This is a genomic window from Hymenobacter sp. BT559 (assembly GCF_016427535.1).
In the GTDB taxonomy this organism is placed as follows: Bacteria; Bacteroidota; Bacteroidia; order Cytophagales; family Hymenobacteraceae; genus Hymenobacter.
Map to the genome: position 1 here is coordinate 979,192 of NZ_JAELXV010000001.1, position 229,079 is coordinate 1,208,270.

A 229,079-nucleotide genomic window follows, 5' to 3' on the forward strand; every position below is an offset into this window, starting at 1 on the left:
CTTCGCTTTCGACCCATGAAAAACAGTAGCAAGTACCTGCTGGCCGCCATATTGGTGCTGCTGGCTTCGCTCACGGCCTACAACATGGCCCTGCGCACCGAGTACCACCTAGGAGCCTACAAAGACCCGCTGCGCGGCTTTGTCACGCTGCCTCTCACGGGCTTCAGCGAAGTCGACGTGCCGGCCGCTACTACGGTGAATGTGAAGGTGGTAGCGGGCCCGTTTAGCGTGCGCATCAACCCCCGGGCGCAGGAGTTTGTGCACGTGCGGCAGCAAGGCACGCGGCTGGTAGTAGAAGCCATTTTTCCGGAGCGCCAGAAGTTTTTGGGCTGGGGCGAGGGCGTTGTGATTAGCTGCCCGCGCCTCACAGCCGTGAGTGCCGATGCGGTGTACCTAGAGGCCGGCCAGCGGCAGGTCGATAAGGGCTACCCCGACAACCGCATCGTGCGGGTGCAAGGCTTTGTGCAAGACAGCCTGACCGTGCGGGCCGACCACGGCAGCCACCTAGAGCTGGCCGGCAACCAACTGGCGTTGCTGCGGGCCACTACTGGCGCCTCGCCCGGCAGCCACGCCAGCCTTACCATAGGGGCCGATAACCGGATTGCGGCAGCCCACCTCGACCTGCAGCATCAAAGTGAAGTAAAAATGAAGGATGTGCTAATTCCGGGGTTGCGCTACCAAGTGTCCGACAGTGCCCAGGCGCTGCTGAGTGGCGCGGCGCTCCGCAGCTTAGTCCAAAAATGAACGCGGAGACTCGGGTAGCCGTAAGCACAAGCCATTAGCTTATAAACTACCTGATTACATGTCTCAGAAAACAGTAGCCGAGATTATCATCGACACCCTACAAGCGGCCGGGGTCAAGCGGGTCTACGGCCTGGTGGGCGACTCACTTAACGGCCTGACGGATACCATTCGAGCCCGCGAGGGGATAGATTTTATCCAAGTGCGGCACGAGGAAGCGGGCGCTTTTGCGGCCGGCGCCGAGGCCCGCATGACCGGCAGCCTGGCCGTGTGCGCCGGCTCGTGCGGGCCCGGCAATACGCACTTGCTAAATGGCCTTTATGACTGCCACCGCAGCCGCATGCCCGTGCTGGCCCTGGCCGCCCAGATTCCAAGTATTGAAATCGGCACGGGCTACTTTCAGGAAACCCACCCCGAGCGCACGTTTCAGGAGTGCAGCCACTACTGCCAGGTAGTGGCCACCCCCGAGCAGGCCGTGCGCATGGTCGAGGGCGCCATTCAGTCGTCGCTGGGCCTGGGAGGCGTATCGGTGCTGGTAATACCCGGCGATGTGCTGCAGCTCAAAGCTGAGGCGCCCGAGCCCCGCATTCCGTCCCTAGGTCACCACAGTGCCTTGGTGCCTGCCAGCACCAAAATTGCCGAAGCCGCCCGCCTACTCAATGATTGCGAGAAAGTGACCATCCTGGCCGGCATAGGCTGCGACAGTGCCCACGCCCAGCTGCTGCAAGCGGCCCAGGCCTTGCAGGCGCCCGTAGTGCACGCGCTACGCGGCAAAGAATGCGTAGAGCCCAACAACCCCTACGACGTGGGCCTGACCGGCCTGCTGGGCATGCCCGCTGGCTACCACGCCCTCATGGACGCCGATGGCATTCTGATGCTAGGCACAGACTTCCCGTACCGGCAGTTCTTCCCCGAAAATGCCCGCGTGGTGCAGGTTGATAAGCACGCCGAGCACCTAGGGCGCCGCACCCGGGTAGAGGTGGGCCTGCACGGCAGCGTTATCGAGACCCTAGGGCTACTGCTGCCGCAGCTGCGCAGCCGCCCCGATGCCACCCACCTGCAAAAAGCCCAGCAGCGCCACCGCGAAGACGAGGCCCACCTGGCCGAGCTGGCCACCGGCGACGCCGGCGATACCAGCCTGCACCCGCAGCAAGTGGCCCGCCTGCTCGACGAGCTAGGTGCTCACAACGCCGTGTATACCTGCGATGTAGGTACGCCCACCATCTGGGCCGCCCGCTACCTGCACATGAACGGGCACCGGCGGCTCCTAGGCTCGTTCATCCACGGCAGCATGGCCAATGCGCTTTCGCAGGCCATTGGTATTCAGCTAGCTGAGCCCGGCCGGCAGGTCATCGCCATGTGCGGTGACGGCGGCTTTGCCATGCTACTGAGCGAGCTGCTGACGCTGCGCCAGCTCAAAGTGCCCGTGAAGGTTATTGTCTTCAATAACAGCGCCTACGGTTTTGTGGAGCTGGAAATGAAAGCCGCCGGCACCCTCGAATACGGTACCGGGCTCGACAACCCCGACTTCGGCAAGTTGGCCGAGGCCGCGGGCGTGAAGGGCTACCGCGTGAGCGACCCCGCCCAGCTCGAAAACGTGTTGCGCGAGGCCCTGGCCCACGATGGCCCCGTAGTGGTCGATGCCGTGGTGAAGCGCCAGGAGCTGAGCATGCCGCCCACCATCGACCGCCACCAGGCCACGGGATTTGGCCTCTACGCCCTCAAAGCCCTCATGGATGGCCGCGGCGGCGAGCTGCTCGAAATGGCTAAGACCAACCTGACGCGCTAGCGAACACCTAAGGCTAGCAAAGGCCAGCGACGGAATAACTGCCGTGCCCTAGGGCACGGCAGTTATTCCGTCGCTGGCTATTTTTTGTGCAAAGAACTCCGTCAGAATGAACACAAAATCTGCTTAGCGCTGTTAAATTTCGCCCCCAGTACCGAACTGGGGTTGCCTTTATCAGCATGACGACGAAAGAAATAAAAGCCCTCATTTCGCTACTCGACGACCCGGAAATTGCTCCCCAGATTCAAAGCGAGATTCAGAACCTGGGCGAAACGATAATTCCGTATCTGGAGGAGTCGTGGGAGGAAACCCTTGACCCTCAGCAGCAGCAGCGCCTCGAAGACCTTATTCACCAACTGCAGTTTGAGGGCTTGCAGCAGCGCCTGCGGGTGTGGCGCGATGCCGGCGCCCAAGACTTGCTCGAAGGTATGTGGCTACTTAACTCGTACCAGTACCCCGACGCCGACTTGCAGGCCCTGAACCGTGCCATCGAGCAGTTGCGCTTTGAGGCCTGGACGCTGCTGCGCTCCGAGATGCATCCCGCCGACCAGGTGCAGGTGCTCAACCACGTCATCTTCCGCAACCACAAGTTTTCGGCGAATACCCAGCACTTTCACTCGCCGGCCAATTCTATGCTCCAGCGTGTGCTGGAAACCAAGCGCGGCAATCCGCTCTCGCTCTGCGTTATCTACCTGCTGGTGGCCCAGCGTCTCGACCTGCCCGTGTTTGGCGTGAACCTGCCCAACCTGTTTGTGCTCACCTATCAGCTCGCCGACCAGCCGCTGAGCTTCTACATCAACTGCTACAACCGTGGCGTGGTGCTATCTAGGGCCGATATTGAGCACTACGTGGGGCAACTCGGCATTACGTCGCAGGAGACTTTTTACCAGCCCTGCTCCAACCTCGACATCGTGCGCCGCGCCATGCGCAACCTGCAAGTGAGCTTCGAGAAGCTGCAAGAGCTAGGCAAAGCCGAAGAGGTTTCGCAGCTGCTGGCCATCCTTACCGAAGACAAGCCCAAGCCCGAAGAAGAGAGCGATGAAGATTAGCAAAAAGTAGCTCGGCTACAACGTATAAGCTACTGGCTCATAAAAAAGGCTCGCTACCCTATTGGTAGCGAGCCTTTTTTGTAGGCGACCTAGGCTCTACTTACCGCTTAATGAGGCAGCCGGCCGCGCGCTTGTCGGCTACGCCGGCCGGGCGGCCAGCCAGCACATTGTCGAGCACCTGCTGCAAGTAGCGCTGCTGCACGCCGCCGGCCACCTGCGGGTTGTCGTCGATGGCGCCGCGGTACCGCACCGCAAAGCCCCCGCCCGCCGGCTGGAGCACCACGGCCTCGGTGGTTTTGCTGACGCCTAGGGCCGCACTGGCCGCGCCGGCCTCATCGGAGTAGGTGGCCAGCGAAGCCCCGCCGCCCTCGTTGGCATCGAGGTTGATGGGCACATTAATGAACATGAACTGCACGCCCCGGCCGCTGTAGGCGCTGCTCAAGGCAGAAAGGCGCTCTTGGTAGAGGCGCGTGAAGGCACAGGCCGGGTTTACGAAGATGACGACTACCGCCTTCTGGCCGGCGTAGGTGCTCAGCGAGGTGCTGCCCCCGCCGTTTTTCTGCACCGTAAAATCACTAACGGTACCGCTCTGCGCCCGCACGACGCCCACCGTGATAGTGGCGGCCAGCAGCACCGCCGCGAGAGCTAAAGAAAGTTTACGAATCGACATGGGGTAGGGTAAAATGAAACCAGGAACTAGCTAGGATTGGTGTGAGGGCCGCTAGGCAAGAGAAGAAAGTGAGTAGCAATAGGTAAGCACGTACCCCTCGGCTGGCCGAAAGTAGCAAATCCGGTGCCGAGAACTGCGGCCGGCCAATTCGAGCCGCGCCGCCAGCTCGCCGGCGCTGGGCCAAGTGGCGGGTGGGGGAGGAGCCGCCGGCAGGTCGAGCAGCAGGTTTTGGCGGAAGATAATGCCCCGCTGCCCGGCCAGCTTATACAGCGTTTCCTTGGCGCTCCACAGCAGGCTGAATAGCTCAATGGTGGTACCAGGCTCGGCGCTGCTACCAAGCTCAGTCGCTGCCAATTCCTGGTCTGTCAAAAACTTGCGGGCAATGCGCAACGCTTTGTCGCGCACCACTTCCACATCGACACCTAAGGCCGTGCCCGCCGGGGCCAGTAGCGCCGCCACCCACTCGCCGGAGTGCGACAGTGATATCGCTGGCCCTAGGTCAGTACCGCTAATCAGAAACGGCCGGCCCGTGGCGTCGTTTTGCAGCAGGAAAGAGCCCGCATCTGGGGCCACGGTGGCCAGCAGGTGGTGCACCAGCACCCGGCCGGCCAGCCACTGCGCCTGGCGCGGGCCATCGGCGCGGGCGGGCAGTAGGGGGCGGTAGGCCTCCGGGGTAGCCAGCTGGGGCCACAGGGCAGTGGGCGTTTCGGTGAGGTGCCAAAGCCCTAGGTGGGCTCCGCCGGGCAGCGGGCGGATGGAATAAAGCGGCATAGCGGGCGGGCAAGCGGCGAAAATAGCACCCACTAGCCCGCACACTGCCGCTCAGGCCCGACCTTTGCGCGCCCATTGCCCGCTTGCTTCCTTCTCTGATGCCGCTTTCCGTGCCCGCCCCTCGCCCCAACGCCCGCAACATCGCCACCCTGGCCGGGCACCGCGATGCCGTGTACGCGCTGGCCGGCCGGCCGGGCTCTGACCGCATATTTTCGAGTGGGGCCGATGGCCTAGTAGTAGCCTGGAATGCGGCCGAGCCCGCCCAGGACGGCGAGCTGCTGGCGCGGGTTGATAACTCGGTGTACGCGCTGTGCGAGCTGCCCGCGCGCGGCCTGCTGGCCCTAGGTCAGAATTTTCAGGGCGTGCAGGTGCTTGGCTTGCAGGATAAAAAGCTGGTGCACGCCACGGCGCTGCCGCCGGTCGCCATCTTCGACCTGGTGTATTCCGAGTCGCGCCAGCGCCTGTACTGCGCCCTGGCCGACGGTACGCTGGCCGTGCTGCGGGGCAGTGACTTTCGGCTCGAAAACCTGCTGCGCATTAGCGACAAAAGCCTGCGCAGCCTAGCCCTGAACGAAGCCCGCCACGAGCTGGCCGTGGGCAGCTCTGACCACCGCGTGCGGGTGCTCGACCTCGATTCGCTGGCCGTAAAAACGACGCTCATGGAGGCGACTAACTCGGTATTTACGGTAGCGTACTCGCCCGATGAGCAGTACTTGCTGGCTGCGGGCCGCGATGCGCACTTGCGCCGCTACGCCACGGCCGACTACGCGCTGGCCGATGAAATAGTGGCGCACATGTACGCCATTAATAACTTGGCCTTTAGTGCCGACGGGCGCTACCTAGGTAGCTGCTCGCTCGACAAAAGCATTAAGCTCTGGGACGCCGACAGCCTGGCCCTGCTGCGGGTGCTCGACCGGGCGCGGGCCGCTGGCCATGGCACCTCCGTCAATAAGCTGGTTTGGCCGGGCAGCCAGCAGCGGCTAGTTTCGTGTAGCGACGACCGGAGCCTGGCCGTGTGGCAATTGGTAACGGGCAATTGACAATAAGCAGAGTGCCATTGCACTCTTTTAAAAACCGTTACTCGTTACCTGCCACTGCTTTTTTACAATTTTCCAGTACCCTTCTGCTGCTTCCTTATTCAGCGCTCATTGCTATTTATTTATGAAAATTACCGCCCTCGATATTCGGCAAAAAACGTTTGAAAAAGCCTTTCGGGGCGTGGATAAGGACGAAGTGCAGGCCTTCCTCCACATGGTGTCGCAGCAGTGGGAGCGCCTAGGTGACGAAAACCGCGAGCTGCGCCTCAAGCTCGAGCACGCGCAGCAAGATGTACAAAAAATGCGCGAGGTGGAAAGCTCGCTCTACCGCACCCTCAAAACAGCCGAGGACACTGGCAACTCCATCACGGAGCAGGCCCAGCGCGATGCCGACCTGCGCCGCCGCGAAGCTCAGCTGCAAGCCGAGCACACGATAGGCGAAGCCCGCCAGCGCGCCCGCACTATCATAGACGAGGCCTACCAAACCGCCGAAAAAACGGTGGCCGACATGCAGAAGGAAGTAGCTGGCCTAGGTCAGGACTGCCAGCGCCTAGAGCAGCAACTCGACACCCTGGTGCGCGACCTGCACCACCTGGCCTCCGATGCGCTGGAGAAAGTGGAGCGTGCCCGCAACCGCCCCAAAAATGGCCCAGCGGCCATCCTTTCGCGAGCGGCGAGCGTACAGGTAAAGCGGCCCGCCGAACCGGCGGTCGCTGAACCCAAGCCCACCCCTGCCATGAACGCGAACATTCCTGCTTTTGCCCCGTCGGCCGCCGCCGTAGCCAGCGCCCCGAGTGCCCCAAGCGCTCCCTCCAACGTTGAGTTTGGCCTGCCCGCTCGCGCCGAGCGGCTAGCTCAGCCCGCCGGCTACAACCCCAAGCCGGGCCAGCAGCCCGACCCCCGCAACCCTGACCAAGCGCCAAGCCCCGATATCGAGCGGCCTTACGCGCCTTCCGAAAACCCCGGTATTTCGCCCGCGCCGCACGTAGACCCGGCTAGCCCATCGCCCGTGCCCGACCCGCCCGCGCCCTATGTGGAGCCCGCCCGCCCCGAGTTTCAGCCCATTGGCCCCGACTATCCTGAGATTCAGCAGCCTGAGCCCATGACGCACCCCGGCATGAAGGCCACAGCTGAGCCGGTAGCGGAAAAGTCGTTTTTTGACGAGATTTAAGAAGTACTTTGCTTCATAGAGAAGGCGCTTGGTAGCTACCAAGCGCCTTCTCTGTTTTAGGATACTATCAATCTTTTGTATTCTATCAAGCGGAAAACCATACCCCCACGCCTGTCATGCTGAGCTTGCGAAGCATCTTATCACACTAGAGCTAGTAATCCTAACGTGAAAAGATGCTTCGCATGCTCAGCATGACAGGCGTGGGGGTAGGATTTCTCTTTTGTGGTAATTCTAAGCGGTGTTGTAGAGGGCCACTGAAGCCTACAGCAGCGCCTTTATCCAGCCGCCATCTACTGGGATGGAGCTAGCCGTGATGTAGCTCGCGCGCGCCGAGCACAGAAACGCTGCCAGCGCCGCAAACTCGGCGGGCTCACCTAGGCGCTGCATCGGGATTTCCTTGGTCCAGCGGGCGGTGGCGTCTTCAGTGGAGATACCTTCGCGGTCAGCCGTAGCCTGGGCCAGGTGCTCGACGCGGTCGGTGCGGGTGTAGCCGGGCAAGATATTATTGACCGTGATGCCGAAGGGCGCCACCTCCGTGGCCAGCGTGCGGGCCATGCCCGTGACAGCGGCGCGCAGGCTGTTCGAGAGCATGAGGCCAGCCACGGGCTGCTTCACGGCAATAGACGTGATGTTGAGGATACGGCCCCAGCCGCGCTCCTTCATGCCGGGCAGCACGGTGCGGGTCAACTCGACCACACTGGTCAGGAGCAGCTTGCTAGCCGATTCCCAGGCTTCGGAGCTGTGCTGCTCGAAGGTGCCCGCGGGCGGGCCACCGGTATTCGTCACCAAAATATCGACTTGCCCGAAGCGGGCCAGGGCGGCCTCCGTCACGCTCGCCACGCCGGCCAGGGTCGAGAGGTCGGCGGCCACGGCCAGCACGGGTACGCCGTGCGTGGCCTCGATGGCGGCGGCCGTTTGCTGCAGGGCCTCGGCGCCGCGGGCGCACAGCACCAGCGAGGCGCCTTCGGCGGCCAGTTCTTCGGCCACGGCCCGGCCTAGGCCCTTACTGGCGGCGGCCACTAGGGCGATTTTACCTTTTATTCCTAGGTCCATACTACTTACTTATTTCTGGCGGAGGTAGGCGTCGCTGCCATCGAGCCAGTCTTGGCGCGGCGGGCTGAACACGTCCACGTCGAGAGTATCTTCGAGCGCTTCGGCCTGGTGCCACACGTTGGACGGAATGCAGAGCACCTCACCGGCCCGCACAATGACTTCTTCGCTCGCGTCATCACCTAAATGAAAGCGCAGCGCACCTTCTAAGATATAAGTAATCTGCTCGTTGATGTGCTGGTGCCGGGGCACGATGGCGCCTTTCTTAAGGTACACGTGGGCAAGCATCATGTCCTGGCCCGTGATGAGGCGGCGGCCAATGGTATCGGAAAGCTGGTCGACGGGCATGTCATTCCAGCGGTGGTGCGTAACCTGGGGGGTAGGTTCCATGCGGATAAGAATGTTGAGCGGGCCAAGTTAGCCGCCAAACTGCTAAGGTGGCTCTGGGCAGTATTTGCGCCGCACTTTTGCCCCGGCGGCTGACCTCAACGGACCTAGGCCGCATCATTCACGCACCCATTTTCTTACCCTCATGGGCCAAATCGCACTCGAAGGACTCGAATTTTTTGCCTTCCACGGCTACTACGACGAAGAGCAGAAAATCGGCAATAAGTACGGCGTCGACCTGCACCTCAAGACCGACCTGCACGCCGCGGGCGCGTCGGACAAACTCGCCGAAACCGTCAACTACGAGGTGCTCTACCGCCTCGTGCTGGCCGAAATGCAGCTGCCCGCCCGCTTGCTAGAGCACTTGGCCCACCGCATCCTCGACCGCATCATGAGCGAGTTTCCGCAGGTAAAGCGCGGGCGCGTGAGCATCTCGAAGTTTAACCCGCCCCTAGGGGGCATCTGCCACCGCGCCCGCGTGACGCTGAGCCGCAAGGCGGGCAGTAATAAAACGAGGGATTAGCTTTTAGCTTGTCGGATAAGCGTTTTATTTGTAGTGCCTATTCATACCTAACGTGTTGCGATGAGCGCTGCTACCCACGCCCCTAATGTGCCTGTTGGCAGCTTGCAGCGCGAAATTCAGGCTGCCTTGCGCGAGCCCGACCCGGTGCTGGCTAACCTAAAAATTACTCGTTGCCACTACTTGCTGGCGCAGGCCTTGCAGCAGCACCTAGGCGAAGGTGCGGGGGCCAATTTTCATTCCTGGGCGGTGTGGGGTTCGCGCAAGGCGGGCGTTACCATCCGGCAGGAGGACTTGGACCAGGCCCGGCGTGATGGCTCGGTGGTGGGGGGCGTGGTAGGGGCGCTGGTGGGCGTGGGCTGCAGCTGGCTGCTGGGCTGGGCCCTAGGGTGGCTACCGGCGGCGGCTTCGCTCGGCGCAGTGTGTGGGCTGGCGGCGCGTCGGCTCATCATCCGACGCAGCCGAGCTCGTTCGGCCAGCTTGATTTTGGCCGGCAACCGCACGGTGCTGGAAGATATTGGGCTGCAAACGGCCCGGTTTGTGGATTGGCTAGCCCAGCCCGCGCCAAGTACGCCATTGGTCTTGGCCGATTTTTTGGCGGAGCTACCAACTGGGTCGGCCAATGAGGAGCTGTTGCCGCAGGCGTTTACGCACTACTTCGAAGCCCGTGCAGCAACAGGCGCGGCCGAAAAGCAACGGGCCACTTACCTAGGCAACTGCTTTGCCGTGTGGCACGAGCACGTGCGCCTAGAGCCCTACATTCAAGGGGCTATGCCGCTGATTATCCGACGCTGCGTGACGCAGCGGCTCCTACAATTTGACATCAGCTCTTTGCGCCTAGCCGTGGCGCAAGATGTGCCGGTGCCCGCTGTGCTGGCTGAAGCGGCTGCCTCGCGCCATGCACCAGCACTAAGCCTGCTGCGCTCGGTGAGTGGGGAAGTTGTCGACGGGGCGTCGAGCTTCGCCGGAACGGCTGCCCGCGATTGGACGCGCATCAGGGAGCGTATGCGCTACGTGTTCGCGCTCTTCCATGCCTTCCATACCGAGCCGCAGGTGTGCCAAGCGCCCTATTCCGCCGACCAACTAGCGGCTATTGAGGCTGGACGCTACCCAACTGGTGCCTGGCACTGAGTAGCTCTTAGGTTTGCTGCTTTGGCAACGTAGGTCCGTATTACCCGCCGCAAAATAGATAAAAAATAATTTGCCTGTATATCAAGTATTTGCAAGCGTCATGTGAATATATACGACAAGTTTCGTAGTTCATATTTGCATCTACGAAGCGTGTCGTACAATCTTTGGTCTACGAAATACTTCGTATGAAACTTTTTCCGTCTGACTATGGCCAAAGCTCCCCCCAAACCTACGGACGCTGAACTGGAAATTTTGCAGGTGCTGTGGCAGCACGGACCCGCCACGGTGCGCACCGTGAATGAGCAGCTTAGCAAAAGCCGCGAGGTGGGCTACACCACCACGCTGAAAATCATGCAGCTGATGCTAGAGAAAGGCCTCGTGCAGCGCGACGACGAAGGCCGCAGCCACATCTACCGGGCGGCCGTGCGCGAGCAGGATACCCAGGGGCTGCTGCTAGACCGCTTTGTGGAAGCCACCTTTGGCGGCTCGGCCCTGAAGCTGGTAATGCAGGCCCTAGGGCACCGCCGCACCTCGCCCGACGAGCTAGCCCAGATTCGGCGCTTGCTCAATGACATTGAGATTCAAAACGCTAACCAACCCAATCCCAACCCCGATGACAACGCCCCAGGTGCTTAGAGAAGTATTGTCGCCCGCGCTGGTGCGGGGCGTTGGCTACGCGCTGCTGCACTCGCTGTGGCAGGGTGGGGTGCTGGCCTTACTGCTGGCGGGCGTGCTGCCGCTGCTGCGCCGGCACCGGGCCGAGGTGCGCTACGCGGTGTCGGCCGGTGCGCTGGCCACGCTCGTGCTGGCCGTGGGGTTGACGTTCAACTTTTATTATCAAAGCCAGCCGGCAATTACCGCCCAATGGGTAGCAGCTAGCCCAGTGGCCGGCAACGCGGTACTGGCCGCCGATGCCACGGCCGCAACTAATCTGGCCGCCCCGGCTGCCGCTAGCCAACTAGCGCCGCTCGTGTGGCTTCAAGCTAATGCGCGTAACCTAGAGCCGTACTTGCCGGTGGTAGTAGGAGTGTGGCTGCTGGGCCTGCTGCTGATGAGCGGCCGGCTGGCTGGGGGCCTGGTGTACACCAACCGGCTGCGCCGGGCAGGTACCCAAGCCCTGGGTGCCGAGTGGCAGCAGCGACTAGCCGCCTTAGCGCGCCGGGCTGGCGTGCGGCAACCGGTAGCGCTGCTCGAGTCGGCCCGGGTAGCGGGGCCGCTGGTGCTGGGGCACTTGCGCCCGGCCATTCTGTTGCCCCTAGGGGCGGTGGCGGGCCTGAGCCCGGCGCTCCTGGAAGCGCTGCTGGCGCATGAGCTGGCTCACATCGTGCGCCGCGACTACCTGCTCAACCTAGGCTTGGCCGTGGTGGAAGTGTTATTCTTCTACCACCCTGCGGTGTGGTTTATGGCCGGCTGCCTACGGGCCGAGCGCGAAAACTGCTGCGACGACCAAGCCGCGGCCCTCTGCGGCGGCGACCGCTTGCGAGTGGCCCGCGCATTGGCCGCCCTGGCCGAGCTAGAAGCCGCTCCGGCTACTTCGCCGCGCCTAGCGCTGGCCGCCACCGGCACCGGCGGGCGTGGCTCACTGCTAGCGCGGGTGCGGCGGCTGGCCCTAGGTCGGCCCCAGGCGCCCACGCTGGGCGAAGGCCTGCTGGCCCTGCTGCTGGGTGTGGTAGGCGTGGCTGGCCTGAGCACTGGCGTAGCGCTAGCCGCCCCGGCTGGTAATAAGGTGGTAAAAGCCTTAGTAATTACCGGCAAGCAAGTTATTGCGTCTGGTGATACGGCTCGTAAAAAGCTAGTGGCTAGTGTTGTGCACGCCGATACAATTATGCTGCACGAAGACAAAATTGTACCTGCCGATAGAATTTTACTGCGCGAGGAAGAGGTAAACGTGCCTGAGGTAGTGACCGTACCGCGGGTGCGTATCGCCACCACACTGCAAGGCCGCCCACTGCGCCGCGACCGGGCCAGCACCGTCGTTATCGAGAAAGACAAAAAGGGCCGCATCGTGAACCTGCTCGTGAACGGCCAGCCCGTAGAAACGGACGCCTCCGGCAAAAAAGCCAAGCGCGACAAGAAGGAAAAGGTACGCACCGTAGAAGTGGTGCGTGTACCCAACGAGACGGTGCGGGTAGAGCGCCTAGAGCGCCCTAGGGCCCGCACGTACAGCTTCAACATGTCGCCGGACCGAGCCAACGAAATGGCGCAGTTTGGCCTGGCTGAAGCCCTGAACAACCAAGAGCTGACCACCGAGCAGCGGGAGCAAATGGAGCGCGAGCTAGGGCGCCTGAAAGCCCAGGGCAAGGCACTGGAAGGGCTAACGGTTGAGCCCCGCCAAGAGCTACGGCTCAACCTGAATGGCCTAGCCTACAACCTTGGCAATGGCCTGGCCTACAACCCGGAAAAATGGCGGGATGCACAGCGCCGCATGCAGGAAGGGCAGCAGCGCCTGCGCGACGGCCAGCGGCGCTTATTAAAAGCGCAGCGCCAGTTTGAACTGCTTGACTTGACCGGTAGAGCCGACCGCGATGCGGCTCAGGCTGACCGTGAGGCTGCCCGCGCCGACCGCGAGGCCGAACAAGCTGACCGTGCCAACGACCGTGCCGAACTAGCCGCCCGCCGCGCCGAGCTGCGCGCCCGCATTGCCGCCGATGCCGCCGAGCTGCGGGCGCTAGAGCGCTCTAGCGCTCGCCAGCCTCTAACTCAGGTGCCTACACCACCTAGGCCCCCCCGAGCACCCCGGTCGGTGGCTCCGGCTGCGCCCGCGCCCCCAGCGGCCCCGGGTGCGCCCGGGGCGCCTGGTGCCCCCGGTGCGCCTAATGTGCCGCTTCCGCCAGCCCCGCCGACCGCGCCCAATACTATTAAGCTGCGCGAGGCGCTACGCAACGACGGTCTGATTCAGGACGACAAACACTTCTCGTTTAACCTCAACGACCAGGGTGGGCGCGTGAACGGCAAGGCCCTCACGCCCGAGCAAGCCACCAAGTACCGCCAGCTGCTGAACCTGCCCACAACTAAAATCAAGGGCAGCAAAACGAACTTCGGCATCACAGTAGACGAAAACTAGGCAGCTACCTGCTAGGCCCAGAAGCGGGCTGGTTATCTGATAAACAGGTAGCTAGCCCGCTTTTTTGTGTCCGGCAGGGGAGGTTGCCCCCTTTTTTTAAGAAAATTTTCTTAGCTCGCTGTAACGAATGGACACGCTGCCGGTACTCCCTTCAAAACCTGATTCCTCCGACCCTTTCGCTGCCCGTATGTCTGCCGCCGCCGCTATCCAATTCAGCGATGAAGCCCTCATGGAGCGGGTGCGGGCCGACGAGCTCGACTGCCTCACCGGGCTGTTTGAGCGCTATCAGGGGCCGCTGTTTGGCTTCTTGGCCCGGCTCGCAAACGGCGACCGGGAGGTGGCCCAAGACTTGACCCAGAACGTATTTATGCGGGTGCTGCGCTATCGCGCCAGCTACCAGCCGGGCCAGCCTTTCCGGGCCTGGGTCTACCAGCTAGCCCGCCACGTGTGGGCCGACCACTACCAGCGTCAGCGCCCCAGCGCCGACCTGGAAGAAGTAGAAAAAACCGCCGCCCACGGCCGCGCTGCCCAGGCCCAGCGTGCCTACCACGACCAGCAGCAGGCCCTGCAAGAAGCCATGGCCCTGCTGCCCGCTGCCCAGCGCGAAGTGCTGGTGCTACACCGCTTCCAGGGCTTCGACTATGCCGAAATCGGCGAGCAGCTCGGCTGCACCGCCGGCGCCGCCCGCGTCAAAGCCCACCGGGCCCTCGATGCGCTCCGCAAAATCTACCTGAGTTGAATTCTAGTTGTCGATAATCAGCTATAAGCCAATAGAATTAGCAAGTAATACGTAACAACTAATAATTACCAAAATGTCCTCCGTTATTCATCCTGCTCACCCTAACTCGGCTTGTGCCGAGCTGCGGCCCTGGCTGCCCGAGCTGGCCGATGGCCAGCCGCTGCCGCCCGAGGCGGCGCACCTAGCCGCGCACTTGCCAAGCTGCCCCGCCTGCCAAGCCGAGCTGGCCGAGCTGCGCCTGCTTTTTGCTGACCTCGACGCCCTACCAGCCGAAGTACCCCCCCTAGAGCTGCGCGATAACTTTCTGGCTATGCTAGAGGCCGAAAAGGCGAAGCTGGCCACAGCTTCGCCCAGCTCCCTGAGCGCCCAGCGCGGCGGCCGGGAGTTAATGAGCAATGAGCAATTGGTACTAAACAATGCTCAGCAGCCAAGCACTAAGCACCAGGCACCGAGCACGAGCCAAAACTGGCTCCGCATCGCGGCCAGTGTGGCCCTGGTAGCCATAGGTGCAGTGTTGGGCTTGCTGCTGCGCGGCGGCCAGCCGGCCACTACGGTGGCCTCGGCTATCGAGCAGCCCCAGCAGCCCACGCTCTCGACGCGGCTGGCCGCCGCCCGGCAGCAGCCCGCTTCGGCCAGCCAGCGCTTGCAGCTGGTGAGCCAGGCCCCGGCCTTGGTGAGCGAGCCTAATGACCCGGCCGTGCTCACGCTCATTCATACCCTCGACACCGACCCCAATCCCAATGTGCGCCTGGCCGCCTGCGAGGCCTTGGTGCGGCTGCGCAACGACCCTCGCGTGGGCCCGGCGCTGATAGAGGCCTTGCCTCTGCAAACCGACCCTAACGTGCAGATTACCCTCATAGAAGCCCTGGTGACGCTACGCGAAAAGCGCGCCGTGCCCGAGCTGCAGCAACTGGCCCAGCAGCCCGAAGTGCTGCCCGCTGTGCGCCAGCAGGCCGAGAGCGGCCTAGGTCAATTGATTTAACCCCAGCCTATACAAGCGGAGTGGCACTCCGTTTCTATATCCCCACCGCCTTAGTGGTAGCTAGGTGGGGCGCGGAGTGCCACTCCGCGCTGCAAGCTGCCTTTTCGCTTTTGCTTATTCGCTCTATCATGAAAAATACGTGGTATTTAACCTTGCTGGCCCTCGTGCTAGCCTTGCCGGCGCAGCTGCGCGCCCAGGAGTTTCGACAGAAATTTAATAGCCCCACCAACCGCAAAGTGGTGCTCGACATGCGCGGCAGCGACGTGACGGTAGAGGGCTACGACGGCGACGAATTGATTATCAAGGGTTCCGGTAATTTTGAAGAGTCGCCGGCTATGAAGCAAGCGCTAACCCAGGGCCTGCGCCCAGTGTACAGCGGCGGTGCAGCCGACAACACCCGCCTAGGGCTGACCGTGACGCCCACCGGCGACAATACCATCCGGGTGGCGCGTACCTCGCGCAGCGATGGGCACTACACCGTGCGCCTGCCCCACCACACCGACGTAGCCTTTGCCGACAGCTGGGGCGGCTCGGACGACCTGACGATGCGCGACATCTCGGGCCGCATCGAGGTAAACCTGAAATCGGGCGACCTGCGACTGCTGAACGTGAGCGGCCCGGTAGTGGCCAACACCATCAGCGGCGACATCCAAATCAAGTTCAATGTGGTGCCCACCCAGCCCAGTGCCGTGTCGTCGGTGAGCGGCGACGTGGACGTGACCCTGCCCGCGCCCTCGCGCCTCAGCCTCTCGATGCGCTCGATTTCGGGCGAAATCTACACCGACTTCGACCTGAACCTAGGGGGCGGCAGCGGCCTCAAGCATGTGGGCGGCCAAACGGTGGATGGCCGCGCCAATGGCGGCGGTACTACCTTCTCACTCAAGACGATAAGTGGCGATATTTTCGTAAGAAAGACGAAGTAATTGCTGTATCATAAAATCTTGCTGCTATGAACGCCACCCGACTACTCCTTCTTAGCTGCTTGATTGCTGCACCGTTGGGCCGGGCCGTGGGCCAGGTGCGCGCCGTGCCACAGGCCGCTACCAAGGCGCGACTAGATACCGTGATGCAGCGGCTGGGCAAGGTGTTTTTGCAGCAGCCCACGCGGGTGGGGCTGTCCGTTGGCATCATCGAAAACGGCCAGACGCATTTCTACAATTTTGGCAGCATCGAAAAAGGCATGCGCCAGTTGCCCACAGCGCAAACGGTGTATGAAATCGGGTCAATCACTAAGACCTTCACCAGCTTGCTACTGGCCCACGCAGTGCTGGAAAAACGGGTAAACCTCCAAGATGACATTCGGAAGTACCTGCCTGGCGCCTACCCCAACCTGGCTTTTGGGGGCCAGCCGATAAAGCTGGTGCATTTGGCCAATACGACTTCGCGGCTGCCCGACAATCTGCCGGAACCTACGGCGCCGCGCTCAGCCGACCCTGATTCGGCGGTGGCTGGTATCGTGAAATCATTGCGCGGCTACACTAAGCAGAATTTTTACGATGGCCTGCACCAAGCCCGGCTCGATACGCTGCCGGGCCTGCTGCCACGCCACTCCAACGTGGCTACGCAGCTGCTGGCCTACATTTTGGAAGGCGTGTACCGGGCGCCCTACGCCGAGTTGGTGGCGCGTTACATCAACAAGCCGCTGCAGCTAAGTGGCTTGGCCAGTACAGCGCCGCTGCCAATAGGCTACAATGAAAAGGGCCACCCCATGCCCCGCCTCGACTTGCCCACGGTAGTCGCGGCCGGTGGGCTGCGCTACAGCGCCGCCGACATGGTGAAGTACCTGCGCTACCAACTAGCCGAAAAAGACCCCGCCGTGGTGCTGGCACACCGGCCCACCTGGGGCAGCATCGAAGACCAAGCCATAGCCTTCAACTGGAACCTAGAAAAGACAGTGGATGGCCAGCGTAAGCTTCAGCATTCGGGCGGCACCTTTGGCTGTGCTAGCTACTGCGAGTTTTACCCGGCCCAGCAGTTTGGCGTCGTGCTACTCAGCAATGAGTCGGATGAGAACACACAGGGCAGCCTTCAGGCCATGGCCGAGCAAATAAGAAAGGCGCTGTACGGCGTGCCGCCCGCGCTGCAAGCCTTGGGCCAGGCGCTGCGAAAGACCGATTTCAAGAATGCCCTGGCGACGGTGGCGGCCGTTAAAAAGCAACACCCCGAGCTGCACCTAACCGAAGGCTACGTGAATGTGTGGGGCTACCAACTGCTGCGGCAGGGCCAGCCGCAACATGCCCTAGAAGTATTTAAGCTCAACGTCGGCCTCTTTCCTAAAGGCTGGAATGCCTATGATAGCCTGGCCGAAACCTACGAAGCCCTAGGTGCCCAGCAGCCCGCCATCGACAACTACCGCCGCTCGCTAAGCCTGAACCCCAAGAATGTGAATGCCGCGCAGCACCTGCAAAAGCTCAGTGCTTCCCGCTAGCGCACTTCTTAAAAGCGAACCTAGGCGCGCTGGCCGAACGACTGAAATATGCGTCCCTAGCGCTTGATTAGGCCCGCTCAAATCCGAATTTTCTTCTCACCTCTCTGCTTTCTTTTCCCATGAACCGTTTTCTATTCGCTGCTGGCCTGTTGCTCGCGGGCTCGTGCCCGGCCCTGGCCCAACGCCTGGTGACGCAAACCGCCACGCTGGCCTCAGGCCAAGGCGTGTACCTCGATTTAAAATATGCCCACAACATCAAGGTGCGGGCGGGCGCCGGCTTCAGCGTGCGGGCCAGCGTGGTCATTAATGACAACCAGCAAAACGACCTGTACAGCCTGGCGCTGCAAACCGCGGGCGGCGAGCTAAGCGTGGTAGAGAAGCTAGACGAGGAGAAGCTGCGTCAAACCAAATTCACGGGCGACTGCGACGGCGGCAGCCGCAACAACGGCTCGCACGGCCTCAACGTGGGCTACAAGCGCTCGGAAAAAACGGGCGGCCTGCGCCCTACCATCAACCGCCACCGGGGCGATGACTACAGCTACTGCACCAAAATTGACTACGAAGTAACGGTGCCCGCTGGCACGGCCCTGCGCCTCAACACCATTAGCGGCGACCTCGACCTGAGCGGCCTTAACGGTGCTGTGACGGCCAAAACCATCAGCGGCGACGTGCGCTCGACTGACCTCACTGGTCCGCTAACGCTGCGCACCGTGAGCGGCGACGTGAAGCTCAGCAACCTAGGACACAGTCCCGTTGATGCCACCAGCATCAGCGGCGACGTGGACGTGAGCTGGCCCGCCACCCAGGGCGCCGACCTCAACCTGAAAACCATTTCGGGCGAGGTGTACGCCGACCCGGCCGTGACCTTCAGCAACCTCAAAGAGCGTACCTACGTGGGCTACGAGCTACACGGCAACCTAGGCAATGGCGGCCCCCTCGTTACGCTGCACTCGGTGAGCGGCGACGTGTTTTTCCGCAAGCAGAAGTAGCGCCTTTTCTGGCGCGAGTTACACTGCGCTAAACTCGCGCCAGTGTTATTGGAGAGGGAAGCGGTTACGCTTGCGCTTAGATGCCAAATAAGCGGGAATAGAAAAATTTTCGGTGCCGGACAACGAACCTAGGGTAAGGCGTGTCTATCGCCCGGCTATACCCGTTACTTCACCCACCCACCATGTTTTTGTTGTTTGCCCAGCGGGTGCTATTGCGCTGGCTGTTGTGCTTACTGTGCCTGAGCCTAGCAGGCTCGGCGGCCGCGCAAGTGGCCCCGGTGCCTAAGGCGGCGCCCGCCGTGGCGCGCCGCCAGCTGGCCGCCCAGCGCACGGCCGCCCCCATCAAGCTCGATGGCGTGCTCGATGAGGCGGTTTGGGCCACTGCTCCCACCACGAGCCAGTTTACACAGTTTCGGCCGCACCCGGGGCCCCGCGAGCGCCTGCCCACCGAGGTGCGTGTGCTCTACGACGACGTGGCGCTGTACGTGGGTGCCAAGATGCTGGAAACCAGCTCCGATAGTATTCGGCGCGAGCTGACCCAGCGTGATAACATCGGCAATACGGATTTTTTCGCCTTCTACGTAGACCCCTACCGCGACCACCTCAACGGCTACTCGTTCTTCGTGCTGAGTACGGGAGTACAGGTCGACCAGCGCATCTCGCCGGCCAATGGCGAAGACGACGCCTGGAACGCCGTGTGGGACAGCCGCGTGGCCCCGCTACCCGACGGCAAGGGTTGGGCCGTGGAAATGCGCATTCCGTACTCGGCCATTCGCTTTGCCCAGGCGCCGGTGCAAACCTGGGGCGTGCAATTTTTTCGGCAGCGCAAAAAAGACAACCAGCAGTTTTTCTGGAATGAGGTGAAGCCCGAGGTAGACGGCTTTGTAAACCAGTGGGGCGAGCTCACGGGCCTCGAAAACCTGCACCCGCCGCTGCGCCTCTCGCTCACGCCCTACGTCAGCAGCTACGTTAACCACTACCCCTACAACGAGCAGGGCAAGCGCAACATGAGCACCAGCTTTAATGCTGGCGCCGACATCAAATGGGGTATTAATGAGAGTTTTACCCTCGACGCCATCCTCATCCCAGACTTTGGCCAGACCATCAGCGACAACCAAGTGCTCAACCTGTCGCCCTTCGAGGTGCAGTACCAGGAAAACCGCCCGTTCTTCACCGAAGGCACCGAGCTGTTCAACAAAGGTGGGCTCTTTTACTCGCGCCGGGTAGGGGCGCAGCCGCTGGGCTTCAACGACGTAGAAGGCAACCTAGGCAAGGGTGAAGCCGTGTTCCAAAACCCCGGCATCACGCGCCTGCTCAATGCCACCAAGGTATCAGGCCGCACCCGCAAGGGGCTGGGCGTGGGCGTGTTCAATGCTGTGTCGGCTGCCTCTTATGCCGTGGTGCAAGACTCGACCGGTGAGCAGCGGCGCAACGTTTTGACCCAGCCGCTGACCAACTACAACATCGTGGTGCTCGACCAGAGCCTACCGCACAACAGCTACGTTTCGCTCATCAACACCAACGTCACGCGCTTTGGTAGCACCTACGATGCCAACGTGACGGCCGGCCTCTTTAAGTTTGCCGACAAGCGCAACCAGTACGCCCTCAAGGGCCAGGTCAACTACTCACGGCGCCGGGGCACGGTGTTGAATTCGGACAAGCCCATCGACGACCAGAACGGCTACAAATACTACCTCAACTACGGCAAAATATCGGGCAACTGGACCTGGAACGTGGACCACGGCATCGAGTCGGATAGCTACAACCCCAACGACCTAGGCATCCTGTTCGGCAACAACAACATCTCGCAGTCGGCCACCGTCAACTACAACAAGTACGAGCAGTTTGGCAAGGTCAACAACCTCTACACCAGCCTAGGGGCCTATCAGTCGTTCTTGTTCAAGCCTAGCCTCTACCAGGACGCCGGCCTGTACGGCAGCGCCAATACCACGTTCACCAAGAACTTCCTCACCATCGGCGGCGACTTTAACCTAGACTTGCCCAAGCACGACTACTACGAGCCGCGCACCTTCCCGCTGGGCCTGTACTACGTGCGAGTGCCCGCCAACTTCAACCTAGGGGGCTTTGTGTCGTCTGATTATCGTAAAAAGATGGCTTACGACGTGAACGCTGGCATGCGGTACTACGCCCTAGATGAGCGCTTCGAGCGCCCCCGGCGCATCAGCTACGGCCTGAGCCTGAGCCCGCGCTACCGGGTCAATGACCAACTCAACTTCCGCTACACCTTCGACTACGACTTCAAGCTGAATCAGATTGGCTACGTCAACGACGGGCTCGATGCTAACAACCCCCTCGACCAGCCACTGCTGGCCACCTTCGGTACCGACGTGCTCTTAGGTCGCCGCAACGTGTCCACGTTCACCAATACCTTGAACGCCAACTATACCTTCACCAACCGGCTCTCGCTCACCACCCGCGTGCGGCACTACGTGAGCGCGGTGCGCTACCACGAGTTTGCGCGCCTGCGCCCCGACAGGGCCGAGGAAATGCTGCCCACCTACGCCCGCAACCACGACACGAGCTTCAGCGCCTTCAACGTGGACGCGGCTTTGGTGTGGTGGTTTGCGCCCGGCTCGCAGGTGAGCTTGGTTTGGAAGGACGCCACCTCGTCGTACCTGCTTGGCAGCGAGGCCACCCCGCTGTATTTCGACAACCTAGCCAACACCGCCAATACACCGCACAACAACAACGTGTCCATCAAAGTCTTGTATTATCTCGACTACCTCAACCTGCGGAGGCGGCCGCTTCGCTCAAAAGGGTAGGGGCCTAGGAGGGAGTTGCTAAAAAAAGGACGGGGTAGGAAGCTGGGAAAACGAGAGTTATTATTTAACTCCCGCTTTCCCAGCTTCCTACCCCCGTCCTCTTACTTAATAATGCCGCCTTACTTGCCGGCTACCTGTTGCGCCTGCTGCACCGCGCCGTACAAATTGGCGATGCCGCCGGTGCGCGACAGCGTGGCGAAGTCAACCATCGTCTTAGTGCCGGGCTTGCGCACTTGCGTGTGGTTTACCACGGCCGACTGCAGGATGCACTGCTTGAGTTGTGCGGCGGTGAGGGTGGGGTAGTAGGCCTTGAGCACGGCCGCCATGCCAGCCACCACGGGGCAGGCCATGCTGGTGCCACTCTTGAGGTCGTAGCCACCGCCCGGCACTGTAGAGTAAATAGCTACGCCGGGCGCAAACACATCCACGTGCTGCGGGCCATAGTTTGAGAAGCCAGCCGCGAGGTCGGGGGTGTTGAAGCGGCTGCTCGCACCCACCGTGATGAGGTTCGGAATGGTCTTACCGTCGAGGTAGGTGTTCGACGGGAAGTTGTTAGGCGTCGCGTCGAGGTCGCGGCTGTCGTTGCCGGCGGCGTGCACCAGCAGCACGCCTTTTTTGTCGGCGTAGCGCATGGCCTCGTCCACAGCCACCTTGTGCGGCGAGAAGTCTTTGCCAAAGCTCATGCTGATAATTTGTGCCCCGTTGTCCACGGCGTAGCGGATGGCGTTGGCAATGTCTTTGTCGCGCTCGTCGCCGTCGGGCACGGCTCGCACGCTCATGATGCGCACGGCATCGGCCACGCCCTCTATGCCTTGGTTGTTGCCGCGCACGGCCCCAATAATGCCCGCGCAGTGCGTGCCGTGGCCCGCGTCGGGGCCCTGGCTATCGGCGTTGCCGTAGTCGCGCTGCTTCAGGTTGGTGGGGTCGTCGCCCACCACGGTGCGGCCGTTAAAGTCGGGGTTGAGCTGGGTTTCGAGCTTGCTTTTGGTGGTCGCCAGGGCGGCGCGCACGCGGGCCAGCACGGGCTCGGCCCCGGGGGCCTGCTGGCGGTGCACTAGCGCGTAGAGCTGGGGCGCGCCCGGCACGGTGGGCTGGGCCTGGGCAGCCTGGTGCAGGGATGCCGAGTCGAGGGTGGCACTGCCAGAGCGCTGGCGCAGGGCATCGGCGGCCGGGCCGATGAGGGCCAACAGGCCTTCAAGGCGCTGCACGATAGATTCAGACTCGGCGCGGGCCTGTAGGTGGGCCGTCTTGGCGGTTTCGTAGAGGTCGAAGCTGCGCTGCTCTTTCTTAGAGAAGTCGTCGCGCTTTTTACCCTCGTAGCGGGCGCGGCCCTGGGCGTAGATGCGGGTTGACTCCAGGTTCTCCACGTCCACGTTGCGGCCGTCTTTGCCGCCTAGGTAGCTCCAGCCGCGCACGTCGTCGGCATAGCCGTTCTTATCATCATCCTTGCCGTTGCCGGCTATTTCGCGGTTATTACGCCACAAAATGGGTTTCAAATCGGTGTGCACCGAGTCGATGCCTGAGTCGATAACGGCCACCAGCACGGGCGTAGGCGTGCGGCCAGCCAGCAGCTCGCGGTAGGCCCGGTCGGCGCTGATGCCCGGTACGCCGTCGGCCTGCTGGTCGAGGTGCTGCCAGCGTTGCGCCGGCGCTAGCTGGGCCTGCGCCCCCAGGGCCGTGATACAAAAAACACCGCCTAGGGCGGCCCGGCGCATGGCGCGCAGCGAAATAAGGGAAGACAGCATAGCTGGCAGCTCGGTAAAAACAAACAAAAACTAAATCAAGGCCAAGATACGGCGGCGCGGGCCGCTGCCACGCGCCCGCCTGGCAACGTTGCCGACAACGATTGCGCAAAAGAAAAGGCACCACGGAGCGCAGCTAGCCTAGTTGGGCGGGCATCTTTGCGAGCCACCCAACGGGCGGCTTCCTTTTCCCACCCTACACTTTTGCTGATGTTTATTGACCTAGGGCTGCGCCCTGCGCTAGTTGTGGCGGCCCTGCTGGCGGGCTGGGCCATGCGCCCGGCGCCCTCGGCGCCCGCTGCTCGGCTGCTCGCTTTCCCAGGCGCTGAGGGCGCTGGGCGCTACACCACTGGCGGGCGCGGTACCGCCGCCGTGCCCACTACGGTGCTGGAGGTTACTAACCTACGCGATGATAATCTTCCCGGCAGCCTACGCTACGCCGTGCAGCTACCCGCCGCCAAGGCCCCGGCCCGCACCATCGTGTTTCGGGTGGCGGGCACTATTCACCTGCTCTCGCCGCTCACCATCAATAGGGTCAATACCACCATCGTGGGCCAAACGGCCCCTGGCGGCGGCATTTGCCTGGCTGATTACCTAGTGCAGGTGAAGGCTGATAATGTGATTATCCGCTTCCTGCGCTTTCGTATGGGCGATAAAAACCAGAACAAGGGTATGGTAGATGGCGCGGGCGGCGACGATGCCCTAGGTGGCCAGCGCAACAACCGGCTCGTCATCGACCACTGCTCGATGAGTTGGAGCACCGACGAGTGCTTTTCGGTGTACGAGGGCGACAGTACCACCTTGCAGTGGAACCTCATTGGGCCGCCGCTCAACTACTCGTACCACTTCGAGAAGGGCGATACCGACTTCGAGCGCCATGGCTACGGTGGCATTTGGGGCGGCCAGCACGCCAGTATGCACCACAACCTGTTTGTGCACTGCAACAGCCGCACCCCGCGCTTCAATGGAAGCCGCTACACCCACGCGGCAGGCTTCGAGAATTGCGACTTTCGCAACAACGTCATCTACGACTGGGGCGAAAACAACGTGTACGCTGGCGAGGGCGGCAACTACAACATTGTCAACAACTACTACAAGCCCGGCCCCAGCACCAAGCCCGCCGTGCGCCAGCGCCTGCTAAACCCCTACAAGCTCGACAAGGGCGCCAACCCCTTGCCCTACGGCAAGTTTTACCTCGCCGGCAACTACCAGGAAACCAGCGCCGAAATAACCCGCCACAACTGGCGCGGCGTGGACATGCACGAAGGCACCCGCGCCGACACGGTGCTGGCTCAGGCCGCCGCGCCCTTTGACCTAGGGCCCGTGGCCACGCAGTCGGCCCAGGCCGCCTATTCGCTGGTGCTGGCCGGCGCCGGCGCCACCCGCCCCGCCCGCGATACCCTCGACCAGCGCCTGGTGCGTGAGGTGCGCCTGCGCACCGGGAAGATTATTGACGTGCAGGGCGGCTACCCCCACGGCACGCCCTACGCTATTTCGCAAAAAGCCTGGCCCGTGCTGAAAGCCGCGCCTGCCCCCGCTGATACAGACCACGACGGCATGCCCGACGCCTGGGAAACGCAGCACCAACTCAACCCTAAAAACGCCGCGGACCGCGCCAAAACGGGGCCGGGCGGCTACTCCATGCTGGAAGTATACCTAGGCGAGCTGGCGGGTAAGTAGCTGTACGCTATGGAGTAGTTGCCATAGCGCTTAAATGAATTGCTGCTCGTGTATAGTAATAAAGTAGTATAGGAAGCGTTGCTAAGTTGGTTTTAGCGTAGCCAATAGATAGCTCCACCTTTTTCTTGTTTCCATGCTCTTTTCCAGGTTCAACCGCCCGCTGGCTGATAAGCTGCCCGCCAAGCCCAAATCCCAAACCAGGGAGTGGGCCAATTCACTGCTCTTTGCGGTAGTCGTGGCTACGCTCATTCGCTGGTCGGCGGTCGAGGCCTACGTTATTCCCTCCGAGAGTATGGAGCACACCTTGCTAGTAGGCGACTACTTGCTTGTCAGTAAGTTGCACTACGGGCCCATCACGCCTCAAACGCCGCTGCAAGTGCCGCTCACGCATCAGACCCTACCGGTGCTGGACCTGCCGAGCTATTCCGACCTGAGTCAGCTGCCCACCTATCGGTTTCCGGGCTTTAGCTCGGTGCAGCGCAATGATGTGGTAGTGTTCCACGTGCCGCACGAGCAGCAGCGCCCTGCCGACTTGCGCACGTTTCTCATCAAGCGTTGCGTGGCGGTGGCCGGCGACACCTTGTCCATTCGCCAGGGGCAGGTATTCCTCAATGGCAGGTCTGGTAGCATCGGTGGGCAGCCACAAACCACGTATTTCATGGCTGTGGCCCACCTTAACGACGAGGTGCGCCAGGCCTTGCACGACCATCAGGTGGTCGACTACACCCAGCCTGATGGCGTGCCCGCGGCCGTGACCAACCCCGAAACAGGTAAAACGGGCTACTACATTAGCTGCCCCGCCGACGTGGCCGCCTTTTTTCGGCGCCAGCCCTACGTGCAGGCGCTCAGCGTGGCGGGCGGGCAGGTACCGGCTAATACGCTGTTTCCGGATGCGGCCGATTTTCATGTTTCGGCCGCCACCAGTGCCGCGCCGCGTGGCTGGCAGCTCGATGAGTATGGCCCCCTGCCTGTGCCTAAGAAAGGTCAACTTATCAAGCTCACCCCGGCCAATGCGGCTGTGTACTACAAAATAGTGGCGCAGTACGAGCACAACGCCGGCATTACTTGGAAAGAGGGGATGATACAGCAAAACGGTCAGCCGCTCACGCAGTACACCATCAAGCAGAACTACTATTTTATGATGGGCGACAACCGGCACAACTCGGAAGATTCCCGGTTTTGGGGTTTCGTGCCCGAAGACCACATTATGGGCAAAGCCGTGCTGGTGTGGCTTTCCATCGACCCCCACGCGGACTTGCTGCACAAAATTCGGTGGGACCGGCTGCTGCGCTTCATTAGCTAAAGCCAGCTATTGTCGACCTAGGGCATTAGAAAGGCGCAGGGGAGCCAGGTGGTACTGCCTGGTTCCCAGGCGCCTTTTCTACGAAGAAGAGTTACTAAGTGCCAGGCGAGGCAGTGTGGTAAGCCACCTGCATATCCTTGATGGCCTGCAACAGCTCACCCTCAGCTGGCCCCGCCACCTCAACCCCGCTCACGATGGTTTGGATGGGCAGCATCTGCACCGGCGAGGGTGGCGCGCCCAACTCTTGCAGCCACTGGGTTAGCTGCGCAGCCGAGCTGAGGTATACAATCTTTCCTAGGCCCACCCAACCGTGGGCGGCGGCGCACATGGGGCAGTGCTCGCCGCTGGTGTACATAGTAGTGGTCGCGCGGGCAGCAGGGGCTAGGTGCATGGCTGCCCACTGCGCCAGGGCCAGCTCGGGGTGGGCCAGGGCGTTGAGGGCGTTGACCTGGTTGCGGGCCTCGGCCAGTACCTGGCCTTGCGCGTCAACCAGGATGGAGCCGAAGGGCTCGTCGCCCGCTTGCAGGGCTTCGGCGGCGAGCGCCAGGCAGCGCCGCAGGTGCGGCAAATCGGTAGGGGTAAGGGGCTGGGACATGGGGCGACCTAGGCGGGCGAATGGAGGATGGCGGGCGAATTGGTAAACGTGGGGCGCCCATTTTTGTAGCCCAGCAGCGGCTGCGCCACGGTGCGGATAACATCAACGGCACTGGCGGCCTCTAGCAGCACGAAGGTGGCCGGGCCGCCCACCCGCAGGCGAGCTTGCTGGCCCAGCAGCCGGGCCGCCTCGGTGGTCACCATCTCGTAGGCCGCCCGAATGGCCTCGTCGGTGGCTAGCTGGGCCACGTTGGCGTAGAGATTGGCCATGCGCACCAGCGAGGCGTCGCCGTAGGGCGTGAAGGCGTTGAGAATGTTGTTGCTGGCAATGGTAGTGTGCAGGCCTAGGGCCCGCAATTCATTAGCATTCACCATGCCGCGTGGCACGAGGTGGTCTTGCCCGTGGCCCATCAGCAGCAGGTCGGTGGCCGGCAGCACCGTCAGGGCAATATCGGCCTCCAATAGTAGCTGCGCCAGCGCAGCGCGCTGGGCTTGGGGCATAGCGCTTAGCTTGTTGACGTGGCCCACCGACACGCGCCCCTGGTACCCGCGGCGCCGGGTTTCTTCGGCAATCTTGGGGATGCCCGACTGGGAGGGGTCTAAGTCAAAATCGAGGTGAAAATCCACGTTGACGTCGAACTCCTCGGCTAGGTCGAAGATGAGTTCCACGTGGCGGTTGGGGTCTGGGTCGGTGTAAGGGCAGCCGCCTACCAAGTCGGCGCCCTGCTGCAAGGCTTGGCGCAGCAGGTCATAGGTGGCCATTTCCTGGGTTAGGCCCTCTTGAGCAAAGGCGCACAACTCGATGTCGAGGGCGTGGGCGTAGGTGGCGCGCACGCACCGCAGGGCCGCCAGCGAGCGCAGGCCGGCCCTAGGGTCGGTTTCGACAAAGGTGCGCAGCCCCATCGTGCCTTTCTTGATGGCCATTTCGACCACCCGGCTGGCCCGCGCAACCACGTCGTCCTCCGTAAAGTCTTGCTTGGCCTTTTTCGATTCTTCGGCAGCCTCCTCCTTGCCGCCCTTTTCTACCGAGCAGCGGTCTAAGATGCAGGACTTATCGAGGTGAATATGGGTTTCGTAAAAGCCCGCGCACACAAACTGGTGGTTAGCGTCCACCGTCGTGCGGGCCGGGTCGGTGAGGTTGGCTTGTAGCGAATGAATGGTATCGCCCACAATGCCAATGTCTACGCTGCCCGTGTGGTCGTCGAGGCGCGCATTTTTTACAAGTACGTCTAGCATGCAGCTTCCCGGCTCGGCCAGGGTATAAATTGGGAAAAGCCGCGCTCGTTCGCTGGCCTCGTAGCTATACGGCTAGCTTCGGAAAGGTTGAGCTAATGGGGTCTCCCGCCGCTTCGCTGAAAGCAGAAGGTGTTTGGCCGTGCTTCAGCAGTGCTTGGTTGCCTTGAGCGGCTGCTCTCGTTAGCTACTGCTGCTAGGCGCCCTAGGTAGCTGCTGCCCCGCAAGAGCAGCCCGAGTACCGGGCTACTGCTAAATAGTCGGTGGTATTGTTTTTTCGAAAGTATAACCTGCAGTTAGCTAAGGCAAAAGCTTACTTCTGAGGCCACCTATAAGCCTTCACGCCGCCTTAGTCCAGGGCAACGCTTAAAACATAGTTTGCCTTTTGCAGTCAATGAAGAAATAATGAAGAACACGAACTGGCAGTAGCATAGCCGCCGGTAGTTTTAGTGTTGCTTCTCCAAACGTTTTCATGCGGTATATAAAATGGTCGCTGGCCTTGGCCCTAGGTGCCCAGGCTGGCTTAAGCGAGGCACAAATAGCGCCCCCGGTGGCTGATTCGACCAACGCCACGGCTCCCGCCCGGCCCACCGGCTTGGCCCGATTTGCCAGTAAGTTCTCGGCCAGTGACAAGCCTAATTTCTTTCCCATTCCGGCCGCCTTCATTCAGCAGGAAACGGGGTTTGCCGTGACGTTGGCCTCGCTGCCGGTGTGGCGCTTCGGCACCGACACGCTCACCCGCAAATCCAACGCCCGACTCTCGGGCTGGATAAGCCAGAAGGGCCAGGCGTCGGTGCAACTCACGCACAACATCTTCACGCCGGGCGAGAAGTGGTACTTGCTGGGTGAGCTGGCTTACTATAAGGTCAATTACTTCTACTACGGCATCGGCAACGACACCCGCAAGGCCGACGAATCGGAGGTAGACTACAGCCTCATTATCTTCAACCAGCGGGTGTTGCACCGGCTGGCGCCCAATTGGTTTGGTGGTTTGCAGTACCGCCTCACCACCCTGCCCACCCTGAGCTACGGCGAGCCAAGCGAAAATGGCCGGGTCAATAAGTTTCAATCGGACCTGAGCCAGGGCATCCTCACGGCGCGCGAAGCGATGGGTGGCACTACCTCAGGGTTTGGCCCGGTGCTGCTCTACGACGGGCGCGACAACGTGCTGGCCACGTACCGCGGCCAGTACCTGCACGTGCACGGCCTGTTTGCGGGTAAGTACGCAGGCAGCGACTTCAATTTCAATCGCTATCAGATTGACGCCCGGCACTTTCAGCCGGTGTTTGGCAATACCAACACCATCCTGGCCCTACAATACCTCGGGCAGTTTCATACTGGGGGCCACGTGCCGTTTCGGGAGCTGAGTGCCTTCGGGGCCGACCTAGGCGGCTCCATCTACAACTACTCGACCCTGATGCGGGGCATCTACGAGGCGCGCTACCGCGACCGGCAGATGATGACGTTTCAGGCCGAGCTGCGCCGCAAGCTATTCTGGCGCATCGACGGCGCCGCGTTCGGAGCTGTGGGGCAGGTGGGCAACCAGCTCACCGACTTCTCGCTGGGCGGCACCCGCGTGGCGGGCGGCATCGGGGCTCGCTTCCGCCTCAACCGCCGCGACCGCCTCAACGTGCGCCTCGATTACGGCGTGGGTTCGGGCGGCAGCCAAGGCATCTACTTCGCGGTGGGTGAAGCCTTTTAATAGGTACAGCTATTCCGCCAGCAGGCGCTCGGCCGCGGCCCACGGCGTTAGCTGGCCCGCAGCCACGGCTTGGCGCACGTCGGGCAGGGCGCTTTGCACGCCGGCCCGGCTGTAGAACTGATTTTCAAGCGCCTGGCGCACGGCCTCTTCGAGCCACTGCAATTGCTGCTGGGCGCGGCGGTGCTGCCAATAGCCGCTGGCCTGGGTGTGGGCCGCGTATTGCTCAATTACTTCCCAGGCCTCGGGTAGGCCAGCGCCGCTGAGGGCCGAGCAGGTGCGCACGGGCACGGCCCAGCCACTAGCGGCGGGCGGAAACAGGTGCAGCGCGCCCTCGTAGTCGCGGGCGGCGCGGCGGGCGGCGGCCTCGTTGCCGTGGTCAGCTTTGGTAATGAGCAGGGCGTCGGCCATTTCCATGATGCCGCGCTTCACGCCTTGGAGCTCGTCGCCGGCGCCGGCCAGCATCAGCAGCAAGAAGAAATCGACCATGCCGTGTACGGCCAATTCGCTCTGGCCCACGCCCACGGTTTCTACGAAAATGACATCGTAGCCGGCTGCCTCGCACAAGAGCAGGGCCTCGCGGGTGGCACGGGCCACGCCACCTAGGCTGCCGCTGGCCGGCGATGGCCGAATAAATGCCCTAGGGTGCGCCGTAAGCTGCGGCATGCGGGTCTTATCGCCCAAGATACTGCCGCCGCCCCGCGGCGAGCTGGGGTCTACGGCCAGCACCGCTAGCTTCTTACCCAGCTTCTCAACCAGATACAGCCCTAGGGCCTCAATAAAAGTGCTTTTGCCCACGCCCGGCACGCCCGTGATACCTAGGCGCAATGCCCCGCCGGTGCGCGGCAGCACCGCTTGCAGCACCTGCTGGGCCAAGGCTTGGTGGGCGGGCAAAGTGCTTTCGACCAGGGTAATGGCGCGGGCCAGCACGCCGCGCTGCCCGGCGGCAAGGCCCCGGGCGTAGTCGGCAGCAGTGAGAGTAGGAGCAGGCACGGCCGCAAAATAGCGCCAGCAGACCATAAACGCCCGGCCCGAAAGCAAAGCGGGGGCGGCTGCCGCTGTGGCAACCGCCCCCGCTCTGGGTGCGTGGCGGCCGTGCCGCCTCCTGATAGTTACTTCACATCCGTGACTTCCACTTCGAAGCGGAGTACTGTATTGGGCGGAATGGCACTGCCTGAGCCGCGGGTGCCGTAGGCCAGGGCCGATGGCACGAGTAGCTGGCCTTTCTCGCCTTTGCGCATGAGGGCAATGCCTTCATCCCAGCCCGGAATAACCTGCCCTTTGCCTACCACAAAGTCAAACGGCGTGTTGCCGTGCTGCGAAGAGGCATCGAAGATGGCGCCCGAGCCCGTAACGAAGCGGCCCGTGTACAGCACGGAGGCTGTTTTGCCCGCCGAGGCCTGCGCACCGTTGGGGTTGGTAGTGCCTGGTATGTAGTACAGGCCCGAAGACTGCTTCTGGGCATTCGTAATCTTGTTATCAGCCAAGTACTTGGTGATAATATAGTCGTCTGGTACCTTGAAGTCGGGGTTGAGGTCGGTTACTTCTACCTCGAAGCGCAGCACGGCATTGGCCGGCACGCTGGAGGTGCCGCTGTTGCCATATGCCAAGCCCGACGGAATGAGCAGCACGGCCTTGTCGCCCTTATGCATCAAGGAGATACCTTGCTCAACACCAGATATCAGGCGGTCAACACCGAAGATAAAATTGAGAGGATAGTTGTTTTGCTGCGAGGAAGCACTGAAAACAGTGCCATCTAGCAGGCGGCCCGTGTACAGCATCGACACGACCTGGCCCGCCGCCGCCATGGGGGCGTTGGCGTTCGTGGTCACGGGCACAAAGTAAAGGCCCGACGACTGCCGCTGCGCCGTGGTAATGTTATTGGTGGTGAGGTAGTTTTTGATGAGCGTTTCGTCGGCGGCCGAATAATCGGCGCTGCTTGGACCTTCATCCTTACTGCAGCCTGTGAGGGCCGTGCCGCCCGCCAGGGCCAGGCAGAGCACCACTCCAAAGCGGTGCAGCATGCCAAAGAAATGTTTTTTCATGCGATAAGATTTGTTCAAAGTTACCGCACAGCGGGCGTTTATCCTGCTGAATCTAGGAGGAGTGCATGTAGGCCGCTTGCAGACGCAAAGACCCGCGCTAGTGGGCCTAGGGCTCTACCACAAAGCCCGGTAGCCCAAGCTTGCTGCGCCGCCCGCCCAGCTTAAGGCCATCATCAACGTAGCCGCAGGCCGTGCCCGCCGCATTAGGGCTGCCAATGACCCCTAGGAATGAGTTGTCTTCGCGGGCTACGTAAATCTTGCCGTCGGGCCCGCGCTGCAGGGCCCCGATTTTGTGATTGGATGAGCGGCCGACCTGCACGGCGGCCTTGGATTTGAGGTCGAACTGCCACACCTGGGTTTCGGGACTGGCGGTGGGCGTCTTGGGGTTGCTGTTGCCGTTGCAAGTGCCGTAGAGCTTGCTGCCATCGGGCGAAAACTCGACGCCGTAGGCCTCAGGGTAGGGGCCAAAGCTGCGCGCATTGCTTACCTTGCCGGTGGCTCGGTCGAAGTCATAGACCTCAAACTTGTTGCTCTCGCGCCAGATGGCGGCAGCCAGCTTGGTGCCATCTGGCGAGAACTTGAGCGCCCCAATGGCGTTGCGGCCGGGGCCGGCGTTCATGGCGCCCACGTTGCTCATTATGGGCTTGGCGGCCACGCCATCGGCCGTTACGAGGTAGGCGATGAAGGCGCTGGAGTTCCAGCGGTGGGCCACCACCCACACGTCGCGGCCGTTGGGGTGGCGCACGGCGGCCAGCTTCTCAGCCACCGGGGTGAGCAGTAGCAAATTGGCTCTAGGTACATCGCCGAGGCCATTGTCGCGGGTCATATCTACCACCGAGTAGCGCAGGCCGTTGGGCGCGCCCTGCGGCGCTACCGTGAAGACGTAGAAGATATTGCCCGAGCCGGGGTCGGGCACGATGAGGGCCGACTGCGTGCTGCTACCCGAGCCCATGAGGCGCCGGCCATTGGGCATAGGCTGGTGCTGGCGGTTCCACACAGTTTGGCCATCGGTATAAAAAAGCAGCTCGCCGCGCTTGGTGGTGGCCGTGGCGCAGCCCTCGTAGGTGGTCATGGCACCATCTAGCAGCGGGGTGGGGGCGCCGCTGCTAAAGTCAAGCCCCGCCTGCCGGCCAAAGTACCACTTATCAGTAAGGCGCTGGGCCCAAGCGCCTTGCTCACTAAGAAACCACGCCGCAACAACTAACAATACAAAGCGCATAAGCCAAGCAAAAAGAAGCAAACAGCCCCTTCAACGAAAAAACCGTGCCGGACAGTTTGGCTCGCGCTAAGTGGCAAGATTGATGCTTAGGAAACTTCTACCGCCCAGCTACCAGGGAGTTCGTCTACCTAGGGCGTACCTTTGCGGGTGCGTATGCTCCTCACCATTCCGTTACGTTTCAAGCTTACTCCACCCTGAGTACTGGCCAAAGCTACCCCTGCCGCCGCTTCCTGCCGGAAGCGTGCGGCTTTTCTTTTGCCTTTGATTCAGCTTTTTATGTCGGTTGTAAGTTCTTATTTTTCTCAGTACAAGTTCAACGTTAAAAACGAAATATTGGCCGGCCTCACTACGGCGCTGGCCTTGGTGCCCGAGGTAGTAGCCTTCGCGTTGCTGGCGCATATTAGCCCGCTGGTGGGCATCGGGTCGGCATTTGTTATTTGCTTAGTCACGAGTGTGCTAGGTGGTCGGCCGGGCATGATATCGGGCGCGGCGGGCTCGGTGGCCGTGGTCATCGTGAGTTTGGTGGTGCAGCAGGGCGTCGAGTACCTTTTCGTGGCCGTGGCGCTCATGGGGCTCATCCAGATTGCCATTGGGCTGCTGCGCTGGGGCAAGTTTATCCGGCTGGTGCCGCAGCCGGTGGTGTATGGCTTCGTCAACGGGCTGGCGGCTATCATCTTCATGGCGCAGCTCGAGCAGTTTAAGGTGCGCGATGCGGCCGGGGCCGAGCACTGGCTGGCAGGTACGCCGCTGCTACTGATGGTAGGGCTGGTGGCCCTCACGATGGCGCTGGTGTACTTCACGCCTAAGGTGACCAAAGCCGTGCCGGGCTCGCTGGTAGCCATTGTGGTGGTGTCGGCGCTGGTTATCCTGGGCGGACTGCAAACTAAGTCGGTGGGCGATATTGCCTCCATTGCCGGTGGGCTGCCCACGCTGCACCTGCCACAAGTGCCGCTCAGTTGGCATACCCTAGGGGTAGTATTGCCCTATTCGGTCATTATGGCGATGGTGGGCCTCACCGAAAGCCTGTTGACCCTAACGGTGGTAGATGAAGTAACCGAAAGCCGCGGCCGCAGCAACCAAGATTGCGTAGCCCAGGGCCTAGCCAACGTGGCTTCGGGCTTCACTGGCGGCATGGGCGGCTGCGCCATGATAGGCCAAACAATGGTCAACCTAGAGTCGCGTGGGCGCGGGCGGTTGTCGGGCGTGGTGGCGGCCGGCGCGCTGGCCCTGTTTGTGGTGGCTGGCTCTAGTCTTATTGAGCGGCTGCCGCTGGCGGCGCTCGTGGGCGTGATGTTTATGGTGGTGATTGCCACCTTCGAGTGGGCCAGTCTGCGCATCCTGCGCCGCATGCCCCGCACCGATGTAGTGGTGATGCTGCTCGTGACGCTCGTCACGGCCATTTCGCAAAACCTGGCCCTGGCAGTGCTCCTAGGGGTGGTAGTGTCGGCCCTGGCCTTTGCCTGGGAAAATGCCAAGCGCATTCGGGCCCGCCACTACCTCGATGCCAGCGGTGTGAAGCACTACGAGCTCTACGGCCCGCTGTTCTTCGGCTCGGTGCAGGCGTTCACCGAAAAGTTTGACGTGGCCCATGACCCCGCCGAAGTTATTATCGACTTCCATGACAGCCGCGTGGCCGATATGTCGGCCCTCGACGCCCTGCACAAGCTCACCGAGCGCTACCAGCGTGCCGGCAAAACCCTGCGCCTGCGCCACCTCAGTCCCGATTGCCGCGTGCTGCTCGGTAAGGCCGGCGCGCTGGTTGAGGTCAATATCTTGGAAGACCCCAACTACCGCGTGGCCGGGGCCGACGTGGCGTATTAGACCCTCTATTTAATTAGTGAGAAAAAGGCTTGCCTTACTTAGCTCTATCCAGCAGTACCTAGGTGCTGTTGAATAGATCTAAGTAAGGCAAGCCTTCTTTAGAGAACTACGGATAATAAAGTATCATGGCCGAGCTATACCCGGCACCCGGTGCTGCTCAAAGTAGGTATACGCTGGGGCCAGCTCTCGCCAAAAGGCCGCGTGCGGGCTGGCTGCCCGGCGCGCCAATTCTGTTTCGGTGAGCGGAAACGGAAAAATATGAACCTCGATACTGGCCTGCCCGGCCGCTCGCGCCGCCACGGCTAGCAGGTACACTTCCTCTACCAGCGCGTTGGTGAGCGGCAGGCAGCCATCGGTGACATTGGAGCCGTGAATGAAAATATCGCCGCCAGGGTCTGCTAGGCCAGTGGCCAGCACATCGGCCGCGCTGGGGTAGTCGAGACCTAGGGATAGGTGGAACGCGCTGAGCGGGTTGAAGCGGTCGAGGTGGTAGCAGCCTTCGGGCACCTGCCCATCGCCGGCGTGGCGCTTGGGCCCTAGGGTGCCCGAGGTGGCTGCCAGCGGGTAGTGCCCTAGTGGTTGAAAGACAGTGTCGCCTTGGTTGCGTGCCCACACTTCGAGCTGACGGCTGGTTTTGATGAGGCGGAAAAAGACTTCCAGCCGAGTTGGGTCGAGGTGCTGCGTTTGCAGGCGGGCCACTAGCGCCGGCCAGCACCTAGCATGGGCGGCTCGTACGCGGGCGTAGGCCAACTGCTGCTGCCAGAAAGTGGGGAAGATGGCCGGCGTTTGAGAAGCGGCGGGCTGCGCTAGCAAGCCAAGTAGGAGCAGTAAAAGAAAGCGCAAGCTTGACGTGTAAAAGAGGTGAGCTATGAGTGCTTTAGCAACGATAAAAGTACGGGCAATGGTATAGGCTTAGAGGCCAGTTTAACGCCCTAGGTCATGGCTGGCACGTATGCACTTGCTCAGGCCTCGGCCAATTTTTTTTTATGAATCCTGCTGCTCTCCTTAATTTTCTCCAAGACCTCGCGCGCCACAACGAGCGCGAGTGGTTTCAGACCCACAAAACCACCTACGACCAACTGCGCGCCGCTTTCGAAGCCGACGTGGCTTACTGGCTGCGCGAGCTAACCCAAGACGAGCCCGCCCTGGCCGGCCTCGACGCCCGCAAGTGCATCTTGCGCATCTACCGCGACGTGCGGTTTTCCAAAGTGAAGGTGCCCTACAAGACACACTTCTCGGCCTATTTTGCGGCGGGCGGCAAGCACGGCGACACCGCCGGCCGCTACGTCCAAATCGGGCCCAATGGCCAGACGCTGGTGGCGGGCGGCCTCTACGAGCCTACCAAAGAGCAGCTCGTGGCCGTGCGCCAGGAAATAGATTACCAAGCCGCCGACTTGCACGAACTGCTGGCCACGCCCACTGCGCGCCAGTTTTTTCCGCAGGGCCTAGGGGGCGAGCAACTCAAGAAGATGCCGCCCGGCTACGAGGCCACCCACCCCGACGCGGCGTGGCTGCGACACAAAAGCTTCTTGCTCAGTCACGAGCTGCCCGATGCCGAGGTGCGCCGCCTGGGGGCGGAAGAATTTCGCGCGCACATCTTGGCGGCGCTGCGGGCCCTAGGTCCGTTTTGCGAGTGGCTAACCGCCGCTACGCACCCAGGCTAAGGCCGGGCCGGCGCTACTATTTCAGCGTGAGTACGGCCTGATCGTGGCCCGCGCGGTACAGTTCGCTAACTTTCTTATCGTTGCTTTCCGCATTCACAATGTTCATCTGGTCTGAAAAAAAGTCGAGTAGCACCGTATTGCGCAGCCACACAGCCGTGGCGGCGCGGGGCAGCTTAGCCTTGGCATAGAGCCAATAAGCATCCTTTTCGGGCTGCATGCCCAAAAACTGGAGCGTGAGCGGCAGGCGTGGCTGGCGGCTAGAGGTGTAGGGCAAAGCTAGCTCGAGGTGGCTGCGCAAGTACGCATCGGCCAAGGGCACAATGCGCGGGTCTTGCAGCGTGAGGTGCTGCGGGCGGCCCTTGGAGAGCGCATTTTCGAGGTCGTCGGTAAAGACTTTAAGCGCCAGCTCTACCTGCTGCTGCTGCGGATTGATGCGCAGCTCCAGAATGCTGGAGTGGTAGGTGTGGCGGGCCAGTGCCAGCAGCGGCACCAGCAGCAAGAGAAAAGCAAAACGACGCATAAACAAAAAAGGAGCGCGACTCCCTAAGAATCGCGCTCCTGGATAAAGAAGCCGATAGCTTAGAAAAGCTTAGCGACTTGTTTTACAATGATTACGTAGAACATCAGCGCCAAAATCAATAATGTACCTACGCGCTGAGCATTCTCTAGAAACTTATCAGAGGGCTTGCGACGCAAAATCATTTCGTATAGCAGAAACAAGACATGGCCACCATCAAGCGCCGGAATGGGCAGTAGGTTCATGAAGGCCAGTACCATGCTTAGCATCCCAACCAGCGTCCAGAAGTGCGTCCAGAAATCGGGCCGGGTGGTATCGCCGCCAAATTGCTGGGCTATCTCTACTGGCCCGCCCAGGTTATCGCCAATTGACATCTCGCGACGCGCCATTTTGGTGAAAGCCTTAGCCTGCAGCGTAATAACGCCAAAGGCCTTTTCGGTGCCACGCGGCACGGACTGTGGTAAGCTATAAAAGTGGCGGTCTAGCTTAAGCTCACTTTTCGGCCCAAGGCCAATTTTGCCTGCCTCGTTTACTGCTACAGGTAGGGTTAGCGACTGGCCGTTGCGATTAATGGTAAAAGGTAGGGTTTGCCCTTTGTGCTGAGCGACTGTGCTCTGCAATTCGTCGAAAAACCGGATGGGCGTACTCCCAATTTGGGTGATGCGGTCGCCGGCTTTAATTCCGGCTTTGACTGCTGGCTTGCCTGGTACCAATTCCTTAACGGTAAAAGGCTGGCGAGGGGAAATAAAAATACTGTCATCCGCCATCTGCTTAGTGTAGGCGTTGAAGAAGGTTTTGGGTAGCTTAGGCAGGTCGATAAGCTCCCCATTGCGCTCCACCGTATAATAGGTGTCAGTGCTGATGAGCACGTTGGGGTCGTAAATATCACTAAACTCGTTAAACGGTCGACCGTTAATCTTAACGACCTGGTCACCAGTTCGAAATCCCAGGCTGCGACCCAGGCCGTTGGTCACTATGCCAAATTTGGCCTGCGAGGCAGGTAAGTATTCTTCGCCCGTTTTGTAAGTGAGTAGCGTAAAAATGACGATACCCGTGATAATGTTCATAATAATGCCGCCCAGCATCACCAGCAGGCGCTGCCAGGCCGGCTTGGCCCGGAATTCATCGGGCTGCGGCGGGCCGGCCAGGGCGTCGGCGTCCTGCGTTTCATCGACCATGCCGTGAATGGCCACGTAGCCCCCCAGCGGAAACCAGCCAATGCCGTACTCGGTTTCACCCACTTTCTTCTTCAGCAAGCTGAAGTTAAGCACATTGGGCAGCGGAAACAGAAAGTCGAAAAAGATGTAAAACTTAGTGACTTTAATCTTGAAAAGCTTGGCGAAGGCAAAGTGCCCGAACTCGTGCAAGCCCACTAGCAGCGAAAGGCCCAGCACCAGCTGGCCAATCATAACGAGAATTTCCAAAGGAGGGAAGTAGTTAAACTAACTGTCATGCGGAGTCTGTGAAGCATCTTATCTCGCTCGCAGCGCTCGGGGGTAGTAGTATTCTGACAAAAGAAGCCGCGATAAGATGCTTCCTTCATCAGCATGACAACGATTTTTTACAACAAACTAGTTGCTACACGCCGCGCTTCGGCGTCGGTAGCAGCGTAGTCGGCCAGGGTTGGGGCCGCAAGATACGGCACCCGGCCTAGGCACTCAGCCACCACGTCGGCCATACCTAGGAAGCTTACACGGTCGTGCAAAAATGCGGCCACGGCTACTTCGTTGGCGGCGTTGAGCACGCACGCCGCGCTGCCGCCGCGCTGCATGGCGCTGTAGGCCAGCGACAAATGTCGGAAGGTGCATAGGTCGGGCGCCTCGAAGGTAAGCGTGGGGTACTGCAAAAACGAGAACCTCGGAAAGTCATTGCGCAGCCGCTGGGGGTACCCTAGGGCATACTGAATGGGCAGCTTCATGTCGGGCAGGCCGAGCTGCGCCTTCAACGAGCCGTCCTCAAACTGTACCAGCGAGTGCACAATGCTCTGCGGGTGCACCACCACGTCAACTTGCTCATTGGCAAGGTCAAACAGCCACTTGGCCTCAATCACTTCCAGCCCCTTGTTCATGAGCGTGGCCGAATCGATGGTAATTTTGGCGCCCATCGTCCAATTGGGGTGCTTTAGGGCCTGGGCTTTGGTAATGTGGGTCAATTCTTGGGATGAGCGACCTCGGAAAGGTCCCCCTGACGCCGTCAGAATGACCTTCTCGATGGGGTTCTGCGCTTCGCCCACTAGGCACTGGAAAATGGCCGAGTGCTCCGAGTCGACGGGCAGCAACTTTACGCCGTACTGCTGCACGAGGCTGGTTATCAGCTCGCCAGCTACTACTAGCGTTTCCTTATTAGCTAGGGCAATGTCTTTGCCAGCCCGGATGGCGGCCACCGTGGGCGGCAGACCAGCGTAGCCTACTAGCGCTGTGAGCACCACGTCGATATCGGGGCGCTGCACTACTTCGGTGAGGGCTGCATCGCCGGCTAGCACTTCGGTTTCGGGCTGGTCGGCTAGGGCCGCTTTGGTTTGCTGGTAATGCTCGTCGCCGATGACCACGGCAGCGGGCCGAAACTCGCGGGCCTGGGCTACTAGCAGCTCCCATTGCCGCCCGGCCGTGAGCACCGCCACCCGAAAGCGGCCGCGCTGTTCGCGCACTACCTCTAGCGCCTGCGTGCCGATAGAGCCCGTGGAGCCCAGCAAGGCCAGGGTTTTTATAGAAAAAGAATCCGTCATTCGTCGTTAATAGATACTCAAAGGTAGGGCGCAGGGCGGGCCTCTGCGTCCGCTAGTTGCGAGCGGGGGCCAGGGTATTTCTGAAAGCTTAGCTCGTAGCTACCCAACCTTAACCTATCCATTTGAGGCGCGGACCCGTACAGTTAGCACGCCCCTCGGGCCTACGTTCACTCTATATCTCTGCTCTCTCCCAATGGCTATCAAACTCAAGCCCCTCGACCAACAAGTTATTGTAATTACTGGCGCTACCAGCGGTATTGGCTTGGCTACGGCCAAGGCCGCCCACAAAGCAGGGGCTCGCCTGGTGCTTGCCGCCCGTTCGCAGGCCGACCTAGATACCGTGGCCCGCCAACTAGGCAGCCGCGTGGCCGTGGTGGCCGCCGACGTAGCCGACCCCGCCGCCGTGCACCGCATCCACGAAGCTGCTCACTCCAACTTCGGCGCCCTCGATACGTGGGTCAATAATGCCGGCGTAGGCATGTGGGGCAAGCTAGAGCAAGGCAAGCTCGAAGATTTCAAAAAGCTGTACGAGACCAACTTCTGGGGCATCGTGAATGGCTCGCTCGAAGCCATCAAGCACTTTAAGAAACACGGCGGTGCTCTTATCAACCTAGGTAGCGTGGTGAGCGACGTGGCCGTGCCTATCCAGGGCATGTACGCCTCCAGCAAGCACGCCGTGAAAGGCTTTACCGATGCCCTACGCATCGAGCTGGCCGACGAGAAAGCGCCTGTGTCCGTGACGCTCATCAAGCCGGCGGCCATTGATACGCCTTTCCCCGAGCACGCCCGCAACTACTTGCCCGAGAAGCCCAAGCTGCCCCAGCCCGTGTACGCGCCCGAGGAAGTAGCTAAGGCCATCTTGCATGCCGCCACGCACCCGGTGCGTGACATCTACGTGGGCGGCGGTGGCAAGCTCATGAGCACTACCAACAAGTACGCCCCCGGCGTGATGGACTGGGTAGAAGCCAAAACCGGCGTGGCGCAGCAAAAGCAGGAGGCCACTCGCGCTGTAGACCCCGCTGGCTCGCTGCACCGCCCCAACGGCCCCCACGCCAAAGTGCGCGGCAGCAACCCCGGCCACGTCATGGAAACCAGCCTGTATACCCGCGCTACGCTGCACCCGGTGCTGGCCGGCCTGGCTGCCGCTACCGGCCTGGCCGCTACGATTGCACTCATTTCGAGCCGTTCGCGCGATGGCCTCAAAGATGCTGGCGTACCTGTGCACCACGGCCACGATTCGGGTGTGGCTGTGACGGATAACTAAGCTAACGCAAGTAGCTTAGCCGCTAGTAGAAAGCGCCTTCCTCGACCGGGGGAGGCGCTTTTGTGCGTACTAGCCCTAGGTGGCCGCTACCTTTACCGCGTGCCAACCGAAGTAGACTACGACATTGCCATAGTAGGGGCCGGGCCGGCGGGCACGGCCTGCGCGCTGGCATTGCGCGGCAGCGGCCTGCGGGTGCTGCTGCTCGACAAGGCCACTTTCCCACGCGATAAAATTTGCGGTGATGCCGTGCCGGGCCACGCGCTGAAAGCATTGCGCCAGCTCGACCCAGCTTATGTCGAGGCCCTGTGGCAGCTAGAGCCGCGCGACGACGTGCGCCGCAGCCGCATCGTGGCGCCCAGTGGCGCGAGCTTCTACATGCACTGGAATCTGCGCACCTTCAACAGCCCGCGTCTTGACTTCGACGCCGCGCTGTTTGCGCTAGTGCGCCAGTTTACGGATACCGAAATACGGGAAAGCGCGACCCTAAAAACGCTGGAAATCGAGCCTAGCCATGTGCAGCTACACTTGGCCGATGGCACCGAGCTCACCGCCAGCCTGGTTATTGGCTGCGATGGCGCCAACTCGGCGGTGGGCCGCCGCCTGCTGCCCGAGCCGCGCCTGGCGCGCGCGCACCATAGCGCGGGCGTACGGGCGTACTTCGAGAACGTGGCCGGTACTGAGTCGGGCACCACCGAGTTTTTCTTCAGCCAAAACTACCTGGCCGGCTACTGCTGGCTGTTTCCGGTGGGGGCGGGGCGCTACAACGTGGGCCTAGGTATGCTTTCTGAACTCGTGGCTAAGCACAAGGTCGACCTCAAGCAGCTGCTGCTCGATACCGTGCAAACGCACCCCGAGCTGGCCGGCCGCTTCAAAGAGGCGCGGCAGCTGGGTCCGGTGCTAGGCTTTGGGCTGCCCATGGGCGGCGGGCGGCAGCGCCCGTGCAGCGGGGCGCGCTTTATGCTGTGCGGCGATGCAGCCTCGCTCATCGACCCCTTGCAGGGCCACGGCATCGACATGGCCGTGCGCAGCGGCATCATGGCCGCCGCGCAGGCCCGTCGATGCATGGCCCAGGATGACTTCAGCGCGGGTTTTATGCAAGCCTACGACGCCGAAGTGCAGCGCCATCTCGGGCCAGTGCTGGCCCGCAACTACCGCCTCATGCGGCTGTTGGGCACCCGGCCGTGGCTTCTCAACCTAGGGGCGCGCCTGGCGCAGCTGCCGGGCCTGGGCCGCCGTCTGCAGCGGCTGTTAGGGTAGGGCCAGCCCCGGCTGCCTACCGAATAGTAGCCGGAAACCTAGCTTGGCAAAGGCGCAGCCACTCCTCGGCTTCGGGCACGTTGTCGAAGAACTGTAGCTCGAATAAGCAGGTAGCAGGGGTGAGCGGAGTGTTCGTGATGGTGTCGTGCTTTGTGTCGGCCTGCACCACATGCGCCACGTAGCGCAAGCCCATGTGCGCAGCCCGCGGCGCCCAAATGCGCATGAGCCAATCGAGCGAGTCGAACCAGGGGCCGCGCAGGTCGGTATTATCGTTGAGTAGGTAGGGGCAATGAATACCAGCGAGTTGCTGTAAATAATTGTCGGCTCCGCGCAGGGCCTCTTCCGAGTCTATAAAGCCGCGCCAAGTTGCGCGCAGCCATTTATCAGATTCTTCAAACGTGAGAGTACACCGGCTGCCATCCGTATCTGGAAGCGAATTGATAAGCATAAAAGAAAACATGTGAAACGGATTGGCAAACCTCGCCCCTCCGCCGCAGCTAACCTAGGCAGTAGATACTGGTTTTCACTCCTGACTAATACGCTATTTTTATCAGTAGAAATACTTAGGCCTTTCGGGCAAGCCTCGAAAATTTTGAGCGGGTAACTAGCTTTAAAAAGCCATCTGCCTGCTTGGCAACGCACTATACACTGCCTCGATTTGCAATAGGCAGTAGCACGAGCTTTGAGCCTGCAGGTGCAACCAGTTTGATACCCGCCAATTAGAAATCCGCACTACTACTCGCAAACATCCCAACCCCCTAGGTTGTCGTAGGCGAGCTTAACTTATAAAAGACACCATGGCTTTCACTTCCACCCAACCCATCGACTTGCTCTACGATGCCGCCCGCCGCGGCGATGTAGCCGACATCGAGCAGCTGCTCCAAGACCCCCAGCTGGACATCAACGCCCAAAACGGCAAGGGCCACTCGGCCCTCATTCTAGCTACCTACGACAACCACATCGACGCCGCCCGCTTGCTCATCGACCGCGGCGCCGACCTCAACCTGCAAGATGCCAGCGGAAACTCGGCCCTGATGGGTGTGGCCTTCAAGGGTTATGCCGACATTGCCCGCCTGCTCATTGAGCGCGGCGCGGCCCTCGACCTCACCAACGGCAACGGCGGCACGGCCCTCATGTTTGCCACCCTCTTCGGCCGCAATGAGTTAGTAAAGATTCTCCTCGAAGCCGGCGCCGATGCTACCCTGCGCGACGTGCGTGGCCTCACTGCCCTGCACCTAGCCGGCCAGCAAGGCAACGAAGAAGCCTGGAAGCTCCTAGGTGGAAGCGAGGACGAGTAACTCGATTAAGACAAACTAAAAAGGCCGTCCTATGTCAGTAGGACGGCCTTTTTTATAACTACTAACTTAAATCGCCCGCACCACGCCGCCATCTACGCGTACCGAGGCGCCGTTGGTGGCCGCCGCCAGCGGGCTGCTGAGGTAGGCTACCATGCTGGCAATCTCATCAGTGGTGATGAAGCGCTGCAGCAGCGACGATGGCCGCGCATCGCGGAAAAACTCGTGCTCGGCTTCTTCGCGGGTTTTGCCTTCGCCGGCCAGCTTTTTTAGAAATTCCTCCACGCCCTCCGAGGCCGTGGGGCCGGGCAGCACCGAATTCACGGTGACGCCGGTGCCCTTGGTGAGCTCGGCCAGGCCGCGCGCTACGGCCAGCTGAGCAGTTTTGGTGGTGCCGTAGTGCACCATTTCAGCCGGAATCTGTAAACCTGATTCGCTCGAAATAAAGAGGATGCGACCCCAGTCGGCCTCTAGCATCAGCGGGAAATACTGACGCGAGAGCCGCACCCCGCTCAGCACGTTCACTTCGAAGAAGCGCAGCCAGTCGGCATCCGTAATTTCAGCAAACGGCTTAGGCTCGAAGATGCCCACGTTATTGACCAAAATATCAACCCTAGGTACCTCGCGCAGCAGGTTATCGACCTGCGCCGCGTCGCCAAAATCTACCGCCACGCCGCGCACACTGGCCCCCGGCGTCTGGGCCACGATGGCCGCCTGGGCTTCCTGGATGCGCGCCTCGGTGCGTCCAGTAATGATGACGTGTGCGCCCTCGGCGGCCAGCCGCTGCGCGATGGCCAGCCCGATGCCAGCCGTAGAGCCCGTGACGAGGGCAGTTTTATTTGCAATTTGGAGGTCCATGAACTTCAGATTTAGGAAAAGATAGTCCAGTCCTAAACCGAAGGTGGGTCGGTTTTGATTTTGCTGGCTGCCCGCCGGGCCAACCTAGGCCAGCCACAGCGCCGCCAGGGCCAGCGCGGCGGGTAGCGTTTGTACTAGCAAAATGCGCCCGCCCGCCGTGGCTGCCCCATAGAGCCCCGCCACCGCCACGCACCCCAAAAAGAACGTGCCTACGCTGCGGTGCCACTGCGGGTCGGTGATGAGCAGCGCCCACACCAGCCCCGCCACCAGAAAGCCATTGTACAGTCCTTGGTTGCCGGCCAGCGTCTTGGTAGCTGGAAACAGCTCGGCCGGCAGCGACCGGAATACCTTCGGCCCCCGCGAAACCCAGGCAAACATTTCCAGCCACACGATATACAAATGAATGAGCGCCACAAGGCCGATGAGGAGTTGGCTGAGTAAGTGCATACTTAGGGGCTGGAAAAGTCGGGTACTCAAAGAAAAGCGTTGCAACTAAAAAGCTCACTAGACCTCCCGGTTTAGTGAGCTTTTTAGTTGCAACGCTTTATGTTAGTTCTTGCGGTCCTTCAGCAACCTAGGTACGCTCCGCAGCAGTAGCCACGCAATGGCCCCGCTCACCGCCACCAGCGGCACCACCGACGACCGGATGGGCCGGAAGCGGCTGCGGCCCTCCCGCAGCTCGATGTAGCCCACGGGCGTGAGCGACACGCCCGCCCCGGCCCCCAGGCCCGAGCCGGCAGCTTCGCCCGCCTCGGTGCCGCCACCTCCACCACCGCCAAAACCGTAGCGCGCTCGTGCTACTGGAATGACCGTGATGCCGTCGCGCTCGACGGGGGTGCCGTACACGGCCTGCGCCGTGGCGGTCGTGCTGAGCTGCTGGCCTAGGCGCTCAAGCAGCGATTGGGCCGGGGTAGCGGCAGAGGAAGCATTCATTGGGGAGAAACCACTGGGAACAGGTGAAAATCAAGCTTGGCTAGCTAAAAACCAACAGGCCCAACCTAAGCCGCACCCCATTGGCGCGGCCTAGGTTGGGCCTGCAAGGTACTTCGGGCGGGCTAGTTGCCCACCAGTACGCGCACACCTTGCTGGCCTAGGGAGGCGCCGCCGTTCAGGCTAAGCCAGTAGGCCCCGGGGGCTAGCTTTAGGATAGGCGTGAGCACATTGGACCCCGGCTGAAGCAATACGGGCTGGGCGAGCAGGGTTTGGCCGAGCAGGCTGTGCACAGTGAGCGTGGCGGGGGCGGCTTCGGAGCCCGCGTACTGTACCTGCACGTGCAGGTTGTCGGGTGTGGCGGGATTGGGGGCCACGGTGAGCTGCACGGGGCTGCTGCCAGCTGCCAAGGTCACAACCCGTACCGGGCTAAAGTTGCTGGTACCAGTTAGGTCCACTTGGCGCAAGCGGTAGTAGTGCGTGGCTTCGGGGCCGGGGGCAGCATCTACGAAGGAGTAGGCCGAGGCTTGCGTGGTGGTCTGGTGGCCAGCTACCTGGCCCACTGCCTTGAAGAGGTACCCATCGAGCGAGTGCTGCACTTCAAAAAAGCTGTTGTGCTGCTCGCTGGCGGTAGTCCAGGCGAGTTGCACGCCGCGGTTGGGAGCGGCCGTAGCGGCCCAGGCTGCGAGGGTGACGGGCAAGGGCGTAGGGGCGATGGCCGAGGCTGCGCACCGAGCCCCGTCTACGTTGGCGTTGCCACCCTTAGGGCCAGTACCGATGTAGTAGCCCGTAAAGTTGGCAGTAGAGGCGGTAGAAGTAGTGCTAAATGGCGCGTTGTTAGGAGTATTAATGCGATAAGTGTAGCCGTTGTCGCTCGATATCACGAACAGATTGCCGGAGGCATCCATATAGGAAGAGGCATAGTTGCTGGCCGCAACGGTATTGGTAGCACCCGAAGCAGTTTCGGGCACCACTGTACCTATGGTTTGGAGCGTGCCGGCGGCCATGGTGGTGCCATCAGTAGCCGTTACTGCTTTGGTAAGAATCCGAAAGAGTGTAAGAGCCGGTGCATTGTTAACTGCTGCAATAGTGGCATAGATGGCGTAGAGGTGACCGTCGATGGGGCTCGCGGCCCAGTCGTTTATAAATATCGGAGCGGAGGAAGTGGAGAGAGGTAGCACTCCGAAAGCAGTAGCCGCGTAGGTAGTCGGGTTCGAGCCAGAGGGCTTCGTTAAGTCGATGCTGTATATCGTCAGCGCCTGCCGACTGTTATCGGTTGCCCGGCCTGCGGTTGAACCGCCACGGGTGATGTACATGATGCCATCAGGGCTAACATCGCCCACTACCGAATTTACCCCCTCGCCCGATAGGCCCGTTATGGAGTATAAATTCGAATTGAAGTCACTGCCGACTTGCACCAGTCTGTTGCCATTGATGAGGAGCCCCCAGATGTAGTTGTCTTTCTGATTATAGCCAACGGCATTTACTTTCCTAATGGTGGAGCTTGCATTCACAACCGGGCCAGATGTTGCCGTAGTAGCTCCCGTAGACACGTTCACTTCGATGGCAACCGTAGGGTCATCCTGCAAGATGTAAGATTTGCCGGCTGTACACGCGAAAGGGGTCGTCGTTTGGGCCTGAACCACTGAGACACCACCTAGTAAAAAGGCTAGCGAAAGCCCATGTCGGCGCACAGCCCGCAGAATCTTGCCTGACTGCGGATAGGTATATAGGTAAGACATAGTAATGGTATTTAAACAAGTTATTATTGTTTTTTTAGTATTGTCGGGATTACCACTTGAATTAGAAATAAAGCCCTTTTTGATGGTGGTAAATGCGAATAAATTACTTTAAAACTGGCTTGCTTACAAAAATAGAATAAATCTATGAATGAAACTTAAACAAGAGATGAATAAATGTCAGTACGAAAAGTGCATTTAAAGCAAATAAGCACCGCCCATGAGGCTCATCAATTTAGTGACGAGCCTCACGGGCGGTGCGTACTTATAGCGGGGTAGAATGGCTGGCGCCTAGGTCAGTTCCTCCAGAATCTCTAAGGCGGCCTTGGCTATCACGGTGCCCGGCCCGTAGATGCCGGCCACGCCCGCGTCGTAGAGAAACTGGTAGTCCTGGGGCGGAATGACGCCGCCCGCGATAACCAGAATATCGGGCCGGCCTTCCTGCTCTAGCTCGCGGATGAGCTGAGGCAGCAGCGTGTTGTGGCCGGCGGCGAGGCTGCTCACGCCCACCACGTGCACGTCGTTATCGACGGCCTGGCGGGCTACTTCGGCGGGGGTTTGGAAGAGGGGCGCGAGGTCCACATCGAAGCCTACGTCGGCAAAGCTGGTGGCGATGATTTTGGCGCCGCGGTCATGACCGTCCTGGCCCATTTTGGCGACGAGCATGCGCGGGCGGCGGCCTTCGCGGGCGGCGAAGTCCTGGGCCGCCTGCCGAGCCTGGGCGAAGTCGGCGTTGTCGGCCATGCCCTGCTGGTACACACCCTGGATAGTGCGCGTGGTGGCCTGGTGGCGGCCCCAGGCAGCTTCGAGCGCGTCTGAAATTTCGCCGAGGGTAGCGCGGGCGCGGGCGGCCGTTACGGCGAGAGCCAGTAAGTTGTGAGTGTTTAGTCCTAAGTTTTGAGTTGACTCGGAAGCTTCGGCAGTTGCCCCAGTTTTATCTTTTGCCGCCTCGGTCAATGCCGCCAGCGCCGCCTGCACGGCCGCCTCATCCCGTTTCGCCCGAATCTTTTGCAGCCGCGCTACCTGGCTTTCGCGCACCGCGTCGTTATCGATTTGCAGCACTTCCAGCGGGGCTTCGCCCTCCGGCGCGGGGTATTTATTCACGCCTACTATCACTTCCTGGCCCGCGTCAATGCGCGACTGCTTGCGGGCGGCGGCCTCCTCGATGCGGAGCTTGGGCAGGCCGGTTTCGATGGCAGCAGCCATGCCACCTAGGGCCTCCACCTCTTCGATGAGCGCCCAGGCCTGGTTGGCGAGGTCGGCGGTGAGGCTCTCCACGTAGTACGAGCCGCCCCAGGGGTCTACGACTTTGGTAATGTCGGTTTCGTGTTGGAGGTAGAGCTGCGTGTTGCGGGCAATGCGGGCCGAGAAGTCGGTGGGCAAAGCCAGGGCCTCGTCGAGGGCGTTGGTGTGCAGGCTCTGGGTGCCACCTAGGGCGGCGGCGAGGGCCTCCACGGTGGTGCGCGTCACGTTGTTGAAGGGGTCCTGGGCCGTGAGCGAATAGCCCGAAGTTTGGCAGTGCGTGCGCAATGCCAGGCTCTTGGGGCTCTGCGGGTTGAACTGCTGAATGAGCTTGGCCCACAGCAGGCGACCGGCGCGTAGCTTGGCGATTTCCAGAAAGTGGTTCATGCCGATGCCCCAGAAAAAGGACAGGCGCGGCGCAAACTCGTCAATCTTCAGCCCCGCCGCCAGGCCGGCGCGTACGTACTGCACGCCATCGGCCAGGGTGTAGGCTAGCTCGATATCGGCGGTGGCGCCGGCCTCGTGCATGTGGTAGCCCGAGATAGAAATCGAGTTGAACTTGGGCATCTTCTCGGCCGTGTAGGCGAAGATGTCGGCAATGAGCCGCATGCTCGGCGCGGGCGGATAGATGTAGGTATTGCGCACCATAAACTCCTTCAGAATGTCGTTCTGAATGGTGCCCGTGAGCTTTTCGGGCGGCACGCCCTGCTCCTCGGCCGCCACGATGTAGAAGGCCAGCACCGGCAGCACGGCCCCGTTCATGGTCATACTCACCGACATCTGGTCGAGCGGAATCTGGTCGAAGAGAATCTTCATATCCTCCACCGAGTCGATGGCCACGCCGGCCTTGCCCACGTCGCCCACCACGCGCGGGTGGTCCGAGTCATAGCCCCGGTGCGTGGCCAGGTCGAAGGCCACGCTCAGGCCCTTTTGGCCTCCCGCCAGGTTGCGCCGGTAAAAAGCGTTAGACTCCTCGGCTGTGCTAAAGCCCGCGTACTGCCTTACCGTCCAAGGACTTACGGTGTACATGCTGGCATACGGCCCACGCAAATAAGGCGCGATGCCCGCCCCGAACCCTAGGTGCGGTAGGTGCGCCGCATCGGCGGCCGTGTACACGGCAGGGCCAGTGGCAGGGTAGTCGGCCGGCTTAGCGGCGGGTGGGAGAGAGGCCGCGTCGTAGGCGATGGAAGAGAAGTCGGGGCGGGAATTCATAGTAATTACTAACGTATCGGTTGTCATTGCGAGGAGGAACGACGAAGCAATCGCATCAAAACGAGTATCCAACGAGCCATTCGGGTGCGATTGCTTCGTCGTTTCTCCTCGCAATGACAGACATTTTTATCGCCCTTGCAGTCGCGCCAGCACCTCCTCGGTGTGGTGGCCTTCCACTACAAATTCCTTGAACCCAAACACCCGCACGGCTTCCAGCAGCGTAGCTAGGTCGGAGTTAATGAGCGACGGAATATCGAAGTGGCCGACGGGGGCTTGCTGCACCACCCGCGCTAGGTGGTCGAACTGCGCAGGCGTGGCGTACATCAGGGTAGCTTCGTCGGGCTTGGAAAACAGCACCGAGTACGAGTTGGGCGCGATGTCGGGCATGGGCGGCTGGCCGGTTTGGCCGGGGTGCAGCAGGTGCCAGAAGGCCTCGGCGATTTCCTCGTTTACACGGGCGCCGCCGAGCAGCACCAGCGTGGCCTGCTTGTCCTGGTTGGCCCGGCGCTCGAAGTGCAGGGCCGTGGCCAGGCGCAGCACCTCGCTGGGGTAGGTGGCGCGGGTGGTGTCGAAGTCGCGCGAGCGCAAGAGCTGCTTGGGCTGAAAATCGAACTTCTCCTGCGCGTTCTGGAAGCGGTTGGTGCCCACTACCACATCTTGGCCGGTGGCGATGCGCTTAAACTTTTCCAGCCCTGTTTTGCTGATGGCTTCCATGGCCTGGGGCCGGGCTTCGAGCATGCCGCCCTTGGCTTCGAGGGCCTGAAACTCCGCCCACGCGGTGCGGGCCAGCTCGTCGGTCAGGGTTTCGAGGAAGTAAGAGCCCGCCGCCGGGTCGGCCACCCAGTCTAGGTGCGCCTCTTCGAGCAATATCAGCGGCTGGTTGCGGGCCAGGCGGGCGCTAAACTCGTTGGGCGCCTGGTAGAGGCAGTCGAAGGCCGCCACCTGCACCGAATCGGCCCCACCGAGCACGGCACTCATGGCCTCAGTGGTGTGGCGCAGCAGGTTGGTATGCGGGTCGAGGGTAGTCTGGTTCCAGGTCGAGGTTGAGGCGTGAATGAGCAAGTCGGCCGCGCCCTGCGGCGGCAGGCCGTAGGCGTGCAGCAGCGTAGCCCACAGCCGGCGGGTGGCGCGCAGCCGCGCTATTTCGGGGAAGTAGCTGGGCCCGATGGCAAAATCGAGGTGAAAATTAGCGGCTACCTCGGCCACCGTGATGCCGCTTTCTTCGTCGGGCAAGTGCGCCAGCATGGTGGCCGCCGTGCTCAGGCTGAAGGCCACCTGCTGAGTCAGCGTCGCGCCCCGATTGCCGAAAAACGCCCCGTTCACGGCCAGCACCGGAAAGTCGCCCCAGCCCCGCGCTAGCTCCACGCAGCGGCGCAGCGCGGTGCGGTACATAGCCAGCTCGGCTCCCTCAGGCACGGTGATGGGCGCAAACTGCAGGAAGCCGCGCAGCGGCTCGCCCAGGCCCACTTCGCGCAGGCGCTCCAGCAAGTGGTCGGGCTGTTGCAGCACCGTGTAGCCTATCCAAGTGCTGGCCAGCGGCAGGCGCGCGGCCAGCTCGCCGAAGGCGAAATTGGCTACTTCCTTATTTAATAAAAAGTGAATGCCACCTGCGCCGCGCGCTAGGGCATCAGCAGCCTGCTCTATCTGGAGGCGGCCATCGGTGCCGGCAGGCACGGCCAGGCACACCACGTTGCGGCAGGGCGCGGGGCGGGGCGGCAGGGGTGGGGGAGCGCCACCTAGGGCGGTCAGAGCCTCGCGGTGGTAAAAAGGCTCGGCCACTAGCCCGTCGGGTAAGGTCCAGCGCAGGCGGGCGGGGTCGGTGCCCTTTAGCTCGCGGGCCAATTGGGCTTGCCATTGTGCCGTGGTTACGGGCGAAAACTCGGGAAAAGAAACCGGCGCAGCCGGCGGCGTATCAGACATAAAGAAAGCGCTAAAAACCGGGCCACCCACCCGTGCCAAAGATACCGCCCCGGCTTAAAGCGGCTGGGGGCCGGTCGTTGTTTGGGCTTGGTAAGGGACACGTCCGGAGAGAACGAAGGCACTAAAAGCCGTAATTTTGTGGTTTCGGCGATAGCCTGCTTTTAGCTACGTATGATGCGTCTACTTCGTCCCGCTGCGGCGGGTTTATTTACCCTGCTGCTGGCCACGGCCTGCCAGCGCGGCCCGCTCCAGGCTACGGCCCACCTACCGGCCACCTCTACCAGCCAGCCCGTGGGCCGCGACATCGCCCCCAATGCCGGGGCCGATGCCATCATCAAGCCCTACCACGACAAAGTGCTGGCCCAGATGCAGGAGGTGCTGGGCGTGGCCCCGGTGGCCCTTAGCAAAGAGCCCGGCGAAAACCTCATCGTCAACTTCGTGGCCGACTTGCAGCGCACCGCAGCTGCGCAGGCCCTGCACCAGCCTATCGCGCTGGGCGTGATGACCAACGGCGGTATGCGCTCGCCCCTGCCCGCCGGCCCCATCACCCTAGGTAATGTATTCGAGCTCATGCCGTTCGAGAATGAGCTGGTGGTAGTCGATGCCCCCGGCCCCGTGGTGCAGCAGCTTTTCAACTATGCCGCGCCCGTGCGCATGGCCGTGTCGGGCGCTACCTACACCGTCGGCTCCGACAAGCGCCCGCAGAATATTCTCATCGGTGGCCAGCCCTTCGACCCTGCCAAAACCTACCCCATCGCCATTTCCGATTACCTGGCGGGCGGTGGCGACAACATGACCTTCCTGCGTGGCGTACCCGAGCGCGACACCGGCCTGCTGCTGCGCTCGGCCATCGCCGACCACATCCGAGCGCTGACCAAAGCCGGCCAGCCGGTCACAGCTAAAATAGAAGGACGGGTTAAGTAAGTGAAAAATGATGCCGTTTGTCATTGCTTCGCTACGCTCGCAATGACAGTCGATATTACTAAGGTTTTCTAAATTATAACTATGCACTCCCGCCGTTCCTTTCTTCAAAAAACTGCCCTAGGTACCGCCGGCCTCAGCTTGCTCGGCCCAAGCCTCATTACCGAGGCTGCCGCTGGCCCGGCCCGGCTCACCATCTTGCACACCAACGACATGCACTCGCGCATCGAGCCCTTCCCCGAGAGTGCGCCGCAGTGGGCCGGCCTCGGGGGCATGGCCCGGCGCGAGGCGCTCATCGACAGTGTGCGGCGGCAAGAACCCAACGTGCTGTTGCTCGACTCGGGCGATATCTGGCAGGGTACGCCTTATTTCAACTTTTTTCAGGGCGAGCTGGAGTACAAGTTGATGTCGCGGATGAAGTACGACGCCAGTACCTTCGGCAACCACGACTTCGACAACGGCCTTGGTGGCCTGCAAAAGCAGTTGCCCAATGCAGGCTTCCCGTTTCTCATTGCCAACTACGACTTCGGCGGCACCCCGCTAGCTGGTCGTTTTCAGCCTTATAAGGTGTTTGAGAAGGGCGGCGCGCGCATCGGTGTGTTTGGCCTGGGCATCGAGCTACAAGGCTTAGTGGCCGACAAAAACTTCGGGGCCACGCAGTATCTCGACCCCGTAACGGTGGCCAAAGCCCAGGTGCAGCAGCTGCGCCAAAACGAGCGTTGCGACATGGTTATCTGCCTATCGCACCTAGGGTATAAGTACGAAGGCGAAAAAATTGATGACCGTAAGCTGGCTGCCCAGGTAGGTGGCATCGACCTGATTTTGGGTGGCCACACGCACACCTTTATGCCTGCTCCCGAGCCCATTACGGGTCCGCAGGGCCACATTACACTCATCAACCAGGTGGGTTGGTCGGGCATCAACCTCGGGCGCATCGACTACGAGCTGCGGCGCGGGGCACGGCCCGTGCGCGCCGTGGGGTCGCTGGTGCTGCCTGTGGGCGCTACCTGCTAAAAACGCGACATAGGCAAGCTTTTGGCGGCTTTTTTGTCTGCGCGTTTATGCGCAAATTTGTACCCCCCAAGCCCGAGCGGTTGCGTATCAGGCAGGGTTCGTTCGCTTTTTTTCGCCGCTAAGGGCTGGTTTTTTTGCCCCGTTTTCCGCTTCCATGTCGCAGGATTTTCGCATTGTTTGGGCTAATTGCCTGCGCGTTATCCGCACCGAAGTGGGGGAGCAGAGCTTCCGTACCTGGTTCGAGCCCATCGCGCCCGTCGAGCTGCAAGGCAAGGTGCTCACCATCCAGGTGCCGAGCGTGTATTTCTACGAATTTCTCGAAGAGCACTACGTAGAAGAGCTAAAGCGCGCAATTTTTCAGGAATTAGGCCCCGAAGGCCGCCTCGAATACAGCGTAGTAGTGGACCAGGGCAACGCCCAGGCCCCGCCCCGCGCCATGCACCTGCCCCCGGCTCGCAAAGCCGCCCCCGGCACGCCCGCCGCCGAAAACCGCGCCCCTACCAACGGCCGCTCCTACAACTCCAACGGCTCCTCGTCTCAAAACAACGGCTTCGGCCGCAACGCCGGCGCCCCGCCCGCCCGCCACCTCGTGCCTGGCGCTACGCCCGCCACTGCTGCCCAAGCGCAAGCCGCCAGCACCCTGCGTAATCCCTTTGATGCGGCCAAAACGATGGACCGCAACATCGTGCCGTCGCAGCTCAACACGACGTATACCTTCGAGAACTACGTAGAAGGCGACTGCAACCGCCTCGCGCGCTCGGCCGGCCTCGCCGTGGCCAACAAGCCCGGTACCACCGCCTTCAACCCCCTCATGGTGTACGGCGGCGTGGGCCTCGGCAAAACGCACCTCGTGCAAGCCATCGGCAACCACATCAAGGCCACGAATACCGAGAAATTTGTGCTCTACGTCTCGGCCGAGAAGTTTACTAATCAATTTATCGAAAGCCTGCAACGCAACGCTGTGCAGGACTTCGCCAACTTCTACCTGCTCGTCGATGTGCTCATCCTCGACGACGTGCAGTTTCTGGCCAACAAGGGCAAGACTCAGGAGATGTTCTTCCACATCTTCAACCACTTGCACCAGGGTGGCCGGCAGATTGTGATGACCAGCGACCGCCCCCCGCGAGAGCTCAGTGGCCTCGAAGACCGCCTGCTCTCGCGCTTCAAGTGGGGCCTTACCGCCGACGTGCAAAGCCCCGACTTTGAAACGCGCATCGCCATCATCCAGAACAAGGCCCAGCAGGACGGCATGGAAATCGCCCCGCAGGTGGTCGAGTACCTGGCTCACTCGGTGCCTACCAACGTGCGCGAGCTCGAAGGCGTGCTGACTACCCTGCTAGCGCAGAGTGTGCTCACGCGCCGCGATATCGACCTAGACATGGCCAAGGGTGCCCTGCGCCACATCATCGAGGAGGTCGAGGCCGAGGTCAATGTGGACTTCATTCAGAAGACGGTGGCCGACTACTTCAGCATTCCGGTGGCATTGTTGAAAGAGAAAACCCGCAAGAAAGAAGTAGTTACGGCTCGGCAAGTGGCCATGTATTTCACTAAGGAGCACACTACGCACTCGCTCAAAACCATCGGCTATCATTTCGGCGGTCGCGACCACGCCACAGTCATACACTCGGTGCAAACAGTGTCTGACTTGATAGATTCCGATAAGAAATTCAAGGAACAGATAAGCGAACTGCGCAAGAAGTTCGTGCAGAAGTAAAAAGAGGCCCGATTTGCAAATCGGGCCTCTTCTTATTTACAGAATCTCCTTCGGATAGCAGATGTAGTGCTTCTGCACCTTCTGGCTCAACGCCCGAATATTCGGTAAATCCGACGCCTCGGTCACGTTCACAACCTTGCCGAGCTTGGTCAGGATATCAATAGTTTCTTGGCTGTTGGGGTCGTAGGCGGTGTTGCTAAGCTTGCCGGTTATCATCAGTTGCCGGGCATCATCCAGCGGCAATTGGAAGGTTTCAGCAATCAGCTCCACGATACCGAGCTGAAAATCCTCGTCATAGGGCTCGGGGCGAATGACAATTTTGAACAACTGCCGATTGAGCAGGCTTTGAGCTAAGAAGCTGAGTACTTTGTCCTCGTGATTCACCCAAGACTTGATAGCGCCCCAAATATCAATATCATCGAGCTGCACGAAACGGTTCAGAATATCCGAATCCGCTTGAAACTCGGCGAGCGTGACGGCGCGACCTAGGAAGTAAGTAAGGCAGCTGCTACCAGGCACGGGCACCCCAGCGCGGGCCAGGTCGCGGGCGCGCTGCATCACGCGAATTACCATCTGCTCGGCGCTCGTAACAGCCTTATGCAGATATACTTGCCAGTACATTAGGCGGCGACTTACTAAGAAGTTTTCGACCGAATACACGGCTTTTTCTTCCAGTACCAGGCGTTCGTTCACCACTTGCAGCATCTTGATGAGGCGGTCGGCCCCCGGCCGGCCCTCTTCCACGCCCGTGTAGAAGGAGTCGCGGTTGAGATAGTCGAGCCGGTCCATGTCTAGCTGCGAGCTAACTAATTGATGGAAAAACTCGCGCCCGTAGCTGCCCTGAAACATCTCCATTGCCAGCGTGAGCCGGCCAGGAAACACCTCGTTGAGCCGCTCCATTAAATAAAGTGATAACTGCTCGTGCGGCACGTCTTGGAAAATCGACGTTTCCAGCGCGTGCGATAGCGGGCCGTGCCCAATGTCGTGCAGCAGAATGGCGACTTGGGCCGCCTCACCCTCGGCCGCCGAGATTTTTACGCCCTTGTCCTTGAGTGTGCGCAGGGCCAATTGCATGAGGTGCATGGCACCTAGGGCGTGGTGAAAGCGCGTGTGCAACGCGCCGGGGTACACAAAGTTAGTGAGCCCTAGCTGCTGAATGCGCCGCAAGCGCTGGAAGTACGGGTGCTCAATTAAATCAAACAACAGCTCCGTGGGCACGGTTACAAAGCCGTACACGGGGTCATTAAATATCTTCTTCTTGTTCATGTTAGTAGCGCCAAGCTTCAGCTTGGCGGAGGCGTTGGCCGATGAGTGCTGCCCGTTGGCCGACTAAGAGGCTCTTCTAAGAACCTAAACGTGCGTTTTCCGGTAAAGCTACGGCGAGCTTAGCATCCGGGATACTACCGGCGCGGTTCTGGCCGTTAGCTTCGCTACCACTACCAAATTACCATTTCCCACGCGCGACGCCCCTGCGGCGCGTTTCCGCTTATGCAACGATACTCCATTCTCTGGGCCGACGACGAAATTGACCTGCTCAAGCCGCACATCCTGTTTCTCAAGGAGAAAGGCTACGACGTAACCCCCGTCAATTCCGGGGCCGACGCGCTCGAAGAAGTGCAGGAAAACTCCTACGACCTAGTTTTTCTGGATGAAAACATGCCCGGCCTCACCGGCCTCGAGACGCTGACCGAAATCAAGGTGGTACGCCCCACGGTGCCCGTCGTGATGATTACGAAGAGCGAGGAAGAGCATATAATGGAAGGCGCCATCGGGGCCAAGATTGCCGATTACCTCATCAAGCCAGTTAATCCGAACCAGATTTTACTGTCGGTAAAGAAAGTGCTGGACAACAAGCGCTTAGTAACTGAAGCTACCAATTCGGGCTACCAGCGCGATTTCCGCCAGTTGGGCATGCAACTCTCTGACCGCCTCTCGCCCTCTGAGTGGGTTGATGTATATAAGAAGCTTGTGTACTGGGAGTTGGAAATCAACGAGACCGAGGGTAAGAGCATGGCTGAGGTGTTCAACATGCAGAAGGATGAGGCGAATACTTATTTCGGCCGCTTTATCATCGAGAACTACGAGGATTGGGTAAACGGCCGCGATAAGGACGCACCCATGATGTCTCATCAGCTATTCAAGGAGAAGGTCTTTCCGCTGATGAAGCAGACCGCCGACACGCCGGTGTACTTCGTGCTCATCGACAACCTGCGCTACGACCAGTGGAAAATCCTGGAGCCGATTATTGCTGAGCTGTTTACGGTAGACTCGGAAGAGTTGTATTACAGCATCTTGCCAACTACCACGGCCTACGCTCGCAATGCCATTTTCGCGGGCATGATGCCGGGTGATATCCAGAAAAAATACCCCAACCTATGGGTGTGGGACGAGGACGAGGAAGGTAAAAACCTGCACGAGGCCGAGTTTATGGAAATCAACTTCCAGCGCAACAACCAGAAGGCCAAGCACAGCTACCACAAGGTAACCAACTTGCAGGCTGGCAAGGACTTGCTTGGTAAGATGAGCAACCTGCACAATAACTACAAGCTCAACGTCATCGTCTACAACTTCGTGGACATGCTCTCGCACGCCCGCACCGACATGGCGATGATACGCGAGCTGGCTGCCGACGAAAGCGCCTACCGCAGCATCACGCGCTCGTGGTTTTTGCACTCGCCGCTGTATGAGATGCTCCAGACCATTGCCGAGAAAAAGGGCAAACTGGTCATCACTACCGACCACGGCACCATCCGCGTGAAGCGCCCGTATAAGATTGTGGGCGACCGCAATACGAACACTAACCTGCGCTATAAGCACGGCAAAAACCTAGGCTTTGACGAAAGCCGCGACGTATACGTGGTGCGCAAGCCGGAAAGCATTTTCCTGCCCCGCGAAAACGTGAGTACCGCCTACGTCTTTACGCTTGGCGACTATTTCTTCGCCTACCCCAACAACTACAACTACTACGTGAACTACTATAAGGACACGTTCCAGCACGGTGGTATTTCACTGGAGGAGTGCATCATTCCATACATTACGCTGACGCCTAAGGGGTAAGCGTGGTAGCCACAAAAAATCTCCCTAGGTGGGGGCAGCTTACGCAAGCTGCCCCCACCTAGGGAGATTTTTTGTGGCTATAATACTTAACTCTAGCTCAACTTATCGAGCGCCGCTTTCAGGCGTGGCAGCGCGGCCTGAATCGAGTCAAGCGACTCGGCACCTACCGATAGCCGGAACCAAGGCTCGGAAGCCGGCGCGCCAAAGGCACTGAACGGTACTATCGCCAGCTTGGCCTCCGTGAGTAGATAAGACGTGATTTCCTTCGTCGTGGCCAGCACTTCGCCGGTGGGCGTGGTGCGACCTAGGGCGTCGATTTTGGCGGTGAGGTAGATGGCGCCAGCCGGGGCGATGGCATCGACCAGGTAGCCTTGCGCTTGCAGGTCCTTCAGGCCGTGGTAGAAGGCATTGAGGCTAGCTTGCAGCCCGCGCTTGAGGCCGGCTAGGTACTCGTCCACGGCTTCGGTCTGAGGCAGGTAAGCCGCTGCTGCTACCTGCTCGGCTTTGGGTGCCCAGGCGCCGATGTGGCCCAGCAGGCCTTTCATCTTATCAATAATGAGCTTGGGACCAAACGAATAGCCGACCCGCACACCCGTAGCGGCAAAGCATTTGGAGATGCCATCGATATACACCACGTAGTCGCGCAGGGCGGGGCGTAGGCTCACGGGGTCAAAGTGCTGCGTGTCGCCGAAGGTCAACAGCCAGTAAATCTGGTCGTAGAGAATGTAGAGCGGCTTCTCGTCGGGGCCGCGGCGCTGGTTTTCGGCCAGCACCAGGTCGCAGATTTCCTCCAGCACCTCTTTGGTGAAAACCGTGCCGGTGGGATTGAGGGGCGAGCACAGCGCCAGTAGCGTAGCCCCAGCCAAGTGGGGGGCCAGCTCGGCAGCGGTGGGCATAAAGGCGTGCTCGGGCTGCGTAGCCACGGCTACTTGCTCGGCACCCGATAGGTGGCAATAGTGGTTATTGTTCCAGGACGGTATCGGGTACACTACGCGGTCGCCGGGGTCTACGAGAGCCAGATAGGCGGCGTAGATGAGCGGGCGCGAGCCACCAGCTACCAGCAGCTCATCGGCAGGCGAATAGGTGAGACCTAAGCGAGCTTGCAAAAAATCGGCGGCTGCCTGGCGCAGGTCAGCAATGCCGGGAGCGGGTGGGTAATTGGTCTGGCCGGCCTGGTAGGCGGCCGTCACGCCATCACGAAGTCCTTCGGGAATAGGAAAAAGCTCGGTATCAAAATCGCCAATCGTGAGGTTGCAAATAGTTGCGCCCTGGCGAATCTGCTCGCTCACGGCATTGCCGATTCTAATAATTTCGGAGCCGCTCATTTGGTCGACTAGCCGGGAAATACGCATGTGGATGGGGGTAGGGGAGGTAAGAAGGAGTAACCCCGCAAAGATACCAGTAGTTGCAGCGGGGTGCCAGCCGCTTGGCGTAACTATAGCTCGGACGCCATACCTAGCGGCCCGGCTGCCAGGCTGGCGCGCCCCCAAAAACACGCTTGAGGGTGTACTGCTTAGCTTCTTTGGCACTAAGCTGGTGCGACCACAGCACGCGCCCCGCTGGGTTGGCGCCGGGTCCGGCAGAGCGATATTCGGCGTAGCTGGCCGTCTTTTCGTTTTCCGGGTTGCGCCAGTTTTCCCAGCCCGCGGGCACAATGTGGGGGCCTAAGTTGCAGCGCAGGTAAGCGACGCGGGCGTAGGGCCGCCACGGGCGACCTAGGTAGACCTTCCGCGCCGAAGTGGTGTCGGCCGTTAGCCGGCAATCCAGAAACACAAATCCGTAAGGCTGACCCTCGGGCGTGGAGGCTGCGGTTACGAACGAGTTCTTCTTGCTCTTGATAAGGCAATGGTCAAAAACTCCGGTGCTGGCGCCGAAGATGAAATCGGTCGTTCCCTCAATGTAGCAGTTTTGAAAATACTGGCGAGTGCCCCCGGTTGCTAAAAACAGCACGTCTTGGTTGCCCACCAAGCGGCAGCTCCGAAAAATAGCCCGGTCGCCCTCTACGTGCAGCGCCACTGCCTGTCCCGCCGTGTAGCCGGCCGCATTCTCAATGGTCACATTTTCGGCTGTGAAGTCGTTGGCCTGCACCAGCACCGAGTAGGAAGTAGGCGTGGTGATGCCGCCCGCACCCACATGGTCGCTGTAGGTAATAACGGTGGTAGCTGCATCAGCGCCGCGCAGTACGAGGTGCGTTTTTAACGGTGGCACCACTACCTTTTCATGGTAAGTACCCTTTTTAAGCCGAATAATAACGGGTATGGCCGATTGAGCCGGTACGGCATCGATGGCGGCTTGCACCGTGCGAAACTGCCCGCTGCCATCGGCCGCTACCACAAGCGGACCAGCCGGTGGCGCAACCTGGGCTCGTGCTATCAGCGCGGTGAGCCCTAGGGCAGTCCCTAGTAACAATACTTTCATTAGGGAGTGGTGGGTTGGGCAGCTGAGCCCGTGGGGGCAGCAACTTTGTTCTTGGGTAATGGGTGGGCGAGGTGCTGCTCGGCTAAGGCCAGGTGCTGTGCTCGCAAATCATTGACTACCAGCTGCGCCATTTTGCGGGCGCCCAGCTCGTTGAAGTGCGTGTTGTCGGCCCGCCCTAGGGGATAATTGGGGTGGTCGCCGGGGGCCAGGTGCAGGAAGAGCAGCTTAGATGTTTCGTCGCCTAGCTGCTGCATGAGCTCGCGGCTGAGCTTGTCCATGTCAACTACCAGTACCCGATAGTCTTTGGCCACTGCTAGGGTCGCCGCCGAGTAGGCGACGTGCGTTTCCTTGATGTGGCCGTCTTTATCAAAATACCGGCGCGTAACCGGTGTGAGCAAAATCGGCGTCGCCTGCCGACTGCGCGTTTCAGTTACAAACTTGATGAGGTTCTTGCGGTAGTCTTCGGGCGAAGTGTAGCGGTCGGGGTGAGCGGTCGACTCGTCATTGTGCCCAAACTGAATGAACACGAAATCACCGGGCTGCAAAGCCTGCACAATGGGCTGCCAGCGGTTTTCGGCCAGGAAGGTGCGTGTGCTCCGGCCGTTTTGGGCGCGGTTGTCTACTACCACCGTCGTGTCAAAAAAAGTACATAGGGGCATACCCCAGCCCGTTTCCGGAAATGTCGCCTTAACCTTATTGGCCATTGTAGAGTCGCCAATAAGGAAAAGCGTGGTCTTGTGCGGGGGCGGAACTGCCGGGGCAAAAGCCAACAAGCCTAATAAAGCGGCTGGTGCAGCCTTCGCAAACAGGGAAAAACGCATAAGCAGAAAGGAGTTAGCGGGCCTGTGAGTCTACAGTTTTCTTGACAGTGCCCTGCGCCACGCGGTCGGCCAGGCCCAGCTTTAGGGTGCGGATGTCGGCCAGCACAAGCTCGGCTATGCGGCGCGCGCCGAGCTCACTGAAGTGCGTGTTGTCTTCGCGGCCGTCGGGGTAATTGGGATGCTCGCTGGGCGCTAGGTGGTTGAAGAGGAGCTTGGAGGTCTCCGGCCCAAATTGTTGCAGTAGCGCCTGGCTAGTACGGTCGAGGTCGATGAGCGGCGTGTTGGTTTCGCGAGCTACCGTTCGCACAAGTTCGGCGTAGGCGGCGTGAGTCTCCTCAATCTTGCCAGCCGCATCGAACTTGCGGCGCGCCACCGGCGTGAGTAGTACTGGCTGGCCGTGGTGGCTGCGCGTTTCGCTCACAAAGCGTTTGAGGTTGGCCGTGAAATCAGCTTCTGGCGTGTAGCTGCCCTTAGTAGGCACTTCGTCGTTGTGCCCAAATTGGATGAACACATAATCGCCCTCGTGCAACTCTGCCACCACAGGTTGCCAGCGATTTTCGGCAATAAAGGTTTTGGTGCTGCGGCCGTTCTGGGCCCGGTTGTCTATCGTCACCGTTTCGTTGAAAAACGCAGCAAATGGCATTCCCCAGCCTGTTTCGGGATAAGCCCGCACCTGCTTGATGGACATGGTAGAATCTCCAATCAGGTACACTTTGATGGGGCTGGGCGCAGCGGGCACAAACGCCGAAAGCGTTGATAAAACCAGCCCTAGCAAGGCTGGCAGCAGACGAGCGCGCATAAAAAGGGGTGGGAAAGAGTAAGGAAAGTGAGCGCCTGAGTAGCACAGCTACACTCGGCAGCTACCGCAAACCTACTGGGTACCTAGGCTGCTCCCTACATTTTTCTGCGCAATCGTTGCCGGCAACGTTGCCAATGAAATGCTCTGTGCTAGCCACAAAAAAACCGGCCCTCCCCAAGGGGAAGGCCGGTAAAATCTATGGTGCAAAGAGCAGCGCTTATGCAGCTACTTCTTTCACTACTTCGCGGCGACGCTCTTTGATACGAGCAGCTTTGCCCGAGAGGCCACGCAGGTAGAACAGACGAGCACGACGAACTTGGCCGCGGCGAATCAGTTCAATCTTGTCGATGTTGGGCGACAGCAGCGGGAAGATACGCTCGGTGCCGATTTGGTTAGAAATCTTGCGAACCGTGAAGGTCTCACCGTTGGTGCTGGGGTTACGACGTTGAATAACAACGCCCTGGAACTGCTGAATGCGCTCCTTGTTGCCCTCGCGGATTTTTACGTGCACGTTGATGGTGTCACCGGCAGCAAACTTGGGAAAGCTGGCGCGGCGCTCCTGGCCTTCGGCATTGATAAAGTCGAGTAGTACGCTCATGGCGAAAAAAAGAATTACAAAAGAGGGCAGCGCCGCTGCCCGTCTAGGTTGGTATTTTGCGAAACGGAGCGCAAAGATAGAAAATCAAGCGCAGAAAAGCAAACAGGTTGAAAGGTAATGAGGTGATTAAGTGCAGAAGAAACACCAAAGTAAGGTGAGAAGTAGCTGCGGCGCCTGCTTAGCTGCTCACCTAGGTGCTTGCCTGCTCGTACTTACTCCTTCAATAAATCAGGCCGTTTGGCCCGGGTACGCGCCAGTGCTTGCTCGTGGCGCCATTCCTCAATCTTAGGCGTATTGCCCGAAAGAAGAATCTCTGGCACCGCTAGCCCGCGCCATTCGGCCGGGCGGGTGTACACGGGCGGCGCCAGGAGGTCGTCCTGAAAAGAATCAGACAGCGCCGATTCTTCGTTGCCCAGCACGCCGGGCAGCAGCCGTACGATTGCATCGACCAGGATGGCAGCGGCCAACTCACCGCCACTCAGCACGAAGTCGCCCACGCTGATTTCGTGCGTAACGTACTGGTCACGAATGCGCTGGTCTACGCCCTTGTAGTGGCCGCAGAGCATGATGATGTTACCTAGGAGCGACAGCCGGTTAGCTAGCGGCTGGCGCAGCGTCTCGCCATCGGGCGTGAGGTAAACGATGGCATCGTACGGGCGCTGGGCTTGCAGCTCGTCAATCCAAGCCGCGATGGGCTCCACGCGTAGCACCATACCAGCGCCACCACCAAACAAATAGTCATCTATCTGCCCGTGCTTGTTAACGGCGTGGTCGCGCAGCTGGTGCAGGTGAATCTCGGCAAGGCCCTTATCCTGGGCCCGCTTCACGATAGAGTGGGCAAAAGGGCTTTCGAGCAGCTCGGGCTGGCAGGTAAGGATATCTACACGCATCGGTCTGAACCGCGGATTAATCGAATGAACGGGTTGGTCGGATTCGGTAGAAGACCGACTGCTTGCGCTAGGTAAGTGCTGATGCCTAGTCGGCGTTGGGGTTTTTGTGGGCGTTGGGGTTCATGTAGATATCCAGCAACCCCTCAGGCATGTTGACAAACAGCTGTTTGGCTTCCATGTCGGCGTGGCTCACTAGCTCGTCTACTACCGGCAGGAGTACTTCCTGGCCCTTGTAGCGCATAGCTAATACGTCTTGTTGCGGTAGTTCGTAGAAGTTTTCTACTACACCTAGAGGCCCTTCTTTCTCGTCAATAACTTGAAAGCCAATGACGTCATGAAAATAGAACTGCGCCTCGCCTAGCTCGGGTAGCTCGCTTAGGGGCAGCCACAGCTTGGAGCCACGCAGAGGCTCAGCCTCTTCAATACGCTCAATGCCACGCAGCTTGAGCAGCACGCGCTGGCCGTTTTGCGGGTTCACGCGCTCTACGGCGTAGGCCGTGAGCTTGCTGGGTGCGGTAGGAAGGGCCAGGTATACGGTCTTGAGTTTGTCGTAGGTAGACGCATCGTCTACGTCCAACTGAGTGACCATCTGGCCTTTCAGGCCGTGCGGCTTCACGATGAAGCCTAGCTCAAAGCACTCGTCGAGGGTCATGGCTTGCTTGATAAGGGGGAAGGGGAAAGCTCAAAAAAGAACGTCATGCTGAGACAAGCTCGGCATGACGTTCTTTTTGCGTTAAGCGCTCAAAAACTAAGCAGCGGCTTCAGCCGAAGTTTCGGCAGTCTCCGTCGAGCCTTCAGTAGCTTCGCCTTCGGCGGCAGCCGGAGCAGCAGCGGCTAGGGCAGCGGCTTGCTTCTCAGCCAGGGCAGCGGCGCGAGCCTCTTTTACTTTGGTTTCGGCGGCCAGAGCAGTAGCGCGGGCCGTAGCCTTAGTGTCAACGAGGCCAGTCTTCTTGGCTTCGATTTTAGCGTCTTTCTCGCTCAGCCACTGCTGGAAGCGCTGGTCGGCCACTTCTTGGGTCAGCGCACCTTTGGTAACGCCAAGCTGGAGGTGACGACGCAGCAATACACCGCGGTAAGCAAGCATAGCGCGTACCGTTTCGGTAGGCTGTGCACCGTTCATCACCCAGTAGAAGGCGCGGTCGCCGTCGTAGTTGATGGTAGCGGGGTTGGTGTTGGGGTTGTAGGTACCGAGCTTCTCGATGAAGCGGCCATCGCGGGGAGCGCGGGCGTCGGCTACTACGATGTCGTAAGTCGCGGCCTTTTTACGGCCACGGCGGGCGAGGCGGATTTTAACTGCCATAAACCTTGGTGGTTATGCGACGCAACTCGTGCGTCTGGGTGAAATTTATTTCCCGGTTTGGGGCCGCAAAGGTACGGAGAACCAAGCCAATAAAAAAGGCCGAAGCGAAACTTCGGCCTTTTGCTGATGGAGATTGGATACCTAGGCGGCTTTGGCCATCTTGCTAACGCGCTGCTTGGGCTGCACGTTCTTACGCTTAATCTTGATAATGCGGGCTTTATCTAGGGTCCAGATAGCCATGTAAGTCGGGTCAAACTCCCACCATTTCACGCCGAAGTTGACGCGCATGGGTAGTTTGTGGTGGTTGTTCTGAAACAGCTCACCAAAGGCCAGGAAGTCCATGGCCAGCGTGTTCTTCGAGTGGTCGTGGTTGTCGAAGTTTTGGTAGCCGTACTTGTGGCCGCCCCAGTTCACGATAGCGCCGTGAATCGGGCCCATCAAGAAGTGAATCGGCAGTAGCAGATATTGCCACCACGCCGTAGCGAAGTTGATGTAAAACAGTACATAAGCTGTGCCCCAGCCAAGGCGCGAATACCACTTGTCGCCAAAGTTTTCTATTGCTTGCCACACAGGGTAGTCACCCTCAAAGCGCTCTGCCAACTCATATTTGTTATGAAGCACGTCGTTGTAGATGTTTTTGGTCTTCCACATCATGTCAAACGCGTTGTTTGAAAACAGCGGCGAGTGCGGGTCCAGCTCCGTGTCGGAGTAGGCATGGTGCATGCGGTGCAGCAGCGCATAGGCCCGCGGCGACAAGAAGGAGCTGCCCTGGCAGATATACGTGAATAGGAAGAAAAACTTCTCCCAGAACTTGTTCATCGTAAACATTTTATGCGCCGCATAGCGGTGCAGGTAAAACGTCTGCGTGAACAGCGACAGGTAGTAGTGGGCAACGAAAAAAACCAGGATGGCCATTCAGTAAAATTGTAAACGTGGGAGGAGCGTCGCCCGCAGAAGCCATTCGCGGCAGGCTTAGTTCATCAGTAATACAAAATTACAGCCTGAGTTTGGCCGGTATTCTGCGCTGCATCACAATGCCATAATGTTACACGGCAACCTGTAGTGAGCGTAAACGGCAAGTGGGCGCAAGGCTCTCCGCATAGCTATGCGGAGAGCCTTGCGCCCACTTGCCGTTTATACTAGTTAGACCTTATAAAACTCCCGCGCGGCATCCCAGTGCGGCGCATCGGGCAGCGGGGCCACAAATTTGAGCGCTTCCTTCGTGACAGGGTGTTGAATTTCGAGCTGCCGGGCGTGTAGCGCAATGCTGACATCGGGTAGCGGGTTGAGGAAGCCATACTTCACGTCGCCCACGATGGGAGTACCTAGGCCGGTCGAGAGCTGCACCCGAATTTGGTGCGGCCGGCCCGTTACTGGGTTGACTTGCAGCAAATAGCGATTGGCAGCAGGACCTAGGAGCTCGTAGCTTAGCTCCGAGCGCTGGCCTTGGGTATGGCGCTCCGGGTAAGCCTTGGTCACGTTACGAATGGTATCCTTTACCAGCCAATGCACCAGCATGCCTTGCTCGGGCACCGGCAACTTGCCCGTGAGCGCCCAGTAGGTTTTCTTGACTTGGTTGTCACGAAACATCTCGTTGAGGCGACTCAGGGCTTTGCTGGTTTTGGCCAGAATGACGATGCCTGATACCGGTCGGTCGATGCGGTGGCATACCCCCACGAAGGCGGCGCCCGGCTTTTTGTACTTGAATTTCAAGTACTCAGCGGCTTTGTTAGAAAGGGGCTCGTCGCCGGTTTCGTCGCCTTGCACCAGGATGCCGGCGGGCTTATTAATGACGAGCAAATGATTGTCTTCAAACAGAATTTCCTTCTGTTCGGACCAGAGATTGGGGCGGTTCACGTCGGGATACGGCGGGCTAAGCGGAGGCAGCAAGGGTAACGCCGGGCCCCAAGAGCCACAGGCACGTTAGCAGGCCGCACTCAAAACTAGTCAGCTAGTGGGGGCCCCTGCCGCTGCGAGCAAAGGTAAGCGAGCCGACCGAATGAACCCACCTAGGTGCCTAGGTTTTGCCCGGCCCGGCACTAGCACCGGGCCGGTAGCCGCGTGCCCCTGGCTACTCCGCAGCCGGCACCGGGTCTTCGGCGGGGCTGTACCAGTTGATGTTACGCGACAAGAACATGACTACTGCCAGCACCGTCACTAGCCCGATGCTGCCCACTAGCAGGGCATAATCCTGCAGTTGCAGCACCACAAATACGAAGCCGTATACCAGCGCCAGCACCCCAGCCGTGGCCGCAGTGGGCTGCCGCTGCCGAAAGCTGGCCGCCGCGTAGGCCGTTACTAGCCCCACGATGGTGAGCGCCGACACGCCATAAGCAGCATTGAATGGCAGGTGCTCGGATAAGGCCAGCAGCAGCACGTAGAAGATGACCAGCGCAAGCCCCACCAGCAGGTATTGGAAAGGGTGAATGCGCCGCCGATTTAAAATCTCGACAAAGAAGAACACCAAAAACGTAAGTGCCAGCGGCAGCAGTGCATATTTGGCTGCGCGCATGGTTTTCTGATACTCGTTTACCGGCACTAGCAGGCGCACGCCAAAGGTCGAGGCGTCCACATCGGGGCGGGCTTCGCTAGTGCGCCAGTGCTGCGGGTAGTTGCGGTTGAGGTGAAATACCCGCCAGTCGGCGGTGAACTGCTGCCCGCCTACCGTGCGCTGCACGGGCAAGAAAGCCCCGATAAAGCTGGGGTCGGCCCAGGGCGCACTGAGGTGCAAGGTAGTTTGGCGGCCCAGCGGGGCTTGCAGCAGGCCGGTGCTGCCATTTAGGTCGAGTTCGAACGTGAAGGTATGGCGCTGGGTAAGTACTTTTTCGTTGGGTACTGGCACGAGGGCATTGAGGCCATTGGCCGCTGCGCCAGGCATAGTGCCTTCTTCACTCGCTTCAAATTTGGAATAGCGTGTACGCTCTTGCACCACGGTGCTCACCTGCGTGCTCACTGTGGGCGCCGAGCCGCGGGGTAGCACGTCGCTGTTGGGTAGGCCGGGCTCGAAGGTGCGCGGTTGCTCATCCCAGCGCAGGCGCAGGCCGCTACGGATGCCTTTGAGGTCGGACAAGCCGAGCGCTACAAAGGCCTCTGACCACCGCACAGCCCCCGGTGCCACCCCTAGGTCGGCCAGCGGCGGGGCCTGAAACACGCCCTGCACCCGCATCTTGGCCCGGTACACCACGGCTTCGTAGATGCCCCGGTGCCGCCGCTCAGGCTCTAGGGTGCCGGTGCTGCTGAGCGTGTCGGGCAGCAGGCAGAGGTAGCGCGTTACCTCGGTGGGGCGCTTATCGTCGGTACCTAAGGTTTCGACGGCTGTGTAGGGCAGCACCAGCACCGGGCCCAGTAGCAACTGTGCTCCGCCCCACTGCGCGCTTATTTCCTCAGTGGCCGCGTCGCGGTTGCCCGCCCGCTCGGTAATGAGGCTCTCAACCATGCTGCTCGGAATGAGCAAGAGTAGCAGTAGAATGCCGATGCTAAATAGCTTCAGCGTGACCGAGTTGCGAGCCCAATCACTGGCGCGCGTGAGCAGGGTAGGAGGTTGGGGCTGCATGAAGTTATAAGGTTGAAAAGAACTTTGTTTTTCAAAGCAAAGAAATAAAAGAAAAGCTGAATTATCAATTCAGCTTTTCTTTTATTTTGATAGCGCTATACTATTTACACTAATAGCCCTCCTCCTGAGTCGGAAAGTCGCGGCTTTTTACATCGGCCACGTAATGCCGCACGGCATCGGTCATGATATCGTGCAGCTCGGCGTAGCGCCGCAGGAAGCGGGGCTTAAACTCTTTAGTGATGCCGAGCACGTCGTGCACCACCAGCACCTGGCCATCCACATCGGGACCCGCCCCGATACCAATAACCGGGATGGTGAGCTCGGCCGCCACGCGCTTGGCCAGGGCAGCTGGAATTTTCTCTAGCACCAAGCTAAAGCAGCCGATTTCCTGAAGTAAGTGCGCGTCTTCGATAAGCTTTTGGGCCTCAGCTTCTTCTTTAGCACGCACGCTGTAGGTGCCAAACTTGTAGATGCTCTGCGGAGTGAGCCCTAGGTGGCCCATAACCGGAATGCCGGCCGTAAGGATGCGCGTGATGCTTTCCTTAATCTCGGCGCCGCCTTCGAGCTTGAGGCCATGGGCGCCACTTTCCTTCATAATGCGAATGGCCGAGCGCAATGCCTCCGACGAGTTGCCTTGGTACGAACCAAACGGGAGGTCTACTACTACGAAAGCCCGTTTCACGCCGCGCACCACGCTCTGGGCGTGGTAAATCATCTGGTCGAGCGTGATGGGTAAGGTAGTTTCGTGGCCCGCCATTACGTTAGAAGCTGAGTCGCCTACCAGCAGCACGTCGACACCTGCGCCATCGAGTATCTGGGCCATAGAATAATCGTAGGCTGTCAGCATCGAAATTTTTTCGCCGCGCTGCTTCATAGCAAGCATTTGGTGAGTGGTAACTAGCTTAATTTCTTTGTGCTGCGACATGGAGGGGAATCTCCTAGGAGAAATACGAGTTGATTAAGAAGCGCAAAGCTGGCAACAATTTTTGGAATAAAGGCCAGAGCAGGGTCGGAATAACAGAAAGGCGCGGGATAGCCCAACCGCGGTGCAGTCCAGACGTATGAGGTTAAAATACTATTCTAGCTACAATTGGGTATATTTGACCGTATGAATTACCAAAAACATGTGTTGGTGGGTGCTTTCTTGCTGGCGGCTCGCTTGGTGCAGGCACAGGCCGGCGTCGAGCTTAGCGGGCATGTCGATAACGACATTGGCAGCACCATCAGCATTAGCTGGACGGCACAGCCCTTCGATGCCCGCGAGCAGGTAGTACGGGCGCACACCAATGCCCAAGGCAATTTTAAGGTGCGCGTGCCCATTACGAGCCCGACACTAGTGCAGCTCACCTACGAAGGCGAGGAAGCCCCCATGTTCCTTGAGCCAGGTCAGGCGCTGGCTATCAATTTTAACGCCGACAATGTAGCTGCCTCGCGCCGCTTTACACCCGCCTCGGGCAACCCCGACAAGAAAGCGGCTAACGCTAACAACTATCTGCGCGAGATAGAAAGCAAATACAGCGACAACGAAGCTTACCAGGTCTTGCCCGACAATATCAACCTGTTGGAAAAGGCCTTCTTAGCGTTCCTAGACTATCGCCGCAGCCACGAGCTGTCTTTGTTTAAGCAGGCCAATCGGCGGGGAGCACTGACACCCGCTTTTGAGGCCTATGCGCAAGACGAAATAAACTACGCCTACGCCAACGACCGGCTGACCTACGTAGACTTGCGCGAGCAAACGGCGGGTGACCAGCAGCGCCTCACGGTATCACCTTCGTACTACGACTTTCTGCGCGACCATGCGGTAGTGCCCGGCAATGAGAAGGTTGTCAGCAGCCAGCACTACCAGGAGTTCTTGCTGAACTACGTGCACTACCAGACCCGGAACTCCGGGCACCAGCCTACTGACCCCGACTACTACCCAGCCTGCTACCAAGTGGCGGGCCAAGTGCTGCAAGGGCCCATGCGCCCCATTGTGCTAGGAAGGATACTGCTCGAAACGTTTCGCTTTGGGCACATTGCCCACGCTAAAGCCTTGCTTGCCGACTACGAGGCCACGGCCCAAGCGCCCCGCCGCTGGGTAGAGCAACTGCGCGCTGCCCAGGTAGCCAACGCCGCGCTGGCCATTGGCACCCGTGCTCCGGCGCTGCCCCTGTGCACAGCCGCCGGCGACTCGCTCCGCCTGGCCGACTTCGAGGGCAAGCTGGTGTATTTAATGTTCTGGGATACCCGCTTTCCGGCCAGCCAGCACGAGCTGCCTTATTTTAAGCAAGTAACTGAAGCTCTTAAGGGGCAGCCGGTAGTGATACTGGCCGTAGCGCTCGATGAGCAATTTGACACCTGGCAAAAAACGGTGGAGCAGCCTACGGCTCCTTTGCCGGGACTGCATGCTTACGTGCCGCCCAATCGCCAAGCTGCTATTAAGCAAGCCTACGGCCTCAATAAACTGCCCTCGGCCGTGTTGCTGGCAGAGGACGGTACCATTCTCGACCCGCATCCTAAGCGCCTCAGCAGCCGGGCTTTGCAAGATGACTTGAAGGCTGCCGTGGGGCGTGGCGCAGCTTATCGCGCCGTGTCGCTGAGTCAGCTATAGTCATTTTTATTATTAAATAATTTATATTAGCGGGCCCGTATCAGGTATACTGATGCGGGCCTTTGCCGTATAGAAGGCCTTTACTGGCGCCGAAAAAGGGAGGGAAAGAAAATACGGGATTTGATTTCTGCGTTCAGCCTGGCACATATCTACTTAGCTTCCGCACTACTTTTCTTTCCCGTGCCCAAGTATACCAATGACAACCTCACTATTATCGTAGAGCCTAGCTCGGGCATTCTGCGAGCTGCCTGGGCCCGGCCTCTGCTGACGGCAAACCTGATAGACTCGTACTATCATCTGCTGCAGGAGGCAGAAGCCCAGGGGCGCTGCCGGTTTTGGCACCTCGATTTGCGCCTGCGTATTTGGCCTGCCGCCACTTTTATGAGTTGGCTCAGCGAAACGTATGCACCCCTAGCTACGCAGCGCCTAGGTGGGCCCGTGTACGCGGCGTGCTGGGTAACGACCCAGCACCAGCCGCACGTAGCCGATGCCGTGACTACCGCTATGCTGGCACGGGTTAATGCCACCGGATTTTACCCGGTCTTCTTTGATAATGAGCCGGCTGCTCGCGCCTGGTTACTGGAGCAGCAAGCGCACGATGCGGCTGCCCCTCAAGCCCCAAACCCAACCTAGGAAGCCACACAATAGGCAGGCCTGCCTAGTGTGTGGGCACCCGAATAACTTCGCCGAGGCGGAGCGTGGGCTCGGCCTTGCCATTGCTGGCTTGGAGCTCAGCTACCGTGCAGCCATAGCGCCGCGAGATACTGAAGAAGGTATCGCCCTGGGCCACCGTGTGCGTAGTGGTGCGGGCCACCAAGTACTGTGGCTGGGCAGGTGCGCTGAGGCGGATAACCTGCCCTACCTGAAGTGCCGCAGTTGGGGGCATGTTATTCCAAGCGGCTAGCTCGGCGGGACGCACCCCTAGGCGGCGAGCCAGCGCATATAGGGTTTCGCGCGGGGCCACGGTGTAGGTGCCGCCTGCGGGTGCGCTGCTCGCCAGAGGCGCGGGGGCAGCTGCTGGCGCTGCCGCGGGCCGCTGCCGCACCGCTACGGGCACTACCACGGGGCGGCTGGTAGGCATGGCCACGGACACTTGGGTAGTGCGGGCAGTAGGCAAGTCTAAGACGGGTGCGCCCGGTACCTCAGTAGGCAACTCGTTGATGGTCGCTAGCTCTTCTTCATCAGCTGCTTCGTCTGCTGCTGGGGCGGGCGGGGGAGGGGGCGTGGGTGCCCGCTGGGCCACTACGGGGCGGCTACCGGGTATGGCGCGGTACTCGGCCGCAACGTTGCGGGGGCGCACATGGCTGAGCCACAATACCAGGCCCGGCTGCGGAGCCTCGCCAGGGTGTAGGTGGTTGTAGGCCATCAGGGCGTGGCGCAACACCCCGAAGTGCTGAGCAATGGCTGTGAGGCTTTGGCCAGGGCGCACAATGTGGTATTCCTGCTCGGCAGACTCGCGCTTGCGCTCAAAAAAGTAAGGAGCTCCCGGAATCAGCAGCTCATTGCGGCTCAGCTCGTTTACTTTCATAAAAAAGCCTGTGCTGGCCCCGCCGCGCGCCGCTAGCGAAGCGGGCGTATCGCCGGGCTGCGCAATCAGCGCCCGCAAGCCGTTGATGTTCAAGTAAGAGCTAGCCACTGGTGCGGCAGCTACCGCAGGAGCGGCTGGCCGGCGTGGTACGGGGCTGCCTGCCAGCGGAGCCGCACCGGCCAGGGGCACGAGCAACGTATAGGTGCGGCCATTCTGGGGCACCTTTGAGGTCAGTAGCCAAGGGTTGAGGCGAGCCACGGCGGTGGGGTCAACCGAAAAAGAGGCCGCCTGTTGGGCCAGCGTCAGGCCGGGGGTAGCGGGCACCTCGCGCCAGGGCACAAAGGCTACGGTGTGCTGCGCACACGCGGGCTCAAACACCACTTTCTGCGCCAGGAAATCTAGAATGTAGATGCTGCTACTGGCCGTGATGGTCATCTGCGCCGCGTTGGCGTCGGAGGGGCGGGTATAGGGTTGCACGCCACCTAGGCCCAGGTTGTAGCTCAGCAGCGTATTGACCCAGTTATGCAGTGTGGCGTTGCTGCGCGTGAGGTAGCGGGCGGCGGCGCGGGTGCTGGCCGTGAGGTGGCGGCGCTCGTCTACGCTGCGGTCTATGGTCAGGCCATAGTCGAGGGCCGTTTCGCGCTTAAACTGCCAGTAACCCACGGCGCCGTGGTTGCTTTCGGCATTGCCCTGCAGGGCACTCTCCTGCAAAGCCAGATACCGAAAATCGGCCGGTACGCCTTCCTCGGCCAGCACCTGGTCGATGAGCGGAAAGGCCGATTCGGCCAGGGCAATGCGGGCTTCCAGCGAGGCCTGGTGGCGGCAGAGGCTGTTGACCTTGGCTTGCACGAGCTGGCGGGCTTCGTAGTCGAGGGTCAGGTGCAAGCCCATCGCGTCGATGGCCGTCGGTACAGTAGGTGGAGTCGTGCTAGGGAAAGCGACCGCCGAGCGGCTCGCTAGCCCCAGCAGCAGTGCCGGAAGCAGTTTCTTCATAAGAGTAAGCCAGCCAGTGTTTCCCCTCGCAGGAACCGGCAAGTTACAGCAAAAGCCACGGAATTGAGAAGACGTAGAAATAGCTGGTAGGGAGTAGAGGCCGGTACGAAAAGAGAGTGCCCGGCTATACGCAAAAAAGGAAGCGCGGTAGCACTTCCTTTTTGGGGTGTGGTATGTGGTTGTCTCCTTGGTGCTTACCTAGGATGCCACCCGCTAGCCGCCCTAGGTAGCCTAGCCGCGAGGAGGGCCGCCAAAGCCGCCCCCGCCGCCGGGGCGCCCCCCACCGGGCGGGCCATCGAAGCCACCGCGGCCGCGGCGCTCGCCGCGCTCGTCGGGGGCGGTGGGCAGCGTCGTCATATTGGCCGAGCGGATGTTATAGGTGAACATAACCATCAGGTAGCGTTGCAGTACCGTGGTTTGCACGTCTTCGTAGTACGCCTCCGTCACGTTGCGCTGAATGGCGCGGTTCTGCTTCAGAATATCAAAGGCGTAGAGCTTGATTTCGCCGCGCTGACCCGGGAAAAGCTTCTTGCCCAGCGAAGCATTCCAGAGCAGGTAATTTTGGTTGTAGCTCGTGCTCAGGCCAGTGTATACTTGGTGGGCTACATCGGTCTGGAAGGAGATGCCCGGCCCCACTATCCAGCTCAGGCGCAGGCGCGATACCTGGCTGAAGTAATTAGTATTCAACTGCTGGCTGAGCGTGTTGCGCACATAGTTCTGCGCTGAGGTCGAAGACAACGTAAAGTCAAGCCGCTCGCTGATGTTGCTGCTGAGCACCACGCCGGCCGTGAGCGAGGGCGTGCGGGCGTAATTGAGACCTTGGTTCACGAGGCCAGGGTTTTGCGAAAAGCTGACGCCCCCGCTTAGGTTAAGGTTACTCTTGATGGCGGGCAGCGGCCGGCCGTAGTTGAGGTTGGTGCGCACCGAATACTGCTGCTGCAGGTTGGTCGACTGCGTGAGCTGGGCGCCGGCCGGCAGGGCTACGCGCTGGTCGGTGCCGGTGGGCGTCACTACGGTATCGCGGGCCGCTACTAGGGTGCGGTTCGAGATGGGGTTTTGGGTGTAGGAGCCCGAAAGCAGCACAAAGAAATTACTCGACTTCTCGGCTTTGCTCACCGAGTAGCGCCCCACTAGCGAGTGGCTGTATTCCTGGCGCAGCGCCGGGTTGCCGATGGTAAGCTGCAGAGGGTTAGAGTTATTAACGACGGCCTGCAATTGGTTGATGCCCGGCGCGTTGGTGTTGGTGCGGTAAAAAACGCGCAGGTTATGCTCGCGGTCGGGCCGCCACATCAGCATGGCCTGGGGCAGCACGTTCCAGAAGGTATAATTGACTGGCCCAGGCGTCGGAAATGTCTGGTCGCCGCGGAGCTGGGCTACCTGGGCTGTGGCACCTACCGAGGCTTGTAGCTTACGCACGTTGTAGCGGTAGCTCAGGCCGCCGCCCTGGTTGAGGTAGTAATTATTAAACACGTTGCTCAGGGCCGTGTCGAGGCGCGAGTATTGCTGGTCGCCAGCGTCGAAGTTGTAAGTGCGCTTATCCGAGTTGTTGGGGGCGTAGTTGAGCGAGTAATTAGCCTGCAATTGGGCATGCTGCCCGATGGGCTGGGTATAAGCTAGGTTGCCGCCAATGTTACCGCTGTTCTGGGTCAGCAGCGACTGTTGGTTGAGGTTGGTGCTGGTAGTGCCCGCCGCGCTCCGGGTAGTTAGTATAGAGGTGCCGGTGCGGTCATTGTATGCCCCATTGATATTGAGCGAGATAGTGCGCCCCGGCCGGCCGCGCAGGCGGCGGCGCAACAGCAGGTCACCGCCGGGGTTGATGCCCCGGTTATTTGACAAGTAGCGGCTGTCAATCTCGCTTTGGGTGAGGCCGCCGCTGGCCGTAATACCATTCGAGAGGCGGTTGGCATCGTTTTGCTGCCACGATATGCGGGGGCGAAACAATACAGAAGTGGCCGAGTCAATCTTATGGTCGATGCGGAAGTTTGCCCGGTGGTTGTAGTTGATGCTGCCCGATTGGGAAACCGCACTGTAGCTTGTATTCTCGCGGCCCGGCAGCACGTACTGACGTAGGTTGCTGCTGTTGAGCTGGTTATTGGAGCGGTTGAAGAAGTAGCTACCCGAAAACTCAGTGGCTTTGTTCCACACGTTCGAGTAGTTGAGGCCCGCCGCGTGGGTGGTGTTAATGCCACCGTTTTGATTCACCAGGAAGTTGCCCGAGGCATTGTTACCGCCCCCGCCGCCGCGCCCGCCCTGGGCCGAGTTACCAATAACCCCTAGGAGGTCGTCGGAGCTGAAATTTTGCTCATTCACGTTGTTGCTTTGGGCCAACACCGTAGTGCGCCGGTCGCCGTGAAAGTCGTTGAGATTCAGGCTGGCACGGTAGCGCGACGGGCCATTGTCACCTAGGGCCCCTGGCCCGAAACCTCCCACGGCCCGCCCAAACTGCCCGTTGCGGAAGGCCGGCTTGGTGATGATATTGAGTGTTTTCTGGGTATTGCCGTCGTTGAAGCCCGAGAAGCGGCTTTGCTCACTCATCTGGTCAAAAATCTCAACCTTGTCGATGGCCTCGGCGGGCAGGTTTTTGAGGACGGCGTCGGGGTCGGTGCCAAAAAACGGCTTGCCATCGACCAATATCTGCTGCACGGCCTCGCCCTGGGCCTGAGTCTTGCCCTGGGCATCGGTCTGAATACCCGGCATCTTAGTAATGAGGTCGCCAGCCGTAGCGTCGGGGTTAGTTTTGAAGGCCTTAGCGTTGATACTGGTCGTGTCGCCACGCTGTACTTGCACGGCCTGGCCAGATACCTCCACCGTTTTGAGCACTGTGCCGCCAGTTTGCAGCGCTAGGTCACCTAGGGCAATGGGCTGCCCGCCGGCGGGCACGGTCAGGGCTTGGCGCTGGTCGCGGTAGCCTACAAATGACACCGTGAGCAGGTATCGCCCTACTGCCACATTATCAATCTGAAACGAGCCGTTGCCCCCCACCGCCGTGCCGGTTTTTACCGAGTCGGGCAGGTGCGTCAGCACCACGTTGGCCCCAATGAGCGGGCTCTGGTCTTTAGCATCCAAGACTTTGCCGCGCACCGCACTTTGGGCCTGCGCCGAAAAGGCCAGCAGCCAGGCCACACCCACCAAGAGTAAAAATCGCATAGGGTTCAGGGAATTACGAATGCTAACGACGCAGCCGCGGGCAAAAGGTTGGACTGACTTATTGGCGGCGCAGCAGCAGCAGGCCGTCGCGCACGGGCAGCAGCAGGGGCACCACGCGCGGGTCATGCTGCACGAGGTCGTTGAAGGCGCGTACCGCTCGCGTATCGTGGTCATTGGCTTTTAAGGGGTAATCGGGCAGCGCCTTACCGCCCCACAGTACATTATCGACGATGAGCAGCCCGCCCGGCCTCACCTGGTCCACGACCAGCTCAAAGTACCGTCCATTGTTAATCTTGTCGGCGTCAATAAAGACTAAGTCCCATACTTCACCGACCAACCCGGCCAAAACATCGCGCGCATCGCCGATATATAGCGTTATAGCCTCCGAAAGCCCCGCCGCCGCTACGTAGCGCCGAATGCGGCTCTCGCGCTCGGGGTTGATTTCGATGGTGTGCACGTGCCCACCCTGGGCCAGCCCCTCGGCCAAGCACAGCGTAGCATAGCCCGTGAAAGTACCGATTTCCAGTACTCGCTGCGGCTGCATCAGGTGCGAGAGCATGCTCAGCAGCCGGCCCTGCCAGTGGCCGGTGGCCATGCGCGGCATTAGTAACTGCAAGTGGGTTTCGCGCCAAAGCTGATAGAGCAGCGGCGGCTCGGGCTCGGAGTGCTGGTCGGTGTAGGCTTGGATTTGGTCGTCGGTCATTAAAAAAGAAAGTATACCGCGCAACCTAGAAGCCAAGCTGTCCTTGCGGGAGGATACAGCCAGCTCCTAGGTAGTGGTTATAAGATTGATTAGTCAGCTTTCTGAATGCAGAGGCTTTTCCCTACCATCTTGCCTAGACAGCACAGGTTTATGCTGCACGCTTTCGGAAAGGTTCGAGTCGGAAGCGATAGACTTTAAAGTCTGATTTGCCTAGCACGTATTCGTGCGCTACTACTCGCCACAGCCCCTCATAGCGGAATTGCCACAAAGCCGGTGCCACATCAACGCGCCTGAAAACGCGTACTGGCTGCCCTATTTCTTGGCTGCGAATTAAGCCCTGATTGCGGTAACTCAGGTCTTGGTCTGCTATCTGGTGCCCAGTTTTGGCGTCGCGCGCGCCGTGGCCTGCGTACCAGAAATAGTCTTCGTGAATCTCGTCGTCCTCGTATTGGTCGGCCAAGATGATACTCTCAGCACCTAGGGCCGCCGTGGCGCACACGCCCGCTCGGCGTGGCCGGTGCTGCCCCAGCAGCGAAAGCTCAAGCCGAGAATGAAATAAGTCGCCTGGCTGGGCTGACCCTACATGACCAAACACTGGAGCCCCTGTCATTGCTACTTCCCTTCTGGCACGTATTGCAGCAGGCTCAAATTGGGCTCGGCTAGCACTTCGTTGGCTAGCTCGCGCAACTCGGCAGCCGTGATGCGCTCGATGCGGCCGAAGATTTCGCTCAGCGGCTCTACGCGGCCTATGTCGAGCGTGCTCTTGCCGAGCAGCTGCATCAGACCCGAATTACTTTCCTCGCTCATGGCGAGCTGGCCCATGAGCTGGTTTTTGGCCACGTGCAGCTGGCTAGTGGTCAGCTCTTTCTCGCGTAGCAGCTTTAGCTCCTTCTGCACCAAGCCCAGCGTGCGGTTGAGCTGTTTGCCTTCAGTGCCGAAGTAAACGCCAAACAGCCCCGTGTCGGTGTAGGCCGAGTAGCTGCTGTCGATGGTATACACGAGGCCATATTTTTCGCGCACCGCCAAGTTGAGGCGCGAATTCATACCCGGCCCACCTAGGATGTTGTTGAGCATGAAAAACGGAACGCGCCGCCGGTCGGTGAGCGGGTAGGCCGGGCCGCCCAGCAAGCAGTGCGCCTGCGTGATGGGCCGCGACTCGACCTTGCTCTGGCGCTCGTAGTTGCCGAAGGGCAGGCGCGGGCGTGGGCCCAGCCGGGCTGGCAGCGGGGCCAGCAGCTTATCAGCCAAGCGCTTTACTTCTTTGAACGGGAGATTGCTCACCGAGCTGAAAATCAGCCGGTCGGTGCGCACGTTCTCGTTGTAAAACGCGTGAAAGTCCTCGCTTTGGAAGCTGCTCACGCTCTCGCGGGTACCTAGGATATTGACGCCCAGCGGGTGGCGCCCAAACACCACCGTGTCGAAGTCGTCGATAATGGCATCTTCCGGTGCGTCCTGGTACATGCTCATTTCTTCCAAAATCACGCCGCGCTCTTTCTCCAATTCGCGGCCGGGAAATACGGAGTTAAACGTGAGGTCGGTGAGCAACTCAAACGCCCGCTCGAAGTGCGTGCTCAGGAGCGTGGCGTAGAAGCAGATTTTCTCCTTAGTAGTATAAGCGTTTAGCTCGCCGCCCACGGTTTCGAGGCGGTTGAGGATGTGAAATGACTTGCGCTTGTGCGTGCCCTTAAAGGCCATGTGCTCCCAGAAGTGCGCCAGCCCCTGCTGGTGGTCTTTCTCATCGCGCGAGCCAATATCAAGCAAAAAGCCGCAGTGCGCGATTTTGGTATGTAATACCTGTTTGTGCAGCAAGCGAATACCATTAGGGTATTCGTGAATTTCGTAGTCTAACATTAATGCTATAAGCAAAATAAAGCAGCAAAGTTCGGTGCTGTAACGCGGACTCTAGGAGTATTTACGAGAAGTGTCTTTCTCGCCCATCATGCTGACGCAGGAGGCATCTCGTAACGTAAGATTCTAACCTGATAAGGTGTTCCTACGCCAGCATGACAAGAGTGTGGTGCTACAGCTTTTGCGCCCTAAATAAGTCGTCGGCCGCTTGCAGCAGCTTCAAGCGCAGCTGCGGATTGTAGCTGGTGGCCGGGTGGGCCGCTAGGAAGCTTTCTACCGTACGGGCCGCCGTGGCCGAGCGGTAGCTACCTAAGGTAGCCTGCAGCCACGAAGCCGGGAAAAAGATGTCGCCCGTGGCTTGAATCTCGGCTAGCAGGTCGAGGCTGGCCGGGAGGTATTTCTCCGACGTGGCTTGGCGTAGCGGGTGGTGCAGGTACCCTAGGGCGGCCGTTACCCAAGCTTCTTTTTCGCGGTTTTTCTCGTCTTTGAGCGAGGCAAAAAACTGGTCACGCACGGCCACCTCGGGCGAGAGCGCGGGCATCATAAACTCTAGGCGCTGGCGGCGGTCTACGTTTTTAATGCGCGCTAATTGCTGCGATAGAATGGGTTGCGAAGCGGCATAGTCGCGCACGGCCAGCGCCAGGGCCAGACTGGTGTAGTCGTCCTCGGTCAGCTTTACTTGCGCGGGCGCCTTCTGCGCTTGCCAGATTTGGTAGAGGTGCGCTTTGGCAGCCGGGGTCAGGGCAATGCTTTGATAAGCTTTGAAATACAGCTTCTGCTCGCCCGGCAACTTTTGGGCGAGCATGGCCTGCCAAAGCGCTTTCTCTAGCGCGGGCGCCAGGTCAGTGCGCTCAGCCGGCGACAAGAACTTCCAGAAAATATCGCTCAGCTGGCCGGTAAGCAGCTTAATATTGAGGTCGTTCGTTTCGTGTGCAAGCTGACCTAGGTAACGGTCGAGCAGCGGGCGCGGCGCTAGACCTCGACCGCTCAGCATATTCTCGTAAAGCGCGATGTACGTGCTGGCCCGGGCTACCGGGTCGGCCAGCATGGCTAGGTTATCGGCTACTTGCGGCGCTACCGGAAACACACCGTAGCCTAGGCCCTTGGGGTTAAATAGGACGTACTTCGGCGCTGCGCTTTGGGCGGGCAGTGGTACGCTTACTTGGCGCTGGTCCATATTCACCGTCAGCTCAACGGGGCCGCTGGGGTACATGAGCGTCACCTCAAACTGCTGGGGCCACACCCGGTCGGAGCCATCTTCGGCGCGCTGGTTAATAATGAGTTGCTTGGGCTGGCCGGTAGCTGGTTGCAGCTGGTAGTTGAATAGTGGCCGGCCGGGCTGATTCACCCATACCTGGTTCCAAGCTTGTAGGTCAGCGGGCGTGTGGGCATCCAGTATAGCGATGAGGTCGGGCCAGGTGGCATTGCCGTGAGCGTACTTTTTCAAGTACTCTTGCACGCCGGCCTGAAAGGGCTTTTCGCCCATCAGGCGCTCTAGCTGCCGCATCATGATGGGCGCCTTGTGGTAGATGATGTTGCCGTAGAGCGAACCCGCATCCTGCAAATTGGCCAGCGGCTGCCGAATGGGGTTAGCCCCAGCGGTGCGGTCTACGGCGTAGGCGGCGGGGTAGTGGTCGGTCACAAACTTGAGCAACTGCGCCGGGCCGGCCGCCGCTTCGGGGTTCATCTTGTCGGCCATGAAGTTGGCGAATACCTCCTTCATCCACACATCGTTGAACCACTGCATCGTCACGAGGTCACCAAACCACATGTGGGCCGTTTCGTGGCCAATGAGGTTTTGGCGCCCCAGCAGTTGGTCTTTGGTCGCGCCCTCATCCAGAAATAAGCTAGACGCCTTATAGTCAATATTTCCCACGTGCTCCATGCCGCCGTACTGAAAGTCGGGGATAGCCGTGAAATCGAACTTCTGAAAGGGATAAGGAATGCCCGTGTACTTCTCCAAAAAGCTGAGCGCCTCGCCGTGCAGCCGGAAAATAGCCGGCATACTGAGCCGAATCTTAGTCGAGTCCGTTTCGCGATGCAGGAAATTCATGGCCCGCCCGCCCACCTCGCGGTGCACCGGCGTAAACTTGCCAGCCGCAAACGAGAACAAGTAGGTGCTGATAGAATCGGATGGCGCGAAGTGATACACTTTAAACCCTGGCACGCGCCCGTCGAGCGTGGCGGCAGAAGAGTCGGCCAGCAATCCATTGGCTACGGCCTGCCACTGGCGGGGTACCTGAAGCGACAGGGTAAGGGTCGCCTTCAGATTGGGCTGGTCGAAAACCGGAAACACCGTGCGGGCGCGGTCGGGCACGAGCAGTGTGTAGAGGTAGTCGTCGCTGCGATTGAGCGATTGGTCGCCGGCCACAAACTCAATCTTCACCTCATTGCGCCCTACTACCAGCGACTGGGCTGGAAGTAATAGGTGCTCGTTGCGGTAGTCTATGGACACTGGGCGACCGTTCACCGTCACGCTACGCAGGTGGTCGGCCGGAGCTTTAAAATCGAGTTGGAGCGGCTGGCGGTTGTCTTTCAGATGGAAAGCCACTACTTCCGAGCCCGTAATAGGCGTTGCCTTTTGGGCAGGAATACGCAAGTCAAGGGTATAGGCCACCTGGCTCAGCAGCTGCTTGCGCGCCTCGGCCAGCGTTTGCGAAACACCCGTTTCGACGGCAAGGGCGGGGGCAGTAGTTGTGGGCGCAAGGGGGCGTTGGCAAGCGGCGGCGAGCAAACCCACCAGCAAACCAGCCGAGCCAGTGGTACGAAAGCGAAAAGTCATCAGGAAAGGCGAGGTAACCGCCAAAAGTAACCGGCCGCCGCAGCCCGGCCTAATCGACCTACCTAGGGCACGCTTAGCTAGTGAGCAGTTGCTGGCGCCACGCCTGCGCTTCGGCCAGCACGGCCAGCAGTTGCGCGGTGTCGATTTCGCGGGCGCAGCGGAAGTGCCCTAGGGGGCAGCGGGCGTGCCCGTGCAGCCCGCACGGCCGGCACGCCAGCGGCCCTAGGTGCTCGACCACGCGTGCAAACGAGCTAAGCGGCCCAAACCCAAACGCGGGCACTGTGGAGCAAAAAATGGCGCACACGGGCGCATCGACCGCCGAGCTCAGGTGCATGGGTGCCGAATCGTTGACGTAGTTGAGCACCGCGCCGCGCATGAGGGCCGCCGACGCCAGCAGCGACAGTTTCCCCGACAGGTTGACCAAACCCGGCCGGTCCGCCGCCTGGGCTAGCTGCTCGCACGCAGCAGTATCGGGCGGCCCGCCGAGTAGGTACACGGGTAAGTGCGCAGGCAAGGCCGCCAGCAATTCCAGCCATTTTTCCTGCGGGTACTGCTTGGTAAACCATACTGACGTAGGTGCTAAGCACAGGTAGTCGCCCACAGCGGCGTAGGGCGCCGCGGCAGCTTCGTCGGCAGGGGTGGGGTAGAGCGCTGGCCTCAGTTTAGGAGTGACAGTACTCAGCGAGGCATCAGTCAATAGCCCTAGGTTGCGCTGCACCTCGTGCGTGCCGTCGCCAATAACGTGCGGCACGCGCCGCGTAAAAAAGCGGCTGAACGGATTCTCGGCAAACCCAACTCGCTCGGGCGCACCCGAAAACGCTGTGAGAAATCCTGTGCTGGCGAAGCGCTGCATCGTGACCACGCGCGCATACCGTGTCTGCCGAATCTGCTGGAGCAACCGCAGCAGGTTGGGATACTTCCGGTGCTTTTTATCCCATACCAATACCTGCCGCACGTGCGGGTGGCCGGCTAGTAGGCCTTCATTGCCACGCCGCACCAGCACGTCTATCGGAGTGGCCGGGGCCATGCGGTGCAAGTGCTCGACCAGCGCCGTGGCCAAGATAACGTCGCCAATAAAGGCCGTTTGGATAAGAAGCGTAGCGTGAGGAGAAGCAGGCATGGGCAGGCTTCAAAGGTAGCCTAGGCGCCAGAAAACGAAAGGTGACCTAGGCTACGGAATATCGTATTTGATGTCCGAGTGGTTGTGCGTGTAGAAGTAGGCGTAATTGGCGCACATCTGTTCCCATCCTTTTTCGGTCGCGTACTGCTCGTGCATCACATCCTCCCAGGCCAAACGCATTTGGCGGGCGCACACCAGCGGCCGAACTTGCCCAATGCCTGTGCCTAGGCCCGAGATTGCTACGCTCTTTACGCGCTCGCTAACGCGCTCACCAGTAGCTAGTTTTCCGTGGCGGAGTAGTGCCAGAATGGCTTTCATGGCCTGGTACACATTCGGCCCACGCGTGATGGTCATGGGCGTGCGCATGGTGGGCGCCGCAATCAGATAGGGGAAAAGCGCACTGCCCGTGGGCAGAATTTCGGCCTGGCCGACTAGCAGTTCTCCGTAATACTTTTCGCGAATGAGGCGCTGTAACTCTTTCTCTAAATGCCACCCTAGGTGTTTAGAAATAGCGAAGTCGAGTCCGCCATTCATGTAGCCAAAGCTGTTGGCTGGGCTGACTAAAGCGTCGGCCGGGTGGTCAAAAATGGAGCCGTGACGAACGGTAACCTGCGCCACATCGGCAAATACGGTTGACCAAGCGTCTGTTACTTCTTGGTTGGTGTCAACAAGGATTACGTGCATGCAATAAATTGAGCACGCAAGGTACTAGCTACTAGTCATCTCAACTAAAAAGCCGCCCCACTGACAGTGGGGCGGCTCAAAAAGTACTTCAAACTAGACACCTAGGCCTGCTGGCCCATCTTGTCGAGCGCGTCCATTACTTCTTTCACGTGGCCACGCGAGGTTTCGAGCAGCGCCTTCTCCTCGTCGTTGAGCTGCAATTCAATTACGCGCTCCACCCCATTCTTGCCCAGGATAACCGGGGCACCTAGGTACACGCCATTGATGCCGTACTCGCCCTGCAGCTCTAGGCACACCGGGAACACGCGGCGCTGGTCGCGCACAATGGCTTCTACCATTTGGGCGGCGGCCGCGCCGGGCGCGTACCAAGCCGAAGTGCCCATGAGCTTTACTAGCTCGCCGCCGCCTACGGCGGTGCGCTGCACGATGGCATCTAGCTCCGCTTTACCAATAAGTTCAGTGACGGGGATGCCGCCCACGGTGGTGTAGCGGGGGAGGGGCACCATGGTGTCGCCGTGGCCACCCATGAGGACCGCCTGAATGTCTTTGGGGCTCACGTTCAGGGCCTCGGCCAGGAAAGCGCGGTAGCGAGCCGTGTCCAGGATGCCGGCCATGCCAAACACCTTTTCGCGGGGCAGCTTGGCGGTGAGGTGCGCCTGGTAGGTCATCACGTCGAGCGGGTTGCTCACCACGATAATGATGGCATTGGGCGAGTGCGCCACTACCTGCTCGGTTACCGACTTCACGATGCCGGCGTTGGTAGCGATAAGGTCGTCGCGGCTCATGCCAGGCTTGCGGGGCAGGCCTGAGGTAATTACTACTACTTCCGAGCCGGCCGTGCGGCTGTAGTCGTTGGTGACGCCCACCGTGCGCGAGTCGTAACCGATGATGGGCGCTTTCTGCCAGATATCGAGCGCTTTGCCTTCGGCAATACCTTCCTTGATATCAACCAGTACTATTTCGTTGGCAATTTCACGGGTAGCAAGTACATCGGCGCAGGTAGCGCCCACATTGCCAGCCCCAACTACGGTGACTTTCATGGGTAAACGGTGAGGGTGGGAAACAACGATGCCAGCACATCTGGCGCGGTAAAAGTACACCTAAAACCCAGGCAGGCACTAGCAGCCTAGATAAGCTGGCGAGCGGGCACGCCGCTCAGCTAGTTGGCTACCGCAGAATCCTCTAGGTGATGGCGGGGCGGCTAGCACGCGCTAACACAAAAGCAGCTGACAGAGCGGCGATTAGTGCCACTCTATCAACTGCTTTTGTGTTCAGGCATTGCGCCTAGCCTACTTGGTAGGCACTAGCTTTATTGCTCGATAATAGTTCGCGATGATACTTGGGGCATGGCGTTGCCACTATCGCCCGAGGTAGTGCGGCGTAGCACCAGCACGAAGGGAAAGGTAGTGCGCTTGGTCGAGTAGCCTTCTTTCTGAAGAAAGATGGTTACCGTGTACCCGTCGCCCACTAGTCGTTCCCCCTCACATTGCACGCAGTTAACGGGTTCGGCCTTAAGCTTAAATTCCCGCTTTAAGTCGGCCCGTACTTGGTTGATGCACGACCGGTGCGTGGTTTTGTACACGAGGTCGTAGTAAGACTGCTGATTGCTGCGGCGCAGCCCTACCCAGGCTTCGGCGTGGTCTTCGGGCGTTTCGGCTTCGCCCTGGGTGCGGTAAGTCCAGTATGGGTTGGGGCCGGGGTGCCGCAGCCATTCGCTGGGCTCCATAAGCTCCGCTACGCTGTCGGGCGCGATGCGGCCCGCCGCAATGCCCCGCGCCAGGAGGTCAAGTGGCAAACACTGTGCACGTACTGGCTGGCTGCCTACCCAGCTAAGTGCGACCAAAAACAATGCAGGCAACCAGCGACAGAACGACATATTAAATGGAATATAAAAAGAGCGGAAGGGTAGGGTAGTTACTTCACAGATACGCGCAGGCCGGCATACACTAGCCGCCCAATCTGGGGGCCGCCGTATAGCTGCACGTTGTTGGTGTTAAATAGATTGGAGCCACCAAGCTCAAACGTGGTTTTGAGCTTGGGCACCGCGTAGTGTACCTGCGCATCGAAGCTTTGGTAGGTAGCTAGGTTGCCATCGGCGAAGGTGGAGTAGTAGCGGTGTCCCTCGGCCCAGTGGTAGTTCAGGCTATAGCCTAGCTGGCGGGTAAGCGCGCCGTTGGCTCCGACGTTGAATTTGTGCTTGGGCGTGTTGTAGAACGGTACTTCGCTCTCCGAATTGAGTAGCACGTTCAGCGCGTAGTTACCAGTCAGGTTTAAGGCGCGATTCACATTATACGTAACGCTAGCTAGTGCGCCCTGGCTGCGTACCAGGAGGTCGAGGTTGCCCGATACCACCAGCACGCGCGTTGGCTGTTGCGGGTCCTGGAAGCCAGTTTGGGCGGCGCCTGCTACCTGTGCAAACGTAGGACGGCTGCCATCGGTGTTGCCGATTAGTGGCTGGCTGCCCACCACGAAGTTGCGGTAATAGCTGCGGTAATAGCTTAGGTCTAGTACCAGCTTTTCGCCAGCCAGCGCCTTATATCCTACTTCAAATGAATTGGCTTCCTCCAGCTTTAGGGGCGCGATAGTAACGGCGTACTTCGCCAATTCAGCGGGTGGGTTAGCGCTGGTGAACACCTGGCCTAGGTTGGCACCTAGCGCCGTGCTGTAGCCTTGGTAGCCTGCCCCTACGTTGCCCTTCGACACGGCCGCGCCTAGGTCGATATTTACGTACTGGTCGTACTGGGTTGGCGACCGGAAGGCGCGGCTGTACGACGCCCGGAAGTTGTGCTGCTTGTCGTTGCCGAGCGAGTACACCACCGAGGCACGGGGCGAAAAGGCTTGGCCAAAGTTCTTAAACTCATCGAGGCGGCCAGCGGCAGCTAGCTTCAGGCGGTCGTTCAGCAGGGTTTTGGTAGCTTGAGCGTAGCCACCATATTCGTAGTTGTGTGTGCCTTTGCCGTCGTTAATTTCGAATAGGCGGCCGCTATCATCAAGCCGATACTGGCGGTAGGCCCCACCCACGATGAGGTCCACAAAAGGCAGGCGGAAATTATACTGCGCGCTAATGTCATTGAGGCGCGAGCTGGCGCCAATGCGCGCCCCCTGGCCCGGGGTATCGTTGTTTTTTATGTTGGTACGTAGCGTGTTAAAAGTTTCGCTACCTGCTGCCAACTGCGCTGAGGCAGCGGCGGTCTGGGCCGCGGCTTGCGCCAAGGCCTCGTTGCCGCCATTGGTGTAGTAGGTTTGGTTGTAAGCCTGGGCGTAGCGGCCAAAATAGCCGGCTGCGTATGATACGCCCGTGGTCGGGTCCACGGCGCTCTGCATAAAGCCGCCTAGGTAGGCCAGGTTGTAGGTACCATTGCCAAAGTCTTGCGTCTGGTAGGCCCGCACAAACCAGCGGTCGCCTTCTAGCGCAAAGCGGTACTGGTTGGTAGCAAAGTTCTTAGCACGCAGGCGTACTGTGCTTTGCACCGTGTTGGTGCCCTGGGCGCGCTCAAACTGCACGGTGGCCTTCACCTTATCTGTCAACAGGTACGAAACCGAGGGTATCACGCGGTAGAGCGAGGCGCGGTCGTCGTTGGCAATCAGCTCGCGCTCCGTCCAGCCCGGCATAAAGACGGTTTTGCCCGTCAACGCGCCTGAGGTGAAGGTGTTACCTATATCGCCATAGCGGTTCACTGCGTCATAGCCTAGGCCCGAGCCAGCAGGGTTGTTCACCACCACCAGTCCCGAGGGCTTTTGGGCATCGTAGTTCTCGGCAATCCAGTCTTTCGCTGTCAGGTAGCTGCCCGTCAGCTTGATGGCCCAGCGGTTGCCTAAGCGCTGGGCGTAGCGGAACTGCCCGTCGAAGTAGTCGCGCTGGCCACCGCGCAAGCGCACATCAAGACCTTGGTCGGTGAATGCATCACGCGAGTTTAGCAGCACTACTCCGTTAAAGGCGTTGGCTCCATACAGTGCCGACGACGGGCCGTAGAGCACTTCCACGCTGGCCACGTCGATATCAGGCAAGCCCAGCGAGTTGCCCGAACCTGCGCTTAGGCTCGGCGACTGAATGTCCATGTAGTCAACCAGCTGAATCAGGCGTTCCGACGAGGCCGAGTTGAAGCCTCGCGTGCTGATGCTGTTGTTGAGCATGCTGTTCACATTCACGTCGATGCCTTTGTACTGTGTGAGGCTGTTCAGCAAGTCGGGCTGGGTCAACTGGCTAATCTGTGCCTGCGTCACTTTCTCCACAGTCACTGGCACGCGCAGAATGTTTTCCTCCTCGCGGGAGGCCGCTACGACCACCTGTTTGGCCGCTGCCCGGTCTGGTATTAGCGTGACCATCACCTGGTCGCTCCGGTTCTGAAGGGTTACTTGCTGCGTCTCATACCCTAGGTATGACACACTCAGTGTCAGTGGAAAAGTGAGACCCGCTGTCGATAAAATAAACTCGCCCGTGCTATTGGTGCTCGTGCCTACATAGGTGCCTTTTAGCAGTACCGTAGCGCCAGCTAGAGGCTCGTCACCTTCGGTTAGTACTTGCCCACTGACTTGTGTATTGATAAGTGCTTGGCTATGGGCCATCCAAGGCGCACTTGCTAAAAAAAACGGAATTATTAGGTGATAAGGGTGTTTCACAACGAGGTTAAATGCAGAAAATTATTGGAAGGAGAGAAGAGCGTACGTGTTCGTAGTAAGGTTATAATTATAGTATTATTTTTTGAAATATTTTAACTGCCATTTTTGAAAATTCGCATTGCATTATTTTGATTCATATCTCAAATAATAAAAGACTAATACAAGTATTATTGATGAGCTTTTATTCTGAGTTGCAAAGATATAATCAGCGCTGTTAGGCTGCATAATTCGTAGATTGTAAGAATGCGCGTAAGTTGAACTTTTCAAATTGTCGCAAACCTTTCCAATGGAAATGCCTTCCCGCAGAAGCACAATACAAATGCAACTAACACATTTAGTAAAAATGGCCGGTAAGTACGGTCAAAACCTCTTGCCCGGTTTGATAAGCACAAGTGACCAGCCGCTATCGAAGCGCAACAGTTGGAATATCCTCTGAGAAAGGATGTGCTTAATATTGAAATAAACTCAACCGGAGTGTCGAGTTGAGGGGGCCACGGATGTCGGAGCGTGGCAGTAAGTGCCTAGCCTTATGAGGTAAGTAGCTGGTGTGAGGCGCGCAAAAGTGCTACTTCCAAAAAAAAAGAGTAACCCACAAACTGGATTACTCTTTTTATAAAAAAATATTATTAACGCAGCGTTTGCGCGCCAGCAAGCAGAATAAACAGCTTTAGCTACAGGCTAGCTAAAGCGTTTTAGTCAAGAAGGACCGGGCTAAAGGGTAAAGCTATAAGCTGAACGAAGCATCGACGTGCAACCGGATTTCCTCCCGAATCTGCTCGGCCGACAGCCACTCCTCGTTATTAGCCGAGTCGTAGTGGAAGTTCTCTGGTACGCGCTTGCCATCAAAGTGCGTGATAAATTTCTCGACGTCCCACGGAGGCGTAGCGGGCAGAATGACGTAGTAGCGTGGTAGCTCGACGGTGCTCAACGCGTCGGTCTGAGTTATCATTTCCTCGTGCAGCTTCTCGCCGGGTCGGATGCCCACAATGCGCTGCTCGCAGTCGGGCCCGATGGCGCGGGCCACTTCCGTGATTTTGTAGGAGGGAATTTTAGGCACGAAAATCTCGCCGCCCCAGGCGTGCTCCAGCGCATATAATACTAGGTCAACACCCTCTTCGAGTGAGATGTTGAAGCGCGTCATGTCGGGGTGTGTGATGGGGAGCACGCCCGTGTGGCGCTGCTGCAAGAAGAACGGTACTACCGAGCCACGCGAGCCGATTACGTTGCCGTAGCGCACCACCGAGAGGCGCAAGTCGCGCGAGCCCTTCATGTTATTGGCCGCCACAAAAAGCTTGTCCGAGCACAACTTGGTAGCGCCGTAGAGGTTGATGGGCGCGGCGGCTTTGTCGGTGCTGAGGGCCACTACATCTTTTACGCCGCAGTCGAGGGCGGCGTTTATCACGTTTTCAGCGCCGAAAATATTGGTTTTGATGCACTCCATCGGGTTGTACTCGGCGGCGGGCACCTGCTTGAGTGCCGCGGCGTGCACGATGATGTCGACACCCTCACAGGCGCGTTGCAGGCGCTGGGCATCGCGCACGTCGCCGATGAAGAAGCGGATGGCCGGATACTTGCTGTGCGGAAACTCCTGGCTCATCTCATACTGTTTCAGCTCATCGCGCGAGAACACGATAACCCGCCGCACCTGCGGATATTGCTTGAAAACTGTGCGCACAAACTGCTTGCCGAAGGAGCCGGTGCCGCCCGTGATGAGCAGCGACTTGCCATTGAGGTCGAGAGCCATTGAAAAATCTAGTAGGAAACGACAAAAATACGTAGGGTGCGGGGCTTGCTCCCGCCGGGCACTAGTCGGCAGGAGCCAACGGCTCAGGTAACCGAGCACGCGCAAGCACGGACCCTAGGAGGCCGCCGCATGCGCCCGCACTAGCTCGGCTAGCTGCGCCGCCTGCCCTCGGCGCGAGTAGCGCATGGGCTTGGTGCTCCGCAGGTCGAGGTCGGGGCTTTGTTGCCACTGCTGCGCTAGGCGCTCTAGGGTACTCATCATCAACGGATAGTCATCGTAGGGAAGGGCCTGGCCAGCACCGGCTTCGCGTAGCACATTGTCGGCGTCGGAGCCAGCGGGTCCCACGCACAGCACAGGTTTGCAGGCGGCTAGGTATTCAAAGACCTTGCCCGGCAAGATGCCCCGGTTCAGAGCTACGTCGGGGATAGCCATGAGCAAGACGCTGCTGGTCATGAGATACGCTACCGACTGCTGGTGCGGCACAAACGGCAAAAACTCCGTCGCCTCACCTAGGCCAGCTGCGGCTACCTGCTCGCGTACACCAGCATCGACCTGCCCTACAAAGCGCAGCCGCCACGGCACCTGTGGGTAGCGCTGCTGGCACTCGGCAATAGCCTTAAGCAAATTGTCAATCCGATAGCGCGCCGAAATGGTGCCGGTGTGCGTGATGCGCAGGCAGTCGGTGGGCGGCGCCGAAGGTTGCTGAAAATCAGGCTCATCATAGCCGTTGGGTAGCACCACTATTTTTCCTTTGCCTAGGTCGGGCAGCTTGCGGCGAAATAGGCGCTCAGTCTCGGGGCTGGTCACGAGCACGGCATCGGCGCGGGTGAGCACTTGGCGCTCGTAGCGCGCATCGAGCCACGTGGCGGGTGGCGTGCGGTGTAAGTCTTTGGTATAGTAGATGTCGGTCCAAGGGTCGCGCAGGTCGGCGAGCCAGCGCAGGCCGTACTTCTTTTGGATTTCTAGGCCAATGAGTTGGGTGGAGTGGGGCGGTGAGGACGTGAGGACCGCGTCAAACTTCTCACCCGCGGCCAGCAGCTTATCCACGGCGGCCAGTGCGTATCGGTTCCAGCCCCGACGCGGGTCGGGCAGGAAGAAATTGCCCCGCACGAAGCGCATGGCTTGCTGCGTGAAGCTCGGCTTGCCCTCGTTGGCGAAGCCGCCGTGCGGCACGGCCCGCCCGGTCAGCTTTTGGTACGACTCAAATGGCTCTAGGGTGGGCGTGCGAATGACACGCACGCTCGGCGGCACCTCGTGCAGCAGGCTTTCGTCGCGTACGGGGTAGCTGGCCTGGTCGGGGTCGACGGTGATAACCGTGGGCGCTACGCCGAGCCCGGGCAGGTATTTTACCCACTTGAGGCAGCGCTGCACGCCGGCCCCGCCCGAAGGCGGCCAGTAATAGGTGAGCACGAGCAGGCGTAGGGGTGGGGCAGACATAACAACTTCTCAGTAAATTCAGGCGGCAAAACTACGCCTAGGCCACAGCCTCGCCAGTTGTACCTTTGAAATTCAAATAGGCCGTTTGGTGTTTACTCCCTTACCAGGCCTTGCGAAATAGTTGGGTAAGCCAGAAAGTTCGCCTTTAGCCGCACATTATGTTTGATAATCTCTCCTCTAAGCTCGACCGGGCTATCAAGACCCTCAAAGGGCAGGGCTCCATCTCCGAAATCAACGTTGCCGCCACCATCAAGGAAATTCGGCGGGCACTCGTTGATGCCGACGTTAACTACAAGGTTGCCAAGGAGGTAACCGACAAGATAAAAGAAGAGGCCATGGGCCGCGACGTGCTCACGACGGTGTCGCCGGGCCAACTCATGGTTAAAATCGTGTACGATGAGCTGACCCAGCTCATGGGCGGTGAGAAAAAGGATATTACCATCAAGGGCGACCCGGCCGTGGTGCTGCTTTCGGGCCTGCAAGGCTCGGGCAAAACGACTTTCGCCGGCAAGCTCGCCAGCTTCATCAAAAAGCAGAACCGCAATGTGCTGCTGGTGGCCTGCGACGTATACCGCCCGGCCGCTATCGACCAGTTGAAGGTCCTAGGTGAGCAAATTGGAGTGGAAGTGTACTCGGAGCCGGAAAACAAGAATCCGGTCGAGATTTCGCAGAAGGCCATCGCCTACGCCAAGCAGAACAATAAGAAAGTAGTCATCATCGACACCGCCGGTCGCCTGGCCGTGGACGAGCAAATGATGCGCGAAATCGAGGCGGTTAAAAAAGCCATCAACCCCAGCGAAACGCTGTTTGTGGTGGACTCGATGACCGGCCAAGACGCCGTGAATACCGCCAAAACCTTCAACGACCGCCTCAACTTCGATGGCGTGGTGCTCACCAAGCTCGACGGCGACAGCCGCGGCGGGGCGGCCCTCTCGATTCGGGCCGTGGTGGAGAAGCCCATCAAGTTTATCTCGACGGGCGAGAAAATGGAGGCGCTTGACCTCTTCTACCCCGACCGTATGGCCCAGCGTATCCTGGGCATGGGCGACGTAATCTCACTGGTAGAACGGGCGCAGCAGCAGTTCGACGAAGACGAGGCCAAGCGCATCAACGCTAAGATTCGCAAAAACCAGTTTGACTTCAACGACTTCCTAGGTCAGCTGGAGCAAATTAAAAAGATGGGTAACCTGAAGGACCTGGTGGGTATGATACCCGGTGCCTCGAAGATGATGAAGGATGTTGAAATCGACGACGACGCCTTCAAGCCTGTGGAGTCTATCATCAAGAGCATGACCAAGCAGGAGCGCGCCCAGCCTGACCTCATCAACGGTTCGCGCCGCCGCCGCCTCGCGGCTGGTTCGGGAACTGATATTCAGCAGGTAAACGCCCTGATGAAGCAGTTTGAGGACATGCGTAAGATGATGCGCACCATGAACAAGATGAGCCAGACTAAAGGCGGCATGGCCCAAATGGCCAAAATGATGGGCGGCATGAAAGGTGGCGGTATGCCCGGCATGGGCCGCCGCTAGTAGCTCGCACCAGACCTAGCGACACAGAACCCAGAAGATGCAACGGAACCCCGGCCTCTAATAAGGCCGGGGTTCTTGCGTTCTCAGCGTGATAGTTACCGTATATAGGTAGCAGAAATACGCGTTGTTTTAACCTGCGGCGTGTTATTCTTTTGCCACGCACAGGCTACCGACAGGCCCTAGGTCGTTATTTTGCCTATCTGCGCCAGTCAGCCCGCCGCCGGCGGGCGTATCCGTTAAATCTGACAAATCCGTTATAATCTGCGATGAAGCTATTCAAGTCTGCCGACCTTATCCGCAAAAGCAAGTATATCAGCCGCGACCTGAGTTGGCTGCGCTTTAATTACCGGGTGCTCGACCAGGCTAAGGACCCGAGTCGCTCGCTGTTTGACAAGCTACGGTTTCTGAGCATCACAAGCTCGAACCTCGACGAGTTCTTTATGATTCGGGTGGGCTCGCTTTATAATTACCTTGACTATGGCAAGGAGCGCGTCGACTACTCGGGACTGCGCGAGCTGCCGTTTCGGCGCAAGCTGCTCGACTTTGCGCACCGCTTCGTCAACGACCAATCGCTGACGTACTTAAACGAGCTAAAGCCGCAGTTTGAGAAGCAGGGCTTTAGTATCCGCAAGATGGAGGAGCTGACGGAGGTGGAGCTGAAAAAGGTGGAAGGCTACTTCAAAAACACCGTGTTTCCGCTACTTACACCGATGGTGTACGACTCCTACCACGGCTTCCCGCTCATCATGAACCAGGTCCTGACCTTTGGGGTGGTGACGCGGGGCCTGAGCACGGCCGAAGTAGGCAGCATGGCACCCGCCTCGATGCCCGACGTGGAGAAGGGTCAGGAGCGCCTCACCTTCGTGCAGATTCCGCAGAACCTGACGCGCTTCTTTGAAATCACGCGCAAGGACCGGGCGGTGTTCGTGCCGATTGAGGAAATCGTGCGCGTGAACCTGCCCAAGCTGTTCCGCAATGTGGAGATAGTATCGGCTGATTTGCTGCGCATTACGCGCAACGGCGACTTTACGTTGGAAGAGTCAGAAGACATTGACACTGACTTTATCAAGGAGATTCAGCTAGGGCTTAAAACCCGTAAGCGCGGCCGCGTAGTGCGCGTAGAGGTCGAGCCCGATGCCTCGTCGTACTTGATGAATATCCTGCGCGAGCGTTGGAACATTGACAACGGCAACATCTTCGTGATTCCGGGGCTGCTTGACTTAAAAGGGCTTAACCAGATTCTGCGGTACCCGAGCTTCCGGGGCAAGGGAGCCAAGCAGCCTGCTCCGGTGGCCCCGCTAAGCCTGCCCGACGGCGCCGAGGACAACATGTTTGAGTACCTCAAGCACCACGATGTGCTGCTGCACCACCCCTACAACAGCATTGAGCCGGTGGTGCGGCTGCTGGAGCGCGCCGCCGAAGACCCGCAGGTCCTAGGTATCAAGCAGACCATCTACCGCTTGGCGGAGGACTCGCGTGTATCGGCTGCGCTGCTCAAGGCCGCCGAGAACGGCAAGCACGTGTCGGTGCTGTTTGAGGTGAAGGCGCGCTTCGATGAGGAGCGCAACATTCGGGAAGGCGCGCGGCTTGAAAAGGCCGGCTGCTTCGTCATCTACGGCGTGGGTAAGTATAAGACCCACACCAAGATGCTGATGATTATCCGTAAGGAAGGGGAGAAGGTAACGCGCTACGTGCATATTGGCTCGGGCAACTACAACGAGCAAACCTCGCGCCTGTACACCGACCTCAGTATGCTGACGACCAACGACACGTATGGCCACGACGTGTCGGAATTCTTCAATGTAATCACGGGCCACTCGCAGCCCGACGACTACGAGTATCTCATCACGGCGCCCAAGGATATGCGCCAGCAGCTCATTCACCTGATACGGGAAGAAGCTAAAAACGCCAAAAAAGGCCTGCCCAGCGGCATCGTGATGAAGATGAACTCGCTGGAAGACCGCGAGCTGATTGACGAATTTTACAAAGCCAGCAAGGCCGGTGTGCCCATTCGCTTTATCGTGCGGGGCATCTGTTGCTTGCGGCCAGGCCGGCCGGGGCTGAGCGAAAACATCGAGGTGCGCAGCATCGTGGGCGAGTACTTAGAGCACGCCCGCTTGTTTTACTTCCACCATAATGGCGAGGCGCGCCTCTACGCTGGCTCGGCCGATGCCATGGTACGCTCGTTCGACCGGCGCATTGAGGCGCTATTTCTGATTGCCAACCCGCAGCTGCGGCGCGAGGCCATTGCCATTTTGCAGCTCAACCTGCTGGATAATCAGAATAGCTACCTCATGCGCGAAGACGGGGCTTACGTGCGCCAGCAGCCCGCTGCTGGCGAGGCCGCCGTGAACATCCACCGAGATTTTTACCGCCGCCCCGACGAAGAGCGCCTAGCTCAAGCTACGCCTGACGGCTTGCTGGCCCTGCTGCACGAGCAGGCCGCTCGCCGCCAGCGCCTGGCCGCCGCTACTGCTAATGCCGAAGCCGCCGCTGCCGTAGCCCCCGCCTTGGTAGAAGACGGTGCCGACAGCTTTGGCCAGGGCGACGCGCTACTGGAAACCGAAGTCGAAAACGAAGACGACATTGCCGCGACGGTAGTAGACGAAACCGCCTAATCACTGCTACCTAGGTACTGAAAAGGGGCGCTGACTTACTCAAGTCAGCGCCCCTTTTCAGTACCTAGGCCCTACACCAGCGGCCCGTTCTCTACATCGGCCACCGGCAAAATGCTGGGGTGCACAGTGGGGCTTATTTCGTCGAAGTACTGCTCGAACAAGGCCTGCAACATGCCATCCTTCAAGCCAATGTCGGGTACTATCATGCTGCTGACGCCGGCCCAGTCCATGGCCGAAAGGTAGATGTGGCCGGCGGGTACTATCACATCGGCACGGTCGGGGTTGAGCATAGCCACGTTTACGCGCTCGTCCATGGTCAGCTTGCCTAGGCGCTCCAAGATGGCCTGCACGCTACGTTTGGTCACGGGCTTGTTGGGCGCGGCCGGCGACATGCTGTAAATTTTATTGATGTTGCCACCCGTGCCAATGGCCCGCGTAACGTGGTAGCGGCGGGCATTTTCGCGCACCCAGGCTTCCATGCGCTGCCACAGGCCGTTCATCTGCTCCACGGTGCGGCCGCTTTCTTCCTGCTGCATGCGGCGGATAGAGCCGATTTCGAACGACTGCGCGGCCACCTTACGGCGGTCGTGGTAGATGTTGAACTCGGTGCTGCCGCCGCCCACGTCGATGTGCAGGTAGTGGCGGTTGTCTTCGAGTAGATGCTCGATTACGCGGTTGATGTACTCGGCTTCGGCCTGGCCATCAATCACTTGTATGTCAAGGCCAAGCTCTTGGCGCACGCGCTCGGCTACGGCCGCGCCGTTGGCGGCAGTGCGCATGGCCGATGTGGCGCAAATGAGGTGGTGCGACACTTCGTGCACTTCCATCAATAGCTTGAGCGAGTGCAGGAACTTGACGAATTTATCGGCTTTGCGCGCCGGAATCTCGCCGGTGGCAAACACGTCTTCGCCGAGGCGCAGGGGGTAGCGCACATACTCGACGCGCTTGAGCCGGTAGCGGCCATTAAAAAAAAGCACTGCCGATATCTGGCAGCGCACGGCGTTGGAGCCGATATCGATGGCGGCTAATTTGGTAAGCTGATACTCCATAGACCGCAGGTTCAAACGGATTTTTAGGATTTCGCAGATAGACTTGCTGCGCAAGCTAGCTATGCGAAGGAATGACGATTAAGCTGCAAAGTTGGGGCGCGCAGGCCATTTGTGCTGCTTATGCTGCCTATAGTACAGCGCGCCCGCTTAAAAGTTGGCTTCGTAAGCACTCAGCCTGCGGCCGATAGGCTGAGTGCGAAATTCTAAAAATTCGTTTGAATCTGCGCTTCTATTTGTCAATGCGGAAGCCTAGGCCGAACTGAATCAGACTATTTTCTTCTGATAGCTGGTACGATACCGAGAAGGCAAGCGTCTCGACCACTGGCGCCAGGTAAAAGCCACCACCGTAGCCCCGGTGCCAGCCGCCCGGCGAGGCGCCCTGATAGTACACGCGGCCCTGGTCGTAGAAGCCAAACAGGCCGTAATAGAAGGGCAGGAAGTGGTTTTTGCTTTGACCTAGGGCGAAGCGTAGCTCGGTATTGTAGTACAAGCTGGCATCGCCGCTGAAGCGATTGCGGTAGTAGCCGCGCAGGTTTTCGGCCAGGCCCAGGCTAGTGAGCTTGTAGAACGGAATGTGGTCGGAATTGCCGTAGTTTTTGGCTGCGCCCCCACGCAGCGCCAGCGTAATTGGAATACCCAGTCGCGCAGTCCCTAGGTACTCGGCCGACCCTTGCGTGAGGCCATAAAACTCTTGGTAGCCCGTTAGCTGGCGGTACGAGTCGTGGCGCACTACTAGGCGCACGCCGCGCTGGGCAAATACCCGACGGTTGCGCAAGTCAAGGTCCAGCAGTGCATTCAGGCCGACTAGGCGCTGAAAGTCAGCGTTGGGGCGGGTATTATCCTGGCCAGGTAGCTGCTGGCGTAGGTCTTGGCCGAGCTGGCTGTTGTCGTCGTAGCTCGACGTGTAGTACTCATACGCTGGCCCAACGCGGAAAATGCTCCGTTGCCAAAACGTGCGCTCGGCAAACGCATTCACCGTGATGCCTTTGTAGCGGGCACGGTAAAATTTAGCGTCGTATAAATCCTGATTGATGGCTGTGTTATTGCCAATGCCAAAGAAGTTGTAGAAGGGGAAGTAGCTACCATAGTTTACGGCTCCGCCAATATCGACCTTGCCGATGGCGTGGCGGTGAGTTGTGCTGGCCGACAGCTGAAACTGGCCGCCCGTGGAGGTTTGCAGCGCAAAATCGTAGCGGTGGCTGTAGTCGGGCTTGCGGAAGCCCTGGCGCACAAAGCCCAGGCCCAGCGACAAGCCTATACCGTCATTGCGGTTGTAAAACAGACCTAGGCGGGGAGCGTAGCTATTAAATTCGAACGCCTCGCGGTCGTAGAGATTAATGGTGCGGCTAGTGCTGCGGTGGTCGTCGGTTTCGGGGCCGCGGTTGAGGTCGGTGCCGGGCGTATCGTACACCTTGGTGAGGCGGCGCAGGCCGCTGGCGCGGCTGTCGTCGGCGATGTGGTCCTTGCCCGCGCCCCCGATGATGCGCACCACTATGCTGCGTCGCCCGCCCTGGCCCGTTATCTGAAAACTATCCTGTCCATCGAGGCCATAAAGGCAGATTTCCTTGGTTTCCTGGGGCTCAAACGTACGGTCAAACAGCGCCGGGCCGTTGGGCTCCTGGGTGTCGCCCCGGCGGCCGAACTCCTGCACGCGCACCCGGCCACCAGCCAGGCGCTCTACTTTGAAAATCTCGTTTTCATTGGAGCCCACTACGTCCACGCGCCGGGCTAGCAGCTGGTAGTAGCGGTCCACAGCGCGGGGTAGCGCCTGAATGCGGGCTTTGAGCTTGCGGTTGATATCTTGGGCCGACAGAGTTTGAATCTCGGCGGGTAGTGTGGCAGTGGCCTCGTCAATGACGGTGGGTGTGAGTTGCTGCTGCAAGTACGTAGCAGCCTGCTGCCAGTCTTGGCGGGTCAGGCTTTGCAGCAAGAACCGGTCGAGGTGGCGGGCAGGCCAGTTCAGGCTTTTCATGTCATGAAACTCAGCCTGAAAATCCTCGATGCTCGGCACTGCCCACTCGCGGTTGGCGAGGTAGGTCAGCAGCCCGTTCCAAAGCGTAAACGACTGGTCGCGGTCGCGCGGAATGGGCTTATAGATAGTGCCTTTGCCCTTGCCCTGGTCGTAGCCGGCCCACTTCCAGTTGTCTTCGTGCTTGCCAAAGTCGGCCACCAGCATGTCGAAAGCGCGGGCGCGGGCTAGGTTGGGCGCATCTACCCGGTTGTCGTGGTTTTTGTAGAGCTTGCGAAAAAGACTGTACGAGCGCATTACCTCATCGGCGTTGCCGAAGCCCGGCAGATTGGGCTTCGGGTCCTTAGGTCGGTCTTCGAGCGTGCCGAGCAGGCCAGCGTAGTCCTGGCGGTAGGGGCCCAGCTGGTCGTTGTCGGGCAGCCGAAACAGGCGCGGCCGGGCGTGCAAAATGTCTGTGTGGTCGAGCATAGCGCTAATGGGCAGCGCCGAATACGGATTGGCCGTGGCCGTAATATCCTTCAGAATGGGCGCCACAAACGAATTGCGCAACTCGGGCGGCAAAATGGTCGTCACGTCCTTGTCCACCGACCGAAACACGTATTCCGAGCTGTCGGCCGCGATAAGCTTGAGCGAAGTTGTTTGGCGCCCACCGCCCCGGCCAAAGGGGCGTAGGCCGCCTTTTTCGGTTCCTAGGTCGAGGGTGGGCACTCGCACTGGCTGCAGCCACGAGGTGCGGTAGAGCGGCCCGATGAAGAAGCGTTTACTGCCGCTGGCCTTGTATTCAGGTCCGGGCACTACCACCGTCGCGGCTGGCATGAGCACGTCGGGCCGGCGCTCGGCGGGCGTCTGGGCCGCGCCGGAGCAGTCCACGATAAACGAATTGACTGGAACACCCGAAGCCGTATCTGTGGCGCAAGGCGAGCGAAACAGCGTGCCGGCGTAGGCCTCTGTGGCCGGCTGGCTTTCGCTTTCGAAGGCGTAGAAATGGTTTTTTACCGTGCCATCGGCAAAGTATTCCAGCGTGGCGTAGCCCTCCTCCTTCTTATTATAAAGCGCTATATTGCTTACCCCCACGTGCTGGCTACTCGCAAAGCTGCCGGCTACTAGGTGGTAATTACCCTGCAAGGGCGTGAGCTGCAAGGAGAAATCGTGCGCGGCGGCGTACACCACACCGGGGTTGCTTTGCAGTGTGTTTAGCAGTTCTTTACGCAGGGCCTGGTAGCCGGGGCTGGCGAGGTCGCGGGGTGTGCCCACATTCTGGCGGTAGGCGGCGTAAATGGTACCTAGGACCGGCGGGCTGAGGTGGCGGCTCAGCGGCTCGTGGCCGCCGTACACGCCGTTGGTCACCACGGGGTGGTGGCCCACTAGCAGCAAATTTTTGCCCTTGGTATCGTCGATGAGGTCTTGCATCTGCTCCCGAAACTCCTCTTGGGTCAGCGTTTTGCAATCGGTGTCGGGTGCCTCGGGCCGGTCGTAGGGGTGCGTAAACCAGGGCGTATTCAGGGCCGCCAGCCGCACCAGCGGGGCCACGTCTACCACCTCGGGACCGGGGCAGCCGTTGGTGGGCAAAAAGGCATTCTGGCCCGGCAGCTGCTTTTCGATGTATTTCTCTAAGCGGCGCACCGCTTTCAGGCCGTCGCGGCCCGAGTTGGCCCAGTCTTTATCGCCGGGGAGAAAGTAGATTTTGCCTAGTGGCAAGTCTTTCACCAGTGCAATGAGGGCGTCGGCCCGGCTGCGTTCGGCCTGCGAGAGGGCGGTGTCCTTCTTGGCCGCCAGCCCTTCATTGGCCACAATGTCGCCTAGGTGCACTACCGTGAAGGGCGTGGTTTGGCGGGCTAGCGTTTGATGCAGCGCTTGCAGGCGGGCGGTGGGTAGCTCGCCTTGGGCCGTATTGCCGAGTAGAAATACGGTGTGGGCCGGCGGAGCAGTTTGAGCAGAAAGAGAGGTGGTTACCAGCCCTAGGGCAGCCAGTGTGGCAAGGAAAGGTAGCTGCATAGACAATCAATAGAACGGTCTTTTACGGAATTACACCAAAAAGTGTGTCTCAGCAGGGCCATTTAGTACGTAGGTAAAAGCTGGCCCATTTGCGCTGCACTTATCTTTGAAAGCTTACTTTATCCCTTTTCTTAATGCGTACCATAGATTCACCCGCCTTCTTAGAGCAAGCTTTTACACCGGGCTTCCAGGCCGCGCAAGACCCGGAGGAGCCTGATGCCGCCGTGCTAGCGTTTTCTCCCGTCACAATGGGCGAGCTACGGGTGCAGCATGGGCGCATTATTGGCTGCGACCCCTTGCAGTTTGATAGTGAAAATGACTTGCCCTTCAGTGCCAGCTTTCCAACGGGCAACTTCCCGGTAGAACTAGCTATTGCTAAATGGGAAGGCGATGAACGCGTGGCTTTTGCGCGCATCAGGTTCAGTGAGCAGGCCCCGCATCGGTGGGAGATGGCTACGGCTGGCGACTTCGACCCGGCCGGGCTAGCACCCGACACAATCATCGGGTACGGGGTAGACTCGGGCATGGGCGCGTTTTTGGATGCAGGCAGCGTGCCTGCCTTCGCAGCGCTTACAGACGCCGACCGCGACCAACTAGAGGTATACCTAGATGCCAACTACCAAGCCACTCGCTCGTGGCTGCTCTGGGAGCAAGATGGCGCCAGCGTTGCGCTATTTTCCAGTGGCGTCGGCGATGGGGGCTATGCTTCTTATATCGGATACGCCCTTGATGGCACCATCTCCCGTTTAGTCACTGACTTTCAACTCTTGGCCTGGCCATCGCATTAGGCCTGCTGCTATAGCCACGTAGGCTACTGAACAGGTAATCCAAGTTACTTATACTGCTAGCTAGCCTAGGTGGGCCCACCTAGGCTAGCTAGCAGTACATGGGAAAAGGTGTTGTTGTACTTGCTATTAGGAGGCAGCCTAGCCCGCCGCTAGCTCACGCAACACCTGTGGCACGCCCACGCTGGCGGTCTCCACCACGTAGCGCACGCCGCGGCCCGTTACGTCGGGCTGGTGCGGGTCGATGACGTACACCGGGCAGCCGGCGGGAGCGTAGTGCAGCAGCCCAGCGGCCGGGTACACTTGCAGCGACGTGCCCACTACCAGCAACGCATCGGCCGTGCTGGCTATCTCGGCGGCCTCCTCAATGGCCGGTACCATCTCGCCAAACCACACAATGTGCGGGCGCAACTGGTTGCCATCGGGCGCTAGGTCACCAACGTTGATATCGCCATCGCAGTAATACACGGTAGCCTCGTCGGCCACCGAGCGCATTTCGTTGAGCATGCCGTGCAGGTGCAGTACCTGGGTCGAGCCGGCACGCTCGTGCAAGTCATCTACGTTTTGGGTGATGATGCTGACCGTCCAGCCCGGCACCTCTTCGAAGCCGGCCAGGGCTAAGTGAGCGGCGTTAGGTGCTACCTCGCGGGCCTGCGCCCGGCGTTTATTATAAAAATCGAGTACCAGCGCCGGGTTGCGGGCGAAGGCCTCGGGCGTGGCTACGTCCTCGATGCGGTGCTCTTCCCAGAGCCCATTAGTGTCGCGGAAGGTACGAATCCCGCTTTCAGCCGATACGCCGGCGCCGGTGAGCACTACTAGGTGTAGCATCTTATTATTAATGAGCAGTGAGCAATGAACAGAAAACAGATAGGGTTAGCCGGCTGATACCATTTCGTATTGCTGCTCGGCAAAGTTGCGCAGGCGCTGAAAAGCAGCATCCACTTCTTGGGCGTCTTCGCTGAGTAAGTTGCCATATACTACGCGGTCGGTGGCGCGCAGGGCGCGGCGCACGTCGTCATTGTTATTGAAATGCTCAACTAGCTCCTTGGTCGTGAGCGAGCTAAGGTTAGTGTCTTTCAGGCTCGATAAGTAGTTTTTCCAGAGTACTACCACCCGTTCGGCCACCGGTGCCGAGCGCGAGAGCGTGAAGCGCTCGGCGTGGCGCGCAAACTGCGCCAGAAAATACACGTGGTTTTTGCGGCGCTTATAGAGCTGGTAGCGCCGCCGCCAGCGCCGGCCAAACAAGGCGGCCACACCAGCCGCCAGCAGCAGTAGCCCCGCCAGCCCCGCCACCCAAAAAGGATAGTTAAAGGCGGGCTCCAGCGGTAGCTGCCCTAGGTCCTGGCGCAACGCCGGGGGGGCGCCTGCTGTGCTACCTAGGGCCGGCGCTGCGCGCCGCAGCTGCACCTGGGCAGCAGGTGGCAGCAGGCGGAGGGTATCGGTGGCGCCGCGCAGCACTAGCACGGGCAGCTGCAGCGCCTGCACCGGCGCCAGCGAAAACGTGCGCAGGTGGTACACCGTGCGGTCGAGGCTACGGCCGTTGCGCGTGCGGGTGGGCTGCCAGGTTCGCCCCACGTACTCAAAGGGCGCAAAGCGGGCTAGCGAATCTGGAAATATCACCTCCTCGCTGGCCGCGTGCTCGTAGCGCAGCTCGTAGTCGAGCGGCTGGCCCACGGCTACATCGGCCCGCAAAAACCGACCAATTGGCTGCTGAGCCCGGGCCGCGCCGCCGAGTAGCAGCAAAGCTAGCAACAACAGCTTTCCTGCAGGGTTTCGCCAGGGTAAGGCGGAGGGTTGCGCAGGGGTTAGGCGAATAAATTGGGCCTGGTGGAAGGAGCGAGCCAACTCATAATTCATAATTTGTAACTCATAATTTAGGTTAGTGCCCGCGCCGCTGAAACAGGCCCACCAGCTGCGGCACAAAATCTTGGTCGGTGCGCAAGGCCAAAAAGCCCACCTTTTGGCGGCGGCATAGTGCCTGCAGGGCTTGCTGTCGGGTTGCCGTCTGGGCGGCGTAGCTAGCCCGGAAGCTCGGCGCCGACGTATCGACCCAGCGTAGTATGCCGGTTTCGGCATCGCGCAGCGGCACAATACCTAGAGCCGGAAACTCGGCCTCTTGCGGGGCTTGCAGCTGCACCACTAGTAAGTCGTGCTGGCGGGCCAGCATAGTGAGCTCGCGCTCGTAGTGCTCATCTATGAAGTCGGATATCAACACCACCAGGCTGCGCCGGCGCAGCAAGCTCAGGGCCAGCTTAATACCTGCGCTCAGGCCGGTGTGCTGCGAGGCGGGGGCCAATGCAAAGAGCCGCTGAATAAGTACGTAGGCAGCCCGCAAGCCCTTGGCGGGCGGCAGGTACAGCTCTTTTTGGTCAGAGAAAGCGAGCATACCTAGGGCCGAATCTTGGCGGGCAGCCGAGAGGGCCAGCAGGCCGGCCACGTCGCGGCCCACATCGAGCTTGCGCTGGCCGCTGGCGGCGTGGCCCACGCGCTGCGAGGCGCTCACATCGAGGGCTACCAGCACTTGCTGCTCGCGCTCTTCCTTGTAGGTTTTTACGAAGGTGCCGTGGCCTTTGCTGCTCACAGCCCAGTCGATGGCCCGCACCTCGTCGCCATACTGGTAGAGGCGCACGTCGTCAAACTCTAGCCCCGTGCCCCGAAATACCGACCGAAAATTGCCTTGCAGCTGGCTTTCCACGGCGTGGCGCATCCTAATTTCGAGGTGGCGCAGGCGGCGCACCAGCCCCGCAAGGCTGGCCGGAAAAGAAGCAGTAGAGGTGTCAGGGGCGGGCATGGTACTGGCGAAGCTACGGCTGCGTCGTTATTTTTGGGAGTGAAATACGCTCGTTTCCTCGCGGCCCGAACTGGGCAAGTCTTCCTTGGCCTGCTACTGGCCTTGCTCACCAGCTGCGATATGCCGGAAGAAGTGAAGCCGCCGCCGCAGCTGCTTTCGAAGCAAGAGCTGGCCAGCCTGCTGGTGCAGCTGCACTTGCTCGAAGCCCGGGTTGAGTCGAGCCGCCTGACGCCCGATTCGGCGCGGGCGCTGTTTCAGCAGCAAAAGCGCGAGATTTTGCGCAAAAACAACGTGTCGGAAAAAGACTCGGTGCTGCCACGCAGCTACCGCTTCTACGCCATCAACAACAAGGACATGGACGAAATCTACAAAATCGTCATCGACTCCTTGCAGCGCCGCGCCACTAAGCTCAATGGCGGTACCCCGCCCGCGCCCCAGTAATGGTTAGTTATGAATGGTTAATTATCAATGATTTCTAGTATGGATTAACCATTCATAATTAACCATTAATACAGGCGGCTGCCATTAGGTACGGGCGCTGCCAACGCCGCCAGCACAGTGTGGCCCTCGGCATCGGGGGCACCTACTACCAGTACTTCAGAGCGAAATGGGCCAATCTGCTTGGGCGGAAAATTGACTACGGCCAGCACCTGCCGGCCCACCAGCGTGTCTGGCGTGTAGTGGTGCGTAAGCTGCGCGCTCGATTTCTTGATACCGATTTCGGGGCCAAAATCCAGCACCAATTGGTAGGCAGGTCGGCGCGCCTGTGGAAACTCGCGCGCTTCCAGGATGGTACCGGCGCGCAGGTCTACTTTTTCAAATTCTTCCCAAGTAAGCATGCGTAGGCAGGGCAAGGGGACCCTAGGTAGGTGAACCGGGCAAAAATAGCCCAGGGCACTTACGCGTCCTTGTCGGCGAAAGCGGCCAGCTCTAGCAGCTGCTTCTGCACCTGCGCTTCCCACAGGGCCTGCTGTTCGGGCTTGAGGCCGTGGTTAGTGTCACGGTCGTACTGGTCCTCAGCCTTGGCCCAGTCGGCATACACATCCTTGCTGAGGCGCTGAAACGTGGGCCCTAGGTCGGCACACGGAATGCTAACTCCGGCCAGTTTCTGACGCAGGCGGCGGGCATACACCTCCGTGATGTCGAAGTGCAGCTGCTCGTGGCGCAGCAGCTTAGGCGTGATGGTGGCGGGGTCGCGTACCCACGACAGCGTGGGGTCGAAGGCGGCCTGCACGTGGCCGCTAAACTGATTGCTGCGGCACGCCACCTGCGCCACTATGGTAGCCGAGGTAAGGGCCGCGTGGGGCTCGCCCGGCTTGGGGCGCGCTTTAAAATCGGCCAGCACCAGCGGCCGGCTGGCCGACCAGTGCAAGCTGCCACCCGGAATAGTTTGGGCCGGAGCAACCGTAGATAAACCAGCCAGCAGCAGCAGCGCGCCGGCAAAAACTTGGTAGAGCATGAGCAGAAGAAATGGCAAAAACCGTCTTGCTGCCAACGCCGCCGCGCCCTAAAAAGTGTCGGCTACGTGAAGCGGAATACGGCTGCCAACGCTAACCACTCGTGGCCCTAGCCGGCTGGCTGGCCCATTACCAGCGTAGCCTCGGCGTCCATCAGCAGGCTGGCGTCGGTGGGGCCAGTTGGGGGCATCGCCCCGGGCTGGCTTTCGCGCCGGAAGCGCAGGAGCAACACCACGGCCACCACCGAAAGGCCCGTGAGCAAGCCCAGCCACACGCCCACGGCGCCTAGGTGCAGTCCGAAGCCCAGGTAATATCCCAGCGGCAGCGCAATGGCCCAGTAAGCCAGCAGCGCCACTACCGAAGGCACTTTCACGTCTTCGAGCCCGCGCAGGGCACCTAGGCCCACCACCTGCAAGCCATCCGAGACCTGGAAAGCGGCCGCTATGGTCAGTAGCGTGGCCGCCTGCGCCAGCACCAGCGGGTCGTCGTTGTAGAGCGGCGGAATGACGTGCCGCATGGCCAGCAGCAGCAGCCCCATAGCTACCATAAACCCGAAGGCCAGCCAGTAGGCCGCAAAGCCCGCTTGGCGCGCCTCGAGCAGGTCGCCGCTGCCGCGCAGGTTGCCCACCCGAATAGTGGCGGCCGCCGCAATGCCCGTAGCCGCCATATAGGTCACCGAGGCCACGTTGATGGCAATCTGGTGGGCCGCCTGGGGCGTCACGCCTATCCAGCCTATCATCAGGTATGACACGCTGAAGGCACCCACTTCGAGCATCATCTGCATGCCGATGGGCAGCCCGAGGGCAAGCTGTCCGCGCAGTTCGGCCAGGCCCGGCCGCAGCCACTGGGCGGCGTGAGCGGGGCGCCGGCTGCGCAGCTGCTCGCTGCGCAGTACAAACTGCGCCATCAGCAAAGCTATGCCAATGCGCGAGAGCAGCGTAGCCCAGGCCGCACCCATCAGCCCCAGAGCCGGGGCGCCGAAGTGCCCAAAGATGAACGCGTAGCAGAGTAGCGCATTCACCACGTTGCCCGCAATGGAAAGCTGCATGGCCTGCTTGGTGAGCCCTAGGCCCTCGGCCCACTCGCGGAAGCCCTGAAACATCATGAGCGGCAGCAGCGATAGGCCCACCACGCGGACCCACGGCGTGGCCAGCGCCACCACCTCGGGCGCCTGCCCTAGGTGGGGCAGCAGCAGCGGCAGCAGCTGGCTAATGCCTAGCAGCGCCACACCCACGAGGGTATTCATCCAAACGGTGCCCACCAGCAGGCGGCCCAAAAACTCCTCATCGCCGCGCCCATTGGCGGCCGCCACCCGCGGCACCGACCCCATGCTGATGCCCAGGCCCAGCACCATGAGCAGCGTAGTCACGCTCACGCCCATGCCCACGGCGTCGAGCGGCAGCTTGCCCAGCTGGCCCACCATCACCGAGTCGCACACGCCCACCAGCACGTGGCCAAGCTGGCTGAGAACGACGGGGTAAGCTAGCAGAAGAGTAGGACGAAGATGCTTTTTCAAAACAGATTAATTTTATGAAGGGTTGTAACTAAACGTGTCATGCTGACGAAGGCAACATCTGGCGTGGACAACTAACCTCTAGGTATAGAAATTACTGCGCCACGCGAGATGCTGCCTTCGTCAGCATGACACGTTTGTATTATTTCTTAAGCTGTAGCGCAAATTTACGCCTTCGCCAGCACCACGTCGGCAAAGTCGCCGGCCTCGTCTTGGAAAACCTCGACCACATACATACCTGCTGCCTTGGCTAGCTTCGCAATCTGGGGGAGGGTAAACTTGAAGGAGTTTTCGGTGTGAATGGCCTCCCAAGCCGCGAAGTCGAAGGCCTGCCCGCCTAGGGCGGCCACGCGCACGGTTTGGGCGCGGCGGCTCACCAGCCACGAGCGCATGGCGCCGGTGCTGGGGTCGTAGTCGGGGTAGTGTTGCCAAGCTTCGAGCTGGAAATCAGCACCTAACTCGGTATTGAAGCGGCGCAGCAGATTCAGGTTAAACTCGGCCGTGACGCCCTGGGCATCATCATACGCCGCCCGAATGCGGCGCGGGTCTTTGCGCAGGTCGAATCCCACCAGCAGGCGGTCGGCTGCCGTGAGCGGGGCCGCTAGCGCTTGCAGGAAATCGCGCTGCTCATTAGGCTCAAAATTGCCGATGTTAGACCCTAGGAACAGCACGGCCTTGGCGCCCGGCCGCTGGGCCAGAGTGGTGAGGGCGGCGGTGTACTCAGCCGCCAGTGGCTCGGTGGGTAGAGTGGGTAACTCCTCACGCAGCGAGGCCACTAGTTCCTCTAGCGCCGAGGGCGAAATATCAACCGGTACATAGGTGAAAGCGGCTGATTGAGCGAGCAATTCGCGCAGCAAAATTTTGGTTTTCAAGCCGTCGCCAGCGCCCAGTTCTACTACAGCCAAAGGCTGGCCAGCGTTAGTACCCGCTTGCAGCGCCTGCACGATGGCAGCGCCCTGCGCCTGAAAGATGCTAAGCTCGGTGCGAGTAGGGTAGTACTCGGGCAGGGCCATTATTTGCTGAAACAGCCGGCTGCCCGTTGCATCGTAAAAGTATTTAGAAGATAAAGACTTAGGTGTTTGGGCGAAGCCGTGGGCTACGTGGTCGGCCAGAGAAGACAAGGGAGCAGAAAGAGGAAGTGAAACGTCGGAATGGGAAAGCCGCAAAGGGCAGAATATGTTGGGCCGCGCCGCCCTAGGTGTTACTCAGCCTGCTTCTTTGGCCACAGCAGCGAGGCCGCGATGGAGCCTAGCAGCAGCACGCCCACCGCGCCGAGCGCCACGGGCATTGGGAAGGGATAAATGTCTTCGAGCAGCAGCTTAGAGCCGATAAAAATCAGAATGAGCGCCAGGCCATAGTGCAGGTAATGAAACAATTGCATGAGGCTGGCTAGGGCGAAATACAAGGCCCGCAATCCCAGCAGGGCAAACACGTTGGAGGTGTAGACTACAAACGTATCGCGCGAAATAGCCAGAATGGCCGGGATAGAATCAGCGGCAAAAACCACGTCCGTCGTTTCTATTAATACTAACACTACCAGCAGCGGCGTAGCGAAGCGCACGCCCTCGCGCCGCGTGAAAAACTTGCCGCCATCGAGCTGCCGACTGATAGGAAGATGCCGACCTAGGAAGCGCACAATGGCGTTGTTTTCGGGGTCGATTTCGGGTTCACTGTTACTGCTCAGGCCCATCCGCACGCCCGTGTACACCAGAAAGGCACCTAGGACGTAAAGCAAAAAGTGGAACTTGGCCAGTAGGGCTGCTCCCGCCAAAATAAAAATGCCTCGCAGCACCAACGCCCCCAGCACGCCCCAAAACAAGATGCGGTGCTGATACTCAGCAGGCACCTTGAAATAGGTGAAAATGAGCAGGAACACGAACAAGTTGTCCACGCTCAGGGCCTTCTCGACGAGATAGCCCGTGAGCCACTGCACGCCCGCCTCGTGGCCCATGGTATGGTACACCAAATAGTTGAAGCACAGCGATAACGCAACCCAAAAGGCGCTCCAGCCCAGCGCTTCCTTGAGCTGGATGGCGTGGGCCCGGCGATTGAACACCAGCAAATCGAGCAGCAGGAGCCCGATTACGAACAGATTAAAGAGAACCCAGAACAGCGGGGTATTTTCCATACGGCAGTGGTATCCTCTACGGAAAAATATGGCTTAGGAATGGCAAGGTAGAAATTTTGCCACATTCGCTGCCCTAGGTCTAACTAGTTGGGAGCCGGCGCGGCGGGTGCACCCAGCTGCTGAGCTTCATCTGCACCACGCCAAACAAGGCCTCTTTGAAGATGCCCGATGACATCTTGGACTGCCCCCGCGTGCGGTCGGTGAAGATGATAGGCACTTCCTTAAGTCGAAACTTGAGGCAGTAAGCCAGCCATTTCATCTCAATCTGAAAGGCGTAGCCCACGAAGTGAATCTTGCTCAGGTCGATAGCGCGTAGCACGCGGGCCGCGTAGCACTTAAAGCCCGCCGTGGCATCGTGGATGGGCATGCCCGTGATGGCGCGCACATACTTGGAGGCGAAGTACGACATCAGCACCCGGCTCATGGGCCAGTTCACCACGTTTACGCCGTCGCTGTAGCGCGAGCCGATGGCCAAGTCATAGCCCTGCACGGCGCAGGCTTCGTGTAGGCGCAGTAGGTCTTGGGGGTTGTGCGAGAAGTCGGCATCCATCTCAAACACAAACTGATACTCTCGCGCCAGCGCCCAGCGAAACCCGAAGATATAGGCCGTGCCCAAGCCTTGCTTGCCGGCTCGCTCTTCTAAAAACAGGCGGCCCGCAAACTCACCTAGGAGCCCGCGCACGATGTTGCCGGTGCCGTCGGGCGAGCTATCGTCGATAATCAAGACGTGAAAATCCTTGGGCAGGCCTAGCACCGCCCGGATAATCAGCTCAACATTTTCCCGCTCGTTGTACGTCGGAATCAGGACCAGTCCGGCGGCCATTGTACTCATTGCGGGCAAAGATAAGGCGGGTAGGTAGGTGGTAGGTGAAGCGATGAACAGCAAAGCGCGCCGACTCTCACGAGTAGGCACTAGCCATATAAGCTTCCTTCTGATAGTAAAAGGATGCTAAAACAACCCGGAAAATTGCATAGTTACGCCTAGGTGAGGCGAAAAAACCGTGTTAAGCCTTGCCGTCGGCCAGTTCGCGGCTCACGTTGCGAGCGTGTTTCACACAGTCGGGTACACTCACGCCGGCCTGCCAGTTGGCTACAGCTACGATGCCCGCCGCTACGAGCGGCGCAAAAGCCGCCCGTGCCGCGGCCAAGTGCTGGTCGAACTGCGGAATGCTGCGCGGCCAGTAGTAGCGCCCCTGCCAGCGTGGCGCACCCTCGATGCCGTAGAGCCGGCTCAGCTCTTGGTGCACCGCGGCCAGCTGCGCGGCCTCGGGTTCCTGCGCCTGCCGGGCAAACTGCGCCCCACCCACAAAACTGGTAAACAGCACCTGCCCGGCCGGCACCCGGTCAGGAAAGAGCGAACTGGTCCAGATAGAGCCGGCCGAGTAGGTGCCCTCCACCCGCGGGTTGAGCGCCCCGAAGCCCGCCAGCGGGTGCGTCACGGCGGCCCGGTCGTAGGCCGAGTACACTAGCGTCATGGGCGGGTAGTGCACGGCACCTAGCGCCGAGGCCGCCGCTGGGTACAACGGGCGCAGCAACTCGGCGGCGGCGTAGGTTGGCACGGCCAGCGCTATGTGCGAGTAGGAGTGTGAAGGTTGTTTGTTGATTGTCAATCGATACTGAGGGGCGCTAGGGTGCTCACTACTCAGTGCTAATTGCTCATTACCAATTGCCGTAACGGCCTGCCCTAGGTGGTAATGAGTAAGGCGAGCAGCCAACGCATCGGTGAGCGTTTGCACGCCACCGCGCAGCGTAATGGTTCGACGACGGCCTCCGGGCTTGCCTTTTTGCGAAGCCGCAAAGCCGCGTAGCACCGAGCCGTACTGCTTTTCTAGAGCGGCCAGTTGCGGAAAGGTGAGCGACAACAGCAGCTCGCGAGGGTCACCGGCGTAGATGCCCGCCACAAACGGGTTGACGGCATAATCGACTACCTCAGGCCCAAAATGACGCTCAAAAAACGCCGCGATAGTTTCGCCGGGCACGGGTGGCGCGGGGCGGCGCAACAGCTCACCTAGGAGCCGCAGCTTTGTTTTGAAACTGAAAAAAGAACTGGTTAGTAACTTGGGTGGCGAGGCGGGCAGGGCTTGGTAGGCGCCGTGCCGCAGCACGTAGCGGTGCTGGCTCACGGGTGCGGCTTCCTGAATGGCGTCTTGCAGGCCTAGCTCGGTCAGTAATTCCTCTAGCTCAGAGCTGAGTAGTAATGAATTGGGGCCGGCTTCGAGCTGGTAGCCGGCTAGGTCCTGGGGCGAGTGCAGGTTGCCGCCCGGCCGCTCGCTAGCCTCAAATAGGTCGTAGGCTACGCCCGCTTGCTGCAAGAAATAAGCTAGCGTGAGCCCCGTGAGCCCGCCGCCGATAATGGCAATGCGCATGCCGCAAAGGTACCTTCGCCCCATGAACCGAGCTATATTTCTAGACCGCGACGGGGTTCTCAACGAAGAGATGGGTGATTATGTCTGGACGCCCGAGCGCTTTCGCATCGTGCCCGGCGTGCCCGAGAGCCTACGCCGACTCAAGGCTGCGGGCTACCATCTCATCGTGGTTACCAACCAGGCGGGCATCGCCAAAGGCCTCTACACCCGCGCCGATGTGCAAGAGTGCCACAGTATCTTACAACAGTCTTGCGGGCATATCATCGACGCACTGTACTTCGCTGAGAATCATCCATCGGTGAGCGAGTCCATTCTCCGTAAGCCCGATTCGGGAATGCTCGAAAAGGCCATTGCCCGCTTCGCCATCGACCCCGCCGCCAGCTGGATAGTCGGCGACCGCGCCCGCGACCTCGAAGCCGGCGCTAGGGTAGGGGTGCGTGGCATCTTGGTGGGCCACAGCGAGGCGCTCGCATATTCGCCCCGCGTAGCCGACTTAGCAGCCGCTACCGAGTTGATTTTGAATTGATGCGCAACATGCTCGCAATGACAATCGCTGGGTGTTATACCACTATTCATAAAACGACTCGAGCGCCGCTTTCAAATGCGTGTATTCAAACTGAAAGCCCTGGCTCAGCACCTTGTCAGCGCTCACGCGTTGCGAGCCCAGCACTATCTCGCTCATCTCACCCATGGCTAGCTTGAGGCCAAAGGCGGGCACCTTGGGCAACACCAGCGGGCGGTGCATCACTTGGGCTAGTGTTTCGGTAAATTCCTGGTTCGTGACGGGGTTAGGCGCCACGGCGTTGTACTCGCCTTGCCACAACTCGTCGTGCATCATTTGGGCCAGTAGGCGGCACATATCGTCGAGGTGAATCCAGCTCATGTACTGCCGGCCCGAGCCCAGCGGAGCGCCGGCCCCAAAGCGCACTGTTTTGGCAATAGGCGCCAGCGCGCCGCCCTCCGGGCTGAGCACGATGCCAATGCGCGGCAGCACCACCCGCGGCCCTAGGGCCCCGATGGCGCAGGCCGCGGCCTCCCATTGCAGCACCACGTCGGCCAGGAAGTCGTCGGCGGGCGCAGCGGTAGGCGAGTTTTCGTAGAGCAGCTCATCGCCGCGGTCGCCATAAATGCCAATGGCCGAGGCCGATAATAGCGTGCGCACGTGGTGGCCGGGCTTGGCCAGCTCGCGGTGCAGCAGCTCTAACCCATCGAGGCGGCTGCGCAGTATCTCCTGTTTGCGGCTGGCCGTCCATTTGCCCTCGGCCACGTTGCTGCCCGCCAAGTTCACCACGCAGTCGGCAAAGGGAAGCGCGGCGGGGTCGATGGTGCCGGCGGCGGGGTCCCAGCCAAAGAGGCGATAGTGGCTGCTTTTGCCGGGCTCACGGGTTAGCAAAGCCACGTCGTTGCCCGCGTCAATCAAGAGCTCGGCCAGGCGCTGGCCTATCATGCCCGTGCCGCCGGTGATGAGAATTTTCATGGTCTAAGAAGGTGTCAGCTTAGGGCCAGTGGCGGCTAGCTTTTGGTAGGGTGAGGTAAGTAAACACCAGCAATACGTAAGCTACCGGCTAGCAGACACTAGCTAGCCGCCACAGACCCTACTTCCCAATCTGCCGCAGAAACTCGGCTCTGAGCTGGGCATCTTCTTGAAAGCGGCCGCCATACTCGCTGGTAAGCGTCGAGCTGCTCGTGTCGTTTACGCCCCGGCTCATTACGCAGAGGTGGTCGGCTTCGATGAGCACGGCCACGTCGGGGGTACCTAGGCTGTGGCGTAGGTGCTCGGCTACCTGGCGTGTGAGGCGCTCTTGCACCTGCGGGCGGCGGGCGTAGTACTGCACCACGCGGTTGAGCTTGCTGAGGCCCACTACGTGCTTGCCGGGCAGGTAGGCCACATGCGCCTTGCCGATGATGGGCACAAAGTGGTGCTCGCAGCACGAAAACACCGTGATGTCGCGCTCTACCAGCAACTGCTGGTACTCGTAGCGGTTCTCAAACAGGCGCACCTCGGGCCGGTGCTCGGGGTTGAGGCCCTTAAACCACTCTTGCACAAACATCTTGGCTACCCGGCGCGGGGTGCCAGCCAGGCTGTCGTCGGTAAGGTCGAGCCCGAGCTCGTCCATAATAGCCCGAAAGTGGCCGGTAATGGCTTCTATTTTCTCCTCATCGGGCTTTGCAAAAGCATCGGCGCGCAGGGGCGTGCGCAAGCCGGGCGGCAGGTGGTCGTCGGGGCCAAGCCCGGTGGGGTGGTCGGTGTGGGCCGGCGAGTTAGGCTCCTTCTCCATCATATTCTACAAAATTACGGTCCGTCTCGTAGAGCGTGACCGCGAGCTTCAGGGTGGCCGGCAGCGCGGGGCGCAGCCGGCGCCAAATAACGAGCGCGATGTTTTCGGCCGTCGGGTTCAGGGTTGCAAAATCGGTCACGTCTAGGTTCAGATTGCGGTGGTCGAAGCGGTCGAGCACCTCGCGCTTCACCACCGTGCTCAGCGCCTTCAAGTCGAAAACGTAGCCCGTTTCGGGGTCGGTGGGCCCAGTGAGGCGCACTATCAAGTCGTAGTTGTGGCCGTGGTAGTTAGGGTTGTTGCACTTGCCAAACACCCGCTGGTTGCGGGCCTCATCCCAGGCCGGGTTGTGCAGGCGGTGGGCCGCATTGAAATGCTCGGTGCGGCAAATGGTGAGTTCAGGCATAGATGGCTTAAACTAGGGTAGAGGACTTTTGTTCGGCAGGCTAAGCAGCAATGTGTCACGCTCCCGATTGTATTTAAATAATAAAAAATCGGACTAAGAAAAAAAATTATAGGATTCTTGGTTTTGCACAGAATAAAGCACTTAAATTTGACCACTCGAAAGCATTAGCGGGTGATGTGACTTAGTATTATCTAATTTTCTACTTTAATTTTTTAAATCGTTATGAACCGAAAAATACTGTTGGTGCTGTTGCTGGTACTGGCCGGCCTGCGCGTATCGGCCCAGCGTTCGCCCGTCGATGAAGCCGACATGTCGATAAATAATATTCCGCGCAAAGGTCAGCGCGTGAGCCTGCAGCTCGACAACAAGCGCGTGGAGACGTCGTGGATAAAGCAGCTCACCGAGCAGTTTCCGGGCAAGGTAAAGAACAATAAAGGGGTAGTAACGATGGACGGCGTAGTTATCCCCGAGGTTTCGGCCACGCCCGTGCGGGTTATCAGCCGCGTCGACGCGCTGCCCACCGGCACCGGCGTGTGGTGGAGCATCGACCTCGGCAACGCCTACCTAGGTCGCGAGTCGACCCCGAGCCAGTGGAAAGCCGCCGAGAAATACCTCAAAGACTTTGCCCGCTCGATGTATCGCGAAGACCTGATGGCCCAGATTGCGGATGCCGAGAAGGCGCTCGTCAACTCGCAAAACAATAACATGGCCGTTATCGAGAAGTCGAACACCATCAAAAAAGACATCGAGAAAAACAAGGCCCGCAAAGTGGAGATTCAGCAAATGCTGGCCGCCAACGCCGCCGAGTTGCAGCAGTACAATAACATGATTGACACCAACTTGAAGGAGCAGGAAGCCGCCCGCGCCGACATTGTGAACATGCGCGTGGCCCTGGAGGCCGTGAAAGAGCGCATGACTAAGATTGAATAATTGAATAAAGTTACCTTCTGCTCTGCTACCAATTATTAGTTTTATTTTAAGGTTGATTATCAAGAAGCTGCCGCCCTGCATCAGGGCGGCAGTTTTTAGTTTAGGGGGTAGCAGCAGCCAACCTCAAGGCGCCGCTTTCCGTTTGGGCAAGGCAGTAACCTCCCTTCCCAATTCTCCCGACCCCATGGAAAAGACACCCGTGCAGCACCAGGTACACCTGGAAGGCGCTATCAAAATACTAACCGGCGACCTGCAAGACGAAGCCAGCAAATCTGGCATCGACAACCAGCTACAGCGCTGGATAGAAGACCTCAAAGCTGCTCACAACCCCGAGTTTCATAACCTAGTAACCGACCTGCAAGCACTGAAAGCCCTACTGCACGGCGGCACTTACAACGGCAGCCAAGTAGGACATCTACTGCACCACCTAGGTACCGAAACTGCTCGCGTGGCTTCGTTTGCCGAAGGCAACACCCGCCCGCACGTAGAGAAGCTGAGCGCTGCCCTAGTGGCCGCAGCCGGCCAGCTGCAAGGCAACGACACCACGCCCGAGGAAGACCTTAAAAACGACAGCCACGGCATCGACCGCCAAGCGTAGGCTAACTCGCAACACTAGAAAGCAGGCATCTATGAGTGATTCATGGGTGCCTGCTTTTGGTTTAAATACATCTTGAGCAAGTACACCGCTCTGCTCAATTCTAGCTATGAAAATTTTTGTGCTCACCGCCCTCGACGAAGCGGCGCGTGCCTCCTTGCGGCAGCAGCTGCCAGCCGAGGCCGAAGTAATTTTTAGGGAAGAGCCAGCTGCCGAACAGCCGCCCGCAGACTTTCTGGCGGCCGAGGTGCTCTTGGGCAACCCGCCGCCGGCGTGGCTCACGGCTGGCCCCTTGCCTAAGCTGCGCTTTTGGCAAATAGACTCGGCGGGCTTCGACCGCTACAAGGGCGTGCGGCTAAGCGTGCCAGTGGCAAACATGGGCGATTTTTTTGCCTGGGCCTGCGCCGAAACGATGGTGGCCGGCTTACTGGCGCTCTACCGCCGCTTGCCTGAGCTAGTGCTGCTGCAAGAAAAACAGCAGTGGGTGGGAGCAGAAGTGCGCGGCCGCCAGGGCCTGCTGCGCGGCAAGCGCGTGGCAATACTGGGCGCGGGCACCATTGGACAGGCCGTGCGCGAGCAGCTCAGCGGCTTTGGCTGCGCGGTGCAGCTGCTGGCCCGCACCGACCCGCAGGCGCAGTTGCACTCAAAAGAGGAACTGGCCGCCGCCCTGCCCGAAACCGATGTCGTAGTAAACTGCCTGCCTGGCAGCGCCGATAATTTTTTCTCGGCTGAGCTGATAGCGGCTATGCGCCCCGGCAGCATCTACGCCAGTGTGGGCCGCGGCAACACCACCGACGAGCCGGCGCTCATAGAGGCGTTGCGGGCCGGCCGCCTAGGTGGGGCCGTGCTCGACGTGACGGCCACTGAGCCCATTCCGCCCGGCCACCCGCTCTGGACCCTGCCCAATGTGCTACTAACCCAGCACACCGGCGGCGGCCAGCCCCGCGAAGCGGAAGGCAAAATCGACCAGCTCGTGCGCAACTTAGGGCACCTGCGCGCCGGCCAGCCGCTAGAGAACCTCGTAGACCTAGGAGCTGGCTACTAAGCTTGCTCGGGAGCGGTGGGCTTGGCGAGCAACTCCTGCGCTTCCTCTTCGGTGAGCACCACGGCGCCCGTGTCGCCATCGGGGAAGATGAGGCGGGCCGCGGCGTGGCGCAGCTCATCTACCCACGCTAGGGTGTTGGCCACGGTGGGGTTGGCCTCGAGCTTGGCAAGTAAGCCACTGCTGCGAGCCACCTGAAACATTTTTTCGAGCACAAAGGGCAGCACCCAGCCCGCCACATTGGTGAGAAAGGCCCCGCGCAAACCCAGGCGCAGCAACAGCCGGGCCGTCATGCGCTCGAGCAGCAGCGCGCGGGCGGCGGGCAGCGCCTTATCGGCCAGAAAGTCGATAACCAGCCGGGCGTGACCGTTTTGCACCTCGGCGTGCAATACTTCCTGCACGGCATCGAGGGCGCGCTGCACCAGTTGGCGAAACAGCCGACCGGTTTGGCTGGCGTGGCGGCCCGCCTGGCGGGCGGCGCCGGCTACCTGGCCTGGCAGCTTGGCCGGAAAAGAAAATCGTTTCATACTAGAAAGCTAAACAGCCGCGCCCGGCACCTAGGTGCCGGGCACAGGCAGCCGCGTATACGGCGGGCAGCCACTGTGCGGTGCCCCCGTTGCCCTGGCTACCTAGGTGCAAGCTAGCGCTCGGCCGCTTGCAAAACCTTCACCAGCCGAAGATTGTCTGCTAAGGCCAGGGGGCACATTGTGAAAGCCGAACTATACCACTACGCTTGGGGTTAAGAAAGTTGCTGCCGGCAGACCCTAGGTCAACCTGTTCAGCTTAATTTTCGTTACGACCTTTATACTGCCGGTGGTGAGTACCGGCCCGATGCTTATGTCTGATTTGCTACTCGACGTCAATCTACAGCAGGTGCCCGACGACTACCTCGCCGGGGCGTGGCGGGTGGCCCACCGTGTGCTCAATCGGGCCGACCCAGCGAGCGCGCTGGCTCAAGCTACCAATTTGGTGCTGGGCGGCCAGCTGCTTGAGCTTCAGGCTCCTGATCAAAACAAAACTGGCAGCTGGGCCGTGCAGCGCGATGAGTTGCTCAATCGCCCTTACCTGCGCATGAACCTGCCCACCGAGGAGTTGCGCGCCCTGGTTACGCGCCTGCGCCGCACCACCGATGGCGCCCGTGCGCAGCTAAACCTGTACTTTAGCTCGGGGCTGGAAATGCAACTCGACCGTCCGTAATCTATTTTAAGTAAGAAAGTCTTCCGTTTTTGCCGTGTCTACCCTGCCAACTTCGATAGAAAGCGAGTTCCAATTTTTGGCTGATTTTATTCCGCAGTTGGTGTGGATAACCGACCCCACGGGGAACCACGTTTACTTCAATCAGCGCTGGACAGACTACACGGGCTACACGCTGGCCGACAGCGTGGGCCCCGACATGTGGAACAATCTGCTGCACCCCGACGACCGCGCCCGCGCCCGCAAGGTATGGGGCCACTCGCTGGCTACCGGCGATACGTACGAGATTGAGTATCGTTTTAAGTCAAACGAAGGCGGCTACCGCTGGTTTCTGGGCCAAGCCCTGCCGCGGCGCAACGAAGCTGGGGCCATCGTGACGTGGTTTGGTACCTGCACCGATATCCACGACCAAAAGCTGGCCGCCGAAGCCTTGGCCGAGCGCGAGTCGGAGTTTACGACCCTGGCCGACAACGTGGCGCAGCTGTCGTGGATGGCGCGGCCCGATGGCCACATCTATTGGTACAACAAGCGCTGGTATGACTACACCGGCACCGACCTGGCCGCAATGGAAGGCTGGGGCTGGGAAAAGGTGCACCATCCCAGCTTTGCTAAGTCGGTGGTGGAGTTTGTGAGCCAGGCCTGGCCCAAGGGCGAGCCTTGGGAGCTGACGTTTCCGCTACGCGGCCAGGATGGCGAGCACCGCTGGTTTTTGACCCGCGCCGTGCCCATTCGCGATGAGCAGGGCAACACCGTGCGCTGGCTGGGCACCAACACCGACGTGACCGAGATGCGCCACTTGCAAGAGCAGCTGCAAAACTCCTACGCCGACCTAGAAGCCAAAGTGACGTTCCGCAACCTGGAGCTGGAGCACGAAGTGCAAAACCTTCGCAAGCAGCTGGAAGCCTCCGCGGCTTAAGTCTGCCCCTAGGTATAAATAGACGGCGGCTGGCTGCGTAAGCGGCCAGCCGCCGTCTTTTAGCGTTTAAGCCCCCATGAACGCTATTATCATCCAAGCGCCCGGTGGCCCCGAGGTGCTGCATTTGCAAGAACTTCCGCGCCCCGCCCCCGCCGCCGGCCAGGTACTGGTGCGCGTGCACGCTGCCGGTGTCAACCGCCCCGATGTGCTGCTGCGCCAGGGCAAATACGCCGGCAGCGGCGATGTAACCGGCTCGGTACCGGGCCTCGAAATAGCTGGCATCATTGAGAAATGCGGCCCCGATGCGCCGCGCTGGCAACCCGGCGACGCCGTGTGCGCCCTGCTGGCAGCCGGCGGCTACGCCGACTATGCCGTGGTAGATGCCCGCCACTGCCTACCCGTGCCAACTGGCCTAGGTATGGTGGAAGCCGCCGCGCTGCCCGAAACCATATTCACAGTGTGGCACAATGTGTTTCAGCGCGGCCAGCTGCAGCCCGGCGAAACGCTGCTGGTGCACGGCGGCAGCAGCGGCATCGGCACCACGGCCATTCAGTTGGCGCGGGCCCTAGGTAGCCGCGTGGCCATTACGGCCGGCGACGACGCTAAGTGCCAGGCCTGCCGCGACCTAGGCGCTGAATGGGCCATCAACTATAAGACCGATGATTTTGAGCAAGTGCTCAAAGAAGTGGGCGTTGACGTTATTTTAGATATGATAGGCGGCGACTACACGCCTAAAAACCTGCGCCTGCTGCACGACGACGGCCGCCTGGTTTTCATCAATGCCATGCAAGGCGCAAAAGCCGAATTCAACGCTTTGGAGGTGATGAGCCGCCGCCTCACTATTACGGGCAGCACCTTGCGCCCCCGCTCAGCCGACTTTAAGGCTGCTCTGGCCGCCGAAGTTGAAAAGCACGTGTGGCCGCTCATTGCCGCCGGAAAATTTCGCCCCATCATCGACCGCACCTTCCCGCTGGCTGAGGCGGCCGCCGCGCACCAGCGCATGGAAAGCAGCGCCCACATCGGCAAGATTGTGTTAGAGGTGACTCGTTAGTAAATTATTAGCCCCCATGTTGTCATGCTCAGCTTGCCGAAGCGATAGAGATGCTTTGGCAAGCTCAGCATGACCAACACTAGAATTTACAGAAACTTACGCAGCTCTGCCGTTAACTCGGCGGCCGTGAGGGGGTGCTCAAACGTAGCGCGTTTTTTAGTGTGGTTATTATAAATCAAAGTAAACGGGATGGAGCCCGACCACTGCCTGTCTACTTTTTGCAGCCAGGTATTAGGGTCGGTTTCATCGAGTAGCAGCACTTCTGATTTCAGGCTGTGCTTCTGCACAAAAGGCTTTACTTTTTTGTCGAGCTGCGCCACGTAATCGAGGCTTACGAGCACAAACTTCACTTTTTTGCCTACTTGAGCGGCGCGTACTTTTTCGAAGCCGGCCATCTCTTGCACACACGGGCCGCACCAGGTAGCCCAAAAATTAACGATATAGGTCGTGTCGCTGGGGCGGGTCAACCGCTGCTGCAAAGCCGGAAACTTGAGCACGGCTACGCGTTGCGCATAGCTGGGGGCCGCCAGTAGCATTCCAGTGCTCAGCAGTAAAAAGAAGAACCTAGGCATGAAGAACCAACGAAATAATAACCTAGCCAGACAGACAACCTAGCCCGCCCGTAAGTTGCGCCCACGAGCCCGGCCGTACCTTTGTGGCCAGTCGCAACTTTCGCCTTTTGGACGCAGTTTTTAGGTTATGAATAAGCAGTATTGCCCCAGCCTTACCGAGTACAAACGCCGTGTGGCGCGGGTAGTTAACATTGGCGGGGTGCCGCTGGGCGGCGACTATCCCATTCGGGTGCAGAGCATGACCACCGTAGACACGATGGACACCCTAAGTTCGGTCGAGCAGACCCTGCGCATGGTAGAGGCGGGCTGCGAGCTGGTGCGCATCACCGCGCCCAGCGTTAAAGAAGCTCAGAACCTGTTGGAAATCAAGAAGCAGCTGCGGGCGCGCGGCTGCAACGTGCCGCTCATTGCCGACATCCACTTCACGCCCAACGCCGCCGAGCTGGCTGCCCGCATCGTGGAGAAAGTGCGCGTGAATCCCGGCAACTACGCCGATAAAAAGAAATTCGAAGAAATCAACTACACCGACGCCAGCTACGCGGCCGAGGTTGAGCGCATCCGCGAGCGGTTCCGGCCGCTGGTGAAAATCTGCAAGCAGTATGGCACCGCCATGCGCATTGGCACCAACCACGGCTCGCTGAGTGACCGCATTCTGAGCCGCTACGGCGATACGCCGCTCGGCATGGTCGAGTCGGCGCTGGAGTTTCTGCGCCTCTGCGAAGAAGAAAACTACTACGACGTGGTGCTGAGTATGAAAGCCAGCAACACCCAGGTGATGGTGCAGGCCTACCGCCTGCTAGTGCAAAAGCTCGACGAAGAAGGCCTACAGCCCTACCCGCTGCACCTAGGTGTGACCGAGGCCGGCGAAGCCGAAGACGGCCGCATCAAGAGTGCCGTAGGCATCGGCACGCTGCTTGAAGACGGCCTAGGTGACACCGTGCGCGTGAGCCTCACCGAAGCGCCCGAGCACGAGGCCCCGGTGGCCCGCATGCTCATCAACCGCTACACCAGCCGCGCCGCGTTGGCCCAGCCCATCAAGCCGCTAGTGGGGGAGGAGCCCATCAACCCGTTCCAGTACTACCGCCGCCACACCCACGAAGTAGCCAATTTTGGCGGCCTGAACGTGCCGCGCGTGGTGGCCGATTTGTCGCGCCTGCCGCAGCTCGAATACGCCGACCTACGTGCCGCCGGGCACCTGTACTCGCCTTTCCTCGACAAGTTTCAGATGTCGGACCTAGGGGCCGATTACATCTACACCGGCGAGCGACCAGTGCCCTTCATGCTGCCCAACGGCCTGCGTGAAATCGTGAACTACCCCGCCTGGGTCGATGGCGGCCGCCGCCTGGAGCAGTACCCGCTCATGACGGCCGACCGGTACATGACCGACCAGCACCCCAACACATCGCTGGTCAACCACCCGCAGCTCAACTTCTTGCTGCTTACCCTCGACGCACTCGACGCCCCGCTGCTTGAGCGCCTACGCCAAGACCCCACCGTGGTGCTGGTGCTGCACAGCCTCAACGCGCACGCTATGCCCGAGATGCGCCGGGCCTTCTTTGAGCTTATCAACCACGGCATCACCTGCCCGGTGCTGCTCGACCACGACTACCCCGCCCAAGCCGCCGAGCAAACCCAACTCGACGCCGCCACCGACCTAGGGGGCCTGCTCATCGACGGCCTCGGCGATGGCATCGTGCTGGGCACCAGTCGCCTGCCTTCCGACTATACCCAGGCGCAGTGGCTCGATGTGATTGACGGCCTCAACCAATTGAGTTTTGGCATCTTGCAGGCCGCCCGCACTCGCATGAGCAAGACCGAGTACATCAGCTGCCCCAGCTGTGGCCGCACGCTCTTCGACTTGCAGGAAACCACCGCCATGATTCGCAAGCGCACCGACCACCTCAAGGGTATTAAAATCGGCATCATGGGCTGCATCGTGAATGGCCCCGGCGAAATGGCTGACGCCGACTACGGCTACGTGGGCGTGGGCAAAGGCAAAATCGCCCTCTACCGCGGCCAGGATGTCATCAAGAAAGCCGTGCCCGAAGAACGCGCCGTAGACGAACTAATTGAGCTCATGCGCGAGGACGGAAAGTGGATTGAGAAGGAGGTAGTCGGCGAGCCGGTGGGGGTATAGTTTATGGTTCTTCGCCAAATGATAAGATTTATATTATCCGGCTTTCAGGTATTTAACAAAGTTGTATTATCCATAGCAGTTGCTGTCTTATTTGGGGGTATGTTATGGCTAACTAAGAAATTTATCGAAATACCTGATGTATTAATCTCTATAAAAGAGCAGATGATTCAAAACCCTGCTTTTATCTCTAAAATCGGAGAGTATAATGGGTTTGCAATATGGTATGATGAAGAATTAGCAGCGAAGAAATCTTCGGTTCCTTTTTCTGTTTCTATAAAAGGTAAAGGTGATGCCGCATATGTGAAAATAGTTGGTTACTATACTATCAAGCGTGATGGCGGAGTTGACTGCGTCAAAACTGACACTTTATATTCAAGACAGGAAAAATAAAGTCTTCTTCTCAGCTGTAGCACGAGTTACATTGCGATAGACTCATACTGTACTACTTACACTTCTCCTTGCGGCGCGTATCGATGATATGCGCAATTTTCCAGCCCTCGGCTAGCTTCACCAGCTGAAAGGAGTCGTAGCCGCAGTGGCTGAATTTGCTACCTAGGTAAAACTCATACGGCGCCCACACGCTGGCTAGGTTGGCATCGAGGAGCACGCGATCGAATTGCACGCGCTCGTCCCACACCTCGGGATGGGGCGTGCCCACGGCTTTCAAGAAGCCACTGATGCTTTCCGTCTCTAGGGTAGGGGGCTGGCCGGGCTTGCCGCCCAGGCCGTGAAAAACCGCGCCCGGCGCCAGCGTGCGGCGCACTAGCGTGCTATCACCCCGGCGCATGCCGTCAAAGAACGAGAGAACAGCTTGCTTCACAGCCTCGGTTTCGGAGGTGGCTTTTTGAGCGAAGGCCGGGCTGGCGCTGGCGGCTAGCGTGAGTAGAAGGAGTATCGTGCGGTAAGGCATGAGCTGAAAAGACAAAAAAGGACGACCTAGGAGCCGCAAATTGCGCCCGAAAGCTGACTAAGTAACGGGCGTAGCTTTGCCACCCATGACAACTGCACCCGCTACCTCCGCGCTGGCGAGCCAGCTGGCTACCACTGGCCACGCCACCGTACCCCAGCTCTGCACCGCCGCCGAAGTAGCGGCCCTGCTGCACTGTATCGAAGCGGCGCCCGCCGCCAGCCCCAATTTTCGGCGCAGCCAAGACTTATTTGCCATTCGCAACTTGCTGGGCGAAATACCTGCGTTGTGGCCGTCGCTTGATACGCCCGCCCTGCGCAGCCTCCTAGATGAGCTTTTCCCGGAAGGCTGCCACCTTACCAAGGCTATTTATTTCGACAAGCCCGCTGGCTCCAACTGGCTGGTGGCTTGGCACCAGGACCTGATGATAAACGTAGACCGCCGCGCCGATGGCCTGCCTGGTTTCGGGCCCTGGACGGCCAAAGCCGGCTGGGTAGCTGTGCAGCCGCCCGTGGCCGTGCTCGAAAACACCGTTACCATTCGTCTGCACCTCGACGACTGCGATGCTACCAACGGCGCGCTCAAAGTAGTGCCCGGCTCGCACCTAGGCGGCGTGGTTCCGGCCGAAACCATTGCCGCGCACACGGCCATGGCTACCGTGTGCGCCGTGCCCGCCGGTGGGGCCATGCTCATGAAGCCGCTGCTGCTGCACGCTTCCAACCGCAGCACTGGCACCCAGCCGCGCCGGGTGGTGCATCTGGAGTTTTCGGTGGCCGAGTTGCCCGAAGCACTGGTTTGGCGTGAGCGGCGCGAATTATAGCTTAAACTTTGAGAGTCCGAGCTACAGCTGAATATTCAGGTTTTAGTGCAATCATTCTGCCGCCCTAGGTGTTAATTTGTCGGCACTAGCCTATATCTATATGAACGGTAAAAACCTTTTCGACTTCGGCCCTGCCTTCGGTTATTTCTTCCGCAAGAATGACCCAAACCGCAAGACCAATTTCAACCTGCGTACCATGCACTTCATCAATAAGCTGAGCATGGCGATGTTTTTGGTGGGCCTGGGCGTGCTGCTCTACCGCTGGTTTATCCGCTAAGCCCGGCCGCGCATGAACATTGAGGAGTATCGCGATTTTTGTTTGAGTTTGCCGGGCGCCACTGAGGAGCTTCCCTTTGGCCCCGACACACTCGCGTTTAAAGTAGGCGGCAAAATATTTGCCCTTACCAGCTTGCAAACTTTCGCGAGCATCAACCTAAAGTGTGACCCTGAGCTGGCCGTGGAGCTGCGCGAGCGCCATGACTACGTGCTGCCGGGCTTTCACCAGAATAAAAAGCATTGGAACACGGTAGTCATCGGCACCGGGGCCACCGTGGCCCAGCTGCGTCAGTGGATTACGCACTCGTATCAGCTCGTGGCGGCCTCGCTGCCCAAGGCCGTGCGTGCCGAGCTGGCTGAGGCTAGCAAGGAGTTATAGCCTCTTAGGGTTGGCACCGGCGGCTACTTGAAAAGTGCTGTCAGTAGCAGGCGCTAGCTAGGTAAAAGTTGGGGTCATGAGGGCACCCATTTGACCCCTAAAAAGACAGCCAGCTATGAATAGATTGGACTGCTTGGCACGAGGGTGCTACTTATTAAGAAGAAGAGGCTATTCCGGGTGTTGGGATAGCCTTTTTTATGCGCTGGTACGGCCGACGATAGTAGTATTTAGGGCTTCGTTGATACTATTTTTTATTCATAAAATGCAGTAAATCACTCACAAAGCTTCTGGTGCCGTTGAGAGAGTAAAAGAACTGATTGGCCGTTTTAGGCGGAAGCTGGCTAAGGGGCTAGGGTAGTTTTGAAGTGTTAAAACTTTCCGCTCTGTTATCTAATGCAACCTACTTTTCGCCTCTTTCTGCAGTGGTTTCTTCTTCTCTTATTACCGGCCGCCAGCCCGGTACTAGCCCAAAATTTAGCGGTTGGCAAAGCCGCCCTGGCTTCGTCGGCGGTACAAGCGGCGAGCCGGGCATTTGATGGGGATATGAGCACGCGCTGGGAAAGCGCTTCCAGCGACGCGCAATATCTCATTGTTGACCTAGGCTCGGTACAGTCTATTGACCGCATCCGGCTGTCGTGGGAAACCGCTTTTGGCAAAAACTTCACCCTAGATATTTCCACCGTCACCGCCGCTCCTACCGATGCCAACTGGACCAACGTGGTCAACGGCACCTGGACGACGGCCGTGACGACTGTCAACAATACCTCGACTACCAACGACTACCCCAACCTGGGTAAAACCGGCCGCTACGTGCGTATGAACGGTACAGTTCGCGCTACGGGCTACGGCTACTCATTGTATGAGTTTGCGATATATCCATACGACCCTAATCCTAACTTAGCGGCGGGCAAAACGCCGACCACTTCGGCGAACCCGAAACAGGCAGCAGCCAATGCATTTGATGGCAACGGCAAAACCCGCTGGGAAAGTGATTATACCGACCAGCAGTACATCACGGTAGACCTAGGCTCGGTGCAACAGATTGACCGCATTCGCCTGACGTGGGAGTCGGCCCTAGGTAAGGATTTTACGCTGGATGTGTCGGACGATGGCACGACCTGGACGACGGCCGTGACTGTCACCGGCAACACGTCGACCTCCAACGAATATGCCAACCTAGGTAAAACCGGTCGCTACGTACGTATGAATGGTATTGCCCGCGGCACAGTATATGGCTACTCGCTGTATGAGTTTGAGGTATTTGCTGCCTCCAACAATGCCTCCAATATCGCCAATGCTAAGTCGGCCGTGGCCTCGACTACGCAGGGCACGCTGAATGCAAACTATGCCATCGACAACGACCGGCTGACGCGCTGGGCCAGCACGGCTGGCCGCGATGATGCCTCCATCTACATCGACCTGCTTGGCAATGCTACTATCTCGCGGGTATACTTGGTATGGGAAAAGGCTTACGGTGGAGATTTTACCATCGAAGTTTCGGACGATACCAAAACCTGGACCACCGTGGCCACGACCGTTGGCAACTCCTTTCACTTCAACGAGTACCGGTTTGAGACGCCCGTTACTGGCCGCTACGTACGCATGAACGGTACCAAGCGCGGTACCACCATTGCGGATAATGGCTACTCGCTCTACGAGTTTCAGGTGAATGGCACCATTCAGCCGTTGCCCGTTACGCTCGTCAGCTTTAGTGCCGCGCCGCAGGGCACGGCCGTAGCGCTGAGCTGGGCCACTGCTTCTGAGCAGCACAATGCTGGCTTCGAAGTGCAGCGCTCGGCCGATGGCGTGGCCTTCGCCCCGCTGACTACGGTAGCGGGCATGGGCACCACCCAGGCCGCCCACACCTACCGCTACCTCGATGCCGCGCCGCTGCCCACCACGGGCTACTACCGCCTCAAGCAGCTCGACACCGACGGCACGTTTGCCTACAGCCCCGTGGTAGCCGTGCAGCCCGCCGCCAGCGCCGCCGCACTCAGCATCTACCCCAATCCCACCGCCGACCGCACTACCGTAACCTGGGAAGCCCCCCTCACGAGCGCCGGCCGCTGGTACCTCACCAACAGTACTGGCCAAGTGGTGCACACTGAGCTGCTAACCAGTGAGATGGCTGCCGCCCTTACGCTCGACCTGCAACCCTATCCAGTAGGTAGCTATATCCTAACGGTGGAGAGCGCTGGCAAAGTGCTGCGCCGTGCCCGCGTGCAGAAAAGCTATTAAGCGGTATAAATGAATAGTCGGCCCACCTAGGGCCCCGGTTGCGCCCGCAACTGGGGCCCTAGGTGGGCCGAGTGCTAGGTGGTAAGGGATAAGAGCCGTTGGCGCGAATACTTCGCAAACATGAGGCGGGCGCCCGCGTTACACTAGCTCCTTCTTTCTTCGCCATGCCGCATCCGCCCAAAGACCTGCTCGCCAGCAAAGCCCCCCTGCACCCCCGCAACCGCCACCGCGAGCGCTACGATTTTGCTCTCCTTACTCAGACCAGCCCACCGCTCGCGCCCTTCGTGCACACCAATAAGTTTGGCGATGCCAGTATCGACTTTGCCAATCCTGAGGCCGTGAAAGCCCTCAACCGGGCCCTGCTCAAGCAGTTCTACGGCATCGCGCATTGGGATATTCCGGCTGGCTACTTGTGTCCGCCCATCCCCGGCCGGGCCGACTACCTGCACTACGTAGCTGACTTGCTGGCTGATAGCAATAGCGGCGTGGTGCCGCGCGGCAAAGGTGTGTCGGTGCTCGATATTGGGGCGGGGGCCAACTGCATCTACCCACTCATCGGCCACCAGGAATACGGCTGGCGCTTCGTGGGCTCCGAAACTGACCCCGTAGCCCTGCGTGCCGCGCGCAACATCGTGGCTGCCAACGACGCTCTCAAAGGCAGCATCGACCTCCGCCCTCAGCCCGACGCGGGTCATATGCTCAGCGGCATCCCCAAGCGCGGCGAGGTGTTCGACGCCACCATCTGCAACCCGCCCTTCTTTGCCTCGCTGGCCGAAGCAGAAGCCAGCACCCGCCGCAAAACCACTAACCTAGGCAGCCGCCGGCCGGCCCGCCCCGCACCGCCGGCGCGCAATTTTGGTGGTCAGCCCGGCGAGCTGTGGTATCCCGGCGGCGAAGAAGCTTTTGTGCGCCGCCTAGTGCAGGAAAGCCACGCTCAGCCCACCACAGCCTTCTGGTTTACCACGCTCGTGTCGCAAAGCCACACGCTGCCCGGCATCTATAAAGAGCTGCAATGGGCCGAGGCCGCTGAAGTAAAAACCATCGACATGGCCCAGGGCCAAAAGAAAAGCCGGCTCGTGGCCTGGACGTTTCTCACGCCCGAGCAGCAGGCCGCGTGGCGCGAAAAGCGCTGGGCGAAGGTACAGTAGCCACTGCGTGAGAGCGAATAGTTCTAAAAGCAAAAAGGCCCGCTGCACGTGCAGCGGGCCTTTTTGCTTTTAGAAATCGTCAGCATGACAGGCGGGAAGAGGCAGCGAGCGAGTAGGCCGCTGGTCTTACACCACCACGTTGACCATGCGGCCGGGCACTACCACCACTTTCTTCGGCGTTTTGCCTTCGGCAAAGCGGGTGAGGAAATCCGATTCCAAAATGGCGGCTTCAATCTCAGCGGCAGTAGCGGTGGCAGCAAACTGACGCTGCTCGCGCACCTTGCCGTTGATGGCTACGGGGTAGGTCACGTTGGCCTCTACCAAGTACTCTTCGCGGAACTCGGGGTAGGCGGCGAAGCTGATGCTATCGGCATGGCCCAACTCGTGCCACAACTCCTCGGCCAGGTGTGGGGCGAAGGGCGAGAGCAGCACTACGAGTGGCTCCAGTACGGCGCGCTTGTGGGTACCTAGGGCTGTCAGCTCGTTCACGGCAATCATGAAGGTGCTGACGCTGGTGTTGAAGCTGAACTTCTCAATGTCCTGCGCCACCTTCTGAATGACGCGGTGCAGCGTCTTCAACTCGGCGGGGCTGGCGGCCTCGTCGGTCACGGCCAGTGCGCCATCTTCAGGGTGGAACAGGCGCCAGAACTTCTTGAGGAAAGTAGCTACGCCGCTGATGCCGTTGGTATTCCAGGGCTTGTACTGTTCCAGCGGACCTAGAAACATTTCATAGAGGCGCAGGGCATCCGCGCCGTACTTATCAATTAACTCCGTTGGGTTAACAACGTTGTATTTTGATTTTGACATTTTCTCAGCTTCACGACTGACTTTGAAATCCTCAACTGCACTAGATGGCTTTTGGTCAAAATCATAAAATACTCCGTCCTGCCAGTAGCCCCAATCGCAGATGAAGATTGATTTTTCTCCAACCCATTCTGCGAACTCGGCTTGCCCCTTGAGTGTCAAGTTTTCATGCTCTACAAAATCAATAGGAACATGTCTCTTGTAGAACTTCTCCGCACTAGAATCTTCATCGTCTGGCTCACCATTGACTTTCCCTGCTGCTAGCAATTTGCCAACATGTGAGCTAGTGCTATAATAAGCAGCTACAACATCATCCTGCTCGCTACCAAAATAGAGCTGCTTAGGACCATTTTCTCCTGCAACCCACACTGTGTTTCCACGGCTATTAAAATCGGCAGCGCCTTCTCTAATAATAAACGCAGAAACGCCCAAAATCATCCCCTGATTTATCAGCTTCTGGAAGGGTTCGTTGGCCGTTACCAGCCCTAGGTCCTTCAAAAACAGATACCAGAAGCGGGAGTAGAGCAGGTGGCCGGTGGCGTGCTCGGCGCCGCCCATATAGAGGTCTACCTGGCCCCAGTATTTCTCCACATCTTCGCCCACGAAGCGGTCGGCGTTGTGCGGGTCCATGTAGCGGAGGTAGTACCAGCTAGAGCCAGCCCAGCCGGGCATGGTGCTCAGCTCAAACTCGTACTGGCCCTTGTACTTCCAGTCTATAGCGCGGCCCAGGGGCGGCTCGCCGGTTTCGGTGGGCTTGTACTCATCGATTTCGGGGAGCACGAGCGGCAGGTCGGCCTCGGCCACGCCGTAGGCGGTGCCGTCTTTATAGTAAATCGGAATGGGCTCGCCCCAGTAGCGCTGGCGGCCAAAAATGGCGTCGCGCAGGCGGAAGTTCACCTTGCCCTTGCCCAGGCCTTTCTCTTCGAGGTAGGCGATGAGCGTAGCGGTGGCTTCCTTGTAGCCCAGGCCATTCACGATGCCCGAGTTGATGTAGCGGCCTTCCTTGGTGGGGTCGGCTTGCTTATCGAGGTCCTGCTGGGCATCCGAAATGGCCGGGATGGGCAGGTCAAAGTGCTTGGCGAAGAGGTAGTCGCGCTGGTCGCCGCTGGGCACGGCCATCACGGCGCCGGTGCCGTAGCCGGCCAGCACGTAGTCGGCCAGCCAGATGGGCACGGGCGTGCCATCGACTGGGTTGGCGGCATAGGCACCGGTGAACACGCCCGACACGGTTTTCACGTCGGCCATGCGGTCGCGCTCCGAGCGGCGCTTGGTGGCGGCGATGTACTCATCGACAGCGGCACGCTGGGCAGGCGTAGTAATGGTGTCAACCAGCTCGTGTTCAGGCGCCAGCACCAGGAAGGTAGCGCCGTAGATGGTATCGACGCGGGTGGTGTAAACCTTGACACCTAGGCTGTCGTGGCCCTGCACCGGGAAGGTAACCTCGGCTCCGATGCTCTTGCCAATCCAGTTGCGCTGCATCTCCTTCACGGCGTCGGGCCAATCGAGGGTATCGAGGCCTTGTAGCAGGCGGTCGGCGTAGGCCGTGATGCGCAGGTTCCACTGCGGCATGAGGCGGCGCTCGACGGGGTAGCCACCGCGCTCCGAGAGGCCGTCTTTCACCTCATCGTTGGAGAGCACGGTACCTAGGGCGGCGCACCAGTTTACGAAGGTGTCTTGCTGATAAGCCAGGCGATAGGGGAGGATGGCGGCAAGCTTCTGCTTCTCGCTCATCATCTGCCACTGGCCGGCCGAGAAGTCGTGGCGCTCCTCGTCGTCGCCCGCAGCCCGAATGCCCGCGCTGCCGCTCTCCGCAAACTTGGCCACGAGTGCGCTGATGGGCTCGGCGCGGTCGGTATCAAGGTTGTACCAGCTATTGAACAGCTTGAGGAAAATCCACTGCGTCCACTTGTAGTAGCTGGGGTCGGAGGTACGCACCTCGCGCTCCCAGTCGTAGCTAAAGCCCAGCTGCTGCAGCTGCCGGATGTAGGTTTCGATGTTCTTCTCCGTAGTCACGGCCGGGTGCTGGCCGGTCTGGATGGCGTACTGCTCGGCGGGCAGGCCAAACGAGTCGAAGCCCATAGGGTGCAACACGTTGCGGCCCTGCAAACGCTGGTAGCGCGACACGATATCGGAGGCAATGTACCCTAGGGGGTGCCCCACGTGCAGCCCCGCCCCCGAGGGGTACGGAAACATGTCGAGTACGTAGTACTTAGGCTTGTCAGAATTATTATCGGCGCGGAACGTGTGGTGCTGCTGCCAGTGGGCTTGCCACTTCTTTTCAATCTCTTGCGGACGGTACGCGGGCATTTTCTTGGCGGGTTGAATCGCGCAAAGGTAAGAAACCCTGTAGTGTGGGCTGATAGCCTCCGCAAATGCAGCAAAAATCCCTGTCTAGCGAGCTTGGCCTCAATTAGTTGCTGCGCGCGCAAGTGGCTGGTGTGCTGTACTAGCCGCACTAGGCCAGCCTGCGACGCTCATGCCGCCACCTCGCCCTCACTGTTGCGGCGGCATTAGAATGGGCTAGCCTGCGCGGGCGCCGTTGGTGATGGCATTCAATTCACCTGCTTTCGGAATCTTATTGCCCCGGAAGCGGTGCTTCTAGGCAATGCTGTCGGCTGCCGTGCGCGGGCGTCCATCGGGAAGCTTCCCGGGATTTACGCTGTAGGGCGTGCCGTCAGGCTTTTTGCCGCAGGCCGCGAGCAGTTTACGAAAAGCCGGTCGATAGGGTGCATGGGCATGCTGCAAGACAACCAAGCCCAAGTAAATACTTGGTGCTGCGGGCCGTGGCGATAGTATTATGCTCATCAAAAAAAACGCTCGCTCGCGAGCAGTTAAGCTGAAGCATAGGAAGTAGCTCTAGCAACTGTGTCAATAATGAAGACGCGACGCAACTATTTGATTAATCGCGAGTAAAACATGCTTATTCACCACCTTTCTTTTTTCTCTCCCATGTTTTTTTCTCTCCTACCTACCCGCCAAGTAGCGGTGCGGGCCGTGGCCGGCCTGATGGCCGTGGCCAGCCTCAGCCAATGCGGCATTCAAGAGCAGGTGCAGCAGGCCAAAGCGTTTAAGAACGTTGATATGCGCCTTGCCTCCGTAGACCAAGCCACCGTGGCGGGCGTAAACGTGCTGAACATGCGCCAAGCCCCCGACCTAGGTACCGCCGAGCGGGCTCTGCTGCTCACGGCCCTCACAGCGGGCAACGTGCCGCTGCGCATGCGCGCCAATCTAGAGTTTCGCAATCCTAACTCCGAAACAGCCGCCCTCAACGAGTTTGATTATATCGCCCTCATCGACGGCAAAGAAATAGCCAAGGGCCGTACCACGCAGCGCATTGAGGTGCCGGCCAATGGCGGTGTTGCCATGGCCCCGGTGATGGTGCAAAGCAATCTGCGCGATGCCCTAGGCGAAAAAACGGGCGAAAGTCTAGCCGATTTCGTGCTCGGCCTCACCGACCGCGACAAAGAGCCCCTGCGCTTCACCCTCAAGATAAAACCCACCTTTATCACGAGCAGCGGCAAGCGTATCTCGCCTCCCGGCTACTCTAAGGTTGAAAAAGAGTTTACCGCCGCCCAGGCCCTTGATGCGGCCACCCGTCCCGATTCACTGCGCCGCCCCTAGGTAGCTGCCGAGCCTTGCTAACTACCGAAAGGGTCTTACGCTACGGCATAAGACCCTTTTTGGTATTTGGTCCTAGGGTATATGCTAGACATACCACTGAATGATAGCCAAAGTATTACTGAAATTAAGATTAATGAGTATTGTCATGCTGAGCTTGTCGAAGCTCTCTACCGCATCATCCAAGCCGTTCAGCTAAGCGGTAGAGATGCTTCAACAAGCTCAGTATGACAATAGTTGTACTTAGTATATTGATTTGCAAGCGATAGTGATATATTAAATCAAGGCACTTGCGCTAGGTTAGCTTTTGGCAAAAAGATAGGCCCGGCTGCATCGTGCAGCCGGGCCTATCGGTATTACTTAAGCTAGGTGCTCGCAGCGCTACACAGTTGCAACTACTGAGCGCGGTGCGGCGCGGCGGCCCCCAAAGGCGGCGGCACCTGCTCCTAGGCCCAGGCCCAGGGCCATCATCAGAGCAGCCTTAGAAAGGCCGGCAGCGGCTTTGTCGCCAGCTTCGCGGGCGGCGGCAGCAGCTTTTTCTTTTGCTTCGGCCAGCTGGGCCTGCGCTTTCTTGGCGGTGGCAATCCAGTTGTCTACAATTTGCTCCGACTCGGCGTGGCTCTTGCCTGTGCGCTTCATCACCACGTTTACGGCTGCGTCGCGGTCGGCGGCATTGCCAATACCGCGGGCCTGGTCGCCGAGGCGGTCAATGAGCTCATCGAAGTTGTCGTCGGCGGCTTGGGGGGTTGCGGCGCTGCGGCTAGCCTCATCTTTAGCCTCGCGGCCGGCAGTTTTAGCTTGGCTCTCCAGGTTTTCCGGACTCAACTCGGCTTTGCCGGTTTGGCGCAGCAGCTCGCGGGCTTCGCGCTTCACGTCGCCTAGGTCAATGCCCCGCTCTTTTAGCTCGTCCTTAATAGCTTCACCAGCCTTGGGGGCTACGGCGGCAAGGCCGCTGCCTACGCCCGACAGCGCCCGGCCAGCCACGCCTGTCACGCCACCGATGATGCGGCCCACGGCCGTGGTGAGCAAGTAAAAGGTGAACAGCGTTACTACTGACCACGTGAGCAGGCCGTGCAGTAGGCCATCGGTGGGGCGGGGCATGCCGGCCAGGCGGCCAGCTACCGAGGCCCCTAGGTACAGCGATACCAGCATGCTAACCACCCACCACACGGCCGCCCCGATGCCGATGCCGGCCATGGGGTCTTGCTCGGTGAGCGGGTCGATGGTGCCTAAGCCAATGCCCAAGCCCAGCAGGCTCAGGGCTAATTGGATAACCAGCGCCAGTACGGTACCAGCCAAAATAGCGCCCCACGAAATACGCTTAGTAGCTACTGCTACCGGGGGCGTAGCAGAGGGGAGAAAGTCTGTGTGCGGTGTCATAATCTTTTAAAAAAGAGTGAATGTGACGTGGCTGACCAGTGGCCGCCATTGTAAAAAATGAAGACTAAATAGTCTTATGGAGTAGTGCGAATACGGCGATAAGCTGAACAGGTTAATAAAAAATATAAAAAAGCTCTGCGCATAGGTGGCTGATTGAGTAATAACTAAGGGTTGCTACGGTGGAGCAAGCGCTATTCGGCGCAGCAGCTACTTGCCCTGTGCAGATGGATGCTGCCTGCCGCCGCACAAGCCAAAAGCCCGCGCCATAGCCGCGCCGCGTCGGCGGGCGTAAATTTGACGGCTTTACTTCTTCGCCGTGGCCCGCATTCCGAAAGACATTATTGACCAGATATACCACACCGCCGATATCCTGGAGGTAGTGGGCGACTACGTGCCCCTCAAGCGCAACGGGCAGAATTACTGGGCCTGCTGCCCCTTTCATAACGAGAAGTCGCCTTCGTTTTCGGTAGCGCCGGCCAAGGGCTTCTACAAGTGTTTTGGCTGCGGCAAGTCGGGCAACGTCGTCAACTTCGTGATGGACGTGGAGGGTAGCAGCTACCCCGAAGCCCTGCGCGCCCTGGCCAAAAAGTACGGCATCGCCATCCCCGAAGAGGAGGAGCGCACGCCCGAGGAGCAGCTGCGCCAAAACGAGCGCGACTCGCAGTACATCGTCAGCAATTGGGCTAAAGACCATTACCACCGTCTGCTCCAAAACACCGACGAGGGCATGGGTGTGGGCTATGCCTACCTTAAGGAGCGCGGCCTGAACCTAGGGACTATCCAAACCTTCGAGCTGGGCTACTCGCTCGACCAATGGGACGACCTGCTGAAAGCCGCCGAAAAAGCTGGCCATCAGCTCAAGTACCTCGAAAAAACGGGCCTCGTAGTGCAGCGCCAAGACGACCAGGGCCACGACACCGGCCGGCGCTACGACCGGTTCCGGGGCCGCGTCATGTTCCCGATTCACAACGTGAGCGGGCGCGTGGTGGGCTTCGGGGCGCGCACCCTGAAGCGCGACGACAAAATGGCGAAGTACTTGAACTCGCCTGAGTCGGACATCTACCACAAGTCGGATGTGCTCTACGGCTTGTTTCAGGCGCGGCAGGCCATTCGGCACGAAGAGCTGTGCTACCTCGTGGAGGGCTACCTCGATGTGCTGAGCCTGCACCAGGGCGGCATCAAAAACGTGGTGGCCTCGTCAGGTACCTCGCTCACCGAAGGCCAGATTCGCCTCATCAAGCGCTACACCGACAACGTGACGGTGCTGTACGATGGCGACGCGGCCGGCATCAAGGCCAGCTTGCGCGGCATCGACCTGCTGCTCGAAGGTGGCCTGAACGTGCGCGTGGTGCTCTTCCCCGATGGCGACGACCCCGACAGCTACATCCGCAAGGTAGGCGACCAGCGCTTTGCCGACTACGTCGAAAACCAGAGCCAAGACTTCATTGCCTTCAAAACCACGCTGGTGGCCCGCGAAGCCAGCGCCGACCCCATTAAGAAGGCCGAGGCCATTCGGGAGGTGCTGCAAAGTATTGCCAAAGTGCCCGATGGCCTTAAGCGCCAAGTGTTTTTGCAACAGACGGCAGTAACGTTCGGCTTTGATGAGCAGGTGATTATCACCGAATACAACAAACTCCTCAAAACTCCGGCCTCCAGTAGGAGTAGCTCGCCGCCGCCCGCCCCATCCGCGCCCAGCACGCCGCCCTCGCGCCCAGCCGATTCCCCCTCGGCCCTGGCCGCCGCCAACCCGCGTCCCCTCACGCCCGAGGAGGAGATTGAGATGGCCATGTACGGGGCCACTCACGGCTCGGAAGAGGAAGCATCGCAGCTGGCTGGCCCCACGGCGGGCCTGGCCGAATTGGCCGCCCCGCTCGATGTGCTAACCCAGTGCGAGCAGGCCGTGTTGCGCCTGCTGGTGCTGTATGGTCCGCACGAGGTGCAGCCCGAGGTGTCGGTAGCGCACTATCTGCTGAGCCAGCTCGATGGCACGCCCCTGCAAAACCCGCTCTACGCTCGCCTCTGGGCCGAGTGCCGCGAAGCCTTTTTGCAAGGCCAGCTGCCCGACCTGCGCCTGCTGGCCCACCACGAAGACGCGGCCATCCGCAGCCTGCTGGCCGACTTTGCCACCGAGCGCTACGACCTCAGCCCCAACTGGCGCATCAAGGACATCTACGTGCCCACCGAGTTGAACCTCATTCAGCTAGCCTGCGACAACGCCATCCTGCGCCTGAACAAGTGCCACGTGCAGCGCGAGCGCCAGCAGTGCCTAACCCAGCTACAAGACAACCAACTCGATAGCAACGAGCAGCTGAACGTGTTGCTGCGTTATAATGAGCTAACTAAGCTCGACGGCCAGCTGGCGCAGATGCTAGGTACGGTGGTGGCCAGAAATTCATAATTCACGCAGCAAGTAATACTAATGGCGCCTGCTACGCTCTTGGCCGAACTAGAAACGGCTACCTACGACAGCCGGGTGCAGCGCATGGTGGCACTGGGGCGGCAGTCTCGCACCGATGCGGACGCGGCGGCCGTGCTGCAAACGTTCGCGGCTGGCGGCTTTTACGAACGCCAAATGGCCCTGTTGGCCAGCTACGGCAGTGGTGATGGCACGCCCGTAGTGGCCGCGCTGGCCGACCCTTCACGGCTACTGCGCGGCTTGGCAATCAGCCTGGTAGCTAAGGTTTGTACCGATGAGCAGGCGCGGGCAGCGTTTGGGAGCATTACGCGCAAAGCCCAACCTAAGCTGCTACGCAACCTGCGGCAGCGCAAGCGGCGGACCGTGGTAGATGCGGTGCTAATAGAGCTGGCCGACCACGCTGACGAGCGACTGGCGATGTTCCTGTATTTTGGCACTGGGGCCGTGGTAGAAAAATACGTGGCCGCCGTGCTGCCACGCTGGGGCGCCGACGATTGGCGGCGGCTGGCAAAGTACCACCCAGCCATTGCCTTTACGCAGTTGCACAATCAGCAGCGCACCCAAACGGCCCCCGATGCCCGGCTGCTATACCACATAAACGCGGTGCTGCCCGCGTTGGCCGAGCGCCAGCCCGACCACGCCCTCGCGCTGGTGCGTGGGCTGCTGCATCACGAGGCGCCGGCCCGCATCCATCTGCATCCGGTGGCCCAGCGCCGCCCTAGCGAAGTGGCAGAGCTGCTGCTAGCGCACGAAGACGGCGCCGCGGCCCGCCTCGACCTCAGCCGGCTCGCGCATCGCATCCCCGAAGCCCAGCTGCTGGCCGTATTGCAGTACCGCCCCGCCCTCGTGCCCGACCGCGAAACCTGGCTGCGTCGCGTGGCACCCGCAGTGCGCCGCGCCGCGTTTGGGGTGGCCGGCAATGGGTGGCGCAATGCCGAAGGCGTGGTGCCAGCCGCCATGGTGGCGCTGCTACCTAGCGGGGTGCGCGAGGCCGAAGCCCGCCGCCACCTCGCCTTGCCTGCACTGGCGGCGCGGCCGACCGTGCGGCTGCCCTACGCGGCTTTTTTGGCCTGGGAGGAAGCTCGCGCGGTGCTCGACCCCTTCGTGCGCAATCCCGATGCCGAGCTGCGCACCGTAGCGCTAGCCGTGCAAATCGGGGTGGCTCGCTACCACCGCGCCCAGCTGCCGGCGGCGCTGGCCCTGGTGCGCGCCCGCGCCAATGAGCAAGACCCGGTGCGGCAAGCCATGCTGGCTGCGCTGGCTAGCCTGCCCCCCTCGCGCTGGCAAGAAACCCACCTAGAAGACTTAAGCCAACTTATTTGCGATGCTCTAAACGCCGCTGACTTGTCGCCCGCCACTGCTCGCGAAGCCGAATTATTGGTAGTAGCGCTGGTGCCACACTACCCCGAGTGGGCCGCGGCGTGGCTGGGCGAGCTGGTGAGGTCGCGGGGGCAAGTGTATTTTGCCTCGCTAGGCGACCGGCTGACCGATGCCGACGTGCAGCGCATTGCGCCGGCCCTACTGCCCGTGCTGCAAGCCTGGGCCACCCGCGAGCGAGAGTCGCTGCTAGTGCGAGCGGCCACTAGCCTGGGCCGGCGGCTGCGCGTATTTGACAAATTGGTTGACCTCTTGGAGCGCGTGCTCATGACGACGCGGCAAGACTACGTGGCCTCGCAGATTTTGCAGCTGCTGGCCCAGCACCGGCCCAACCGCTTCACCACCCTCGTGCCGGCCCTGCTGGCTAGCGACCCCAGCATAGGCACGCTGCCAGTGGTATACTCCTATTTGCACCGTCGGCGACAAGATTTACTTACGCCTTTCCTAGGGCAGCAAGCCTATAAAGGTCGGTTTTCGACCGGTAAAACGCGCTTTGTGCTGCCCTTGCTCACTGGCTTCTACCGCTGGACTCCGTCGCAGCAACGCCTCTTTGCCGATACGCTTACCCAGGTGACGCAAGACGCGCAGCGCGACGTTTACGGCCTGTTTCAGGCCATCCACCAGCTGGCTGCGCTGCCCGCCGTGCTGCCCGCGCGCCTGCTCAGCCTAGCCGATGTGCGCATGGAAAACCTCGCCGTGCGCGACACCGCCCTGCGAGCCCTGGCCCGGCTCGACGGTGGGCAGGGCGTGCCGGTGCTGGTAGAAGCTCTCGACGACGTCCGGGCGCGCATCGCTATTTATGCCTTGCGCTCGACGCTGCTGGAAATGCCCGCCGCACGAGCCCTAGCGCTGCTGCAAGCTGTGCCCATCCAAAAAGTGACGGTGGCCAAGGAGGTCATCCGTCTGCTGGGCGACCTCGATACGCCAGCCGCGTACCCACTGCTGCTCGAAATGGATGCCCGTTCGCTGCACCGCGATGTGCGCGTAGCCCTATTGCGAGCTTTTTGGTTCTACTTGGAGCGCCCCGAAACGTGGCCCATCCTGTACCACGCCGCCGCCGACCCCGACCCAGCAGTGGCCGCCGGCGTAGTCTGGATTCCGACCGACCGCCTTTCGCTCGCCGTGCAGCAACACATGCTGGCGCTACTGGCCACGCTGCTCGGCCACCCCGATGCCCTGCTGCGCGTGCAAGTGCTGCACCGCTTTGCTACGCTGCCGCTCGCCGACCCCGGCCGCGTGCTGCTGCCACCACTGCTCGCCCGCCTGCACTCGCCGCTGCCCGACGAGTACAAGGCTGCTGCCCGCGCCCTGTTTGCCACTTATGCCCAGCAGCACGCCGCGGCCATTGCCGACACCGTAGCCCTCGTGCGCCCCGCGCGGCGCGTGTTGCAGGCGCTGCTTCAGGCCTTGCACGCGGCGTTGGCTACCAACCGTAGCGGGTTGCAGCCCGCGGTGCAGGGTATTTTGGCTGCCCTGCGCCCCGACCCACTCACGTTGCGGCTGCAAGCCCGCCTCGCCGTGGCGGGGCTGCCGTGGCCCGAGTTGGCCCCGTACTTCACCGAGCTAGCTGCTGCCGATACCCTCGATGCGGAGGTGCTCATGGCCACCGTACAAGCCCTAGAAGCCAGCGGGCAGCGCTCAGTTTCGCAAGCGGACGCTGCCGCCCTGCCTGCTTTTGAATATACCCTAGCTGCCAGCCCTGACGCGCGGCTGCGCCGCCTGGCCTTGGCCGCGCTACAAGCGCAAGCCACCCAGCCCGCCGGCTGGACGGCCGCCTTGCGCGCGCGCCTCGCCCAGTACCGCGCCGACCCGACACCGCTCGTGGCCGCCGCCGCGCAGTTTGTGTTTCCACCACCCGAGAGTGAAGAAATGTAGCTGCGAGAGGCGGTAGTGCGAAGCGCTAGGTCGTCTGTTCTTGCGCGCGCAAGGCAAACGACTTTTGCAGAAGTCCCAACCAATTTTAATGCTAAAGCAACTAAACCTTTCTCGCCTCTACTTGGCCCTAGGGCTGCTGGTGTTCAGCTTTGCGGTGGGCGTGGCGGGCTTCATGGGCCTGGAGAACTACTCGCTGGTCGATGCCTTTTACATGACCGTCATCACCGCCTCTACGGTGGGCTTTGGCGAAGTGCATCCGCTTTCGGACCTAGGGCGGCTGTTTACGTCGTTTTATATTCTGTTCAACCTGCTGGTGGTTGCCTACCTCGTGTCGGTGCTCACCACCTATATTTTTGATGGCGAACTGCGCCACCTTTTTCGCATGATTCGCGCCGACCAGGAAATCAAAGCCTTCCGCGACCACGTCATTGTCTGCGGCTTTGGTCGCAATGGCTACAAGGCCTACGATGAGCTGCGCCACAGCGGCACCCGCGCCGTGGTAGTCGAGCAAAACCAAGCGTTGTTGAATGCCGCCGTTGAGGCCGGCCACCGGCAGATTCCGGCCGTGCTCGGCGACGCTACCACCGAAACGGCCCTGCGTCAGGCGGGCATTGAGCACGCCCGCGCCCTCATCACGGCCCTGCCCAAGGATGCGGATAACGTGTTTGTGGCCCTCACGGCCCGCGAGCTGAATCCGCACATCACCATCATTGCCCGGGCCAGCGCCCGCAGCAGCGTCAGCAAGCTTATTTCGGCCGGGGCCAACTCGGTGGTGATGCCTGATGAAATCGGCGGTTCGCACATGGCCAACCTCATTATTCGGCCCGAGGTTATCAAGTTTCTGGATATGATTTCGGGCCTCGACCCCAACAAGCTGCGCCTCGAAGAGCTGCCTTACCACGAGCTAAAGCCCACGCTGCGCGGCCGCAGCATCCGGGAGCTCGATGTGCGCTCGCGCACCGGGGCCACCGTTATTGCCCTGCGCCGGGGCGAGGGGGGCGACCTCGAAGTGAGCCCCGCTGCTGACTACCGCACCGCCGCCGGCGACGTGCTACTCGTGCTCGGCAACGAAGCTCAAATACAAGCGCTGCACCAGCAGTTTAAATGAAAAGGATAGGAGCCAGCTGTTATTGCGAACGCAGCGAAACACTCGCATTAGGACGGGCTACTAACGACAGCCATTCGGGTGCGATTGCTGCGTTGCGCGCGCAATGACAGACCTTTGCCACGTAATGCACATCGCTGTTACTACCCGCTTTCTCCTGCCCGGCGGCCACCTAGAGGGCCTAGGGCGCTACACGGCCGAGATTTTGCGCGAGCTGGTGCAGCAGCACCCCGAATGCACCTTTCACTTTCTCTTCGACCGGGCCTACGATGCGCGCTACCTTTTCGGGCCCAACGTGGTGCCACACGTGCTGTACCCCCCAGCCCGCCACCCGCTCCTGATGCTGGCCTGGTACGAGGGCGCCGTGGCGTGGTGGCTGCGCCAGCATCAGCCCGCCGCGCTGCTCTCGCCCGAGGGCTTCACCGTGCTCGGAACCACCGTACCCCGGGTAATGGTGGTGCACGACCTCGTATACCGGCACCGCCCGCAGGATATGCACCGCCTCATTAGGCAGTACTACCGCTACTTCACGCCGCGTTTTGCCCGCGCCGCCGAGCAGCTGGTGGCCGTCTCAGAAGCCACCCGGCACGACCTAGGCGCCCAGTTTGGCCTTGCCACCGCGCCCATCAAGGTGGCATATAATGCGCCGGCTGCGCACTTTCAGCCCCAACCCGTGGCGGCGCAGGCCGCCGTGCGGGCGCAATTCAGCCAGGGGCAGCCTTATTTCTTGTTTGTGGGCGCGCTGCAGCCGCGCAAAAACCTAAGCCATCTGCTCCAAGCCTTCGGCTTGTTTAAGACTGAGGGTGGCGAAGCCACAGCGGCGGTGCAGCTACTCATTGTAGGGCGGCAAGCCTGGCAGGCGGGACCCATTTTTGAAGCTTATAAAGACCTGCCTCCTGCCGTACAGGCAGCCGTGCGCTTTACGGGCCGCGTGAGTGAGGACGACTTGGCGGGCCTCTACGCGGCGGCGCTGGCTACGGTGTACGTACCTTTCTTTGAGGGATTTGGCTTGCCCGTGGTAGAGGCGCAGGCTAGCGGCTGCCCGGTGCTCACGTCCAATCTGTCGTCCTTGCCCGAGGTGGCGGGTGGTGCGGCCGGGGCCCTGCTCTGCGACCCGTACCAGCCGGCGGCCATTGCGGAGGGGCTGGCCCAACTGCACCAAAATGCGGCTTTGCGCGAGCGACTGCGGGCGGCCGGCCTTGCCAACGTAACGCGCTATTCGTGGGCGCACAGTGCGGCCGTGGTGTGGGAAGCGGTGCAGCAGGCCATCCAAACGGCCCTCGTCCGAGCCTAGGCCGCAGCTTATCTTCGCCGCCCAATGCACATTCTGCAACTTTGTCCCCGCGTTCCGTATCCGCCGCACGATGGCGGGGCCCTGGCCATGTACGAAACGGCGCGGGGCCTTGCCGAAGCCGGCCACCGCGTCACTATCCTGGCCGCCAACACGCCCAAGCACCATCAGCCCGCCGATGCGTTAGCCCACCTAGGGCCCAACGTACGCCTCGTGGCGGTAGCTGTGGATACGCGCATCCGGCCGCTGGCGGCGCTGCAGAACTTATTATTTAGCCACGAAGCATACAACGTCGAGCGCTTCATTAGCCAGCGCTTATTAGCGAAGCTGCTAGAGCTAGTGCTTGCCGAACATGTTGACGTGGTGCAGTTTGAAGGTGCCTTCGTGGCTTGGTATGCCGGTCAGCTAAACCAGGCCCTGAGCGCTCGGAAGCTACATGCGAGCCAGCAGCCAAAGTTTGTGCTGCGGGCGCACAATGTAGAGTATACCATCTGGGAAATGCTAGCTAGCCGTGCCGGTAATGCTCTTAAGAAGTGGTATTTGCAAAAGTTAGCACAGCGGCTGAAAGCATTTGAGAAAGAGATGCTGCACCGCATAGACGCGGTGGCCGCTATAACCGAAGAAGATGCTACGCGATTACGGAGCATGTTCTATGCAGGATTGCCCGCGCCAGTAAGTGCTGAAACAATGGCGTCTCAGCAGTACGGTCCTAGGTTTGCCATCATTCCGGCCAGCTACGACCTAGGGCGCTTGCCAGCGGCCCCCGCGCCACCTAAGCCCCGCACGTTGTTTATCATCGGTTCGCTGAATTGGCTGCCCAACCTCGAAGGCCTCGCCTGGTTTCTGAAAGAAGTGTGGCCCCAGGCACACGCCGAGCTGCCCAAATTGGAGCTACACATTGCCGGTTCGCACCCGCCCGCCGACCTCACCAGCCGCCCGCCCGGCCAGGACAACATCTTCGTGCACGGCTTTGTAGAGTCGGCCCCGGCTTTTATGCAGCAATATGAGCTGATGCTAGTGCCGCTGCTCAGCGGCGGCGGCATGCGCGTGAAAGTGGTAGAGGGCCTTGCGCTGGGAAAAGCCGTGCTCAGCACCACCCTAGGGGCTGAGGGCATCGCGGCCCACAACGACGAAAACATCTTGCTGCGCGACGGAGCCGCTGCCTGGCTGGCTGCGCTGCGCGACTACTACCACGGCCGCCTGCCGCTAACTGCTATTGGGGAGGCAGCCGCCCGCACGGCCCACGCCGAGTACGACACCCGCCAGGTAACGCAGCGGCTCCTAGGTCTTTACGAAACGCTATTGGGCCAGCCGGCGCCCGTGCCTCAGCCCTAGCCTATGCGCCTGCTCGTGTTGCTTTCGCGCTTTCCGTATCCGCTCGACAAGGGCGACAAGCTGCGCGCCTATTACCAACTGCGCTACTTGGCTGGGCAAGGGCACGAGATATGCCTGCTGGCGCTCAGCGATGAGAAAGTGGGGGAGGAGGCCCTGTCGGCCGTGCGTCCGCTTTGCCGCGGCGGGCTGCACGTGCACCCCCTAGGGCGGGTGGCGCGGGGGCGCGGGCTGGTGCGAGCGTTGGCCACAGCCGGGCGGCCCTTGCAGGTGGGCTACTTCTACGAAGCGGCGGCGCAGCGCTTGGTAAACAGCTTGCTGGCTAGTTTCCGGCCCGACCACGTGTATTGCCAGCTCATCCGCATGGCCGAGTACCTACGCAACTATGCGGGCCCAAAGACACTGGACTACATGGATGTATTTTCGGCGGGCATGGCGCGGCGGGCGGCCACGGCGCCGGGCTGGCAGCGGCCGGTGCTGGCCCTAGAGGCCCGCCGCCTAGGTGCTTACGAAGCCGAAGTATTCGGCTGGTTTACGCACCGCACCATCATCAGCGACCAGGACCGGCAACTGGTGCAGCACCCACAGCGCAATCAGATTCACATCGTGCCCAACGGCATTGCGCTCGATATTTTTCAGCCCCAGCCACATACCGCCAAGCGCTACGAGCTGGTGTTTTGCGGCAACATGGGCTACCACCCCAATGTGGACGCCGCCTGCTGGCTGGCCGAAGAAATATTGCCCCTGGTGCAGCACCAGCACCCCCAGGCCCGGCTGCTGGTAGCCGGCACTACGCCCGCCCCTAGGGTGCAGGCGCTGGCCCGCCGCCCCGGCGTGGTAGTAAGCGGCTGGCTGCCCGATATTCGCCAAGCCTACGCCGAGGCGCGGGTATTTGTGGCGCCTATGCGGGTGGGCACTGGCTTGCAAAACAAATTGTTAGAGGCCATGGCCATGCAGCTGCCCTGCGTAACCACCCCGCTTGCCAACAATGCCTTGCGCGGCACGCCCGGCCAGCACCTGCTGGTAGCCGACAGTGCTCCCGCACTGGCCGCGGCCATTAGCCAGCTGCTGGCCAATGAGGGCGCCGCAGTCCAGCTTGCCGAGCGTGGCCACGCATTTGTGCGCGCCACCTACGATTGGGCCGCTACCACGGCTAGTTTAGAGAACTTGTTTCTCGATAATTGTTAGAGATAAAAATTGCCTGTCCTTGCGAGCGCAGCGAAGCAATCGCACTAAAACGAGGCAGCTAACGAATAAACTTACTCAAGTGCGATTGCTTCGCTGCGCTCGCAAGGACAGTATACTAATTACCATGCTAGACACTATAGAAAGCGCCATCGAAGACATCAAGGCCGGCAAGGTCGTGATAGTGGTGGACGACGAGGACCGCGAAAACGAAGGCGATTTTATTTGCGCGGCCCGCTGCGCCACGCCCGAGGTCATCAATTTTATGGCCACCCACGGACGCGGCCTAGTGTGCGCGCCCCTCACCGCCGACCGCTGCGACGAGCTGGGCCTCGACCTGATGGTGGGCCGCAACACGGCCCTGCACGCCACGCCCTTCACCGTGAGCGTAGACCTGCTAACCAACGGCGTGACCACCGGTATCTCGGCCTCCGACCGCTCCAAGACCATCTTGGCGCTCATCGACCCGGCTACCAAGCCCGAGGACCTAGGGAAGCCCGGCCACATCTTCCCGCTAAAGGCTCGCAAAGAAGGCGTGCTGCGTCGCGCCGGCCACACCGAGGCGGGCGTAGACTTGGCCCGGCTGGCGGGCTTCGAGCCGGCCGGCGTGCTGGTCGAAATCCTGAAGGAAGACGGTGAAATGGCCCGCTTGCCCGACCTCGAAAAGGTGGCCAAGCAGTGGAATCTCAAGCTGATTTCGGTGCAAGACCTCATCAAGTACCGCCTGGCTCAGGAGAGCCTGATTCAGCGCGAAATCACGGTGAAGATGCCCACCGCCCACGGCGACTTTGACCTCTACGCCTACACCCAGCGCTCGAATGGCGCCCAGCACCTGGCCTTGGTGAAAGGCGATATTTCGGGCCCCGAACCGGTACTTATCCGGGTGCACTCGTCGTGCGTAACCGGCGACATCTTCGGCTCGTGCCGCTGCGACTGCGGCCCACAGCTGCACCAGGCTATGGAGCAGATAGACCGCGAGGGCCGCGGCGTGGTGGTGTACATGAACCAGGAAGGCCGCGGCATTGGCCTGCTCAACAAGCTGAAAGCCTACAAGCTACAGGAAGCTGGCCGCGACACGGTGCAGGCCAACGAAGACCTGGGCTTCCGGGGCGATGAGCGCGACTACGGCGTAGGCGCGGCCATTATCCGCGACCTAGGCATCCGGCAGATGCGCCTGCTCACTAATAACCCCCGCAAGCGCACCGGCCTGCTCGGCTACGGCCTGGAGGTAGTCGAAACCGTGCCCATCGAAATTAGCCCCAACCAGCACAACCAGAGCTACCTTACCACCAAGCGCGACAAAATGGGCCACGAGATTTTGCGCAACATGCGGCCCGAAGCAGCAGCCTAGCCTTGTGCCCGGCTCCAGGGTGCGGAGCACTGCTCTGTGCCCTGGGGCTGAGTAAAAAGCTGGCGTAGTACCTAGGAGCCCGAAACAAATCACGAGCTTGGGCGCTTAAAAGGAACTGTTAATCAGAAGAGCTGCGTATAGAAGCTGCTTCGCTCTGTTTGCTGCCAGTATGCTTGCTCCCCAGCCGCTTTATCACATCATCTACCACAGCTTGGCTACCGGCCCCGGCGGCATCAGTCCCGAAGAGCTAGCCGAGCTGCTGCGCCAGGCCCGTGCCTACAACCAAAACCACCGCCTCACCGGGCTGCTGCTGTATGCGGCTGCCACCAAAGAGTTTGTGCAGGTGATAGAGGGACCTCGCGATGAGGTCGAACACATCTACCACATTATAGCCCGCGACGAGCGCCATAAGCACGCCTTTGTACTGCACGAGTCCCAGGCCAGCGGCCGTATGTTTCCCGATTGGCGCATGGGCTTCGTGGCGGCCGACACTCAGGACCTACGTACTACCACCGGTTACTTCCCGCTGGTAGGCAAGCCCGAGCACCAGCGCCCGCCCGGCTTGGCCGTGCACGCCCCCGAGCAGCTGCGGCGCTTTCTGGCCGATTTTGCCATCTCGCGGGCTACCGATGAGTAGCTTGCCCTAGGTTAACAAAAAAGCCGGCTACCTCGCATTAGAGGTAGCCGGCTTTTTTTGATTAGTGGTTACGCGTAGCGCTAGGCTAGGTCTGGCGCGAGCCAGCTAGCGGCGTAGGCCACCGGCCCGGCGTAGGGGTTGGCGCAGCACAGGTGTACTGGCCCCGCCACGGGGCGATGCGCGTGTGCGCATAAGCTGATGTAGGCTGGCCGTTGAAACGAGGTGGGACACGTTTTCATAAGTATGAAGGAAAAGGATGATAGATTGGTAAGCGCTTGAGACTAGGTAACTAAATAATTACCATAGCTCAGACATAGCAAAGCTCTACTTCCTACGGCTAAAATGCAATACCTAAAACCAGGTATTTTCATATATTTTCTCTGCAGCAAGATGAATTGCCTAGCGCAGCACTGGCCCTAGCCACCGCACCACGGGGTAGCGGCGGTAGCCGGGCTCGGCGTAGGGCGAGTGCTGGTACACCCATTCGAGTTGGCGGGGGCCGCTGGCGGCCAGCGCGGGTTCGGCTTTTTTGGCGGCTTCGAGCTGCTCGCGTAGGGCCGGCTGCTTGGCTAGGAGGTCGGCGGCGAGGTCCTCAAACACGTAGTCGGAGTAGTGTTCCTTTTGCTGCAGCACGCTATCAAAAAAGCCCCAGGCAAAAAACGAATCGGTGGCCTGCGGCTCTAGCGCTTCTACCAGGTAGCGGCGGGCGGGGCCCTGCTCGGCCAGCACGGCCAGGTAGGCGGGCCCTAGGTTGGTAGCAGGAGCCGGTTGTAGGGGACGTAGTTTGACTTGGCTATGCAGGTAGTGGCCCTCGTAGGGGCGCGGGGTGGTTTTGTAGTCCTCGATGGTGTAGGTGGCGCCGCTGCCCGCCAGCGGCTCGGCGAGCGGGCGCAGCACCACGCCGTTGCGACGCAGGTTGTCGAGCACTTCGGTCCAGGCCGCCGGAATGATATAGGCCTGCGGCGCCTCGGCCACCACCGTGGGCCGGGCCGTGTTGTAGTAGGGCACCGGCCTGGTGTAGGGCCGGCTGCGGTCGTAGTAGAGGCGCGGCTGGCCGCTCACGGCGCTGGGCTTGTGTCCGGCCTCGTAGCCCCGAAACTGCACCGTGGTTGTAGCCGTGTCGCGGAGCGCCCAGGCCAACGGAAAGCGCGTTTGGGTACCTAGGGCTTGGTCGGCGGCGGCGCGGGCGGCCAGCACCGCCGGCGCCTGGGCCGCTACGGTCTGGACGTAGGTCACGAGCAGGTCGTAGGTGGCGCGCACGCGGGGCCCGAAGGCCTTGAGCATGTGCGTTTCGGGCATGAAGCCGATGCTGTTGAATAAGGCCGCGTAGCCGGTGGAGTAGCGCGGGCTTTCCATAAATGCGCGCAGGCCGCTCTCGGGGGTTTCGCCCTCAAAATCGACGTAGGGCGTCATGGGCCATTTCTTCTGGGCCATGCCCGCGTAGAGCGCTGGCAGCAGTTGGCCTTGCAAATAGGCACCTAGGGCGGGGGCCAGCTTGTTGTGCTGCGTCGGAATGAGCGTGATGGTGTACTGGTAGTCGGCCCCGTTAGAGGTGTGCGTATCGATAAAAACCTCGGGCCGCCACTTCTGAAACAGCGCCGCAAACGAGCGCGCATTGCGCGAGTCCTGCTTCACAAAATCACGGTTGAGGTCGAGGTGCCGCGCATTGCCCCGAAAGCCATATTCCCGCGGCCCGTTTTGGTTGGCGCGGGTGGTCGAGTTGCGGTTCAGCATCCCATCCACGTTGTAAGCGGGCACGATAACGAGCGTGACGCGCTGAAGCAGGGGCAGCAGCTTCTTATCGCGTAGCAGGTCGCGGGCCAGCATCATGCTGGCGTCGATACCCTCGGGCTCGCCGGGGTGAATGCCGTTTTGAACGAATAAGACCGGCCGGCCCTTGGCCCGGCTGGCAGCTGGCTCAAAGGTGCCATCGGCCGAGAGCACTACCTCGTGCAGCGGCTGGCCGCTGTCGGTGAGGCCGGCCTCGCGCAGCTGCACAGTGGCGGGGTGGGCGGCAGCGAGGTCTTTATAAAAGGCGAGGCACTCGGCGTAGGTGGCGGTGGTATTGTGGGCGGGGTCGCGCTCGAAAGGGGTGAGGAGCGCGGCGGGCCGAGGGGCACCTAGGAGCGAGGCGGTAAGCAACGTGGCGAAAAGCATAGCCGCGAAGGTCGGGCCGCGAGCCGAATTGCCCTAGGGCGCCGCTTTACCGTACAGGTTGGTTCGGCGACCACTCGCGCCTTTTTGATTTTTGCATGTCTACTTCTTCCCGTCCCCTCATTCTCGTTTCCAACGACGACAGCCTCACGGCGCCCGGTATTGGGCACCTAGTCCGTATTTTGCAAGAGCTGCAGGCTGAAATAGTGGTAGTTGCACCTAGCGCCCCGCAGTCGGGCATGGGCCACGCTATCACTATTGGCCACCCGCTGCGGCTCGACAAGTCCACTATTTTCGGGCCCGATGTAGAGGCCTACGCCTGCTCGGGCACGCCCGCCGACTGCGTAAAAATCGCCAAATACTACGTGCTCAAAGACCGCCGCCCCGACCTGGTGGTGTCGGGCATCAACCACGGCTCCAACTCCTCAGTAAACGTGCTCTACTCGGGCACCATGTCGGCGGCCATCGAGGCGGCTATTGAGGGTCTGCCTGCCATTGGCTTTTCGCTCTGCGAGTACGGCGACCATGCCGACTTTTCGCACGTGGGCCCCTGGGTGCGGCAGGTGTGCGAGCTGGCGTTGGCGCAGGGCATTCCAGGTCACACCGCGCTCAATGTGAACATCCCTAAGAACGCAGCCGGCACCATCCAGGGCATCCGGCTAGCGCGCCAGGCGCATGCCAAGTGGGACGAGGAATTTGACCGTCGCCTCGACCCCTACCAGCGCCCCTACTTCTGGCTGCAAGGCAAGTTCGCCAACTACGACCTAGGCCTCGACACCGACGAGGCGGCCCTGGCGGCGGGCTACGTATCGGTGGTGCCCTGCAAGTTTGACCTCACCAACTACGAGGGGCTGCACGCGCTGGCCACCGCCTGGCAGCTCCCGTTGCCTGAAGCCGGCACGGCCGCTACGCCCCCCCAGCCCCAGCCTAGCGAAGACTACGGCCCCGCTGCCGAAGAAGCCATGAAATAAGTAATCGGCTGAGTAAGTAGTGGCATCACTAGGCCTATCGGGCCGTAGTGGGCACTGTGCGTACCGTTTTGGGCGCCAGCGCAGCCCGGGGCGAGCGGAGAATCTGCACCGGAGCCAGCGACTGGCGCCCTAGGTGGCGGCCGGTTCGCTGCCGCGCCCCGTGCCCCCTAGGCGCCAGCAACGCCGCCAGCAGCAGCACCAATACAAGCAGGCCAAGCAGTTTCATAAAACGTTCAGTTGACGTTTCAATTTACCACCCGACCCATGAACGAGGAATGAGGTAAATAAGAGGTGATGAAGTGATTGGGTGAGGAAGAAATGAGCGAAAAGACCAAGCAGCTCGCATCTTGTTTGTCCTCACCCAACTTAGCCCATCACCTGCTTGCTTAATCGCTACTGAGCCAGCCCTTGCGCCAGAAATAGTAGAGCTGCCCCACCACAATGAGGGCGAGTATGCCCAGCAAAATGGGGTAGCCCCAGGGCTGGTACAGCTCAGGCATATTGAGTGGCAGCCGGTGGCCATGCTGGTCTTCGGGCTGAAAATTCATGCCGTAGAGGCCCACCACGAAGCTGAGTGGAATGAAGATGGAGCTGATGATAGTTAATACCTTCATCACCTCATTCATGCGGTTGCTTTGGTCCGAGAGAAAAAGGTCGGCCAGCGACGAAATATTATCGCGGTAGCTTTCGGCCAGGTCCAGGGCCTGAATGGCGTGGTCGTAAGCATCGCGGTAGTAGGTTTTGAGTTCTTCGGGCACCACCTCGTCGGGTAGGCGCAGAATTTCCGCAATTTTGTCGCGTTCGGGGTACACCAGCCGCCGGAAGCGCACCACGTCTTTCTTGATGCGCAAAATGCGGTTGAGCAGCCGCCGCTCGCGACGCTCCGTAAAAATGCGGTCTTCCAGCTCCTCAATATAGTCGCCGATGGCGGCCATGGTAGGGTAGTAGTGGTCGAGAACCACGTCGGTGAGGGCGTAGGCGAGGTAGCCGCTCGACTTGCGCCGCAGCTGGCTCAGGTTGGCCCGCAGGCGGTTGCGCAGCACATCCAGGCAATCCTCGTAGTCGTCCTGAAAGCACAACACGTAGTTGGGCCCGGTGAAGATAGAAAGTTGGTCGTCATTGATTTCCAGGTCCGAGGTGAAGTCGGTCATGCGCGATACCAGGAACAGCCGTTTCTCGTCAAAAACCTCCACCTTGGCCCGTTGGTAATCGCCGAGCACGTCTTCGAGCTGCAAGGGGTGCAGCCCAAAGTCGTTCATCAGGCGCTCCATCAGGGGTAGGTCGCCGTAGCCACGCACGTCTATCCAGTGCTTGAGTTCGGGCTTGCCGTGGAAGGCTGCAAGCAGCTCGTCGTAGCGGTTGGTGTACTCATTTTCGGTATAGCCTTGCTCATTATAGGAAAATAAAAACAGGCGCGGCTTAAGCGCGCCGGCCTTCACGCGCAGCGTGCCGGGGCGCTGGCCTACCTCCTGCTCACGAGCCAGGCGCGTGGCCGCGCGGTCGGAGATGCGGTCGGTAGTAGCAAGCGAAGACGCTGAAGGGCGCTCGTCGGCCGGGGTGGGAGGCGGGGCCAGCGGTAGCGGGTCAGGAAAATCCATTGGGCAATAAAAACTGAACTATCCGAAAGATGCAGCACAAATATGAAAACGTCGGGAAGGCCGCGGCCCGGTGCCGTACTTTGCCCTTCGCTGCCCTTTTTTAGTACCCGTGGCAATTTCTTCTCTTGACCTTTCGCCGCCTGCTGCCCTGCGCGTGCACGTGGCCCACACGCCCGCCGGCCAGCCACCCGCCGCGCCGCGCCTGCCGCTGGCTTTCGAGCCCTTCCTGTTTCTGACACCCGCCCACCAAGCGTTGCAGCAGCACAACTGCCCAACGCTAGCTTTCTTTCTGGAAGATGAGCAGGCTCAGCGCACAGTAGCTCAGTTCTACGTAGTGCTTGATTTTGAAGGCCTAGGCCTGGCGTGCTCGCCGGGGCAAGCTAGTTTTGGCGGGGTGCAACTGGCGCCGGACCTACCGGCTAGCACCCTGCACACGCTGCTCGACGCCGCCGAAGTCGCCCTAGGTCAGCACCACCAAACTCGGCTAGAAATTCGGAGCTACGCTAGCTGCTACGACTCCGCCGGCGCTGCCACACTGGCCGTGGCCCTAGGCGAGCGGGGCTACCAAGTAGTGCTGAGCGAAGAAAACTACCACCTAGACCTGGCGCGCGACTACAGTACACAGCTAGACCCAGCCGAGCGCCGCTACCTGCGCAAAGGCAAGCAAGCTGGTTTTGTAGTTGAGCAAGAGCCACCATACTTGCTGCCAGCAGCCTACGAGTTTATTGCTAAGTGCCGCCACGAGCGAGGCTATAAACTGTCTTTATCTTTAGAAAGGGTGCAAGCCTTATTTAAAGCATTTCCGCGCCAGCACTTGCTACTATCGGTGCGAGAGCCCACGGGCGACTGGGCGGCGGTGCTCATTGCCATTCGGGCCAGCAGCCAGGTATTCTATAGCTTTTACTTAGCTAGTCCGCTACGGCTCAACAAGCTGAGCCCAGCCGTGATGCTCCTAGGTGGCCTGCACGCCTTTGCCAAGGCCAATGAGGCGGCCCTCGTAGATATGGGCACATCGACGCTACCCGACGGCAGACCCAATCAGCCACTGTTGGATTTTAAGCGTTACTTAGGCGGCATTGCCAGCCCGCGCCTCACGTGGCAGAAATCGCTTTAGCCAGTTCTGAGCGCATTGTGGTCTTCTCTGCTTTACGCACGCAGCCCGCGCTACGCTATACCTAGGGTATTGACTGCACAGATAGGAGCTGTGCACAGCTTACTAACTACTCACTATGCCTCATTCTCCCTCTGATGCTCCAGCTGCTGTGGCCTCGACCAAGGCGACCGCCGTGGGTGTTTGGCGGGGCTTTGTGCGGGGTTCACTCGGCACGGGGGTAGCCGTAGCGGCGCGGGCAGCCGGGGCGCTGGTGCTCAGCAAGCTGGTGGCAGTGTACGGCGGGGCGGGAGGGCTCACGCAACTGGCCCAATTTCAAAATCTGATGGCCCTATTCGGCGCTCTGCCCGCCGACGGTATTCAGGTGGGGGCTACCACCCGCTTGGCGCCGCTGCGGCCCGGCGCGGGGCGCTACCGAGCTTGGCTGGGGGCGGCTGTGGCACTTACGTTGGTGGCGGTGGGCCTGGGCGGGGTCATGCTGGGCCTGGCTGGGGGACTTGGCTGGGGGCTACTGGCCGTAATGGGCTTTACACTGGGCATGGCCGCCGTGGCCACCCAGGCGTTGCTAAGCACGGCCCTGCTTGCGGCCGGCCAGCGGCGCGCCTACGTGCGCCAAGCCATCGCTCTGAGCATCGGAGGCACGGCGGTGGCAACGGCTGCCCTGCTGCTGCTGCAGCCGTTGCCACTAGTGCTGGGGGGCTACCTAGGCGGCCAGGCCTTGGTGTTGGCACCCACGCTGGTGCAGGCGAAGCGGGCGGGACTACTGCAGGGGCTGCGGATAAGGCGACCTAGCCGCCTTGCCGTGCGCGGCCTGCTGCGCTTCGTGCTCATGGCCAGCGGCCCGCTGCTGTTCGGGCGGGCGGTCGACTATGCCGTGCGGGCCTACCTGATGGCGCACTTCGCGCCAGCCAGCACCGACTTGTGGCAGGCCGTGGCCCGGCTCTCCGACCACTACTCGCTGGTAGCGGGGGCTGTGCTGAGCACCGTTTTTTACCCTAGGTTGGCGGCCTTGGCACCGATGCCGGCCCAGGCCCGGCACTACCTGCGGGCGGTACTAGGCCTGCTGGCCGGTGGAGTAGGGGTAGGGCTGGGGGTAGTTTTTGCCTTGCGCGACTGGCTGCTGCCGCTACTTTTTGCCCCGCGCTTGCTGGCCGCCCGCGAGCTGCTAGCGCCGCAGCTGCTCGGCGATTGGGCCAAGTTCTTGGTGTGGGTGTTTCTGTATCAGCTATTGGCCCGTGCCCGGCCGTTGCCCTACATTGCGGTGCAGGCGGCATCGGCTATCCTGTATACTGGGCTGCTGGTGGGGCTGCTGCCGCACCTAGGGCTGGCTGGGGTAGTGTGGGCGCACGCGGGCCGCTACGGAATTTTACTGCTAATCTGCATTATTGTTCACTTAGCAGCAAGCCGAACGGCATAGGCAGTAATCCAGTAGACTTATAAATAACTCATAATTTACAAAGTGCCGCTCGTTACCATTATCGCCCTGTGCTACAACCACGCGCCGTTTTTGCGGCAGGCGCTCGATTCTATTCTGGCCCAAGACTACCCGCACCTCGAGGTGTGGCTAGTCGATGATGCTAGCCAGGACAGCAGCCCAGAAATCTTGCGCGAGTATGCCCAGTCGCACCCTGGCTGGCACCTGCTGCTATTGCCCCAGAACCTACGCAACTGCCGGGCATTCAACCAGGCCTTCTTCCAAAGCAAGGGCAACTACATTCTCGACTTTGCGACCGATGACGTGCTGCTGCCGCACCGCATCAGCCAGCAGGTGGCGCTGTTCGAGCGCCTAGGTCCTGGCTATGGCATCGTGTATTCTAATGCCGAACTCATTGATGAGCAAGGCGTGGCCGTAGGCCTGCACCACCGCCCCGATGGGCGCGGTGGGCTGCAGCCCCGCCCGGCCAGCGGCTGGGTGCTGGCCGAGGTGCTGGGCCGCTACTTCATCTGCTCGCCCACCATGCTCGTACGCCGCGAGGTGCTGGCCCACCTAGGTGGCTACGACGAAGCGCTAACCTTTGAGGACTTCGACCTGTGGGTGCGGGCCAGCCCCGGCTGGCAGTTTCACTACCAAGATAAGGTCACGACCCAGCGCCGCCTGCACCCGCGCTCCATGTCCACGCGCGCCTACCAGCCCAACGACCCCTACCTGCGCTCCAACATTGCGGTGTGCCGCAAGGCCGTGGCGCTGGTGCGCACGCCCGCCGAGCGCGCTGCCCTAGGGGTGCGCCTGCGCTGGGAGCTACTGCAGGCCCTGCGCCACCGCCAGTGGTCAGCCGCCCGCGACCTCTCCGATTTACTGCACTTGGCCGGGCGCCGCCATCCCCTCGATTTTGCGTTGGGGCTGCTGGCCCGGCGCCGCGCCTAGCCAAAAAAGTCGCTAGGGTCGGCCTGGCTGAGGTATTTTTTGAGCTTGCCTAAGTCGCCGAAATACGGCAGCACCCAGTGCATAAACTGCCGCACGGCCTGGGGGCTATCGGCATAAACCAGAAAGGTATCTTCCTGCTCGTCAAACTCTAGCTGGTCGAGCAGGCCAGGCTGATACTCTTCAATAATCGTCTCGATGTGCTCGCGCCAGGAAAAGCCATCACCCCCATAGCCGTAGTCTTCAAAGACATTGAGGTAATCGTCCAGCGCATCTATCTCGGCCAGAATGACAAATTGGTGGGCTGGGTCGCCCCCGGCCTTGGCAGCGGCAACTTTAAACGGAAACGTAGAAGCCATAAATAGAGGTAATAGCGCAATAAAGCTAGCCCGGGAGCTGAGGGCAGCCGGCTTAGCGAGCAGCACCTAGGGTGCGCCACGCCAAGCCAGTCGCCAACCAGCCTAGACCGCCAGGTAGAAGGAAAGAAAATAACCCACGGGCACTCAAGTAGAAACTAAGCACGGCTGTAGCCGCTAAAGTAAAGGCAAAGCGTAAGTGAAAGAAAAGGAAATATTTAGAAAGCTGGCTAAGTAGAGAAGCCGCGGCTGTGGCAGCGGGCGCCGGCCGCACCTCAGGCTTCCGCATCCAGCTCGTTATTTAGCAAATAAGGTACTACGTAAAAGCCGCGGCGCAAAACGATTTTCTTGAGGGATGAAAGCAGCTTGGCTGAAAATAGTTGCCGTTAGCTGAGTTTACTGTCGAGCTGCCCGCCCTTGGCGCCCAAAACCACGCAGGCTGTTTTGCGGGCCCTAACCTTTGCGTAGCTTTAGTGCTCCGCCAGGCCCCACCCACCCATGCCTTCTGACCAATTTTTCACCGATTTTCTGCAAGTTGCTTACCGCCCCGACCTCGACCAGCTCACTGGCCGCTGGTTGCGCTCGGTCACGGAGCCCGAGCTGCACCAGGGCTACGAGGCTTTGCACCAAGCTGCGAGGCACTACCAATGCGGCTACTGGCTTATTGACTCGCGCCGCCGCACCAACCGTAGCATTAACGGCCCCGAGTGGGTGACCACCCAGTTTTTGCCGCAGGTGCAGCGCGGGCTAGGCACGCCGCTATACGTGTGCTTTCTGGTGCTGCCCGACTACCTAGGAAGCTTGCCGGCTAGTGCCCACCAGGCGACCTCTGGAAACCCCATGCAGTTTGCGCGCTTCGTAGACGAGGGCGCGGCTAATGCCTGGCTAGCGGCCCAGCAAGCAACCCATAGCCAAGTCTAAAGAGGCGTGGCCGGCAACCTAGCGCCGCCGGCGCCAGAAAAATAAGCCCACGCACGCCAGGGCCAGCCCCATAATGAGTGCGTCGCGCCCGCGCTGGCCTTGCTGGGTCTCGGCCAGGTCGGCAGCCAAGGCGCGCTGGCGCTCAGCGGCCTGCTTTTCGCGCTGCTGCGCATTAAGCAGGTCGTTCTGAAACTCGCTGATGCGCTGGGCGGTCAGGTTGCGGTCGTCGCGGCCAGTGTTTTGCAGAGTAGTGGCCGTGGTTTGGGCCTGTTGGGCCGTTTGGTTAAGCACCGCCACTATTTCCTCATCCTTGTTCACGATGCCTTGCAGGGCGTCCACCACTTCCTGCAAGTCTTTCTTACTAGGCTTATTATTAAGTCCAAATAAGCTGTGGCGCTGGGCGCTGGCTTCGGCATAGCGCTGTGTAAGCACCCGGCGCTCGGCCAGCAGGCGCGTGAGGGGCGAGTCGGGTTGGGCCAGGGCGCAAGGCCCCCATAAAAGCAGGCCCAGTAATAGCTTACTACGCATAGCAACAAATAGAGGAAAGAGCTGCACCTACGGCCCAGCCCGCCGCAATGTTGAGTTGCTGCTAGTAACTCACTGCGCCCGAAGTAGTCATGACCCGGGCCAGCGTGCGGATAATGCGACCCGCGCGCGATTTTACAGTACCTAGAGGCAGGTGTAGCTCCTCAGCCGCTTCTACCTGGGTATAGCCCTTGAGGTATAGCAAGTCGAGCAGCTGCCGGTCGCTGGGGCCCAGCAGCTGCAGCCAGTCGCGCACCCCAATGTGCTCGGGCCGAAAGGTGGCCGGGGCGGGCTGGTGGGGCACGGTTTCTTCGGAGAGCGAGTAGGTGCGCTGGGCGTCGCGGTAACGCTGGTCACGTAGGTGGTCGATGGCGAGGTTGCGCGCAATATTCAGCGCCCACGTAAAGAGCCGACCTCGGCTGGCGTCGTACCTAGGGAAAGCTAACCAGAACTTGACCATGCATTCCTGCAAGATGTCTTCGGCCAATTCATCTTGGCGCACAATGCGCCAGATTGTATAATACAAGGCTCGGCTGTAGTTCTTGTAGAAGAGCTCCATTGCCGCTTCATCTCGGGCGTATAAGCGCAGAACAAGCTCTTTTTCAGCCTCCTTCTCTAATAGCTTCATCAACAGCCCCGGGTGGTGAGGCCATACATACGCACCCCTAGGGCGCGCCGGATTTAGATATTAGCAAGAATAAATAAAACGCGTTTTGGAACCTTTTTACTTTTCGCCGCTAACCATGCGCGAGATTAAGCCGTGGTCTTTGGTAAGCTCGGCCCATACTACCCCCCCCACGTGCACCACCACAAAGGCGATAAGCAAATACATCGTTACGTTATGTACCGCCTTCACCGAGTGCTCGATACGGTGCAGCCACGCCACGTCGTCGGCCCAAGTCAGGGCCAGGCCCGTGAGCACCATTATGCTGATAAATAAATAGAACGCGGCATAAGTTAGCTTGGCCAGCAGGGCGTGGCGAGCATTGGGGTGCTCGGCGGGCGGGGCTAGCCGGTAGTAGCGGGCGGCCGCCACTAGCCGCGCCGTAAAGCGGCGCTCAACGGGACCAGTCAGTTGCAGTACCAGCCAATACGCCCAGAAAGAGGCCAGCGCCAGCCCAATGGCAATGTGCCAGTCCCACAGGCGCTCGCTCATCAGGCGGGCAATGCTCATGCCCTGCTCCTTGCTTAGGTTGCCGCCGTGCTGGGCCGCAGCCGCCTGAAACTCGGGCACCAGCGCTTTGGGTTTCACGATAACCTTGATAAAGAGAATCGTGATTAACTGCCCTAGTACCAGCAAGGCATTGCCCCAATGCCACACCCGCAGCGGCGCCGAATAGTCGTGGGTAGAGGTCGGCGCAGCAGCAGGCGTGGGCATGAGGGTAAGTACGAAAAGCTAGGCTAGCGCTTCGGCCGGGGCGGCCACCGCCTGCGGTGCCAGCGTGCGGCCGGGGTAGGCCAGCAGCGCGTGCTCGAGGCAGGTGAGGGCCGAGGCCAAATCGTCGAGGTTAAGTACGTAGGCCAAGCGCACTTGTTGGCGGCCTAGGTCGGGCGTTTGGTAGAAGCCGTTGGCCGGCGACAGCATCAGCGTCTGGTTTTCGTAGGTGAAGTCGGTGAGCAGCCATTCGCCAAAGCGCTCGGCATCATCTACTGGTAGGTGAGCCATCACGTAGAAGGCGCCGCCAGGCACCGGGCACTGCACGCCGGGCATAGCCTGCAAGCGCGCCACCGTGAGGTCACGCCGCGCCTGGTACTCGGCGCGGTTTTCGTCGAAGTAGCTTTCGGGCAGGTCTACGGCGGCCTCGCCCAGCAGCATACCTAGGCCGGGCGGACTGATGCGCATCTGGGCGAAGTGGAAAGCTGCTAGGTATACGGTCTTGTTGCGCGTGACGAGCGAGCCCACCCGCGCGCCGCAGGCGCTGTAGCGCTTCGAAATAGTGTCCATCACCACCACGTGCTCTTCGCCGCCGGGCAAGTTGAGCGCGCTAATCGAGCGGGCCCCATCGTAGCAATACTCCCGGTAGGCCTCGTCCGAGAGCAAGTACAGCCCGTGGCGCTGGCAGAGACCTAGGAGGTCTTCAAGCTCGCGGCGGGTGTACACGTGGCCAGTAGGGTTGCTGGGGTTGCAAAGCAGAATCGCCTTGGTGCGCGACGTAATCACCTGCTCGAAAGCAGCCAGCGGCGGCAAGGCAAACCCGTTCTCGATGGTGGCTGTCACGGTCACGATGTTCACGCCCGCTGCAATGGCAAACGCCGTGTAAGTGCCGTAGAATGGCTCAGGGATAATGACTTCGTCGCCGGGGTTAAGGCAGGTAAGCAGCGCAAACAAGATGGCCTCGCTGCCCGCCGTGGTCACTAGTATCTCTTCGGTGCTCACCTCAATGCCCGCGCGATGGTAGTAGGCAGCCAGCTTCTGGCGGTAGCTGTCGGTGCCCGCGCCATGGCTGTAAGCCAGCACCCGAATATCGGCCTGCCGCACGGCTTCGAACAAGCTGGGCGGGGTCGCAATGTCGGGCTGGCCGATGTTGAGGTGATACACTTTTTTCCCTTGCTGCTTGGCGGCTTCTGCAAAAGGAGCCAGCTTGCGAAAGGGCGAGGCGGGCATGGCCTGCCCGCGCTGTGAGATAGCTAATGACATAAGGTATTCAGTATTAAATAGCCGCCGACAGTAAGGAAAGCGTAAAAATACAAAAATGTGAGGCCGCCGGACCCATTCGGGTAAACCGGCAACCTCACATTGTGTATAGTTTATGCGTTTTTACCCCCTAGGGCTAGCCGTTACGCTTATTCAACTCATCACGGATTTTCGCCGCTTTTTCGTAGTCTTCTTTGTCCAGCGCCTGCGCCAGCATTTTGCTGAGCTCCTCTACCGGCACCTGACCACTCGGTTCGCGGGGCTCGGTGGGGCGGGGGGTAGGGCTGGGGCTGTCGTCATCATCGTCCTCGTCGTCGCGGTCCTGGTCGTCTTCGTCTTCCTCGCCGGCCTCGTCGAGGTCAGAGAGAATGATGCCAGCTTCGCTCAGTACGCTTTCTACCGTGAAAATCGGCACTCCAAAGCGCAAGCCAATGGCAATGGCGTCGGAGGGGCGAGCGTCAATCTCGAAAGTGGTAGCCCCGTCGGAGCATACGATGCGGGAGTAGAAAACGCCTTCTTTAAGGTCCGAAATAACGACCTCAATAATTACTACGTGCACATGTTCGGCGAAGGCCTTGAATAGGTCGTGAGTGAGGGGCCGGTTAGGGCTAATCTTCTCAATTTGAATGGCAATGCTCTGGGCCTCAAACATGCCGATAATAATCGGCAGGCGCCGGTTGCCGTGCTTCTCACCCAGAATGAGGGCGAAGGAGCCGGACTGCGACTGTGAGGAGGACAAGCCCAGAATTTCGAGCGGAATTTTTTTCAAGGGTCGCGGGGACGTTCAGGGTCCGGGAAACGGGTACTAGGGTTCTGTACGACAAATAAAGCGATGAAGGTCGGAACTAGCTCAAAAAAGTACGGCCAAGCCGCGGCTCGGTACAGGCCAACACCCACCAGGTAGCACCCGGCGGAGCCCGCACCAAGCCGCAGCCTGGCCCTACAAGTAGCTTAGCTCAGCTCTTTTACGGCTGCCGTCAGCTTGGGAAGTACCTCAAATACATCGCCCACAATGCCATAGTCGGCTGCCTTAAAGAAGGGTGCCTCGGGGTCTTTATTAATCACCACAATCACCTTCGACGAGTTGACTCCTGCTAGGTGCTGAATAGCGCCCGAAATGCCGCAGGCAATGTACAGGTTAGGCGACACCGTGATGCCCGTTTGGCCCACGTGCTCGTGGTGAGGGCGCCAGTCTACGTCGCTTACCGGCTTAGAGCAGGCCGTAGCGGCACCTAGGGCCTTGGCCAGGTCCTCAATGAGATTCCAGTTTTCGGGGCCCTTCATACCGCGGCCGCCGCTTACTACGAGCGAGGCCTCGGGTAGCAGAATGCCGCCAGCCTGGTCCTGCATCACTACCTGCTTGGGCGCGTCGGCAAAGTCGGCATCGCCAAGCTGGGCCGAGAAGGCAGCTACCTCGGCCGTTTTGCCGGCTTCGTGCTGCGCCTCAATCGAGTTTTTCTTGACAGCAATAATCTTGCGGTCGCCGCTCAGCACCACGTCCGAAAAGGCCTTGCCCGAGAAGGCACCACGCTTCACCACAAACTGGCCGCCGTCGGTTTTGGGCAGCTCCACTACGTTGGTAGCCAGTGCTGCTTGCAGCCGCACCGACAAGCGCGAGCCTACAGCCGCCCCGATATTGCTGTTGGCCAGCACGATTACCTTGGCGTCTTCCTGCTGGGCTGCCGTAGCAATGAGCTTGGTGTAGGCATTGTTTACAAAGTCCTTGAGGCGGGGCTCATTGTCGTAAAGCACCTTGCTGATGCCCTGCTCGCCGAGCTTGGCGAGGTTAGCCTCAGTGGCTTCGCCTACGGCAATGGCCGTGGCCGAGGTGCCCAACTGGGCGGCCACCTGCGCGCCGTAGGTGGCTACTTCGAGCGAAGATTTTTTTACCTCGCCCTTATCACATTCAACTACTACTAAAACAGACATGCTATTAATTTTTTGTCATCCTGAGCGCAGCGAAGGACCTTATCACGTCCGCTACGGTTGAGTTAGGAGAAGTTGACGAAAGCAAGCCGTGATAAGATGCTTGCTTCGTCAGCATGACAGGCGATATTAGATAACTTTCGCCTCGTTGCGGAGCAGCTTAATCAGCTCGCCAGCATTGGCAGCGTCGATAAGCTTCACGCCCTGCTTTTTGGGGGGCAGCGCAAACTCGGCCACCTGGGTGCGAGGGGCGTCGCCGATGGCAGGCACCACTTTCAGAGGCTTAGTGCGGGCCGTCATGATGCCGCGCATGTTGGGAATGCGGGGCTCGCACATGGGCTGCTGGCACGAGGCCACGAAGGGCGTGTTTACCTGCACAATTTCTTTGCCACCCTCAATTTCGCGCTCTAGAGTAGCAGCATTGCCGCTCATGTCAAGCTTCATAGCGGGCGCCACCGTGGGAATGCCGAGCAACTCGCCCACCATGCCGTGCACCTGAAAGCCGTTATAGTCAATGCTTTCCTTGCCCATCAAGATGACATCGTAGCTGCCTTCTTTAGCGATGGCCGCAATTTGCTGGGACACGAAGAACGCATCGGTAGGGGCGGCATTGACGCGGATGGCGTCGTCGGCCCCGATAGCGAGGGCTTTGCGAATGTTCGGCTCGGTGTCGGCCTCGCCTACGTTGAGCACCGTCACGGTGCTGCCAGCGTTAGCCTCCTTCAGCTCGATGGCGCGGGTAAGCGCGTATTCGTCCCAGGGATTAATCACGAATTGCACCCCGGCCTTGTTAAATTCTTTGTTGTCAGGCGTAAAGGCGATTTTGGTGGTCGTGTCGGGCACGTTAGAAATACAAACCAGAAACTTCATCTAAACGAGGGTAGGGTGAGAAGATTATTGCAAAAGTAGTCGGCTTGCATAACATCCGCTAGGCCTAAAAAGGTCGGCAGCGAACGTAGGAAACCAGAATGCGGCGCGGCGGTCGCAATTTCGCCTCAAATATAGTCTGAACTCTGCCCCTAGGTCCCGTTTATGAGCCCATCTGCCCCCAGCCGCCTGCAGCAATTGCTGGCTTTCTACCAAGAAGACCCCAACGACCCCTTTACTATTTACGCCCTAGCTACTGAATACCGGGCCGATGACCCTAAGCTAGCCTGGGAATATTACCAGAAGCTACTCACTGAACACCCCGATTACGTAGGCACCTACTACCACGCCGGTAAGCTGCTCGAAGGTTTTGGTAAGAAGGATGAAGCTGAACAGGTATACCGCAAAGGCTTAGTAGTAAGCCGCAAGGCGGGCCAGCTACATGCCGCCAGTGAATTGCAGCAGGCGCTCAATAGCTGCCTAGGGTTGGATTATGAGGATGACTAGGCGCTACCTATTTAATAGGTTAAGAACCGTAAGCAACTGACTCTATGCTACGGGGCACGCCGGGTGCTACCGCGCCGATTAGCAACGCAAAAAGGTAACAACTATGCCCACAAAAATTCTGCTGGTCGAAGATGAGCCTAAGGTATCGGCTTTTATCCGGCGCGGGCTCGAAGAGGAAGGCTACGAGGTAACAGTAGCCTACGACGGTACCTTCGGTCTGCGCTTGGCGCTGAGCGAGGACCTAAGCTTGCTGATACTAGACGTCATCTTGCCCGGCCAGAGCGGCCTGGAGGTGCTGAAGGCCGTGCGCGCCCAAAACCAGGACTTGCCCATCTTGATGCTCACGGCCCTAGGTACTACCCAAGACAAGCTGCTGGGCTTCGACGGCGGCGCCGACGACTACCTCGTCAAGCCCTTCGACTTTGCCGAGCTACTGGCGCGGGTGCGGGCCCTCACGCGCCGCCGCGGCCACGCCGAGGCCAAAGGCAGCCAGTTGCGCCTAGCTGACCTGGTGGTGGATACCGCGGCCAAAACCGTGACGCGCGCCGGCCAGTCCATCAAGCTCACAGCCCGCGAGTTTAATCTGCTAGAGCTATTGCTGCGCCACCAAGGCCGAGTGTTGAGCCGCGGCGAAATAGCCGAGCATACCTGGGAAGAAGCCTTTGACGCGGGCTCCAACGTAATAGATGTGTACGTGAACTACCTGCGCAACAAGGTGGATAAAGGCTACGACAAAAAGCTTATTCACACAGTAGTGGGTATGGGCTACGTATTGCGCGAGGAGTAGACCCTAGGTGAAGGAGTAACAATAAAAAAGCCTCCCACTTTGAGGGGAGGCTTTTTTATTGCACCTGAAAAACCTAGTTGCGAGTCATCAGGGTGTTGGTCGACAGCTCAGAAGAGGGGATGGGCCACACGTAGAGCGGGTTGGTTGGGTCTACCGCGCTGATAGAGCCTTTGCCAGGGATGGTAGCATTCAGCCGCATGATATCAATGTTGCGGATGCCCTCGCCCAGAAACTCGATGCGGCGCTCTAGCAAGATGGCGTCGATGAAATCGGAGGCTGAGGTGAAGGCTGTATAGGCAGTGCCACTCGAACGGGTGCGCACGGCGTTGAGCAGTGCCAGGGCACGGGTATCAGTGGCGCCGTTGGTGCGCACCAGTGCTTCGGCTAGGCTCAGCATTACTTCTGAGTACCGAATTACCGGGGCCTTATCGGTGTAGGGGGTGCCGGTAGGATATTTCGTTAGGAAGCGCTCGTTGCCTACGGCAGTCACGAAACTAGTGCGGCGAACATCCGAAGCTCCAAAGCCAGCATTAGCCAAAATGCCGCCAGTCCCTGTGTTGAGGCCGTATTCGCCATTGCCGCCTAAGGAAGTAGGCAGATAATAGTACGCCAATTGATTCTGGGTGCCGGGGGTATCCTGAGCAGTGAAGGGGAAGGACAGAATGCTCTCCGTCGTTTCCTGCGGCGCCGCGAATACGTTGACAATAGATGCGTTCAGGGCATTGGCTACGCCGCCCGAAGGAGCCACGTAGGGCGCAGCAGTAGGCACTAGCTTGTTAGCTTCCCGAACTACATCGGAGTAGCGTCCCATCGTCAGGTACACGCGGGTTTTAAGCGCGATGGCCGTATTGCGGTGGGCGCGCGTCACGTTGAGGGTCGCGGCCGATACGCTGCCCTGGCCAGCGGTGTAGCTAGTTGGCAGGGCCGTTTCGGCCGCGTTGAGGTCGAGCAGAATCTGGTCGTATACCTGGGCTACCGTGCTACGCGCCAAATCGTTGTTACCTAGGCCGCTTTCGGGCTGTATGCGCAGTGGCAGGCCGGGCTTCGACCCGGCTCCGTCGATGTAGGGGCGGGCGTACAACTGCAGCAGCGAGTAGTAGCATAGAGCGCGCAGCAAGCGAGCTTCGCCTTGGTAACCGGTTACGGTGCTGGCGTAGCCGCTTGGGAAAGGGCTGGCGGTGAACTTAGTAGTATTGGCATCGAGGCCCGCCAAAAAAACGTTGATTTGGTTGATGGCCTGGTAGGCGGCCCCCCACACGCTGATTACATCGTTCTGCGAAGTTTCGGCCAGCGTATGGTTCCACACCTGCAGGCCGGTTACGCCGTTGGTAGTGCGGTTGATGAAGTCGTTGGCCCGGATGTCGCCGTAAATCTGATAGCGGCCCCCTAGAAAGCTGCCCGTTTTCACGTAAGAATACAGGCCATTTACCTGCGCCAGCACGCGCGAAGGCGTATCGAAGGCCAAGCCCCCGTCGAGTAGGGCTTTGGGCGTTACATTAAGGAGGTCATTTTGGCAGGAGAAGGTACCTAAGCCCAGAGCGGCCGTGCATAGGGCCGTAAGAATGCGATTACGAAAAACTGATTTCATATAACTATAGCTAGCGGGCCATTAGAAGGAAACGTTGATGCCGGCCGTATAAGAGCGAGCTTGGCCTATCGAGTTGCGGTCGACACCGGGGGCCAGGTTGCTACCGCCGTTCACCGAAATCTCGGGGTCAATGCCGCTGTACCGGGTGAAGAGCGCTGCGTTCTGAACTTGTGCGTACACGCGAACATTGCTCAGCTTGAGACCATTGACGAACTTAGTGGGGAAGGTGTAGCCCAGCGATACGTTGCGCAGGCGGATAAAATCACCTCGCTCTACGTTCTGCGACATCACGATGCTAGACCCGTTCGATACGTTGTCGCCGTACACTAGGCGCGGCCACTCGGCATTGGTATTCTCTGCCGTCCAGCGGTTTTTGATATCCGTAGCGTTGTTCCAGAAGCGCTGGTCGTGCAAGCCAGCTTTAGTACCGTTGTAGATGTAGTTGCCACCCGAGTACTGGAAGAAGATACCTAGGTCGATACCCTTGTAGCGGAAGGTGTTGTCGAGGCCGCCGTAGAAGGTCGGCAGTACGGGGCCGAAATACTGGCCATCGGCCAGCTGCGTGGGCGACGAAGTGTTGGCGCCAGTGCTACCATCAGCATTCACAACCGTCCAGCCCGTCGAGCCGGTGCCGCTGGTACCTAGGTGGTTGTACTGCACCCGCGTGCCATCAGCCTTTATCAGGATGCGCTGGCCGTTGCGAGGGTTGATGCCTGCGCTAGGCACGGCCAGGATAGAACCGATAGAGCGGCCTACGGTAGTGTAGTTAGCCACTTCCAGGCCCGAGGTGGCGCCCGAAATACGCTGGTCGTCGTTCAGCAGCGACAGGACCCGGTTGTCGAGCGTCGTCAGGTTGCCGCTCACCGTCCAGGTGAAGGCTTTGTCCTGCAGTACATTATAGCGCAAGTTGAATTCGAAGCCGCGGTTGCGCATCGAACCCACGTTAGCCGGAATCGAGTTGCCAGGAATACCACGCGACGGGGCCTGCGGCACGTTCAAAATCAGACCATCTACTAGGTTGTAGTAGAACGTAGCGTCACCCGTTAAGCGGCTCTGCAAAAAGCCGAAGGCAATGCTGGCGTCTGTTTTCTTGCTTTTCTCCCAGCCAATGTTAGGGTTCGCGGCCTGCGTGTAGTAGAAGGTGCTAGCGTTGCCGTATAGGAACGAGTCGTAGAGCGGCAGCGACACGTAGTCATAGATGCCCTGGTTGTTGCCGGTGGTGCCGAAGCTACCCGATAGTTTTAGGAAATCGAACGCCTGCGCGAAGCTCGAATTTTTCCAGAAGCCTTCTTCCGACACTACGTAGCCGGCCGAGAGGCCGTAGAAGTTGCCGAACTTGTTGTACCACGCCGAGTAGCCATCACGGCGGCCAGTGGCAGTGAACAGGTACTTGCGGCCGTAATTATAGGTGAAGCGGCCGAAGAACGATGCTAGGTAGTTGGCACCTTGTGTGTTGCCTGATGCAGCAATGTTGAGGTAGTTGCCCTGGAAGGTAGTGAAGAAGGGGTCGGCTACGCCGGTGCGGGTGGCACCCCAGCGCTGCACGTCGGTGTACTGCTGCTCATTACCCGCTAGTAGCGAGAAGTTATGCTCGCCAGCAGTTAGGTCGTACTGTGCCGTGTTCTGCCAGTTCCAGCGCTTGTTGGTACGGTAGTAGTCGCTGGCCGAACCGCCGGTAGAAAAGCCGTCGCCAGCCAAGGAAGTAAAGTATGACTTATCCTCAAAGTTGAGGTTGTCGATGCCGTACTGCGTGCGCAGGTGCAAGCCTTTTATTACCTCCACATCGGCGTAGAGGGCACCTTGCAGCTGGTTGCTCTCCGACGTGAAGTAGTTGTTTTGCAAGTCAACCACTGGGTTGTAGTAGCCCGGTAGTAGTGCAGCACCAGTAGTAGGGTTGATGTTGGGGCCGGCACCGAGGCCCGCACCACTGGTGTTGAAGGTGCCGTCGGCGTTGTAGGGCGAGATGTTAGGCGGCAGCACCAGTGGCAGGCGACCTAGGCCGGCTGTACCAAACGCACCATCACCCACCGAGCCCGAGTTGGGCGACGAATTGTAGGAGTTAGAGTAGTTGATGCGGGCACCCACCGTCACGCGGTCGAAGAGCTTGTGCTCGACGTTGACGCGTGCTGTGTAGCGCCGGAAGTCATTGCGCACCAGCATGCCCTTCTGGTTAGAATAGCCTACCGATGCTAGATAGGTCGTCTTGTCAGTGCCGCCTGAGAAGTTCAGGTTGTGGTTATTGGAGAAGCCCGTGCGGTAGATGTAGTCGTACCAGCGGGTATCGGCAGCGAGGGCTGAATTTTTGCCAAAAGCAAGCTCGTCGTTGGTGCCACGTGTGCCGGGATCTGTAGCAGTTCTTGTGGCTGCGAGGCGGTTGTCGTTGAGGTTGCGCACAGCCTCATTTTTCAGGCTCACGTAGTCCGTGGCATTCAGCACGTCGTACAGGCGCACCGGCTTCGTGATGCCCACCCAGGCGTCGTAGTTGAGCTTGGCCTGCCCTTTTTTGCCGCGCTTGGTCGTTACTAGAATCACGCCGCCGTTGGCCCGCGAGCCGTAGATGGCCGTGGCCGAGGCATCCTTCAGTACTTCGATGTTCTCAATGTCCTCGGGCGCGATGTTGGCCAGCGGGTTGTTGGGCACGCTGCCGATAGCCGAGTTGTTACCACTATAAGTAGGAATACCGTCGATAACAAACAGCGGGCTAGAGCTGAGCGCAATTGAATTGGCCCCGCGAATACGAATAACGGGCGGGTTGTTGAGTACGCCGTTGGGGGTAGTTATCTGCACACCCGTTGCCCGGCCTTGCAGGGCTTGGTCGAAGCTTTGTACGGGCGTATTGGCAATTTCCTTACCCGTAATGGTAGCTACCGAGCCCGTCAGTTCGCGGCGCGATTGCGTGCCATAGCCAACTACTACGGCCTCGTCGAGGCTGGTAGCGCTGGCAACCATTGTAACATTAATAGGGCCGTTGCCAATACGAGCTTCTTGGCTAGTATAGCCTACAAATGAAAAGACCAGTGTGGTAGCAGTAGCAGGCGCTGACAGGGTGTAGCGGCCATCCATATCGGTGGCGGTGCCCTGGTTGCTGCCCTTTACTAGTACCGTAACGCCGGGTAGGCCGGCACCATCGCTGCCAAGTACTTGACCAGTTACGGCACGGCTTTGGGCGTGCAGGTCCCGGGCTCCTGCTAGCATCACAACAGCAGAGAGAGGGAATAAGAGTTTCCTCATAGTAAAAAGTTAAAATGTGAAAAAGAAGCAGTGTGCCAAATATAGAGGCCTACTCCAATAATCAATCATACTGGCTTCATGAAAGCCATAAAAAAACACGGCAATATTTGCTAAAACAGTTTAGCGAGCCAAAAAGCCCCTTCTGAAAAGCCCCCAAATCTGCAAAAATTCTGAAGTCGGTAGCCTCAGCCGGTACGTTGAATTTTCCCTATATTAGCTAAATGCCTATTTTTTGCAGTTACGGGGCAATAGGCGGAGCTTTACTGGAGGCTAATTAAGCAAGCCGCAGCCTGCGATAAATGATGGCAAACTACGGTAGCACACTGCCAGGAGGAGCTAGCCAGTAATTTGTGAGCTTTCTCTAATTCATGACTATCCGCAACCGCCTGACTTGGCTATTCGTGAGTGTAGTGGCCGTGCTGCTGCTCGGCGTGCTCACGGTCGTATTTCTACTTCAGAGCAGCGCCTCGCAACGCGAGTTTCGGCAGCGGCTGCGCGACCGGGCACAGGTCACGAGCTATATCTACCTCGAAAAAGATGAGATGCGCGCCAGCGCCTTCCGCGACTTTGAGAAGAAATACCTGCAGTCACTCAGCAACGAGATTTTGCAGGTGTATGACGCCCAGGGCCGGGTGCGCTTTGTGGCGGCCGATGAGCGCGTGCGCCTGAGCGACGCACTACTGGCACGCATCGTGCTTAGCAAAGAGGCGTATTTTAAGCTGGGCGAGCGGCAGGCCGTCGGCATCTTCTACCACGACAACCAGGGCGACTACGTGATAGTAGCCGCCGCCGAAAACGTGTATGGCCACCGCCGCATGCGCAGCCTGGCCACCATTATGGCCGGTATTTTTATACTGAGCTTGCTGCTGATATACGCCGTGGGGCGAATTTTTGCGGGCCGGGCACTGGCCCCCATCGCGGCCCTTAATGACCAGGTAGACCGCATTACGGCCCAGGACCTGCACCTGCGGGTGGCCGAGCCGCTGCGCACCAGCGAAAAAGACGACCTGCGGCGTCTGGCCCGCACCTTCAACCGCCTGCTGGGGCGCCTCGAAACCAGCTTTGAGGGCCAGCGCACCTTCGTGCGCAACGCCTCGCACGAGCTGCGCACGCCCCTTACCAGTAGCATCGGCGAACTGCAAGTGATGCTGGCCCGCGAGCGCTCGGCTGAGGCGTATAAAGAGGGCGCAACCTCGGTGCTGGGTGAATTGCAGCAGCTCAAGCAATTGATAAACAACCTGCTCGACCTGGCCCAGGCCGATGAGGCCGTGCCCCTGACCGAAGACATCCGCCTCGACGAACTGCTGTGGGAGGTGCGCGAGGCTGTGGCGCCCGCCCAGCGCAGCCGCGTGCAAGTAGACCTAGGCGACCTCAGCGAGTTGCCCGACGACCCAGCTGTGTTCGAAATCAAAGGCCACCGCGTGCTGCTGGCCCGCGCCCTTGGCAACCTAGTCGATAATGCCTTGAAATATTCTAGCGCTGAGCAACGCGTCACGCTCAGCTTGCGCCATCTGGTCGGGGGCGGGCTGATAGTGCGCGTGGCCGATGCTGGCCAGGGCATTGCCGAAGAGGATTTAGCCCAGGTATTTCAACCCTTTTTTCGGGCTGCCGATGTGCGCGGGGTGGTAGGGCACGGTGTAGGGCTGCCACTGGCTCAGCGCATCGTGGCGCTATACGGCGGCACGCTGGTCCTTCACTCGGACCTAGGGCGTGGCACGGTGGCAGAGGTAGCTTTTGCTCAGTGAGTAATTGATGAAGTATCGTTAGGCTTAACGACCGAACTGGCACATTAATTTTTCATTTTAATCCGTCTCTAATGTCTCTCTAATTGTAGCCTAATGTTGGCGTTGCACATTTGTAGCGTCAAGGCCCAGACAGGGCCAACTACAAGCAAGTGATTTTAGCAAGATTCCTAGGTGCGGTCCGCCGCTGCCTACTACCTGTTACGGCCCAGCCTACCCACGAAGCGCGCCATTGGCTGCGCTACGGCGGCTTGCTGCTGGGGCTGACCTTTGGAGTGGTTGCCCAGGCTCACGCCCAAGCGCCGCTGGCCGCCCCGGCCGCCGATACGTTGCGGCTGACCTTGCCCGAGGCTGAAGCACGCTTCGTGCAAAACAACCTGCAAGTGCTAGCCCAGCGCTACAACATCACGGCGCAGCAGGCGCTGGCCGTGCAGGCCCGCCTCATCGACAACCCAACGATTACGCTCGACCAGAATGCCCTGCAGCAGGCCATTCACCGGCAGGGCGCGGTGGGCGATAACCCTGACCTGCGCCGCAACCAAGTGGCCATTCAGGCGCAGCAGCTGTTTGCACTGGCGGGCCGCCGCAAGGCAGCTGGCCGCGCTCAGCAGCAGCAGGCTGTGGTCGAGCAGTTTAACCTCGAAGACTTGGTGCGCAACCTGCGCTTTCAGTTGCGCACCACGTTCTACGACATACACTACCGCCGCCAGACGCTGCGCGTGTACGACACCGAGATTCCGCAATTGCGCAAGACGGTAGACCTGTACCAGAGTCAGTTTGAAAAGGGTAACATCGCGCTCAAGGAAGTTATCCGTCTGAAAGCCTTTTTGTTTACGCTCGAAACCGAGCGTGTGGGGCTGATAACCGACCAGGCCAACTCGCAGGCCGACCTGCACATCTTGCTGCGCGACTCGACCAACGCCGTGTATCGCCCGATGGTTAACTCCGACCGTGTGCGTGACCTGTCGCTGAGCGCCTTCCCCGAGCAGCAGCTCATCGACACGGCCCTCGTGCGCCGCGCCGACCTGCTGAGCCGCCAGGCCGAAGTGCAGCGCCAGCAGCTAAACCTGCGCTTGCAAAAGGCAGTGGCCGCGCCCGACTTGGCCGTGGGCTACAGCTATGACCGCCTAGGGTCGTATTTCGACAACTACAACTCGATAACGCTGGGCGTGGCAGTGCCCATCTTCAATCGCAACCAAGGCAATATTTCGGCAGCCAAGGCGCAGATAGGGCAGGCCCAGGCCGAGGCTGCTCAGCAGCAGCTCACGGTGCGCCGCGACGTGCACGAGGCCTACCAAGTGGCCCAACGCCAGGACGACCTCTACCAGCACACCAATCGCGACACGACGCCCTTCTCGAAGCTCATCGACAACATCGAGCAGGGCTACACCAAGCGCCTCATCAGCATCGTGGAGTACCTCGACTTTTACGAGGCTTATAAAAACAACGTGTTGCAGCTCAATACGCTGCGCGCCAACCGGATGCGGGCGTTCGAGAACGTAAACCTCTCGGTGGGCCGCGTGCTGCTCAAGGCGGAATAGGTCACTTATTGATGAGTAATCGACAATGAGCAGCTAACAGGCTGCCGCTAATTGCTCATTGATTTATAACCCGCTAGTTACTACTTGATAATTGCTCATTGCTAATTGAAATAATGAACCGTTCTGCTCTCCTCTTCCTCCTGACCCTAGGGCTCGGGGCGTGCCACAAAGAGGCCGATACCGCGAAGGAAGAACCAACTGCTACCAAGCAGTTTTTCCTGCCCAACCAAACCCTGAAAGAGCTGGCCTTCGACACTGTGCGCCTAGAGCCCATGCGCAGCGAGCAGTCGTACTCGGGCCAGGTGACGACCAATGGCGACAAAACCGCCAACGTGGTGCCGCTGGTGGGCGGCGTGGTCGAAGACCTGCGCGTGGAGCTCGGCGACCACGTAACCAAGGGCCAGGTGCTGGCCGTGGTGCGCTCGGGCGAAATCGCCGATGTGCAAAACCAGAACTCTAACGCCGGCACCGACCTGGCCATTGCTAAGAAAAACCTGAGCGTGGCCGAAGACCAGTTCAAAGCTGGCCTGGCCGCCGAGCGCGACGTGGTGCTGGCCCGTGAGGAGCTGCGCAAGGCCCAGAGCAACCTAGGCAAAACCAACAAGCAGCTTGGTATCTACGGCGTCGACCGGAGCGGGCACTACACGATTAAAGCGCCTATCTCGGGCTTCATCACCGACAAGGACGTGACGGAAAACATGCAGTACACGACCTCGAGCGTGGATAAGTTTTTCACCATCGCCGACCTCGACCAAGTGTGGGTGCTGGCCAACGTGTTTGAGGCCGATATTGATAAAGTAAAGGTTGGCTACCAAGCCGATATTACCACACTGTCGTACCCCGACAAGCATTTTACGGGTGTGGTCGACAAGGTGTTCAACGTGCTTGACCCTGAGAGCAAAGCTCTCAAAGTCCGCATCAAGCTGCCCAACCCCGGCTACCTGCTCAAGCCTGAGATGTACGCCCAGGTGCGCATCCTGAACACCGGTACGCAGAAGGGCCTGGCCGTGCCTTCCAACTCGGTGGTGTTTGACAAAGACCAGAATTTTGTGCTCGTCTACAAAAGCCAAAAGGAGGTTGATACCCGCCCCGTGACGGTGACCAAAACCGTGGGCAACGTGAGCTACGTGACCGGCGACCTGAAGCCCGGGGAGGTGATTATCACCCGCAACCAACTGCTCGTGTACGACGAGCTAAACGATTAATTATTCACCCCCTGTCCTTGCGAGCGCAGCAAACCAGTCGCCCCGAGCGGCAACGCTCAACAGATGCGATTGCTTCGCTGCGCTTGTAAGGACAGACGGAAATATACTTTCTGACTAAGCAACGTGAATAAGTTCATCCAGGGCATTATTGCCTTTTCCCTCAAAAACCGGGGCTTTGTTTTTCTGCTCACGCTCGTGGCGATTATCGCCGGGGTAGTGAGCTACCGGAACACGCCTATCGAGGCGTTTCCGGACGTGACAAACACCGAAATCACCATCATCACGCAGTGGCCCGGCCGCTCGGCTGAGGAGATTGAGAAGTTCGTGACTGCGCCCATCGAGATTGCGCTTAACCCCGTGCAGAAGAAAACCAGTGTGCGCTCGACCACGCTTTTTGGCTTGTCGGTGGTGAAGGTGATTTTCGATGATGGCGTAGACGACGCCTTCGCCCGCGTGCAGGTGAATAACCTGCTGGCCGGGGCCGACCTGCCCGACGGCGCCGACCCCGAGGTGCAGCCGCCTTACGGCCCCACCGGCGAAATCTATCGCTACACCCTGACCAGCAAGAACAAAACTACCCGCGAGCTGAAAACCATTCAGGACTGGGTGATTGAGCGCAACCTGAAGGCCGTGCCCGGCGTGGCCGACGTCAACAGCTTTGGCGGCGAGGTGAAGAGCTACGAGATATCGGTAGACCCCAGCAAGCTGCAGGATTTTGGCCTGACGCCGCTCGACCTCTACACGGCCGTGCAGCGCTCGAACATCAACGTGGGGGGCGACGTGATAAACGAGGGCCAGCAAAACTTCGTGGTGCGCGGCATCGGCCTGCTCAACAACATTTCGGACATCAACAACACGGTCGTTAAGAACGTGAACGGCGTGCCCATCCTCATCAAGGACGTGGCCAAGGTAGCCGAGTCGGCGCTGCCGCGCCTAGGTCGCGTGGGCCGGGGTTTGGAAGATGATAAGGTGGAAGGCATCGTGGTAATGCGCAAGGGTGAGAACCCCTCCGAAGTGATTGAGCGTTTGCAAGCCAAAGTGCAACTGCTGAATGAGAAGATTCTGCCGCCTGATGTTAAAATCAGCACCTTTTACGACCGGCAGCAACTCATCGACTTTTCGACCGAGACGGTAATTCACAACCTCATGGAAGGCATGCTCTTCGTGACGGTTATCGTGTTTCTGTTCATGGCCGACTGGCGCACTACGGTCATTGTTAGCATTATCATCCCGCTAGCGCTGCTGTTTGCGTTTATCTGCCTGCGCCTGCGGGGCATGAGCGCCAACCTGCTCAGCATGGGCGCCATTGACTTCGGTATCATTATCGACGGTGCGGTGGTAATGGTGGAAGGGCTCTTCGTGGCCCTCGACCACAAGGCGCACGAAGTGGGCATGGAGCGCTTTAACAAGCTCGCCAAGCTGGGTCTGATTAAAAAAACCGGCCGCGACATGGGTAAGTCGATTTTCTTTGCCAAGGCTATCATCATTACAGCCTTGCTACCGATTTTTTCCTTCGAGAAAGTAGAAGGCAAGGTGTTCTCGCCGCTGGCTTGGACGCTGGGTTTTGCCCTCCTAGGTGCCTTAATTTTCACGCTGACTCTGGTGCCGGTGCTGGCCAGCATCTTGCTGCGCAAGGACGTGCGCGAGAAAGACAACTTTATTGTGCGCGGCATCAGCAAGGGCGCCAAAAAGGTGTTTGACTTCACGTATGCCCGCAAAACAGCGAGTCTGCTGTTTGCCACGGTGCTGGTAGCAGTAGGGGTGGGGATGTTCCAGTTCCTAGGTACCGAATTTTTGCCCGAGCTCAACGAAGGTTCGATATATGTGCGGGCCCAGTTGCCGCTCAGTATCTCGCTCGACGCCTCCAATAAGCTCTGTAATGAGATGCGGCGCGTGTTCGTGAGCTTCCCCGAAGTGAGCGACGTGGTAAGCCAGACCGGCCGCCCCAACGACGGCACCGACCCCACGGGCTTTTACAACAACGAGTTTCTGGTGCAAATCAAGCACACCGACGAGGTGCAGAAGAAGATGAAGTCCAAGGCCTACCGCGAAGACCTTATCGAACGAATGAAGCAAAAGCTAAACCGCTTTCCCGGCGTGGATTTCAACTTTTCGCAGCCCATCACCGACAACGTGGAAGAGGCCGCTTCGGGTGTGAAGGGCTCAATTGCGGTGAAAATTTATGGCACCGACCTCAAGCTGATGGAAAGCAAAGCTCGCCAGGTGTACGAGGTGCTGCAACACGTAGACGGTATCGACGACCTAGGGCTGCTGCGCAACATCGGCCAGCCCGAGCTGCACGCCGACCTTGACGAACGCCGCATGGCCAGCTACGGCGTGAGTAAGAGCGATGCCAACGCCGTGCTCGAAATGGCCGTGGGCGGCAAGCAGGCCAGCCAGATGTACGAAGGCGAGCGCAAATTCCCCATTCGGGTGCGCTACGAGCCGCAATTCCGCGAAACGCCCGCTGAGGTGGCTGCCCTTATGGTACCTACCCAGAGCGGCAAAACGGTGCCCCTAAACGAGATTGCCGATGTAAAGCCCGTGACCGGCCCCAGCCTCATCTACCGCGACGACAACACCCGCTTCTCGGCTGTGAAGTTCTCGGTGCGGGGCCGAGACATGGGTTCGGCCATCGCCGAGGCGCAGGCCAAGGTGAACAAGGTAGTGCAGTTGCCCAAAGGCTACTCTATGAAGTGGACCGGTGACTTCGAGAACCAGCGCCGCGCTTCGCAGCGTTTGGCGCAAGTGGTGCCTATCTCGCTGGCGCTCATTTTCTTCATTCTGTTCATCTTGTTCGGCAACCTGAAAGACGCTGGCCTGGTGCTGCTCAACGTGCCGTTTGCACTCATCGGTGGCATCGCCATGCTGCTCATCACGCACACTAACTTCTCGATTTCGGCTGGTATCGGCTTCATCGCGCTGTTCGGTATTTGTATCCAGAACGGCGTGATTCTCATCAGTGTGTTCAAGCAGAACATGCTGCACAAGATGAGCCTCGACCGCAGCCTCTCCGAAGGCGTTGCCTCTAGGGTGCGCCCGGTAGTAATGACGGCCCTTATGGCCATTATCGGCCTGCTGCCGGCTGCCCTCAGCACTGGCATCGGCTCCGAAACCTCGAAGCCGCTGGCTATCGTGGTTATCGGCGGCCTACTCACCGGCACGGTGCTCACGCTGTTCATCTTCCCGTTGATTTTCGAACGCACCTACCGCGCCGAGCACACGCACTACGCCGACGACCTATCGGCTAGCCGGCCAGCAGCGCACGCTTAGGGGCAGCGTAATCTGGAATTAAACAGAAAGGAGCTTGCGCCAATGGCGCAAGCTCCTTTCTGTTTTCAAACGCCTGTCATGCTGACGAAGGAAGCATCTTGTCGGGGTAGAGCGACCCAATAAAGCGAGCGACTACTGCCTTGATAAGATGCTTCCTTCGTCAGCATGACAGGCGTTTTAGGGATAGAGCATATGGGCTGTTATGAAGTAGCTGATACTTTCTATTGACCTAGTTTCTGGTTAGCTAAAAAGTGGCTAAGCGCCCCCTGCCACTCTTGCGGGTGTTTAAGCCAGTAGGGCTCGTGTTCCGAACCTTCAAAATCCTGGCGCTGCTTGGGGCCAGCTAGGTTGGCAAAGATGGCATCCGTTTCGGCGCGGGTCACTTTGGGGTCGGCGGTGCCCCACAGCAGCAGGGTAGGAGTTTTGATGCGGCGGGCGAATTCCTCACCTTGCAGACTGTAGGCCCAGAAGCCGTTTTGCACGCCGCCCCAGAATACCAGCATATCGGCCAGCGGAAAGGCGGGTACCTTCATCGAGTGAAAGCGGTTGTAGACCGTCTGGCGCATGGTGCCATAGGGGCACTCCAGGATGTTGGCGTCGGCACGCACACCCAGCTCAGCCTCGGCCCGCATGATGGCTACGGCGCCCATGCTCACGCCGTAAAGCACCAGCGAATCGGGGCGAGTGACTGGCTGGCGCGCCCGCAGGTAGCGCACGGCGGCAGCCACGTCCTCGGCTTCGCGGTAGCCGATGGTGGTGCGGCTGCCGGCCGAGCCGCCATTGCCGGCTTGGTCCACGAGCAGCACCGCGTAGCCGAGCCGCCGGAAATAGCCCGCCTCGTGCAGCAGGTGCGCCTTACTGCTGGTGTAGCCGTGAAACAGCGCCACTGTGCCCCTAGGGGACGATGTATCGGGCCGGGCATACCAGGCGGCGAGCATGCCGTTGGGACTGGGGATGCTTATATTTTCGACCTGAAAACTAGGAGTCAGTTCGCTTTGGGGCCGAGGGTTGTGCACGCCCGTCAGTAGCACCCATAGCTTATGCGCAGTAGTTAGCTGCTCGGGGGTGGGTGAGTGCACCCCCGGCTCGTCGGTGAAGTGCGTGAAGCGCCAGGCGTGCATAAACGCCACCACGTTGCCGGCTACAAAAATCAGACTTCCAAGTAGCAGCAGGCGGCGTTTCATGAATGAAGGAAGTTAAAAGCGACGGCCTTTGAAAGAGGCGGCTGGTCAGGCTGCCTTGCGGGCGGGAGCCGACGCGCCAGCGCCCGCCGTTTTGCGTAGCGCCGCGACTTCGTCGGGCGTCAGGTCGCGCCACTCGCCGGGCGCTAAATTACCAATGGTAAGCTCGCCTAGGGCCACGCGCACCAGCCGCAGGCAGGGGAGGCCCACCGCAGCGCACATCTTGCGCACCTGCCGGTTCATGCCCTGCGATATAGTGAGTGCCAGCCAGCTCGTCGGGATGCTGGCCCGGTAGCGGATAGGTGGCGTGCGTGGCCACAGGTCGGCCGTGGCTTCCTCGGGCAAGGCCGTGACCTCAGCCGGCAGCGTGAAGCCATCTTTAATCTGCACACCCTGCCGCAGCTGACCTAGGGCTACCTCGGTGGGCAGGCCTTCCACCTGTGCCCAGTAGGTTTTGGGCACCTTGTAGCGCGGGTCGCTGAGGCGGTGCTGCAGCTGCTTGTCGTCGGTGAGCAGCAGCAGGCCCTCACTGTCGAAGTCGAGCCGGCCCACCGGGTACACCTCGGGCACGCTCACGAAGTCTTTGAGCGTTGCCCGCCCATGCTCGTCGGTGAACTGGGTAAGAACTTCGTAGGGCTTGTTGAGGAGGATGTAACGCATAGTAAACAGCTAATTCAGCTTGGAATAGGTAGCAAGCGCGAGTAATTGCGCTTGGGTAGTGCTGACCCAGTTAGCATCAGTGGGGTCTACCTGAATAACATGAAATCCGAAGCGCTGTCCTTCGAGTTGCACACCCCGCGAATCATCTATTAGGATATTAATGCCAAATGTTGGCGGATGTTTCGTGCTCCTAACTCGAACGTACTTATTGTGACGCGTCTGATTGATAATGCCATCCGCTCGCAGATTATACACCCAAAGCAATTTCTTGATATAGAGTGGGCTACGATAAGACGTAGTATAAATCCATACTTCCCACCCGTGCTGCCGACAAAAAATAAATAGCTCACGTACACCCAGCCGGAGCGGCTCAGTCTGCAAGAAGCGATAGAAAAACGGTCGTGTTGCCTTCGCTAGCGGAAAGTCAAAATCGTTGCGAATTAAGGTGTTGTCTAAGTCAAAAGCTATACGCATAGTTGGAGTGTCTACACGCCGCCTTGGTACTTGCGGGTGGCCCATTCGGCCGTGAGCAGCGCCAGCAGTGCGAAGAACAACCACTTCAGATTTATCAAATCCTTCAAATCCTCCTCGCTGGAAATCACCGGCTTGAAATTACGGGCTACGATGTCCTGCGCCAACTTGTCGAGCTGCGCGGAGTAGTAGAGATGCCCGCCGCTGCGGCGGCTCAGCTGCGCCAGCAGGCGGTGGTCGGCCCGCGATTCCTGGGCTTCGAGGGGCTGGTTTTGCACTAAAATTTCGCCGGTGGCCTGCTGGGCCTGGCCACCTAGCATAGCACGGGCCTGGTAGCGGTAGAGGCCAGCCGCCAGCGGCCCCAGGTGCAGCGGCGAGCCATCGGCGGGGTTGCTGAACGTGACGGTGCGCGTCTTACGGGCCGAGTCGGTGAGGGTGAGTGTAATTTTTTGGTCGTAGATGCGCTCGAAAACGGCGTTGTAGGTTTCTGCGCCCAGCGTCACGTCATCTTGGGTGCCAAAGGCATCCTGGGTGGGGTACACGTCGAGGCGCTTTTTGTTGGCATTTTGGGTTAGTAGCTGCAAGGTGCGGCCAATGAGGCGGTCGTAGGCCTCGGGGCGGTCGTCGTGGGCCACGGCCTCCTGCAAGCGCCACTGCCAGGTGTTTTCGGCCAGTAGCGTGGCGGCCTTAGGTGTAGCCGTAGCGCTGCCAAACACCAGCAGCGGTTTCTGCGTGGGCAGGCGACCTACCTGCTGCCACAGCGCGGCCTCGGCCCCGCCGCTCAGTCGCAGCTCGCCAAAGGGCACCTGCGCGGGGGGGTACTGCCCGAAACGCCGCCGGCTTTCTTCCTCCACTGGAAAGCGGGCGAAGCCGGGGTTGGGCAGCGGTGTTACCTCGTCGGTTTGGGTGCCGCGCGGCTGCACGCTTGCGCCACTATTCAGCTGGTTGTAGGCCGCAAAATCGGACTGAGCGCCCAGGATGTAGAGCACCGGCACGCGGGCAGCCCGCACGCGCGCCAGCAGTTCCTGCCCTAGGCCGCCCTTGGCGGGTAGCTGGTGCAGCACGGCCACGTCGAAGGTGGTGCCGGCCGGTAGCGGCGCGCCCACACCAGCCACGCTAAGCGTGAGATCGAAGTTATTATTAGCCAGAATGGCGGCCCGTAGGGCCTTCAAATCGGGGTGCGGCGCAGCCGCGGCCAGCAGCACGCGCAGCTTGCCTTTCACTATTTCGATGAAGGCCGTGCGAGCATTATTTAATACCGTAAACTCACCAGCCTGGGGCACCACGCGCACCTCGTAGCGGCGCTTGCCGGGTGCGGGCGCGGTGAGCAAAAAAGTGGCTTTGAGCCGGCGGCGACCGGCGGGCAGTGCCACGCGGCGCGATTCTAGCACCCGGCCGCCCTCACGCACCTCCACGGTGGCCGCGCCGCCCGCGTAACCTTCGTAGCCGATTTCGGCTTCCAGCGGAAATTTATTGCCGCTGAAGGCGACCCGGTTGTAGACCAGGTCGGTGAGGCGGAGGTCTTTTTTGGCGATGGTATCGCCTAGGGCCACGCCAAAAATCGGGAAGTTGAACTCCGCAACCTGCGGCTCCTGGCCCTGGTTCACGATGCCGTCGCTCACGAGCACTACGCCCGCCAGGTTGCGGTCGGCGTTGGCCTCGCGGCTGTCGGCGAGCAGCTTATTGAGGTCGGTGCGGTCAGCGGTGAAGCGCAGCGAATCGGGCGCGGTCTCGGCTTTGGTAAGCGTGCGAGTCTCGACCCGAAAGCCCTTTTCGCGCAGCGTGGCCGCTAGCTGCGGCAGCCCGGCCGTAAGCTGCCCTAGGTCTGGCTTAGGCGTGAAGAGGGGTATCGACTGTGAGTTATCGACCGCCAGCACCACGGTGGGCGCTTCGGTGCGGGTAGTCGTGGCCTTGACGAACGGCGAGAGCAGCAGAAAGCATAGGAAGCTGACGACCACGAAGCGCAGTGCCGCCAGGCCATAGTTGATGGCCCGGCTCCACGGGGCCTTGGCCGAGTAGAGCAACGCTGCGTAGCCCGCGCCCACGGCCAGGCACAGCAAGATAAACCAGGGAGAATAGGCAGTAGAAAGCAAGAGCAGAGGCGCGCCACCCAAGCAGCGCAAAGCAAGAAACGAAACAAACCCGCCCGCCTACCGCCGCACGACGGTCACCAGCTCGGGGCTGCTAAAGATACTGGCCGGCGAAATGACGGGCTCTGCTAACGGCAGTTGCGCGCCGTAGCGTTCCCGCAGCTTGGCTTGCACGGCGGGGTGGCTCAAGTCAAAATCGCGCAGCTGCTGCAACTGCCCCAGCTGCCGGTGCAGCCCCCGGTCGTATACCTTCCAGATAAGCTCCGAGCAGTAAATGCGCGCATCCGACCACTCAAAAGCTAGGTCGTAGCTATGCCCCAGCATAGGCTGCCCCGCTGCCCGCAGCCTACCTAGGGCTTCGGGTGTGAGCGCAGTATTAGCATCGCGCAGCCGCTTTACCACGAAATGCTGGCCTTGGCCCCGCGCCACCCAGCGCGCCAGCGGCGTCAGCTTCACTGGTTGCATGGCCTCAAATACCTGCCACTCGCCATTAGCCTTATACAGCAGGCCGCAGTGGCTGTAGGGCGAGTGCGTGGCCATCTGAATGGCTTGGCTTTGGGCTGACTGCGAGGTGTGGAAAATGAGGTCGCCCTCGTGTAGAGTGGTGGCTATGGGAACGGTGGCGGCCGTGGCTAGGCGCTGGGCCTGCCAGCGTTGAAGCTTGGTGGTGAGGCGCGGGTAGGCAGCAAGGACAAGGAATGCCAACAGGAGGGGAGAAGAAACCCAGTGCTGCATAGGGAAAGCTTATAATTTGACTGTCAAACCTCACCTTTAAGCTAATAATCCAAGACAGGTAAAATGACGCCCAAAGATTCAGTTAATCAGCTTATCAAAACTATTGTGAAACCAGCATTTAAAATAGCCGGTTTTCGTATTGACGGTAATACTTTTAGAAAGGAGGAAAATGGATTCGTTAAGCTATTCAACGTTCAGTATAGTCAATTCAATACTTATCTTTCTGCTGCCTTCTATTTAAATGCAGGCTTATATTTTCCGCTGACGTACGGGTGGCGGTACAACTGGCCACCACCATCTCGTGTCAAAGAATCGGACTGTCAGTTTCGATTTAGAACTGGTGACCTAACTGGTCGGCACCGCGCATACAACGTTGATGAAAACACCGATGCAAATCAACTAGCACAAGCTGTTAAGGAAGAGATAGATGCTAGTATTCAATGGTTTGCTTCAATCAAGGAACTAGGTGATTGCATATCCGCTCAAAAACAAATCCATTCACTTGGTCAAACCTGTACCTATGATGTTGCACTTACCTATGCAGCACTAGAGAGATATAGCTAAAGCAGAGAAAACTTTCAAAGCTTTTATGAATCAGCGAATTAATAATCTGGCCGAGCGAGAAAAAATGCTTGCGGAGGCGAGAAGGCGAGGAATCAATTTTTAACCTAAGAAAAACGCCGTGGTAATAGTAGCACTATTACCACGGCGTTTTTCTTAGGTTAAAAATTTTACTGACTTATTACGTCAGCATCCCGCCATCTACTTGCAGCACTTGGCCGGTGATGTATGCCGAATCGTCCGACGCCAAGAATGCCGTGGCCTTAGCTACATCTTCGGGCGAGCCGCCGCGCTTGAGCGGAATGGCCTTGCGCCACTCATCGACCTGCTTTTGGTCGAGGGCGTCGGTCATTTCGGTTTCGATGAAGCCGGGGGCGATGGCGTTGCAACGGATGTTGCGCGAGCCCAATTCCAGGGCAACCGACTTGGTGAAGCCGATGATGCCGGCCTTGCTGGCGGCGTAGTTGGCTTGGCCGGCGTTGCCTTTCAGGCCCACCACCGAGGTCATATTTATAATGCTGCCGACTTTGGCGCGCATCATGGGCTTGGTAGCGGCTTTGGTGAGGTTGAACACCGACTTGAGGTTGACGGTGAGTACGTTGTCCCACTGCTCCTCGCTCATGCGCATGAGCAGGCCGTCTTGCGTAATGCCAGCGTTGTTGACCAGAATGTCGAGCTTGCCGAACTCCTTCACGACATCATCGACCAGCTGTTCGGCCTGAGCGTAGTCGGAGGCGTCGGAGCGGTAGCCCTTCACTTTGCTGCCGTGGGCAGCAAGCTCGGTTTCGAGGGCCTGGCCCTTCTCGACCGACGACAAATAGGTAAACGCAACCTGCGCGCCCTGCTGGGCAAACAACGTGGCAATGGCGCGGCCAATGCCCTTAGAAGCACCCGTAACAAGGGCTACTTTTCCGGCGAGAGTCTGATTCATGGGCCGAAATTAAGCTATTAGCCCTTAGCTACTAGCGGCTAGCTTTCTCTTATAAGAAAAAAGCCAGCCGCTAGTAGCTAAGGGCTAATAGCTTAAACAAAAACTACAGCTCCGACAGCGGCTCCTGGGCTAGCTGCTCTAGGCCTTGCGGACCGTCTTCTTCTTCTACGCGCTTGGCGGCGCGCACCAGCGACGACGAGAAGATAAACTCGCGTAGCTCGGGTACCTGAGCGTTTAGGATTTCCTCCTTGTTACCGTCCCACAGCTTTTTGCCTTGGTGCAGAAATATAATGTGGTCACCAATGCCCACCACCGAGTTCATGTCGTGGGTGATGATGGCCGTAGTGATGTTGTACTCGTGCGTGATTTCGTAAATCAGCTCGTCAATCTTGATGCTCGTAGCGGGGTCAAGACCCGAGTTGGGCTCATCGCAAAAGAGGTAAGTACAATTGGGGGCAATGGCGCGGGCAATGCCTACGCGCTTTTTCATACCGCCCGAAATGTCGGAGGGCATTTTGTTGCCTGCATTTTCGAGGCCCACGCGCTTGAGGCAAAACTCGACGCGGTCGCGGCGCTCCTCGGGGCTCATGTCGGGCGTCAGCATTTGCAGCGGAAACTCCACGTTTTGGGCCACCGTCATCGAGTCGAACAGCGCCGAGCCCTGGAACAGCATCCCGATTTTGCGGCGAATCTCCTGGCGAATGGCCACCTTGGCATTGGTGTACACCGTGCCGTCAAAGGTGATAGAGCCAATATCAGGCTTCTGCAAGCCCACAATGCACGAGAGGAGCACGCTTTTGCCCGTGCCCGAGCCACCTAGCAAAAGATTGCACTTGCCGGTTTCGAGGGTGCAGCTGACGCCTTTCAGCACTTGGTTGCTGCCGAAAGACTTTTGGAGATTGGATATTTCAATCATATTCTTAGCTATTAGCTTCGGGCTACTGGCTGTTAGCTATTCTTCTACAAAGTACCGGCGGCGCTTGTTTTGCTTGCGAAAAGCCAACAGCTAGGGGCCAGGAGCTAACAGCCAAAAAAATTAGAGCAGTACCGCGGCCAAGACGTAGTCGGCCAGCAGAATGGCGATAATGGAGTTGGTAACGGCGGCCGTGCTGGCAGCCCCTACCTCTAGGGCGCCGCCCTCGGTGAAGAAGCCTTTATAGGCCGAAATACCCGATACGAGGAAGGCAAACACCACGGCCTTAATCAAGGCAAACAGAATGTTGTACGGAATGAAGTCGGTGCGAATACCCTCAATGTAGTCTTGCGCCGCCATCGCTCCAGAAAGCGTACCGGCCAAATAACCACCTAGGATGCTGAGCGCCATGGCCAGAATAACCAGGAGCGGGAACATGAAGATAGCGGCCAGAATGCGCGGCAGCACCAGGTAAGAAGTAGCGTTAATGCCCATTACCTCGAGGGCCGAAATTTGCTCGGTGATGCGCATGGTACCTAGGCCACCCGCGATAGACGAGCCAACTTTGCCCGCCAGCACGATGCTCGTGATGGTGGGCGCCAGCTCCAGAATCGTCATCTCGCGCACCATATAGCCGATGGTCGACTTTGGAATAAGCGGATTGGTAAGGTTGTAAGCGATTTGAATACAAGTAACAGCGCCGATGAAGGCCGATACGATGCCGACGATAAAAATGGAATCGACCCCAATGAGGGTGGCTTCTTCCATAAACCGCCGCCAGATGACGCGCATCCGCTCGGTGCGCGAAACCATATTTTGCAAAAACAGGACGAAAGAGCCGAAAACTTTGAGCATATAGAGGGGGTAGAACGAAGGTAAAAGTGCCGGCATGAGCCCGCGCTCACGGTGGGAGAGCACCTAGGCGCGTCATACGTAAAAAACCGAAAAACAGTGGATTCTTCTTCGCAATTAGTTGTCGTGACGGGCGGTAGCCAGGGTATTGGCCGAGCATTAGTAGTGCGTTTTCTGCAAGCTGGCTACGCCGTGGCCACGTGTGCCCGCTCGGCCGAAGGCCTAGAGCGGCTGCGGGCTACGCTGCCCGAGGCTACGCTTGGCCGGCTGCACACCCTGGCTGCCGACCTAGGGCAATGGGCCGAATGCCAGCGCTTTGCTGAGTTTGTACTAGGACTGGGCCTGCCGCTGGTGGCTCTCCTCAATAATGCAGGAGCATTTGCCCCTGGCCGCCTCCAAGACGAGCCCGCCGATGGCGCCCGGCTGCGCGAGATGCTGAGCGCCAATCTCCTAAGCGCCTACGATGTGACGCGCGCCCTACTACCCGCTTTTCTAACGCAAAAAAGGGGGCACATTTTTACCATCTGCTCAACGGCCAGCCTGATGGCCTATCCCAACGGCGGCTCGTATGGTATCGCCAAGTTTGCACTGCTGGGCTTCACCAAAACCTTGCGGGAGGAGCTGAAAAGCCAGGGCATCCGGGTAACCGCCGTGCTGCCCGGCGCCACCCTCACCCGCAGTTGGGATGGGGTAGGGGTCGAGCCCGAGCGCTTTATCCGCTGTGAAGACGTAGCCGAGGCTGTGTTCTCGGCCTTTAGCCTCTCGCCCCAGGCCGTAGTGGAGGAGCTAGTTATTCGCCCGCAGTTGGGTGATTTACTGTAGTATACAACAGGTTTAGGTCCAAAAGCCTAGCGTTGGGTAGCTACCTACTGCTTCACTACCTTGCTGGGCCCATTGTTGTAAAAGGTGGTGGGGTTGCCGCTATAGTAAAGTGTGCCCCGGCCCGCAGCGGTGCCACCTAGGAACTGGGTAGCGTGCAGGTAGGCATCGCCAAAGCTGGCGCGCGTGGTTTCAAAATAGCACGAATTTGCCTTGAGGCCGCCCGCGTACAGGAAGCCCACGCCGCCCACCAGCGAGTGGAAGACGTCGGCGTTGCCGCTGAGCGTCATGTCGCCCAGCTCCCACATGTCGGTATATAGGTACTTGCTTGCCACATCGAGCTGAATGTCGCCATCGGCAAGCAGGTGCACAAACAGCGTGTCTTTGGTCCAGCGGCTATCCGTGCGGATGAGGCCGTAGCCAAGCTGCCGCACGTCGAAGAGGGCGGGCGCGTGCAGGCGCACCTCGTAGGGCGTGTTGTAGCTACGCGACCAGTTGCAGCTGTTGGTGTTGTTGAGCACCAGCGTATGTGCATCCTCATAAGTGAGCGTGAGCCCATCGATGACGTGCTCGCCGGCCCGCACTTCGGCATAGGCCGCCGTGTCGGGCACGATGGTCAGGGTTACATTGTCGTGTACAATCACCGTGCGCGTGCGGCGGTCCACGGCCCGGCGCTGCGTCACCACGGGGCCGTTGCTCTTCAAGCAGTCTATTTCCGACCCGCAGGCGCTGAAGTACGTAACACCCGCTAGCAGCCACGCGCCGCGTTGCAGCCGGCCTAGGGCCTTACTTTGCAGTTGTATTGAAAAAGCCATCCTGCTAAAATTTCGCTAAAAATATGGACCTGACCGGAAAAGTAGCCATCGTGACGGGCGTGAGCAGCGGCATTGGCCGCGCCACCGCCGAAGCCCTGCTAGCTCGCGGCGCCGCCGTAGCCGGCTGGGGCCGCCGTGCCCCCGAGGACCTCGACAACGAGCGGTTCCTGTTTTTTGAGTGCGATGTGCGCGACGAACACGCCGTGGCCGAAGCCTTCACCAACACCCAGCGCGAGCTAGGACTGGAAATCCATGTGTTGGTCAATAATGCCGGCCTAGGTGTATTTGGGCCGATTGATGGGTTTAAGTCAGAAGACTGGCATGCCATGTTCGACACCAACGTCAACGGCCTGTTTTACTGCACCCGCGCCGCTTTGCCGCAGATGAAAAAGCAGCACGCTGGCCACATTATCAACGTAGCCTCACTAGCCGCCACGGCCGGCACCGCCAACCTGGCCGGTTACTGCGCCACCAAATACGCCGTGCGCGGCTTCTCCGACGCGCTATTTAAGGAAGTACGTCCTGATGGCGTTCGCGTCACCTGCGTGATGCCCGGCTCGGTCGAAACCAACTTCAACGGCGCCCAGCCCGGCACCGAGCCCGACCCTTACAAGATGCAGCCCGAAGACATTGCCGACGCCATTATCCACGCCTTAGAAGCACCGGACGTGACGATGATTTCGGAGATTCAGCTGCGCCCGGCTAACGTTAAGAAATAAGCGCTCATCTGAAAGCAACGTCAAAGCACGTCTGTCATGCTGAGCCTGCGAAGCATCTTATCACGCTAGGGTTATTAGGCTCTAATGTAAGAAGATGCTTCGCAGGCTCAGCATGACAAACGTAAAAAATCAATTGCTCCTAAACCCAAGCCTACATGGTTGAGGTAGAACACTTAATCAAAACCTACGGCGCGCAAAACGCCGTGGACGATATCAGCTTCCAGGCTGGAAAGGGCGAAATCGTGGGCTTCCTAGGTCCCAATGGGGCGGGCAAGAGCACCACGATGAAAATTGCCCTCGGGTACCTGCCACCCACAGCGGGCACGGTGCGCATCGCGGGGTTTGATGTGCAGCAAGACCCCATTGCGGTGCGCCGCCGGGTGGGCTACCTGCCCGAGCATAACCCGCTCTACCTCGATATGTACGTGCACGAGTACCTCGAATTTATTGGCGGCGTGCACGGGCTGAAAGGCCGCGACCTACGCCAGCGCGTGGCCAATCTGGTGCAAAAAGTGGGCCTCACTCGCGAGCAAAATAAGCAAATTGGGGCTCTCAGCAAAGGCTACCGCCAGCGCGTGGGCCTGGCCCAAGCCCTTGTCCATGACCCCGACGTGCTCATCCTCGACGAGCCTACCACCGGCCTCGACCCCAATCAGATAAGTGAAATTCGCCAGCTCATCCGCGAGCTGGGTGAAGATAAAACCGTCATTTTTAGTACGCACATTCTGCCCGAAGTCACGGCGCTGTGCTCCCGCGTGGTCATCATCAGCCGGGGTAAGCTCGTGGCCGATGCGCCCGTGGCCGAGCTAGCCGCCCGCGCCGCCGGCGAAACCGTGCTTCGCGCCGAGTTTGAAGGCCCCGTGACGACCGCGCCGCTGGCTGCTCTACCTGGTGTGCGCGCCGTAGAGACGGCCGGGGCGGGCGTGGTGCTTATCCGCACCGCGCCGGGCACTGATGTACGCGCCGCGGTATCGCGCCTGGCCGTGGAGCAGGGCTGGTTGCTCCTAGGTCTGCGCCAGGAGCAACAAAGCCTAGAAGCGGTGTTTGGGGAGCTGACTAAGTAGCAACTGCTATGGGAGATTCGACCAGAGTCAGAGAATGGATAGAAGCCGGGAAGCAAGTCGGTAAGTCTATTTCCTATGGCGAAGGGGACGAGAGGTACTTGCTATCAATTGGGGTGCAGAAATGGGAAGGCGAATACAAGCTTTACTTTTTCAAAGCAAACGAATCTAGAATGGCAGACCTTGATTATTACGATGCAGAGGGAGTAATCAGGGTTGCGCATTTTGAGGAGCTTTTAAAGCTGATTAGCTCCCTGTCTCCATTCAAGCTTAGTGAATTGGCACCTTTGAAAGGACAGAAAATATTCAATCCAGTATTCGACTAAATTTTGCCGTTTTCAAAGACACTATAACGGCTGCCTACATGCTTACTATTTTACAAAAAGAATTCAACGCCTTTCTCAACTCGCCGGTGGCCTACGTCGTCATTGGCGTGTTTTTGGTGGCTACCGGCCTGTTCGTGTGGGTTTTTCCCGATAGCAGCGTGCTCGACTATGGCTACGCCGACCTGCAATCGCTGTTCAACCTCGCGCCCTGGATTTTCCTGCTGCTGATTCCGGCCATTACCATGCGCACCTTCGCTGAGGAGAAGAAGGCCGGCACAATAGAGCTGCTGCTGACCCGCCCGCTCACCGATGGGCAGCTGGTAGGCGGCAAGTATTTGGCGTGCTTACTGCTGGCGCTATTAGCGTTGGTGCCCACGTTGCTGTATTACTTCTCGGTGTATAAGCTGGGCTCACCAGTTGGCAACATCGACTCGGCGGCTACGGTGGGCTCGTACCTAGGGCTGGCCTTGCTGGCGGCGGTGTTCGCGGCGCTGGGCGTGCTGGCTTCGGCCCTTACCCGCGACCAGATTATCGCCTTCGTGCTGGCCGTGGTGGCGTGCTTTCTGGTGTACACGGGCTTCGATTCGCTGGCCTCGATTTTCGATGGGGCGCCGGCGTATTACATCAGTCAATTGGGCATTGCGGCGCACTACCGTGACCTTAGCAAGGGGCTGATTGACTCGCGCGACGTGCTGTATTTTCTCACCGTGGTAGCCGTGGCCCTGCTGGGCACCCGGCTGGCCCTGCGCAGCCGCAACTGGTAAATGGAACCCACTACGACTACCTCGGCGGTTCCCGCCCCCTCGCGCAAGCGCCAAGATTTGCTACGCTTTGCCGCCATCATCGGCGCGCTGTTCGTGTTGAATTTCGTGGCCCAGCGCTTTTTCTTCCGCCTCGACCTGACGGAGGAAAAGCGCTACACCATGTCAGATGCCACCAAAAAGTTGCTCACTGACCTCAAGCAGCCGGTGACCGTGACGGTGTACCTCACCGGCGACTTTCCGCCCGCCTTCCGCCGCCTCGAACAGGCCGTGCGCGAAACACTGACTGAGATGCAGGTGTACGGCAGCGGCAACTTGAACTACGTTTTCATCGACCCCAGCGCGGCCGGTACCGAGGCCGGGCGCAACCAGTTCTACCAAACGCTGCTTAAAAAAGGTCTCAAGCCCACTAATCTAGGGGCCAATGAGAACGGCAAGCGCATCGAAAAGCTCATCTTTCCGTGGGCTGTGGTGCAGGCTGGCGGCCAAACCCGCAACGTACTGCTGCTGCGCGGCAGCCAGGTAGCCGCTCCTGAAGAGCGCCTCAACCAAAGCGTGGAAGGCCTGGAATACGAACTGGCGAGCACCATTCGGCAGGTGGCGCCTCCAGGCGGCGCCAAGCGCCGCCTGGGCGTGATAACCGGCCACGACGAGCTGACCAACGTGCAGATGGCCGACATCCTCACGGCATGGTCGCAGAACTACGACGTGTTTCGGGTAGACCTCAATCAAGTAAAGGACTTGCGCGGCAACCTAGACGCCGTGGTGGTAGCCAAGCCCCAAAAGCCGTATTCGGAGGTCGAGAAATTTCGCCTCGACCAGTTCATCACCCACGGCGGGCGGGCCATGTTTTTTGTGGATGCCCTGCGCGTAGACCTCGACAGCGTGAGCCGCAACGGCGCCGCCCTGGCAACGCCCTACAACCTGAACCTCGACGACCTCTTCTTCCGCTACGGCGTGCGGCTCAACCAGAATATGCTGCTCGACCTCAACTGCGGGCAGATTCCGCTGGTGACGGGCATGACCGGTAATAAGCCTAAAATCGAGCCGTTGCCCTGGCAGCTCTACCCGCTCATCAATCGCTTTAGCGCGAATCCCATCACGCGCAACCTCGACGCGGTGTACCTGAAGTTTGTGGGCAACATCGACACGGTGAAGGCCGTGGGCGTGCGCAAAACGCAGCTGATGAGCACTTCGCGCTACACCCGCGTGCTGCCCGCGCCAGTGCCTATCAACTTCAACGATGCCCGCCTGGAGCCGAACCCGAAGCTTTACAAAGACAGCTACCAGTCGGTAGGCTATTTGCTCGAAGGTCAGTTCCGCTCGCTCTTCGCCAACCGTGCTGAGCCCGGCACCACCAAGTACCAGCCCGACCAAAACCCCAACGCCCAGCCTAGCAAAATCCTGGTTATTTCGGATGGCGACTTCTTGCGCAACGATGTGGACCCCAAGTCGCAGCGCCCCATGCGCCTAGGCTACGACCGCCTCTCCAGCACCGAGTTTGCCAACCGCGAGCTCATCCTCAACGCCACCGACTACCTGCTCGACGAAACCGGCCTCATCGCCGTGCGCGGCAAGCAAATCACGCTGCGCCCCCTCGACAAAGTGCAGCTCGCCGAGAAGCGCCAGGCCTGGCAAGCCCTGAACCTGGGCGCCCCGCTGGTGCTGCTGGCGCTATTTGGGGCGGTGCGGGCATGGTCGCGCAAGCGGCGGTACGCTCGGTTTTAAACCGTATTTGGGAATTGTAAACACACTATTTCCGGGTCATGCTGAGCTTGCCGAAGCATCTTTATCGCTTCATTCAACGGTGCGGTAGAGATGCTTCGGCAAGCTCAGCATGACCCGGAAATTTTGGTTTTATATCTCCTAGGTAGGCAGCCTGACCTAGGAGACTGTAGCACTACGGGGAGATTAGGTAGGAAATTATTGGAGTTGCGGCGCAGCCCTAGGTCGGCTACATTCGCCTTTGTAGCTGCCGCTTCTGGTTACGCTTCAGCTTCTCTGTTCCGAATGCCTAAATATCTACTCCTACTTGCCGGCTTGGCTTGCCAGCCCGTATTGGCGCAGCAAGCGCCTAAAAAGCCACTCGACCACTCCGTCTACGACCAGTGGCAAAGTGTTGCCAACCAGCGCATCAGTCACAACGGCAAGTACGTGCTGTTTCAGGTGAAACCGCAGCAGGGCGATGGCGTGCTTTACCTCAAAACAACGGGTAATAAGACACTGCGGCAAGTGAGCCGGGGCGATTCGGCGCTGTTTACCGCCGATTCCCGATTTGCGGTGTTTAGCATCAAGCCGCGCTACCAAGACGTGCGCCAGGCCCGCATTAAGAAGAAAAAGCCGGACCAGATGCCGAAGGATTCCCTAGGTATCTATATGCTGGCCACTGGCAAGCTCACCAAGTACGCCAACGTGAAGTCGTTTCAGGTGGCCGAGGAGGCCTCTGCTGTAGCCTTTCTGGCCTTGAAGCCGACCAGCAAGGATTCTGTAAAAAAAGCGCCCGTCGATACGGTTAAGAAAATAACGGACCGACTGCTGGAAGTGAAGAAGGACGGGGCACCGCTCACGGTTATCAACTTGGTTACTGGCCAGTTGCGCACGTTTGAAGCCGTGACCGACTACCAAATCAGCAAGCCGGGCAACAAGGTGGCGTTTGCCGTGGCGGCTCCTAAGGGCAATAAAACCGTGAAGTCGGGCCTGTTTGTGTACGACTTGGCTACCGGCAACCTGCGCCAGCTCAGCGCGGGCAAAGGCGTGTACAAAAATCTGGCTTTTGACGACGCGGGCAAGCAACTGGCCTTCACGGCCGAAAAGCACCCGGAGAAGGCGCTAATGAAGCCTTTCAGCCTGTACTACTCTGATTTTGGCGGTGATAGCGCTCGGCTGCTCGCCGCGCCGAGCGCCAATGGGCTGAAAAAAGGTTGGTCGCCCAGCGGGTTTGGGAAGCTGGTGTTCAGCGACAACGGCGAGAAGCTGTTTTTTGGCACCGCCCCCGACCCCATTCCGCAGGATACAACGCTCGTGGATTTTGAGCACGCTAAGCTCGATATCTGGAACTACAAGGACGACTACCTGCAGCCGATGCAGCTGAAAACCTTGAAGAAAGACTTGCAGCGCAACTACTTAGCCGTCATTTATCCGCGGCAGGCGGGCAAGTTTATTCAGCTAGAAGACGAGTACCTGCGCGACTCGTTTGTGGCCGACCAAAACAACGCCGAGTACGTGCTGGCTGTGACCGACACCGCCAAGCGCGTGGCAATGCAGTGGCAGGGTAGCACGCTAAAGCAAGCCTACCTAGTATCGACGCGCACGGGCGAGCGGCTGGCTATCAACCCCAAAGCGGCCAAGAGCCGCTTCCAGTTGTCGCCCCAGGGCAAGTACGTGGTGTGGTACGACTACGAGTCGAAGAACTGGTTTTCGTACGCGGTGGCCAGCCACCAAACGACCAACCTGACGGCTAAAACCAAGGTAGCCTTCGCCGACGAGGAAAACGACTCGCCCGAAGACCCGCAGCCCTATGGCGTGGCGGCGTGGACCAAAGACGACGCAGCCGTGCTGATTTTTGACCGCTATGACATCTGGAAAATCGACCCTAGGTCCGGTGCGGCTACCAACTTTACCAGTGGGGTAGGGCGACGCGATAAACTTATTTTCCGCTACCGCATGCCGGTTGATAAGCAAAAGTTTATCGAGCCCAAAAACAACCTGTGGCTGCTGGTGCAAAACGAAACCAACAAGCAGTGGGGCTATTATAAAAAGAACATTGCCAGCGCGGCTGCCCCGCAGCTAGCAGCAATGGGCCCCGTGGGGTACTCGCCGCTGGTGCAGGCCAAGCACGCCAACGAGTTCATCTATACCAAGTCGAGCGTGAGCCAACCGGCTGACTTGTACGCCAGCCGCGACCTGCGTCAGGAAACCAAGCTCAGCAGCATCAACCCGCAGCAAAAGGACTACAATTGGTTTACGGCTGAGCTGGTGCACTGGACCACCCCCAAGGGCTACCCCGCCACCGGCGTGCTCTACAAGCCGGAGAACTTTGACCCGGCTAAGAAGTACCCGATGGTGGCCTACTTCTACGAGAAGCTGTCCGACGGTTTGTACAAGTACACGGCGCCCGCGCCCACGCCCTCGCGCCTCGACATTGCGCTGTTTGCCAGCAACGGCTACCTCGTGTTCACGCCCGATATCAGCTACACCATCGGCGAACCCGGCCCCTCGGCCGTGGAGTTTGTGAACTCGGGCGTGGAGAGCCTCAAGAAAAACAGCTGGGTCGATGGCGCCCACATCGGTATCCAGGGCCAGAGCTGGGGCGGCTACCAAGTGGCCTACCTCATCACCCAAACCAACATGTACGCCGCCGCCTGGGCCGGCGCGCCGGTCGTGAATATGACGTCGGCCTACGGCGGTATTCGTTGGGAATCAGGTCAAAGCCGGCAGTTTCAGTACGAGCGCACCCAGAGCCGCATTGGGGGCACGCTCTGGGAAAAGCCGGAGGTGTACATTCGCAATTCGCCGCTGTTTTCGCTGCCTAAGGTGCAAACGCCGGTCGTTATCATGTCCAACGATGCCGATGGGGCCGTGCCGTGGTACCAGGGCATCGAAATGTTCACGGACCTGCGCCGCCTAGGTAAGCCCGTGTGGCTGCTGCAATACAACGGCGAGGCCCACAACCTGGTGAAGCGCGAAAACCGCAAGGATATTTCCATTCGCGAGCTACAATTCTTCGACCACTACCTCAAAGACGCCCCCGCCCCCGTGTGGCTGGAGAAAGGCGTACCCGCCGTCGAAAAAGGCCGAAATTGGGGCTTGGAAATTTCGAAGCAGTAGATTGCTTAGGGTTTCGGGAAGGTCATAAGAAGGGCGCGCCGCGATTGTGGCGCGCCCTTCTTATGCCTCGTTAAGTGTGCCGCGACGAGCAGCATCGGACCAGTTTCGTTTTAACAGTTTATCTACAGAGAGCCCGAATCAGGCCAATTGCTCCAATGCGTATTCGGGGCTAGCGTGGGGCGGTAGTGACTGATGTCGCCGGTAGCCAAAACGTGCGCTAGCTGCTGCCATGTTTCGTAGCTGCTGGGGCGGTCGTTTTCCCACGCTTCCTGATTTTGGTGAGTTGTGCGCTCATTTTGTGCTTGTATAGCTGCAGCTAAGCCGGCTAGGCTAAGGCCAGACGCTTCCAGGCTTTGTTGACTGGTTTTGTAGATGTCTTCAACCGTAGAGCCAGTAGCTTCGACTACCCGCGATTGGTGAAAATCGCGGTGGTGCCACTCATCGAGTACCAGTATCTTCTGCAAGTGCTTGGGTAGTGACTTGTAAAGCTCTTGGTCTGTAGCCCGAAATAAAGCTGCATGGTCACGAACTAACAACCGGCCGGCCTCGTCCATCGTGATGCGCCCCGGCTCATACTCTACTAGCTCAATGCCAGCCTGCGCATAGGCCGCTAGGTCATGTGTAAGTGCGATAGGCGTGCCACGCACTAGTATGGTAGTGGCTTCCGGATTAAGTAATTCTTCGGCCGTGGCAGCTAAATAATCTTCCCACTCGATAGGGCTGGTGCCGTAATAGTTAGTATAACGGTTATTGTATTCTTCAAGATTAATTAAGCAATTGCCATAGTAAAACAGCTCAAGCTCAATGCTGCCGCCTCGCGGGTTATACCCTAGCCTTTCTACTACAATTGCCCACTGCTCATCGGCACGGAACAGATTTAAACGAGCATCAATCAGGTAGGAGTAGGGATGTCCAAGCGATACAAACGAACAGTAATAATTGTCGTTGGAATGGTCGAGTGTGTGGAGAATTTGCTCAGTCGTAGCCATAAGATATTCAGCTAAAAGGTTAAGCAATAGCACCGCAACTAGTCCTCATTGCTATGAAGACGCAAAGTACACCTGGTCACTTGAGCTTTGCGGTCTCGCCTAGCTACCTTTAAGGATAGTTTTTGCTGCCTGATTTTGTCCGAAACGTATTACGCCCGCCTCGCCGCGCTAGCCAGCGCGCCCGCCGCCACACCCGCCGACCAGCTACCCAAGCTGCGCCAGCTGCTGACCCAGGTGCTACGCGACGAGTGCAAGCGCCGCGAAGCGCCCTTTGCTGACCTTAGCCAGGCCATTGGCCTCGTAGCCTACGACCACAACCTGCCGCCCCTGCTGCGCCGCCAGCTCCAAAACCTGCGCCTCGTGGCCAACCTGGTGCTGCACGAAAGCTACCCGGGCACGGCGGCCGAAGTGGCTACCGGCTTCCTAGCTGTGGCCGAATTGGTGCGCCACCTCAGCGGCGCGGCGTACACGGGCCCGCTGCCGGCCGGGGCCGTGGCGAGCGCCGAAGAGCAAGCCATGGCCCTGCTGGAAGCCGAAGCGCCGGTGCCCGCCGCCAGCCCGGTGTGGCGGGTGCAGGTGCTGCACGCTGACCTAGGGACCGGCCAGCTCACCGCCGAACTGTGCGTGCCCGCCGACAACCGGCCCAGCGGCCCGTTCACTGTTGACCTGCCCGCCGCCTACGACAACTTGCTGCCGCTGGCTGCAGCCCTGCACCCGGTGCTGCACCTCGTAAACCCCGTGATGCAGCCCAATGGCCACATTCGGCCGCGCCGCGTGGTGCTGGAGCCCGATTACCTGGTGAGCGTCACCACCATTGCGGAGTGCGCGCAGGCGGGCGGCACCCTGCCCGATTGGGCGCTGCTCAAGGCGTTTCAGCCCGACGAAACCTCGCGCCCGCTGGTAGTCGGTAACCTCGTGAACATGCTGCTGGACGAGGAAGTGAGCCACGCCGCCCGGCAGGAGGAGTGGGCCAGCCTGCCCCCGGCCGCCGTGCTGGCCGAGGTAGACGAGGCCACCGGCAAAATCGAGTTTGCGGAGGAGCCAGTAAGTAAAGCCACAGAGTTCGACCTAGAGGGCTTTTTCAAGAAGCGGCTCTTCCGCTCCAACCCGCTCACCATTAGCGCGCTGCCCGAGTTCCAGACCCGCAATGGCGTGCCTGAGCTGCTCAACGACCTGCGCCGCCAGTACCAGACTTTGCGCAATACCCGCGTGCAGGGCTTCATTGCGGGCAGCCGCACCGGCTACCAGCAGCAGCCCTTGCGCGTGGCCGATTGCTTTCTGGAACCCGCGTTTTTGTCGGCTACCTACGGCTTGCAGGGCCGCCTCGACCTCTTGCACGAAAGCCCGACTGGCTACGACATCGTGGAGCTGAAAAGCTCGACCAAAGTGCCGCACGCCGAGCCCTGGAGCAACCACGCCGCCCAGGCCCAGCTCTACCGCTTGCTGCTCGAATCGGTATTCGGGGCCGATGGCGAAACGGCTGGCCGCGGCCGCACCAGCATTTTGTATTCCAATGCGACGCTCGACCAGTCGGCCGTGCGGCGCGTGGACCAGGACGCCGAACTGGTTGACCGCCTGCTCATGGCCCGCAACCAGCTTGTGGGCACCGAGTTGCAATTGGCCCGCGCCACCACGCCCGCCCAGGTCGAGAAGCTGCTGAGCCCGGTGCTGCACCCCAACCTTACCGCCTTGCCCAGCTTCGGCCGCACTAAGGCCGAGAAAATCGCCAATGCCTGGGCCGCCGCCGACCCCGTAGAGCGCGCCTACTGCCTCGAAATGACCCGTTTCGTGGCTCGCGAAATGCGCCTGACCCTGCTCGGCGACGATTCGCGCCCCGGCGATGCGGGCGGTCAAGCCGGCCTCTGGCGCCTGCCCGCCGCCCGCAAGCAGCAGAACTTCAGTTTGCTTGATGAGCTTGAACTCCTCGAAGACCATAGCAGCGCCGAGGACACCGCCCGCGACGGCCTAGGGCCGCACCTCATCTTCCGGCGCCCGGTGGGTGGCAAAGAAGTGAACTTCCGGGCGGGCGATACGCTCATTCTGTACCCGCGCCGCAAGCACGGCCAAGACCACCAACTCAGCGTGCTTGACGCCCAAGTGGTGAAGGTGACGCTCGCCGAAGACCTCACCGCCGACGGCCTAGTGGTGCTGAGCGTGCGCAACCGCCGCCTGGCCCCGCGCTACCTGGCCGGCCATTCGCACTGGGCCTTGGAGCCCGATACCTACGACACCTTTCGGCGCGAGTGGGCGGGCTTGTCGGCCTTCCTAGGTCTCGCGCCCGAGCGTCGGCAGCGCCTCATGGCCCGCACTGGTCCGCGGACGCCCGAGGGCTGGGATGCCACCGCGCCACCTGCCATCACCGCGCCCGAAGTGGTGCGCCGCGCCCTGGCCGCGCCAGATTGGTTTGTGCTCTGCGGCCCGCCCGGCACCGGCAAAACCCGCGCCGTGCTGCGCGAGCTGGCTGAGCGCCTCTACAAAGACGACAAGCAGGCGCTGCTGGCCGCCTACACCAACCGCGCCGTCGATGAAATCTGCGAGCAGCTGGTGGCGGCCGGGCTGCCGTTTATCCGGGTGGGCTCGCGGCTGGGCACGTCTGCGCAGTACCGGCCCTACCTGCTCGACAACATGATACGCGACTGCCCCAACCGCCAAACGGTGCGGGCGCGCCTCACCGGCTGCCCGTTCTACGTGGGCACCGTGGCGAGCCTGTTGGGCAAGCCCGAGCTGTTCTTGCTCAAGCAGTTCGACCTAGCCGTAGTCGATGAAGCCAGCCAGGTACTCGAAGGCCCCATGCTGGCGCTGCTGGCCAAAGTGCCCAAGTTCATCCTCATCGGCGACCACCGCCAACTGCCCGCCGTAGTCACCCAGGAGCCCGAAGCCAGCGCCATCGCCCCCGAAGCCGCCGGCCTGCTGCGTCAGGAGCTAGGCCTCAGCAACCTGCGCAACTCGTACTTCGAGCGCCTCTTCAAGCGAGCCGAAGCCCACTGGCCCCACGCCCACGGCACGCTGGCTGACCACTACCGCATGCATTCGGAGCTGGTGGCGCTAGTAAATGACGACTTCTATGAAGGCCTGCTGCGCTGCCCCATGCTGTGGCAGCACGAGCCCCTGAGCCGACCCACCTGGCCCGCGCCCGCCGATGCATTTCAGCAACGCATTCAAAACGAGCGCCTCATCTTCGTGCCCACCCGCCGCCAGCCCGAAGATTTATCGATGAAGGAATCGGCCCAGGAAGCCGAGCTAGCCGCCCGCGCCGCCGTCTACGTGGCCCAAGGCTACGGCCGCAACTTCAACCCCGAAAGCACCCTAGGTATCATCGCCAGCTACCGCAACCAGGCCGCCCGCATCCGCGCCCGCCTCGCCCAACTGGCCATAGAATTGGACTTGCCCGGCCTGCTGCACATCAGCGTCGATACCGTGGAACGCTACCAAGGCTCACAGCGCGAAGTGATTATTGTGAGCTTCTGCTGCCATCAAGAGCACCAGCTAGAGCTCATGGTCTCGCCCGACGAAACCGGCCAAGTAGACCGCAAACTCAACGTAGCCCTCACGCGGGCGCGCCAACAGCTCATTTTGCTTGGCAACGAGGTGGTGTTGCGCCGGGCACCGCACCACGCGGCACTGCTGGGGCGGTGCGGGGTATAGAGTAAGAATGAGTTTGAAATTTTGATTTTCAGTTCATGTTAAGCTTGTTAAAGCATCTGTGTCGCGTTTCTTCTGCCTCATGAAGCACTCTATTAGGTGCTGGCTACTGATTGCTAGTATAGGAAGTATTATTCCTCAAGCATTAGCTAAGGGTGGAGGCGGACATGGTGGCGGGGGTGAGCATGGCAGTAGTGGCGGACACGCGGGTGGGGGCTTCCACGGTAGCTTTGGCCACTCGTCTGCTCCATGGGGCGGCCTGCACGCCACGCCTAGTTACCACGGCTTTTCGTCTAAGCCAAGTGGGCCTTTTACGGTGGGCCACCTAGGTACTTCGGGTGTCGCTACTCCATTGGGAAACGGTTCTCATATACCAGGCTATGCCACACCAGTAGGAGGAGGGGCTTCGTCTGTACTTGAGGCATCCAATCTAAGGGAAAAAACGGCCGTTACGGAAGCCTTGGGTCCGCTTCGTGAGCTAGACCCTGGGCCTGCGCCGATGATTAGCCAGCAAGTAGCTGACACCATACCTGTAGCAGATGTATTACCTGTCCTTCAGCCTGAGTTTGCACCTGTTGCGCCGCCGCTATCCCGAGAACCTATTAAGGATGATGAATTCTGTTTGATGTGTGTGGGGAGCTTGGCCTTGGTAGGTGTGGGCGGCTATTTGCGCTATCGGCGCTGGGCTCGCCAGCGGCAGTTGCTGGCGCAGCTGGCAACTCATGCGGAAGCTGAGGCACCTGTCTATCCGCACGCCAAAGCTACTCTGCCAACTGAGGAGCCGCTAGTTGAGGATACTAAAGAGGCCTCTCGAAAGGTGAGGCGCTATAAAAAATCATCGTTACGAATTGCGAAAAAGTAGCTATTCTAGTTCCAATTGTTGCTTACCGCAGTAGCCCACTCACCTGCTCTACCAGCACGGGAACACTCAGCCCGCCCATGATGACGACCACGACCCAGCCGGCGGCCAGCATCCAGCGAGGGTGGCGGTAGGTGCCCATGAGGCGGCGGCTGGTGGCGGCGATGAGCACCACGGCCAGCGCGATGGGCAGTATCAGGCCGTTGATGGCGCCGGCAAAAACTAGTAGCTGCGTCGGCTTGCCCACGAGCACGAAAATGCTGGTGGATAAGATGATGAACACCGAGATGCACACCCGCTCGTAGCGCGCGAACACCGGGTGAAAGGTCTTGAAAAACGACACCGACGTGTAGGCCGCGCCCACCACCGACGAGATGGCCGCGCTCCACAAAATGACGCCGAACACCCGGAAGCCGACCTCCCCGGCTGCGGCCCGAAATACGCCGGCTGCGGGGTTGTCCTTATCGAGCGTGGCGCCGTGGGTGAGCACGCCCACGATGGCTAAAAACAGCACAAACCGCATGATGGTCGAAATAACGATGCCGCTCACGGCGCTGCGGTTAACCTCGGTCACGCTGCCGGGGCCTTTGATGCCCGCATCGAGCAGCCGGTGCGCCCCCGAAAACGTGATGTAGCCGCCCACCGTACCGCCTACTATCGTGACGATGGCCGCCGCGCTGAGTTTGGCCGGCAGCAGCGTGTGATGCAGCGCCTCGCCCAGCGGCGGGTGCGCGCTGATGGCAATACCTAGGGTCAGTAAAATCTTGACGGTGCCCAACAGCTTGGTGAAGCCGTCGAGCATCTGGCCCACCTCACGCACCCAAAACAGCACCAGCGCCACTATGCAGCTGATAATTGCGCCCTGCTCAAACGACAAGCCCGTGAGCACATTCAGCCCCAGTCCGCAGCCCGCGATGTTGCCGATATTGAAGGCAAAGCCACCTAGGATAACCAGCGCCGCCAGCGCGTAGCCAAGGCCCGGCAGCAGCTTATTGGCCAGGTCCTGCGCCCGCAATTCGCTCACCGTGAGAATGCGCCAGGTATTGAGCTGTGCGCCCACATCGAGCACCACCGACACCAGAATGACGAACCCGAAACTGGTGAGTAGCTGCTGGGTAAAGACGGTCGTCTGGGTCAGAAAGCCCGGCCCGATAGACGAATTGGCCATCAAAAACGCGGCTCCTAGGCTGGCCCCGCCGAACCATCTGGTCTTGAACTGCTTCATGCGGTGAAAGTCGGGCGGGCCAGTGTTACTCCCGCCGCGCGCAGCGCTTGGTTAAGCTGTTGCGCAAACTCCAGGGCGTGCGCCCCGTCGCCGTGCAGGCACACCGTGTCGGCTTTGATGGCAATTTCCGAGCCCTGCTGGGTGCGTACCCGGCCCTCCTGCACCATGCGCAGCACCTGTGCAATGGCCGCCTCGGCGCTGGTAATGAGGGCGTCGGGCTGGCGGCGGGGCGTCAGCGTACCATTGGCCTGGTAGGTGCGGTCGGCGAAGACTTCGTGAGCGGTGCGCAGGCCGATTTTCTCGCCGGCCTTGGTCAATTCGGAGCCAGCTAGGCCGTAGAGTACCAGCTCGGGCTGCACCTTGTACACGGCCTCAGCAATGGCCTGGGCCAGTGCGGCATTAGTAGCGGCCATGTTGTAGAGCGCGCCGTGGGGCTTGACGTGGTGCAGCGTGCCGCCCTCGACCCGCGCCACGGCCCCTAGGGCGCCGAGTTGGTACACCACCATCTCAAAGGTTTCATTTGCTGATATATCCATGTTGCGCCGCCCAAAACCTGCCAAGTCGGGTAGGCCCGGATGCACGCCAATGGCTACGTTGTGTTGCAAGGCTAGGCGCACGGTTTGGCGCATCACGGCCGGGTCGCCGGCGTGGAAGCCGCAGGCAATATTAGCCGACGTGAGGTAGGACATCAGCGCGGCGTCGTGGCCCAGCGTCCAGGCGCCGAAGCTTTCGCCCATGTCGCAGTTCAGGTCAACGGTAGGGGAAGAGGTCATGCAAGGAGTTTAAGAGAAATCGCCTGCCGTAGTCCTTGCAGGCGCCGTTCTTGCGCAAGGTACAGCGCCTGCGCCTCGGCCAAAGAAACTTCTTGAAACTGCAGAGACTGCCCCGGCCGCGCCTGCGCTAGGGCCGAAAAGTCGGCCGTGATGACCTGGGCCAGCCTCGGGTAGCCACCGGTGGTTTGGGCATCGGCCAGCAATACAATGGGCTGCCCACCAGGCGGCACCTGCACCGTGCCAAAAGTGACAGCGCTTGATAATAATTCGGGGGCTGAGTCGCGTGTCAGTGCCGGGCCTTGCAGGCGGTAGCCCATGCGGTCGGCGGCGGGCGTGATGGTGAAGGGCTCATGCCAGAAGGCGCGCTGGCTAGCTTGGGCAAACTGCTCATATTCGGGCCCGCGTACTGCCCGAATAACTGGCTGCGCGTGCGGTAGAGGGTACAGCGCCGGGCCAGGCAGCCAGCGGGCGGCAACCCAAGGCGCGGGCAACCCGGCTGGTGCGAGCAGTTGCCATAGCCGTTGAGCAGCGGGCGAAAACGTGCCAACCGGCAGCTCATCGTCGGCTTGCAGGGCGCGACCGTGCCAGCCACCTAGGCTAGCGCGCAAGTAGGTACTGCGGCTACCCAACGCTAGCGGCACTGCTAGGCATCCTGCCACTGCTAGGTAGGCGCGGCAGCCCGCCCGCGCCGCCCCAAACGCCAGCACCGTGCCCGCTCGCACGGCTACCGGCCGGTGCAGCGGCAGGGGCTGGCCATTGAGGGTGGGCGAGAGGTCGGCCCCAGTAAGGGCAACGAGGTGGTCGGCCTCAAAGCGAATGGCAGGACCTAAGAGCGTGATTTCGAGGCCAGCGGCAGTTTGGGGGTTGCCTACCAGCAGGTTGGCTACGCGCAAGGCCACGGCGTCGAGCGCGCCGCTCAGTACCACACCTAGGTGCTGATAGCCAGGCCGGCCGAGGTCTTGCACCGTCGTAAGCAGGCCAGGGCGGATAACACTAAGGCTCATGCGACAGGCGATTAAATTCGGCCTCGCTGATGGGCACGAAGCGCAGGTGCTGCCCAGCGTGCAGCAGCGTGGGCGGGTAGGCCGTGGGGTCGAACAAACGCAAGGGCGTGCGCCCAATGAGCTGCCAGCCGCCCGGCGTGGGCAGCGAGTAAATGCCCGTTTGCATCCCCGCAATGCCAACCGCGCCAGCTGGCACTAGGGGCCGGGGCTCGGCCCGGCGTGGGGTGGCGAGGCGCGTATCCAGTCCTCCTAGGTAGGGAAAACCGGGCGCAAAACCTAGCATATACACCAAGTACTCTGGCTTCGTATGCCGGGTAATAACCTCGGCCGGCGTGAGCCCGGTATGCCGGGCCACGGCCGCTAAATCGGGCCCTAGGTCGCCGCCGTAGCACACAGGAATCTCAACGGTAGCAATGGTAGCCAGTGGCGCGGCGGGGGCCACCAGGAGCCGCTGCTGTAAGATGTCGCATACCCGCTCGTAGGGCGGGTGCTGGCCCTGCGCGCTTACTAGCCACGGGTCATAGTACACGGTGAGGGTAGTAAAAGCGGGTACACATTCACGCAGCCCGACAAAGGGCTGCTGCCCTAGGTGGTCATAAAGTGCCTGAATAGCCAAGTGCGTACCCAAGCTGATGCTCTCGCCAAACTGCACGACCACGGCCGCATCGCCCAGCGGAAAGAGCTGCGGCGATAGCTGAGCGGCGTCGGTAATGCTAGTTTGGGGAGAAGGCATAGGGAACCAATTTGTGGTTTGGACCAGCTTATTGCACGTCCAGTAGCTCGACCTCGAAGCGTAGCACGGCATTGGGCGGAATGTCGGAGCCCGCGCCATCGGGGCCGTAGCCCAGCGCCGATGGTAGCAGCAACACGCCTTTTTCACCCTTGTGCATCAAGGCAATGCCTTGGTCCCAGCCCGAAATTACTTTTCCCTCGCCCAGCACAAAGCTGAAAGGCTCGTTGCCGTGCTTGGCCGAGGCGTCGAACACGGTGCCATCAAGCAGCTCCCCGGTATAGCGCACCGATACCGTCTTGCCTGCCGCGGCGGGTGTGCCCGTGGGGTTGGGAGTGCTGGGCACGTAGTACAGGCCCGAGGGCTGCCGCTGGGCGGTAGTTATCTTATTGTCGGCGAGGTATTTTTGGATGAGTGCCTCGTCGGCCCTAGTGTAGTCTATGTTGGCGGCAGCGGTCCTTTCCTGGTTGCCGCAGGCGGTTAACAGTACGCCTGGTGTGGCGAATAATAGCGCGAAGGCTAAGCGAGCAGCTAGGGTAGAAAAACGAAGGAGCATGAACGGTTTTTTGGTAAAAGTAGCGGCTTAGTGGCCAGTAGCGTGGACTTTTAGTCCGCGAGTTAGGAGGTCCAATCGGCATGCGGACCGAAAGTCTGAGCTACTGCCTGCCCGACGAGTTTACAATCCCTATGTTTGCTCTACCATTACTCTTAGCCGTTTATGTCCGCTTCCCTCGCTCATCCCATCATCGTTATCGGGGCCGGCGTGGGCGGCCTCAGCGCGGCCATTCGGCTGGCGCGGCAGGGCTACCGGGTGCAGGTGCTGGAAGCCCGGCCGCAGGCCGGCGGTCTAGCCTCGGGCTTCACGGCGGGCGGCTTCACATTTGATGCGGGGCCCTACATCTTGCTCGATAAGCCGGGGCTGGAATGGGCCTTCGCGCAGCTTGGCATTGCGCCCGACGCGCTGCCGCTCACACCCATCGAGCACGTCTACCACGTCTTGCACGAAGATGGTCGCGCCACAGCTTTCGACCGCAGCCTGGCCACTACAGCGGCGGGTTTCGAGGCGCAGTTTCCTGGCAGCGGCGCCTTATATAAAGCTTTCGTGGAGAAGATGCTGGCCACGCACCACAATGTGCAGCCGCTCACCTTTCACTCGCACCCCGGCGTGTGGGACGTGTTGCGCAACGGCTCCCTAGGTAGTGTGCCCTTCATGCTCAGCTCCTTAGCCTCGGTGCTCGATAAGGCCCAGCTGCCGCCTGCCTTGCAAGCCAGCATCGGCATCTGGACGCACATTGCCGGACAGCCCATGACCCAGGCGCCCGCCCCGATGGCCTTCGTGCCCGGCCTGTTTCACGGCGTGGGGTCATATTATCCTAAGGGCGGCATGCGAGCCGTGCCCGAGCTGCTAGAGGCAGAGGCGCGGGCAGCAGGGGTTGATATTCAGTATAATACAAAGGTGCAGGCCATCGAAGCATTTTCGGGTGCAGTAACCGCTGTTATGACGACCGACGGTGATTTAATGCCAGCCACCGCTGTAGTTTCGGACGCGGCCGGTATTGGTACCTATGTTGAGCTAGTAGAGGCAAAGCCTAACAAAATGCTACAGCAGCAGAAGCAGGAGCTGCAAAAGCTACCCTTGCAGTCGCCGGGCACCTGTGCCTACCTGGCGGTGCGGGGCCGGCAGCCACCGTACTACATCCGCTTTAAGCTGCGGGGTGCGGGGTGCACGGCCTTTGTGCAGCCTGGCCTGCTAGCGCCCGAGCTGGCGCAAGATGGCTGGTATCCGGCGCGGCTCATTTCGCCGCTGGCCCACCCCGAGGCCGACGCGCTGGGCGCGGAAGGCCAGCGCGAACTCATTGACCAGCAGCTGGCCGAGCCGTGGTGGCAAGAGGGCATTAGCGAATACAAAGTGCTGCACCGGCGCACCACCTTCGAGTGGGGCCGCGACTATAACCTGTACCGCGATAGCATGAACCCCGTCATGACGTCGCGCCTGATGCTCAAGGGCCGGCTAGCCCACCGCAGTCCCACCATAAAGGGCCTGTACCTCACCGGCAGCAGCACGCACCCCGGCCAGTGGGTCAGCTTTTGCGCCATCGCGGGCGTGCTGGCCGCCGATTGCCTGGCCCACGATTATCGCCCGGCCCATGCTTGATACCACCTTGGAGGCGCACCCCGCCGGGCGGCTGCGGGTGGCCCACCTAGGGCAGGGCGAAGCCGTGGTGCTACTGCACGGATACCCCGATAACCTGCAGGTGTTCAGTAATCTAGCGCCCTTGCTGGCTGTTGGTAAGCACGTTATTGCCTTCGACTGGCCCGGCCTGGGTGACAGCGACGAGTGGCCCGGCGGCGCCACGCCCGTGGTGCTGGCTCGGCGCCTGCTCACGCTGCTTGATGCCTGGGGCCTGGCCAAAGTACACCTTGTAGGGCAGGATATGGGCGGGCAGCCCGCGCTGGTATTTGCGGCCGTCTACCCCGAGCGCGTACACAGCCTGGTGGTACTCAATAGCCTGGTGGGCGGCGACGAAGCTACCTCCTGGGAAATCAAGTGGCTGCGCCGTTTCGGGCTGAATAAGCTGCTGCTGCGCCACCTGCCGCGGCTGGTGTACTGGCGGGCGCTGCACACGTTCTTGCCCTTCGGTTGGCCGGGGCTGAGCGCTGAGCTACGGCGCGAGCAATGGCGCACCTTTCGGCGGCCCGCCGTGCGCGAGGTAGTGGTGCGCATGTGCGCCGGCTACGAGGCGCAGCTGCCGCGCCTGCCCGCGCGCTACCAGCGGGTGCAATGCCCCACGCTCATCTTGTGGGGCGAGCGCGACAAGCATTTTCCGCCCTCGCAGGCGCATTTTCTGGCAACCCAGATTCCGCACGCGGAAGTTGCCATTTTTCCCGGTGCCACGCACTGGATGGTGCTGGCGCGGGCCACCGAAGTAGCGGCGCGCATTCGGGCCTTTTACGCTGCCTTGCCCATGCCCAAAGAGGTATAGAGTAAGTAAAAAGCCGCGCCCTGCACTAACGTCAGCAATAACGTGATGCTCCAAAAGGCCGCTTTTCGGTTTTTATGATGCAGCAGCAAAATGGCTGCCCACGCCCCCAGCGCTGCCCCTGGTAGCGTAGCCAAGTGCAGCGTCTTTTCAGAAATGCGCCGCTGGCCGCGCTGGGCTTTGCGCTTGTCTAGGGCGAATAGTATGAAGCATAAGATGTTGAAGAATGCTAGTAAGAATAATAGCGGCATTGTGAAAACAGAAGCTGTTTGAAAACATGATTTTAGTCATGCAGAGCGCAGGGAAGCATCTTGCGTGGTGCAGTAATCTCAACGTTATGAATACTGCGCCATGCGAGATGCTTCCCTGCGCTCTGCATGACCAGACGTGAGGCTTGAAGAGTAGCTAAACAGCCTGTTTAAAACACTTGCTCAAAACCCCAGCCGATACACCGAATAAAACTGCTGCTCGCTAACCCACCTAGGCGCGGCGCGCATGGCAAAATTGCGAACCGAACCCAGCGCGCCGCCTAAGTAGCCCACGTGGCCCATGAGACGCGAGGTACGCACGATGCGGTGGGCCTTGGCGCGGCGCAGGCGCTGCATGGCGGCAAAGGCGGCGGCTGGGTCGGCAGGTTGCTGCGAGAGGGTGAGGGCCAGCGCGTAGGCGTCCTCCACAGCCTGGCAGCCGCCCTGGCCCATGTAGGGCGTGGTGGCGTGAGCCGCGTCGCCAATGAGGCAAATGCGGCCGCGGTGCCAGTTCGGTAGCGGGTCGATGTCCATCACCTCGTTGCGGATAATGGCCGGTTCATTGGCCGCCGCCAGAATGGCCGGCACTGGGTAGGCGAAGCCCTGAAACGCGGCTTGCAGCCGCGCCAGCAGCCCGGCTCGCTCGTCGTCGAAAGTGCCCGGCACGGCCGCAAACCAATCGACCACGCCATCAGCAATTTCGGAGAAGCCAAACCGCAGCCCATCGGCCCAGGCCTCCCGAATGGCGCGCTTGTAGTGCGGCGTGAGCTGCACCGCCGACATGCCGCGCCACACTAGATGCCCCGTACCGCCCGGCCGCACCCCCGGAAATAGGTGCTCGCGCACCGGCGAGTGAATGCCATCGGCCCCCACTACGAAGCCCGCCCGCTGGGTGCTACCATCGGCAAAGGTGAGCGCGACGCCCGCCGCATCTTGGGTTAGCTTGGTACAGAGCTTGCCGAGCTGCACGTGGGCTGGCCCTAGCTCCGCCAGCAAAATCTGTTGGAGCGTGGCCCGCCGAATGGCCGTAGTAGAGTACCCAAACCGCTGCCGAATGCGCGCCTGGTCGGTGCGCAGCAGGGGGCGCATCTGGCCGTCTACTATCTCGATGGCTTGCAGCGGCACGCCGCCCGCGTTGATGCGCTCGGCCAGCCCGAGCCGGTCGAATACTTGCATGGCGTTGGGCGCCATCCAGATGCCGGCCCCGACGGGCAAAATATGCGGGGCGGCCTCGTACACCTGCACCGCCAGGCCCCGCTGCCGCAGCGCAATGGCCGCCGTGAGCCCCGCAATGCCCCCGCCAATGATGATACCCGGTAGCTGCATGAGGTGAAGGTAGGCTCGGCGGTAAGTTTCTCGCAAAGATGCAAGCCGGCGCAACTGCCCTGGGCGTAGGCTAGGCTACTTTTTATACTTGATTTGCCGCACGATGGTCTCGTCGGTAATCTTGTCGTCGTCCATTAGTAGCAGGGCTTTGCTGAGGATGATGGATAGTACGGCATCGCCCTCGAAGGGCAGAAACACGTCGGTGGCAGTTGCGCTCTTGGCCGAGCGGTCGGGCACAATGCACAGGTACTGGTCATTGGGCTCCATCAAGATATTGCCGCTCCCTAGGTGTATCTTGTAGGTGCGCAGCTTGCCCCGCACCACCAAAAACCGGTCGGATAGCTCGCTCACCTTACCGATTTTGAGGCGGGGTACCAGGCGCTCCAGCGCCAGCTTACGGTTTTTGGCCACCTCGCCTAGCTCACCAAAGCTGTAGTGCTGCCAGTAGTCGCGGTACTGCACCAGGCCGCCGTTGTCGCGCCAGAGCGGGTCGTTGCCCACGCTGGCTACCCCCACAAAGAGGTCCACGTCGCGCATTACTTCGGAGAAGGTCAGCGCGGGTACCTCGGGTAGCGGCACTACCTCGTCGCCGCGCACAAAGCGCACCTGGTCGGTGCTGATGTAGAGGTAGATGCCGGTGTCGTTCCAGGCATCGTCGGCGTTTACCTCGCTTACCCAAAACTCGGCTTGCAGCTGCTGGGCGGGCAGCGCCAGCGTGGCCTTGTCCGACTCGTAGCCCTTGTCGTATGCACCTAGGAGGCTGTATTTCCAGCCCCGCAGCTTGGCCAAGAAGTTGAACTGGTGCTGCTTGAGGATGTGCGCGGCCATGCGGTTAGAGTAGGTGCGGGTGCGCTCCTCGGGCGGCGTGAGCAGATACACCTCGCGGTAGGCCTGCTTGAGGGGCTGGCGCAGCTGGTAGCGCTCTAGCAGCTCGCGCCAGGCTAGCACCTCGGCCGCTGGGGCTAGCACTGGGTGCCAGAGCTGCAGCTCGGTGTCGGCGGTGGGGGCGGGCACGGGCTGGCCGTGGGCACCTTGCCACTGGCCGGCCAGCCACAGCGCATCCTGGAAGGTGCCATCGGGGCGGTGCAGCCGCCAGATAAGCGCGTGGGCCAGCAGGCTCACCAGGCCGTGCCGGAAGTAGTACTGCTCAAACCACGGCCACGCGATACGACGCTCGTCGATGAAGCTACGGTCGAGGCGGTCGCGCTGGGTGGTGTAGGTTTGCTGAGCCTGCGTTTGGGCGAGTTTTAGCTCTTTGAGGTCGTCGGCGTGCGTAGCCTTGAGCGCGGTGGGGGCAGTTTTGAGGGGTTTGCCGGCCTTGGCCCACTGCACGTCGGCCTTGCCGCTGGCCAGCAGCAGGGTGGCGGTGTAGTCACCTAGGGCCTCCTCCACCTGGCCATTTATCAGGCCAAAATCGGGCACAGCCATGTCCTCTATCTCGGCCGGGCTCACGCCCAGCGTTTGCGAAGCCTGCTGAATGTGCTTGGCAATCAGCTCCTGCGTATTGGTTTGCTTGATTTTAGACCGCACCCGCGCCAGAGCCGACACGCCGGGCAGGCCATTTTGCGACAGCACCAGCAGGCAGGCGTTACCGAGGCCCGCCGCCAGGGGACCTTTGCCGGGCACCTTGCGGTAGCACTTGGCGGCCAAGTCGGCCAGCTGCTGCAAAAGCGGCGCATCGGCCAGCGGCTGCAAGGTCCAGATGAGGCCTTTGGCCACTGTGGCGTTGCCCTCCTGCAAGTAGTCGTAGGTGCGATACGTGTAGGTGGCACCGTTGCCGTAGTCGTGCACGTGGGCTTGCTCCACCACTGGCATTGCCAGCAGCAAGGCCAGCCATTCGCTGGCTTGCTGGCGTACGGCGGCCGCACCTACGGCCGTGGCGCCGGCATCCAGCTCTTTGCGCAGCTTGGCGGTGGGCTGGCCACCGCTCACTTTCTGCCACTGGAGCAGCAGGCGGAGCCACGGCCCCGTGCTGGCCGCCGCTTTATCGAGCCCCGCCGCAAACTGATTAAGGTGGTCGCCGAAGGGGTCGCCATCGCCGAACCGCAGCGTGGGCAGGGCGCCAGGTCCCGCTTCCAGCAGCATGATTTCCTGCACCTTGGGAATGAGCTTGGCAATGTCGCCGGGCGTGACAACGGCATAGTCAAGCAACTGTTGTAAAAAGGCTTGCATGGCCTCGCCGGGCGGCTGTTGGCGGGCTAGCTTGGCTACTTGGCCTAGGGTCAGGCCCAGCGGGTAGCCCCATACGGCGGTGCGCCGGGCCTGGTGGTCGACCACCGAAAAATCGAGGCCGTAGAGGCGGAACAGGCGCAGATAATCGGTTTCGCCCAGGGTGTGCGGGCCGCGCATCAGGCTCGTTAGCACTTCGCCCAGCGCGTAGCGGGTGCTGTAGTCTTGACGCTGCACGCACTCGTGCATGGCCGTGGCCAAGGCCAGCACGAAGCGGCTCTTGTAAGCGGCTGACTGCTTGAGCAAGGCTCGGTAAGCCGGTAGGCTGGTTACCTTCTCATTGTAAGTTTTAGCCAGTGCTTCGGTAGCCAGCTCTTGCAGCACTGGCTTCATCTCAACAGCTTCAGGGCTAGGGTCATCAAACAGGTGCAGCAATGGGTCTTTAGTAGGGGCAGCCATCTAGAGTAGTAGGAGGGAATGAACAGAAAGCAGTGATACAAGCCATTTAGCCGCCCACCAGCGGCGTCAGCTTCACGAAGCTGGCCGTGGCGCCGGCCCCGAGCCACACTTCCTCATCGAGACTTTCGGCCTGGCGGTCATTGACAAGCAGGAAAAAGCCGTTATTCTGAAACGCTTCGAGGGCGCGGTACACCTGCTGCTCGGCATCGATGAGCTTGGCGGGACGCAGGCGGTAGCCATTGAGGGCGCGCTCTGACTCAGTGGGCTGCACCAAGCCCTGAAACAGGCCGGTTTGGCGGGCGTTGTAGGCCGCCACTGCGTCGTGCACGCGTCGGGCTATCAGCTCGCGCACGGTGAGCATTTCCTGAGCTATTTCGATTTCCAGGCGACCTAGGATGCTGCCAGCAGCAGTTTCGTCAAGGATGGTGAGCAGAGCCATGAGTAAGAGTAAATAGTTGGTTATGCAACGCGCAGTATTTCGTGTGCTGACGTTTGCGAACGCAGGGGTTCACTGTGCCACACGAGATACTTTGCTGCGCGCTGCATGACCTTTAAAGTTCAAGAGACAACTTCATCGCTAAGCAGCTTCTAGAGCGACAGTAGGCGCTGGCAAGTTATCAAGGACTTTCTTGAGCGCGGCAGTGGTCCGCCACTCACCTAGGCGGCCCTGCACAGCAGCGGGCACCAGTCGGCCCGTGCGCGCCACGAGGTCGGCGTACGGCTCTAGCAGCTTGCGCAGGCTGCGGAGCGGGGTGGCGGGCAGCTCGGGCAGCAAGGCATCCAGGGTTTGGGCCAGGGCATCATCTGTTTCGGGCGAAACGGCCTGCGCCTGGGGCAGCAGGTCGGCGAGGCGGGCCAGGGGGGCGTACTCAGCGGCTAGCAGGCGGCCGAGCCAAGTGCCCAGCGCTGCGGGCTGCAGGCGGCTTGTAGCGCTGGCGCCCAGCAGAGATTCTAAGGCCAGCGCTCGGCAGCTAGGCGCGTGATGCAGTAGGCTGACAGCCAGTAGTAAGGTAGTAGACTCACCAAACGCTGGCCCCTCATCGAGCAGGGTGGGGAGAGCCGCTAGCAGCACGTCGCGCTCCGTCGATTCGAGCTTGTCGGTCCAGGCCACTGAGCGCACCACGTGCCAGTGCAGCGCGCTCAAGTTGTGCGGCACCAGCGACGAAAGCGACCGGACCACCGACCCCAGCTGCCAGTGCCCCTGCGCCATGCCCCGAAAGCGCACGTGCAGCGAATACAGCAGCAGGGGCGAAGGCGCATCCTGGCTGGTATACCGGCTGGCAAAATCGAGTTTGATGGTGCGGTGGATAGTTTCAGGATTGCCGGACAGCCAGTAGGCTACGTGCTTAGTAGTTTCGGTTTTTAGCTCCCAAGCCGGAACCCAGGGGCTGCGTATGCCGGGATAGTCGGCCCCCGGTAGGGTGGCCCACTCCGCAAACTCGCGGTCCGGAAACTTGGTACGGGCGGCCACGGCCCACAGCCAAGGCAAGGCTTCGGCCAGCGTGGAGCCTGCCGCACCTTCGCCAGGCAGTAGGCTGCGCAAGCCCGTGGCCACGCGCTGCACTAGCGATTTAGGAGCTAAAGAAACTAAGCAAGGTTCAGTATCTTCTGCCCCTAGAAACCAACCTAATAGCTCACGCAAACCTTCGTGCTGTAACTGCGCCAGCATGGCCAGCGCCTCAGGCGAGCTGGCAGCGTAGGCGGTGCGGGCCAGCGCCACCGACAAGTCGGCGGCATTGGGCAGCTGGCCAGCGGCTTCGTACTGTAAAAGCCGCTGCAACAATGCGCTAGGTGCTATCCAAAAGGGCTCGTGGGTAGGCGTGCTGAGCAGCGGCAGCCCAGTGCGAGCGTGGAGATGCCACTCGGCGGCGGCCAGGCGCTGCCGCTCCACTAGCACCAGCGGGTCGGAGTTGTCGTGGTCGGTCTGCACCAGCACGCTGGGCACGCGCAGCGTACGAAATCCTTGCGCCCAACCCAGCAGCAGGGCCTGTACTAAGCCCCAGTAGCCGCTGACGTGGTTTTCGGCCACGATGGCTTGGGTTTCTGTCTCCGACTTGCCCTTCAAATAAGGCAGCACTTGCAGCAGGTAGGGGCGCAGCTGCTCGGCGTAGCCGGCGGGTAGCTGGTCCTGCAGGCGCAGCAGCCCATCGAGCCAGCGCTCAAATGCGGCCGGGGCATCATAGTGCAGTATCTCACCCGTCAAAAACAGCAGCTCGTGCCAATCGGCTACCGGCGCAATAGCCGTGTTAGAGGAGATATCCGGCACAAAATGCGCAAGTGGCGTGTAGCACACGCGAGGCCCGGTTGCAGCTGCAGGTGCGGTTAGCCAAGGCGCCAGCACCAGGCGGGCTGGGGCCGCCAGCAGCTCGGCTTGGTCTTGAATAGCGGCGCGGGTAGCGGCTAGTGCCTCGGCGGCGAGCAGCGGTTTTTTGGCCTGTAGCAAGGTGGCCAAGCCCTTGGCGGACCGCTCTTGCACGGCGCTATCGGCGTGGGCGAGTGCGGCGGCCAATACCAGCGCCACAGCCGGGGCCTGCGCGGGTTGCTGCCGGGGCAGCTTAGCCAAGCCACCTAGGAGGGTTTTAAGGCCAGTTTTAAGGTCGGGGCGCGTGAGGATGTTGTCGGCGTATAGCAGCAAGGGAGCCAGGTTGAAACCTGGCTCCAGCCACACGTTTTTGAGTTGCTCGATGGCGAAGTTGACTACTAAGGGCTGCGGGTGCGCCAGCAGCTCCACGAGGTCGTTTTGGCGCGCCAGGCGCTCGGTCAGCGTCGGCTTTAGGCTTAAAAATAGCTCCTTAAACCACGTGAGTAGCGGGCGGCGGAAGTCGCGGCGCAAGGCTAGCAGGCAGCGCGTAAGCAGGTCGGCCCGGTCGAGCTCACCCACCACTACCAAGCGCCCCAGCACCTGCTGCCAGGTCACGGTTTGGGAGGGGTTCTGTACGTGCCACTGCGCCCAATCGAAGGATGGAATGAAGTTGTGCCAGTGCGAGGGCCGGGCTTTTTGCACGTGCGCCTGCGCCCCGTCGAGGGTAGTGTTGAAATCAAATAGCAGTGGCAAGTCCCTTTCCAGAAGCGTTTTGTCCTGGCGTAGGCGCTCCGTGATAACGTCTAGCGCGTTGCTGGGCGGCGCGGCTTGGCTACTCAGCTCTTGCCCTAGGTTGCTGAGCAGGCTCGGTACGGCCAGCGCAAAAAGCCGGGGCTGAAACTCGATAAAGCCGCGCTGCTCTAGCTCGCGGAGCAAGGGGTACTCCACGATAACCCAGGCATTGGCTTCGGAGCGCAGCAGTAGCCAATCGGCCAGCCAAGTGGGGCGGGCGCACTCCAGCACCTGCCAAAAAGCCGCTGGGTTGTGTTGCACGCTGTTGCGCAAGCCCCAAATAAAGAACTGATTGGCCATCGCCTCCTTACGCGAGTACGTGCGCAGGCTCGCCAGAAACAGCATGCGGTCCTGCTCCGGCGTCATGGCGCTCCCCCACGAGTTGGGCTTGATTTCAACCACGCGGTCTAGCTCGCGCTGAAGCTGCCGGGTCTTCTGCCGAATGGGTACGATGTCCTCCTTGGTAAGCTCCAGTAAAAAGGGCACCAGCGCAGCCAGCCCGTGCTGCCGAATCACCTGCTCAAAAACTTCCACCTTCGTCATGGCACTGTCTATTAATAGGGTTGAAAAATCATGGAATTGATAGGCTGATGGCGCGGGGCTGTGCCCCGTGCCGGCTATCGGCAGGCATCTGGCCTGTTCGCCAAGGGCGATTCTTGACCTAGCGTGCTGGCCGGAGGCCAGCGGATAGTCGGCACGGGGCACAGCCCCGCGCCATCGGCCTGATTTTGAATTAATGCTTGTACCTAAGCGGCTTGGCCTGTCTCAAAGCGTAGCTGCGCCGCCAGTACGTGCTTGCACACGCCACGCTGGCCTTGGTGGCTGCTGTACCATTGGCAGGTGCAGCGCGGGGCCTCGGGGCCGCCTACTAGCACAGTGTGCCACGCATCGGTGCCGCGCACGCGGGCCTCGGTGCGCCCGCCGCTGCCTATGCTCACCAGCTGCACGTCATCAGCGTTGCCGAGCAGCGTGCGAGCGTTTTTGAGGCGCGGGTTCAAGCGCAGGATGCGGTCGGTTTTGAAGGGCAGGCGGCGGTAGAAGTACTGATTGGTGCTAAGGTCAAAGCCCAGTAGGCCCATGGCCGACAGGCTGGCGCAGAGCCGCTCCACAGTAGCTGGCGCCAAGTCGTGCGTGAGGCCAAACAGCGTGGGGTTGAAGGTTTCGTTGCCCCGAAATAGATTGTTGGCGCCCGCCAGCCACTCGGCTGGTAGCTCGTCGAGCATGGCTCCGAGCTGCGTGCCCTCGCCCGAAAAACCACGCGTGACGCCGGCCGACAACGCCAGTAAAAACTCGTGGCCCCCACCCAGTTCCAGCACCACCGCCGAGGCCTGGCCATCGGGCGTGGCATACACGCGGGCACCTTGGCTCAGAGGCAGCAGGCCATCGAGCAGCCGCAGCCGGTGCGCGCCACCCACCAGCACCGCGCTGGGGCCGCCCATCGGTGCAAACGTGGGCCTAGGGCCGCGCAGCATCAGGTACAAGTCGGTCTTGGCGGTACCGGCGGGCAGGGCGTGTAGCAGCTGGGTGGCTTGGGCGCGGCTGAGGCGCAGCTTTTCGTCCATCTGGGCCAGGTAGCCCTGGGCGGCGGTCAGGCCCTTTATCCAGCGCTCGGGCAAGGTCACTTTGCGCTCAGTCACTTTGCCGGCGGCGCGCTCCAGCGTCACCTCTTGCTGGCCTACGTTCAGGCGCACCGGCTCGGTGCGGGCGATGCGGCTGAGGGCGTTTACCATTGGCTCGTTAAAATCGACATTGGTAGTGCCGCTCTGCACAAACTCGCCATCCAGGGCGGCCGGCCATAGGTCGAGGCGGGCGTACACGCCGTTGCACGACGAGAAAGCCTCAAAGCGCAGCTGCCCGGCGCCGGCTGTCACAATGGGGTCACGCAGGGCCGCGGCCTGCGGCACGAACCGCGAGGCTACGACTTTAGCTAACGTGGTTAGTCCGCGCGCCGTGAGCCAGGAATCGCGTAACTGCCCCTGAAAAAAGCAGGCTGTGCTGCTTGCCGGGGCATTTTCGGCGTAGGCCGCCAGTTGGAGCGCTTGGCCTTCGGCCCCAGAGGTCAGGGCCGAAGGTTGGGCATAAGCAAAGGTTGTTTCCGACATAGCTCAGAAAGGTTAGGTAGCCGGAGAAGCAGTCGTTTCTCCGCTGCAAAGGTGCATCACGAAGCTCATACTTTTACTAATAAAATTAGTTTTGCTAAATAATTTCTGATTTTGCTAAGCTATTGAATTTAGTAAATCGTGGTAACGGCATGCTAAAAAAGGCGTCCGTCTGGCGGAGCCCAGCGAAGCATCTCCCCCGCTTTATTGAACGGGTCAGTAGAGATGCTTCGTAGGGCTCCGCCAGACGGACGCCTTTGTGTGTTGTCCGGTTAAAAAACAAGTCCAGTGAGTAAGCTAAGCAAGCGCCGCACCTATTTGCGAACTGAAAGTCAGCGCTATACCGAGGCTACTACACGCTTTCGGGCACTGGGTTAGGTACGGCGGCTAGCTTGCTGCCACGCTTTTTATAGACACCTAGGATGAGCAGCGGCAGCAGCGTGAGCTCGGCCACCACGCCAAATAGTAGCGTGAGTCCGATGAGCAGCCCCACGTAGAACGTGCCATCAAACGACGAAAACAGCAGCGTGCAGAAGCCGCCCACCAAAATGAGCGAAGTGACAATTACGGCCTTGCCCGCCAGCAAGTAGGTGCGCCGCACAGCCTTAAATACGCTGGGCTCGTGCCCTAGGGTGAGGCGCAGCTTGCTGATAAAGTGAATGGTATCATCGACCGCGATGCCGAACGCGATGGTGAAAATGATACTTGTGCTCACTTTCATATTCACGCCGGCCAAACCCATCACGCCCGCCACCACCAAGATGGGCAGCAAGTTGGGCACCAGCACTACCAGCGTCATGCGCACTGAGCGGAAGAGCAGCAACACGATGAGCGTGACCATCGCCACGTCGATAGCCATGCCCTGTATCATGTTCAGGGTCAGGTTCTCGTTGTTCTTGTCAATGAGGTTCGAGGAGCCCGTGAGGCGGGTACGCAGCACCGTGGTGTCGAGCTGGGTGCGCAGGTAGTGGCGTAGGGCGGTATTCAGCTCAGCCGCCCGAATGCTGCCCACGTCGGCCATGCGGCCGGTGAGGCGCCCGGCCGAGCCATCGGGCAGGGCCAGCGCCCGAAACTCGGGTTTCTTGCGGAATAGCTTGAGCTTGGAAGTAAGCGACTTAAGCTCGGTTGAATCGGTGGGGAGGCGGTACTCTGCCAACTCGCCGCCGTGTAGGGCCTTACGCGTGGCCTTCACCAGCGTGGCCGGCGAGGCCTGAAACTGCAAGCCATAGGTGTGTCCTAGGAATCCCTCAATCTGCTCAATCTCGCGCAGCACGGCCGGGTCGTAGATGGTGCGCCCGCCCACTGGCTTTAGCTCCAGCTCGAAGGGACGCACGCCCGCAAAGTGGGTGTCGAAAAACGCGAAATCCTGCCGCACGGGGTCGTTCTTCGATAAGTCATCGAGCAGCGAAGAGTTGATGCGCACCCGCGTACTTAGCCCGATGCTGGCCGCCAGCACCAGCCCGGCCACTACGTAGATGCTGCGTCGCTGCCGCAGTACCCCGCTAAAAAGGCGGCCCAGCACGCCATCCCAGTCGTGCCCGTGCTTGCGGGGCTCGCGCAGGGCGGGCTTATTGAGCAATACCAGCATAGCCGGCAGCAGCGTAAAGCTGAGTATAAACGCCAGCAGCACCGCGATGCCCGTAAACAGCCCAAAATTGTGAATGGGCCGAATAGTACTGGTCATCAAGGTAAAGAACCCAATGCTAGTAGTCAGTGCCGACAGCCCCGAGCCAAAGCCCGACTCCTTAATGGTAATGCGCAGGGCGTCTTTCTTGCCCGCGCCGTAGCCCAGCTCGCTCACGTAGCGGCTGATAATGTGGATGGTATCGGACATACCCACCACGAAGAGCATCAGCGGCAGCAAGGCCGTCATCAGGTCGATGCTGATGCCGCAGGCGCCCATTACCCCTAGGCCCCACACAATGGCACCTAGCACGACCACCAGCGGCAGCACCACGCCCCACCACGTGCGAAACGTGAGCCAGAGCAGCCCCGTCACGAGCAGCACCGAGAGGCTCATAAACACCACCAGTTCCCATTGTAGCCGGTCCACAAACACCGACTGCGCCACCAGTCGCCCCGCAAAGTGCGCCCGCTCTGCGGGCAGCCCGGCCCGCGCCAGGCCTTGGCGCAGCGAGGCCAGCAGCGAGTCGCCGGGCGGCTTCTCTAGGTCAGGCGTGAGCTGAAACACCAGCGCCACGGCCCGCGCATCGCGGCTAAAGACGTTGCCCACCAGCCCCGGCGTCCGAAAAATCAGCGTCGAGTCCTGGGCCCGGCTGGCTGGCACATCGGGGTGCAGGTAGGGTAGGTTATAAAAGCCAAAGCCCTCGACTACGGGGTTGGTGAGGGTAGTAGGGGAGGTGACGCTGAGCACGTGCGGCAGCCGCCGCGCCGCCCGCGTGAGGCTATCGACCTGGGCCAGAAAGCGCGGCTCGAATACCGTTTGGCCAGCCGGAGCCTCTAGGCCCAGTAGCAGGTAGTCGTTGTCGTTGCCGAAGCGCTGGGTGTAGCCCTGGTAATAGTCGAGGTCGGGGTCGCCGGCCGGGTAAAAGTCGTTGAAATTGTAGTTGAAACGCAGCTGGCTGGCGTAGTAGCCGGCCAGCCCCGTGAGCAGGGTCAGCACCAGCAGCGTGAGGTGCGCAAGGCGGCGAAGTGGCATAGATTGAGTGCCACAGACTCAGCGAGTCTGCGAATGAGCAAGGCTAGGCAAACTGGCAAAAATTCATGAATGCTTCATGCCAGTTATTTTGAAAAAAACGTGTACTTTAGAAGTCGCAATCTGTCTCAACTGTTCAATTTTAGCTTTTGTTTCTCATGAAAAAGTCCCTGCTTGCCCTCGCCCTGTTTGCATCGGCCGCTACCGCCTTCGCGCACGATGGCGACAAGCCCGCCGCCAAGGGTAAAAAAGCCGACCACTGCACCGCCGCTGCCGCCGCCAAGTGCGAAAAAGGCATGACCGCCGGCGCCAAAATGGACGGTATGCCCGCCTGCTGCCGCGCCAAAATGGCCGCCATGAAGACCGCGCCCGCTACGGCCGCGACCAAGGCACCAGTGAAATCGATGTAAGTCAGCGTATTGCTTGCTATACCAGAGGCGCCCTGTTCTTGTTGTAAGGACAGGGCGCTCTTTGTTATTAAAGCCAATGCCTAGAATAGAAGTAATTACGCGCATTGCTGCCCCACAAACACGCTGTTTCTACTTAGCATTAAGTGTAGACTTACACGCAGTATCTGCCCAGCAAACGCAAGAGCAGATAGTGTGCGGTGTGCGCAGTGGTATTTTGCACCTAGGTGATGAGGTGACGTTTCGGGCGCGGCATTTTGGCATTTGGCAAACACTGACCAGTAGAATAACTGCGTACCAGGCACCGGGCTATTTCTGCGATGAGATGCAGCGCGGCGCTTTCAAAGCCATGTGGCACGAGCATTACTTCGAGCCCGAAGGCAGCACAAGTACCATCATGAAGGATGTTTTTGAGTTCACATCGCCGTTGGGCTTTTTAGGTAAAATTGCCGATAAGTTGGTCCTGAGCGCCTACCTGCGTCGCTTTCTAGAGCAGCGTGGGGCTGTAATAAAGCACTACGCCGAGACCGATGCCTGGCAGACAGTGCTACCGGCTGGGAGTTGAGTATTTTTGCTGCCCCTATGCGCCAATACCACGACCTCCTTCAACAGATTCTTGACCACGGCAACCAAAAGACGGACCGCACCGGTACCGGTACGCTGTCCATCTTTGGGCCGCAAATGCGGTTTAACCTGGCCGAGGGTTTCCCGCTCGTAACTACCAAGAAGGTGCACCTCAAGAGCGTCATCCACGAGCTACTGTGGTTTCTCAAGGGCGACACCAACATTGCTTACCTCAAGGAGCACGGTGTGAGAATCTGGGACGAGTGGGCCGATGAAAACGGCAACCTAGGGCCCGTGTATGGCTATCAGTGGCGTAGCTGGCCAGATGGCCACGGCGGCCACATCGACCAGATTTCGCAGATTATCCAGCAGCTCAAAACCCAACCCGACTCGCGCCGCATGGTGGTGAGCGCCTGGAACGTGGCCGACCTGCCCAGCATGAAGCTGCCCGCCTGCCACGCCCTGTTTCAGTTTTACGTGGCCGATGGCCGGCTCTCGTGCCAGCTCTACCAGCGCTCGGCCGATGTATTCCTGGGCGTGCCGTTCAACATTGCCAGCTACGCCCTGCTCACGCTTATGGTGGCGCAGGTCACGGGCTTGCAGCCCGGCGAGTTTATCTGGGCTGGCGGCGATACCCACCTCTATAGCAACCACCTCGAGCAGGCCCGCTTGCAGCTCGAGCGTACGCCGCGCCCGCTGCCCACCATGCGCCTTAATGCTGATATTCAGGATATTTTTGACTTTAAGTATGAAGATTTTAAGCTGGAGCATTATGACCCTTGGCCAGCTATAAAAGCGCCAGTTGCGGTATAAAAGGAGAGGGTATTCCAGAAATTAGATTAGATAGTCCCAAAAAAGTACTTTTTTATATAGACCTAACTACTGCATTTTCGTAATAGTAGTAAGTCTGGTATAGGAATTGTCGTTTTTGTTTAGGGGAAACTAGTCTACTTTTCGCTGTGGGTATTTCGCTGCTTTCTACGCTGCATCGCGCGCTAATCACGCTTACGGCTTTGCACTTGGGCCAGGGGCCCCGAAAAGTTGTTCTGGCTAAAAACCAAGTGACCGAGGCGGACCTATGCGAGTATTATGAGCAGTGGCAACGCTTGCAAATAGTACACCAAGCCAAACAGGCCCGCTACGAGCCCAAGCCCGGCATCGACCTAGGGGTCGAGGAGGCTGCAATTCCTATTCACATGTAGGCCGCGAGGTAGCCCCGCTGGCCGCATCACCGTATAAAGGCCAGCATGAGGCAGTCGCTACGAGTTTTTTTGATGGGCCTAGGAGGCAGCTGGTTACTAGCCGCTGCTCCTGCCTGTGCCCAAGTTGGCGAAGGCGTATATGCCGCGCCTGGGCATTTAATTACGTTTCCGCACCGCAAGCCCCCCCCACCGCCCCCCAAGCCCGATGCGGTAGTATCTCCCATTTTGCCGCGCTTCTGGCACGATGAAGCCAATGGCCGCGAGCGCGCTAGCGATTTTTATCGCTTCATGAGCCAGTATCTGAAGTACCCCGAGGCTGCCGTGAAGGCTGGCATGGTAGGGCGCATTTACGTGCGGCTGACGGTGGCGCCCAATGGCAAGGTGAACGCGGCGCAAGTAGTGCGCCGCCAGGTAGCTTCATTGCTGGCAGCCCCGCCGGCCCCCACCGATGTAGCCGCTGCCACTGCCTCGCTCGAAGCCGAAACCTTGCGAATCTTCTGGGCGGCTAAGTTTCAGGTGGCCAAAATCAAGTCCGACACGGTCACCGTATCGGCCAGCTATCAGATGGAGTAGCGCTAGCCCCTCAGGCTGGCCAACAGCGCCGGACTAGGCTCGGCAAAGCTTACGCTGCCCACTTGGCGCACGGCCCGCACTGCCGCCACGTTGGCCGTAAAAACGGCATCTGCCGCGAGCAAGTCGTGCCTCGAGAACAATCCTTCCTGGTAGGGGACACCTAGGGCGGTGGCCCGCCGCAGTATATCGGCCCGGCGCACCCCGGCCACGCAGCCGCTGGCCAGGGCGGGCGTGTATAAGATGCTGTCCTTGAGCCAAAAAATAGCTGCCGCGCCTGCTTCGGCTACTTGCCCAGCACTGTTGCATAAGAAGATTTCATCGAGCCCACGCTGCTCGCGCTCGTGGGCGGCGCGCACGTAGAGCCACGCCTGCGGCCCCTTGCAAAAGCTGAGTGGCGAGTACAACGACTGCGTTTCCTGCGCAAAATCGGCCACGCCGATGGGCGAGTCATCGGGCACAAAGGCTTCGGCGGTGGCTAGCCACTCGGCTGCGGCGGTGGGTGGGGTGTAGCGCCCGCCGCCGCAGCGCCACAACTGCACGCGCAGGCGGGCGGCTGGCAGGTGGTTGGCTGCGCCGAGGCCACCTAGGGTAGCCGCCAGCGCCTCGGCGCTGGCAAGCAGGGCCGGCAGCATGAGGTAAAGCTCTGCCGCTGCCTGCTGCATGCGGGCGGCGTGGTCGGCGGCCAGGCGCAGCTCGTTATTGCTGAAAACTAGTGTTTCAAAAAAACCATCACCGAAGGCCAGACCACGATTGGGGAGGGGTAGGGCCAGCTGGGAGGCCTCCAACAACTTACCATTGAATAGCACCATATGCGTCGTAGCAGCTACAAAATTCGATAAATTAAATTAAGCCGCTAAATCCACGCCTTAAACAAGCACGAATTTCTTGCCCGGCAGCGCCCGCACCACGCCCCGAAACTCTAGCCCCAGCAGCAGCGAGGCGACTAGGTGTATCGGCAACTGCGCCTTCCAAGCCAGGTCGTCGATGTGGGCTTCCTTGCTGACTATGAGCACCGTGATGAGTGCGAACTCGTCGGCCGTAAAATCAGCGGCTGCGTAGGAGGGAGGAGGCTGAAACTTGCCGGGCAGGTGCAGCGCGGCATCCCAGTTCAGGACCTGCTCTAGGTCCTTGGGTTCTTGATAGAGAGCAGCTTTATGGCTCTTGATGAGCGTGTTGCAGCCTTCCGAAGACGGGGCGCCTAGGGGGCCGGGCACGGCCAGCACGTCGCGGTCGTAGCTCAGGGCCAGCTCGGCGGTGATGAGCGCGCCACCTTTGGCAGCGGCTTCGACTACCACCGTGCCATCGGCGAGGCCTGCGATGATGCGGTTGCGCTGCGGAAAATTGTAGCGGTCGGGCTGCGTACCAAAGGCAAACTCGGTAAGCAGGCCACCCGTTTCGCGCATTTTCTCGGCCGTTTTGCGGTGTGCGGCGGGGTAGATGATGTCGAGCCCGGTGGCCATTACGCCCACAGTTTGTAGTCCTTCCTGCAAGGCTGCCCGGTGCGCCATGATATCGATGCCGTAGGCCAAGCCACTGATAATAAGCGGCTGGTGCGGTAGCACACCCTTTAGCAAACGCTCGGTTTGCTCGCGGCCATACTCCGTGGCTTGGCGGGTGCCCACCAGGGCTAGCGTTTTGGGCGCGTTCAGGTCAGCCTGGCCTTGGTAGTAGAGTAGTACCGGCGCGTCGGGGATGAGCTTGAGGCGCGACGGATACCGCTTGTTGGTATAAAACAGAATTTCGACGCCCTCCTTTTCCGCCTTGCGCAGGCTGGCTTCGGCCTGCGCTAGTGCCTTGCCGCGCTCGGGCCCAGTCAGGATTTTAATGGTGGCGTCGCCTACCCCCGGAATGCGCCGCAGCTTGCCGGGTGGCAGGTGCAACACGTTTTTGGCCGACGAGCCGTAGCTCATGAGCTGGCGCGTGAGTTGGGGGCCAATGCCAGGGAGCAGGGTAAGCGCGAGTTCGTGGTAGAGGTCGTCGGTCAGCATGTAGCGCGAAGCTCTTGCTTCGTGCACGAGCGCAGCGAGTTCTGCGGTCGAGAAGATGTAAAGTTAAATAAGCTCGCTAATTACACCTACTGAGGCTCTGCTTTTCCTGCCCCATCAATCTCCTTCTTTAGGCTCACCAAAAAGCCGCGTACTTTCTCTAAAGACTGAATCACGTCAATCTTGTCCTTGAGCTGTCCGCCTTTCTGCTTCAGCATCTCGCGCGCGCCGGGAATGGTATAGCCGCGCTCTTTAACTAAGTGGTAGATAGTGCGAAACGTATCAACGTCGGCTTGGGTGAATAAGCGGTTGCCCTTCTTGCTTTTGCGCGGGCGCAGCTCATCAAACTCCGTTTCCCAGAACCGTATGAGCGAGGTAGCCACGCCAAACTGCTCGGCTACTTCGCCAATGGTGAAGTACTGTTTGGTAATGTCGCGTTCTTTATAAGGCATAAGCCACTAACGCGGGCCTAGGCCCGGCAGGTATTTCAAAATCAATAAAACGGAGCGGCTACCTTTGCAAAAAGGGATGCCCGGCGGTTTCGGCCGCCGAAAAGTAGCCATAAATCCTCTTCCAAGCCTAATCACGCCTCCCGGCCGCTGCCGGGCGCTCTTCTGCCATGTCGCTCCCAACCGCCAGCCACGTTCGCCAGCAGTTCCTCGATTTCTTCGCCAGCAAAGGCCACCACATCGTGCCCTCGGCCCCGCTCGTCGTTAAGGACGACCCCACGCTGCTGTTTATCAACAGCGGCATGGCGCCGTTCAAAGACTACTTCCTAGGTAACAAACCGGCGCCGTTTAAGCGCGTGGTCGATACGCAGAAGTGCCTGCGCGTGAGCGGCAAGCACAATGACCTGGAGGAGGTAGGCTACGATACCTACCACCACACCATGTTTGAGATGCTGGGCAACTGGAGCTTTGGCGACTACTTCAAAAAGGAAGCCATTGCCTGGGCCTGGGAGCTGCTGACGGAGGTGTACAAGCTGCCTAAAGACCGGCTCTACGTAACCTACTTCGAGGGTGACAAAGGCGACGGCCTAGGTCCCGACGCCGAGACGCAGGACCTGTGGCGGCAGTACACCACCGACGACCGCATCTTGCCTGGCAACAAGAAGGACAACTTCTGGGAGATGGGTGACACCGGCCCCTGCGGCCCGTGCACCGAAATTCACATCGACCTGCGCGATGAAGCCGAAGTAGCCCGGAAGTCGGGCCGCGAGCTCGTGAACGCCGACCACCCGCAGGTGGTGGAGGTGTGGAACAACGTATTCATGGAGTTTCAGCGCCTGGCCGATAAGTCGCTCATCAAGCTGCCCGCCCAGAGCGTGGACACCGGCATGGGCTTCGAGCGCCTGATGATGGCCGTATCGGGCGTGAAGTCGAACTACGATACTGATGTTTTCCAGCCGCTTATTCAGTTCATTGCCAAAGAAGCTGGCGTAGCCTACCACGGCACGTCGCCGGCCACCGTCAACGACCAGCCAGCCACCGAAAACGAGCGCACCGATATTGCCATTCGGGTGCTGGCCGACCACATCCGAGCTATCGCCTTCACCATCGCCGATGGCCAGCTTCCGAGCAACGTGAAGGCTGGCTACGTGATTCGGCGCATTCTGCGCCGGGCTGTGCGCTATGCCTTCTCGTCGCTCAACCAGAAGCAGCCCTTCCTCTACAAGCTCGTGCCGGTGCTGGCCGACCAGATGGCCGGCATCTTTCCCGAGCTGAAGGCCCAGCAGGCCTTTGTGCAGCGCGTGATTGAGGAAGAAGAAATTGCCTTCCTCAAAACTCTCGAAACAGGCTTGCGCCGCCTCGATGCCCTCGAAGAAACCGCCCGGGCCAATGGCGGCGTAATCGACGGCCAAACGGCGTTTGAGCTGAGCGATACCTTCGGCTTTCCGCTCGACCTCACGGCCCTCATCGCCCGCGAAAAAGGCTTGACGGTAGATGAGGAAGGCTTTAAGAAGGCTCTCGAAGCCCAGAAAAACCGCAGCCGCAACGCCCAGGAAACCGAGCAGAGCGACTGGGTAACGGTGCTAGATACCGACGCGCCCAACGTATTTGTGGGCTACGACCAGGAGGAAGCCCCGGCCCACTTGCTGCGCTACCGCAAGGTGGACAAAAAAGGCAAAGTCGAGTATCAGCTAGTGCTCGACCAAACGCCCTTCTACGCCGAGAGCGGCGGCCAGATTGGCGACACGGGCTTCCTGGAAAGCGACTTCGACAAGCTGCGCGTCATTAACACCCGCAAGGAAAATGACCTCATTATTCATACTACCCTAGACCTGCCGCAGGACCTAGGGGCTGAATTCCGGGCCCGACCCGATGGTGCGCGCCGCAGCCTGATTCGCAACAACCACACAGCCACACACTTGCTGCAAGCCGCGCTGCGCCGCGTGCTCGGCGAGCACGTGCAGCAAAAAGGCTCGCTCGTGAACGAGAAGCTGCTGCGCTTCGACTTCTCGCACTTTACCAAAGTGACCGACGCCCAGTTGCGCGAAATCGAAGGCATCGTGAACGAACGCATCCGTCAGCAGATTCCACTCGATGAGCGACGCAATGTGCCCATTGCCGAGGCAAAGAGCCTAGGGGCGATGGCCCTCTTCGGTGAGAAGTATGGTGACTTCGTGCGGGTTATTACCTTCGATAAAGATTACTCGGTGGAGCTGTGCGGCGGCCTGCACGTGCCGAATACCGGCGCGATTGGCTACTTCAAAATCACGAGCGAAAGCGCCGTGGGCGCGGGCGTGCGCCGCATCGAGGCCGTAACGGCCGGCGCGGCTGAAGCCTTCGTGGACCAGCAAATTGACCTGCTGGCCCAAGTGCGCGAAACCCTTGGCAACCCGCAGCACCTGCTGCCCACCCTCGAAAAGCAAAGCGAGGAAATCGCGGCCCTGCGCAAGCAAATCGAGCAGTTTGCCCAGCAAAGCCTCAACCAGCAGAAGGCGCAGTTGCTCGGCCAAGTGAAAGAGCTAAACGGTATCAACTTCTTGGCTACGCAGGTGCAGGCCACCAGCGCCGACGACCTCAAGAAACTGGCTTACGACTTGCGCCAGCAGGTAACCAACCTGGTGGCCGTCCTAGGTGCCGACATCGACGGCAAGCCGCAGCTAGCGGTGATGCTCGATGATGAAATAGCCCGCGCCGGCAAGCTCAACGCTACCATGCTGGTGCGCGAGCTGGCCAAGGAAATCCAAGGCGGCGGCGGCGGGCAGCCGTTCTTCGCTACGGCTGGTGGCAAGAACGTGGCCGGCCTAGGTGCCGCTATCGGCAAGGCCGAAGCCTTAGTGGCAGCGGGCCTGTAGCACCTATTGCCAGGTACAATTTCACAAAAAGCCCGCCGGATAGCATCCGGCGGGCTTTTTCATGAGTAGGGCAGGAGCAGCCTGTAATGAAGGCCCAGCTAGCGCGATAAAGTAAACTAGAAGCGGCTGTACAATTACATTTTGTTCTTAACTAGCAGCCGCGCAATCCTTTTCTGTTACTACCATGTCCTTCTCGCTCATTTTCCTAGGGTTACTCCTGCTCACGGCCTTTTTGAGCTATGTTATTGTGCCGCAGGGCACGGTAGCGGTCGTTACCATTTTTGGCAAATACCGGCGCATCATGATGCCGGGCCTGAATTTTAAGCTGCCCTTTATCGAGAATGTCTACAAGCGCATCTCCATTCAGAACCGCTCGCTAGAGTTAGAGTTTCAGGCCATTACCAGCGACCAAGCCAATGTTAATTTCAAGGCCATGCTGGTGTATGCGGTGTTCAACCAGAGCGAGGAGGTTATTAAAAACGTGGCCTTCAAGTTTGTGGATGAGCGCAGCCTGATGCAGGCGCTGGTGCGCACCGTGGAGGGTAGCATCCGGGCTTTTGTGGCTACGCAGCGCCAGGCGGCCGTGCTCAGCTTACGCGGCGAGATAGTACTGCATGTGAAAGACCAGCTCGACGAAACGCTTGAAAGCTGGGGCTACCACCTCATCGACCTGCAGCTCAACGATATTGCCTTTGATGAGGAAATCATGCGCTCGATGGCCAAGGTAGTGGCCAGCAACAACCTAAAGGCCGCTGCCGAAAACGAAGGCCAGGCGCTGCTCATCACTAAAACCAAGGCGGCCGAAGCGGAAGGCAATGCCATTAAGATTTCGGCCGAAGCCGAAAAAATCGCGGCCCAGCTGCGGGGCCAGGGCGTAGCGCTGTTCCGGGAGGAGGTAACCAAGGGCATGGCCCACGCCGTGCAAGAGCTAGCTGACAATAACTTAGACCCTTCGCTCGTCTACTTCTCGATGTGGACCGAGGCCATTAAACACTTTGCCGAGCAAGGCCAGGGCAACGTCATCTTCCTCGATGGCTCGAACGAAGGCCTTGAGAAAAGCATGCAGCAGATGCTAGCCCTGCAGCACCTCGACCGGCCGCGCGGCACCGGGCGCTAACGCTCCGAAAACGCTTTGTGTGAAGTTTATGCCTTAACAATAGTTGCTTCAGATGCGCTACGTATATACTGGTATCTGTGTACTGCTGGCTCACCTGGCCCAGGGCCAGGCGCTGGCCGATACGCTGGCTTATGAGCAGCCCCGGCAAACGACGGAAGAGGCGAGCCGCCGCGTGACTTCGCATACCGACTCGACCGGCCTGTGCGTAGAAACACTGAGCTGGGCCGGGGCCCGTGGGCTGGTGCGCATTTACTACGCTTCGGGCCTGCTCAAAGAATATGTGCCTTATGGCGACCTAGGTATGGGGCAGGTGCATGGGGTAGCCACTACCTGGTACGAGAGCGGCCAGCTAGAGAGCCGGCAACCCTTTGTGCAAGGAAAGCGCGACGGAAAGCTAGAGCTCTACTACCCCGACGGGCGATTGAAGCGCCGCACGGAATACGCAACCGGAGCCGAGCTACCGGGCCAATGCTTCGACGAAACGGGCCGGCCAGTTATCTATTTTTCTTACGAGCAGCTACCACTGTACCCGGGCGGCCATGCGCAGCTAACCAAGGAGATAAACAATGCGCTGCGTTGGCCGCGCGACGTAACGCCCCTGATGCTGCTAATGCGGCGCACGGTTTGCCTCAGTTTTGTGGTCGATGAGCAGGGAGCTATTCAGTCACCTAGGGTGGCCGTGTCGAGCGAGCTGCCTTCATTAGACCGCGCAGTGCTGGCTACCATCGCCAAGCTGACGCGCCGCTTTGCACCGGCCCGGCGCGATGGCCGGATAGTGCAAAGCGCTTATTACCTGCCGATTCAATTTTAAGAGGGGCTATATACCCGCCAGCCTGAGAAAATAAGGAGGTGTCGCGCCTGGTTACGAGCAACCAAAAACGGGGCTCGGCAGTACCTAGCTGCGAAGAAGCCCAACGGGGCTTACGAAGAGCATGCAACGTGCAAAATCTTGGCGTGCTGTAGCGTGTGCTAGTACCTTTGCCCCGCTTTTTGCCAAGACACCACACCAATTTTTCTCTACGTCTGTCAATCAGTACCCTTTTTTCTTTCTCAATGAAATACCAGTTATTCACTGCTTCCGTGCTTGGCCTAGGGCTACTGGCGGGAGCAACAAACGTGCAAGCGCAGTCGGCCGACCGCAAATGGGGCCTCAGCGGCTACACCACCATTCTGCGCTACCGGGGCGACCTAGGCGACAACTACTTCATGCGCCGCTACCCCACGTTTGGGGGTGGCCTCACCCTGAGCCGCTACCTGAGCAAGGGCCTCGACATCAACCTGTCGGCTAACCAAGCCACGTTGCGCTACCCCAGTGACCCCAACACCTATATCTACGGCAACCGCTTCTACGCCAACGTAAGCTCGTTTGGCCTAGGCTTCAAGCTGAAGCTGAACAACGGCTGGGCGCTAAAGGAGGATGCTGCCATTCAGCCCTACATCTTGCTGCAGCCGGGCTTTGCGTACATCTATACCGACCGCTACCTCAACAACGCCACTACGCCTAGCTCTACCAACTACGGCTCGTTTGACGCGCAAGCTGCAGTTGGGTTGAATTTCCGGATTACACCGGGCTTCAACTTCTTCGTGCAGGCTGGGCAGCACATGCTCTTCCGCGACGACGCACGCCTCGATGGTATTGCCGGCCCACAAAACGGCTG

At 60.0% G+C, this 229,079-nt stretch carries 193 protein-coding genes (2 of these 193 only partly in view); 88 read left to right on the top strand and 105 right to left on the bottom strand.

Features of this window, described 5'->3' with window-relative positions; genetic code table 11:
* From JAO77_RS04040 to JAO77_RS04055, 4 genes are all read left to right on the top strand, one after another.
* Window positions 1–29, top strand: the end of a protein-coding gene (locus JAO77_RS04040) for a GntR family transcriptional regulator (RefSeq protein ID WP_198989011.1). It extends 373 nt beyond the left edge of the window; the window shows 29 of its 402 coding nt (coding positions 374–402); its start codon lies beyond the left edge, outside the window; it ends in the stop codon at window positions 27–29.
* Window positions 16–744 carry a hypothetical protein gene (locus tag JAO77_RS04045; RefSeq protein WP_198989012.1) on the top strand — a complete coding sequence of 243 codons (729 nt, stop codon included), beginning with the start codon at window positions 16–18 and terminating at the stop codon, window positions 742–744. The genes JAO77_RS04040 and JAO77_RS04045 overlap by 14 nt, the downstream gene beginning before the upstream one ends.
* A 58-nt stretch (window positions 745–802) precedes the next feature.
* Window positions 803–2,530 carry a ubiquinone-dependent pyruvate dehydrogenase gene (poxB, locus tag JAO77_RS04050; RefSeq protein WP_198989013.1) on the top strand — a complete coding sequence of 576 codons (1,728 nt, stop codon included), beginning with the start codon at window positions 803–805 and terminating at the stop codon, window positions 2,528–2,530.
* Window positions 2,531–2,706: 176 nt separating this feature from the next.
* The gene (locus tag JAO77_RS04055) at window positions 2,707–3,576 is read left to right on the top strand and encodes a transglutaminase-like domain-containing protein (RefSeq protein WP_198989014.1); all 870 of its coding nucleotides are present in this window, start codon (window positions 2,707–2,709) and stop codon (window positions 3,574–3,576) included.
* Between the two features lie 100 nt (window positions 3,577–3,676).
* Here the strand turns inward: JAO77_RS04055 and JAO77_RS04060 are convergent, their stop codons facing one another.
* On the bottom strand, window positions 3,677–4,246 hold the full coding sequence (locus tag JAO77_RS04060; protein ID WP_198989015.1) for a thioredoxin domain-containing protein: 570 nt from the start codon (window positions 4,244–4,246) through the stop codon (window positions 3,677–3,679).
* A 51-nt stretch (window positions 4,247–4,297) separates the two neighbouring features.
* On the bottom strand, window positions 4,298–5,017 hold the full coding sequence (locus JAO77_RS04065; protein ID WP_198989016.1) for a 4'-phosphopantetheinyl transferase family protein: 720 nt from the start codon (window positions 5,015–5,017) through the stop codon (window positions 4,298–4,300).
* 98 nt (window positions 5,018–5,115) lie between these two features.
* Here JAO77_RS04065 and JAO77_RS04070 point away from each other — a divergent pair, with 98 nt between their 5' ends.
* A complete protein-coding gene (locus tag JAO77_RS04070) occupies window positions 5,116–6,057 on the top strand; it encodes a WD40 repeat domain-containing protein (protein WP_198989017.1) in 942 nt (313 codons plus the stop codon).
* A 121-nt stretch (window positions 6,058–6,178) separates the two neighbouring features.
* Window positions 6,179–7,225 (top strand): DivIVA domain-containing protein, encoded by a 1,047-nt coding sequence (locus tag JAO77_RS04075; protein ID WP_198989018.1) that lies wholly within the window; start codon window positions 6,179–6,181, stop codon window positions 7,223–7,225.
* A gap of 261 nt (window positions 7,226–7,486) precedes the next feature.
* On the opposite strand, the gene JAO77_RS04080 is transcribed toward JAO77_RS04075, so the two are convergent.
* Both JAO77_RS04080 and JAO77_RS04085 read right to left on the bottom strand, forming a co-directional pair.
* Window positions 7,487–8,278, bottom strand: coding sequence for an SDR family oxidoreductase (locus tag JAO77_RS04080; RefSeq protein WP_198989019.1), 792 nt, complete (start codon window positions 8,276–8,278; stop codon window positions 7,487–7,489).
* Between the two features lie 9 nt (window positions 8,279–8,287).
* Complete coding sequence (locus JAO77_RS04085; RefSeq protein WP_198989020.1) at window positions 8,288–8,665, bottom strand: cupin domain-containing protein; 378 nt, start codon at window positions 8,663–8,665, stop codon at window positions 8,288–8,290.
* 142 nt (window positions 8,666–8,807) lie between these two features.
* On the opposite strand from JAO77_RS04085, the gene folB reads away from it, so the two are divergent.
* The 10 genes from folB (at window position 8,808) to JAO77_RS04135 (ending at window position 21,298) form a co-directional block, all read left to right on the top strand.
* A complete protein-coding gene (gene folB, locus JAO77_RS04090) occupies window positions 8,808–9,185 on the top strand; it encodes a dihydroneopterin aldolase (RefSeq protein ID WP_198989021.1) in 378 nt (125 codons plus the stop codon).
* Window positions 9,186–9,245: 60 nt separating this feature from the next.
* Window positions 9,246–10,313 (top strand): hypothetical protein, encoded by a 1,068-nt coding sequence (locus tag JAO77_RS04095; RefSeq protein ID WP_198989022.1) that lies wholly within the window; start codon window positions 9,246–9,248, stop codon window positions 10,311–10,313.
* A gap of 207 nt (window positions 10,314–10,520) precedes the next feature.
* Window positions 10,521–10,949 carry a BlaI/MecI/CopY family transcriptional regulator gene (locus tag JAO77_RS04100; protein ID WP_198989023.1) on the top strand — a complete coding sequence of 143 codons (429 nt, stop codon included), beginning with the start codon at window positions 10,521–10,523 and terminating at the stop codon, window positions 10,947–10,949.
* Entirely contained in the window at window positions 10,927–13,377 is a 2,451-nt protein-coding gene (locus tag JAO77_RS04105; RefSeq protein WP_198989024.1) for a M56 family metallopeptidase, read from the top strand. The genes JAO77_RS04100 and JAO77_RS04105 overlap by 23 nt, the downstream gene beginning before the upstream one ends.
* A gap of 187 nt (window positions 13,378–13,564) precedes the next feature.
* Window positions 13,565–14,116, top strand: coding sequence for an RNA polymerase sigma factor (locus JAO77_RS04110; RefSeq protein ID WP_198989025.1), 552 nt, complete (start codon window positions 13,565–13,567; stop codon window positions 14,114–14,116).
* A gap of 73 nt (window positions 14,117–14,189) precedes the next feature.
* Entirely contained in the window at window positions 14,190–15,098 is a 909-nt protein-coding gene (locus JAO77_RS04115) for a HEAT repeat domain-containing protein (RefSeq protein ID WP_198989026.1), read from the top strand.
* A gap of 128 nt (window positions 15,099–15,226) precedes the next feature.
* A complete protein-coding gene (locus JAO77_RS04120) occupies window positions 15,227–16,021 on the top strand; it encodes a DUF4097 family beta strand repeat-containing protein (protein ID WP_198989027.1) in 795 nt (264 codons plus the stop codon).
* Between the two features lie 59 nt (window positions 16,022–16,080).
* Window positions 16,081–17,526: a serine hydrolase domain-containing protein gene (locus JAO77_RS04125; RefSeq protein WP_235998201.1), complete on the top strand. Its 1,446-nt coding sequence runs from the start codon at window positions 16,081–16,083 to the stop codon at window positions 17,524–17,526.
* A gap of 119 nt (window positions 17,527–17,645) precedes the next feature.
* Window positions 17,646–18,515: a DUF4097 family beta strand repeat-containing protein gene (locus tag JAO77_RS04130; protein ID WP_198989029.1), complete on the top strand. Its 870-nt coding sequence runs from the start codon at window positions 17,646–17,648 to the stop codon at window positions 18,513–18,515.
* Between the two features lie 182 nt (window positions 18,516–18,697).
* Window positions 18,698–21,298 carry a DUF5916 domain-containing protein gene (locus JAO77_RS04135; RefSeq protein ID WP_198989030.1) on the top strand — a complete coding sequence of 867 codons (2,601 nt, stop codon included), beginning with the start codon at window positions 18,698–18,700 and terminating at the stop codon, window positions 21,296–21,298.
* Between the two features lie 119 nt (window positions 21,299–21,417).
* On the opposite strand, the gene JAO77_RS04140 is transcribed toward JAO77_RS04135, so the two are convergent.
* Entirely contained in the window at window positions 21,418–23,043 is a 1,626-nt protein-coding gene (locus JAO77_RS04140) for a S8 family peptidase (RefSeq protein WP_235998202.1), read from the bottom strand.
* 207 nt (window positions 23,044–23,250) lie between these two features.
* Between JAO77_RS04140 and JAO77_RS04145 the strand changes: the two genes are divergently transcribed.
* Window positions 23,251–24,720 (top strand): pectate lyase family protein, encoded by a 1,470-nt coding sequence (locus tag JAO77_RS04145; RefSeq protein ID WP_235998203.1) that lies wholly within the window; start codon window positions 23,251–23,253, stop codon window positions 24,718–24,720.
* 133 nt (window positions 24,721–24,853) lie between these two features.
* Window positions 24,854–26,023: a signal peptidase I gene (gene lepB / locus JAO77_RS04150; RefSeq protein WP_198989031.1), complete on the top strand. Its 1,170-nt coding sequence runs from the start codon at window positions 24,854–24,856 to the stop codon at window positions 26,021–26,023.
* A gap of 94 nt (window positions 26,024–26,117) precedes the next feature.
* On the opposite strand, the gene JAO77_RS04155 is transcribed toward lepB, so the two are convergent.
* Together JAO77_RS04155 and JAO77_RS04160 are read right to left on the bottom strand one after the other, a co-directional pair.
* A complete protein-coding gene (locus JAO77_RS04155; RefSeq protein WP_198989032.1) occupies window positions 26,118–26,618 on the bottom strand; it encodes a nucleoside deaminase in 501 nt (166 codons plus the stop codon).
* A gap of 8 nt (window positions 26,619–26,626) precedes the next feature.
* On the bottom strand, window positions 26,627–27,853 hold the full coding sequence (locus tag JAO77_RS04160) for an amidohydrolase family protein (RefSeq protein ID WP_198989033.1): 1,227 nt from the start codon (window positions 27,851–27,853) through the stop codon (window positions 26,627–26,629).
* 469 nt (window positions 27,854–28,322) lie between these two features.
* Between JAO77_RS04160 and JAO77_RS04165 the strand changes: the two genes are divergently transcribed.
* Entirely contained in the window at window positions 28,323–29,552 is a 1,230-nt protein-coding gene (locus JAO77_RS04165; protein WP_198989034.1) for a BamA/TamA family outer membrane protein, read from the top strand.
* 9 nt (window positions 29,553–29,561) lie between these two features.
* On the opposite strand, the gene meaB is transcribed toward JAO77_RS04165, so the two are convergent.
* From meaB to JAO77_RS04180, 3 genes are all read right to left on the bottom strand, one after another.
* Entirely contained in the window at window positions 29,562–30,569 is a 1,008-nt protein-coding gene (meaB, locus tag JAO77_RS04170) for a methylmalonyl Co-A mutase-associated GTPase MeaB (protein ID WP_198989035.1), read from the bottom strand.
* A gap of 92 nt (window positions 30,570–30,661) precedes the next feature.
* A complete protein-coding gene (locus tag JAO77_RS04175; protein ID WP_198989036.1) occupies window positions 30,662–31,594 on the bottom strand; it encodes an FKBP-type peptidyl-prolyl cis-trans isomerase in 933 nt (310 codons plus the stop codon).
* 106 nt (window positions 31,595–31,700) lie between these two features.
* A complete protein-coding gene (locus tag JAO77_RS04180; RefSeq protein WP_198989037.1) occupies window positions 31,701–32,813 on the bottom strand; it encodes a YncE family protein in 1,113 nt (370 codons plus the stop codon).
* A gap of 276 nt (window positions 32,814–33,089) precedes the next feature.
* Between JAO77_RS04180 and JAO77_RS04185 the strand changes: the two genes are divergently transcribed.
* Window positions 33,090–34,634 carry a SulP family inorganic anion transporter gene (locus JAO77_RS04185; RefSeq protein ID WP_198989038.1) on the top strand — a complete coding sequence of 515 codons (1,545 nt, stop codon included), beginning with the start codon at window positions 33,090–33,092 and terminating at the stop codon, window positions 34,632–34,634.
* Between the two features lie 123 nt (window positions 34,635–34,757).
* Here the strand turns inward: JAO77_RS04185 and JAO77_RS04190 are convergent, their stop codons facing one another.
* Window positions 34,758–35,477, bottom strand: a complete 720-nt coding sequence (locus JAO77_RS04190; RefSeq protein ID WP_198989039.1) for a L,D-transpeptidase family protein — start codon at window positions 35,475–35,477, stop codon at window positions 34,758–34,760.
* A 143-nt stretch (window positions 35,478–35,620) separates the two neighbouring features.
* On the opposite strand from JAO77_RS04190, the gene JAO77_RS04195 reads away from it, so the two are divergent.
* Entirely contained in the window at window positions 35,621–36,298 is a 678-nt protein-coding gene (locus tag JAO77_RS04195) for a DUF2461 domain-containing protein (RefSeq protein WP_198989040.1), read from the top strand.
* Between the two features lie 16 nt (window positions 36,299–36,314).
* On the opposite strand, the gene JAO77_RS04200 is transcribed toward JAO77_RS04195, so the two are convergent.
* The 3 genes from JAO77_RS04200 to JAO77_RS04210 all read right to left on the bottom strand — a co-directional run bounded on the left by JAO77_RS04200 (window position 36,315) and on the right by JAO77_RS04210 (window position 39,540).
* A complete protein-coding gene (locus tag JAO77_RS04200) occupies window positions 36,315–36,818 on the bottom strand; it encodes a DUF6702 family protein (RefSeq protein ID WP_198989041.1) in 504 nt (167 codons plus the stop codon).
* Between the two features lie 59 nt (window positions 36,819–36,877).
* Window positions 36,878–38,239 (bottom strand): RIP metalloprotease RseP, encoded by a 1,362-nt coding sequence (gene rseP, locus JAO77_RS04205; RefSeq protein ID WP_198989042.1) that lies wholly within the window; start codon window positions 38,237–38,239, stop codon window positions 36,878–36,880.
* A gap of 137 nt (window positions 38,240–38,376) precedes the next feature.
* On the bottom strand, window positions 38,377–39,540 hold the full coding sequence (locus JAO77_RS04210; RefSeq protein WP_198989043.1) for a 1-deoxy-D-xylulose-5-phosphate reductoisomerase: 1,164 nt from the start codon (window positions 39,538–39,540) through the stop codon (window positions 38,377–38,379).
* A gap of 193 nt (window positions 39,541–39,733) precedes the next feature.
* Here JAO77_RS04210 and JAO77_RS04215 point away from each other — a divergent pair, with 193 nt between their 5' ends.
* Both JAO77_RS04215 and JAO77_RS04220 read left to right on the top strand, forming a co-directional pair.
* Entirely contained in the window at window positions 39,734–40,804 is a 1,071-nt protein-coding gene (locus JAO77_RS04215) for an SDR family oxidoreductase (protein ID WP_198989044.1), read from the top strand.
* A gap of 99 nt (window positions 40,805–40,903) precedes the next feature.
* On the top strand, window positions 40,904–42,061 hold the full coding sequence (locus JAO77_RS04220; protein WP_198989045.1) for an NAD(P)/FAD-dependent oxidoreductase: 1,158 nt from the start codon (window positions 40,904–40,906) through the stop codon (window positions 42,059–42,061).
* A gap of 16 nt (window positions 42,062–42,077) precedes the next feature.
* Here JAO77_RS04220 and JAO77_RS04225 read toward each other — a convergent pair whose 3' ends face one another.
* Complete coding sequence (locus tag JAO77_RS04225; protein WP_198989046.1) at window positions 42,078–42,509, bottom strand: hypothetical protein; 432 nt, start codon at window positions 42,507–42,509, stop codon at window positions 42,078–42,080.
* Window positions 42,510–42,858: 349 nt separating this feature from the next.
* Here JAO77_RS04225 and JAO77_RS04230 point away from each other — a divergent pair, with 349 nt between their 5' ends.
* Entirely contained in the window at window positions 42,859–43,359 is a 501-nt protein-coding gene (locus JAO77_RS04230; protein ID WP_198989047.1) for an ankyrin repeat domain-containing protein, read from the top strand.
* Between the two features lie 66 nt (window positions 43,360–43,425).
* Here the strand turns inward: JAO77_RS04230 and JAO77_RS04235 are convergent, their stop codons facing one another.
* From JAO77_RS04235 to JAO77_RS04260, 6 genes are all read right to left on the bottom strand, one after another.
* On the bottom strand, window positions 43,426–44,214 hold the full coding sequence (locus JAO77_RS04235) for an SDR family NAD(P)-dependent oxidoreductase (RefSeq protein WP_198989048.1): 789 nt from the start codon (window positions 44,212–44,214) through the stop codon (window positions 43,426–43,428).
* An 84-nt stretch (window positions 44,215–44,298) separates the two neighbouring features.
* A complete protein-coding gene (locus JAO77_RS04240; RefSeq protein WP_198989049.1) occupies window positions 44,299–44,661 on the bottom strand; it encodes a DUF1304 domain-containing protein in 363 nt (120 codons plus the stop codon).
* A gap of 102 nt (window positions 44,662–44,763) precedes the next feature.
* Window positions 44,764–45,147, bottom strand: a complete 384-nt coding sequence (locus tag JAO77_RS04245) for a spore germination protein GerW family protein (protein ID WP_198989050.1) — start codon at window positions 45,145–45,147, stop codon at window positions 44,764–44,766.
* Window positions 45,148–45,269: 122 nt separating this feature from the next.
* On the bottom strand, window positions 45,270–46,886 hold the full coding sequence (locus JAO77_RS04250) for a hypothetical protein (protein WP_198989051.1): 1,617 nt from the start codon (window positions 46,884–46,886) through the stop codon (window positions 45,270–45,272).
* Between the two features lie 288 nt (window positions 46,887–47,174).
* Window positions 47,175–49,337, bottom strand: a complete 2,163-nt coding sequence (scpA, locus tag JAO77_RS04255; protein WP_198989052.1) for a methylmalonyl-CoA mutase — start codon at window positions 49,335–49,337, stop codon at window positions 47,175–47,177.
* 126 nt (window positions 49,338–49,463) lie between these two features.
* Window positions 49,464–51,257 (bottom strand): methylmalonyl-CoA mutase family protein, encoded by a 1,794-nt coding sequence (locus tag JAO77_RS04260; protein WP_198989053.1) that lies wholly within the window; start codon window positions 51,255–51,257, stop codon window positions 49,464–49,466.
* Between the two features lie 171 nt (window positions 51,258–51,428).
* On the opposite strand from JAO77_RS04260, the gene JAO77_RS04265 reads away from it, so the two are divergent.
* The 3 genes from JAO77_RS04265 to dnaA all read left to right on the top strand — a co-directional run bounded on the left by JAO77_RS04265 (window position 51,429) and on the right by dnaA (window position 54,906).
* Window positions 51,429–52,181, top strand: a complete 753-nt coding sequence (locus JAO77_RS04265; RefSeq protein ID WP_198989054.1) for a 5'-nucleotidase C-terminal domain-containing protein — start codon at window positions 51,429–51,431, stop codon at window positions 52,179–52,181.
* An 81-nt stretch (window positions 52,182–52,262) separates the two neighbouring features.
* Entirely contained in the window at window positions 52,263–53,192 is a 930-nt protein-coding gene (locus JAO77_RS04270) for a bifunctional metallophosphatase/5'-nucleotidase (protein ID WP_198989055.1), read from the top strand.
* 154 nt (window positions 53,193–53,346) lie between these two features.
* The gene (gene dnaA / locus JAO77_RS04275) at window positions 53,347–54,906 is read left to right on the top strand and encodes a chromosomal replication initiator protein DnaA (RefSeq protein WP_198989056.1); all 1,560 of its coding nucleotides are present in this window, start codon (window positions 53,347–53,349) and stop codon (window positions 54,904–54,906) included.
* Between the two features lie 36 nt (window positions 54,907–54,942).
* Here dnaA and JAO77_RS04280 read toward each other — a convergent pair whose 3' ends face one another.
* Entirely contained in the window at window positions 54,943–56,172 is a 1,230-nt protein-coding gene (locus JAO77_RS04280) for an HD domain-containing protein (RefSeq protein WP_198989057.1), read from the bottom strand.
* Between the two features lie 222 nt (window positions 56,173–56,394).
* On the opposite strand from JAO77_RS04280, the gene porX reads away from it, so the two are divergent.
* Entirely contained in the window at window positions 56,395–57,963 is a 1,569-nt protein-coding gene (porX, locus tag JAO77_RS04285; RefSeq protein WP_198989058.1) for a T9SS response regulator signal transducer PorX, read from the top strand.
* 92 nt (window positions 57,964–58,055) lie between these two features.
* On the opposite strand, the gene JAO77_RS04290 is transcribed toward porX, so the two are convergent.
* From JAO77_RS04290 to panB, 12 genes are all read right to left on the bottom strand, one after another.
* The gene (locus JAO77_RS04290) at window positions 58,056–59,315 is read right to left on the bottom strand and encodes a pyridoxal phosphate-dependent aminotransferase (RefSeq protein ID WP_198989059.1); all 1,260 of its coding nucleotides are present in this window, start codon (window positions 59,313–59,315) and stop codon (window positions 58,056–58,058) included.
* Window positions 59,316–59,418: 103 nt separating this feature from the next.
* Entirely contained in the window at window positions 59,419–60,381 is a 963-nt protein-coding gene (locus JAO77_RS04295; RefSeq protein WP_198989060.1) for a pectinesterase family protein, read from the bottom strand.
* Window positions 60,381–61,202, bottom strand: coding sequence for a rhamnogalacturonan acetylesterase (locus JAO77_RS04300; protein WP_198989061.1), 822 nt, complete (start codon window positions 61,200–61,202; stop codon window positions 60,381–60,383). The genes JAO77_RS04295 and JAO77_RS04300 overlap by 1 nt, the downstream gene beginning before the upstream one ends.
* Window positions 61,203–61,215: 13 nt before the next feature.
* Complete coding sequence (locus JAO77_RS04305) at window positions 61,216–62,001, bottom strand: rhamnogalacturonan acetylesterase (RefSeq protein ID WP_198989062.1); 786 nt, start codon at window positions 61,999–62,001, stop codon at window positions 61,216–61,218.
* Window positions 62,002–62,218: 217 nt separating this feature from the next.
* The gene (gene rplS / locus JAO77_RS04310) at window positions 62,219–62,599 is read right to left on the bottom strand and encodes a 50S ribosomal protein L19 (RefSeq protein ID WP_198989063.1); all 381 of its coding nucleotides are present in this window, start codon (window positions 62,597–62,599) and stop codon (window positions 62,219–62,221) included.
* A gap of 212 nt (window positions 62,600–62,811) precedes the next feature.
* Complete coding sequence (gene trmD / locus JAO77_RS04315) at window positions 62,812–63,489, bottom strand: tRNA (guanosine(37)-N1)-methyltransferase TrmD (protein ID WP_198989064.1); 678 nt, start codon at window positions 63,487–63,489, stop codon at window positions 62,812–62,814.
* 85 nt (window positions 63,490–63,574) lie between these two features.
* Complete coding sequence (gene rimM / locus JAO77_RS04320; protein WP_198989065.1) at window positions 63,575–64,141, bottom strand: ribosome maturation factor RimM; 567 nt, start codon at window positions 64,139–64,141, stop codon at window positions 63,575–63,577.
* 96 nt (window positions 64,142–64,237) lie between these two features.
* On the bottom strand, window positions 64,238–64,789 hold the full coding sequence (locus JAO77_RS04325; RefSeq protein WP_198989066.1) for a 30S ribosomal protein S16: 552 nt from the start codon (window positions 64,787–64,789) through the stop codon (window positions 64,238–64,240).
* A 141-nt stretch (window positions 64,790–64,930) separates the two neighbouring features.
* Window positions 64,931–65,704, bottom strand: coding sequence for an acyl-CoA desaturase (locus JAO77_RS04330; protein ID WP_198989067.1), 774 nt, complete (start codon window positions 65,702–65,704; stop codon window positions 64,931–64,933).
* Window positions 65,705–65,932: 228 nt separating this feature from the next.
* Window positions 65,933–66,679, bottom strand: a complete 747-nt coding sequence (locus JAO77_RS04335) for an RluA family pseudouridine synthase (protein WP_235998205.1) — start codon at window positions 66,677–66,679, stop codon at window positions 65,933–65,935.
* Between the two features lie 181 nt (window positions 66,680–66,860).
* Entirely contained in the window at window positions 66,861–68,342 is a 1,482-nt protein-coding gene (creD, locus tag JAO77_RS04340; protein ID WP_198989068.1) for a cell envelope integrity protein CreD, read from the bottom strand.
* A 109-nt stretch (window positions 68,343–68,451) separates the two neighbouring features.
* Window positions 68,452–69,267 carry a 3-methyl-2-oxobutanoate hydroxymethyltransferase gene (gene panB, locus JAO77_RS04345; protein ID WP_198989069.1) on the bottom strand — a complete coding sequence of 272 codons (816 nt, stop codon included), beginning with the start codon at window positions 69,265–69,267 and terminating at the stop codon, window positions 68,452–68,454.
* A gap of 183 nt (window positions 69,268–69,450) precedes the next feature.
* Between panB and JAO77_RS04350 the strand changes: the two genes are divergently transcribed.
* Window positions 69,451–70,932 (top strand): TlpA family protein disulfide reductase, encoded by a 1,482-nt coding sequence (locus tag JAO77_RS04350; protein WP_198989070.1) that lies wholly within the window; start codon window positions 69,451–69,453, stop codon window positions 70,930–70,932.
* A gap of 180 nt (window positions 70,933–71,112) precedes the next feature.
* A complete protein-coding gene (locus JAO77_RS04355; RefSeq protein WP_198989071.1) occupies window positions 71,113–71,565 on the top strand; it encodes a hypothetical protein in 453 nt (150 codons plus the stop codon).
* A 25-nt stretch (window positions 71,566–71,590) separates the two neighbouring features.
* Here the strand turns inward: JAO77_RS04355 and JAO77_RS04360 are convergent, their stop codons facing one another.
* The 13 genes from JAO77_RS04360 to JAO77_RS04420 form a co-directional block, all read right to left on the bottom strand.
* Window positions 71,591–73,453: a lytic transglycosylase domain-containing protein gene (locus tag JAO77_RS04360; RefSeq protein WP_198989072.1), complete on the bottom strand. Its 1,863-nt coding sequence runs from the start codon at window positions 73,451–73,453 to the stop codon at window positions 71,591–71,593.
* A 231-nt stretch (window positions 73,454–73,684) separates the two neighbouring features.
* Entirely contained in the window at window positions 73,685–76,600 is a 2,916-nt protein-coding gene (locus JAO77_RS04365) for an outer membrane beta-barrel protein (RefSeq protein WP_198989073.1), read from the bottom strand.
* Window positions 76,601–76,658: 58 nt separating this feature from the next.
* Window positions 76,659–77,303, bottom strand: coding sequence for an O-methyltransferase (locus JAO77_RS04370; RefSeq protein WP_198989074.1), 645 nt, complete (start codon window positions 77,301–77,303; stop codon window positions 76,659–76,661).
* Window positions 77,304–77,451: 148 nt separating this feature from the next.
* On the bottom strand, window positions 77,452–77,913 hold the full coding sequence (locus JAO77_RS04375) for a YDG/SRA domain-containing protein (protein WP_198989075.1): 462 nt from the start codon (window positions 77,911–77,913) through the stop codon (window positions 77,452–77,454).
* 2 nt (window positions 77,914–77,915) lie between these two features.
* Window positions 77,916–79,154, bottom strand: a complete 1,239-nt coding sequence (locus JAO77_RS04380) for a M16 family metallopeptidase (protein ID WP_198989076.1) — start codon at window positions 79,152–79,154, stop codon at window positions 77,916–77,918.
* Window positions 79,155–79,323: 169 nt separating this feature from the next.
* A complete protein-coding gene (locus JAO77_RS04385) occupies window positions 79,324–81,933 on the bottom strand; it encodes a M1 family aminopeptidase (protein WP_198989077.1) in 2,610 nt (869 codons plus the stop codon).
* A gap of 73 nt (window positions 81,934–82,006) precedes the next feature.
* A complete protein-coding gene (locus tag JAO77_RS04390; RefSeq protein WP_198989078.1) occupies window positions 82,007–83,053 on the bottom strand; it encodes a glycosyltransferase family 9 protein in 1,047 nt (348 codons plus the stop codon).
* 51 nt (window positions 83,054–83,104) lie between these two features.
* Window positions 83,105–83,737, bottom strand: coding sequence for a macro domain-containing protein (locus JAO77_RS04395; protein ID WP_198989079.1), 633 nt, complete (start codon window positions 83,735–83,737; stop codon window positions 83,105–83,107).
* A gap of 101 nt (window positions 83,738–83,838) precedes the next feature.
* Window positions 83,839–84,777: a malate dehydrogenase gene (mdh, locus tag JAO77_RS04400; RefSeq protein ID WP_198989080.1), complete on the bottom strand. Its 939-nt coding sequence runs from the start codon at window positions 84,775–84,777 to the stop codon at window positions 83,839–83,841.
* Between the two features lie 269 nt (window positions 84,778–85,046).
* Window positions 85,047–85,532 (bottom strand): hypothetical protein, encoded by a 486-nt coding sequence (locus JAO77_RS04405; protein ID WP_198989081.1) that lies wholly within the window; start codon window positions 85,530–85,532, stop codon window positions 85,047–85,049.
* A gap of 119 nt (window positions 85,533–85,651) precedes the next feature.
* Window positions 85,652–88,303, bottom strand: a complete 2,652-nt coding sequence (locus JAO77_RS04410) for a TonB-dependent receptor (RefSeq protein WP_198989082.1) — start codon at window positions 88,301–88,303, stop codon at window positions 85,652–85,654.
* A gap of 778 nt (window positions 88,304–89,081) precedes the next feature.
* On the bottom strand, window positions 89,082–90,101 hold the full coding sequence (gene pseB, locus JAO77_RS04415; protein ID WP_198989083.1) for a UDP-N-acetylglucosamine 4,6-dehydratase (inverting): 1,020 nt from the start codon (window positions 90,099–90,101) through the stop codon (window positions 89,082–89,084).
* 114 nt (window positions 90,102–90,215) lie between these two features.
* Entirely contained in the window at window positions 90,216–91,538 is a 1,323-nt protein-coding gene (locus JAO77_RS04420) for a glycosyltransferase family 4 protein (RefSeq protein WP_213019313.1), read from the bottom strand.
* Window positions 91,539–91,696: 158 nt separating this feature from the next.
* Between JAO77_RS04420 and ffh the strand changes: the two genes are divergently transcribed.
* Complete coding sequence (gene ffh / locus JAO77_RS04425) at window positions 91,697–93,067, top strand: signal recognition particle protein (protein WP_198989084.1); 1,371 nt, start codon at window positions 91,697–91,699, stop codon at window positions 93,065–93,067.
* A gap of 266 nt (window positions 93,068–93,333) precedes the next feature.
* Window positions 93,334–95,685: a polyphosphate kinase 1 gene (gene ppk1, locus JAO77_RS04430; RefSeq protein WP_235998206.1), complete on the top strand. Its 2,352-nt coding sequence runs from the start codon at window positions 93,334–93,336 to the stop codon at window positions 95,683–95,685.
* Window positions 95,686–95,756: 71 nt separating this feature from the next.
* Here ppk1 and JAO77_RS04435 read toward each other — a convergent pair whose 3' ends face one another.
* Window positions 95,757–96,734: a Ppx/GppA phosphatase family protein gene (locus JAO77_RS04435; protein ID WP_198989085.1), complete on the bottom strand. Its 978-nt coding sequence runs from the start codon at window positions 96,732–96,734 to the stop codon at window positions 95,757–95,759.
* A gap of 229 nt (window positions 96,735–96,963) precedes the next feature.
* Window positions 96,964–100,698: a BamA/TamA family outer membrane protein gene (locus JAO77_RS04440; RefSeq protein ID WP_198989086.1), complete on the bottom strand. Its 3,735-nt coding sequence runs from the start codon at window positions 100,696–100,698 to the stop codon at window positions 96,964–96,966.
* A gap of 134 nt (window positions 100,699–100,832) precedes the next feature.
* Here JAO77_RS04440 and JAO77_RS04445 point away from each other — a divergent pair, with 134 nt between their 5' ends.
* Window positions 100,833–101,486, top strand: coding sequence for a DUF4241 domain-containing protein (locus JAO77_RS04445; RefSeq protein ID WP_198989087.1), 654 nt, complete (start codon window positions 100,833–100,835; stop codon window positions 101,484–101,486).
* 138 nt (window positions 101,487–101,624) lie between these two features.
* On the opposite strand, the gene JAO77_RS04450 is transcribed toward JAO77_RS04445, so the two are convergent.
* The 3 genes from JAO77_RS04450 to JAO77_RS04460 all read right to left on the bottom strand — a co-directional run bounded on the left by JAO77_RS04450 (window position 101,625) and on the right by JAO77_RS04460 (window position 104,274).
* Entirely contained in the window at window positions 101,625–102,311 is a 687-nt protein-coding gene (locus tag JAO77_RS04450) for a Sir2 family NAD-dependent protein deacetylase (protein WP_198989088.1), read from the bottom strand.
* Between the two features lie 45 nt (window positions 102,312–102,356).
* Entirely contained in the window at window positions 102,357–103,226 is an 870-nt protein-coding gene (locus JAO77_RS04455; RefSeq protein WP_198989089.1) for a hypothetical protein, read from the bottom strand.
* 136 nt (window positions 103,227–103,362) lie between these two features.
* Window positions 103,363–104,274 (bottom strand): DUF58 domain-containing protein, encoded by a 912-nt coding sequence (locus JAO77_RS04460; RefSeq protein ID WP_198989090.1) that lies wholly within the window; start codon window positions 104,272–104,274, stop codon window positions 103,363–103,365.
* Between the two features lie 39 nt (window positions 104,275–104,313).
* Between JAO77_RS04460 and JAO77_RS04465 the strand changes: the two genes are divergently transcribed.
* The gene (locus tag JAO77_RS04465) at window positions 104,314–104,715 is read left to right on the top strand and encodes a DUF4296 domain-containing protein (RefSeq protein WP_198989091.1); all 402 of its coding nucleotides are present in this window, start codon (window positions 104,314–104,316) and stop codon (window positions 104,713–104,715) included.
* Between the two features lie 65 nt (window positions 104,716–104,780).
* On the opposite strand, the gene JAO77_RS04470 is transcribed toward JAO77_RS04465, so the two are convergent.
* The 7 genes from JAO77_RS04470 to hemG all read right to left on the bottom strand — a co-directional run bounded on the left by JAO77_RS04470 (window position 104,781) and on the right by hemG (window position 111,738).
* Window positions 104,781–105,113, bottom strand: a complete 333-nt coding sequence (locus tag JAO77_RS04470) for a tRNA-binding protein (RefSeq protein ID WP_198989092.1) — start codon at window positions 105,111–105,113, stop codon at window positions 104,781–104,783.
* A gap of 59 nt (window positions 105,114–105,172) precedes the next feature.
* The gene (locus JAO77_RS04475) at window positions 105,173–105,733 is read right to left on the bottom strand and encodes a DUF922 domain-containing protein (protein WP_198989093.1); all 561 of its coding nucleotides are present in this window, start codon (window positions 105,731–105,733) and stop codon (window positions 105,173–105,175) included.
* Window positions 105,734–105,840: 107 nt separating this feature from the next.
* Window positions 105,841–107,247 carry an MATE family efflux transporter gene (locus JAO77_RS04480; RefSeq protein ID WP_198989094.1) on the bottom strand — a complete coding sequence of 469 codons (1,407 nt, stop codon included), beginning with the start codon at window positions 107,245–107,247 and terminating at the stop codon, window positions 105,841–105,843.
* A gap of 164 nt (window positions 107,248–107,411) precedes the next feature.
* Window positions 107,412–108,365, bottom strand: a complete 954-nt coding sequence (gene egtD, locus JAO77_RS04485; RefSeq protein ID WP_198989095.1) for an L-histidine N(alpha)-methyltransferase — start codon at window positions 108,363–108,365, stop codon at window positions 107,412–107,414.
* A gap of 80 nt (window positions 108,366–108,445) precedes the next feature.
* On the bottom strand, window positions 108,446–109,372 hold the full coding sequence (locus tag JAO77_RS04490; RefSeq protein WP_198989096.1) for a TerC family protein: 927 nt from the start codon (window positions 109,370–109,372) through the stop codon (window positions 108,446–108,448).
* Between the two features lie 79 nt (window positions 109,373–109,451).
* On the bottom strand, window positions 109,452–110,195 hold the full coding sequence (locus JAO77_RS04495; protein ID WP_198989537.1) for a polyprenol monophosphomannose synthase: 744 nt from the start codon (window positions 110,193–110,195) through the stop codon (window positions 109,452–109,454).
* Between the two features lie 181 nt (window positions 110,196–110,376).
* Entirely contained in the window at window positions 110,377–111,738 is a 1,362-nt protein-coding gene (gene hemG, locus JAO77_RS04500; RefSeq protein ID WP_198989097.1) for a protoporphyrinogen oxidase, read from the bottom strand.
* A gap of 22 nt (window positions 111,739–111,760) precedes the next feature.
* On the opposite strand from hemG, the gene JAO77_RS04505 reads away from it, so the two are divergent.
* The gene (locus tag JAO77_RS04505) at window positions 111,761–112,264 is read left to right on the top strand and encodes a D-glycero-alpha-D-manno-heptose-1,7-bisphosphate 7-phosphatase (RefSeq protein ID WP_198989098.1); all 504 of its coding nucleotides are present in this window, start codon (window positions 111,761–111,763) and stop codon (window positions 112,262–112,264) included.
* 42 nt (window positions 112,265–112,306) lie between these two features.
* Here the strand turns inward: JAO77_RS04505 and JAO77_RS04510 are convergent, their stop codons facing one another.
* From JAO77_RS04510 to JAO77_RS04520, 3 genes are all read right to left on the bottom strand, one after another.
* Entirely contained in the window at window positions 112,307–113,215 is a 909-nt protein-coding gene (locus JAO77_RS04510; RefSeq protein WP_198989099.1) for a TIGR01777 family oxidoreductase, read from the bottom strand.
* A gap of 118 nt (window positions 113,216–113,333) precedes the next feature.
* Complete coding sequence (gene folE / locus JAO77_RS04515; protein ID WP_235998207.1) at window positions 113,334–114,020, bottom strand: GTP cyclohydrolase I FolE; 687 nt, start codon at window positions 114,018–114,020, stop codon at window positions 113,334–113,336.
* Window positions 114,001–114,420: a 6-pyruvoyl trahydropterin synthase family protein gene (locus JAO77_RS04520; protein ID WP_198989100.1), complete on the bottom strand. Its 420-nt coding sequence runs from the start codon at window positions 114,418–114,420 to the stop codon at window positions 114,001–114,003. Before JAO77_RS04520 ends, folE begins: the two co-directional genes overlap by 20 nt.
* Before the next feature lie 222 nt (window positions 114,421–114,642).
* On the opposite strand from JAO77_RS04520, the gene JAO77_RS04525 reads away from it, so the two are divergent.
* The 3 genes from JAO77_RS04525 (at window position 114,643) to JAO77_RS04535 (ending at window position 116,990) form a co-directional block, all read left to right on the top strand.
* Complete coding sequence (locus tag JAO77_RS04525) at window positions 114,643–115,350, top strand: hypothetical protein (protein WP_198989101.1); 708 nt, start codon at window positions 114,643–114,645, stop codon at window positions 115,348–115,350.
* Window positions 115,351–115,534: 184 nt separating this feature from the next.
* Window positions 115,535–115,948 (top strand): hypothetical protein, encoded by a 414-nt coding sequence (locus JAO77_RS04530; protein WP_198989102.1) that lies wholly within the window; start codon window positions 115,535–115,537, stop codon window positions 115,946–115,948.
* Window positions 115,949–116,054: 106 nt separating this feature from the next.
* Window positions 116,055–116,990, top strand: coding sequence for a D-2-hydroxyacid dehydrogenase (locus JAO77_RS04535; RefSeq protein WP_198989103.1), 936 nt, complete (start codon window positions 116,055–116,057; stop codon window positions 116,988–116,990).
* Here the strand turns inward: JAO77_RS04535 and JAO77_RS04540 are convergent.
* A complete protein-coding gene (locus JAO77_RS04540) occupies window positions 116,987–117,514 on the bottom strand; it encodes a hypothetical protein (protein WP_198989104.1) in 528 nt (175 codons plus the stop codon). The genes JAO77_RS04535 and JAO77_RS04540 overlap by 4 nt on opposite strands.
* A 310-nt stretch (window positions 117,515–117,824) precedes the next feature.
* Here JAO77_RS04540 and JAO77_RS04545 point away from each other — a divergent pair, with 310 nt between their 5' ends.
* From JAO77_RS04545 to JAO77_RS04555, 3 genes are all read left to right on the top strand, one after another.
* Window positions 117,825–118,184, top strand: coding sequence for a hypothetical protein (locus tag JAO77_RS04545; protein ID WP_198989105.1), 360 nt, complete (start codon window positions 117,825–117,827; stop codon window positions 118,182–118,184).
* A 34-nt stretch (window positions 118,185–118,218) separates the two neighbouring features.
* Window positions 118,219–119,097, top strand: a complete 879-nt coding sequence (locus tag JAO77_RS04550) for a PAS domain-containing protein (RefSeq protein WP_198989106.1) — start codon at window positions 118,219–118,221, stop codon at window positions 119,095–119,097.
* 76 nt (window positions 119,098–119,173) lie between these two features.
* Entirely contained in the window at window positions 119,174–120,148 is a 975-nt protein-coding gene (locus JAO77_RS04555) for an NAD(P)H-quinone oxidoreductase (protein WP_198989107.1), read from the top strand.
* Window positions 120,149–120,234: 86 nt separating this feature from the next.
* Here the strand turns inward: JAO77_RS04555 and JAO77_RS04560 are convergent, their stop codons facing one another.
* A complete protein-coding gene (locus JAO77_RS04560; protein ID WP_198989108.1) occupies window positions 120,235–120,720 on the bottom strand; it encodes a TlpA family protein disulfide reductase in 486 nt (161 codons plus the stop codon).
* 127 nt (window positions 120,721–120,847) lie between these two features.
* Between JAO77_RS04560 and ispG the strand changes: the two genes are divergently transcribed.
* Window positions 120,848–122,857: a (E)-4-hydroxy-3-methylbut-2-enyl-diphosphate synthase gene (gene ispG, locus JAO77_RS04565; RefSeq protein WP_198989109.1), complete on the top strand. Its 2,010-nt coding sequence runs from the start codon at window positions 120,848–120,850 to the stop codon at window positions 122,855–122,857.
* Between the two features lie 3 nt (window positions 122,858–122,860).
* A complete protein-coding gene (locus JAO77_RS04570) occupies window positions 122,861–123,247 on the top strand; it encodes a hypothetical protein (protein WP_198989110.1) in 387 nt (128 codons plus the stop codon).
* Window positions 123,248–123,299: 52 nt separating this feature from the next.
* Here the strand turns inward: JAO77_RS04570 and JAO77_RS04575 are convergent, their stop codons facing one another.
* A complete protein-coding gene (locus JAO77_RS04575) occupies window positions 123,300–123,767 on the bottom strand; it encodes a nuclear transport factor 2 family protein (protein ID WP_198989111.1) in 468 nt (155 codons plus the stop codon).
* An 85-nt stretch (window positions 123,768–123,852) separates the two neighbouring features.
* Between JAO77_RS04575 and JAO77_RS04580 the strand changes: the two genes are divergently transcribed.
* The 5 genes from JAO77_RS04580 to rlmF all read left to right on the top strand — a co-directional run bounded on the left by JAO77_RS04580 (window position 123,853) and on the right by rlmF (window position 128,625).
* The gene (locus JAO77_RS04580) at window positions 123,853–124,584 is read left to right on the top strand and encodes a phytanoyl-CoA dioxygenase family protein (protein ID WP_198989112.1); all 732 of its coding nucleotides are present in this window, start codon (window positions 123,853–123,855) and stop codon (window positions 124,582–124,584) included.
* A gap of 100 nt (window positions 124,585–124,684) precedes the next feature.
* Window positions 124,685–124,861 carry a DUF6728 family protein gene (locus JAO77_RS04585; RefSeq protein ID WP_198989113.1) on the top strand — a complete coding sequence of 59 codons (177 nt, stop codon included), beginning with the start codon at window positions 124,685–124,687 and terminating at the stop codon, window positions 124,859–124,861.
* Between the two features lie 12 nt (window positions 124,862–124,873).
* Window positions 124,874–125,239 (top strand): MmcQ/YjbR family DNA-binding protein, encoded by a 366-nt coding sequence (locus JAO77_RS04590; protein ID WP_198989114.1) that lies wholly within the window; start codon window positions 124,874–124,876, stop codon window positions 125,237–125,239.
* A gap of 393 nt (window positions 125,240–125,632) precedes the next feature.
* Window positions 125,633–127,477 carry a discoidin domain-containing protein gene (locus JAO77_RS04595; protein ID WP_198989115.1) on the top strand — a complete coding sequence of 615 codons (1,845 nt, stop codon included), beginning with the start codon at window positions 125,633–125,635 and terminating at the stop codon, window positions 127,475–127,477.
* Between the two features lie 164 nt (window positions 127,478–127,641).
* Window positions 127,642–128,625, top strand: a complete 984-nt coding sequence (gene rlmF / locus JAO77_RS04600; RefSeq protein ID WP_198989116.1) for a 23S rRNA (adenine(1618)-N(6))-methyltransferase RlmF — start codon at window positions 127,642–127,644, stop codon at window positions 128,623–128,625.
* Window positions 128,626–128,751: 126 nt separating this feature from the next.
* Here rlmF and JAO77_RS23985 read toward each other — a convergent pair whose 3' ends face one another.
* Entirely contained in the window at window positions 128,752–131,736 is a 2,985-nt protein-coding gene (locus JAO77_RS23985; RefSeq protein ID WP_198989117.1) for a leucine--tRNA ligase, read from the bottom strand.
* A gap of 642 nt (window positions 131,737–132,378) precedes the next feature.
* On the opposite strand from JAO77_RS23985, the gene JAO77_RS04610 reads away from it, so the two are divergent.
* A complete protein-coding gene (locus JAO77_RS04610; RefSeq protein ID WP_198989118.1) occupies window positions 132,379–133,050 on the top strand; it encodes an LEA/WHy family protein in 672 nt (223 codons plus the stop codon).
* 378 nt (window positions 133,051–133,428) lie between these two features.
* On the opposite strand, the gene JAO77_RS04615 is transcribed toward JAO77_RS04610, so the two are convergent.
* On the bottom strand, window positions 133,429–134,427 hold the full coding sequence (locus JAO77_RS04615) for a hypothetical protein (protein ID WP_198989119.1): 999 nt from the start codon (window positions 134,425–134,427) through the stop codon (window positions 133,429–133,431).
* A 316-nt stretch (window positions 134,428–134,743) separates the two neighbouring features.
* On the opposite strand from JAO77_RS04615, the gene dnaG reads away from it, so the two are divergent.
* The 8 genes from dnaG to JAO77_RS04655 all read left to right on the top strand — a co-directional run bounded on the left by dnaG (window position 134,744) and on the right by JAO77_RS04655 (window position 146,996).
* Window positions 134,744–136,825, top strand: a complete 2,082-nt coding sequence (gene dnaG, locus JAO77_RS04620) for a DNA primase (RefSeq protein WP_198989120.1) — start codon at window positions 134,744–134,746, stop codon at window positions 136,823–136,825.
* Window positions 136,826–136,846: 21 nt separating this feature from the next.
* Entirely contained in the window at window positions 136,847–140,095 is a 3,249-nt protein-coding gene (locus tag JAO77_RS04625) for a hypothetical protein (RefSeq protein WP_198989121.1), read from the top strand.
* Between the two features lie 88 nt (window positions 140,096–140,183).
* Complete coding sequence (locus JAO77_RS04630; RefSeq protein ID WP_198989122.1) at window positions 140,184–141,203, top strand: potassium channel family protein; 1,020 nt, start codon at window positions 140,184–140,186, stop codon at window positions 141,201–141,203.
* A gap of 124 nt (window positions 141,204–141,327) precedes the next feature.
* Window positions 141,328–142,494, top strand: a complete 1,167-nt coding sequence (locus JAO77_RS04635) for a glycosyltransferase family 4 protein (RefSeq protein WP_198989123.1) — start codon at window positions 141,328–141,330, stop codon at window positions 142,492–142,494.
* Window positions 142,495–142,518: 24 nt separating this feature from the next.
* Window positions 142,519–143,826 (top strand): glycosyltransferase family 4 protein, encoded by a 1,308-nt coding sequence (locus tag JAO77_RS04640; protein WP_198989124.1) that lies wholly within the window; start codon window positions 142,519–142,521, stop codon window positions 143,824–143,826.
* Window positions 143,827–143,829: 3 nt separating this feature from the next.
* Complete coding sequence (locus tag JAO77_RS04645; protein ID WP_198989125.1) at window positions 143,830–145,011, top strand: glycosyltransferase; 1,182 nt, start codon at window positions 143,830–143,832, stop codon at window positions 145,009–145,011.
* Window positions 145,012–145,135: 124 nt separating this feature from the next.
* Window positions 145,136–146,359, top strand: coding sequence for a bifunctional 3,4-dihydroxy-2-butanone-4-phosphate synthase/GTP cyclohydrolase II (locus JAO77_RS04650; protein ID WP_198989126.1), 1,224 nt, complete (start codon window positions 145,136–145,138; stop codon window positions 146,357–146,359).
* A 169-nt stretch (window positions 146,360–146,528) separates the two neighbouring features.
* Complete coding sequence (locus JAO77_RS04655; protein ID WP_198989127.1) at window positions 146,529–146,996, top strand: BLUF domain-containing protein; 468 nt, start codon at window positions 146,529–146,531, stop codon at window positions 146,994–146,996.
* 80 nt (window positions 146,997–147,076) lie between these two features.
* Here JAO77_RS04655 and JAO77_RS04660 read toward each other — a convergent pair whose 3' ends face one another.
* Together JAO77_RS04660 and JAO77_RS04665 are read right to left on the bottom strand one after the other, a co-directional pair.
* Entirely contained in the window at window positions 147,077–147,235 is a 159-nt protein-coding gene (locus JAO77_RS04660; protein ID WP_198989128.1) for a hypothetical protein, read from the bottom strand.
* A 160-nt stretch (window positions 147,236–147,395) separates the two neighbouring features.
* A complete protein-coding gene (locus JAO77_RS04665) occupies window positions 147,396–149,153 on the bottom strand; it encodes a M14 family metallopeptidase (RefSeq protein ID WP_198989129.1) in 1,758 nt (585 codons plus the stop codon).
* Between the two features lie 95 nt (window positions 149,154–149,248).
* On the opposite strand from JAO77_RS04665, the gene surE reads away from it, so the two are divergent.
* The gene (gene surE / locus JAO77_RS04670) at window positions 149,249–150,121 is read left to right on the top strand and encodes a 5'/3'-nucleotidase SurE (RefSeq protein ID WP_198989130.1); all 873 of its coding nucleotides are present in this window, start codon (window positions 149,249–149,251) and stop codon (window positions 150,119–150,121) included.
* Window positions 150,122–150,155: 34 nt separating this feature from the next.
* Here the strand turns inward: surE and JAO77_RS04675 are convergent, their stop codons facing one another.
* Complete coding sequence (locus JAO77_RS04675) at window positions 150,156–150,347, bottom strand: hypothetical protein (RefSeq protein ID WP_198989131.1); 192 nt, start codon at window positions 150,345–150,347, stop codon at window positions 150,156–150,158.
* Window positions 150,348–150,507: 160 nt separating this feature from the next.
* Window positions 150,508–151,719: a magnesium/cobalt transporter CorA gene (gene corA / locus JAO77_RS04680; RefSeq protein WP_198989132.1), complete on the bottom strand. Its 1,212-nt coding sequence runs from the start codon at window positions 151,717–151,719 to the stop codon at window positions 150,508–150,510.
* 109 nt (window positions 151,720–151,828) lie between these two features.
* Between corA and JAO77_RS04685 the strand changes: the two genes are divergently transcribed.
* The 3 genes from JAO77_RS04685 to JAO77_RS04695 all read left to right on the top strand — a co-directional run bounded on the left by JAO77_RS04685 (window position 151,829) and on the right by JAO77_RS04695 (window position 155,195).
* Entirely contained in the window at window positions 151,829–152,833 is a 1,005-nt protein-coding gene (locus JAO77_RS04685) for a hypothetical protein (RefSeq protein WP_198989133.1), read from the top strand.
* 115 nt (window positions 152,834–152,948) lie between these two features.
* Complete coding sequence (locus JAO77_RS04690; RefSeq protein ID WP_198989134.1) at window positions 152,949–154,247, top strand: MATE family efflux transporter; 1,299 nt, start codon at window positions 152,949–152,951, stop codon at window positions 154,245–154,247.
* Between the two features lie 42 nt (window positions 154,248–154,289).
* On the top strand, window positions 154,290–155,195 hold the full coding sequence (locus JAO77_RS04695; RefSeq protein ID WP_198989135.1) for a glycosyltransferase: 906 nt from the start codon (window positions 154,290–154,292) through the stop codon (window positions 155,193–155,195).
* Here JAO77_RS04695 and JAO77_RS04700 read toward each other — a convergent pair.
* Entirely contained in the window at window positions 155,192–155,551 is a 360-nt protein-coding gene (locus JAO77_RS04700) for an Imm51 family immunity protein (RefSeq protein ID WP_198989136.1), read from the bottom strand. The genes JAO77_RS04695 and JAO77_RS04700 overlap by 4 nt on opposite strands.
* Before the next feature lie 495 nt (window positions 155,552–156,046).
* Between JAO77_RS04700 and JAO77_RS04705 the strand changes: the two genes are divergently transcribed.
* A complete protein-coding gene (locus JAO77_RS04705) occupies window positions 156,047–156,469 on the top strand; it encodes a hypothetical protein (RefSeq protein WP_198989137.1) in 423 nt (140 codons plus the stop codon).
* A gap of 18 nt (window positions 156,470–156,487) precedes the next feature.
* Here JAO77_RS04705 and JAO77_RS04710 read toward each other — a convergent pair whose 3' ends face one another.
* From JAO77_RS04710 to JAO77_RS04740, 7 genes are all read right to left on the bottom strand, one after another.
* Entirely contained in the window at window positions 156,488–156,997 is a 510-nt protein-coding gene (locus tag JAO77_RS04710) for a hypothetical protein (protein ID WP_198989138.1), read from the bottom strand.
* 61 nt (window positions 156,998–157,058) lie between these two features.
* Window positions 157,059–157,553 (bottom strand): RNA polymerase sigma factor, encoded by a 495-nt coding sequence (locus tag JAO77_RS04715; RefSeq protein WP_235998208.1) that lies wholly within the window; start codon window positions 157,551–157,553, stop codon window positions 157,059–157,061.
* A 165-nt stretch (window positions 157,554–157,718) separates the two neighbouring features.
* Window positions 157,719–158,372 (bottom strand): cytochrome b/b6 domain-containing protein, encoded by a 654-nt coding sequence (locus tag JAO77_RS04720; protein WP_198989140.1) that lies wholly within the window; start codon window positions 158,370–158,372, stop codon window positions 157,719–157,721.
* 18 nt (window positions 158,373–158,390) lie between these two features.
* The gene (locus JAO77_RS04725) at window positions 158,391–159,632 is read right to left on the bottom strand and encodes a pyridoxal phosphate-dependent aminotransferase (RefSeq protein ID WP_198989141.1); all 1,242 of its coding nucleotides are present in this window, start codon (window positions 159,630–159,632) and stop codon (window positions 158,391–158,393) included.
* Between the two features lie 133 nt (window positions 159,633–159,765).
* Entirely contained in the window at window positions 159,766–160,398 is a 633-nt protein-coding gene (locus JAO77_RS04730) for a bifunctional nuclease family protein (RefSeq protein ID WP_198989142.1), read from the bottom strand.
* A gap of 182 nt (window positions 160,399–160,580) precedes the next feature.
* A complete protein-coding gene (locus JAO77_RS04735) occupies window positions 160,581–161,558 on the bottom strand; it encodes an electron transfer flavoprotein subunit alpha/FixB family protein (RefSeq protein WP_198989143.1) in 978 nt (325 codons plus the stop codon).
* 126 nt (window positions 161,559–161,684) lie between these two features.
* The gene (locus JAO77_RS04740) at window positions 161,685–162,425 is read right to left on the bottom strand and encodes an electron transfer flavoprotein subunit beta/FixA family protein (protein WP_198989144.1); all 741 of its coding nucleotides are present in this window, start codon (window positions 162,423–162,425) and stop codon (window positions 161,685–161,687) included.
* A 162-nt stretch (window positions 162,426–162,587) separates the two neighbouring features.
* Here JAO77_RS04740 and JAO77_RS04745 point away from each other — a divergent pair, with 162 nt between their 5' ends.
* On the top strand, window positions 162,588–162,929 hold the full coding sequence (locus tag JAO77_RS04745) for a tetratricopeptide repeat protein (protein ID WP_198989145.1): 342 nt from the start codon (window positions 162,588–162,590) through the stop codon (window positions 162,927–162,929).
* Between the two features lie 103 nt (window positions 162,930–163,032).
* Entirely contained in the window at window positions 163,033–163,716 is a 684-nt protein-coding gene (locus tag JAO77_RS04750) for a response regulator transcription factor (RefSeq protein ID WP_198989146.1), read from the top strand.
* Window positions 163,717–163,789: 73 nt separating this feature from the next.
* On the opposite strand, the gene JAO77_RS04755 is transcribed toward JAO77_RS04750, so the two are convergent.
* Both JAO77_RS04755 and JAO77_RS04760 read right to left on the bottom strand, forming a co-directional pair.
* Window positions 163,790–165,304 carry a RagB/SusD family nutrient uptake outer membrane protein gene (locus tag JAO77_RS04755; RefSeq protein WP_198989147.1) on the bottom strand — a complete coding sequence of 505 codons (1,515 nt, stop codon included), beginning with the start codon at window positions 165,302–165,304 and terminating at the stop codon, window positions 163,790–163,792.
* A gap of 21 nt (window positions 165,305–165,325) precedes the next feature.
* A complete protein-coding gene (locus JAO77_RS04760) occupies window positions 165,326–168,499 on the bottom strand; it encodes a SusC/RagA family TonB-linked outer membrane protein (protein ID WP_235998209.1) in 3,174 nt (1,057 codons plus the stop codon).
* A 404-nt stretch (window positions 168,500–168,903) separates the two neighbouring features.
* Between JAO77_RS04760 and JAO77_RS04765 the strand changes: the two genes are divergently transcribed.
* The 4 genes from JAO77_RS04765 (at window position 168,904) to JAO77_RS04780 (ending at window position 176,296) form a co-directional block, all read left to right on the top strand.
* Complete coding sequence (locus tag JAO77_RS04765) at window positions 168,904–170,280, top strand: sensor histidine kinase (protein ID WP_198989149.1); 1,377 nt, start codon at window positions 168,904–168,906, stop codon at window positions 170,278–170,280.
* A 149-nt stretch (window positions 170,281–170,429) separates the two neighbouring features.
* A complete protein-coding gene (locus JAO77_RS04770) occupies window positions 170,430–171,818 on the top strand; it encodes a TolC family protein (RefSeq protein ID WP_198989150.1) in 1,389 nt (462 codons plus the stop codon).
* Between the two features lie 113 nt (window positions 171,819–171,931).
* Entirely contained in the window at window positions 171,932–173,023 is a 1,092-nt protein-coding gene (locus JAO77_RS04775) for an efflux RND transporter periplasmic adaptor subunit (RefSeq protein WP_198989151.1), read from the top strand.
* Between the two features lie 123 nt (window positions 173,024–173,146).
* Window positions 173,147–176,296 (top strand): efflux RND transporter permease subunit, encoded by a 3,150-nt coding sequence (locus JAO77_RS04780; protein WP_198989152.1) that lies wholly within the window; start codon window positions 173,147–173,149, stop codon window positions 176,294–176,296.
* Window positions 176,297–176,517: 221 nt separating this feature from the next.
* Here the strand turns inward: JAO77_RS04780 and JAO77_RS04785 are convergent, their stop codons facing one another.
* From JAO77_RS04785 to JAO77_RS04800, 4 genes are all read right to left on the bottom strand, one after another.
* Window positions 176,518–177,480 (bottom strand): alpha/beta hydrolase, encoded by a 963-nt coding sequence (locus JAO77_RS04785; RefSeq protein ID WP_198989153.1) that lies wholly within the window; start codon window positions 177,478–177,480, stop codon window positions 176,518–176,520.
* Window positions 177,481–177,525: 45 nt separating this feature from the next.
* A complete protein-coding gene (locus JAO77_RS04790; RefSeq protein ID WP_198989154.1) occupies window positions 177,526–178,137 on the bottom strand; it encodes a pseudouridine synthase in 612 nt (203 codons plus the stop codon).
* Between the two features lie 485 nt (window positions 178,138–178,622).
* Window positions 178,623–180,701, bottom strand: coding sequence for a VWA domain-containing protein (locus JAO77_RS04795; protein ID WP_235998210.1), 2,079 nt, complete (start codon window positions 180,699–180,701; stop codon window positions 178,623–178,625).
* Window positions 180,702–180,758: 57 nt separating this feature from the next.
* Window positions 180,759–181,433, bottom strand: coding sequence for a YiiX family permuted papain-like enzyme (locus tag JAO77_RS04800; RefSeq protein WP_198989155.1), 675 nt, complete (start codon window positions 181,431–181,433; stop codon window positions 180,759–180,761).
* 63 nt (window positions 181,434–181,496) lie between these two features.
* Here JAO77_RS04800 and JAO77_RS04805 point away from each other — a divergent pair, with 63 nt between their 5' ends.
* The gene (locus tag JAO77_RS04805) at window positions 181,497–181,997 is read left to right on the top strand and encodes a DUF4304 domain-containing protein (protein WP_198989156.1); all 501 of its coding nucleotides are present in this window, start codon (window positions 181,497–181,499) and stop codon (window positions 181,995–181,997) included.
* Window positions 181,998–182,175: 178 nt separating this feature from the next.
* Here the strand turns inward: JAO77_RS04805 and fabG are convergent, their stop codons facing one another.
* The 3 genes from fabG to JAO77_RS04820 all read right to left on the bottom strand — a co-directional run bounded on the left by fabG (window position 182,176) and on the right by JAO77_RS04820 (window position 184,693).
* Window positions 182,176–182,925, bottom strand: coding sequence for a 3-oxoacyl-[acyl-carrier-protein] reductase (gene fabG / locus JAO77_RS04810; protein WP_198989157.1), 750 nt, complete (start codon window positions 182,923–182,925; stop codon window positions 182,176–182,178).
* 103 nt (window positions 182,926–183,028) lie between these two features.
* Complete coding sequence (locus JAO77_RS04815; protein ID WP_198989158.1) at window positions 183,029–183,841, bottom strand: ABC transporter ATP-binding protein; 813 nt, start codon at window positions 183,839–183,841, stop codon at window positions 183,029–183,031.
* Between the two features lie 120 nt (window positions 183,842–183,961).
* Window positions 183,962–184,693: an MlaE family ABC transporter permease gene (locus JAO77_RS04820; protein WP_198989159.1), complete on the bottom strand. Its 732-nt coding sequence runs from the start codon at window positions 184,691–184,693 to the stop codon at window positions 183,962–183,964.
* 96 nt (window positions 184,694–184,789) lie between these two features.
* Between JAO77_RS04820 and JAO77_RS04825 the strand changes: the two genes are divergently transcribed.
* Entirely contained in the window at window positions 184,790–185,512 is a 723-nt protein-coding gene (locus JAO77_RS04825; RefSeq protein ID WP_198989160.1) for an SDR family oxidoreductase, read from the top strand.
* A 44-nt stretch (window positions 185,513–185,556) separates the two neighbouring features.
* On the opposite strand, the gene JAO77_RS04830 is transcribed toward JAO77_RS04825, so the two are convergent.
* Entirely contained in the window at window positions 185,557–186,324 is a 768-nt protein-coding gene (locus JAO77_RS04830; protein WP_198989161.1) for a GIN domain-containing protein, read from the bottom strand.
* A gap of 23 nt (window positions 186,325–186,347) precedes the next feature.
* Here JAO77_RS04830 and JAO77_RS04835 point away from each other — a divergent pair, with 23 nt between their 5' ends.
* The 6 genes from JAO77_RS04835 (at window position 186,348) to JAO77_RS04860 (ending at window position 194,018) form a co-directional block, all read left to right on the top strand.
* Window positions 186,348–187,043: an SDR family oxidoreductase gene (locus tag JAO77_RS04835; RefSeq protein WP_198989162.1), complete on the top strand. Its 696-nt coding sequence runs from the start codon at window positions 186,348–186,350 to the stop codon at window positions 187,041–187,043.
* A 155-nt stretch (window positions 187,044–187,198) separates the two neighbouring features.
* Complete coding sequence (gene gldA / locus JAO77_RS04840) at window positions 187,199–188,107, top strand: gliding motility-associated ABC transporter ATP-binding subunit GldA (protein WP_198989163.1); 909 nt, start codon at window positions 187,199–187,201, stop codon at window positions 188,105–188,107.
* A gap of 8 nt (window positions 188,108–188,115) precedes the next feature.
* Window positions 188,116–188,430 (top strand): hypothetical protein, encoded by a 315-nt coding sequence (locus JAO77_RS04845; protein WP_198989164.1) that lies wholly within the window; start codon window positions 188,116–188,118, stop codon window positions 188,428–188,430.
* A gap of 38 nt (window positions 188,431–188,468) precedes the next feature.
* Window positions 188,469–189,194, top strand: a complete 726-nt coding sequence (gene gldF / locus JAO77_RS04850) for a gliding motility-associated ABC transporter permease subunit GldF (protein WP_198989165.1) — start codon at window positions 188,469–188,471, stop codon at window positions 189,192–189,194.
* Window positions 189,195–190,919, top strand: a complete 1,725-nt coding sequence (gene gldG / locus JAO77_RS04855) for a gliding motility-associated ABC transporter substrate-binding protein GldG (protein ID WP_198989166.1) — start codon at window positions 189,195–189,197, stop codon at window positions 190,917–190,919.
* A 282-nt stretch (window positions 190,920–191,201) separates the two neighbouring features.
* The gene (locus tag JAO77_RS04860) at window positions 191,202–194,018 is read left to right on the top strand and encodes a S9 family peptidase (RefSeq protein ID WP_198989167.1); all 2,817 of its coding nucleotides are present in this window, start codon (window positions 191,202–191,204) and stop codon (window positions 194,016–194,018) included.
* Window positions 194,019–194,140: 122 nt separating this feature from the next.
* Here the strand turns inward: JAO77_RS04860 and JAO77_RS04865 are convergent, their stop codons facing one another.
* A complete protein-coding gene (locus tag JAO77_RS04865; protein ID WP_198989168.1) occupies window positions 194,141–195,007 on the bottom strand; it encodes a DUF7003 family protein in 867 nt (288 codons plus the stop codon).
* Between the two features lie 135 nt (window positions 195,008–195,142).
* On the opposite strand from JAO77_RS04865, the gene JAO77_RS04870 reads away from it, so the two are divergent.
* Together JAO77_RS04870 and JAO77_RS04875 are read left to right on the top strand one after the other, a co-directional pair.
* A complete protein-coding gene (locus JAO77_RS04870; protein ID WP_198989169.1) occupies window positions 195,143–198,652 on the top strand; it encodes a DEAD/DEAH box helicase in 3,510 nt (1,169 codons plus the stop codon).
* 496 nt (window positions 198,653–199,148) lie between these two features.
* A complete protein-coding gene (locus tag JAO77_RS04875) occupies window positions 199,149–199,511 on the top strand; it encodes a hypothetical protein (protein ID WP_198989170.1) in 363 nt (120 codons plus the stop codon).
* 22 nt (window positions 199,512–199,533) lie between these two features.
* Here JAO77_RS04875 and JAO77_RS04880 read toward each other — a convergent pair whose 3' ends face one another.
* From JAO77_RS04880 to JAO77_RS04900, 5 genes are read right to left on the bottom strand one after another with little or no spacing between them, the layout of a single operon-like run.
* Window positions 199,534–200,733 (bottom strand): NRAMP family divalent metal transporter, encoded by a 1,200-nt coding sequence (locus JAO77_RS04880; protein ID WP_198989171.1) that lies wholly within the window; start codon window positions 200,731–200,733, stop codon window positions 199,534–199,536.
* A complete protein-coding gene (locus JAO77_RS04885) occupies window positions 200,730–201,506 on the bottom strand; it encodes a LamB/YcsF family protein (protein ID WP_198989172.1) in 777 nt (258 codons plus the stop codon). Before JAO77_RS04885 ends, JAO77_RS04880 begins: the two co-directional genes overlap by 4 nt.
* A complete protein-coding gene (locus JAO77_RS04890) occupies window positions 201,503–202,510 on the bottom strand; it encodes a 5-oxoprolinase subunit C family protein (protein ID WP_198989173.1) in 1,008 nt (335 codons plus the stop codon). Before JAO77_RS04890 ends, JAO77_RS04885 begins: the two co-directional genes overlap by 4 nt.
* Window positions 202,500–203,243: a 5-oxoprolinase subunit PxpB gene (gene pxpB, locus JAO77_RS04895; RefSeq protein WP_198989174.1), complete on the bottom strand. Its 744-nt coding sequence runs from the start codon at window positions 203,241–203,243 to the stop codon at window positions 202,500–202,502. Before pxpB ends, JAO77_RS04890 begins: the two co-directional genes overlap by 11 nt.
* A 28-nt stretch (window positions 203,244–203,271) precedes the next feature.
* Entirely contained in the window at window positions 203,272–203,796 is a 525-nt protein-coding gene (locus JAO77_RS04900) for an FKBP-type peptidyl-prolyl cis-trans isomerase (protein WP_198989175.1), read from the bottom strand.
* Window positions 203,797–203,958: 162 nt separating this feature from the next.
* On the opposite strand from JAO77_RS04900, the gene JAO77_RS04905 reads away from it, so the two are divergent.
* Both JAO77_RS04905 and JAO77_RS04910 read left to right on the top strand, forming a co-directional pair.
* Window positions 203,959–205,395, top strand: coding sequence for a phytoene desaturase family protein (locus JAO77_RS04905; RefSeq protein ID WP_198989176.1), 1,437 nt, complete (start codon window positions 203,959–203,961; stop codon window positions 205,393–205,395).
* Window positions 205,388–206,224: an alpha/beta fold hydrolase gene (locus JAO77_RS04910; RefSeq protein ID WP_198989177.1), complete on the top strand. Its 837-nt coding sequence runs from the start codon at window positions 205,388–205,390 to the stop codon at window positions 206,222–206,224. The genes JAO77_RS04905 and JAO77_RS04910 overlap by 8 nt, the downstream gene beginning before the upstream one ends.
* Here the strand turns inward: JAO77_RS04910 and JAO77_RS04915 are convergent.
* From JAO77_RS04915 to JAO77_RS04945, 7 genes are all read right to left on the bottom strand, one after another.
* Window positions 206,191–206,472, bottom strand: a complete 282-nt coding sequence (locus tag JAO77_RS04915; protein WP_198989178.1) for a DUF1294 domain-containing protein — start codon at window positions 206,470–206,472, stop codon at window positions 206,191–206,193. The genes JAO77_RS04910 and JAO77_RS04915 overlap by 34 nt on opposite strands.
* A gap of 180 nt (window positions 206,473–206,652) precedes the next feature.
* Window positions 206,653–207,795, bottom strand: coding sequence for an FAD-dependent monooxygenase (locus tag JAO77_RS04920; protein ID WP_198989179.1), 1,143 nt, complete (start codon window positions 207,793–207,795; stop codon window positions 206,653–206,655).
* A 75-nt stretch (window positions 207,796–207,870) separates the two neighbouring features.
* Complete coding sequence (locus tag JAO77_RS04925; protein WP_198989180.1) at window positions 207,871–210,423, bottom strand: DUF4132 domain-containing protein; 2,553 nt, start codon at window positions 210,421–210,423, stop codon at window positions 207,871–207,873.
* 46 nt (window positions 210,424–210,469) lie between these two features.
* Window positions 210,470–210,862, bottom strand: coding sequence for a hypothetical protein (locus JAO77_RS04930; protein ID WP_198989181.1), 393 nt, complete (start codon window positions 210,860–210,862; stop codon window positions 210,470–210,472).
* A 138-nt stretch (window positions 210,863–211,000) separates the two neighbouring features.
* Window positions 211,001–214,060, bottom strand: a complete 3,060-nt coding sequence (locus JAO77_RS04935; protein WP_198989182.1) for a DUF6493 family protein — start codon at window positions 214,058–214,060, stop codon at window positions 211,001–211,003.
* A 203-nt stretch (window positions 214,061–214,263) separates the two neighbouring features.
* On the bottom strand, window positions 214,264–215,619 hold the full coding sequence (locus JAO77_RS04940; protein WP_198989183.1) for a hypothetical protein: 1,356 nt from the start codon (window positions 215,617–215,619) through the stop codon (window positions 214,264–214,266).
* A gap of 349 nt (window positions 215,620–215,968) precedes the next feature.
* Entirely contained in the window at window positions 215,969–218,275 is a 2,307-nt protein-coding gene (locus tag JAO77_RS04945; protein WP_198989184.1) for an efflux RND transporter permease subunit, read from the bottom strand.
* 155 nt (window positions 218,276–218,430) lie between these two features.
* Between JAO77_RS04945 and JAO77_RS04950 the strand changes: the two genes are divergently transcribed.
* The 4 genes from JAO77_RS04950 to JAO77_RS04965 all read left to right on the top strand — a co-directional run bounded on the left by JAO77_RS04950 (window position 218,431) and on the right by JAO77_RS04965 (window position 221,018).
* Window positions 218,431–218,682, top strand: coding sequence for a hypothetical protein (locus JAO77_RS04950; RefSeq protein ID WP_198989185.1), 252 nt, complete (start codon window positions 218,431–218,433; stop codon window positions 218,680–218,682).
* A 199-nt stretch (window positions 218,683–218,881) separates the two neighbouring features.
* Window positions 218,882–219,244 (top strand): SRPBCC family protein, encoded by a 363-nt coding sequence (locus JAO77_RS04955; RefSeq protein ID WP_235998211.1) that lies wholly within the window; start codon window positions 218,882–218,884, stop codon window positions 219,242–219,244.
* Between the two features lie 17 nt (window positions 219,245–219,261).
* Window positions 219,262–220,056: a thymidylate synthase gene (locus tag JAO77_RS04960; RefSeq protein WP_198989187.1), complete on the top strand. Its 795-nt coding sequence runs from the start codon at window positions 219,262–219,264 to the stop codon at window positions 220,054–220,056.
* A 434-nt stretch (window positions 220,057–220,490) separates the two neighbouring features.
* Complete coding sequence (locus JAO77_RS04965; protein ID WP_198989188.1) at window positions 220,491–221,018, top strand: energy transducer TonB; 528 nt, start codon at window positions 220,491–220,493, stop codon at window positions 221,016–221,018.
* A gap of 2 nt (window positions 221,019–221,020) precedes the next feature.
* Here JAO77_RS04965 and JAO77_RS04970 read toward each other — a convergent pair whose 3' ends face one another.
* From JAO77_RS04970 to JAO77_RS04980, 3 genes are read right to left on the bottom strand one after another with little or no spacing between them, the layout of a single operon-like run.
* Window positions 221,021–221,827, bottom strand: coding sequence for an aminotransferase class IV (locus JAO77_RS04970; RefSeq protein WP_198989189.1), 807 nt, complete (start codon window positions 221,825–221,827; stop codon window positions 221,021–221,023).
* 57 nt (window positions 221,828–221,884) lie between these two features.
* Window positions 221,885–223,033: a DNA-processing protein DprA gene (dprA, locus tag JAO77_RS04975; RefSeq protein ID WP_370549689.1), complete on the bottom strand. Its 1,149-nt coding sequence runs from the start codon at window positions 223,031–223,033 to the stop codon at window positions 221,885–221,887.
* A gap of 59 nt (window positions 223,034–223,092) precedes the next feature.
* Entirely contained in the window at window positions 223,093–223,455 is a 363-nt protein-coding gene (locus JAO77_RS04980) for a MerR family transcriptional regulator (RefSeq protein ID WP_198989190.1), read from the bottom strand.
* 167 nt (window positions 223,456–223,622) lie between these two features.
* On the opposite strand from JAO77_RS04980, the gene alaS reads away from it, so the two are divergent.
* The 4 genes from alaS to JAO77_RS24335 all read left to right on the top strand — a co-directional run.
* Window positions 223,623–226,304 carry an alanine--tRNA ligase gene (gene alaS, locus JAO77_RS04985; protein ID WP_198989191.1) on the top strand — a complete coding sequence of 894 codons (2,682 nt, stop codon included), beginning with the start codon at window positions 223,623–223,625 and terminating at the stop codon, window positions 226,302–226,304.
* 184 nt (window positions 226,305–226,488) lie between these two features.
* Window positions 226,489–227,421, top strand: a complete 933-nt coding sequence (locus JAO77_RS04990) for an SPFH domain-containing protein (protein WP_198989192.1) — start codon at window positions 226,489–226,491, stop codon at window positions 227,419–227,421.
* 52 nt (window positions 227,422–227,473) lie between these two features.
* Entirely contained in the window at window positions 227,474–228,232 is a 759-nt protein-coding gene (locus tag JAO77_RS04995) for an energy transducer TonB (RefSeq protein ID WP_198989193.1), read from the top strand.
* A 242-nt stretch (window positions 228,233–228,474) separates the two neighbouring features.
* On the top strand, window positions 228,475–229,079 hold the 5' portion of the coding sequence (locus tag JAO77_RS24335; RefSeq protein WP_198989194.1) for an OmpA family protein. The gene runs 1,024 nt beyond the window's last position; only the first 605 of its 1,629 coding nucleotides appear in the window; its start codon is at window positions 228,475–228,477; its stop codon lies beyond the right edge, outside the window.

What these genes read in the sequence shown, in the direction of transcription:
- JAO77_RS04045 (WP_198989012.1), top strand. Translation starts at nt 16, where the DNA reads ATGAAAAACAGTAGCAAGTACCTGCTGGCCGCCATATTGGTGCTGCTG.
- poxB (WP_198989013.1), top strand. Translation starts at nt 803, where the DNA reads ATGTCTCAGAAAACAGTAGCCGAGATTATCATCGACACCCTACAAGCG.
- JAO77_RS04055 (WP_198989014.1), top strand. Translation starts at nt 2,707, where the DNA reads ATGACGACGAAAGAAATAAAAGCCCTCATTTCGCTACTCGACGACCCG.
- JAO77_RS04060 (WP_198989015.1), bottom strand. Translation starts at nt 4,246, where the DNA reads ATGTCGATTCGTAAACTTTCTTTAGCTCTCGCGGCGGTGCTGCTGGCC.
- JAO77_RS04065 (WP_198989016.1), bottom strand. Translation starts at nt 5,017, where the DNA reads ATGCCGCTTTATTCCATCCGCCCGCTGCCCGGCGGAGCCCACCTAGGG.
- JAO77_RS04070 (WP_198989017.1), top strand. Translation starts at nt 5,116, where the DNA reads ATGCCGCTTTCCGTGCCCGCCCCTCGCCCCAACGCCCGCAACATCGCC.
- JAO77_RS04075 (WP_198989018.1), top strand. Translation starts at nt 6,179, where the DNA reads ATGAAAATTACCGCCCTCGATATTCGGCAAAAAACGTTTGAAAAAGCC.
- JAO77_RS04080 (WP_198989019.1), bottom strand. Translation starts at nt 8,278, where the DNA reads ATGGACCTAGGAATAAAAGGTAAAATCGCCCTAGTGGCCGCCGCCAGT.
- JAO77_RS04085 (WP_198989020.1), bottom strand. Translation starts at nt 8,665, where the DNA reads ATGGAACCTACCCCCCAGGTTACGCACCACCGCTGGAATGACATGCCC.
- folB (WP_198989021.1), top strand. Translation starts at nt 8,808, where the DNA reads ATGGGCCAAATCGCACTCGAAGGACTCGAATTTTTTGCCTTCCACGGC.
- JAO77_RS04095 (WP_198989022.1), top strand. Translation starts at nt 9,246, where the DNA reads ATGAGCGCTGCTACCCACGCCCCTAATGTGCCTGTTGGCAGCTTGCAG.
- JAO77_RS04100 (WP_198989023.1), top strand. Translation starts at nt 10,521, where the DNA reads ATGGCCAAAGCTCCCCCCAAACCTACGGACGCTGAACTGGAAATTTTG.
- JAO77_RS04105 (WP_198989024.1), top strand. Translation starts at nt 10,927, where the DNA reads ATGACAACGCCCCAGGTGCTTAGAGAAGTATTGTCGCCCGCGCTGGTG.
- JAO77_RS04110 (WP_198989025.1), top strand. Translation starts at nt 13,565, where the DNA reads ATGTCTGCCGCCGCCGCTATCCAATTCAGCGATGAAGCCCTCATGGAG.
- JAO77_RS04115 (WP_198989026.1), top strand. Translation starts at nt 14,190, where the DNA reads ATGTCCTCCGTTATTCATCCTGCTCACCCTAACTCGGCTTGTGCCGAG.
- JAO77_RS04120 (WP_198989027.1), top strand. Translation starts at nt 15,227, where the DNA reads ATGAAAAATACGTGGTATTTAACCTTGCTGGCCCTCGTGCTAGCCTTG.
- JAO77_RS04130 (WP_198989029.1), top strand. Translation starts at nt 17,646, where the DNA reads ATGAACCGTTTTCTATTCGCTGCTGGCCTGTTGCTCGCGGGCTCGTGC.
- JAO77_RS04135 (WP_198989030.1), top strand. Translation starts at nt 18,698, where the DNA reads ATGTTTTTGTTGTTTGCCCAGCGGGTGCTATTGCGCTGGCTGTTGTGC.
- JAO77_RS04140 (WP_235998202.1), bottom strand. Translation starts at nt 23,043, where the DNA reads ATGCTGTCTTCCCTTATTTCGCTGCGCGCCATGCGCCGGGCCGCCCTA.
- JAO77_RS04145 (WP_235998203.1), top strand. Translation starts at nt 23,251, where the DNA reads ATGTTTATTGACCTAGGGCTGCGCCCTGCGCTAGTTGTGGCGGCCCTG.
- lepB (WP_198989031.1), top strand. Translation starts at nt 24,854, where the DNA reads ATGCTCTTTTCCAGGTTCAACCGCCCGCTGGCTGATAAGCTGCCCGCC.
- JAO77_RS04155 (WP_198989032.1), bottom strand. Translation starts at nt 26,618, where the DNA reads ATGTCCCAGCCCCTTACCCCTACCGATTTGCCGCACCTGCGGCGCTGC.
- JAO77_RS04160 (WP_198989033.1), bottom strand. Translation starts at nt 27,853, where the DNA reads ATGCTAGACGTACTTGTAAAAAATGCGCGCCTCGACGACCACACGGGC.
- JAO77_RS04165 (WP_198989034.1), top strand. Translation starts at nt 28,323, where the DNA reads ATGCGGTATATAAAATGGTCGCTGGCCTTGGCCCTAGGTGCCCAGGCT.
- meaB (WP_198989035.1), bottom strand. Translation starts at nt 30,569, where the DNA reads ATGGTCTGCTGGCGCTATTTTGCGGCCGTGCCTGCTCCTACTCTCACT.
- JAO77_RS04175 (WP_198989036.1), bottom strand. Translation starts at nt 31,594, where the DNA reads ATGAAAAAACATTTCTTTGGCATGCTGCACCGCTTTGGAGTGGTGCTC.
- JAO77_RS04180 (WP_198989037.1), bottom strand. Translation starts at nt 32,813, where the DNA reads ATGCGCTTTGTATTGTTAGTTGTTGCGGCGTGGTTTCTTAGTGAGCAA.
- JAO77_RS04185 (WP_198989038.1), top strand. Translation starts at nt 33,090, where the DNA reads ATGTCGGTTGTAAGTTCTTATTTTTCTCAGTACAAGTTCAACGTTAAA.
- JAO77_RS04195 (WP_198989040.1), top strand. Translation starts at nt 35,621, where the DNA reads ATGAATCCTGCTGCTCTCCTTAATTTTCTCCAAGACCTCGCGCGCCAC.
- JAO77_RS04200 (WP_198989041.1), bottom strand. Translation starts at nt 36,818, where the DNA reads ATGCGTCGTTTTGCTTTTCTCTTGCTGCTGGTGCCGCTGCTGGCACTG.
- JAO77_RS04210 (WP_198989043.1), bottom strand. Translation starts at nt 39,540, where the DNA reads ATGACGGATTCTTTTTCTATAAAAACCCTGGCCTTGCTGGGCTCCACG.
- JAO77_RS04215 (WP_198989044.1), top strand. Translation starts at nt 39,734, where the DNA reads ATGGCTATCAAACTCAAGCCCCTCGACCAACAAGTTATTGTAATTACT.
- JAO77_RS04225 (WP_198989046.1), bottom strand. Translation starts at nt 42,509, where the DNA reads ATGCTTATCAATTCGCTTCCAGATACGGATGGCAGCCGGTGTACTCTC.
- JAO77_RS04230 (WP_198989047.1), top strand. Translation starts at nt 42,859, where the DNA reads ATGGCTTTCACTTCCACCCAACCCATCGACTTGCTCTACGATGCCGCC.
- JAO77_RS04235 (WP_198989048.1), bottom strand. Translation starts at nt 44,214, where the DNA reads ATGGACCTCCAAATTGCAAATAAAACTGCCCTCGTCACGGGCTCTACG.
- JAO77_RS04240 (WP_198989049.1), bottom strand. Translation starts at nt 44,661, where the DNA reads ATGCACTTACTCAGCCAACTCCTCATCGGCCTTGTGGCGCTCATTCAT.
- JAO77_RS04245 (WP_198989050.1), bottom strand. Translation starts at nt 45,147, where the DNA reads ATGAATGCTTCCTCTGCCGCTACCCCGGCCCAATCGCTGCTTGAGCGC.
- JAO77_RS04250 (WP_198989051.1), bottom strand. Translation starts at nt 46,886, where the DNA reads ATGTCTTACCTATATACCTATCCGCAGTCAGGCAAGATTCTGCGGGCT.
- scpA (WP_198989052.1), bottom strand. Translation starts at nt 49,337, where the DNA reads ATGAATTCCCGCCCCGACTTCTCTTCCATCGCCTACGACGCGGCCTCT.
- JAO77_RS04260 (WP_198989053.1), bottom strand. Translation starts at nt 51,257, where the DNA reads ATGTCTGATACGCCGCCGGCTGCGCCGGTTTCTTTTCCCGAGTTTTCG.
- JAO77_RS04265 (WP_198989054.1), top strand. Translation starts at nt 51,429, where the DNA reads ATGATGCGTCTACTTCGTCCCGCTGCGGCGGGTTTATTTACCCTGCTG.
- JAO77_RS04270 (WP_198989055.1), top strand. Translation starts at nt 52,263, where the DNA reads ATGCACTCCCGCCGTTCCTTTCTTCAAAAAACTGCCCTAGGTACCGCC.
- dnaA (WP_198989056.1), top strand. Translation starts at nt 53,347, where the DNA reads ATGTCGCAGGATTTTCGCATTGTTTGGGCTAATTGCCTGCGCGTTATC.
- JAO77_RS04280 (WP_198989057.1), bottom strand. Translation starts at nt 56,172, where the DNA reads ATGAACAAGAAGAAGATATTTAATGACCCCGTGTACGGCTTTGTAACC.
- porX (WP_198989058.1), top strand. Translation starts at nt 56,395, where the DNA reads ATGCAACGATACTCCATTCTCTGGGCCGACGACGAAATTGACCTGCTC.
- JAO77_RS04290 (WP_198989059.1), bottom strand. Translation starts at nt 59,315, where the DNA reads ATGCGTATTTCCCGGCTAGTCGACCAAATGAGCGGCTCCGAAATTATT.
- JAO77_RS04295 (WP_198989060.1), bottom strand. Translation starts at nt 60,381, where the DNA reads ATGAAAGTATTGTTACTAGGGACTGCCCTAGGGCTCACCGCGCTGATA.
- JAO77_RS04300 (WP_198989061.1), bottom strand. Translation starts at nt 61,202, where the DNA reads ATGCGTTTTTCCCTGTTTGCGAAGGCTGCACCAGCCGCTTTATTAGGC.
- JAO77_RS04305 (WP_198989062.1), bottom strand. Translation starts at nt 62,001, where the DNA reads ATGCGCGCTCGTCTGCTGCCAGCCTTGCTAGGGCTGGTTTTATCAACG.
- rplS (WP_198989063.1), bottom strand. Translation starts at nt 62,599, where the DNA reads ATGAGCGTACTACTCGACTTTATCAATGCCGAAGGCCAGGAGCGCCGC.
- trmD (WP_198989064.1), bottom strand. Translation starts at nt 63,489, where the DNA reads ATGCGTGTAGATATCCTTACCTGCCAGCCCGAGCTGCTCGAAAGCCCT.
- rimM (WP_198989065.1), bottom strand. Translation starts at nt 64,141, where the DNA reads ATGACCCTCGACGAGTGCTTTGAGCTAGGCTTCATCGTGAAGCCGCAC.
- JAO77_RS04325 (WP_198989066.1), bottom strand. Translation starts at nt 64,789, where the DNA reads ATGGCAGTTAAAATCCGCCTCGCCCGCCGTGGCCGTAAAAAGGCCGCG.
- JAO77_RS04330 (WP_198989067.1), bottom strand. Translation starts at nt 65,704, where the DNA reads ATGGCCATCCTGGTTTTTTTCGTTGCCCACTACTACCTGTCGCTGTTC.
- creD (WP_198989068.1), bottom strand. Translation starts at nt 68,342, where the DNA reads ATGCAGCCCCAACCTCCTACCCTGCTCACGCGCGCCAGTGATTGGGCT.
- panB (WP_198989069.1), bottom strand. Translation starts at nt 69,267, where the DNA reads ATGTCGCAGCACAAAGAAATTAAGCTAGTTACCACTCACCAAATGCTT.
- JAO77_RS04350 (WP_198989070.1), top strand. Translation starts at nt 69,451, where the DNA reads ATGAATTACCAAAAACATGTGTTGGTGGGTGCTTTCTTGCTGGCGGCT.
- JAO77_RS04360 (WP_198989072.1), bottom strand. Translation starts at nt 73,453, where the DNA reads ATGAAGAAACTGCTTCCGGCACTGCTGCTGGGGCTAGCGAGCCGCTCG.
- JAO77_RS04365 (WP_198989073.1), bottom strand. Translation starts at nt 76,600, where the DNA reads ATGCGATTTTTACTCTTGGTGGGTGTGGCCTGGCTGCTGGCCTTTTCG.
- JAO77_RS04370 (WP_198989074.1), bottom strand. Translation starts at nt 77,303, where the DNA reads ATGACCGACGACCAAATCCAAGCCTACACCGACCAGCACTCCGAGCCC.
- JAO77_RS04375 (WP_198989075.1), bottom strand. Translation starts at nt 77,913, where the DNA reads ATGACAGGGGCTCCAGTGTTTGGTCATGTAGGGTCAGCCCAGCCAGGC.
- JAO77_RS04380 (WP_198989076.1), bottom strand. Translation starts at nt 79,154, where the DNA reads ATGTTAGACTACGAAATTCACGAATACCCTAATGGTATTCGCTTGCTG.
- JAO77_RS04385 (WP_198989077.1), bottom strand. Translation starts at nt 81,933, where the DNA reads ATGACTTTTCGCTTTCGTACCACTGGCTCGGCTGGTTTGCTGGTGGGT.
- JAO77_RS04390 (WP_198989078.1), bottom strand. Translation starts at nt 83,053, where the DNA reads ATGCCTGCTTCTCCTCACGCTACGCTTCTTATCCAAACGGCCTTTATT.
- JAO77_RS04395 (WP_198989079.1), bottom strand. Translation starts at nt 83,737, where the DNA reads ATGCACGTAATCCTTGTTGACACCAACCAAGAAGTAACAGACGCTTGG.
- mdh (WP_198989080.1), bottom strand. Translation starts at nt 84,777, where the DNA reads ATGAAAGTCACCGTAGTTGGGGCTGGCAATGTGGGCGCTACCTGCGCC.
- JAO77_RS04410 (WP_198989082.1), bottom strand. Translation starts at nt 88,303, where the DNA reads ATGGCCCATAGCCAAGCACTTATCAATACACAAGTCAGTGGGCAAGTA.
- pseB (WP_198989083.1), bottom strand. Translation starts at nt 90,101, where the DNA reads ATGGCTCTCGACCTCAATGGCAAGTCGCTGCTCATCACGGGCGGCACC.
- JAO77_RS04420 (WP_213019313.1), bottom strand. Translation starts at nt 91,538, where the DNA reads ATGTCTGCCCCACCCCTACGCCTGCTCGTGCTCACCTATTACTGGCCG.
- ffh (WP_198989084.1), top strand. Translation starts at nt 91,697, where the DNA reads ATGTTTGATAATCTCTCCTCTAAGCTCGACCGGGCTATCAAGACCCTC.
- ppk1 (WP_235998206.1), top strand. Translation starts at nt 93,334, where the DNA reads ATGAAGCTATTCAAGTCTGCCGACCTTATCCGCAAAAGCAAGTATATC.
- JAO77_RS04435 (WP_198989085.1), bottom strand. Translation starts at nt 96,734, where the DNA reads ATGGAGTATCAGCTTACCAAATTAGCCGCCATCGATATCGGCTCCAAC.
- JAO77_RS04440 (WP_198989086.1), bottom strand. Translation starts at nt 100,698, where the DNA reads ATGCAGCTACCTTTCCTTGCCACACTGGCTGCCCTAGGGCTGGTAACC.
- JAO77_RS04445 (WP_198989087.1), top strand. Translation starts at nt 100,833, where the DNA reads ATGCGTACCATAGATTCACCCGCCTTCTTAGAGCAAGCTTTTACACCG.
- JAO77_RS04450 (WP_198989088.1), bottom strand. Translation starts at nt 102,311, where the DNA reads ATGCTACACCTAGTAGTGCTCACCGGCGCCGGCGTATCGGCTGAAAGC.
- JAO77_RS04460 (WP_198989090.1), bottom strand. Translation starts at nt 104,274, where the DNA reads ATGCCCGCCCCTGACACCTCTACTGCTTCTTTTCCGGCCAGCCTTGCG.
- JAO77_RS04470 (WP_198989092.1), bottom strand. Translation starts at nt 105,113, where the DNA reads ATGCTTACTTGGGAAGAATTTGAAAAAGTAGACCTGCGCGCCGGTACC.
- JAO77_RS04475 (WP_198989093.1), bottom strand. Translation starts at nt 105,733, where the DNA reads ATGCTCTACCAAGTTTTTGCCGGCGCGCTGCTGCTGCTGGCTGGTTTA.
- JAO77_RS04490 (WP_198989096.1), bottom strand. Translation starts at nt 109,372, where the DNA reads ATGGAAAATACCCCGCTGTTCTGGGTTCTCTTTAATCTGTTCGTAATC.
- JAO77_RS04495 (WP_198989537.1), bottom strand. Translation starts at nt 110,195, where the DNA reads ATGGCCGCCGGACTGGTCCTGATTCCGACGTACAACGAGCGGGAAAAT.
- hemG (WP_198989097.1), bottom strand. Translation starts at nt 111,738, where the DNA reads ATGCGCATTGCCATTATCGGCGGCGGGCTCACGGGGCTCACGCTAGCT.
- JAO77_RS04505 (WP_198989098.1), top strand. Translation starts at nt 111,761, where the DNA reads ATGAACCGAGCTATATTTCTAGACCGCGACGGGGTTCTCAACGAAGAG.
- JAO77_RS04510 (WP_198989099.1), bottom strand. Translation starts at nt 113,215, where the DNA reads ATGAAAATTCTCATCACCGGCGGCACGGGCATGATAGGCCAGCGCCTG.
- folE (WP_235998207.1), bottom strand. Translation starts at nt 114,020, where the DNA reads ATGATGGAGAAGGAGCCTAACTCGCCGGCCCACACCGACCACCCCACC.
- JAO77_RS04520 (WP_198989100.1), bottom strand. Translation starts at nt 114,420, where the DNA reads ATGCCTGAACTCACCATTTGCCGCACCGAGCATTTCAATGCGGCCCAC.
- JAO77_RS04525 (WP_198989101.1), top strand. Translation starts at nt 114,643, where the DNA reads ATGAACCGAAAAATACTGTTGGTGCTGTTGCTGGTACTGGCCGGCCTG.
- JAO77_RS04530 (WP_198989102.1), top strand. Translation starts at nt 115,535, where the DNA reads ATGGAAAAGACACCCGTGCAGCACCAGGTACACCTGGAAGGCGCTATC.
- JAO77_RS04535 (WP_198989103.1), top strand. Translation starts at nt 116,055, where the DNA reads ATGAAAATTTTTGTGCTCACCGCCCTCGACGAAGCGGCGCGTGCCTCC.
- JAO77_RS04540 (WP_198989104.1), bottom strand. Translation starts at nt 117,514, where the DNA reads ATGAAACGATTTTCTTTTCCGGCCAAGCTGCCAGGCCAGGTAGCCGGC.
- JAO77_RS04545 (WP_198989105.1), top strand. Translation starts at nt 117,825, where the DNA reads ATGTCTGATTTGCTACTCGACGTCAATCTACAGCAGGTGCCCGACGAC.
- JAO77_RS04555 (WP_198989107.1), top strand. Translation starts at nt 119,174, where the DNA reads ATGAACGCTATTATCATCCAAGCGCCCGGTGGCCCCGAGGTGCTGCAT.
- JAO77_RS04560 (WP_198989108.1), bottom strand. Translation starts at nt 120,720, where the DNA reads ATGCCTAGGTTCTTCTTTTTACTGCTGAGCACTGGAATGCTACTGGCG.
- ispG (WP_198989109.1), top strand. Translation starts at nt 120,848, where the DNA reads ATGAATAAGCAGTATTGCCCCAGCCTTACCGAGTACAAACGCCGTGTG.
- JAO77_RS04570 (WP_198989110.1), top strand. Translation starts at nt 122,861, where the DNA reads ATGGTTCTTCGCCAAATGATAAGATTTATATTATCCGGCTTTCAGGTA.
- JAO77_RS04575 (WP_198989111.1), bottom strand. Translation starts at nt 123,767, where the DNA reads ATGCCTTACCGCACGATACTCCTTCTACTCACGCTAGCCGCCAGCGCC.
- JAO77_RS04580 (WP_198989112.1), top strand. Translation starts at nt 123,853, where the DNA reads ATGACAACTGCACCCGCTACCTCCGCGCTGGCGAGCCAGCTGGCTACC.
- JAO77_RS04585 (WP_198989113.1), top strand. Translation starts at nt 124,685, where the DNA reads ATGAACGGTAAAAACCTTTTCGACTTCGGCCCTGCCTTCGGTTATTTC.
- JAO77_RS04590 (WP_198989114.1), top strand. Translation starts at nt 124,874, where the DNA reads ATGAACATTGAGGAGTATCGCGATTTTTGTTTGAGTTTGCCGGGCGCC.
- JAO77_RS04595 (WP_198989115.1), top strand. Translation starts at nt 125,633, where the DNA reads ATGCAACCTACTTTTCGCCTCTTTCTGCAGTGGTTTCTTCTTCTCTTA.
- rlmF (WP_198989116.1), top strand. Translation starts at nt 127,642, where the DNA reads ATGCCGCATCCGCCCAAAGACCTGCTCGCCAGCAAAGCCCCCCTGCAC.
- JAO77_RS23985 (WP_198989117.1), bottom strand. Translation starts at nt 131,736, where the DNA reads ATGCCCGCGTACCGTCCGCAAGAGATTGAAAAGAAGTGGCAAGCCCAC.
- JAO77_RS04610 (WP_198989118.1), top strand. Translation starts at nt 132,379, where the DNA reads ATGTTTTTTTCTCTCCTACCTACCCGCCAAGTAGCGGTGCGGGCCGTG.
- JAO77_RS04615 (WP_198989119.1), bottom strand. Translation starts at nt 134,427, where the DNA reads ATGACACCGCACACAGACTTTCTCCCCTCTGCTACGCCCCCGGTAGCA.
- JAO77_RS04625 (WP_198989121.1), top strand. Translation starts at nt 136,847, where the DNA reads ATGGCGCCTGCTACGCTCTTGGCCGAACTAGAAACGGCTACCTACGAC.
- JAO77_RS04630 (WP_198989122.1), top strand. Translation starts at nt 140,184, where the DNA reads ATGCTAAAGCAACTAAACCTTTCTCGCCTCTACTTGGCCCTAGGGCTG.
- JAO77_RS04635 (WP_198989123.1), top strand. Translation starts at nt 141,328, where the DNA reads ATGCACATCGCTGTTACTACCCGCTTTCTCCTGCCCGGCGGCCACCTA.
- JAO77_RS04640 (WP_198989124.1), top strand. Translation starts at nt 142,519, where the DNA reads ATGCACATTCTGCAACTTTGTCCCCGCGTTCCGTATCCGCCGCACGAT.
- JAO77_RS04645 (WP_198989125.1), top strand. Translation starts at nt 143,830, where the DNA reads ATGCGCCTGCTCGTGTTGCTTTCGCGCTTTCCGTATCCGCTCGACAAG.
- JAO77_RS04650 (WP_198989126.1), top strand. Translation starts at nt 145,136, where the DNA reads ATGCTAGACACTATAGAAAGCGCCATCGAAGACATCAAGGCCGGCAAG.
- JAO77_RS04655 (WP_198989127.1), top strand. Translation starts at nt 146,529, where the DNA reads ATGCTTGCTCCCCAGCCGCTTTATCACATCATCTACCACAGCTTGGCT.
- JAO77_RS04660 (WP_198989128.1), bottom strand. Translation starts at nt 147,235, where the DNA reads ATGAAAACGTGTCCCACCTCGTTTCAACGGCCAGCCTACATCAGCTTA.
- JAO77_RS04665 (WP_198989129.1), bottom strand. Translation starts at nt 149,153, where the DNA reads ATGCTTTTCGCCACGTTGCTTACCGCCTCGCTCCTAGGTGCCCCTCGG.
- surE (WP_198989130.1), top strand. Translation starts at nt 149,249, where the DNA reads ATGTCTACTTCTTCCCGTCCCCTCATTCTCGTTTCCAACGACGACAGC.
- JAO77_RS04675 (WP_198989131.1), bottom strand. Translation starts at nt 150,347, where the DNA reads ATGAAACTGCTTGGCCTGCTTGTATTGGTGCTGCTGCTGGCGGCGTTG.
- corA (WP_198989132.1), bottom strand. Translation starts at nt 151,719, where the DNA reads ATGGATTTTCCTGACCCGCTACCGCTGGCCCCGCCTCCCACCCCGGCC.
- JAO77_RS04690 (WP_198989134.1), top strand. Translation starts at nt 152,949, where the DNA reads ATGCCTCATTCTCCCTCTGATGCTCCAGCTGCTGTGGCCTCGACCAAG.
- JAO77_RS04700 (WP_198989136.1), bottom strand. Translation starts at nt 155,551, where the DNA reads ATGGCTTCTACGTTTCCGTTTAAAGTTGCCGCTGCCAAGGCCGGGGGC.
- JAO77_RS04705 (WP_198989137.1), top strand. Translation starts at nt 156,047, where the DNA reads ATGCCTTCTGACCAATTTTTCACCGATTTTCTGCAAGTTGCTTACCGC.
- JAO77_RS04710 (WP_198989138.1), bottom strand. Translation starts at nt 156,997, where the DNA reads ATGCGTAGTAAGCTATTACTGGGCCTGCTTTTATGGGGGCCTTGCGCC.
- JAO77_RS04715 (WP_235998208.1), bottom strand. Translation starts at nt 157,553, where the DNA reads ATGGAGCTCTTCTACAAGAACTACAGCCGAGCCTTGTATTATACAATC.
- JAO77_RS04720 (WP_198989140.1), bottom strand. Translation starts at nt 158,372, where the DNA reads ATGCCCACGCCTGCTGCTGCGCCGACCTCTACCCACGACTATTCGGCG.
- JAO77_RS04725 (WP_198989141.1), bottom strand. Translation starts at nt 159,632, where the DNA reads ATGTCATTAGCTATCTCACAGCGCGGGCAGGCCATGCCCGCCTCGCCC.
- JAO77_RS04735 (WP_198989143.1), bottom strand. Translation starts at nt 161,558, where the DNA reads ATGTCTGTTTTAGTAGTAGTTGAATGTGATAAGGGCGAGGTAAAAAAA.
- JAO77_RS04740 (WP_198989144.1), bottom strand. Translation starts at nt 162,425, where the DNA reads ATGAAGTTTCTGGTTTGTATTTCTAACGTGCCCGACACGACCACCAAA.
- JAO77_RS04745 (WP_198989145.1), top strand. Translation starts at nt 162,588, where the DNA reads ATGAGCCCATCTGCCCCCAGCCGCCTGCAGCAATTGCTGGCTTTCTAC.
- JAO77_RS04750 (WP_198989146.1), top strand. Translation starts at nt 163,033, where the DNA reads ATGCCCACAAAAATTCTGCTGGTCGAAGATGAGCCTAAGGTATCGGCT.
- JAO77_RS04755 (WP_198989147.1), bottom strand. Translation starts at nt 165,304, where the DNA reads ATGAAATCAGTTTTTCGTAATCGCATTCTTACGGCCCTATGCACGGCC.
- JAO77_RS04760 (WP_235998209.1), bottom strand. Translation starts at nt 168,499, where the DNA reads ATGCTAGCAGGAGCCCGGGACCTGCACGCCCAAAGCCGTGCCGTAACT.
- JAO77_RS04765 (WP_198989149.1), top strand. Translation starts at nt 168,904, where the DNA reads ATGACTATCCGCAACCGCCTGACTTGGCTATTCGTGAGTGTAGTGGCC.
- JAO77_RS04775 (WP_198989151.1), top strand. Translation starts at nt 171,932, where the DNA reads ATGAACCGTTCTGCTCTCCTCTTCCTCCTGACCCTAGGGCTCGGGGCG.
- JAO77_RS04785 (WP_198989153.1), bottom strand. Translation starts at nt 177,480, where the DNA reads ATGAAACGCCGCCTGCTGCTACTTGGAAGTCTGATTTTTGTAGCCGGC.
- JAO77_RS04790 (WP_198989154.1), bottom strand. Translation starts at nt 178,137, where the DNA reads ATGCGTTACATCCTCCTCAACAAGCCCTACGAAGTTCTTACCCAGTTC.
- JAO77_RS04800 (WP_198989155.1), bottom strand. Translation starts at nt 181,433, where the DNA reads ATGCAGCACTGGGTTTCTTCTCCCCTCCTGTTGGCATTCCTTGTCCTT.
- JAO77_RS04805 (WP_198989156.1), top strand. Translation starts at nt 181,497, where the DNA reads ATGACGCCCAAAGATTCAGTTAATCAGCTTATCAAAACTATTGTGAAA.
- fabG (WP_198989157.1), bottom strand. Translation starts at nt 182,925, where the DNA reads ATGAATCAGACTCTCGCCGGAAAAGTAGCCCTTGTTACGGGTGCTTCT.
- JAO77_RS04815 (WP_198989158.1), bottom strand. Translation starts at nt 183,841, where the DNA reads ATGATTGAAATATCCAATCTCCAAAAGTCTTTCGGCAGCAACCAAGTG.
- JAO77_RS04820 (WP_198989159.1), bottom strand. Translation starts at nt 184,693, where the DNA reads ATGCTCAAAGTTTTCGGCTCTTTCGTCCTGTTTTTGCAAAATATGGTT.
- JAO77_RS04830 (WP_198989161.1), bottom strand. Translation starts at nt 186,324, where the DNA reads ATGGCTTTTTCAATACAACTGCAAAGTAAGGCCCTAGGCCGGCTGCAA.
- JAO77_RS04835 (WP_198989162.1), top strand. Translation starts at nt 186,348, where the DNA reads ATGGACCTGACCGGAAAAGTAGCCATCGTGACGGGCGTGAGCAGCGGC.
- gldA (WP_198989163.1), top strand. Translation starts at nt 187,199, where the DNA reads ATGGTTGAGGTAGAACACTTAATCAAAACCTACGGCGCGCAAAACGCC.
- JAO77_RS04845 (WP_198989164.1), top strand. Translation starts at nt 188,116, where the DNA reads ATGGGAGATTCGACCAGAGTCAGAGAATGGATAGAAGCCGGGAAGCAA.
- gldF (WP_198989165.1), top strand. Translation starts at nt 188,469, where the DNA reads ATGCTTACTATTTTACAAAAAGAATTCAACGCCTTTCTCAACTCGCCG.
- gldG (WP_198989166.1), top strand. Translation starts at nt 189,195, where the DNA reads ATGGAACCCACTACGACTACCTCGGCGGTTCCCGCCCCCTCGCGCAAG.
- JAO77_RS04860 (WP_198989167.1), top strand. Translation starts at nt 191,202, where the DNA reads ATGCCTAAATATCTACTCCTACTTGCCGGCTTGGCTTGCCAGCCCGTA.
- JAO77_RS04865 (WP_198989168.1), bottom strand. Translation starts at nt 195,007, where the DNA reads ATGGCTACGACTGAGCAAATTCTCCACACACTCGACCATTCCAACGAC.
- JAO77_RS04875 (WP_198989170.1), top strand. Translation starts at nt 199,149, where the DNA reads ATGATTAGCCAGCAAGTAGCTGACACCATACCTGTAGCAGATGTATTA.
- JAO77_RS04880 (WP_198989171.1), bottom strand. Translation starts at nt 200,733, where the DNA reads ATGAAGCAGTTCAAGACCAGATGGTTCGGCGGGGCCAGCCTAGGAGCC.
- JAO77_RS04885 (WP_198989172.1), bottom strand. Translation starts at nt 201,506, where the DNA reads ATGACCTCTTCCCCTACCGTTGACCTGAACTGCGACATGGGCGAAAGC.
- JAO77_RS04890 (WP_198989173.1), bottom strand. Translation starts at nt 202,510, where the DNA reads ATGAGCCTTAGTGTTATCCGCCCTGGCCTGCTTACGACGGTGCAAGAC.
- pxpB (WP_198989174.1), bottom strand. Translation starts at nt 203,243, where the DNA reads ATGCCTTCTCCCCAAACTAGCATTACCGACGCCGCTCAGCTATCGCCG.
- JAO77_RS04900 (WP_198989175.1), bottom strand. Translation starts at nt 203,796, where the DNA reads ATGCTCCTTCGTTTTTCTACCCTAGCTGCTCGCTTAGCCTTCGCGCTA.
- JAO77_RS04905 (WP_198989176.1), top strand. Translation starts at nt 203,959, where the DNA reads ATGTCCGCTTCCCTCGCTCATCCCATCATCGTTATCGGGGCCGGCGTG.
- JAO77_RS04910 (WP_198989177.1), top strand. Translation starts at nt 205,388, where the DNA reads ATGCTTGATACCACCTTGGAGGCGCACCCCGCCGGGCGGCTGCGGGTG.
- JAO77_RS04915 (WP_198989178.1), bottom strand. Translation starts at nt 206,472, where the DNA reads ATGCCGCTATTATTCTTACTAGCATTCTTCAACATCTTATGCTTCATA.
- JAO77_RS04920 (WP_198989179.1), bottom strand. Translation starts at nt 207,795, where the DNA reads ATGCAGCTACCGGGTATCATCATTGGCGGGGGCATTGCGGGGCTCACG.
- JAO77_RS04925 (WP_198989180.1), bottom strand. Translation starts at nt 210,423, where the DNA reads ATGGCTGCCCCTACTAAAGACCCATTGCTGCACCTGTTTGATGACCCT.
- JAO77_RS04930 (WP_198989181.1), bottom strand. Translation starts at nt 210,862, where the DNA reads ATGGCTCTGCTCACCATCCTTGACGAAACTGCTGCTGGCAGCATCCTA.
- JAO77_RS04935 (WP_198989182.1), bottom strand. Translation starts at nt 214,060, where the DNA reads ATGACGAAGGTGGAAGTTTTTGAGCAGGTGATTCGGCAGCACGGGCTG.
- JAO77_RS04940 (WP_198989183.1), bottom strand. Translation starts at nt 215,619, where the DNA reads ATGTCGGAAACAACCTTTGCTTATGCCCAACCTTCGGCCCTGACCTCT.
- JAO77_RS04945 (WP_198989184.1), bottom strand. Translation starts at nt 218,275, where the DNA reads ATGCCACTTCGCCGCCTTGCGCACCTCACGCTGCTGGTGCTGACCCTG.
- JAO77_RS04950 (WP_198989185.1), top strand. Translation starts at nt 218,431, where the DNA reads ATGAAAAAGTCCCTGCTTGCCCTCGCCCTGTTTGCATCGGCCGCTACC.
- JAO77_RS04960 (WP_198989187.1), top strand. Translation starts at nt 219,262, where the DNA reads ATGCGCCAATACCACGACCTCCTTCAACAGATTCTTGACCACGGCAAC.
- JAO77_RS04965 (WP_198989188.1), top strand. Translation starts at nt 220,491, where the DNA reads ATGAGGCAGTCGCTACGAGTTTTTTTGATGGGCCTAGGAGGCAGCTGG.
- JAO77_RS04970 (WP_198989189.1), bottom strand. Translation starts at nt 221,827, where the DNA reads ATGGTGCTATTCAATGGTAAGTTGTTGGAGGCCTCCCAGCTGGCCCTA.
- JAO77_RS04980 (WP_198989190.1), bottom strand. Translation starts at nt 223,455, where the DNA reads ATGCCTTATAAAGAACGCGACATTACCAAACAGTACTTCACCATTGGC.
- alaS (WP_198989191.1), top strand. Translation starts at nt 223,623, where the DNA reads ATGTCGCTCCCAACCGCCAGCCACGTTCGCCAGCAGTTCCTCGATTTC.
- JAO77_RS04990 (WP_198989192.1), top strand. Translation starts at nt 226,489, where the DNA reads ATGTCCTTCTCGCTCATTTTCCTAGGGTTACTCCTGCTCACGGCCTTT.
- JAO77_RS04995 (WP_198989193.1), top strand. Translation starts at nt 227,474, where the DNA reads ATGCGCTACGTATATACTGGTATCTGTGTACTGCTGGCTCACCTGGCC.